Annotated in this window: 191 protein-coding genes, 18 tRNA genes, 2 rRNA genes, 7 pseudogenes and 1 riboswitch (2 of these 219 cut by a window edge); of the genes and pseudogenes, 170 read left to right on the top strand and 48 right to left on the bottom strand. The window is 47.7% G+C overall.

Annotated features, from left to right (window positions below; translation table 11 throughout):
* From MJQ52_RS07280 to MJQ52_RS07135, 30 genes are all read left to right on the top strand, one after another.
* A 23S ribosomal RNA gene (locus tag MJQ52_RS07280) occupies positions 1-87 on the top strand (it extends 2,843 nt beyond the left edge of the window).
* A 101-nt stretch (positions 88-188) separates the two neighbouring features.
* Positions 189-304 (top strand): 5S ribosomal RNA (rrf, locus tag MJQ52_RS07275).
* 9 nt (positions 305-313) lie between these two features.
* Positions 314-388 (top strand) — tRNA-Asn (locus MJQ52_RS07270).
* A gap of 5 nt (positions 389-393) precedes the next feature.
* Positions 394-484, top strand: a tRNA-Ser gene (locus tag MJQ52_RS07265).
* 36 nt (positions 485-520) lie between these two features.
* Positions 521-592 (top strand) — tRNA-Glu (locus tag MJQ52_RS07260).
* 10 nt (positions 593-602) lie between these two features.
* A tRNA-Val gene (locus tag MJQ52_RS07255) sits at positions 603-678 on the top strand.
* A 7-nt stretch (positions 679-685) separates the two neighbouring features.
* Positions 686-762 (top strand) — tRNA-Met (locus tag MJQ52_RS07250).
* A 9-nt stretch (positions 763-771) separates the two neighbouring features.
* Positions 772-848, top strand: a tRNA-Asp gene (locus MJQ52_RS07245).
* Positions 849-858: 10 nt separating this feature from the next.
* A tRNA-Phe gene (locus MJQ52_RS07240) sits at positions 859-934 on the top strand.
* A gap of 3 nt (positions 935-937) precedes the next feature.
* Positions 938-1,010: transfer RNA gene (locus tag MJQ52_RS07235), tRNA-Thr, on the top strand.
* 11 nt (positions 1,011-1,021) lie between these two features.
* Positions 1,022-1,106 (top strand) — tRNA-Tyr (locus MJQ52_RS07230).
* A 10-nt stretch (positions 1,107-1,116) separates the two neighbouring features.
* Positions 1,117-1,190: transfer RNA gene (locus MJQ52_RS07225), tRNA-Trp, on the top strand.
* A gap of 29 nt (positions 1,191-1,219) precedes the next feature.
* Positions 1,220-1,295: transfer RNA gene (locus MJQ52_RS07220), tRNA-His, on the top strand.
* A gap of 9 nt (positions 1,296-1,304) precedes the next feature.
* Positions 1,305-1,376 (top strand) — tRNA-Gln (locus tag MJQ52_RS07215).
* A gap of 54 nt (positions 1,377-1,430) precedes the next feature.
* Positions 1,431-1,505 (top strand) — tRNA-Gly (locus MJQ52_RS07210).
* Between the two features lie 6 nt (positions 1,506-1,511).
* Positions 1,512-1,582 (top strand) — tRNA-Cys (locus MJQ52_RS07205).
* Positions 1,583-1,589: 7 nt separating this feature from the next.
* Positions 1,590-1,678 (top strand) — tRNA-Leu (locus MJQ52_RS07200).
* 408 nt (positions 1,679-2,086) lie between these two features.
* On the top strand, positions 2,087-3,046 hold the full coding sequence (locus tag MJQ52_RS07195; protein WP_411859060.1) for a tyrosine-type recombinase/integrase: 960 nt from the start codon (positions 2,087-2,089) through the stop codon (positions 3,044-3,046).
* Positions 3,047-3,288: 242 nt separating this feature from the next.
* Complete coding sequence (locus MJQ52_RS07190) at positions 3,289-3,615, top strand: helix-turn-helix domain-containing protein (RefSeq protein WP_232789978.1); 327 nt, start codon at positions 3,289-3,291, stop codon at positions 3,613-3,615.
* A 409-nt stretch (positions 3,616-4,024) separates the two neighbouring features.
* Positions 4,025-4,348, top strand: coding sequence for a hypothetical protein (locus tag MJQ52_RS07185; protein ID WP_046341149.1), 324 nt, complete (start codon positions 4,025-4,027; stop codon positions 4,346-4,348).
* A 35-nt stretch (positions 4,349-4,383) separates the two neighbouring features.
* A complete protein-coding gene (locus MJQ52_RS07180) occupies positions 4,384-4,566 on the top strand; it encodes a hypothetical protein (protein WP_253252025.1) in 183 nt (60 codons plus the stop codon).
* Positions 4,563-4,925 (top strand): hypothetical protein, encoded by a 363-nt coding sequence (locus MJQ52_RS07175; RefSeq protein ID WP_094247555.1) that lies wholly within the window; start codon positions 4,563-4,565, stop codon positions 4,923-4,925. The genes MJQ52_RS07180 and MJQ52_RS07175 overlap by 4 nt, the downstream gene beginning before the upstream one ends.
* Positions 4,922-5,290: a hypothetical protein gene (locus MJQ52_RS07170; protein WP_094247556.1), complete on the top strand. Its 369-nt coding sequence runs from the start codon at positions 4,922-4,924 to the stop codon at positions 5,288-5,290. Before MJQ52_RS07175 ends, MJQ52_RS07170 begins: the two co-directional genes overlap by 4 nt.
* 218 nt (positions 5,291-5,508) lie before the next feature.
* Positions 5,509-6,561 carry a hypothetical protein gene (locus MJQ52_RS07165; protein WP_216359027.1) on the top strand — a complete coding sequence of 351 codons (1,053 nt, stop codon included), beginning with the start codon at positions 5,509-5,511 and terminating at the stop codon, positions 6,559-6,561.
* Complete coding sequence (locus MJQ52_RS07160; protein WP_094247557.1) at positions 6,558-6,914, top strand: hypothetical protein; 357 nt, start codon at positions 6,558-6,560, stop codon at positions 6,912-6,914. The genes MJQ52_RS07165 and MJQ52_RS07160 overlap by 4 nt, the downstream gene beginning before the upstream one ends.
* Positions 6,911-7,063 carry a hypothetical protein gene (locus MJQ52_RS07155; RefSeq protein WP_172424417.1) on the top strand — a complete coding sequence of 51 codons (153 nt, stop codon included), beginning with the start codon at positions 6,911-6,913 and terminating at the stop codon, positions 7,061-7,063. Before MJQ52_RS07160 ends, MJQ52_RS07155 begins: the two co-directional genes overlap by 4 nt.
* A gap of 19 nt (positions 7,064-7,082) precedes the next feature.
* Positions 7,083-7,850, top strand: a complete 768-nt coding sequence (locus MJQ52_RS07150; RefSeq protein ID WP_434181912.1) for an ATP-binding protein — start codon at positions 7,083-7,085, stop codon at positions 7,848-7,850.
* Complete coding sequence (locus MJQ52_RS07145) at positions 7,847-8,374, top strand: hypothetical protein (RefSeq protein ID WP_069473274.1); 528 nt, start codon at positions 7,847-7,849, stop codon at positions 8,372-8,374. Before MJQ52_RS07150 ends, MJQ52_RS07145 begins: the two co-directional genes overlap by 4 nt.
* Positions 8,375-8,591: 217 nt before the next feature.
* The gene (locus MJQ52_RS07140) at positions 8,592-9,986 is read left to right on the top strand and encodes a DnaB-like helicase C-terminal domain-containing protein (RefSeq protein ID WP_025851649.1); all 1,395 of its coding nucleotides are present in this window, start codon (positions 8,592-8,594) and stop codon (positions 9,984-9,986) included.
* A gap of 134 nt (positions 9,987-10,120) precedes the next feature.
* Entirely contained in the window at positions 10,121-11,116 is a 996-nt protein-coding gene (locus MJQ52_RS07135; protein ID WP_434181911.1) for a toprim domain-containing protein, read from the top strand.
* Between the two features lie 16 nt (positions 11,117-11,132).
* Here MJQ52_RS07135 and MJQ52_RS07130 read toward each other — a convergent pair whose 3' ends face one another.
* The gene (locus tag MJQ52_RS07130; protein ID WP_236658612.1) at positions 11,133-11,288 is read right to left on the bottom strand and encodes a hypothetical protein; all 156 of its coding nucleotides are present in this window, start codon (positions 11,286-11,288) and stop codon (positions 11,133-11,135) included.
* 444 nt (positions 11,289-11,732) lie between these two features.
* Here MJQ52_RS07130 and MJQ52_RS07125 point away from each other — a divergent pair, with 444 nt between their 5' ends.
* From MJQ52_RS07125 to nrdE, 20 genes are all read left to right on the top strand, one after another.
* Positions 11,733-12,911, top strand: a complete 1,179-nt coding sequence (locus MJQ52_RS07125) for an AimR family lysis-lysogeny pheromone receptor (RefSeq protein WP_069473278.1) — start codon at positions 11,733-11,735, stop codon at positions 12,909-12,911.
* 309 nt (positions 12,912-13,220) lie between these two features.
* On the top strand, positions 13,221-13,748 hold the full coding sequence (locus MJQ52_RS07120; RefSeq protein WP_069473279.1) for a hypothetical protein: 528 nt from the start codon (positions 13,221-13,223) through the stop codon (positions 13,746-13,748).
* A gap of 142 nt (positions 13,749-13,890) precedes the next feature.
* Positions 13,891-14,052: a hypothetical protein gene (locus tag MJQ52_RS07115; RefSeq protein WP_199768226.1), complete on the top strand. Its 162-nt coding sequence runs from the start codon at positions 13,891-13,893 to the stop codon at positions 14,050-14,052.
* A complete protein-coding gene (locus MJQ52_RS07110) occupies positions 14,049-14,567 on the top strand; it encodes a hypothetical protein (protein ID WP_069473280.1) in 519 nt (172 codons plus the stop codon). The genes MJQ52_RS07115 and MJQ52_RS07110 overlap by 4 nt, the downstream gene beginning before the upstream one ends.
* A gap of 237 nt (positions 14,568-14,804) precedes the next feature.
* On the top strand, positions 14,805-15,584 hold the full coding sequence (locus MJQ52_RS07105) for a hypothetical protein (RefSeq protein WP_069473281.1): 780 nt from the start codon (positions 14,805-14,807) through the stop codon (positions 15,582-15,584).
* A gap of 34 nt (positions 15,585-15,618) precedes the next feature.
* On the top strand, positions 15,619-16,053 hold the full coding sequence (locus MJQ52_RS07100) for a hypothetical protein (RefSeq protein ID WP_069473282.1): 435 nt from the start codon (positions 15,619-15,621) through the stop codon (positions 16,051-16,053).
* Positions 16,053-16,304, top strand: coding sequence for a DUF7296 family protein (locus tag MJQ52_RS07095; protein ID WP_069473283.1), 252 nt, complete (start codon positions 16,053-16,055; stop codon positions 16,302-16,304). Before MJQ52_RS07100 ends, MJQ52_RS07095 begins: the two co-directional genes overlap by 1 nt.
* Positions 16,304-16,573: a hypothetical protein gene (locus tag MJQ52_RS07090; protein ID WP_069473284.1), complete on the top strand. Its 270-nt coding sequence runs from the start codon at positions 16,304-16,306 to the stop codon at positions 16,571-16,573. Before MJQ52_RS07095 ends, MJQ52_RS07090 begins: the two co-directional genes overlap by 1 nt.
* Before the next feature lie 13 nt (positions 16,574-16,586).
* The gene (locus MJQ52_RS07085) at positions 16,587-17,843 is read left to right on the top strand and encodes a hypothetical protein (protein ID WP_434181910.1); all 1,257 of its coding nucleotides are present in this window, start codon (positions 16,587-16,589) and stop codon (positions 17,841-17,843) included.
* Positions 17,844-18,008: 165 nt separating this feature from the next.
* Complete coding sequence (locus MJQ52_RS07080) at positions 18,009-18,158, top strand: hypothetical protein (protein WP_157829260.1); 150 nt, start codon at positions 18,009-18,011, stop codon at positions 18,156-18,158.
* A gap of 34 nt (positions 18,159-18,192) precedes the next feature.
* Positions 18,193-20,478 carry a DNA polymerase gene (locus MJQ52_RS07075; RefSeq protein WP_094247566.1) on the top strand — a complete coding sequence of 762 codons (2,286 nt, stop codon included), beginning with the start codon at positions 18,193-18,195 and terminating at the stop codon, positions 20,476-20,478.
* A 1-nt stretch (position 20,479) separates the two neighbouring features.
* Positions 20,480-21,184: a 3'-5' exonuclease gene (locus MJQ52_RS07070; RefSeq protein WP_094247567.1), complete on the top strand. Its 705-nt coding sequence runs from the start codon at positions 20,480-20,482 to the stop codon at positions 21,182-21,184.
* The gene (locus tag MJQ52_RS07065; protein WP_434181909.1) at positions 21,185-22,243 is read left to right on the top strand and encodes a hypothetical protein; all 1,059 of its coding nucleotides are present in this window, start codon (positions 21,185-21,187) and stop codon (positions 22,241-22,243) included.
* Positions 22,243-22,404 carry a hypothetical protein gene (locus MJQ52_RS07060; protein ID WP_164965946.1) on the top strand — a complete coding sequence of 54 codons (162 nt, stop codon included), beginning with the start codon at positions 22,243-22,245 and terminating at the stop codon, positions 22,402-22,404. The genes MJQ52_RS07065 and MJQ52_RS07060 overlap by 1 nt, the downstream gene beginning before the upstream one ends.
* A complete protein-coding gene (locus tag MJQ52_RS07055) occupies positions 22,397-22,930 on the top strand; it encodes a crossover junction endodeoxyribonuclease RuvC (protein ID WP_434181908.1) in 534 nt (177 codons plus the stop codon). Before MJQ52_RS07060 ends, MJQ52_RS07055 begins: the two co-directional genes overlap by 8 nt.
* Complete coding sequence (locus MJQ52_RS07050; protein ID WP_434181907.1) at positions 22,930-23,292, top strand: hypothetical protein; 363 nt, start codon at positions 22,930-22,932, stop codon at positions 23,290-23,292. Before MJQ52_RS07055 ends, MJQ52_RS07050 begins: the two co-directional genes overlap by 1 nt.
* A gap of 5 nt (positions 23,293-23,297) precedes the next feature.
* On the top strand, positions 23,298-23,543 hold the full coding sequence (locus MJQ52_RS07045; RefSeq protein WP_094247573.1) for a hypothetical protein: 246 nt from the start codon (positions 23,298-23,300) through the stop codon (positions 23,541-23,543).
* Positions 23,540-23,725 carry a hypothetical protein gene (locus tag MJQ52_RS07040; RefSeq protein ID WP_069013224.1) on the top strand — a complete coding sequence of 62 codons (186 nt, stop codon included), beginning with the start codon at positions 23,540-23,542 and terminating at the stop codon, positions 23,723-23,725. The genes MJQ52_RS07045 and MJQ52_RS07040 overlap by 4 nt, the downstream gene beginning before the upstream one ends.
* 5 nt (positions 23,726-23,730) lie before the next feature.
* Entirely contained in the window at positions 23,731-24,087 is a 357-nt protein-coding gene (gene nrdI / locus MJQ52_RS07035; RefSeq protein ID WP_434181906.1) for a class Ib ribonucleoside-diphosphate reductase assembly flavoprotein NrdI, read from the top strand.
* Positions 24,088-24,121: 34 nt separating this feature from the next.
* Positions 24,122-26,176, top strand: a complete 2,055-nt coding sequence (nrdE, locus tag MJQ52_RS07030; RefSeq protein WP_434181928.1) for a class 1b ribonucleoside-diphosphate reductase subunit alpha — start codon at positions 24,122-24,124, stop codon at positions 26,174-26,176.
* Positions 26,177-26,204: 28 nt separating this feature from the next.
* On the opposite strand, the gene MJQ52_RS07025 is transcribed toward nrdE, so the two are convergent.
* Positions 26,205-26,387, bottom strand: a complete 183-nt coding sequence (locus MJQ52_RS07025; RefSeq protein WP_045208667.1) for a hypothetical protein — start codon at positions 26,385-26,387, stop codon at positions 26,205-26,207.
* A 165-nt stretch (positions 26,388-26,552) separates the two neighbouring features.
* On the opposite strand from MJQ52_RS07025, the gene nrdF reads away from it, so the two are divergent.
* The 11 genes from nrdF to MJQ52_RS06970 all read left to right on the top strand — a co-directional run bounded on the left by nrdF (position 26,553) and on the right by MJQ52_RS06970 (position 32,991).
* A complete protein-coding gene (gene nrdF, locus MJQ52_RS07020) occupies positions 26,553-27,470 on the top strand; it encodes a class 1b ribonucleoside-diphosphate reductase subunit beta (RefSeq protein ID WP_434181927.1) in 918 nt (305 codons plus the stop codon).
* Between the two features lie 110 nt (positions 27,471-27,580).
* Positions 27,581-27,739 (top strand): hypothetical protein, encoded by a 159-nt coding sequence (locus tag MJQ52_RS07015; protein ID WP_434181905.1) that lies wholly within the window; start codon positions 27,581-27,583, stop codon positions 27,737-27,739.
* Positions 27,736-28,242, top strand: coding sequence for a dUTP diphosphatase (locus tag MJQ52_RS07010; RefSeq protein ID WP_434181904.1), 507 nt, complete (start codon positions 27,736-27,738; stop codon positions 28,240-28,242). The genes MJQ52_RS07015 and MJQ52_RS07010 overlap by 4 nt, the downstream gene beginning before the upstream one ends.
* The gene (locus tag MJQ52_RS07005; protein ID WP_099320094.1) at positions 28,181-28,723 is read left to right on the top strand and encodes an AP2 domain-containing protein; all 543 of its coding nucleotides are present in this window, start codon (positions 28,181-28,183) and stop codon (positions 28,721-28,723) included. Before MJQ52_RS07010 ends, MJQ52_RS07005 begins: the two co-directional genes overlap by 62 nt.
* Positions 28,724-28,948, top strand: a complete 225-nt coding sequence (locus MJQ52_RS07000) for a hypothetical protein (protein WP_094247579.1) — start codon at positions 28,724-28,726, stop codon at positions 28,946-28,948.
* Positions 28,945-29,640, top strand: coding sequence for an FAD-dependent thymidylate synthase (gene thyX, locus MJQ52_RS06995; RefSeq protein WP_094247580.1), 696 nt, complete (start codon positions 28,945-28,947; stop codon positions 29,638-29,640). The genes MJQ52_RS07000 and thyX overlap by 4 nt, the downstream gene beginning before the upstream one ends.
* A gap of 26 nt (positions 29,641-29,666) precedes the next feature.
* A complete protein-coding gene (locus MJQ52_RS06990) occupies positions 29,667-30,233 on the top strand; it encodes a 3D domain-containing protein (RefSeq protein WP_094247581.1) in 567 nt (188 codons plus the stop codon).
* A 571-nt stretch (positions 30,234-30,804) separates the two neighbouring features.
* The gene (locus tag MJQ52_RS06985) at positions 30,805-31,239 is read left to right on the top strand and encodes a hypothetical protein (protein ID WP_434181903.1); all 435 of its coding nucleotides are present in this window, start codon (positions 30,805-30,807) and stop codon (positions 31,237-31,239) included.
* Positions 31,236-31,481 carry a hypothetical protein gene (locus tag MJQ52_RS06980; RefSeq protein ID WP_094247772.1) on the top strand — a complete coding sequence of 82 codons (246 nt, stop codon included), beginning with the start codon at positions 31,236-31,238 and terminating at the stop codon, positions 31,479-31,481. Before MJQ52_RS06985 ends, MJQ52_RS06980 begins: the two co-directional genes overlap by 4 nt.
* Positions 31,478-32,044: a dephospho-CoA kinase gene (locus MJQ52_RS06975; protein ID WP_434181902.1), complete on the top strand. Its 567-nt coding sequence runs from the start codon at positions 31,478-31,480 to the stop codon at positions 32,042-32,044. The genes MJQ52_RS06980 and MJQ52_RS06975 overlap by 4 nt, the downstream gene beginning before the upstream one ends.
* A complete protein-coding gene (locus MJQ52_RS06970) occupies positions 32,041-32,991 on the top strand; it encodes a DNA cytosine methyltransferase (protein WP_434181901.1) in 951 nt (316 codons plus the stop codon). The genes MJQ52_RS06975 and MJQ52_RS06970 overlap by 4 nt, the downstream gene beginning before the upstream one ends.
* Here MJQ52_RS06970 and MJQ52_RS06965 read toward each other — a convergent pair.
* Positions 32,964-33,344, bottom strand: coding sequence for a hypothetical protein (locus MJQ52_RS06965; RefSeq protein WP_434181900.1), 381 nt, complete (start codon positions 33,342-33,344; stop codon positions 32,964-32,966). The two genes, MJQ52_RS06970 and MJQ52_RS06965, sit on opposite strands and share 28 nt — an antisense overlap.
* A 126-nt stretch (positions 33,345-33,470) precedes the next feature.
* On the opposite strand from MJQ52_RS06965, the gene MJQ52_RS06960 reads away from it, so the two are divergent.
* From MJQ52_RS06960 to MJQ52_RS06945, 4 genes are all read left to right on the top strand, one after another.
* Positions 33,471-34,649, top strand: coding sequence for an HsdM family class I SAM-dependent methyltransferase (locus tag MJQ52_RS06960; protein WP_340043264.1), 1,179 nt, complete (start codon positions 33,471-33,473; stop codon positions 34,647-34,649).
* A 47-nt stretch (positions 34,650-34,696) separates the two neighbouring features.
* A complete protein-coding gene (locus MJQ52_RS06955; RefSeq protein WP_434181899.1) occupies positions 34,697-35,080 on the top strand; it encodes a sigma factor-like helix-turn-helix DNA-binding protein in 384 nt (127 codons plus the stop codon).
* Entirely contained in the window at positions 35,080-35,709 is a 630-nt protein-coding gene (locus MJQ52_RS06950; RefSeq protein ID WP_094247587.1) for a hypothetical protein, read from the top strand. The genes MJQ52_RS06955 and MJQ52_RS06950 overlap by 1 nt, the downstream gene beginning before the upstream one ends.
* A 250-nt stretch (positions 35,710-35,959) precedes the next feature.
* Complete coding sequence (locus tag MJQ52_RS06945; RefSeq protein WP_094247589.1) at positions 35,960-36,388, top strand: helix-turn-helix domain-containing protein; 429 nt, start codon at positions 35,960-35,962, stop codon at positions 36,386-36,388.
* Positions 36,389-36,504: 116 nt separating this feature from the next.
* Here the strand turns inward: MJQ52_RS06945 and MJQ52_RS06940 are convergent, their stop codons facing one another.
* The 8 genes from MJQ52_RS06940 to MJQ52_RS06905 form a co-directional block, all read right to left on the bottom strand.
* A complete protein-coding gene (locus MJQ52_RS06940; protein ID WP_157829256.1) occupies positions 36,505-36,666 on the bottom strand; it encodes a hypothetical protein in 162 nt (53 codons plus the stop codon).
* 39 nt (positions 36,667-36,705) lie between these two features.
* Positions 36,706-37,518 carry an ATP-dependent DNA ligase gene (locus MJQ52_RS06935; protein WP_434181898.1) on the bottom strand — a complete coding sequence of 271 codons (813 nt, stop codon included), beginning with the start codon at positions 37,516-37,518 and terminating at the stop codon, positions 36,706-36,708.
* 291 nt (positions 37,519-37,809) lie between these two features.
* Positions 37,810-37,989 carry a hypothetical protein gene (locus MJQ52_RS06930; RefSeq protein ID WP_434181897.1) on the bottom strand — a complete coding sequence of 60 codons (180 nt, stop codon included), beginning with the start codon at positions 37,987-37,989 and terminating at the stop codon, positions 37,810-37,812.
* Between the two features lie 130 nt (positions 37,990-38,119).
* Positions 38,120-38,557, bottom strand: a complete 438-nt coding sequence (locus tag MJQ52_RS06925; protein ID WP_094247591.1) for a hypothetical protein — start codon at positions 38,555-38,557, stop codon at positions 38,120-38,122.
* Between the two features lie 311 nt (positions 38,558-38,868).
* Entirely contained in the window at positions 38,869-39,072 is a 204-nt protein-coding gene (locus tag MJQ52_RS06920) for a hypothetical protein (RefSeq protein ID WP_045208646.1), read from the bottom strand.
* A 205-nt stretch (positions 39,073-39,277) separates the two neighbouring features.
* On the bottom strand, positions 39,278-39,424 hold the full coding sequence (locus tag MJQ52_RS06915) for a hypothetical protein (RefSeq protein ID WP_165698141.1): 147 nt from the start codon (positions 39,422-39,424) through the stop codon (positions 39,278-39,280).
* Between the two features lie 59 nt (positions 39,425-39,483).
* A complete protein-coding gene (locus MJQ52_RS06910; RefSeq protein ID WP_094247592.1) occupies positions 39,484-41,250 on the bottom strand; it encodes a right-handed parallel beta-helix repeat-containing protein in 1,767 nt (588 codons plus the stop codon).
* Complete coding sequence (locus MJQ52_RS06905; RefSeq protein WP_094247593.1) at positions 41,250-42,047, bottom strand: poly-gamma-glutamate hydrolase family protein; 798 nt, start codon at positions 42,045-42,047, stop codon at positions 41,250-41,252. The genes MJQ52_RS06910 and MJQ52_RS06905 overlap by 1 nt, the downstream gene beginning before the upstream one ends.
* A gap of 131 nt (positions 42,048-42,178) precedes the next feature.
* Here MJQ52_RS06905 and MJQ52_RS06900 point away from each other — a divergent pair, with 131 nt between their 5' ends.
* The 30 genes from MJQ52_RS06900 to MJQ52_RS06755 all read left to right on the top strand — a co-directional run bounded on the left by MJQ52_RS06900 (position 42,179) and on the right by MJQ52_RS06755 (position 69,372).
* Positions 42,179-42,403, top strand: coding sequence for a helix-turn-helix transcriptional regulator (locus tag MJQ52_RS06900; protein ID WP_045208644.1), 225 nt, complete (start codon positions 42,179-42,181; stop codon positions 42,401-42,403).
* Between the two features lie 99 nt (positions 42,404-42,502).
* Positions 42,503-43,525: a glycosyltransferase family 2 protein gene (locus MJQ52_RS06895; protein ID WP_434181896.1), complete on the top strand. Its 1,023-nt coding sequence runs from the start codon at positions 42,503-42,505 to the stop codon at positions 43,523-43,525.
* 448 nt (positions 43,526-43,973) lie between these two features.
* A complete protein-coding gene (locus tag MJQ52_RS06890) occupies positions 43,974-44,180 on the top strand; it encodes a hypothetical protein (RefSeq protein ID WP_094247595.1) in 207 nt (68 codons plus the stop codon).
* A gap of 248 nt (positions 44,181-44,428) precedes the next feature.
* Positions 44,429-44,500 (top strand) — tRNA-Trp (locus tag MJQ52_RS06885).
* 56 nt (positions 44,501-44,556) lie between these two features.
* Positions 44,557-44,844 carry a hypothetical protein gene (locus MJQ52_RS06880; RefSeq protein ID WP_434181895.1) on the top strand — a complete coding sequence of 96 codons (288 nt, stop codon included), beginning with the start codon at positions 44,557-44,559 and terminating at the stop codon, positions 44,842-44,844.
* Positions 44,841-45,062 (top strand): hypothetical protein, encoded by a 222-nt coding sequence (locus tag MJQ52_RS06875; RefSeq protein ID WP_212083065.1) that lies wholly within the window; start codon positions 44,841-44,843, stop codon positions 45,060-45,062. The genes MJQ52_RS06880 and MJQ52_RS06875 overlap by 4 nt, the downstream gene beginning before the upstream one ends.
* 470 nt (positions 45,063-45,532) lie before the next feature.
* Positions 45,533-46,072, top strand: coding sequence for a hypothetical protein (locus MJQ52_RS06870; protein WP_094247601.1), 540 nt, complete (start codon positions 45,533-45,535; stop codon positions 46,070-46,072).
* Between the two features lie 633 nt (positions 46,073-46,705).
* Entirely contained in the window at positions 46,706-47,044 is a 339-nt protein-coding gene (locus tag MJQ52_RS06865; RefSeq protein WP_094247603.1) for an HNH endonuclease, read from the top strand.
* A gap of 121 nt (positions 47,045-47,165) precedes the next feature.
* The gene (locus MJQ52_RS06860) at positions 47,166-47,489 is read left to right on the top strand and encodes a P27 family phage terminase small subunit (RefSeq protein ID WP_088030590.1); all 324 of its coding nucleotides are present in this window, start codon (positions 47,166-47,168) and stop codon (positions 47,487-47,489) included.
* Positions 47,464-49,245 (top strand): terminase large subunit, encoded by a 1,782-nt coding sequence (locus MJQ52_RS06855; protein WP_094247604.1) that lies wholly within the window; start codon positions 47,464-47,466, stop codon positions 49,243-49,245. Before MJQ52_RS06860 ends, MJQ52_RS06855 begins: the two co-directional genes overlap by 26 nt.
* Before the next feature lie 12 nt (positions 49,246-49,257).
* Entirely contained in the window at positions 49,258-50,556 is a 1,299-nt protein-coding gene (locus MJQ52_RS06850; protein WP_434181894.1) for a phage portal protein, read from the top strand.
* The gene (locus tag MJQ52_RS06845) at positions 50,510-51,256 is read left to right on the top strand and encodes a head maturation protease, ClpP-related (protein ID WP_302565177.1); all 747 of its coding nucleotides are present in this window, start codon (positions 50,510-50,512) and stop codon (positions 51,254-51,256) included. Before MJQ52_RS06850 ends, MJQ52_RS06845 begins: the two co-directional genes overlap by 47 nt.
* The gene (locus MJQ52_RS06840; protein WP_094247607.1) at positions 51,256-52,410 is read left to right on the top strand and encodes a phage major capsid protein; all 1,155 of its coding nucleotides are present in this window, start codon (positions 51,256-51,258) and stop codon (positions 52,408-52,410) included. Before MJQ52_RS06845 ends, MJQ52_RS06840 begins: the two co-directional genes overlap by 1 nt.
* Entirely contained in the window at positions 52,349-52,939 is a 591-nt protein-coding gene (locus MJQ52_RS06835; protein ID WP_434181893.1) for an Ig-like domain-containing protein, read from the top strand. The genes MJQ52_RS06840 and MJQ52_RS06835 overlap by 62 nt, the downstream gene beginning before the upstream one ends.
* A 2-nt stretch (positions 52,940-52,941) precedes the next feature.
* A complete protein-coding gene (locus MJQ52_RS06830) occupies positions 52,942-53,181 on the top strand; it encodes a head-tail connector protein (protein ID WP_326233539.1) in 240 nt (79 codons plus the stop codon).
* Between the two features lie 5 nt (positions 53,182-53,186).
* Positions 53,187-53,528, top strand: a complete 342-nt coding sequence (locus MJQ52_RS06825) for a phage head closure protein (protein WP_238810167.1) — start codon at positions 53,187-53,189, stop codon at positions 53,526-53,528.
* The gene (locus tag MJQ52_RS06820) at positions 53,525-53,953 is read left to right on the top strand and encodes an HK97-gp10 family putative phage morphogenesis protein (RefSeq protein WP_326359309.1); all 429 of its coding nucleotides are present in this window, start codon (positions 53,525-53,527) and stop codon (positions 53,951-53,953) included. Before MJQ52_RS06825 ends, MJQ52_RS06820 begins: the two co-directional genes overlap by 4 nt.
* Positions 53,950-54,294, top strand: coding sequence for a hypothetical protein (locus tag MJQ52_RS06815; protein ID WP_434181892.1), 345 nt, complete (start codon positions 53,950-53,952; stop codon positions 54,292-54,294). The genes MJQ52_RS06820 and MJQ52_RS06815 overlap by 4 nt, the downstream gene beginning before the upstream one ends.
* 2 nt (positions 54,295-54,296) lie before the next feature.
* Positions 54,297-54,899, top strand: a complete 603-nt coding sequence (locus tag MJQ52_RS06810; RefSeq protein WP_229023833.1) for a major tail protein — start codon at positions 54,297-54,299, stop codon at positions 54,897-54,899.
* An 84-nt stretch (positions 54,900-54,983) separates the two neighbouring features.
* Positions 54,984-55,322, top strand: coding sequence for a phage tail assembly chaperone G (gpG, locus tag MJQ52_RS06805; RefSeq protein WP_229023834.1), 339 nt, complete (start codon positions 54,984-54,986; stop codon positions 55,320-55,322).
* Positions 55,323-55,563: 241 nt separating this feature from the next.
* Entirely contained in the window at positions 55,564-60,912 is a 5,349-nt protein-coding gene (locus MJQ52_RS06800) for a phage tail tape measure protein (RefSeq protein ID WP_434181891.1), read from the top strand.
* Positions 60,912-61,730: a phage tail family protein gene (locus MJQ52_RS06795; RefSeq protein WP_094247612.1), complete on the top strand. Its 819-nt coding sequence runs from the start codon at positions 60,912-60,914 to the stop codon at positions 61,728-61,730. The genes MJQ52_RS06800 and MJQ52_RS06795 overlap by 1 nt, the downstream gene beginning before the upstream one ends.
* Before the next feature lie 11 nt (positions 61,731-61,741).
* Complete coding sequence (locus MJQ52_RS06790; protein WP_094247613.1) at positions 61,742-63,271, top strand: phage tail protein; 1,530 nt, start codon at positions 61,742-61,744, stop codon at positions 63,269-63,271.
* Positions 63,272-63,285: 14 nt separating this feature from the next.
* Complete coding sequence (locus tag MJQ52_RS06785) at positions 63,286-65,847, top strand: peptidase G2 autoproteolytic cleavage domain-containing protein (protein ID WP_094247614.1); 2,562 nt, start codon at positions 63,286-63,288, stop codon at positions 65,845-65,847.
* Between the two features lie 13 nt (positions 65,848-65,860).
* Positions 65,861-67,297, top strand: a complete 1,437-nt coding sequence (locus tag MJQ52_RS06780; RefSeq protein ID WP_253252029.1) for a BppU family phage baseplate upper protein — start codon at positions 65,861-65,863, stop codon at positions 67,295-67,297.
* A complete protein-coding gene (locus MJQ52_RS06775) occupies positions 67,297-67,596 on the top strand; it encodes a hypothetical protein (protein ID WP_232484459.1) in 300 nt (99 codons plus the stop codon). The genes MJQ52_RS06780 and MJQ52_RS06775 overlap by 1 nt, the downstream gene beginning before the upstream one ends.
* 1 nt (position 67,597) lies before the next feature.
* Complete coding sequence (locus tag MJQ52_RS06770) at positions 67,598-67,783, top strand: XkdX family protein (RefSeq protein ID WP_094247616.1); 186 nt, start codon at positions 67,598-67,600, stop codon at positions 67,781-67,783.
* Positions 67,784-67,811: 28 nt separating this feature from the next.
* Positions 67,812-68,075 carry a hemolysin XhlA family protein gene (locus MJQ52_RS06765; RefSeq protein WP_094247617.1) on the top strand — a complete coding sequence of 88 codons (264 nt, stop codon included), beginning with the start codon at positions 67,812-67,814 and terminating at the stop codon, positions 68,073-68,075.
* A gap of 79 nt (positions 68,076-68,154) precedes the next feature.
* A complete protein-coding gene (locus tag MJQ52_RS06760) occupies positions 68,155-69,093 on the top strand; it encodes an N-acetylmuramoyl-L-alanine amidase (protein WP_094247618.1) in 939 nt (312 codons plus the stop codon).
* Positions 69,094-69,114: 21 nt separating this feature from the next.
* Positions 69,115-69,372: a holin gene (locus MJQ52_RS06755; RefSeq protein WP_013351583.1), complete on the top strand. Its 258-nt coding sequence runs from the start codon at positions 69,115-69,117 to the stop codon at positions 69,370-69,372.
* A gap of 477 nt (positions 69,373-69,849) precedes the next feature.
* Here the strand turns inward: MJQ52_RS06755 and MJQ52_RS06750 are convergent, their stop codons facing one another.
* Positions 69,850-70,185 (bottom strand): YolD-like family protein, encoded by a 336-nt coding sequence (locus MJQ52_RS06750; protein ID WP_434181890.1) that lies wholly within the window; start codon positions 70,183-70,185, stop codon positions 69,850-69,852.
* 45 nt (positions 70,186-70,230) lie between these two features.
* Complete coding sequence (locus MJQ52_RS06745; RefSeq protein ID WP_029973246.1) at positions 70,231-70,443, bottom strand: helix-turn-helix domain-containing protein; 213 nt, start codon at positions 70,441-70,443, stop codon at positions 70,231-70,233.
* 159 nt (positions 70,444-70,602) lie between these two features.
* On the opposite strand from MJQ52_RS06745, the gene MJQ52_RS06740 reads away from it, so the two are divergent.
* The 5 genes from MJQ52_RS06740 (at position 70,603) to thiC (ending at position 75,351) form a co-directional block, all read left to right on the top strand.
* Entirely contained in the window at positions 70,603-71,400 is a 798-nt protein-coding gene (locus MJQ52_RS06740; protein WP_434181888.1) for a helix-turn-helix domain-containing protein, read from the top strand.
* Between the two features lie 305 nt (positions 71,401-71,705).
* Positions 71,706-71,787, top strand: a tRNA-Leu gene (locus MJQ52_RS06735).
* A gap of 399 nt (positions 71,788-72,186) precedes the next feature.
* Entirely contained in the window at positions 72,187-72,513 is a 327-nt protein-coding gene (locus MJQ52_RS06730; RefSeq protein ID WP_223883531.1) for a hypothetical protein, read from the top strand.
* Between the two features lie 85 nt (positions 72,514-72,598).
* Positions 72,599-73,297, top strand: coding sequence for a Type 1 glutamine amidotransferase-like domain-containing protein (locus tag MJQ52_RS06725; RefSeq protein WP_172424415.1), 699 nt, complete (start codon positions 72,599-72,601; stop codon positions 73,295-73,297).
* Between the two features lie 49 nt (positions 73,298-73,346).
* A riboswitch (TPP riboswitch) is annotated at positions 73,347-73,457 on the top strand.
* Positions 73,458-73,578: 121 nt separating this feature from the next.
* Complete coding sequence (gene thiC, locus MJQ52_RS06720) at positions 73,579-75,351, top strand: phosphomethylpyrimidine synthase ThiC (protein WP_069473211.1); 1,773 nt, start codon at positions 73,579-73,581, stop codon at positions 75,349-75,351.
* A gap of 40 nt (positions 75,352-75,391) precedes the next feature.
* Here thiC and MJQ52_RS06715 read toward each other — a convergent pair whose 3' ends face one another.
* Entirely contained in the window at positions 75,392-76,747 is a 1,356-nt protein-coding gene (locus tag MJQ52_RS06715) for an FAD-binding oxidoreductase (protein WP_069473670.1), read from the bottom strand.
* Between the two features lie 259 nt (positions 76,748-77,006).
* Here MJQ52_RS06715 and MJQ52_RS06710 point away from each other — a divergent pair, with 259 nt between their 5' ends.
* From MJQ52_RS06710 to MJQ52_RS06685, 6 genes are all read left to right on the top strand, one after another.
* Positions 77,007-77,186, top strand: a complete 180-nt coding sequence (locus MJQ52_RS06710) for an FbpB family small basic protein (RefSeq protein WP_003155431.1) — start codon at positions 77,007-77,009, stop codon at positions 77,184-77,186.
* A gap of 2 nt (positions 77,187-77,188) precedes the next feature.
* Positions 77,189-78,910 carry an ABC transporter substrate-binding protein gene (locus MJQ52_RS06705; protein WP_094247132.1) on the top strand — a complete coding sequence of 574 codons (1,722 nt, stop codon included), beginning with the start codon at positions 77,189-77,191 and terminating at the stop codon, positions 78,908-78,910.
* Between the two features lie 68 nt (positions 78,911-78,978).
* The gene (locus MJQ52_RS06700) at positions 78,979-79,935 is read left to right on the top strand and encodes an ABC transporter permease (RefSeq protein ID WP_003155429.1); all 957 of its coding nucleotides are present in this window, start codon (positions 78,979-78,981) and stop codon (positions 79,933-79,935) included.
* Between the two features lie 12 nt (positions 79,936-79,947).
* Positions 79,948-80,853, top strand: coding sequence for an oligopeptide ABC transporter permease (gene opp4C / locus MJQ52_RS06695; RefSeq protein ID WP_032868248.1), 906 nt, complete (start codon positions 79,948-79,950; stop codon positions 80,851-80,853).
* Positions 80,850-81,836: an ABC transporter ATP-binding protein gene (locus MJQ52_RS06690; RefSeq protein ID WP_094247131.1), complete on the top strand. Its 987-nt coding sequence runs from the start codon at positions 80,850-80,852 to the stop codon at positions 81,834-81,836. The genes opp4C and MJQ52_RS06690 overlap by 4 nt, the downstream gene beginning before the upstream one ends.
* Positions 81,829-82,794, top strand: a complete 966-nt coding sequence (locus MJQ52_RS06685) for an ABC transporter ATP-binding protein (RefSeq protein WP_094247130.1) — start codon at positions 81,829-81,831, stop codon at positions 82,792-82,794. The genes MJQ52_RS06690 and MJQ52_RS06685 overlap by 8 nt, the downstream gene beginning before the upstream one ends.
* A gap of 71 nt (positions 82,795-82,865) precedes the next feature.
* Here the strand turns inward: MJQ52_RS06685 and katA are convergent, their stop codons facing one another.
* Complete coding sequence (gene katA, locus MJQ52_RS06680; protein ID WP_070081535.1) at positions 82,866-84,311, bottom strand: catalase KatA; 1,446 nt, start codon at positions 84,309-84,311, stop codon at positions 82,866-82,868.
* Between the two features lie 256 nt (positions 84,312-84,567).
* Between katA and MJQ52_RS06675 the strand changes: the two genes are divergently transcribed.
* From MJQ52_RS06675 to rpsN, 6 genes are all read left to right on the top strand, one after another.
* Entirely contained in the window at positions 84,568-85,497 is a 930-nt protein-coding gene (locus MJQ52_RS06675) for an amidohydrolase family protein (protein WP_058906660.1), read from the top strand.
* Positions 85,498-85,720: 223 nt separating this feature from the next.
* Positions 85,721-86,488, top strand: coding sequence for an ABC transporter ATP-binding protein (locus MJQ52_RS06670; protein WP_003155413.1), 768 nt, complete (start codon positions 85,721-85,723; stop codon positions 86,486-86,488).
* Between the two features lie 15 nt (positions 86,489-86,503).
* Positions 86,504-87,493 carry an aliphatic sulfonate ABC transporter substrate-binding protein gene (locus tag MJQ52_RS06665; protein ID WP_094247129.1) on the top strand — a complete coding sequence of 330 codons (990 nt, stop codon included), beginning with the start codon at positions 86,504-86,506 and terminating at the stop codon, positions 87,491-87,493.
* Positions 87,490-88,326 carry an ABC transporter permease gene (locus tag MJQ52_RS06660; RefSeq protein ID WP_094247128.1) on the top strand — a complete coding sequence of 279 codons (837 nt, stop codon included), beginning with the start codon at positions 87,490-87,492 and terminating at the stop codon, positions 88,324-88,326. The genes MJQ52_RS06665 and MJQ52_RS06660 overlap by 4 nt, the downstream gene beginning before the upstream one ends.
* 24 nt (positions 88,327-88,350) lie before the next feature.
* On the top strand, positions 88,351-89,487 hold the full coding sequence (gene ssuD, locus MJQ52_RS06655; RefSeq protein ID WP_077721976.1) for an FMNH2-dependent alkanesulfonate monooxygenase: 1,137 nt from the start codon (positions 88,351-88,353) through the stop codon (positions 89,485-89,487).
* A gap of 174 nt (positions 89,488-89,661) precedes the next feature.
* Positions 89,662-89,931, top strand: coding sequence for a 30S ribosomal protein S14 (gene rpsN / locus MJQ52_RS06650; RefSeq protein WP_014417259.1), 270 nt, complete (start codon positions 89,662-89,664; stop codon positions 89,929-89,931).
* A gap of 20 nt (positions 89,932-89,951) precedes the next feature.
* Here the strand turns inward: rpsN and MJQ52_RS06645 are convergent, their stop codons facing one another.
* Both MJQ52_RS06645 and MJQ52_RS06640 read right to left on the bottom strand, forming a co-directional pair.
* On the bottom strand, positions 89,952-90,419 hold the full coding sequence (locus MJQ52_RS06645) for a hypothetical protein (RefSeq protein ID WP_094247127.1): 468 nt from the start codon (positions 90,417-90,419) through the stop codon (positions 89,952-89,954).
* Positions 90,416-90,619, bottom strand: coding sequence for a helix-turn-helix transcriptional regulator (locus MJQ52_RS06640; protein ID WP_003155407.1), 204 nt, complete (start codon positions 90,617-90,619; stop codon positions 90,416-90,418). Before MJQ52_RS06640 ends, MJQ52_RS06645 begins: the two co-directional genes overlap by 4 nt.
* 189 nt (positions 90,620-90,808) lie before the next feature.
* Between MJQ52_RS06640 and MJQ52_RS06635 the strand changes: the two genes are divergently transcribed.
* Positions 90,809-90,882: transfer RNA gene (locus MJQ52_RS06635), tRNA-Gly, on the top strand.
* 89 nt (positions 90,883-90,971) lie between these two features.
* Here MJQ52_RS06635 and MJQ52_RS06630 read toward each other — a convergent pair.
* Positions 90,972-91,595, bottom strand: a complete 624-nt coding sequence (locus tag MJQ52_RS06630) for a hypothetical protein (protein ID WP_022552809.1) — start codon at positions 91,593-91,595, stop codon at positions 90,972-90,974.
* 84 nt (positions 91,596-91,679) lie between these two features.
* Between MJQ52_RS06630 and queG the strand changes: the two genes are divergently transcribed.
* The 18 genes from queG to MJQ52_RS06540 all read left to right on the top strand — a co-directional run bounded on the left by queG (position 91,680) and on the right by MJQ52_RS06540 (position 107,926).
* Positions 91,680-92,840: a tRNA epoxyqueuosine(34) reductase QueG gene (gene queG / locus MJQ52_RS06625; protein WP_003155403.1), complete on the top strand. Its 1,161-nt coding sequence runs from the start codon at positions 91,680-91,682 to the stop codon at positions 92,838-92,840.
* A 74-nt stretch (positions 92,841-92,914) separates the two neighbouring features.
* Positions 92,915-93,826 carry an amidase domain-containing protein gene (locus tag MJQ52_RS06620; protein ID WP_094247126.1) on the top strand — a complete coding sequence of 304 codons (912 nt, stop codon included), beginning with the start codon at positions 92,915-92,917 and terminating at the stop codon, positions 93,824-93,826.
* Between the two features lie 36 nt (positions 93,827-93,862).
* Entirely contained in the window at positions 93,863-94,345 is a 483-nt protein-coding gene (gene trmL / locus MJQ52_RS06615) for a tRNA (uridine(34)/cytosine(34)/5-carboxymethylaminomethyluridine(34)-2'-O)-methyltransferase TrmL (RefSeq protein WP_007610253.1), read from the top strand.
* 136 nt (positions 94,346-94,481) lie between these two features.
* On the top strand, positions 94,482-95,114 hold the full coding sequence (locus tag MJQ52_RS06610; RefSeq protein WP_015417094.1) for a YhbD family protein: 633 nt from the start codon (positions 94,482-94,484) through the stop codon (positions 95,112-95,114).
* On the top strand, positions 95,105-95,818 hold the full coding sequence (locus MJQ52_RS06605; RefSeq protein WP_253252035.1) for a polymer-forming cytoskeletal protein: 714 nt from the start codon (positions 95,105-95,107) through the stop codon (positions 95,816-95,818). The genes MJQ52_RS06610 and MJQ52_RS06605 overlap by 10 nt, the downstream gene beginning before the upstream one ends.
* Before the next feature lie 11 nt (positions 95,819-95,829).
* Complete coding sequence (locus MJQ52_RS06600; RefSeq protein WP_094247123.1) at positions 95,830-96,540, top strand: hypothetical protein; 711 nt, start codon at positions 95,830-95,832, stop codon at positions 96,538-96,540.
* A gap of 358 nt (positions 96,541-96,898) precedes the next feature.
* Positions 96,899-98,794 carry a serine/threonine protein kinase PrkA gene (gene prkA, locus MJQ52_RS06595; RefSeq protein WP_069473222.1) on the top strand — a complete coding sequence of 632 codons (1,896 nt, stop codon included), beginning with the start codon at positions 96,899-96,901 and terminating at the stop codon, positions 98,792-98,794.
* A gap of 190 nt (positions 98,795-98,984) precedes the next feature.
* Positions 98,985-100,169: a sporulation protein YhbH gene (gene yhbH, locus MJQ52_RS06590; protein ID WP_094247122.1), complete on the top strand. Its 1,185-nt coding sequence runs from the start codon at positions 98,985-98,987 to the stop codon at positions 100,167-100,169.
* A gap of 181 nt (positions 100,170-100,350) precedes the next feature.
* Positions 100,351-100,815: a MarR family transcriptional regulator gene (locus MJQ52_RS06585; protein ID WP_003155389.1), complete on the top strand. Its 465-nt coding sequence runs from the start codon at positions 100,351-100,353 to the stop codon at positions 100,813-100,815.
* 36 nt (positions 100,816-100,851) lie between these two features.
* Positions 100,852-101,517: an HlyD family secretion protein gene (locus MJQ52_RS06580; protein WP_007610259.1), complete on the top strand. Its 666-nt coding sequence runs from the start codon at positions 100,852-100,854 to the stop codon at positions 101,515-101,517.
* A gap of 94 nt (positions 101,518-101,611) precedes the next feature.
* Entirely contained in the window at positions 101,612-103,153 is a 1,542-nt protein-coding gene (locus MJQ52_RS06575) for a DHA2 family efflux MFS transporter permease subunit (protein WP_087920790.1), read from the top strand.
* 24 nt (positions 103,154-103,177) lie between these two features.
* A complete protein-coding gene (locus MJQ52_RS06570) occupies positions 103,178-103,711 on the top strand; it encodes an NAD(P)H-dependent oxidoreductase (RefSeq protein ID WP_003155386.1) in 534 nt (177 codons plus the stop codon).
* A 12-nt stretch (positions 103,712-103,723) separates the two neighbouring features.
* The gene (locus MJQ52_RS06565; RefSeq protein WP_003155385.1) at positions 103,724-104,095 is read left to right on the top strand and encodes a hypothetical protein; all 372 of its coding nucleotides are present in this window, start codon (positions 103,724-103,726) and stop codon (positions 104,093-104,095) included.
* A gap of 119 nt (positions 104,096-104,214) precedes the next feature.
* On the top strand, positions 104,215-104,982 hold the full coding sequence (locus tag MJQ52_RS06560) for a hypothetical protein (RefSeq protein WP_094247121.1): 768 nt from the start codon (positions 104,215-104,217) through the stop codon (positions 104,980-104,982).
* A gap of 2 nt (positions 104,983-104,984) precedes the next feature.
* Positions 104,985-105,362 (top strand): GntR family transcriptional regulator, encoded by a 378-nt coding sequence (locus MJQ52_RS06555; protein ID WP_069473671.1) that lies wholly within the window; start codon positions 104,985-104,987, stop codon positions 105,360-105,362.
* A complete protein-coding gene (locus tag MJQ52_RS06550; protein WP_094247120.1) occupies positions 105,352-106,068 on the top strand; it encodes an ATP-binding cassette domain-containing protein in 717 nt (238 codons plus the stop codon). Before MJQ52_RS06555 ends, MJQ52_RS06550 begins: the two co-directional genes overlap by 11 nt.
* Positions 106,069-106,986 (top strand): ABC transporter ATP-binding protein, encoded by a 918-nt coding sequence (locus MJQ52_RS06545; protein ID WP_071392066.1) that lies wholly within the window; start codon positions 106,069-106,071, stop codon positions 106,984-106,986. It abuts the gene before it with no gap.
* Positions 106,979-107,926: an ABC transporter permease gene (locus tag MJQ52_RS06540; protein WP_094247119.1), complete on the top strand. Its 948-nt coding sequence runs from the start codon at positions 106,979-106,981 to the stop codon at positions 107,924-107,926. The genes MJQ52_RS06545 and MJQ52_RS06540 overlap by 8 nt, the downstream gene beginning before the upstream one ends.
* A gap of 91 nt (positions 107,927-108,017) precedes the next feature.
* On the opposite strand, the gene cspB is transcribed toward MJQ52_RS06540, so the two are convergent.
* A complete protein-coding gene (cspB, locus tag MJQ52_RS06535) occupies positions 108,018-108,218 on the bottom strand; it encodes a cold shock-like protein CspB (RefSeq protein WP_003155376.1) in 201 nt (66 codons plus the stop codon).
* A gap of 382 nt (positions 108,219-108,600) precedes the next feature.
* On the opposite strand from cspB, the gene MJQ52_RS06530 reads away from it, so the two are divergent.
* Complete coding sequence (locus MJQ52_RS06530; RefSeq protein WP_094247118.1) at positions 108,601-109,431, top strand: MetQ/NlpA family ABC transporter substrate-binding protein; 831 nt, start codon at positions 108,601-108,603, stop codon at positions 109,429-109,431.
* A gap of 16 nt (positions 109,432-109,447) precedes the next feature.
* On the opposite strand, the gene MJQ52_RS06525 is transcribed toward MJQ52_RS06530, so the two are convergent.
* Positions 109,448-110,527, bottom strand: coding sequence for a GGDEF domain-containing protein (locus tag MJQ52_RS06525; RefSeq protein WP_094247117.1), 1,080 nt, complete (start codon positions 110,525-110,527; stop codon positions 109,448-109,450).
* A gap of 151 nt (positions 110,528-110,678) precedes the next feature.
* Between MJQ52_RS06525 and MJQ52_RS06520 the strand changes: the two genes are divergently transcribed.
* Positions 110,679-112,070, top strand: coding sequence for an L-cystine transporter (locus MJQ52_RS06520; protein ID WP_003155366.1), 1,392 nt, complete (start codon positions 110,679-110,681; stop codon positions 112,068-112,070).
* A gap of 57 nt (positions 112,071-112,127) precedes the next feature.
* Here the strand turns inward: MJQ52_RS06520 and MJQ52_RS06515 are convergent, their stop codons facing one another.
* Positions 112,128-112,700 carry a hypothetical protein gene (locus MJQ52_RS06515; protein ID WP_094247116.1) on the bottom strand — a complete coding sequence of 191 codons (573 nt, stop codon included), beginning with the start codon at positions 112,698-112,700 and terminating at the stop codon, positions 112,128-112,130.
* Between the two features lie 144 nt (positions 112,701-112,844).
* Between MJQ52_RS06515 and MJQ52_RS06510 the strand changes: the two genes are divergently transcribed.
* Together MJQ52_RS06510 and MJQ52_RS06505 are read left to right on the top strand one after the other, a co-directional pair.
* On the top strand, positions 112,845-113,384 hold the full coding sequence (locus MJQ52_RS06510) for a YhcN/YlaJ family sporulation lipoprotein (protein ID WP_003155362.1): 540 nt from the start codon (positions 112,845-112,847) through the stop codon (positions 113,382-113,384).
* 120 nt (positions 113,385-113,504) lie between these two features.
* Positions 113,505-114,449 (top strand): hypothetical protein, encoded by a 945-nt coding sequence (locus MJQ52_RS06505; protein WP_077721986.1) that lies wholly within the window; start codon positions 113,505-113,507, stop codon positions 114,447-114,449.
* Here MJQ52_RS06505 and MJQ52_RS06500 read toward each other — a convergent pair.
* Positions 114,409-115,074, bottom strand: coding sequence for a spore coat protein (locus tag MJQ52_RS06500; protein ID WP_014304688.1), 666 nt, complete (start codon positions 115,072-115,074; stop codon positions 114,409-114,411). The genes MJQ52_RS06505 and MJQ52_RS06500 overlap by 41 nt on opposite strands.
* 192 nt (positions 115,075-115,266) lie before the next feature.
* On the opposite strand from MJQ52_RS06500, the gene MJQ52_RS06495 reads away from it, so the two are divergent.
* Positions 115,267-117,321, top strand: coding sequence for a 5'-nucleotidase C-terminal domain-containing protein (locus tag MJQ52_RS06495; RefSeq protein ID WP_191073298.1), 2,055 nt, complete (start codon positions 115,267-115,269; stop codon positions 117,319-117,321).
* Positions 117,318-117,914 carry a class D sortase gene (locus tag MJQ52_RS06490; RefSeq protein WP_094247114.1) on the top strand — a complete coding sequence of 199 codons (597 nt, stop codon included), beginning with the start codon at positions 117,318-117,320 and terminating at the stop codon, positions 117,912-117,914. The genes MJQ52_RS06495 and MJQ52_RS06490 overlap by 4 nt, the downstream gene beginning before the upstream one ends.
* Here the strand turns inward: MJQ52_RS06490 and MJQ52_RS06485 are convergent.
* The gene (locus MJQ52_RS06485) at positions 117,911-118,819 is read right to left on the bottom strand and encodes an RluA family pseudouridine synthase (RefSeq protein ID WP_094247113.1); all 909 of its coding nucleotides are present in this window, start codon (positions 118,817-118,819) and stop codon (positions 117,911-117,913) included. The genes MJQ52_RS06490 and MJQ52_RS06485 overlap by 4 nt on opposite strands.
* A gap of 109 nt (positions 118,820-118,928) precedes the next feature.
* Between MJQ52_RS06485 and MJQ52_RS06480 the strand changes: the two genes are divergently transcribed.
* The 13 genes and pseudogenes from MJQ52_RS06480 to MJQ52_RS06420 all read left to right on the top strand — a co-directional run bounded on the left by MJQ52_RS06480 (position 118,929) and on the right by MJQ52_RS06420 (position 133,061).
* Positions 118,929-119,324, top strand: a complete 396-nt coding sequence (locus MJQ52_RS06480; RefSeq protein ID WP_007408448.1) for a DUF5365 family protein — start codon at positions 118,929-118,931, stop codon at positions 119,322-119,324.
* A gap of 130 nt (positions 119,325-119,454) precedes the next feature.
* Entirely contained in the window at positions 119,455-119,877 is a 423-nt protein-coding gene (locus MJQ52_RS06475) for a CBS domain-containing protein (RefSeq protein ID WP_007610283.1), read from the top strand.
* A 127-nt stretch (positions 119,878-120,004) separates the two neighbouring features.
* Entirely contained in the window at positions 120,005-120,694 is a 690-nt protein-coding gene (locus MJQ52_RS06470; protein WP_007408450.1) for an HAD family hydrolase, read from the top strand.
* Positions 120,687-122,225 (top strand): bifunctional GNAT family N-acetyltransferase/carbon-nitrogen hydrolase family protein, encoded by a 1,539-nt coding sequence (locus MJQ52_RS06465; RefSeq protein WP_007408451.1) that lies wholly within the window; start codon positions 120,687-120,689, stop codon positions 122,223-122,225. Before MJQ52_RS06470 ends, MJQ52_RS06465 begins: the two co-directional genes overlap by 8 nt.
* A gap of 245 nt (positions 122,226-122,470) precedes the next feature.
* A pseudogene (locus MJQ52_RS06460) lies at positions 122,471-123,824 on the top strand (aspartate aminotransferase family protein).
* Between the two features lie 16 nt (positions 123,825-123,840).
* Complete coding sequence (locus tag MJQ52_RS06455) at positions 123,841-124,416, top strand: glycerol-3-phosphate responsive antiterminator (RefSeq protein ID WP_025649522.1); 576 nt, start codon at positions 123,841-123,843, stop codon at positions 124,414-124,416.
* Between the two features lie 172 nt (positions 124,417-124,588).
* On the top strand, positions 124,589-125,416 hold the full coding sequence (locus MJQ52_RS06450) for an MIP/aquaporin family protein (RefSeq protein WP_077721989.1): 828 nt from the start codon (positions 124,589-124,591) through the stop codon (positions 125,414-125,416).
* A 16-nt stretch (positions 125,417-125,432) separates the two neighbouring features.
* The gene (gene glpK / locus MJQ52_RS06445) at positions 125,433-126,923 is read left to right on the top strand and encodes a glycerol kinase GlpK (RefSeq protein ID WP_007610291.1); all 1,491 of its coding nucleotides are present in this window, start codon (positions 125,433-125,435) and stop codon (positions 126,921-126,923) included.
* A 138-nt stretch (positions 126,924-127,061) separates the two neighbouring features.
* Positions 127,062-128,729 (top strand): glycerol-3-phosphate dehydrogenase, encoded by a 1,668-nt coding sequence (gene glpD / locus MJQ52_RS06440; RefSeq protein WP_003155341.1) that lies wholly within the window; start codon positions 127,062-127,064, stop codon positions 128,727-128,729.
* A gap of 139 nt (positions 128,730-128,868) precedes the next feature.
* Positions 128,869-130,612, top strand: a pseudogene (locus MJQ52_RS06435) (phospho-sugar mutase).
* 145 nt (positions 130,613-130,757) lie between these two features.
* On the top strand, positions 130,758-131,894 hold the full coding sequence (locus tag MJQ52_RS06430; RefSeq protein ID WP_094247111.1) for a GAF domain-containing sensor histidine kinase: 1,137 nt from the start codon (positions 130,758-130,760) through the stop codon (positions 131,892-131,894).
* Positions 131,894-132,541, top strand: a complete 648-nt coding sequence (locus MJQ52_RS06425) for a response regulator (RefSeq protein ID WP_070081558.1) — start codon at positions 131,894-131,896, stop codon at positions 132,539-132,541. Before MJQ52_RS06430 ends, MJQ52_RS06425 begins: the two co-directional genes overlap by 1 nt.
* A pseudogene (locus tag MJQ52_RS06420) lies at positions 132,538-133,061 on the top strand (NADPH-dependent FMN reductase). The gene MJQ52_RS06425 and the pseudogene MJQ52_RS06420 overlap by 4 nt, the downstream one beginning before the upstream one ends.
* A 13-nt stretch (positions 133,062-133,074) precedes the next feature.
* On the opposite strand, the gene MJQ52_RS06415 reads toward MJQ52_RS06420, so the two are convergent.
* Entirely contained in the window at positions 133,075-133,317 is a 243-nt protein-coding gene (locus MJQ52_RS06415; protein ID WP_070081560.1) for a YhdB family protein, read from the bottom strand.
* Between the two features lie 191 nt (positions 133,318-133,508).
* Here MJQ52_RS06415 and MJQ52_RS06410 point away from each other — a divergent pair, with 191 nt between their 5' ends.
* Complete coding sequence (locus tag MJQ52_RS06410; protein WP_003155332.1) at positions 133,509-133,832, top strand: DUF3889 domain-containing protein; 324 nt, start codon at positions 133,509-133,511, stop codon at positions 133,830-133,832.
* Between the two features lie 42 nt (positions 133,833-133,874).
* On the opposite strand, the gene MJQ52_RS06405 is transcribed toward MJQ52_RS06410, so the two are convergent.
* The 3 genes from MJQ52_RS06405 to MJQ52_RS06395 all read right to left on the bottom strand — a co-directional run bounded on the left by MJQ52_RS06405 (position 133,875) and on the right by MJQ52_RS06395 (position 137,582).
* Positions 133,875-135,320, bottom strand: a complete 1,446-nt coding sequence (locus MJQ52_RS06405; protein ID WP_077721993.1) for a peptidoglycan endopeptidase — start codon at positions 135,318-135,320, stop codon at positions 133,875-133,877.
* Between the two features lie 179 nt (positions 135,321-135,499).
* Positions 135,500-135,934, bottom strand: coding sequence for a nitric oxide-sensing transcriptional repressor NsrR (nsrR, locus tag MJQ52_RS06400; RefSeq protein ID WP_007610306.1), 435 nt, complete (start codon positions 135,932-135,934; stop codon positions 135,500-135,502).
* Between the two features lie 133 nt (positions 135,935-136,067).
* Positions 136,068-137,582 (bottom strand): mechanosensitive ion channel, encoded by a 1,515-nt coding sequence (locus tag MJQ52_RS06395; protein ID WP_031378438.1) that lies wholly within the window; start codon positions 137,580-137,582, stop codon positions 136,068-136,070.
* Positions 137,583-137,751: 169 nt separating this feature from the next.
* Here MJQ52_RS06395 and MJQ52_RS06390 point away from each other — a divergent pair, with 169 nt between their 5' ends.
* Positions 137,752-139,158, top strand: a complete 1,407-nt coding sequence (locus MJQ52_RS06390) for a SpoVR family protein (RefSeq protein ID WP_060562081.1) — start codon at positions 137,752-137,754, stop codon at positions 139,156-139,158.
* Positions 139,159-139,195: 37 nt separating this feature from the next.
* Here MJQ52_RS06390 and MJQ52_RS06385 read toward each other — a convergent pair whose 3' ends face one another.
* Positions 139,196-140,575, bottom strand: a complete 1,380-nt coding sequence (locus tag MJQ52_RS06385; RefSeq protein ID WP_146283679.1) for an alkaline phosphatase — start codon at positions 140,573-140,575, stop codon at positions 139,196-139,198.
* Between the two features lie 458 nt (positions 140,576-141,033).
* Here MJQ52_RS06385 and MJQ52_RS06380 point away from each other — a divergent pair, with 458 nt between their 5' ends.
* On the top strand, positions 141,034-141,858 hold the full coding sequence (locus MJQ52_RS06380; RefSeq protein ID WP_434181869.1) for a LysM peptidoglycan-binding domain-containing protein: 825 nt from the start codon (positions 141,034-141,036) through the stop codon (positions 141,856-141,858).
* Positions 141,859-141,926: 68 nt separating this feature from the next.
* Here the strand turns inward: MJQ52_RS06380 and MJQ52_RS06375 are convergent, their stop codons facing one another.
* Positions 141,927-142,802: a LysR family transcriptional regulator gene (locus MJQ52_RS06375; protein ID WP_015239479.1), complete on the bottom strand. Its 876-nt coding sequence runs from the start codon at positions 142,800-142,802 to the stop codon at positions 141,927-141,929.
* A gap of 109 nt (positions 142,803-142,911) precedes the next feature.
* On the opposite strand from MJQ52_RS06375, the gene MJQ52_RS06370 reads away from it, so the two are divergent.
* The 4 genes and pseudogenes from MJQ52_RS06370 (at position 142,912) to MJQ52_RS06355 (ending at position 148,166) form a co-directional block, all read left to right on the top strand.
* Complete coding sequence (locus MJQ52_RS06370) at positions 142,912-144,015, top strand: citrate synthase/methylcitrate synthase (protein WP_024085068.1); 1,104 nt, start codon at positions 142,912-142,914, stop codon at positions 144,013-144,015.
* 79 nt (positions 144,016-144,094) lie between these two features.
* Positions 144,095-144,963 (top strand): annotated as a pseudogene (locus MJQ52_RS06365) (SDR family oxidoreductase).
* 329 nt (positions 144,964-145,292) lie between these two features.
* The gene (locus MJQ52_RS06360; protein ID WP_014304702.1) at positions 145,293-146,696 is read left to right on the top strand and encodes an amino acid permease; all 1,404 of its coding nucleotides are present in this window, start codon (positions 145,293-145,295) and stop codon (positions 146,694-146,696) included.
* 114 nt (positions 146,697-146,810) lie between these two features.
* Entirely contained in the window at positions 146,811-148,166 is a 1,356-nt protein-coding gene (locus tag MJQ52_RS06355) for a sodium-dependent transporter (RefSeq protein ID WP_191073299.1), read from the top strand.
* 36 nt (positions 148,167-148,202) lie between these two features.
* On the opposite strand, the gene MJQ52_RS06350 is transcribed toward MJQ52_RS06355, so the two are convergent.
* Genes MJQ52_RS06350 through sigM form a run of 3 tightly spaced genes read right to left on the bottom strand, consistent with a single transcriptional unit; the run spans position 148,203 to position 150,038 of the window.
* Positions 148,203-148,493, bottom strand: a complete 291-nt coding sequence (locus MJQ52_RS06350; protein ID WP_003155315.1) for an anti-sigma-M factor — start codon at positions 148,491-148,493, stop codon at positions 148,203-148,205.
* Positions 148,481-149,557 (bottom strand): anti-sigma factor, encoded by a 1,077-nt coding sequence (locus MJQ52_RS06345; protein ID WP_088005355.1) that lies wholly within the window; start codon positions 149,555-149,557, stop codon positions 148,481-148,483. The genes MJQ52_RS06350 and MJQ52_RS06345 overlap by 13 nt, the downstream gene beginning before the upstream one ends.
* Positions 149,547-150,038: an RNA polymerase sigma factor SigM gene (gene sigM, locus MJQ52_RS06340; protein WP_003155312.1), complete on the bottom strand. Its 492-nt coding sequence runs from the start codon at positions 150,036-150,038 to the stop codon at positions 149,547-149,549. The genes MJQ52_RS06345 and sigM overlap by 11 nt, the downstream gene beginning before the upstream one ends.
* 238 nt (positions 150,039-150,276) lie before the next feature.
* Between sigM and MJQ52_RS06335 the strand changes: the two genes are divergently transcribed.
* Entirely contained in the window at positions 150,277-150,876 is a 600-nt protein-coding gene (locus MJQ52_RS06335) for a lysophospholipid acyltransferase family protein (RefSeq protein ID WP_003155309.1), read from the top strand.
* A gap of 45 nt (positions 150,877-150,921) precedes the next feature.
* On the opposite strand, the gene MJQ52_RS06330 is transcribed toward MJQ52_RS06335, so the two are convergent.
* Both MJQ52_RS06330 and MJQ52_RS06325 read right to left on the bottom strand, forming a co-directional pair.
* Complete coding sequence (locus MJQ52_RS06330; RefSeq protein WP_017417354.1) at positions 150,922-152,256, bottom strand: hemolysin family protein; 1,335 nt, start codon at positions 152,254-152,256, stop codon at positions 150,922-150,924.
* A 61-nt stretch (positions 152,257-152,317) separates the two neighbouring features.
* On the bottom strand, positions 152,318-152,743 hold the full coding sequence (locus MJQ52_RS06325) for a MerR family transcriptional regulator (RefSeq protein ID WP_014304704.1): 426 nt from the start codon (positions 152,741-152,743) through the stop codon (positions 152,318-152,320).
* Positions 152,744-152,922: 179 nt separating this feature from the next.
* On the opposite strand from MJQ52_RS06325, the gene MJQ52_RS06320 reads away from it, so the two are divergent.
* The 3 genes from MJQ52_RS06320 (at position 152,923) to MJQ52_RS06310 (ending at position 157,002) form a co-directional block, all read left to right on the top strand.
* Positions 152,923-154,107, top strand: coding sequence for a pyridoxal phosphate-dependent aminotransferase (locus tag MJQ52_RS06320; RefSeq protein WP_025649535.1), 1,185 nt, complete (start codon positions 152,923-152,925; stop codon positions 154,105-154,107).
* A 32-nt stretch (positions 154,108-154,139) separates the two neighbouring features.
* The gene (locus MJQ52_RS06315) at positions 154,140-155,384 is read left to right on the top strand and encodes a beta-ketoacyl synthase N-terminal-like domain-containing protein (RefSeq protein WP_094247107.1); all 1,245 of its coding nucleotides are present in this window, start codon (positions 154,140-154,142) and stop codon (positions 155,382-155,384) included.
* A gap of 229 nt (positions 155,385-155,613) precedes the next feature.
* Positions 155,614-157,002: a hemolysin family protein gene (locus MJQ52_RS06310; RefSeq protein WP_003155303.1), complete on the top strand. Its 1,389-nt coding sequence runs from the start codon at positions 155,614-155,616 to the stop codon at positions 157,000-157,002.
* Between the two features lie 13 nt (positions 157,003-157,015).
* Here MJQ52_RS06310 and crcB read toward each other — a convergent pair whose 3' ends face one another.
* From crcB to MJQ52_RS06295, 3 genes are read right to left on the bottom strand one after another with little or no spacing between them, the layout of a single operon-like run.
* A complete protein-coding gene (gene crcB / locus MJQ52_RS06305) occupies positions 157,016-157,375 on the bottom strand; it encodes a fluoride efflux transporter CrcB (protein ID WP_024085072.1) in 360 nt (119 codons plus the stop codon).
* A complete protein-coding gene (locus MJQ52_RS06300; protein WP_070081569.1) occupies positions 157,372-157,767 on the bottom strand; it encodes a fluoride efflux transporter FluC in 396 nt (131 codons plus the stop codon). The genes crcB and MJQ52_RS06300 overlap by 4 nt, the downstream gene beginning before the upstream one ends.
* A gap of 1 nt (position 157,768) precedes the next feature.
* Positions 157,769-158,485 carry a glycerophosphodiester phosphodiesterase gene (locus tag MJQ52_RS06295; protein WP_434181868.1) on the bottom strand — a complete coding sequence of 239 codons (717 nt, stop codon included), beginning with the start codon at positions 158,483-158,485 and terminating at the stop codon, positions 157,769-157,771.
* A gap of 170 nt (positions 158,486-158,655) precedes the next feature.
* On the opposite strand from MJQ52_RS06295, the gene MJQ52_RS06290 reads away from it, so the two are divergent.
* The 3 genes from MJQ52_RS06290 (at position 158,656) to MJQ52_RS06280 (ending at position 160,833) form a co-directional block, all read left to right on the top strand.
* Entirely contained in the window at positions 158,656-158,760 is a 105-nt protein-coding gene (locus MJQ52_RS06290; protein WP_003155299.1) for a YhdX family protein, read from the top strand.
* A 162-nt stretch (positions 158,761-158,922) separates the two neighbouring features.
* Positions 158,923-160,038, top strand: a complete 1,116-nt coding sequence (locus MJQ52_RS06285) for a mechanosensitive ion channel family protein (protein WP_003155296.1) — start codon at positions 158,923-158,925, stop codon at positions 160,036-160,038.
* Positions 160,039-160,062: 24 nt separating this feature from the next.
* Positions 160,063-160,833 carry an NAD-dependent protein deacylase gene (locus MJQ52_RS06280; protein WP_217365421.1) on the top strand — a complete coding sequence of 257 codons (771 nt, stop codon included), beginning with the start codon at positions 160,063-160,065 and terminating at the stop codon, positions 160,831-160,833.
* A gap of 33 nt (positions 160,834-160,866) precedes the next feature.
* On the opposite strand, the gene MJQ52_RS06275 is transcribed toward MJQ52_RS06280, so the two are convergent.
* Positions 160,867-161,715, bottom strand: a complete 849-nt coding sequence (locus tag MJQ52_RS06275) for a polysaccharide deacetylase family protein (RefSeq protein WP_031378441.1) — start codon at positions 161,713-161,715, stop codon at positions 160,867-160,869.
* Between the two features lie 256 nt (positions 161,716-161,971).
* Here MJQ52_RS06275 and dat point away from each other — a divergent pair, with 256 nt between their 5' ends.
* On the top strand, positions 161,972-162,823 hold the full coding sequence (gene dat, locus MJQ52_RS06270) for a D-amino-acid transaminase (protein ID WP_102422413.1): 852 nt from the start codon (positions 161,972-161,974) through the stop codon (positions 162,821-162,823).
* A gap of 41 nt (positions 162,824-162,864) precedes the next feature.
* Here dat and MJQ52_RS06265 read toward each other — a convergent pair whose 3' ends face one another.
* A complete protein-coding gene (locus tag MJQ52_RS06265; protein ID WP_265210048.1) occupies positions 162,865-163,449 on the bottom strand; it encodes a TetR/AcrR family transcriptional regulator in 585 nt (194 codons plus the stop codon).
* A gap of 108 nt (positions 163,450-163,557) precedes the next feature.
* On the opposite strand from MJQ52_RS06265, the gene MJQ52_RS06260 reads away from it, so the two are divergent.
* Entirely contained in the window at positions 163,558-164,109 is a 552-nt protein-coding gene (locus tag MJQ52_RS06260) for a hypothetical protein (protein ID WP_060657740.1), read from the top strand.
* Between the two features lie 38 nt (positions 164,110-164,147).
* Here the strand turns inward: MJQ52_RS06260 and MJQ52_RS06255 are convergent, their stop codons facing one another.
* Positions 164,148-164,648: a universal stress protein gene (locus MJQ52_RS06255; RefSeq protein ID WP_276123242.1), complete on the bottom strand. Its 501-nt coding sequence runs from the start codon at positions 164,646-164,648 to the stop codon at positions 164,148-164,150.
* Positions 164,649-165,069: 421 nt separating this feature from the next.
* On the opposite strand from MJQ52_RS06255, the pseudogene MJQ52_RS06250 reads away from it, so the two are divergent.
* Together MJQ52_RS06250 and MJQ52_RS06245 are read left to right on the top strand one after the other, a co-directional pair.
* A pseudogene (locus MJQ52_RS06250) lies at positions 165,070-166,828 on the top strand (ABC transporter ATP-binding protein).
* Positions 166,825-168,848 (top strand): annotated as a pseudogene (locus tag MJQ52_RS06245) (ABC transporter ATP-binding protein). Before MJQ52_RS06250 ends, MJQ52_RS06245 begins: the two co-directional pseudogenes overlap by 4 nt.
* A gap of 40 nt (positions 168,849-168,888) precedes the next feature.
* Here the strand turns inward: MJQ52_RS06245 and MJQ52_RS06240 are convergent.
* The 7 genes and pseudogenes from MJQ52_RS06240 to MJQ52_RS06210 all read right to left on the bottom strand — a co-directional run.
* Positions 168,889-169,509, bottom strand: coding sequence for an NAD(P)-dependent oxidoreductase (locus MJQ52_RS06240; protein WP_003155285.1), 621 nt, complete (start codon positions 169,507-169,509; stop codon positions 168,889-168,891).
* Positions 169,510-169,537: 28 nt separating this feature from the next.
* On the bottom strand, positions 169,538-169,663 hold the full coding sequence (locus MJQ52_RS06235; protein WP_003155283.1) for a hypothetical protein: 126 nt from the start codon (positions 169,661-169,663) through the stop codon (positions 169,538-169,540).
* Between the two features lie 101 nt (positions 169,664-169,764).
* On the bottom strand, positions 169,765-169,971 hold the full coding sequence (locus tag MJQ52_RS06230; RefSeq protein ID WP_003155280.1) for an alpha/beta-type small acid-soluble spore protein: 207 nt from the start codon (positions 169,969-169,971) through the stop codon (positions 169,765-169,767).
* Between the two features lie 224 nt (positions 169,972-170,195).
* The gene (locus MJQ52_RS06225; RefSeq protein ID WP_012117190.1) at positions 170,196-170,411 is read right to left on the bottom strand and encodes a YheE family protein; all 216 of its coding nucleotides are present in this window, start codon (positions 170,409-170,411) and stop codon (positions 170,196-170,198) included.
* An 82-nt stretch (positions 170,412-170,493) separates the two neighbouring features.
* Positions 170,494-171,852, bottom strand: coding sequence for a YheC/YheD family protein (locus tag MJQ52_RS06220; protein ID WP_053573527.1), 1,359 nt, complete (start codon positions 171,850-171,852; stop codon positions 170,494-170,496).
* On the bottom strand, positions 171,842-172,447 hold the full coding sequence (locus MJQ52_RS06215) for a YheC/YheD family protein (protein WP_434181866.1): 606 nt from the start codon (positions 172,445-172,447) through the stop codon (positions 171,842-171,844). Before MJQ52_RS06215 ends, MJQ52_RS06220 begins: the two co-directional genes overlap by 11 nt.
* Positions 172,448-172,481: 34 nt before the next feature.
* Positions 172,482-172,916: pseudogene (locus tag MJQ52_RS06210) on the bottom strand (YheC/YheD family protein); the annotation flags it as partial.
* A 255-nt stretch (positions 172,917-173,171) separates the two neighbouring features.
* Between MJQ52_RS06210 and MJQ52_RS06205 the strand changes: the two are divergent.
* Positions 173,172-174,305: a DUF445 domain-containing protein gene (locus MJQ52_RS06205; RefSeq protein WP_033574472.1), complete on the top strand. Its 1,134-nt coding sequence runs from the start codon at positions 173,172-173,174 to the stop codon at positions 174,303-174,305.
* Between the two features lie 85 nt (positions 174,306-174,390).
* Positions 174,391-174,741: a YlbF family regulator gene (locus tag MJQ52_RS06200; RefSeq protein ID WP_007409239.1), complete on the top strand. Its 351-nt coding sequence runs from the start codon at positions 174,391-174,393 to the stop codon at positions 174,739-174,741.
* Between the two features lie 38 nt (positions 174,742-174,779).
* On the opposite strand, the gene MJQ52_RS06195 is transcribed toward MJQ52_RS06200, so the two are convergent.
* Positions 174,780-175,863 carry the 3' portion of a DNA alkylation repair protein gene (locus MJQ52_RS06195; protein ID WP_173612612.1) on the bottom strand. It continues 56 nt past the right edge of the window, so the window shows 1,084 of its 1,140 coding nt (coding positions 57-1,140); the start codon falls outside the window, past its right edge; the stop codon is at positions 174,780-174,782.

Below are 175,863 nucleotides of genomic sequence, written 5' to 3'. Positions count from 1 at the left end.
TGAAAGATGATCAGGTTGATAGGTCTGAGGTGGAAGTGTGGCGACACATGGAGCTGACAGATACTAATCGATCGAGGACTTAACCAATTTGAATGTATGCTTACTGTTATCTAGTTTTGAGAGAATTTTTTTAAAAAACTCTTGCTTTTTCTGAAATACATAGTATAATAATACATGTCACTAAAACGTCTGGTGATGATGGCGAAGAGGCCACACCCGTTCCCATGCCGAACACGGAAGTTAAGCTCTTCAGCGCCGATGGTAGTCGGGGGTTTCCCCCTGTGAGAGTAGGACATCGCCAGGCAGACTTCATTCCGCAGTAGCTCAGTGGTAGAGCTATCGGCTGTTAACCGATCGGTCGTAGGTTCGAATCCTACCTGCGGAGCCATTTGTGGAGAGCTGTCCGAGTGGCCGAAGGAGCACGATTGGAAATCGTGTAGGCGGTAACCCCGTCTCAAGGGTTCGAATCCCTTGCTCTCCGCCACTAATTATCAATACATAACAAACGAAAAAATACCAGGGCCCGTTGGTCAAGCGGTTAAGACACCGCCCTTTCACGGCGGTAACACGGGTTCGAATCCCGTACGGGTCACTTATATGATGGAGGATTAGCTCAGCTGGGAGAGCATCTGCCTTACAAGCAGAGGGTCGGCGGTTCGAGCCCGTCATCCTCCACCATTATCATCGCGGGGTGGAGCAGTTCGGTAGCTCGTCGGGCTCATAACCCGAAGGTCGCAGGTTCAAATCCTGCCCCCGCAACCAAAAAAAAATGGTCCGGTAGTTCAGTTGGTTAGAATGCCTGCCTGTCACGCAGGAGGTCGCGGGTTCGAGTCCCGTCCGGACCGCCATTTATAAAAAGGCTCGGTAGCTCAGTTGGTAGAGCAACGGACTGAAAATCCGTGTGTCGGCGGTTCGATTCCGTCCCGAGCCACCATTTGCCGGTCTAGCTCAATTGGTAGAGCAACTGACTTGTAATCAGTAGGTTGGGGGTTCAAGTCCTCTGGCCGGCACTCTAAATGATGGAGGGGTAGCGAAGTGGCTAAACGCGGCGGACTGTAAATCCGCTCCCTCAGGGTTCGGCAGTTCGAATCTGCCCCCCTCCACCATTTTATAAATAGGGGCATAGTTTAACGGTAGAACAGAGGTCTCCAAAACCTCCGGTGTGGGTTCGATTCCTACTGCCCCTGCCACTATATTATTTATTCATCTTCAGATTATGGCGGTTGTGGCGAAGTGGTTAACGCACCAGATTGTGGCTCTGGCACTCGTGGGTTCGATTCCCATCAATCGCCCCATATTATCATTGGGCTATAGCCAAGCGGTAAGGCAACGGACTTTGACTCCGTCATGCGTTGGTTCGAATCCAGCTAGCCCAGTTGCATTTTTTTAAAAACAACAGCATAAGATGTAATAAGTTCTTTTTACATGTTGCGGAAGTAGTTCAGTGGTAGAACATCACCTTGCCAAGGTGGGGGTCGCGGGTTCGAATCCCGTCTTCCGCTCCAAATTACGGCGGCATAGCCAAGTGGTAAGGCAGAGGTCTGCAAAACCTTTATCCCCGGTTCGAATCCGGGTGTCGCCTTTCTATTGCCGGGGTGGTGGAATTGGCAGACACACAGGACTTAAAATCCTGCGGTAGGTGACTACCGTGCCGGTTCAAGTCCGGCCCTCGGCACCAATTTAACTTTGAGCGAATTATGTTAAATTGGTCATCAATTTTATTATTATAAAACATATATGAGAGTGATTTGCATATTGCAGGTCGCTTTTTTTATATAATAAAAGCGTGAAGACTATCAATATAAGTTTCTTGCTTGTATCGTATATACTGCATTACCATTTGAAAAAACTTTACTAAAACCATTGACACTTTATAAAATGCATGTTATATTTATATACGTCGGTTGAATACGACGCATTACATGCCGGTGTGGCGGAATTGGCAGACGCGCACGACTCAAAATCCGCGGATACATTCCGGTGACATAAGCGCTAATATGACGGGCGATCTACGCAATGTAGGTGGCTTTTTTGCGTTCGCATTCGTACGATTCCGTTTATTTAACACAAAACGGAGGCGATGCGGTTGGTTAGGCGGTCAAATATAATAGCGGCGGTCCCAGAGGCGGACAAGCCTGAAATTGAATTAACCGATTTTGAAACGGCATACAACGCATTCATACGAGAATGTAAAATTAAGAATCTTTCGGAACATACGCTTAAGTATTACCGGAACGAACTACTGTCATTTCGCTCAATGCTCGAACATCAAGGTATCTCGACTAGGCCAGAAAAAATAACGCTACAAATACTGAAAGAGAACGTTATTGTGTACATGATGGACAAACTCGGAAGGAAAGAGACTTCGATCAATACGAGGCTTCGCGCTATTAGGGCGTTCTTTAATTTCCTCGAAAAGAACCGTATGATAGATGATAATCCGGCGAAAGAACTTTCGTTGGTTAAACAGAAGAAAGAAGTAATTGAGACGTTCAGCCGCGAGCAACTTCGGGATATCCTGCGGCAGCCGGATCAGGGGACCTTTACCGGCTTTCGTGATTATACAATCATGCTGTTTCTTATAGAAACCGGAGTACGTATACGGGAGCTTACGGATATAAGCGTAAAGGATATTAGGTGGGAAGACTCACAAATATTAATAAACGGAAAAGGATACAAAGAACGCCTTGTCCCTATACAATCTACAGTTAAGTCTAGGCTCAGGAAGTATGTTCAAATACGAGGCGAAGTTCCGGACGATGCTCTGTTTGTTACGATAGACAATACACCGATAACTAGAAGGCAGGTGCAGAACCGGCTTTCTAAGTACGGACGTATGGCAAATATTAAGAATGTTCGGTGTTCTCCTCATACTTTTCGACATACATTTGCAAAAATGTCGGTACAGAACGGGGCAGATGTTTTTGCGCTGCAAGCAGTCCTAGGGCATACAAGCCTAGATATGGTTCGGAACTATGTAAATCTATTTAGTAGCGATGTCATGAACGCACATAAAAAATTCAGCCCTGTGGAGAAATTATTTTAACCTCGTCTTTTAAGGCGGGGTTAATTTTTTTTGTCCATTTTTGCGCGGTATTAATTTGGCGTGCATATTATCGGTTGTAAAAAGTTTTACTTCTGATGTCGCAAAATTGACGGTAGCCTACCCGTTATAGAAGTGAGAGGTGATAACGAATGACCGACGAACATCAGCGTCTCGTATCCGTCGAGTCTCAATCGGAATACAACGTCACGTCTGGCAAGGCCGAAACGCGGATCTTCGTTAAGATGTACGTCGACGCCGTTAAGAAAGGTCTTATCGCGGATATCGGAGCGGAGCGTTGGCAGACTCTTTGCGTGCTGTCTTCGTTCATGAACGCTAATGGCGAATGCTACCCGACGCAGGACCAGATAGCCGGCGCGCTAAATCTCAGCCGAGCTGCAGCGAACAGGCGGATCAAAGCGCTATGCGAATATCGATGGCAGGGGCGTCCGTTAGTCGTAAAGCAGAAGGCGCGGGACCCGAAGACACAGCGATGGGATAACGCAAGATATACGATCATGCCGATCAGCCAGCTCGCGATATTCGATGGAGATACGGAGGAGCTTACGTAGCCATGTGACGCCGAGCCATACACGGCGGACCCATACACGGCTCGACTTTACACTAACTAGAACCATCTTTTAACTAGAGCCATTAATAACTAGATAAATAATAGCGCTCAATTAAAACCTTTTCGCGCAGATACTTATTAATTAATAATTCTATCGCGGTAAGGAACATCTGCAAGAGTGAGCGAAAGGGAACGATTGCTGGGTTTTATTAACAAACGAAAGGAAGGCGTTAATATGGATATCTACAAAGAAGGCGCCCGGCTCGGTTTAGATAGGCCGTTATCCAACGAAGAGCGGTCCAATATCGCAAGCTTATTACGGACTTACAACAAGCACTCATACGTTCATAGATCGTTGTTGAGGTTATTGTGCGCTGAACGAAAAGCTAACGAAGGAGGCGACGCCAACAATGGCGATTGAAATCCCGATCTCACCCGATTACAAACTAACGTCCGACACGCTCAACATTATCGTAAATGAACGCTATTTCACCGACCCGACAAAGGCGCCGAACTGGCCGAAGAAGCTTGCGGAGAACCCGAACGCTGACCCGACGCCGAAGGAAAAGTGGCGCGAAGTAGCGTATCACTCAACGGTCGAACGCGCGGTACTCGACGTAATGAATCGACGGCTGCGTGACTCGGATGCGACATCGCTAGCGGAATTAGCACGATTAATACGGGAGTTTCGCGAGGGAATAGCGGCTTTACTGGCGGTCGAGGGCGATTGGTAGGGTCAGCGATAAAACAGCGGAGAGGCGGCGAAAACATGACCGAAGAAGTTAAACGATTGCGCTGTGCTGTGGCGGATTTGATTGGCGAGAATGAGCGGTTGAAGACGGCGCTGAGGGTGATCGAAATAAATTCGCAGTTACCCGAAGAAAGCGTCGATTTGGTTCCGGTTACTGCGCTATATGAAATTAATTTACACGCAAAGGAGGCGCTAAAATGAAGCCGACAATCACGAAGGAACAGGCGGAGGTTATCGAATCGGCAAGAGGGTTCGGACACGAAGACGATTGGATATTACGTGCACATGCGGACTTCCTATCGGGGCACGCTCCTCGATGGTATGACGGACACACTTTCGATGATATGGACGTCACTACATTAGCGGCCGCGTTAATTAACGGATACGAAGTCGAAGGTACACCGGAAGACCGGGTACGCGAGTATTTCGCCGAACTTCAGGAAAAGCAACGGACTTCGCAATCCCGGGGCGTTACGTTCAGCCTTGAATGCGAAAGGGAAGGCGTTATCAACACGCTCAATCTTCTCGGAATCAAAATCGAAGGAGTGAACGCGCGATGACAACGTATGAAACGAAGCCGGTCGCCAAGTGGAATACGCGCGATTTCCAAGCGTACCTCAAAGCGGAGCACGAACGGCTCTACGGCGTCCCTTACGTACCCATGCGCGGCTACCAAGCCGAAGCGGGCATGCTCGGACGCTGGGTCGGTACAAAACGAAAACCGGGCGCATACGGGCCGGAGATAACGAAGCGATTCATCGATATGTGTTTTGCGGATTATAAGCCGTCCATAGAATGGCCGGGCGTCAGTTTCGGATGGATGCAGACGTATATGGGGCGAAACCTGCAGCGGGCGGTCAGCGCAGTTCTAGCGGAAGAGGCAAGGGGCAAACGGAATAACGACGTAGATGATGCGTGGTTCTAGCGCGCCCGGGCGGCTGAACGCCGGGAATTAGCGTCCTCCTCCGAGTACATCAACGAACTTCGGTAAATAAACGATAGTTGTAACGATGATTGCGACTGTTGCGATTTGTTTTGCTAGCGTCATGAATCGAACCTCCTTTCGGTAACTAAGGTATATTGTACCGCATAAACACGAATATGTGTTCGGTTTTTTATAAAAATTTCGGGAGTTGTTGCGTAATGGCTGAAATGAAAAAGTATGTGCGGATTAAGAAGGCGACTCGTGAAGCGGCTTGGTACGCAGATAAAATCGGTCAGATATTCGAAGTAGAATGCGTAGGTCCTACTTATCTTATACGGACAGGACCGAATCATTTATCGGCAATCCGAAAAGAAGACGCTGAGCTTATCATCACTGAAAATCGTCGCCCCAAAGTTGGCGAGCGCGTGTTGATTACGAACGGAATAACATCATCAGGCGACTATAAGACTGGCGATATCTGCACGGTACTGAGCGTAGGAGACATCTACGGTACGATTACCGTAAAAGAGCACGGCATTTACGTAGTGGCAAGAGAATACGAAGTCATCGTCAATAGCGAAGTTAAAAACGAGGAGGCTGACGGAATGAAAATCGATTTAAACGCAATGGGATACGACGAATTAATCGCTCACGGCGAAGAAGTTATGCGGGCGATCAGAATGCGGGCTTATGGCGAAGGCTATCGACAAGGGAAGTTCGATGCGGAGATGGATACTACACACGGTCAGGCTCCTATTGTAAGCGCACAAATCCGCCGTGATGAGATCGTTGAGCAGGCGAAGGCGGACGTTGAGAAACTGATTGAGGATGCTGGCTCGATATGCCCGGTCTATTACGGTAATTATACGATGCGGGAATGTACAAATCGTGTAGAGTTCGTTGTTAACCGAGAGAAGCGTACCGTTGTCGCTCTGGTCTTCGGAAAAAGTCAGCGTGTTCGTAGTGAATTACGAGAAAAAGGAATCGCCAAAGCCGCACCTAACGACTGCTTCAACGCTCACATCGGAAAGGCGATTGCGATAAGACGTGCGCTAGGCTTGACGGTGCCTGACGAATACTTGAACGCTCCGCAGCCGACTGAGGTTCGTGTGGGCGACGTTGTTTACTACAGTCGTAAATACCCGCGTTTAACTGTATCTGAAGAGGTGGACCATCGGACAGACTTCGTACCCATTCAATCAGTAAGACTGTTTTTAGGGAACGGCATAACAACTATCATCGACGACTCACGCGAAGAGGTCGGCTCATGACCAAGGCAAAAGCGTCCGTTGGAGATTTGATTCGATTGACCATTTATGGAGGCAAGAATTATCCGGAAGGGAGCGTTCTCCGTGTTCATGAAATTATCGACATGTCTCCGATTAGAGAAAAGATCGCAAACGGCGAGTATGATCGGGAATATGTAGAAATCAACTATCCGGAAGGGACTACGGCGGATGAAGTTACGGCTTTTCCGACATGGGTTCGGATGGATGTAAACATTCACGAAGAATGCTTCGGAACGATGTTTTTCCTTGAGAACGAAGATTACGAGGTCTTAACCGAAGAGGAGAAAGATGCGTATTTAGAAAACGAGAAAAAACAAAAGGAGGAGTGCGAATGACTTTAAAATATACGATGAGTGAGGCGGAGATCGTCGAAGCTATGGTCCAGTGGCTTAAGCAGCGAGGATACGCGGCGACCAAAGGAAGGTTTGTGATCAATCAATGGAATCGGGAAGTAAAAGCGGAGTTTACTCTCCGTAAGAACTAACGAAAGGAGGTCCGCGAATATGACTAACGAAAACAATTGCGTACTTGCTAACGGATGCATGGGGGCAGGTACGGCGGCTTGTACGAAACACTGTACGGCTTTCATTCAGATGCACGGCGTAAGCGGAAACGGAGGACGTTCGGCGGCGGCAGGGCTTCCGCGTGAGTACCGGCTCGTGACGCTACAGAATTCGCCAGCGCGCGGTGACCAACCGGAGGCTTATAAAGCGGCTTATGCTTACGCGTCTACATTTAATCGTCAATTCGATCAGCAATCCGGTTCGGTAGCGGCAGAGGACCGCATCAAGTCGCTTTATCTCGTAAGTGAAAAGACCGGAACTGGCAAAACAACGACAGCAGCGGCGCTCCTTAACGAATGGCTGCGCGTCCATTATAGCGGCTCCCTGCGACGAGGCTTAACGCCTTTACAGCGTCCGGCATATTTCCTCGATGTTAACGAATGGCAGACAGAGTTTAACTTGGCGACTATGGCGAATGACGACGAAGGTATGGCGGAATTTCAATGGAAGATGAAACTCGCTATGTCAGCGCCATTTGCGGTCCTAGACGATATAGGGGTGCGAGACTGTACGCCCGCATTTCGCGGCTATCTACACGCAGTAATTAACGCAAGAGTAACGAACCAGCTACCGACTATCTATACGAGCAACATTGCGCTCGATCAGCTTTGGCAAGTATTCGGTGAGCGACGTCTGGCCGATCGGGTAGGCGACTTATGCCGCGAGATTGAATTCGTAGGCGAATCGAAAAGGGGGATGCGTAGATGAAAACGGAATTCACCTTCGGAGACCTCGTCTCGGTTGTCGGGTACGAAAATCGGATATTCTACGTCGATGCTTGGCGCGAAGTAAAGGAAACCGATGAGTGGGGCGTAAGTGAATACGTCGAGTTCGAGCTGACCGACGCCATAAACGGTGAATTCCTCGACGCGTTCGAAACGGATCTGCGGCTAGTATGCCGGAAACAGTTCGCGGAAGATTACCTTTTAGAGTACGATGAGACGGACTATCCGGAGCCGTCGGGCCCATCGTTCCACTTTACGGATGATTTTTCTTTCGGAATAGGTTACGCGAAAAATGAGGCGGTTGGGATGGCGAGAGAACCGAAGGAAACGCCGAAGACGGCGCGGGCGTTAAGTGCGCAGGAGGTTGCGAAACGTAAACGGAAGACTGACGAGCTGCTGGACGAATACAACGATAACATGCGCTTGTACGAGACGTTTGGAGATGCGGAGTATAAAACGAAGGCTGACGCTGTTATGGCGAAATTGAGACGGGAGGCGGGCGAATGAAGCGCAGAATTAGATACGTTTATACGGATGAAGAGTGGACTAAACAGGTACGCATAGAAAACGTGATCTTCTTCGTCCTATCTCCGATATACTTACCACTAGTCGCGATTTACTATATCGGGGAAGGCGCTTTATATACAGCTGAGGGGATTGCATTAGGAGTAAGAGCATTAGTTAAACGGATTTTCTTTCGTAAAAATCGAAGGGAGGAGCGCGCATGAACTACGGAACTTTACTAATATCGAAAGCCATCGAAGCGAACGATCCGAACGCCCTTCTGCGCTTCAATGTTTCCGAAGCCGACTTCCAAACGCAGGGCGAACGCAAGGCCTTCCGGTACGTTATGGATTACGCGGAGAAATACCGAGGCCAAGCGCCGACAGCCGAGATGGTTGCGAATGAGGTGCCGGACTTCCAACCGGATTTTAATATCGAAGCCAGCTACGATTACCTTGCGAAAAACCTCAAAGATCGGGCGGCCGAGCGCGAATTTATCGAGCTGATGAACGGCCGTATTGATCCGGAAACCAATCGTCAGGTTCAGGAGCCGCAGCTCGAAAAACGATTTATTGAAGCGCAAAAAAGCGGTGATATGGGAAAATTCTTCGAGTGGTTGACGGGGCAGGCCGAAAGTCTTAAAATGAGAACAAACGTTCGAAATTCGGTCGGGACGGATATCAAACGGGACATCGACAAGTTTAAAGCGGAATATGAAAACCGTAAGGCCGGCGAGTCCTTTCGGATCTGGCGCAGCAAATTCGACTTTGTTAATAAGGCGATGGGCGGCTACGTATCGTCGAACGTGTACGTGATCTACGGAAAGTCGGGGCGCGGTAAATCGGCCGTATCGTTAGAGGAGGTCACTAACTGTGCGATGCAGGGGGCGAACGTTCTGATTTGGTCGATGGAAATGGGCTGGTACGAAGTGTTGGTGCGTCTGTACGTATCGATTTCCGGAACCATGGGCGTTACGACTGCGACTCTGGACGGCGTCGATATGGAAGCCGGATTCAATTCTCGCGATGTACGTCAGGGAAAACTATCCGACGAGTTCGAGGCGGGTTTTATGGAATTCCTTGATCGTCTTAACGAAATCATTCCGGGAAACATTACGGTGCGAGCTGTCGACGATGAAGACTTCGGCTCAAGAACCCTACGCGACCTAAAATCGGACATTATTGAAACGAAGGCTGACGTCGTGCTTGTAGATCCGTTTTATTACCTCGACTACGAAGCCAATACGTCAAAGACGGCGGGCGGGGATGCGGCTAATACTTCGCAAAAACTGCGCCGTCTGGCCGGGCATACGAAAACGACGATCTTTGCGCTCACACAGGCGGATGAGGATGACGAGAAAGAAACGGAAGACGGAGCGCGCGAGCTTAAGCTGCCGCAGCGTAAGGACGTCAAGAAAACGAAAGCCCTGCTCGAAGATGCTGCGTTATTGATTGCGGTTGATACGAACGCGAAAGAAGGACGCGGCTTAATCGGATTGAATAAAGGGCGCGATGGCGGCGAAGGGGAAGTCGCAGAGATTATCTATCTGCCGCAAATCGGCGTGGTGAAACAGCCGGAAACGGGTGCCGGAGCTGCGGACGTATTCGAGTTTTAGATCGTTTGGAATTTACCGGATGATATTGTCAACAATTACATCTAAATTTTTGAATATTTTCGACAAATTGCGACTGCAAGTTTCGTAACAATGTCGTAATATAATTTACAAGTCTCGAAAGGAAGTGTCTCGAATTGCCGATATTAACTTTGAATGGACGTTTTGTAGACGTCGACATTCGGTATGAGCTCGAACAATTCAACTGGACCCGGCCGACGTGGGGCGATGAACGCCTGCTGGCCGCCAGTCCATTCAGATACGATCGGACGCCGAGCTTTTACGTTTACCTCGAAGACACAGCGTCGGCAAAAGCCGGCTATTGGGGCGACTCGGGAGCCTATGACGAAGAGTTTGCGCGGGGCGGGTTCGTTAAACTGCTCGCTTTCCTGCGCGGCGAAACCGAAGACGACGCAATCGATTACTTATTGGAAACGTATGCACCGGCGGCTGAAGGCGGACGTATGGCGCTGCGGCTCCCGAAATTAAAGGCCGTCACGAAGCCGGAGCCTTTGCCGGAATCGATCCTCGCTGACACAACGCCGGGGCCTAACGCTTATCTAACGGGCCGGGGCATTGCGGACGCGGCCCAAGAAGAGGCCGGCGTATCGCTTGCCGGAAATGCAGTCGCGATTCCTTGGCGGCTTCCTAACGGCCGGCTGGCAAACGTTAAGTATAGGGCAACGAAGGGAAAGGCGTTCTGGTACGTAAACGGCGGCATGCCTATCCGGTACTTAGTGTACGGAATGGATCTCGTATACGCGCAGCGGCTTAAAAGCGCGGTGATATGCGAGGCCGAAATCGATGCTATGGCGTGGCGATCAGCGGGCATACCGGCGATCGGAACAGGCGGCAGCACATTTAATTTACAGAAGGCGGACATAATTGCGCAGTCTCCTATCGAATATTTAACGGTGGTTACAGATAACGACAAAGCTGGCGAAAAGTTACGGCGGGAGATTGAGCGTTATTTGATCGGAAAGGTGCGGCTTGCGCACGGTTATATTACGGAGGTGAAAGACGCTGATGAACTACTTATAAAGCGCGGTACAGAAGCGTTGCGAGACGTGTATGATCGTGCGGAGGTCGTAAGAAATACTTTGCGTTTAGGTTCGGGAATTCCCGTACTTTAGGTCGGCGGAGGTTGTATTAACCCTCCGTGTTGCTGTCGGATACCTCAATCCAATCGTACAGATCTTCGGGCGCGCAGCCGAGCATCATTGCGATATTGTAGGTTCGTTCGATGCTCGGCAGATTCCGAAGGCTGACATAATCGGACATGTGCGTTTTTGATACTCCGACCATTGCTGCGAGTTGACTGAGACTAATTCCGCGTTTCTTGCATAGTTCGGGTATCCGACATTTGCCGACCTTAAACGTGATAAACACCTCCGTACTACATCAAATAAGGTGTCACGGAGGAAATTATAGACTATAAACAGTTATTTTTCCACTTCGTCAGGAGAGATTCGAACTACTTTCTCAATTGGGACATTTAACTTTAGACATAAGAACTCAATGGTACGAAGGTTGACTGATTCATTATTACTAAGTCTCCTCTGAGTTTTGGAATTAAAATTCTCTCCCCTAAAGTGACTTAGCTTCATACCTCTTTCTTCTAATAATTCGAATAGCGGAGAGTAATCAATCATCATCCAACAACCTTTCAAGGAAAATTTGTTTACAAAAAGGAACATTTTGATTATACTAAAAATAGGATAAGACGTAAAGAGCGGAGGGGTACTCAGAATGACGTCAATTAGAGACGAATTTGTGCAAATAAGGCAAGAACGCGAATTAAGTATACCACGAATTTCTTTAGAAGCGGACATTCACCAGGATTGCTTATACGGACTTGAGGAAGATGGGGGAATAGGTTTTAGGCAGCTTCTACATTTATCCAGATATTTATTCGGAGCTGACTACGATCAAAAAATGAGGGAATGGTGTCTAAAGTTAAATTCAACTGAAACTTTGAAGCAAGCCTTTGAGTATGCTGCCCTAAAGAGGGATATTGGACTTCTGCAAGAGCTTATTGACCAAAACAGGAATGACCCTGGTTTAAAGAACTACATCAACACTTACACGATCATTTGTGATTTCATGACAGATAAAATAAACTTCAGTGAGATGTCTTCTAGGATAAGTAAATTAAAGGTATCAAGCGACAAGGATCTGGCCTTGTTTAAAAGGATTTATAATTGCGTGTCACTGTACTATCGAAAAGAATTTCTTGAAATGACGAAAGAAGCAAAAGCTATTGATGTAGAATTAAAGAAAATAAATAGCTCAAGACAAAGGCAACGAGCGTTTTTTAAAGAGTGTTTTTCGTATAGGTTGTCTGAGATACTGGCACCAGCCTATTTGCATCTTAATGAATTAGATCTATGTCGAAAACACGCTAAGGTCCTAATCTCTACAGCGTTAAATCAGAAGCATATATCTGATGGGTATTACTGTTTAGCAATGTCCTATCTAGCTGAAAACCCAGAACTAAGCATAAAGCTCTTAAATCAAAGTAAATTAGCCGCCGAGAAGACAGGATATGATGCGTTAATTAAGATTGCGGACAGCAATTTATTTTTCGCGAAACTTTACTTCGATTTTAAACAGGGAAGGGTTGAAGTCCCTGATCTAAACCTGCTATCAAAACAACTTCTTTTGGGAGGTGATGCTGACTTTATAGTATACTTCGATTATATCCAGCACAAAACAACTCAAGAGGCGTATAAGGGCTGGCGGTATTTTTTAGGGAAGATGAATTTCCTGTTCGCGTCCCTATCTGCTGATTTTTTATTAACCTTAGGCGTTGATGAGGATCAAGTCCAAGCACTAAAGTCAATTACATTCGAAAAGGGAGAGGTTATTTATGAAGAAAATTTTATTAGCAGTTTTAGTTTTAGGGGCGCTGGTCTCAACGTATCTTAGTTCAGGTAGCACTCAACAAGCATCGAATGATGATAGTAGCGTCAAGGTTGCAGAAATAAAAGTAGGCGGATAAGTGTTTAGGGATGGGCCGTGCAGACGGCTCTTTTTTTATTTTGATTATTCGGAAAAATCGCTAAAACAATTTTTGTTACTTTACCAAATTTAAAACAATTGAAGTTTGTTCCATGCTAATATTTTCTTATAGAGGATAATCAACCAAACAAATGAAAAACTTTTTAAAAATGGTGTCTCAAAATCGAATGCATCCTACCCGTTATATAAGTGTAGGGCGAAGGGAGAAATGATAAAGTGGAAATTAAACAATTTAATAGGTTGCAACTTGCAGCGAACAGCGGCGCAATACCTTACGTAGTAAGAGAAGCCGAAAAGTTAGCGCATCTGATTCCGGACTTTACATCGTTTGAGCAGGAATGTTATCAAGCGATCGGGCGGGCGTTAGAAAATCTCGCTGATAACGGACGCGAAAAGAAGGCGCTGATACAGCGAATTATTCGCGAAACCCGGCATAGATTTGTGAAGAATAGACGATCTAGGGACGAAATTGCAATCGAAGCTATTAACGAAGAAGGAACCGTTTGGGAGCCGGAAGACACTTTGGCGAGTGTTGAGGACGCGGTTTTGCTTAAAGAAAAAGTCGCCCTGTTGGCGCAGGACGACGAAAGAAAAAAACTTATTCTCGATACTTGGACTCGCGGATGTACAAACGATACGGAAGTTTCCACGTTGTTGGCGCAACGTTTTGGAGGAAATGCTCCGTCCCATCGAAAGTTTATCCAACGATTCCGATCAAACTGTCAACGCGAATTAACAGCTTAATATTTCTGTCGCAGCTAGACCCGAAGGACTTTCGCTACGTCCTCATTGTATTGCATATTGTCAACAAATTCAAGGGAACAATTATGCGAACAAGTCCTCGGTCTAGTGCGATTATCCTTAAAATAACGGAGGCTAACGTACTATGCATACATCGAATTTACCCACATTTAACGAATCTCAAACGCTTTTAGCGCTAGATGAGCGCAAACTCACCGATTTCATTTACCAAGGCGCATGGCCGCACGATGAAGACCCGGCCGACTATTTGCCGGCTACTCCGATTAAGGCGGTGCGCGTCGGATGATTACCGCCGGTCAGGTCAAGTTTTCGCACCATGCACGCAAGCGCCTGAAGGAACGTTACAATATTACGAATTTACACGTAGCGCGTAATTGGGTTGCGCAAAAGCTTCAGCACGCAAAGTATCTCGGAATCACCGTAGATTCTAACGGCAAGGAAGCGCGTATGTACGGCGGAAAAGGAGTCGTTATACTCTTCGCGCTGAATAGCGATTATGTACTGACCGTTCATCCTCCCGAAAAGAATACGGCGATCCGATTTATCAACGAAGCGTATTACACGATGAAACAAAGCGTAGAGGCTGCGGTTCAAAATAACGAAAATTATGCCGCGGAACTTCACGAAGAAATAGCGCACCTGACGGCCGAGCTTAAACGAACGCGATCAAAAGCGAAGAAGATGGCGTACCAAGCGCGAATCAATGCGGTTCAGATGCGGATTGACGAATTGCCCGCCGAATCCTTCGAATTAAAACGCAGGCTTACAAAAGCGGCGAAAGGAGTTGCGGCGTATGTCTGATCTTTCGTGGGTGGGACCGATTGCCGCCTTCATCATCGGATTAATACTTTTCGGCATGTGGGCGCAAAGTGGCGAAGACGACGCATGATAGGCGCGTCGCGTCCTCGGAGAATGTCGGGGCGGCCGTTAGGTAATCCGTGTCGCGTCGCTACTGCCAAGCGCTGGCGGCGTTTCGGGCGCAGACACCGGCATTTTGCGAGGGCGAAAAGCCTTAATAAAAACGTAGGGGGAAAACGAATGAGCAAATTTGAAAAAGGTGCAGCGGCGTTAAACGCTTTAAATTCAACGAACGAGGGCGGAAACGGTAAGGAAACCGAGTTCACAAGTTTTACATCCGGCACTTCCTTTAAAGTTCGCGTTCTCGGTACTGCGGATCTTATCCGATTCTACAACTACGGAATCTATAAAAAAGTTAACTCGTTCGTGGCTGAAAACCCGAGCACTATGAACGAAAAAGGCTTCCCAGTCGGCAATTACACGCCGTGGGATCTCGCGTGGAAGTACTATCAGGATCTAAAGAAAGAAGCCGAAAACAAAGGCGATAGCCATGCGGAAGAGAGATATAAAGAAGAGGCGAGTAAATATCGCGTAAAAGAGCGATATGCTCTCGGATTCATCGATCTGGCGACGGGCGAACCGATCATTATCGACCTCTCGAAGAAGCAGGCGCAAACAATTTACGCGGTTATCTTGAAGTATGAAAAGAAACTCGGAAAGGTTGCGTTCGAGCTTGAAAAGACAGGATCAGGCACGGCAACAACCGTTAGCTTAACGCCTATCATCGACATGGAAGACGATCTAACGGAGAAGGAGCGCGAGAACTTCGCTAAGTATGCGGATAAAGAATTCGATATGTCGCTGTTTGACGGCCTGCTTTTCGAAGCGGATGAGAAAACTCAGATCGAAAACCTAGTCGCGGCCGGCTTCGATATCAGCTTAATCGGTCTGTCACTCGGCGGAAATGCTGCGAACGAACCTGAGCCTTGGAAGCCTAGCGACGAAGAATTACCGTTCTAATTACGTATCAACCAAACGAAAAGGAGGCGCTCATATGGCGCATAAATCAGAAGATACCGGCAAGTATTCGGAACTGATCGCTCGTGCTGCGCTGCTGGCTAGCGGCTGGCAGGCGGTCAGTACGTCCGAAACGGAAGAGGCATTCGATATTAGCGCAAAAGATCCGTTAAGCGGAGAGTGGAAAACGTTTCAGGTAAAAACGATTTATGATCGGAAGAAGCGCGGCAGCCTCATCGTTCAGGCACGGAAAAGCGACCGGACACCGTATAAGCTCGATGAAGTCGATTACTTTATCGGCGTGCTGATCGGCCGCGGTCCGGTGCCTACCGTGTGGATGTTCGAGAATCGCGAGCTTACCGAGTATTGGGGGCCGCAGTCGAAGGACGGCAAGCGGTGGGTACGGATGGATTTGAACTTCCGGCGGGAAGACGTAGAGCTTACGGAAATTAACGAATCGGAGGCGGTATGATGGCGTGGTTTAAATACAGCGATATGAGCACGGGCGGCTATGCGAAAAGTGATTACGGGGCTATTTTCGTTGAGGCTCACAATGAGTACGAAGCTAACGATATCTTTGAAAGTGAGCTTGACCTCGATCCTTACGGCGTTGCTTGCGATTGTTGCGGTAATGATTTTTGGATATCAGAGGTCGAAGCTGACTACGTTGAGGGTTACGCGCAAAGAGAAGACGTTCTTGTGCTTAAAAAGGAGGCGGTGTGATGGCGGAATATAAACTCTTTAAAGTCGGATTAAACGGCTATTACGACATTATTGCCGCTGAAACAGAGGAGCAAGCACTGGCGCATCATCTCGACTTAGTGGGGCCGGACGACTACTCCGAAGATGAAATGCCGGAAGTTTCCGAAGTGGGTACGGACACCATGGAGAAATTTGAAACGGAAGCGGGCGGATTTGAATACATGACATACGCGGAATTCCTAGCGGATTTTAAATACGAGGAGCCAGCAATTGTTTGCTGGTTCGAATAAGGAGGACGAACGGATGGCGAAATTAGACGGCGTTAAGACACTCGATATGGTGAACGGTGAAATTACGAAGGTTGCGTATGGCGGTGCGGAGTATGTGAAGACGGAAGGTTTACCGAAGATGGGCGATTTGGTACGGGCCGAGGAAGGTGGTTACGATATTACCTACGGCGCTTTCTACAAAATTACGGATGATGCCGACCATGCGGACGACGTTAGATTCTTGGACGACGTAGATTTTGGGCGGGTTAGATTTGGCGACGATTACGAACTCTTCCGCAAAGTATCCACCAGCACCAGTCCGTCATTAGAAGAACGCGTCAGCAGCGCGGAAGGCGAAATCGAATCGTTAAAATCCGACGTGGCTGCTTTGAAGGGTGAAGCGGGGTACGTACGGATTGACAAAAGCGAAGCGCAGGAAGGCGATTATATTAAGTTCGATGAGGCTCCTAGATCTTATCTAACCGCGGGCGAGTATTACGAAATTGATTACGTTGATTCGCACGGAGATCCTCAGATCACTGACGATGACGGAGACGAATTTGATACGTACTCTCTGGACCATTGCGAATTCGAAGTCTACCGCAAAGTCAGCGCCGCAAGCGTAGAAGCTGAGCGTCTGAAGGTCGGTGATTATGCGAAGGTGGTCGGTCAGGCTATTGTCACCGAAAAAGGAGAAATCGTTAAAGTAATTCAAGATACGGGTGCGATCATTCCTTTTAAGGTCGAAACTATGGACGGTAAATACACGGAATGGCGTTCAGAAGCATCACTCGTCCGCGCCACTGACGAAGAAGTTGCCGAAGCTAAAGACGCAGCAGCACGCGCTAAATTTAAAAGAGGCGATAAGGTGCGGTTGCTTTCAGGCGGCGGAGACTACCCTCTTAGCGGATTTGAGAACGATAAGATTTACGAGGTTTTATATAATAACTTCAATCACCCTAAGGGTAAACGTATTCGAATCGCTGACAGTACCGAGAGGTTCGGCTACGCAACGCCAGATCAGCTCGAAATTTTATCCGAAGAGGAAGCCGCCGAAATCGAGCGCAAGCAAGCCGAAGAAGCGAAGTGGGCGAAGATTGGGCGCAAGGTTGGCGAGTATAAGAACGGCGATGTTGTTCGCTATGACTACGGAGATAACGAGATTTGCGAAGTCGTGGACGATACCGAAGAGGGTCGCGTAGGAGTTCAAACGAAGGAGTACGGAATTTGCAGAGAAAAACCGGCAAACCTGCGCCTTATCACGCCAGTCGAGGCGCGCTTTGACCGCTAAGCCGGCCTCCGTCTGCACCGCACGTAACGCTAACCTCTACGAAGGGCGATCCGCAATTTACGATTCGCTCTTCGAGGTTTATGCGTGCGGGCCGTCTTGCTGGTCGGAATGGTATGCAGAAAACGAAGCGGGATATAAACGAAGATGGACGGAGGCGGTCGATTTATGAGGAGATTACCGAGAGCAATCGCATTTCTATTCGGAATTATAGCCGCATTTGTTGCGGGCGTATTCGCGCTTTATTCGGCTGTAGCTCCGTTAATTTTATTGGTAGGCGTAATAATTTTCGGATACCTGAACGTAACGAGCGATTAAGCGGACTTTATTACGCGAGGAAGGAGGACGACGGATGGAAGGCTTACGGTTAAACTTGAACGCGCTTAAGCCGGCGGCACCGAAATCGGACGCAGTAGAGGAGACGGCCAAGCGGAAGGCGAAAGCCAAGACCGCCGAGCCGATCGAGGAAAGCTGGCGCAAGATATTCGCGATGAAGCTATCGGATGCCGATCGCAAAAGGGTAACGGAAGTCAAGGCGGCCATGGATGCGGGCAAACTAGCGCGCGATCCGGCTGACTGCGTGAACAAGGCCGGCAACCCTAAAGCGTTCAGCAAGGCGGAGGCACTCCGGCTATGGAAGACGCTTCAGGAATCCCAGCGCGAAGAAACCTTGCGGCAGATGGTCGAGAATACGCCGGATAATTACGAATTAATTACGACTGAAGAACGATTTCAGGCGCTAATCAAGGCGTTAAATAACGAAACAATAATCGCAGTTGATACCGAGACGACGGGCGTAGATGTCTATACGGACGTAATCGTGGGGCTTTCGCTGACGTTGCCAAACGCTGACTGGCACGTTTATATACCGGTGGATCACGTTGATTGCGAGCAGTTAAGTCGCGAATATGTACTCGAAGGTCTGGCGCCTGTATTTAACGATGAATCAATCGGCAAGGTTTTACACAACGCGATATTCGATATTGCGATGCTTCGGCGGCATGGGTTCGATTTGAAAGGCGTCGCTTGGGATACGATGACCGCGATGCACCTTCTGAACGAAAACGAGAGTGATCGAACATTAGGCGGAGCCGGTTCGTTTAAGCTCAAAGACTTAGCGCCTAAATACTTAAAAACACCGGCAGACACTTTCGATGCTCTGTTCGGCAGGAATGCGCAATTTAAAGAAGTTCCGTTAGACCTAGCGCTAGTTTACGCAGCGAAGGATACGGAATTAACGTGGAAGCTGTACGAATTTCAGCGTTATCACATGGCGAAAATACCGACGATTTTGGAATATTATCAAACCGTTGAAGTTCCGTTATTGTATGTAATCGTCGATTTAGAAGCCAACGGATATATTCTTGACTTGGATTTCGCGAAAGAATACGGAGAAAAGCTGCATAAGCGTGCGGAGGAGTTGCGAAAGGAATTAGTTGTGGAGTTGACGCCATTCCATGAAGGAGACGAACCGATAAATCTAAACTCGACTCATCAGATGCGGCCCGCACTTTCAAAGGCAATCGGCAAGGAGCTCCCGAATATGGACGCTAAGAAAACGCTCAAGCCGTTGAAAGACGACTACGATGTCATTGCGAAACTCCTAGAGTACAAGAATATCGTTAAGTTGAGTGGTACGTATATCGACACGCTGCCGACAAAGCAAAACCCAACAACTGAGCGTTGGCATTCGCGATTCAATCCGATGGGAACCGTGACGGGCCGATTCAGCTCCGGAAAGGACGAAGAGGATAAAACGCAGCAAGGGTTTAACGTGCAGAATCAGCCACCGGAAGCACGTCCGATGTTCGGTCCTCCTCCCGGAAAGCTGCTAGTAGGCGCCGACTTTAAAGCGCAGGAAATCAGGTGTGTGGCGCACCTGTCGGGCGAACCAGTACTGATTAATGCGTTTTTAGAAGAACGTGATCCATACGCAACGATGGCATCGAACTTCTACAAACGACCGTACGAGGAAGTTTATAAGAATGCTGATGGTTCCGACACAAAAGAGCGAAAGAAAATGAAGGTCGCATGGTTAGCTACATTATACGGAATGAGTGATTATTCTCTAGCGGATATGCTAGGCGTAGGTAAGAAAGAGGCGACCGAGTTTAAAGAAGAGTTGTTCGGAAGTATGCCGAAGCTGTCGGCGTGGTTAAAAGAGAACGAAGAATTTGTGCGAAAAAACGGATACGTTTGGGCTGATCTGAATGCGCGAAAACGCCGGCTGCCAGACGCTAAACTCCCGCGCAAAAACATTCCGTACGGAAAATGGAATGATCCGAAATACGATGACGCAAGGAAACATAATTCACGAATTAATCGCGCTTTGCGTCAAGCGACAAATGCTCGCGTACAAGGATCGTCGTCTATTCAAACGAAAGTCACGATGATTAAAGCGCACGAATATTGCGCTAACAAACCGGGATGGGCGCTGTGGTCAACGGTGCATGACGAACTCATTTTCGAAGTTCCGGAGGATTTTACGTGGGAAGAAGCGCAAGACATTCGCGATATCATGCTTAATTCTTACCGTTGGGGAGACGTTGTGCCGAACGGTACAGATATCGAAGTTATGCGCAAATGGGGCGAAGGTGTGCCCGTTGAAGAATGGTTTAAAAACAAGGAGGCGGTTTAATATGGCGAAAACTTACGTTGTACTCGACTTAGAAACGACAGGACTCGATTATAAGTCCGAACAAATTACGGAAATTGGTGCGATTAAGATTGACGAAGGCTTTAACGAAATTGATCGTTTTCATACGATGGTTGCGTTGGAAGAGGGGCGAGAGCTGCCGGAATTCATTACGAAGCTGACCGGCATCACTGCGGCCGATCTCGAAGGTGCGCCGGCTGAAGTCGAAGCACTCGAAAAGCTGAACGAATTTATTGGCGATTCGATTGTAGTTGCGCAAAATGCTCCGTTCGATCTGTCGTTTATCAGTCGAGGCGGAATCGAGCCCGAACGGTTCTATTGTACGCGAGCTATGGCGCGTTTTGTTGAGCCGGAATTGTCTGCGAGCCTTAAGGACGTTGCTAACCGCCATGATATCTCGCTTGAAGGACATCATCGCGCGCTTAACGACGTAGAAGCGACGATTAAAGTTTTCCGGATATATCTACCGCATGTAAGAGAGGAGTTTAACGAGTTTGAAAACATCGTTCAAGACTCCGCAGATCGGCCGCTGAAGTTTAAGCCTAAGAACGCAATTGTCCGCAAAGTTCATATGGTTGCGTTAGATAATACGGACTTAATTCGTTTGGTTCGAGCGTTTCCGGAGGATCACGATATGTTTGCCAAGCTAGGCAGTATTATCGGGCGTACGATGAAGGGACGTGATTAATTGACGAACGCAAACGCACGATCAGCCGCAAACTCACTGCGCGCCCAATTAGCGCCGACGCCCGAACCGACCGGCTATGCGCAACAGATTGCGGATGAACTCATCGAATATCTAAACGAATGGCACTCGCTTCCGGAAACGTGGGATAACGCACTGGACGCGCAGATCCACCGATGGTACGCAGATGCTCCGAAAGTATTTCCGAAGAAACCGTATTTCTCGCCGTCATCTGCGAATGCCTGCCCGCGTGAACTTTATCATAAGGCGCAAGGAGATCCGAGAGACGTAACGAAAAAGCCTCCGTATCAGGGACGCTGGACCCGCATCGGAACGGCAATTGGCGATATGATTCAGCGTGATTTGCTCTTTATGGAAAAACATTTCGAAAAGAAAGTCGGCCGCCCCTGCCCGTTCAGCTTCGAACGTAATCCGGACGGCACGCCGATGTTCGAGGACTTCGCCAAGCGGAACCATAAGATCGAGCGCGCTGGCAAGACGTTTCACCTTTTCGGAACGTGCGACGGCATTATGCGCTATGTCACGGAAGATGGCGAAGTATTGCGCGTGGGACTCGAAATCAAGTCGAAGCAAACGAGCGCGGCCCGTACGTCTTTCTATTCGCTGAAGAAGCCGGATGAAAAACACGTTAAGCAGTGTGTCGCTTATGCGGAGATGTATGGCGTCGACTTATACGTGATCCTCTACGTAAACGCATCGAAGAAGGCGTGGGAGTACGAAGAAGGAGAATTCGAAAAGTCGCCGGACATCCGGGCGTTCGGCCTCGAAATCGGACGCGAAGACATCGACGTGCTGCTCGATAGATTCGTAGAAATTCAGAATTCGATTGACGACGGCAAACCGATGGCGGTCGACCTTAACGGTTGGACATTCAACGGGTACAAAACGGCTATTGCGCAATCGCTTACGGCGGCTGAACTAGAAGCCATCCGCGATAAGGTTTCGCGAGTCAAACGGTCGAACGTCTTTGATTCTACGAAAAGGCAGTACGCCGGGGCGCTAGAGTTTATCGAAAAAGTACGCAAAGGGGAGGCGGTTTGATGGCGAGGTTTATTCTTTACACGTTAATTGCGGTATTGTTATCGACTCTCGTTACCTTTTTGATATCGCTAATTAATCCGGAGGTAAGCGCTACACTATCGGTTCCTATCTCCCTTATTTTAGGGCTCATCGCAGGGTGGAAGGCGGTATTAGATGACTAGCACCAAGCCTATCCGCATTCTAGCGTTAGATATATCGACTAATCCCGGCTTCGCGGTCCTCGAAGTCAAACGGCTGAAGTCAGGTCCGCGCGTGAATCTCGTACACGTAACGTCTGTAAGCACGACGAGCCAGTCGCCGGACAGCCACCGGTATTCTTATATCGAGGCAGCGGCAACGATGGTCCTGCACGAACACGGACCGTTCGACGTTGTTGTCCGGGAGCATTACACGAAAGGGCGCAATAGGCGGTCGACCCAAACGGTGTTTGGTGCGTGGGCTGTCATCGACTTAGCGCTTGGTAAATACGGCTATAAGGCGGATGTGGAGATCACGCCGACAACGGTTAAAAAGGACGTAACCGGAAAAGGCAGCGCATCAAAAGACGAAGTAGAGGCGGGAGTACGGCGGATACTTTCGCTCCCGGCCGACTTTACATTTCGGACAGATGACGAATCGGACGCGGCGGCGATTGGGCTTTCGTATCTTGTCCGCGAGAAGATTATAAAACCGGAGGAGGCGGAATAATGGACCGCGTAATAAAGTGGGGAACTATCGCAGTAATTGCGCTGGCTGTGTTTTCTTTCGTGGTAGCAGCGCCGGCGTATACGATTGCGTCTTACCATAACGAAAACACTTACGTAATAAAGGTGACGGACAAAGAAACGAAAACGTCTGACGATTCCTCGAAGTATCTGATTTTCGGAGATGACGAGAAAGGTAACGCGAAAGTGTTCGAAAATACCGACGCAATATTTGCGCGGAAGTTTAATTCCAGCGACCTGTACGCGGAGATCGAAATCGGTAAGACGTACGAATTCAAGACGGTCGGCTTCCGGATTCCATTTATGTCGAGCTACGAAAACATAATGACGGTGAAGGAGAAGTGATGCGAATGTTTAAGCGGAGATTAATCGAAACGCTTTCGTGGATACTTACAATCGCAACGTTTTTTCTATTAGTCAGATTTCTGATATGGGCGATAGAATCTCCCGTAGCAAAAGCGATCTTTACGATTGCGGCCGTATTCGGACTGCTTCTCGTCGGGCTTTACGGAATCGTCCGTTTTATCTTATGGCTGATCGTCGAACCATATCGCGCACATAAACGCGAGCGCGAAACGGAGGGAACGGCCGAATGATCTACGGAGCGACCGACGAAGGTTTGCGAAATATGAGACGCTGGCTTAACGAAAAACTGATCGAAAGTGATACCGCCATCAGCTTCCACGACCGGAAACTAATCGAGGAGCGTATCGAGCGAGAACGGACACAGGCGCGGCTGGACGAAGTTGAGGCGGAAATTGAGAGACGGAAGGGGTAGATCGGATGCTGATCGCTTATTACTCGCTGACCGGCAACGTCCGCCGATTCGTCGCCAAGACCGGTCTGGCCGCCGTCGAAATTAAGCCGGGACTGATGATCGCCGAGCCATTCGTATGCGTGACCGGTACGTATGGCTTCGGTCAGGTTGCCGGCACAGTTTCGGATTTCCTTGCGGATAACAGCGAATATCTTGCGGGCGTGGCTGCGTCGGGTAATCGCAATTGGGGCGATAATTTCGCAAAGGCGGCCGATGTGATTGCGGAGCAGTACGGCGTGCCGGTGGTCGGGCGCTTTGAATTAGCGGGCACGGACGCAGATGTACGACAATTTATCGAAAGGGTGAACGCGCTTGACGAATAAACACGCAAGCTATATCGAACTTAATAACGAAATTATGCTACAGAAGGACGGCCGGTTCCAATTCGAAAAGGATCTCGAAGCCGTCCGCGCTTATTTTATCGACTACGTAAATCAAAACACCGTATTTTTCCACGACCTTCGCGAAAAGCTCGACTATCTGCGCGATAACGATTACTACGAAACCGAATTCCTCGACGCCTATACGTTCGATGAAATCAAGGCGGTCTATCAGGCGGCCTATGCGCACAAGTTCCGATTCCCTTCGTTCATGAGCGCGTTCAAATTCTATAACGACTATGCGATGAAGACGAACGACGGCAAAAAGATCCTTGAACGATACGAAGACCGCGTTTCTGTTGTCGCGTTATTCTTCGCGGGAGGAGACGCAGCCAAGGCGATCGAGTACGTAGATTTGATGATGCGGCAAGAATACCAACCGTCAACGCCGACGTTCTTGAATGCGGGCCGGAAGCGTCGGGGCGAGCTCGTTTCCTGCTTCCTGCTCGAGGTTAACGATTCCCTTAACGATATTAGTCGCGCAATTGATATTTCGATGCAGCTTTCGAAGCTTGGCGGCGGCGTGTCGCTTAATTTATCGAAGCTGCGGGCGAAAGGCGAGGCGATCAAAGACGTAGAGAACGCGACGAAGGGCGTAGTCGGCGTTATGAAGCTGCTCGATAATGCGTTCCGTTACGCAGATCAGATGGGTCAGCGGCAAGGGTCGGGCGCGGCTTATCTCAACGTATTCCATGCGGACATTAACGACTTCCTTGATACGAAGAAAATCTCGGCCGATGAAGACGTCCGCGTCAAAACGTTATCCATCGGCGTTGTCATTCCGGATAAATTCATCGAACTGGCGCGAGAAGATCGGCCAGCTTACGTTTTCTATCCGCACACCGTGTATAAGGCGTATGGAACGCACCTAGACGAAATGGATATCGGTCAGATGTACGATAAGCTCGTCGATAATCCGGCCGTGCGTAAGGAAAAGATTAATCCGCGGAAGCTACTCGAAAAGCTCGCTGTGTTGCGCTCCGAATCGGGCTATCCGTACATTATGTTCGAAGGCAACGTTAACGCAGAGCACGCGAACGGTCACGTATCGAAGGTTAAATTTTCGAATCTGTGCTCGGAGGTGCTTCAGGCGTCGCAAGTATCGGAATACACCGACTATGGCGAAGAAGACGAAATCGGCCTCGATATTTCGTGTAATCTCGGATCGCTCAACGTTGCAAACGTAATGAAAAACGGCGACTTCGAAACGATCGTTAAGCTGTCCGTCGATGCTCTCACGCGAGTCTCGGAAACTTCGAATATCAAGAACGCGCCGGCCGTCGCCAGAGCTAACCGCGAGATGCGTTCGATTGGCCTCGGCGCGATGAATCTACACGGCTATTTAGCGCAGAACGGCATCGCTTATGAATCGGAGGAAGCGCGGGATTTCGCTAACGTATTCTTCGCCGCGGTTAACTACCACTCGATCAGGAGGTCCGCAGAGATTGCGCGTAAAACCGGAGAAACTTATCGCGGTTATGCAGGCTCGGCATACGCAGACGGAAGTTTCTTCGATAAATATCTCGCGAATGATTATCTACCTAAGTTCGAAAAAGTTTCTGCGTTATTTTCCGGAATTGAACTACCGACTAAAGACGACTGGGCGTGCCTTAAACATTTCGTATCAGAGCACGGACTATATCACTCCTATCGTTTATGTATCGCGCCTACTGGATCTATTTCGTATGTGCAGTCGGCTACTGCGTCGGTCATGCCGATTATGGAGCGCATCGAGGAGCGTACGTACGGCAATTCGAAGACGTACTATCCGATGCCGGGGTTATCGCCGCAGAACTGGTTCTTCTACAAGGAAGCGTACGACATGGATATGTTTAAAGTCGTCGATATGATCGCAACGATTCAGCAGCACGTCGATCAAGGTATTTCGTTTACGTTGTTCTTGAAGGATACGATGACGACGCGCGATCTCAATCGGATTGACTTATACGCACATCATAAGGGGATTAAAACGCTGTATTATGCGCGGACGAAGGATACCGGGCAGGAGGGCTGTTTGTCCTGTGCGGTTTAGCTGAGAAAAAAGAGACGATAATTCGTCTCTAGTATTTCTTTATTATTTTTTTAACCAAACTATCAAACTTCTGTTTCTCAGCAAAGGATAAATCATCTATAGATACATCTTCCATCTTTCCCTTATTCTTACCACTAGTGTGTACTATTACAGGGGAAAATGGTGGAAATGCCTGGTTTTTAGTTACGGCTATTATGCGCTCTTTTTTCATAAACAGATACTCCCTTCTCTAACTTTGAAATTATAAACTATAGCTTCTATATGTCAAGAGAGCGGTAGCTTAAAAAATTGCGAAATGGAGGACGAATACTTGACAAATGAAAACGCAACCCATACGGCGGCCGATTGGTCGCGTCATGAAGACGACTTTACGCAAATGTTCTACGCACAGAACGTTAAGCAGTTCTGGCTTCCGGAAGAGATTTCGCTAAATGGCGATCTCCTTTCGTGGAAGGCGTTGGGCCCGGCCGAGCAACTCGTATATATGCGCAATCTTGCCGGCTTAACGCTCCTGGACACCGAACAAGGCAACGAAGGCATGCCTATCATCGCGCAACATATCGCCGGCCACCAACGTAAAGCCGTCCTTAATTTCATGGCGATGATGGAGAACGCTGTCCATGCGAAGTCCTATTCGAATATATTTATGACGCTTGCGCCTACCGAAACTATTAACGAAGTATTCGAGTGGGTTAAGACGAATCCGTATTTGCAGCGGAAGGCGGCGCTAATAACCGGCCTATATCGCGGCATCAAAGAAGGCGATGCCCTTTCGCTGTATAAGGCGCTTGTGGCTTCGGTTTACCTCGAAAGCTTCCTGTTTTATTCCGGCTTTTATTATCCGTTATATTTCGCGGGCCAAGGCAAGCTAACGAGCAGCGGCGAGATCATTAACCTTATCATTCGCGATGAGGCGATCCATGGCGTATACGTCGGCTTATTGGCGCAGGAGATTTACGGAAAGCAAGAGGCGGACGTCCAGCTTGAGATGCGCGACTTTGCCGTCGAACTGCTGACGGAATTGTACGATAATGAGGTCGCATATACCGAGGATCTATACGATGCGGTCGGCTTAACACACGATGTAAAACGATTCCTTCGTTACAACGCGAATAAGGCGCTACAAAACCTCGGCTTCGATCCGTATTTCGAAGAGGAAAGGCCGAACCCTATCGTCATGAACGGCCTGAATACGAAGACGAAATCGCACGACTTCTTCTCGCAAAAAGGCAACGGCTATAAGAAGGCGACGGTCGAAGCGCTAAAGGATTCGGATTTTTATTTCGGCGAATGAGCGTCCATTTTTCGGAATAGATTCGCAGTTATTTACGAAAGGAAATTATCCTGTGATGTCGCAAAAGTGGCGATTACCTACCCGTTATATAAGTGAGGAGGTCATCGCCTATGAAACGATTTATCAGCGCTACGGCAACGATCATCGCCGGACTGCTTTTCGTTCTGCCGTACATCCATACGATAGGATTCCGGTGGTTTTCGATAGTGTCCGTGTTCGCCTTGCTTGCGATATTAACAAGCGAAAGCACGAAGGAGGAAACGAAATGAACGTAAATATAAAACGGTTATCACCGGACGCTCAAACGCCGGCCTACGCACACGCAACGGACGCTGGCTTCGATCTAGTCGCGGCGGCCGACGTTATTATCGAACCGGGCGAAACGGCGTGTGTGCCGACGGGCTTGGCGTTCGAGATTCCGGAAGGTTTTGAAATGCAGATCCGACCGCGATCAGGCATTACGCTGAATACTAGACTGCGTGTACAACTCGGAACAGTTGATTCGGGCTATCGTGGCGAGGTCGGAGTGATTGTCGATAATATTGCGCGAGAAGAATGGGGATCGACTCCTAGATTACGTACCCTAAACGGGAAGGTCGAGAATATTGACGGCACTTATTATCCGAAATCTACGTACATCGTCCGCAAAGGTGATCGTATCGGGCAGGGAATAATTAAGCCGATAGAACAGGCGGTGTTTGCGGAAGTTGATGATCTTAGTAACTCGGATAGAGGTGATTGCGGTTTTGGCAGCAGTGGATCGTCCGTATAAAGAGATTAGTTTATCTAATGGCGGAATCTGTTTAGTGAGTGAAGAGGACTTCGATGGTTTGAGTAAATATAAATGGCACAGGAGAAGTTCCGATGGATACGCGGCTCGCACTGTGTATAATGATGGGAAATTCAAAACTGTTCGAATGCATCGGGAGATCATGAACCCTCCGAAGGGCTTTGTTATAGATCACATTAACCGAGACAGATTAGACAATCGAAGGGATAACCTTAGAATTGCTACCGCAAGCCAAAATATTGCTAACTCGATAAAACCTTCTACCAACTCATCGGGCTATAAGGGAGTACAGTACCGAAAAGACCAAGGAAGATGGAGAGCGTGTATACGAGTAAACAAAAAGCCTATCTCTTTAGGTCAGTATGACTCAGCAGAGAAGGCGGCACGAGCATATAATGCTGCAGCAATAAAGTATTTTGGAGAGTACGCGAGACTGAATGACCTACCTAAGGAAGACGCTTAGATGACGCAAATATATGCGTGCTTTCTGAACGGTAAGTTGTACGGATGCGGCGATATCGAGTATATGAACGACCTATTCCGCGATTACGTTGTTTATTGCGAGATGTACGGGGAAGACGATTGTACATTCCGAATAACTACGAAAGAGAAAGCTCGCAGATTAGTGATTAACGAAACTATTCGCGAAAACGGCGAAGCATTAAAACGATTGGAGGACAAACAATGAACGAAAAGATTAACGTACTCGACAACGGATATGTCCGATTAACAAACGTAATGGGCTCCGATCTTTCTGTCGTCAACTCAGCTCGCGTTTCCTACGACAAGGAATCGACCGAGCTAGACGAAAAGGACATCCGGCTTATTAAATTTCTTGCGCGAGAAGGCCATACGTCACCTTTCCGTCATGCAACGCTTCAGTTCGAAGTATACGCGCCGTTAATGGTTGCGCGGCAGCATTGGAAGTACATCGTAGGCTCCGACCACACAATGGACGCTTGGAATGAGTCGAGCAGGCGCTATGTTACCGAAGAACCAACGTTTTATATTCCGCAAGCAGACGAATGGAGATCAGCACCGGAGAATTCGAAGCAAGGTAGCGGTAATTGTTTGCCGGAACAACAAGGCGAAATAGCCACACAAGACTTGATCGACTACGTTGCGTTTGGTGAGCGATTGTATGAACGTGCTATGAATTCGGGAGTTTGCGCAGAGCAAGCGCGCCTATTCCTTCCGGCTTACGGAATGTACGTACGCTATTACTGGACGGCATCGCTTCAATCGGTTGTGCATTTCTTAAATCAACGTCTGGCACACGATAGTCAAGTCGAAATCCAAGAATACGCGAAAGCGGTTTACTCGTTAGTTAAACCGAAATTTCCGATTAGCATTGACGAGTTAACAAGAACGGAGGTGTAAGCATCGGTATACTAACGAATCTAGCGATGTCAACGCAATTACTTACGAACCCGACCGCCAAGCCACCGGAGCCACCACCGCCAGACCCACCGCGAATCACCGAGGAAGAATCCGCGCTGCAAAAGGCGGAAGCCGTTATCGATGGCAAGGACGCTGAACTGGCGGCCAAGGATGCGAAGATAAAGACGCTCCAATCCGAACTTGCTTCCGTAAAAGACGAAGTCAAGGCGCAGTCTAACGAAAAGCACGTAAAATCGCCGCATAAGCACGCAGAGCCTTCCGGCTGGCAAACGTTCGAAGCGACTGCGTATACGGCTTATTGCGCGGAAGGATGTACCGGAACAACAGCGACCGGCCTCGACGTCAGCCATACGATCTACCACGCCGGCAAACGTATTATTGCGGTCGATCCGTCAGTGATTGCATTAGGCTCGGCGGTTGAGGTGCGGCAGGCAGACGGCACGACGTTTGAAGCCGTGGCGCAGGATACTGGGAGCGCGATTAAGGGCGCCAAGATTGACGTGTTAGTTACGGAAGAAGCCGGCGCGGTACAGTTCGGGCGGCAGTCGGTGCAGGTTCGCGTAATAAATTAACGGGAGGGCCGTGTAGTGGCGGATATAACACGAAAAGATATAATCGCGCTTACAGAACGTTTCTTAGACGAATACCCGACTAAGCGCGAGAAGCGAGAACTTGACGACCTTGCGGGAGCTGGACTTACGTTGCCCAACTTCTCGACGAAATCATCACGCCAAGTATTTGCGAAATACGTACGGAGGAAGTGATCGGATGAGTTGGTTCAGCGCTGAGGCGGAAAGAGCTAAATCAGAATATGTTCGAATATTAAGGAGGAATATCGATAATATGGCGAATATCGTAAACGCAAACGCTAAAATCCACGTACTGGCTGACGAAACACTTGGCGGCATCAAGCGCGAATACGTAGATGTCGATCGGAAGGCGGAGGTCGGCGAGAAGATCGTCATCGTAAACGCAGACGTTCAATGTGAAGACCCGTATAGTAACGGATATTTATTTGAGGTGGAAAGTTTACTCAGTTGCAGTAGGGGCATACAGACGTCGTGTCATCGAGATATCTTCGATTTTGAATATCACGTACTCGAACCGACCGACATCGTCCACATAGACGGTGAGCGCTACGAAATGATCGATAGGAAGGCGGAATTGGGCGAGAAGGTTATGTACGTTGACGAGTCGGGAGAATCGTACGGAATCGTCACTGAGGTCCTCGCGGTGGGCGCCGGAGTGGTTGACGTTGCTGAATACGAAGAACCTAGCGGCGCTGTCATTGTTGGTTTTTCACACGATCGTTACCGCGTCCTCGTCCCGGTCGAAGCCGCCGAAGACGAACCGAAGCCAGCCGACCCAATCGACGTTATCGCCAGTTTAGCGCAAGAGGTAGCGTTTTTAAAACGAACGGTTGATCGCCATAGAGACGAAATCGACACGCTGTATAAAGACAAACGGACGCTTGGCGAAGAGTTAGCGCGGTTGGCCGCAGAAGTCGGAAAGGAAACGGAATCAAGCGCGAAGGTAATGGCGGAAGCATTTGTGGCGCTAAGGAGAGCCGGCCTATGACAAACGATGTGATTTACGTTATCTATAAGGACGGAAAACGGATGAATTCTAGCGGAAGGAAAGTCGCTTATCTATCGGAAGGTGCGGCCAAAGGCGTGATAACACAGGAAGTAAACGATCAAGCGTATTACCAAACGCCCGATTTCTACGATATGCCGAAGGACGAACAAGATGCGATAAAGGCGGAGATCCGCAAGCGCTATGAGATCGTCGAATACGTACCGAAGGAGGAGCGCCCATGAAGCTCGCCCTAACCGCACCGTTACGCGCAGGCAAGTCGCAAGCTGCCGGCTATCTATCGACGTATTACGATTTCCAAACGTTCGCCTTCGGAGACGAATTAAAAGCGGCTTTCCATCGCGCTTTCCCTTCCGTACCTGAAAAGCCGAAGCCACGCGGGTATTATCAAGAATTCGGTCAGGCGGTGCGGAAGATACTCGGCGAGAACGTCTGGATAGACGCATGTATGGCGAAAGTCGACGCATACACGGCGCTCTTTTCACGCAAATGTGATTGCGGCTTACCCCCGTCCCTGAAGAATCGCGTACTGATCGAAGACGTTCGGCAACAGAACGAATATGACCGGCTGCGCGCCGAAGGATTTACCATCGTCCTCATCACAGCGCCGGAGGAATTACGGATTGAACGCGCACGGAAGGCCGGCGACGATTTCGATTTAGCAGCGCTCGATCATCCGACTGAAAAAGCGCTGCAAAGTTTCGAAGTTGATTACGAAATTGTTAACGATGGAACGTACGAGCAGCTATATGCGAAGTTGGATGAGCTAATGGAGGCGATGCTATGACGCACTTTAATTTAACGCCGCAACAGCCGGCGAACGGACTGACTGTGCTCGAATTATTCTGCGGAGGCGGACTCGGCGCAATCGGATTCAAAGCGGCCGGCTACGATATCGTGAAGGCGTTAGACTTCGATAAGAATGCCGTTAAAGCTTACCGTCACAACTTCGGTGATTACGTGGAACAGGCGGATATTAACGAAATTGATATCGACAGTTTACCGAACACAGACGTTATATTCGGAGGGCCGCCATGCCAAGACTTCTCGGTTGCGGGTAAAGGTGCGGGAGCAGATGGAGAGCGAGGCAAACTTGTCTGGCGATACCTCGAAATCATTGAACGCAAGCAACCGAAAGCCTTCGTATTTGAAAACGTAAAAGGACTGATAACGAAGCGCCACCGTCCTACATTCGATGCGCTTATCGAGAAGTTTAACGAAATAGGTTACGAGATTGAGTGGAAAGCGCTGAGCGCGTGGGACTACGGAGTAGCACAGAAGCGAGAGCGCGTGTTTATCGTCGGAATACGAAAAGACCTCGGATTCACCTTCGAGTTTCCGAAGCCGTTAGAAGGCGATTTTCAGACGCGAGTATTGCGGGATGTTATCGGGGATTTGCCTGAGCCTGAGCGTCAAGATTGCGGAAAGTATTGGACGCCTAAAAGCGAATACACATACGGCCAAGCTAACCGCGTGCAATCGCTAGATAGACCGTCTAATACGATTCCAGCGCATCATAACAGCGGCCAGCCGATCCATCCGACCGAAGCACCTCGCCGTTTCACCGTTCGCGAATGTCTCCGAATCCAATCTGCGCCAGACACTTACGTCCTGCCAGACGATATTTCTTTATCGGCACAATACCGGATTGTCGGAAACGGAATTGCTTCGCGCGTTGCGTGGTATATCGGATGTGCCTTGGCGGATCAGCTACGATTTAAATTGAAAGCATAAACGCCGGAAGGGTACGCCATATACGCCTGCTTCGCGGCTTCCTCTTCGCCAATCATCTGAAAACGTAGCGGAAGGTCCTCGTCTTTGAATCCGGCTGCCCTAATTACTTTGCTTGCGGCTTTATTATACGAGCGCTTATCGAATTTGAACGGAGTCGCATCGGCCTTTACGCTTTCAGGCTTTGCGCAAACAAGGCGATTCGCTTCGTCATCGTAGCCGATCGTCAGGTAAAACGGTGCTTTGTCAGGCAGGCCGATGATTTTACGTGCGCCGGACGAAACGTATATTCTTCGTTGTTTATCAAGCGTTATGTAAGCGTCATTACTTTGCGCTGAAATCCAATTAATAACCATACGGATACACCTCGATTATACATTATACGGAAATTATATTCGCTTTTGGGGCGAAAGTCAAACGAAAAGGGGACGATTGCTATAGGGAAAGCTGATCGCAAACGCTGGGAAGGAAACGTTAAGTCGATGGAAATCATCGCGAAGGATCGCGGTCAAATAACTGAAGAAGATATCGAATTCTTACGGCAAAATTATACGTCGGCAGGCGGGTTACTGCCGAATGCTTTTAGCGGTGGGGCCTTTTTCACGCCTACTCACGTCGCAAAGTTCGTATGGGATGTATTAAAGCCGCGGCTGCCTGAGACTCCGAAGGTTCTGGAGCCTTCCGTTGGTGCCGGCGTATTTCTCGAACATGCGCCGAAGGCCGCCGACATCACAGCGTTAGAACTCGATAGTACAAGCGCGAAAGTAACATCGCTGTTATATCCAGACGCTGAGATTATCGAAGGGAATGCGCTAGTACACGGACGCCGAGATTATTACGACCTAGTAATCGGCAACCCGCCATACGGAGTAAACGTTAAGTTCGAGCCGCAAGAAGGCGAGGAATGGCGGTCAATTACTAAAAAGAAGGGAGAATACGGAGGCAAGTCGGAGGTTGCTTTTATCGAACTCGCTATCAAAGCGGTTAAGCCCGGCGGTTATATTGCGTTTGTACTTCCGTTAGGCATATCCTTCGCTAACTATGCATCTAAACTTCGAAAGTTTATGCACGAAACGTGCTGGCAGGTCGCGACTATTTTACTTCCGGGAGAAACGTTCCAACACGTAGGTACTACGATTCCTACGCAGATATTAATACTGCGGAAAGCACCGCCTAGAACGGAGTTAATACCGCCAGCAACTACGAAATGGTGCTCAAATTTCAGAAGAGGCGGTGACACCGACATATCGGAATATAACGCAAAATTTCTCGAAGGTCAGCCGCCTGCTTATTTCGCTCAAATAACAGATATTGGGTGGGACTCGAAAGGTAAATCGACGGATAAATGGGGAGATGGTCGGACGCAACTTGACGAACTTGTTGACGATTTCACTGACGATAACCTTATGCGCGAAAATCTATACCCGCATTTACCGAGCTGGTACGGAATCGACAAAGGAAACGAGGCATTCTTCTTCTCACATGACAACGGTCAGTGTGACGGCTTAAGGGATGCCGCGGCCACTTTTCCGGAAGGTCCTTACCGCTGGAATGAACTAACGTTAGGCGCCGGGGATGAGATCGAATGGAATGGACGTATGGTGAGCTCGTTTGATTTCGATTGGCAGGACGAAATTGTTCGCAATTATTTCGATAGCTAGCGCGATTACTAGGTTGTAGGACGAAAAAGAAACGGGAGGTTTTACGTATGGGAACGGTAAAAGTCGATCTCCACCGAAAGGATCGCGAATTTAACGCAGCCTATGCGCTAGATAACGCAGAAGGCGTCAAGCTATTACTCGCCGATTACCAGAAGTTCGTCAGCCGGAAGCGATGCGGCGACTATGCGGCCGTGGAAGTGCTGATCGATATTCATAAAGCGATCGAGCTCGCCGGCTTAACGGTTCGGCAACGACAGGCGATCGAGCTCGTTTACTTCGGAGAATTAACGCAAACCGAGGCGGGCGAACGGATGGGCATAACGCAGCAAGGTGTCGTAGCTCATTTGAACGCGGCTGCCGATAGCTTGGCGGAAATTTATTATTATTGGGCGAGCCACGGCGAAGGCTACGCGATAAGGGGGACGAATTAATGGATAACGGTTTATTGCACGAAATGATTACGGAATTGCAGCTCGAAGTTAGACAAGATTATAGGACGGGTGGTCCGTTAGCTTGGCGCTGTGTTTCCGGCCAGCCTGATGAAGGCGATCACGTATTAGTTGACGGCGAAATCGTTACGTACAAGAGCGCAGAGCACGCCGCCTTAGATTTGCGGACCATTTATATCTCCGATCGTGTAACGCGCTTAGAACGAATCACAGCGCTAACAGACGCTTATATGGACGCAACAGGTCAGCAACCCGAACTAATCTCGTTAGAACGGTTGACCGATCTCGTACTTTTCGAAGAGCTCACCGATACGAATAAAAACAAAATGAAGGCGGAATACCCGATCATGAGCGAGCGCCTGGAAACGACACGCAAGAACGGAGAGCGATCCGGAAAGTTGGCGGAAGAGTACGATCAAACGGGCCGTAATCGCGCCGAACCTACGCGCCGTTCGCTATCGACTTACGAATCTATTTTCGTTGATGCGCGTGCCAAGTCACTAAATAAGCAGCGCCGCAAGCGCTATAACGATTTTGTTAACGGACGCACAGATGGTCAGTTTACGGTCAACATCGCAACAGGGGAAAGGGTAGAGCATACGGGCGCATAGGCGCCTTTTTATTTATATATTTACGGAGGTGCGACCGAATGCAAAACGGATATTATTACTGCTATTCTGCGAATCTATACGAATTCCTGCGCGACCATGACCAGCGCTATATCTGCGTAGGCTTAAACGAAAATACTTTACGGAAGTTTTGGCAATATGCACGCACACCCGAACTCGATCGTTTGTTAACGGAGTGGCAGCGCCGCAAGCCGGCTTAAGTCGAATATTTATTTAAGTGGAGGACGATTATATGAGCGACAAAGCGAAGGCCCTTCCGTTTGATACTGCGGCGGGCTATACGGGCATACCTAACGTTATTCTTACGCATTATCAATACTTTCCGAAGCTGAACGGTAACGCCGTGTTGGTATACGCGTTCCTACTGAAATTTTATAATGCGGACTACGGTTACGCTTTTCCAACGCAAGAACAGGCGGCCAGGGCGCTCGCGATGAGCGATTCAACGTATCGTAACGCAGTTAAAACACTAGTTCAGGCGCAGCTTATACAAACGGTAGAGAACGGAGGCGGCGCGAAGAACCTCATCTATTATTTCCGCAAACCGATCGAAGACGAAACCGAGTTTTTTCGTATGTTTCCGGAAGCTGCCGAGAATAAACGGAAACAGGACGCGATATGGTCGAATATTGGTGCGAAAAGGAAAGCGCGCGTGGTATAATTTTACTTTATCGGAGGTGAGACGAATGAGTGAAATAAGACCCGGAGCTAATCCGTTGGAAAGCGCAATTAGAGGAGCGAGCCCGTCACGCGGAGCATAAAACGAAAAAGGACGCCTTATGCGGGCGTCTTTTCTTCGTCATCTTCCGTTTGTAATTCAAGAACTTCGATCTGCGATTTTAAGATAGCTATGTCTCGGCTGTTTAGATTCGTAGGTAATTCAAAGCGCGCAATCTGCCCGTTTGTAAGCGCAATGCGAGCGTATTGTTTTTCATCCATTCGTATAGCTCCTTCGGTGTTTATGCCTTAAATATATCATCAGCTCTTCCACGAATCAAACGAAGGTATCCGCAGCAGTCCTTTGCGCGTCTTAAATCGATGCTTCACACGGCATTTTATCGGCTCTATATTCACGTATTTATCCGTTTCTCCAACGTCTACCCGCTCCGAATGAAATCTCCGCCGTTCAGCGTGCGGCATAAACTCCATCAGGCCCGCATAAGAACCGTCTTCATACGCCAGAACAAGCGCATTATCCTCTTTCCGATATCCCGTAATCCAAACGTCAGTGTATTCGTAATTAACGATCTTCAACCAACGATCTGATCTCTTATTTTCCGCGTAGGATGAATTAGCGCGCTTCATAACGACGCCTTCAATGCCGGAGCTTTTCGCTAAGTCGAAAACAGCGCGGCCATTACCGGTAACGCTATCGACAATCTTAACGTTTGGATGATCGAGGGCAAGGCCGCTTAATAATTCCTTCCGCTCATATAACGGCTTCGACGTAACTGATACGTCGTCGAGACGCAATATATCAAACACGCAGAATACTATCGGATGATAACTTCTTCGCGATTGAAACCGCTCCATCATAGCCTCGAAGTCTCCGGCGCCTGTCGGTCCGGGCACGATAAGCTCGCCGTCTAAAACAGTGCCGTCCGGGATTTGTAGCGTGTGGAGTTCGGGGAATTTAGCGGTGACTTCGTTGTTGTGGCGGGTGTAGAGGCGTATTTGTCCGTTAGCTTTGGACGCGAGCAGGCGGATACCGTCGAATTTGATTTCCGTAATGTAATCGTCAGAATCAAACGGGTCTTTTGCGGACTCTAATAGCATTGGCGAAATAAACAAAAAAAATCACCTCGTTTCAGCTTCGTATTACTTTAATGATATAGTAATAGTCCGCGAGAACGAAGTGATTTGTTGTTGGAAAATTTTTGTGATGATACTTATCGAACCATTTTTAGCTTCTTTATATCAACCCAGAAAGACAGTCCATCATGGATATCGTACACTTTCACCATGCTAGGATCTTCCTCGGATTTCTCTTCTAGTGCCAACTCGTTTATATGATAATAAGCTGAATCCTCATGTTGATATTCTTTTCTTATTGTATACAACTGTCGAGTCATTAGAAGCCTCCTAAATGTTCTTTCTCATTCCACACCGCCGGCACTCCCGAAGAAACTTTCCGCTCTTCACCGAGCTTTTGAAAAGCGTATAATCGCAATTGTCGCATCGCCCTGCGCGCTTGTCCGGAAATTCCTTGTATTCGTAAGTGATCGACGTATCAATGCCGTTAGTCTCGTATTTTTCCTCCATTTTCGTTGTACCTCCGTGTCCTACATCGTTGTTTAGAACGATTATACCACGAAATTACAACGAGAGAGCCGCTTCAGACGCGTTCAGGTACGATAGGTATCCGAAAGCTTGAAGCGGCTCATTTCGTTCATTATTTAACGTTGAATTTCGCTGACTCAAACGTACCGACGTATTTGCGCTTGCCTGAATCCGAATAGCAGTCGATCTGTATAACGTATGTGCCTTTGCCGGTCTTGCTACGGATCGATTTCGCACTAAACGACTTCAGCGGCGTTGACGTCTTGAAGCTCCCGCGCTGTACTAAATTCGTATCAGTCAACCCGCCGCGGCTGCGCTTTTTATAAACGCCGGCTGTGTAGTACAGCGTTGAGCCGCCTTTCTTCTCGGCTTTCCAGTCGACCGTGCTTGCGCTACTGCTGTACGTGGTTGCGTCCGTATATACCCGCGCCTTATGCCCGAACTTCTCCGTCTGCCAGCCCGACCATGCCGCGTCAGCTTGCGGAGCCAGCGCAATAGTGCCGGTTAATAGGGTGGCGGTGATTACGAGCGATTTGACTAAACGTTTCATACGATTTCCTCCTCGACTTCCAGCCGCGTACCACACGTAGGGCAGCACGCGTCCGGCTTGATTTCGATATCTAACTTTGCGTAATTGCAATCGTGGCAAGTGTATTCAATCATCGTTATGACTCTCCGTTTCCCTACTAATACTAAAATTCGTACCCTGAGGTTTCGTATCGACATGAGTGGCAATATGACGTCCATACGTAGCCCCTCGGAACCTCTTCTGCGTAAACTTCTTTGGAGTTTTCTTCGTCACAACATTCGCAAGAAGATAATTTGTTAAATGGGATCTGCTCATCCTGAGTAAAGTAAGCTTTAACCGTTTTCATGTAGATCGTCTCCTTTAGTTTCGATTAGATATCCGAAGTAGGTAAGCGCCGTGTTAAAACCGATCTGATACGCGCGTCCGCTGTCCTGAAATATGTTCTTTGGTCGTTCGTACAGGTCGATGATCTGCGCTTTCTGTTTCGTTGTTAATGGCGGACTGTCCGACCACAGGCATCTTATATCAAGCGTCATTTTCCACACCGCCTTTCCGCCGTAAGAGCAGAAGGACAAAAAACACGATCGCCGATCCGATTCCGATATAATCGAGCGCGGAAAGCTTGGCGAAATTCATGCTCGCGATCCATGAGACAAGGACGACAATTAGCAAAATTTCCGTGGTATTAATCCGTTTCATACGTGGTATAATTGATTGACAGGGGCTTTCGCCCCCGTTGGGTTATGTGCGGCGACGGTGTTTCTTGGTCGGAAGCCGTCGCTCTTTTGCTTTCGCCTCTTTGCGCATCTTGCGAAGCTCTAGCGAGAGTTTGAAAATCGCTAACCAAGTGCCAAGGAGCGCGGAAAGCTTTACGATGATGTCAATCAATTTACCGTTCACCTCCTTTCTATAACTCTATTATGCGCTAGCGCATAGAAAATGTCAAGTTAAATCGGAATATTTTGATATTCCTTGTCGGTTTCGTTGAGCGATAGGGTGCCGGATACCTTATTTCCGATGACTCGCGAATTCACAGACTCGGAAGTCTTAATCGGATTGTACAACGCGAATGAGTTGGCCGAATACACAACATTTTCCTTTACTAAGGCACCGTCGGTGTTTTTCGTTTGAATTCCGTAACCACCCGAAGCCTTCCGATTAAACGTTATGTCATTTCCGGATATTTCAGGGTTTTTACCACCGACGACGTAAATCGGTATCAAGCATTTCGCGTCAGTAATGTCGTTATTTTTAATGCGAACGGTTCGACCCTCAGCGCTTTCTCCGTAAATAGCCATGTTTGCCGGTTTTGGTATACGGCTGTATTCGATATTCACGTCGCTTCCCTTATCGAAAGATATAGCGTATCCTGTTGCGCCAGGGTAGTCGGCAAGATCGATATCGTTATCTAGCAGTTTCGCCGAAGACCGCGTAACCACGACGCCTTGCTTACTGCGTTTAATGTCGTTCGACTTCGCTTTAACGTTAATGGAATCGGTAATCTCTATCGCAGTAATATCCGAATCGTGGAGATCGTTACCTTCGAACGTTATATCTTTTGAGTTACGCGCGCTGCATAATTTACCCGGACAGTGATTTACGATGTTATCCGAAAACTTAACGTTCTTGGCTTCGAAGGTGGCCAATGCGGTGCCGTCCGCGTTAAGCTCCGAAATTGTATTGCCGGATACTGAAACGTCTGCTCCGCGAACGTCAATACCACTGCTGAAGCCTTTTACCGTATTTCCTGTGATTGTCGTGTTATTTCCGGTAAAGCCGGCAGAAACGCCGAGGCTCGTAATTGCGGTATATTTCTTGTCCGTACGTACTAGCGTATTATTCGAGATAGTGGTGTCAGTTCCGAATCCGTAAGAGATCGAGTTATCCGAATAGTTTCCGGAAATAGCGACCTCGTATCCGCTGAAATTACAAACGGACTGTAATACATTTCCTTTGAAAGTATTATTCGTTATCCTCACATTGCGTGGCTCTTCGTAGTCGATATTACCTTCTCCATAACCTTCGATATCAATGCCGAACATAGGCTTGCAGCCATCGTTTATGCCAGCGTTAGTTATTACGTTTTTATCGATCTTTACATCTTCTCCACCAGTGACCGATATATTGTTTCGACGAGCACCGTCTAATTTACAACGCTCAATCGTAACGTTGCGGGCAGGTCGGTAAGTCGTCCACGGTACGTTTAACATGCCTTGCGCGTTCACCATAATACAATCGCCTGTGCAATCCGCAATATCAACGCCTTCGATCACGACATCTTTGGCGCCATGTACGTTTATGCCGTAACCCCATTCGTGAGTTTCCTTCTTTTTTAGATTGCCGTGCCCGGTAAAGTCGTGCTGGTAACGTTCGCCGCGTATCTTGCCGCCTTTTATCGTCACGTTTTCTACTTCTCCGATATAGAAACACGTATATCCAAAGGAACTGTTCGGCTCCACGCGGAATACGGCTTCCGGATGTAGATTTAACGTCATATTGGACGGAACAATAATACCCGAACGTTCTTCCGGTTTATTAGCGGAGTCTTTATTAACCCCGTCGATCAGGTAATCGCCACGTGGTATATCAATCTCGCAAATCCCCGCCTCTGATGCGTCCTTAAGCGCCTGGTTAAACCCTGCCGTAGTCATAACCGCCTCAGATCCATCGCTACAGATACCGTACTTTTCGACTTCCAACGTATATCGCATCATTATTCTTTACCTCCAACGTTATAGTTTTCGTTAATGAACTCCGACAGTAGCCCGGCAAACTTATAGAACGTTGCGGTTTCGGTTCCGGCGCGTCCGCTAAGCGAGAACGTACCGAACATGCTTTTGCGTAAACCGGTACTAAGCTCGATCTGTAAGCTTTCGCCGGTTATACACTTATTCGCTATGTTCGCGCTACTTGCGCCTGCGAATCGATGTCCAGCGCCTACAAGTTCGGCACTAAAGCCGGCAACGTTCAAGCGATCTACTAACGTCTGACCACGAACAGGATCGGTGCCGCCTACGATAATATGCTCGGCGCTTCCGCTATAGCCGTGGAGCGATATAACGCGTTGGTGTCGCGCAACTAAGGATAGCGCAGTCGGTTCATCGAAATGGGTACTCGTGATGTGAAGGTCGGAGCCGTTCGGCGTCTTAAGGGATTCGAATAGATACGTAGAATAGTCGTTGCTGAGTTCGCGAGCAAGTTCGCTAGTTCCGCCTTCAATACTGCCGCCATGTGGCGCTAGTATCAGGACGGACGTGGCGTGGTCGACTGCGGAAATATTGTAGTTCGTCTCGGGTTCGTTGGCTTGGAGTTCGGCAAAGTTGCGGTAAACGTCGGTGGCTTGCGCGGTGACTGAAGTGGATGCGAATAACATTGCGCATAGAATAAACGCTGTGATATACTGGAATTGTTTCGTTCGATTCGGACGGTGCAGCTTTGCTTTGGTCGGTGGGGCTGCGCCTCCGTTTCGTTCTTTAATCGCCTTATTCAGTTTTCGTGGAACATTAATCATTTCGTTACCCCTCTCGGATTTTATTAACGAGGGCCCTTCGTTACTTTAAACTATACGCTAGCGCATAGATATCGTCAAGGGTATTTGCGCAAAAATATCCTCTAGCGTATAATTGTAACGAGGTGATCGAAATGAAAATTACGGTAAAGCCTCGTCTTGGAGCGCTACTTTCGCAATTAGGGTGGTCCCAATCCGAATTATCGCGTAGATCCGGCGTTACTCAGTCGGCAATCTCTCGATTCGATAATTCCGAAAGGCATTACGACTGGCACGTAGCATCTATCATGAAAGCAACCGGAGTTAAATACGAAGAATTATTTGAGGTAAAAGAAGTCACGGAAGAGGACGCTGAGTAAATCGGCGTCTTTTTTTTGTGTTGAAATTCGAGCACGCGTTGGTATAATTATCCTATCGAATAAAGTTCGGGAATTCCCGAACTGAAAGGGCGGTTATAAATGAAACCGAAAATGAGCGTTATTATACCGGTATATAATGGCGAAAAGTATCTTTGCGATTGCATCGACAGCGTGATCGGACAGACGCTTAAAAATATCGAGGTTTTGGTCGTAGATGACGGCTCGACTGATGCGACGCGCAATATTCTGCGGTACTATTCCACGATAGATGAACGAGTCAAACCGATCTATCAGGCGAATCAAGGTCCGGGAACGGCGCGTAATACTGCGTTAAAGCAGGCGCGTGGCGAATACGTAGCATTTATCGACTCGGACGATTGGATCGAGCCTGAAGCTTACGCGATTATGTACGAAGCCGCCCGTGAAAACAACGCAGATATTGTGTTTACGGACATGCGTTGGGATTACGAAGACGAGACGAAAAGCTATACGAAAAGTTATAGCGCAAAAGCGAATGAGCCGATCGGACGGGCCGAGATTAAAGCGACTATATTAACGGATTTCTTATATAACGGATCGTACGGCGGCGTCGGCAAGGTGATCCGCAGAAGCGTGCTCGATACGCATAACATAACGTTCCCGGACGGCAAGTATCTCGGCGAAGATTGGCTGTTCAACATGGACGCGTTTACGTATTGTCGGACGGCATACTATATCGATAAGCCGCTGTACCATTACCGGCAGATTAATGACGGCAGTTTGATGCGCGAATATAATCCGGAACTATTCGATTCGTACATCGATAGCGATACGCTCGAACGGTACGCAAAACGATGGGGCTTGTATAGCGAGAAGGTTGCGGTAGATCTGGCGCGGCGGAAATGTTATATCGCGGTTAACGGTTGCATACAAAACGAATTCAAGTCGGGCTGCCGTAAAACAGTGCGCGAAAAGTTGACGTTGATTAAGCGCATAGTCGAACATCCGAACGTAGGGAAGGCGGTTTCGATAGCGCTGCAGCACGAGGAGAGCTGGGCAAGGCGGATATACTTGGCGATGCTAAAACGGAAGGCGGTCGTAGGGCTGTTCCTGACGGGGAAAATACTGTCGATGCGGGCATAGGCGGATTTGTCCGGTGATTTTTACTGGATCATACAGCGATTTTCACCGGACGTTCCAGTAATTTTCACTGCGTATAAAGACTTACTATACATACTTACTTATAAAGACTTACTAAATAATAGCGCCACTATTCGCTTACGCTCATTAGCGGACGCAGATATTAATTACTTATATCTTGATCGCGATTAGAATTTAATAATACAAAGAGAAGCCAAATTACGTTGTCCGGTGATTTTTACTGGATGAAAATAATTTGGTTTTTTATTTGAAAAATACTTGTTAAAGTGTCCAATATGCTGTCTTACGTTATGAAGCTCGATCGAGGTTTGCGGTTTTCAGTATGTACGATAAAGGACGCCACCCCTACGGAATAACAACGGGCACTAGCCGCAACTTGGCGTCCTTTTAATACATATTGCGGCGGTATATCAAACGGAGGTGTTCGCTATTGGTTCGAATGATTTTAACGCAAGTAAGTGACAACTACGGCTCGACTTTAGATAATCGCGAGGTTCCGCACGAGGAAGTGGCGAATGTATTAAAGGAATACGCAAACCACCCGAATCAATCCGAATATTTCGGCAGAGAGTTACTAGTTAGTTTCAACAAGGACGGCGATATTCTTGTGGCGTTATATAACGGTCATATAGAATAAACACCGAAATAAGCACACCACAGCCGGTTTAATCCGGCCGGAGGGTATTCGGTAGGGCGGCGGTGAGGTACGTTTATTTCGTGTGATTTTAGACGCAATCAGAACGAGGCTTCCGCATCCTACGGCGGAGGTCTTTTTGTGCTTGCGTTTTACTGATCAGTCGGAATGTGCTTCCGAGCCTTCCGGTGACGCTAGGGCACCCACCGGCACGCCTCTTAACAATGCGAACCCCGGTCGGTGTGGCAAATAGGGGCGCATGTTCCTCGGTGGCGATGCGGTCTCCAAAACCGCGTGGGCAGGTTCGATCCCTGTCGCCCCTGTAAAAGCGGGTTTCACGTTGAATCGCGCTTTAAGAAACGAAAAGGAGACGATGTGAATGGCGGATAAACGCGAATCAATTGGCGATATCAGCGTAAAAGTAAACGTAGAGGTATCCGAAGCCATAACCGGCCTCAAAGCGCTTCAGCGCGAAGCAAAGGCGGCGACTAAGGCGCTGGCTGAATTGCGTGATTATATGGAGGCGACAGGCGAGGTAACGTTAAAGAATGGAGCCGAGGTTGCGCAGTCATTGCGAGCTTTATTCGACAGGATAGGCGAAGAGCCTACGGTTTATCTGGACGGAAAGGCTGTCGACAAAGCTTCCGGAAAGGGGACGCACCGATGAACATAAACGTTAATCAGATGGAGCGTATGCGAGACTTGACATTCGTTAGTGATAATGGCGTATTTCCTCAGTGGCACCGTATAGGAACAAAAGTCGAAGCCACTATCGAATTTGAATCCGGTAATCGCGCACAAGCCGTGTTTGAGTTTCCGAATGACGCCGACCTTTCTTTCGAAGAAGCCGAGCGATTGATTCGGAAGGAGTTGGGCGCTGAGTGAAGACTGCATTTAGGATATTGATTCTCTTTCTTGTGAACCTGGTTTTTGGTTGTCTCGGAGTAATAATGGAATACATCTTCGACGATCCATATTTGAGATTAGGGTACGTATCTAGTGGTGGGCTTGTCATGGGGTACTTGGTTCGTGGATGGTGGCCTCCGAAGAAGGAGGGCGCAGAATGAACGCTAATTGCGATAAATGCGGCCGTTCTTTCGCCGTTGTGCCACAAGAGAAAACGCACCGTAAAGGCATTATTGAAACCTACTTCGCGTGCCCGTTCTGTCGGCGTCATTATTCGGCGAGCGTAACGAATCACAGAGTACGGAAGCTTATCGACGAGCTTAAGACGTTGCGGTTTGCGGAACCTCCGACGAGTGCTAAAGCGATAGAGCTGCGCGAGAGAAAGGCGACGCGGTTGAAGACGGAGATAGACGCTAAGATGGCGGAACTGAAACGGAGGTATTGCGGAGATGAGTAACGTTGTATCAATCGACAGTGGCGACCAACAAGAACGAAAGCCCATGCCTAATGACAAAGCCGCGCTCTTAGACAGTCCGCAAGGGTTCGAGGTATACAGCCGCGAGCTTATGCGCAAGGTATTTCCTCGATTGATTAACGAAGCCTGTGACGTAGCTTATGCCGATTATAAACGTAAGCCGGAGATACGCGATGTGGTGGCGTTTTACTTTCTACTGCAGTCGTATATTGACGGTAATCATACGCGAAGTGACGGTAGCACAAACGATAGGTTCGGTGCATGCTTCTTAAACTACGATACGATTCAGCAACACTTGCGCATAGATAAGCACCGGATCAATTTGCTGGCCGCGATCTTAGAGACGAACGGGATTATACGGACGACCGGACACTACGAAGGGACGAAGCGATTCAAGTGGTATTTTCCGTCGTTCTGTCCGCACATAACTGACGATGGGTATATCGTTAATGAAGACGGTGAGAAGATCGTGCCGGACTTCGATGTGTACCGGATGAGACGGCGCAAACGTTGATATGACGCTTCATGTGTTCTGACCACACTATCGGTAATGGGGCTAGACCACACTACGGGTAATGTGTTCAGACCCCATTGTAAAAAGAGAAAGAAGTAAAAGAGCAATTTGTAAAAGAGAAACAAATAATAGCGATCTATTCGCTGCGCTCATACGATACGCAGATATTAGTAATCTATTAAATACCTTATCGCGATAAAGAACTTATATAAAAGATAAAGACAAAGTGCAACGATATTGGTGGGGTGCTTCAGGTTGGTAAGTCACTGTAGAGTGATTGACGCTTTACTTTATGAAAGGAGAGAGGCATTGTGATTGAGCTAAAGGGTAGCCGTATTCATCGCGAAGATAGTAAACCGTGTTGTGCCGGGTGTCAATGTGCGGTATCAGAACCGAACCTACTAACGATAGAACTAACGGATCAACAATCGATACCTCGCGTTATATACAAAGGCGAAGAACTAACAGGTAAGGTTGCGATAGAGTTTCTGTGGCATACCGATAATGCAAACGGAAAGGTTCCAACGTATATCAATATCGAGAAGCATAACGGTGACTGTAATATCGAAAGGATAACGTACAATCCGGACTCCGCTGATGTTAAGCGCTATAACTTGTACGGTGATCCGGTCGATGCCTAACTACTACGACAAACATAAGCGCGATCCCGAAGCACGGGCGTTCTATAAGTCGAAGGCATGGACGGAGTGTAGGGCGTTGGCTCTGACGCGTGACCACGGCGTGTGCCAAGACTGTCTCAAAGAACGTAAGATAACGAAGGCTCAGACGGTTCATCATATCAAAGAACTCCGCGATCATCCGGAATTATCACTAAAGCTCGAAAATCTCGTAAGTTTGTGCAATTCGTGCCACAACCGAAGGCATCCGGAAAAAGGCGCTAGACCGGCTGGAAAGGCGAAGAAGAAGCGCAAGATTAACGTGTTGAAGGCGAAGGCTAACCCGGATATATAGCCCCCCTACCCGTTGGCATCCGAAGGCAAAAACGTAAGGACCGGCGAGGCCCCTTCGCTTGTAGCGCGACTGGAAATTTTACATTAAAGGGGGTAAACCCCTGAACGAAAGGAGCGATCATATGGCGGTACCAACTGCGAAAAGGCTGCGCGAATATCTTGGCGACAGGTATACGGAATCGGACGAAGAGCTTATCGATCTTTACGTCGATACGCATAAGTTCTACCGCCGATTAAAAAAGGAAGTGGCGGAAAACCCTTTAATGATGCGGCATACGAACAAGGCAGGCGCGGAAAATCTCGTCAAAAATCCGTTAGCGATTGAGCTTACGAAGACGGTTACGACATTAAATAACCTTCTGAAATCGCTCGATCTAACGCCGGCACAGCGCAAAGAATTAAACGCGGGCGGTGATGACGATGACGACGATTTCAGTAAATTCTAACGCTACAGAGGTCGAAAAATGGTACGAAAACTGGCTAAAAACGCAAAAAATAGCCGGATTTATACGTGAAAACCCGGCCGAAAAGTTGCTAACGACTTGGTATGCGGAAAAGGTAACGTCAGGTGAAATAGTCGCGAGTAAGAAAAATATCCTCGCTTGCAAACGCCACCTTCGCGATCTTGAACGCGCCGGCACTGACGAATTCCCTTACGTCTTTGACGAAGAAAAAGGACACCGTCCGATCCAATTTATCGAGCGGTACTGCAAGCCGTCACAGGGCCGTTATTCAAACTTAACGCTTCAGCCGTGGCAGCACTTCGTAATCGGATCGCTGTACGGTTGGGTTCATCGCGATACTCGTCTGCGACGTTTCCGCGAAGGCCTTATATTCGTTGGCCGTAAGAACGGAAAAACAACGAAAATCAGCGGATTGGCCAACTTTGCGATAACAAAAGACGGCGAACCGGGCGCCAGGGCTTACGTTTTAGCCAACTCGAAGCAGCAAGCGGGCGTACTTTTCGAAGAGAGCCGCGCCATGATTAGAAAATCGCCAAAGCTGAGGAAACATATTCGCGAGAATCAGAAAGGCATCTATCACGACGCGTCAATGAGTCAAATCGAAGCGCGGGCGTCAGATAGCGAAAAGTTGGACGGCTTAAATACACACCTCGGTATATTCGATGAGATCCACGAATTCAAAGATTCGAAGCTTATCAGCGTAATCAAGAACTCAAGGGCTGCGCGGACTCAGCCGTTAATCATTTACATTACGACGGCCGGCTATCAGCTCGACGGACCTCTAGTCGAATATTACGAAATTGCCTCCGATGTTCTTGACGGAAGCAACGTTCAAGAGCGAAATTTCTACTTTATGGCGGAATTAGACGACATATCAGAGGTCGAAAACCCGGAAATGTGGATCAAAGCGAACCCAAACATCGGCGTAACGATGGATATTCCGTCGATGATTCAGGACTTTAACGCAGACCGACACGTCCCACGCGAATACAACGACTGGCTGGTCAAGCGGTTCAATATCTTCGTTGACAACGGCGAAGAAAGCTTTATCGACTTCGAGGTCATCAAGCGCAATAACGGACGGGTCGATCCGGAATCGTTGCATGGCATGCGATGCATCGGCGGCTTCGACTTATCACAAACGGAAGACTTTACGAGCGCGTGTCTGGAATTCATTTTGCCGGATAATCGCGTTTTTGTTTTGTCTCATTCGTGGGTCCCGGCGGCAAAAGTACAAAAAGATAACGAAAAAATCGACTACCGTGGGTTTGAAACCGACGGTTATTTGACGATTATTCCGGGCGAATACGTGGAATACGAGTACGTTTACGATTGGTTCGTTGAAATGTCGCGCAAATATCAGATCGAAAAGATCACGTTTGACCCGGCGAATGCGATGCGGTTGGTGCAAGATCTGCAGAACTACGGATTCCAAACGGAGGTCGTGCGGCAGGGCTATATTACGCTGAGCGATCCGTTGAAGAATGTTAAAGAATTACTGCTCGGCGGAAGAGTCGTATATAACGAAAACAAACTCTTCACGTGGTACTTAAACAACGTCAAACTCGTCGAAGATCGTAACGGAAACTGGCTGCCGACCAAGCAGACGCGCTACCGAAAGATAGACGGCTTTGCTGCGTTCCTTAACGCCCATTCGCAGGTATATCTTGATATGACGAAGCCAATTGCAGGTGGAAGTGTCGGATTTATCTCGATTAACGATCTATTAAACGGTTAGGAGGTGAGGAAATTGGGCTTTTGGAGCAACGTACGAAGCTTTTTCAGAGGCGCACCTGAAGCAAAGGCGGCCGCTAAAAAGGATCTCGCGCACTGGTTTGTCCCTCGCGCTAGTATTTTCGGAAACTATGGTGAACACGCGTTGGCTGATAACGAGACTGTTTTCTCGGCTGTATCGCGGTTATCAAACACGATGGCAAGTCTGCCGATCAAGGCGTACAAGAACTATCAGCCGATCGAGTCGCAGGCATCCGAACTATTAACGTACGCGCCGAACCATAACATGACTTCCGGTGAAATGATCGGACTTTTAGAGACTCATCGGGCTGTTTACGGCAATGCCTACGCGATAAAGCGGTATGGAATGCGTTATGAAGTCGTCGGGTTGGAGGTTTTAGACCCTTCGCGAGTGCAGCCGGTCATTGAAGAAACGTCTCGCGAGCTCTGGTACGAGATATTCGGCGATAACGGAAACTATTTCGTTCACAACATGGATATGATTCACGTTAAGTATACATCGGTTGACGGACTGAAAGGAATCTCGCCGTTAAAGGTGCTGCGGAACGCACTCGACTTTGATCGCGATGTAAGGACGTTCAGTCTCGAACAGATGGACGGCGCTAAGATATCGTTCATTCTCGAATTAGCTACGCAGTTGGACGAGAAGCGGAAAACGGAGATGCTTGAGAACTTTAAAAGCTTCTATAGGGATAACGGTGGCATCTTAATTCAAGAACAGGGCGTAAAAATACGTGAATTAAAAAAGGAATTCATCGATACGAAAGCATTTGAAGTCGAAAAGGTGACGCGTTCAAGAGTTGCGCAGGCCTTTAATATCCCGTTATACATGCTCGGCGAAACGCAAGGAAGCGTATCGAACATGGAGCAACTTTACATCGATTATGTACAAGGAACGCTGACGCCTATCGCGGCTCAATACGAAAAAGAATTTAACCGGAAGCTGTTGACCGAAAAGGAACGTAAGGCCGGTTATTATTTTAAGTTCAACATGAACGCGTTATTGCGGGGGGACATGAGGACTCGCGGAGATTTCTACCAAAAAGGCATCCGGAGCGGCTGGTTTAAGCCGAATGAGGTGCGTGCGTGGGAGGATTTACCGCCAGAAAAGGGCGGAGATACGCTTTATTTGAGCAAAGACCTGTTCCCGATCGACCAAGTCGCGCAGCAGAAAATTACGAGTGCCGACGCGCCAACGCCTCCAACGTTAAAAACTAACGAAGATGATAACGAAGACGCGAAAGGAGGTGAGGACGATAAAGAAGTTCTGGGAAATCAAAGCGGCGAAGAATGACGCTAAGGCTGGCGAGGTTTACATTTACAGCGAAATCAGCTCGGCTCAATTTTGGGGTGACGAAGTAACAGCACAGACTTTTAAGGCGGATTTAGACGAACTTGGCGACGTTTCAACGCTAAATATCTATATTAACTCGCCTGGCGGGTCCGTTTTCGAAGGGAATTCGATCTACAACATCATAAAGCGGCACAAAGCCCACGTTAACGTTTATGTCGACGGGCTGGCGGCCAGTATCGCAAGCGTCATCGCAATGTCCGGTGACGCTATTTTTATGCCCGCAAACGCGATGATGATGATTCACAATCCGTGGACCTTAGCGCAGGGAAACGCGGACGAACTCCGCAAGCAGGCCGATGACATGGATCGCATTCGCGAAAGTCTTGTCGAGGCTTATCTCGGAAAGGCGGGCGAAAAGCTTGATCGTGATCGTTTAATCGCTCTTTTGGACGCAGAAACGTGGCTTACAGCGCAGGAATGCCTCGAATTAGGGCTTTGCGACAGTATCGAAGCTCCAAAACAAGTGGCTGCGAAAGTAGATACGAAGTTATTCGCGAGTTACCGGAATACTCCGGACGCTTTACTTAATCAAACGGAAGAAGACGAAAAGCAGGCGGAAAGAGAGCGCGTGGAACGCGAGCAACTCATCGCGGAAGCACAAACAAACTTACTAAAACTCAAAAATGGGGGAATTATTTAATGGAACTATTTGATCTGAAGGCTAACTTAAATACTGTAGGTACTCAATTAGCATCTGTAGAAAAGGAAATCATGAATAAAGCGGCTGATCCAAACGCTTCTATCGAAGATGTAAGAGCTCTTAAACAGAAAAAAGACGATCTTAAAGAGCGTATGGATATTCTACAAAACCAACACGATTCTTTAGAGCGCGAGCAAAAAGCTAAAATCCAAGCAAGCTTACAACAAGCTAAAGCAGGCGTATCCGAAGGTCTTACAAGCTCTGATCCAAAGACTCAAAAAACATCGGCTAAAGCAGGTTTAATTCGTGCGACTATGCGTAAAGAAGTTCCAGCGCAAGAAGTTCGCGCAGCATTAGGCGACGGTAACGGAACTGGTGGAGAAAAATTACTTCCTAAAACTGTTTCCGAAGAATTGCTACTTGAGCCGTTCGTTAAGAACCCACTACGTGAAGTATCTACGTACACTAACGTTACAAACTTAGAGCTTCCTAAAGTGGATTTTACTCTTGATGATGATAGCTTCATCCAAGACTTAGAGACTGCTAAAGAATTGAAAGTAGAAGGCAGCTCACTTTCTTTCGGTCGTCACAAATTCAAAGTCATGGCGCTTGTATCTGAGACGATCCTAGCTGCGACTGACACTGCGCTAGTTTCTACAGTAGAACGCGCTCTTCAATCCGGTTTAGCTGCGAAAGAAAAGAAAGTCGCATTCGCTGCGACTCCGGTTGCTGGCGAAGAAGAAATGTCCTTCTATGCTGCTGGTATTAAAGAAATCACTGCGGCTGATCAATACAAAGCGATTAAGCAAGCTATCGCAGATCTTCACGAAGATTATCGCGAAAACGCTAAAATCATGATGCGCTACTCTGATTACATGAACATCGTTGAAACTCTTGCGAACGGTAACGCCACACTGTACAGCGCGCAACCTGAGCAAATTCTCGGCAAGCCGGTCGTCTTCTCTGATGCCGCAGTTAGCCCGATCGTTGGTGACTTCCGTTACTCTCACTTCAACTACGATCCAGCGATCACTTACGAAAGCGATAAAGACGTTAAAACTGGCGAAAACGTATTCGTATTGACTGCGTATTTTGATCACAAAATCAAACTTAAATCTGCATTCCGTATCGCGAAAGTCGAAACTACGCCCTAATGCGCCCCAAGGGTTAACGGCGACTCCTAAAGACACATCGGCGTCCCTTAGTTGGGACGCCGTAACCTTTAATGGGGGCATTAAAGAATACGAGGTATACAGAGACGGAGTATCTATCGGATCTCGCGTAGGGACATCGTTTGCAGACAGCGGCTTGACGCAATTAACAACGTATAAGTATCAGGTGCGCGCAATTCCTAACACCGGTGACCCGTCGCCACTTAGCGCCGAGCTTTCGGTGACTACATTAGCGACCGAACCTACAGGCGTCAATGTAACGGAAACCTCCAAGACCTTAACGGTGGGCGATACGTATAAGATTAACGCAACGGTCACGCCTTCAAGCGCAGACCAAAGTGTGGTTTTTACGTCTAGCAGCACCGCGACAGCAACCGTATCTAGCTCCGGCTTAGTAACGGCTAAAGCAGCCGGTACAACTACGATCACTGTCGCGTCTAAGTCGAAACCTTCGATTAAGAAAACGGTGGCTATTATGGTCAACGAACCGGCACCTCCGGCAGGTGAATAACGATGGCACTTACGCTTGATGAAGCAAAAGAATACTTGCGGATTGATGGAGATGAGGATGATAAACTCGTCTCCTTTTTTATTTCCGCAGCAGAAAAGCACATGGAAAACGCAGGCGTAAAGGATACCGAATCGGACCTGTACAAAATGGCGGCACTGATCTTTGTTGCGGACGCCTACGAAAACAGGACGACAGCTAACAGCGGAACAAAAATCGCCGGTATGATCCTTCAATTGAGGTGAGCGCTATGGCGGTAAACATCGGAAGTTTTAATAAGCGGATCACGTTTTTGCAGTACGCAAACACAACGAATGACGAAGGGTTTGAGATCGATGGCTGGACGTCGGTTGCCACGGTTTGGTCGGCAGTAAAGACGTTACAGGGCCGAGAATTTATTGCGGCAGCCACAATTCAGGCCGAGAGAACGACCCGTTTTATCATTCGTTATTCAAAGCGAATGAAGACGCTGCTTAATAACAAGATGCGCGTTAAATATGACGGACGAGAGTTCGAGATCGAAAGCATTATCAACGATAACGAAGCAAACGTTACCTTCACGGTTATTGCGAAGGAGGTCGACGTTAAGTGAGCTCAAGATCGAACGTAAGAGGCATGCGCGAGCTAATGGCGAGGTTAAACCGGATGGGACGGGAATCGCAGTCCGTTAAGAAAGGCGCACTTGAGGCCGGCGCTAAGCCGGTATTTGAGGAGATGGAAGCGCGGAAGCCTAGCGCACAAAGTAAGATACTGGTCAGCGACGTTAAGAACGACATTATCGAAATCGGACCGAGCGACCTTGATTTTATATCGCGATTCGCTGAGTTCGGTACCAGTCCGCACTTAGAAAAAGCGAAGAACAAAAAGGTCATGAGCGATGGATATACATTCTACGGCAGAGAAGTCGATCACCCGGGACACCAAGCGATGCCTTTTATTGAGCCGTCTTTCAACGCGAAAAAGAACGAAGCACAGCGCGAGATCAGACGCTATTTAGAAAGGGAGTTATTTCGATGAGTGCGCGGGCAATCGTTAATTCGGCGCTTAAACCGTTGGGCGTACCCGTTGTTTTTCTTAAATATCGCGGAGAGGACGAAACGTATATCCGTTTTTTCTTCTACGACGAAAAGAGCGCGTTCAATGCGGAAGACGCGGAGGAAGCGACGGGATTTTACGTTCAAGTTGATATTTATACGAAGGACCCAAGCGAATACGCTCGGCTAGAAACTGGCATTAAGAAGCAACTCGTCGATGCGGGCTTTGGGCGCTTAGGGCAGTACGACCTATACGAACACGAAACGGAGATCTACCACAAGGTTCTCCGTTTTTATTATGCGCAAAATACGGAGGAGGAATAAATTTGGCAGGAACACGCATGGGATTACGTGATATTTACTTTGCGAAATTGATTAAGGACGATGAAGCGGGCGCCACTTACGATAAACCGGTTAAGATCGGTAAGGCGATTGAGGCGTCTATTTCACCGAACACAAACAGCGAAACTTTGAACGCGGATGATGGACCGTCTGAGATCGAAACGGCTTTCGGTGGCGTCGAGGTAGAAATCGGCGTTGACCAGTTGTCCCACGACATTCAGGCGTTATTACTCGGACATACGGTTAATGCTGATGGCGTGCTCGAGAAGAAAGACACTGATTTGGCGCCATATGGTGCGTTACTCTTTAAATCGCAAGTATCGGGTGGCGGCGATAAGCTCTACGCGCTATATAAAGGTAAATTCCAACTGCAGGAAGAAGAGTTCGCTACTAAAACGGATAGTCCGGAATTCCAAACGGATTCAATTTCCGGCACATTCATGCGTCGTGAGTTTGACGGTGTTTGGGGCCGTTCAGTTTACACGAAAGGTGAAGGCGTTAATCAAACGGTTATTAACGAATGGTTCACGAAAGTTTACGAGCCTTCATCGTCTACCGGCGGCGAAACACCGCCTTCAGGCGAGTAATAGATTCATATCAGAGAGTTCGGTGGCGGCCGGCTCTCTTTTTATTTGTTCGCTCAAAAAAACAAAAATTAGGAGAGTGTTTGCATGCAGATTACATTACTTATCAAAGGTGAAGAAAAGGTATTTCACGCGCCATTTATTAAAGGAAGAATGCTTCGCGAAGCTATCAAGCTATCGAAAACAAGCAATTTTGACGAACTAGACGTCGGCGATCTCGATAACCTCGTTGATTATGTTGTTCGTGTTTATGACAACCAATTCTCACTTGATGAATTCTACGACGGAATTGCTTCTGAAAAAATGATCCCAACAATCTCGGACACTATCCAAGGCGTTGTCGGGACGGTAAATGCGGGCGTTGAGCAGACTGCTGCTGCAAAAGATGAAGGCGAAGCCACTGCGGAGACTCCGGCAAAAAACTAAAGCCAGGGTACCTTTTCCCGTTAGACTTCCTCGAAAAGCTTGAATACGACCTTAAAAAGCTTTACCTCGATAGCATGGAGCGCCCACAAGATATCTATTATCTCGACGAAATGGACATAGGTTGGTTCTTCGAGCTTATGCAATTTTCCGGAGGCGGAAAAGACAAGAGCAGCGATTCAAGCGGTGGGAAGAAGGAAGTCTATATCGATCAGGTACTCGGTTTTTAGAAAGGAGGTAAAGCATGGCGGAATTACTCGGCTCTTTGCGGGTCAGTATCGGACTAGATAGCGCTGAGTTAACTCGCGGCCTCGATGGTATCAACAAGAAACTTGAGGCTGTTAATAGTGAATTCAAGGCAACGATGGCTGGCGCCGGTAGATTCGATAACAGTCTTGACGCTCTTAATCAGAAAGCGAACGTGCTTAATCGTACGATGCAGGTACACACATCGAAGCTGTCCGAGCTTAAACGTCGGTATGAAGAGAGTGTACGAGTAAAGGGAAAAGACAATGACGCCTCTGTCCGGTTACTGACGCAGTACAACAAAGCATTAGCGGCCATGAGGAAAACCGAGGATCAACTCGACCTCGTTAATAAGCGGATTAGAGAGCAGAGTACGGGATTCGCACAGCTAGGAGCAAAATTAAATGCGAGCGTCAATACGATCACGACGAAAATGCGTGCGCTTGACGCGGCGTTTAAAGCGACAACGGCCGGCATTGATAACTTCGGATCGACCTCGGATCAACTGAGGCAGAAAGCCGACCACCTAACTAAATCAATCGATCTTCAGCAACAACGCTTAAAAGATCTTCGCCGGCTATATCTCGAAGCCAAGCGCGCAAAAGGAGAAGACGCTCAGGAGACGCAAGAGCTTAGCGCAAGAATGAACGAAGCTACCGCACAGCTCCGTGAGACGCAAGCGCAATTAAGAGCGACTAACACGCAGATTGAACAGCAAGCGAATGCGTGGCACCGTATGGGAACGCAAGCTCAAGAGAGCGGCGAAAACCTTCGAACAATTGGCGGAAAATTACAGTCGATTGGCTCCGAAATCGCAACATCATTCGGCGTTGCAACGTTGGCAATCAGCGGAGCCCTCGGACTCGCGACAAAGAAATCGATGGACTTCGAGCAGCAAATGTCGAACGTTAAATCGGTAATGGATCCGGCAGAGGCGAATAAATATAGCGACGCTTTAACGAACTTGGCGGTTAAACTCGGTGCGGATACTAAATACAGCGCGTTAGAGGCTGCGCAAGGTATGGAAGAGCTCGTTAAAGCAGGCGTATCTACCAAAGATATCATGGGCGGAGGCCTTTCCGGCGCACTTTCATTAGCGACAGCCGGTGATCTTGAACTGGCAGATGCTGCAGAAATCGCCTCTACCGCGCTCAATGCGTTCAAAGACGATAATTTAAGTGTTGCCAAGGCTGCCGACATTCTAGCAGGAGCGGCCAATGCTTCGGCTACTTCTGTCGGAGAAATGAAGTACGGACTGTCCATGACTTCAGCGGTAGCCGCGGGCATGGGTTTATCTTTTAAAGATACATCTACAGCACTTGCAGTATTTGCGCAGAATGGACTAAAGGGATCTGATGCTGGTACATCACTAAAAACAATGTTAAGTCGTTTAGTGCCAATGACAGACGGTGCCTATACAACAATGGAGTCTCTCGGCCTTGTTTCATTAGATACGAAAAAAGCGTTTGAACAGTTGGCTAAACAGGGATTTAAACCGGCTAGCCAAGATCTCGGAGATATTTACAAAGCGATGGATGCGTATGTCACCAAGACAACCGGCTTAAAAAAGGGTACCGCCTCATTTGAAAAAGCATTTTCTAAGGCATCGATTGCACTTGGGGTGATGGACAATAAGTTTTTCGATGCTCAAGGAAACATTAAAAGTATGACCGAGATATCCGGAGAACTCTCTAAGGCCTTGGATGGTATGTCCGCCAAAGATAAACAGGAAGCACTGTACAAAATCTTCGGCTCCGATGCTATCCGCGGAGCATTAATTCTCGGCAAGTCCGGGGCTAAAGGTTTTACCGAGATGGCTAATGCGATGGATAAGATCAAAGCGGCGGACGTTGCGGCCGAGCGTATGAACAACTTGAAAGGGCGAATCGAAGAGCTTTCAGGCGCATTCGAGACGGCACAAATAAATGTCGGTAAAGCGTTAACCCCGGCCGTATCCGCGCTAGTTGCCGTTTTGCAAAAAGTTGTAGACGCGTTTAATAATTTATCGCCAGGTATGCAGAAGTTCGTGGCCATCACGCTAGCGGTAACAGCGGCTATTCTAGGCGTCGTCACCGTCCTAGGCGTTTTGTTAGCAGGAATCGGAGGTGCGCTCGTCGGTTTAGGTTCGTTGCAAATCGCGTGGGGGCTTTTATCGGTTCAAATAGCGGCTGCAGGCGGTATGATGGGCGTCTTCACATCGATATTAGCGGCCTTGACGAGTCCAATTGCGTTAACAATAGCAGGTATAACGGCGTTAGTGACCGTTTTTGTTCTCGTATACAAACATTCGGAGCAGTTACAAAAGCTTTTAGGTGTAGTGTTTAACGCAATCAAATCCGGTGCCTTAGTCGCATACAACGGCGCGAAGGTAGCGTTTGATGGAATCATTGCGGCTGTAGATCGTATGTCAGCGTACTTGCTCGAAAAAGGTCCGGCCATGTGGAACGGATTTGCAGCCGGTGCGGTTAACATTGGAACCGCCATTCAGAGCGGATTCAGTAGTGCGATAACTGCAATTGGTTCGTTCTTTTACTCGCTCGGACAGAACGCCTCAGAATTCTTCGGCCGAGGCGTCGCAGCTAAAGTAGCGGACGCGGCGGGGATATTTTTCGCACAATTGAAAACCGCATTCTCAAGTGTCGGCGGCGTAATCTCTATCGTTGCGCCCGTGATTACGGGGTTTGGTTTGGCGTTAGCGGGCGTATCAGGGCCGATCGGCTTCGCGATTACGGCGTTAGCTAGTTTGTCCGGATTTTTATTCCGCCTTTATCAGTCTAACGAACAGTTCCGTAACTCGGTAACGACTGTCTGGTCGCAAGTTTCAAGCGTTATTAGTAGCGCAATGACGGCCTTGCAACCGGTATTTGATGCATTCAGTCAATACTTCGGTGAAATAGCGGCTGAGCTAGCGCCGGAGTTCGCGGAAACGATGAACGTTATGGTTACGAGTCTCGCTACGTTAAAGCCGGCTTTTGCGGAGCTAGGCGCAGCTATCGCAGAGCTCGGACCGTCTTTCGCACAATTAGGCGCAACGTTCGCAAGTTTAGCAGGTGCCCTAGGTACGGCATTTTCGGATGCGGTCGTTCAAATTACGCCTTTACTCGGTGAATTAGCGAGTGCTTTCACGCAGATGCTTCCGGGGATAATTAGCTTGGTTAGCGGACTATTAAACATATGGGTACAGGTTCAAGGTACGTTGTTACAGGTCATAACGTCAATTGTAACGACAGTTCTACCGATTCTCGTCGAAGGATTTACGTCACTGCTTCCGATTGTTTTGAACGTAGTTCAAGCGGTATTTCCAGTGATACTAAGTCTTATCCAAGCGATTGCGCCGGTGATTCAAATGATCGCAACTACAGTTTTACCGGTTTTGTTGAGCGCGGTTCAGGCGATTTTTCCGGTCGTTTTAGCAGTGGTAAAGGCCGCGATGCCATTCGTGGCTACTATCATCCAGTTGGTTGCATCAGTAATTAAGGATCTGGTAGTTAACGTCTTACCATTAATTTTGGAAGTCGTAAAAGCGGTCTTTCCGTTGATTGTACCCATCATTCAATACGCGGCACAAATTATCATTCAGGTATTAAAAGCGGCTGCCATAATTATCAAAACTGTTTTAATTCCTGCCGTAAAGTTTATTCTGAGCATTGTTCAAGCAGTTTTCCCTGTAATAGTTTCCGTCATTAGAGCCGCGCTAAATATAGTGACTAACGTAATCAAGTTGTTCTCGGCTGTGTTGCGAGGGGATTGGAAGGCTGCATGGAACGCCGTCCTCGGAATCTTAAAAGCTATATTCTCGCCGATTGTAAAATTGGTAACCAACATGGGAAAAGCAATTTCCGATAAATGGACTTATGTTAAGAATAAGATGGCGCTTTTAACTTACGAGATGAAGAAAAAAGTAATGGAACGTTTTAACAGTATAGTAGATGGCGCGAAAAAGCTTCCAGGAAGAATTGGAGACGGAATCAAAAGTATGGCCGGTAAAGCTGTCAACGGAGTCAAGGCTCTTGGGAACAAGATGATCGGCGGCTTCGAGGGTATCGTAAACGGTCTTACGCAAAAAGGTATCAATAAGGTTCTCGGATTGGTTGGCGTCGATAAGAAGCATTTCATCCCGAAACTAGAGATACCTAGATATGCGAAAGGTACGGCAGCAGGCGGACACCCAGGCGGTCCAGCGATCCTCGGAGATGGCGGCGGCCCTGAGCTGTTCCGAACACCTTCCGGATTTACCGGCCTAAGTCCTGGCAGAGATACGCTGTTTAATTTACCGAAAGGAACTCAAGTCCTTCCGCACGGCATGACGAAAAAGCTTATTGCGCAGGGCATTCCGGCCTTCAAGAACGGGACGAAAAAGAAAAACCTTTTCGAAAGAGGGGTTGATGCGGTTTCGGGCGCAAAAGACACTGTCGTAAATGTCGCGAAAGGCGCCGTGAGTAAAGTCAAAGATTTCGCATTTGACGTGTGGGATTACGTTTCAGATCCGAAGAAGCTAGTTTCGAAGGTTGTCAACAGCCTCGGACTAAAGCTTCCGGAAATTTCGGGGGCATTCGGCAGTTTGGCGAAAGGGTCTTACGAAAAGATTAAATCGTCAATGGTCGGTTTCGTTAAGAAGCAGATCGATGATTTTGGCGGCGGCTTCGGAAGTGGGGAAAAAGCGACAGGTAACGTAAAACAGTGGATTCGTAAAGCGATGGCCGTCACAAAAGTTCCGAGTAGTTGGTTTAACCCATTAACAACAATCGCAATGAAAGAATCCGGAGGACGGACCGGCCCTTCAACGATCAACAAATGGGATAGCAACTGGAAGCGCGGAACGCCGTCGATGGGTCTTATGCAGACAATTAGACCGACGTTTGACGCGTATAAAATGAAGGGCATGGGCGACATCATGAATCCGGTTCACAACGCGGTTGCAGCCATTCGCTACATCATTTCACGATACAAAACGGTTTTCAATGTACCCGGAATTAAATCAATGCGTGCCGGCGGCCCTTACAAGGGTTACAAAATCGGCGACATTGTGACGCAAAAGCAACTCGCTTGGGTTGCGGAAGAGGGTCCGGAAGCAGTCATCCCGTTAAAGAATAACCGTCAGCGGGCGCTTCAACTTTATAAAGAAACCGGTAAGAAATTAGGCGTAGAGAGTGGAACAGATCAGACGGTTGTAGCGAATCTACTTGAGCGGCTGGTGAGCGTGGAGCAACGATCTTTAGCGACGCTTAATATAATTGCGCAAAAAGATCCGAGCGTACGGGTAGATAAGGATGCTTTAACTAACTACGTCGACAGCTCTCAGGCGCAACAAGCCATGATGAAAAGATTATTTAGGGGTGATCGGTAGTGCATCTGATAATTATAAAAAACGGTGAGACGATCGATCACCGTAATTTCGGTTTACGGCTCCTTAGTTTTCGAAAGGACTCGTTAACCCATCGGACAGATCTTCAGGAAATAGACGGCCGCAACGGATCAATCGATGTAGGTACGACATTCGACATCCGGAAGTTAACGGCCGTTTTTCTTTTTAAAGGCGTGGATCATCTCGATTATCATTTGTTACTAGATGAGATATACGATCTATTCGCGACACAGAACGAAATGGAAATTATAGATTCGCGCCAACCCGGAAAGGTTTGGTCCGTAAAAGTAAGCAGTACGTACGAACCGGAAGACATCACGCCTAGGAGCGGGAAACTTACGGTGGAGTTTACGGCTGCTTTTCCTTTTGCGGCATCTTTAGGTTCAACGCTCGACCCATTAACATTTAACTCCGATAAGTGGCAAGTCGCGCAAGGTTTGCTACCTTCGGACGATTTATCGTATCGACACAAAACGAACAGATTCCGAATTTACAACGCAGGCAACGTAACAATTGATCCAGCCGAAGACGTACCGTTAGATATCGTTTATGAAGGAGCTTCATCCAATTTTAAGCTCGCGAATAAAACGACTACCCAAACGGTGTCTTATTCAGGGAGCTCCGGATCAACCGATACGTTGAAGCTTGAAGGTCTCCGGCATTTGAAAAACGGCACAAGCATATACGCGAATACGAACCGAGGCTACATTTCGCTTGCGCCCGGATGGAACGAAATCGAACTTTCCGGAACGGTGGGAAACTTCGAAATATCTTTCGATTTTCATTATTTGTATAAGTAGGTGCAGCGACGATGACTATTTTAGCAGTAAAAGATATATCGGGAATCGCAGAACCTTTGCCGGGCTTCTTTGCTACGCGTAGTAACGGAATCGAGGGCGAAAAAACGTTAAATGTAACGGGGTATAAGACTGATCTAAATCAACACGGTTATAAACTCGTTAAAAACGAAAATATTCTTATTTATAAAGACGAAGAATACATTATCAAAACGCACAAGGAAAAAACGTCCAAAAACGGCGCGGGTGTAGAGGTAACGGCACTTCACCGGATATTTGACGACTTGATAAATTATCGGATTTACGAAGAGAAATCGGGCACGCTGCGAATAAATGCGATGCTCGATTTTGCGTTAAAAGGGACCGGATACACGTACGAAGTAGACTATACGGATCTTCCGACATCAGTAGAGGTTCAAAACTTCGGATGGGATAATTCGTTAGCTTTACTGCGAAGCATTCTCGAAAAGTTTGGCGCAGAATTTGATTACGCCGGTAAGCGTATTTACATTGCGAAAAAGATCGGCAGCAAGAAAGACGAACCTTTTCTGCGATACAAGTACAACGTCAGTGAGCCGGAAAAAGAGATCGATACTAGTAGCTTTGCGACTTATATTCGCGGCTACGGTAAACAAAAAGATGATGGTACCTATGTTGTGCAGGCGGAGTATACAAGTCCACTAGCAGCGATCTACGGAATAAAGCACGCCGAGCCGGTAAAAGACGAAAGGTTTACCGATAAAGATTCGTTGTTAACGGAAATGAAAAGTAAGCTCAACGACAGTCTGGACATATCGTTAGTATTTACGGCTATTGAGCTCGCAAATATGGGTTTTAAAGATGTGAGGAAAGGCGATTATCTGTGGTGCGTTATCGAACCGTTTGATATTAACGTTCAGCTACGCGTCTTAACTATCGAAGACTATTCGAATGACAAAAAACCGCCAGTTTTTACATTCGGATCAGTCACGAAAAAAGCGTCGGATTTAATTGCAGATTTTGATACGACTAAGAAAACGGTTGATAAGGTAATCGATGCGTCCACCGGAACTATTAAAGCAAGCGCACTGAATACAGCGGGATTGGCGCTCAAGAGCGATTTAGATGCGCATGTCAAAAACACGGACATACACGTAACTGCATCGGAAAAGTTAACTTGGGATTCGAAGGAGTCTGGCGGAGCGGCCGCCGCATTGGAAGCCCGTCTAACGAATGTAACCTGGACGGCTCCGACGTTTAAAAGTGGATGGACGCAATACACCGACGCTTCCGGAAGTTATCCGGTTCAGTACGGTAAGGATATGGTCGGAACGGTGATATTACGAGGCGTTGCGAAAGGCGGAACCCTCGGACTGACAACACCGGTTTACACACTGCCGGCAGGTTTTCGGCCAACTTACCCGTATCATTTTACCGGATCGGCAGGCGCTGGTTTTATTTATACCGGCGTTATAAAAACGAACGGTGATGTTTGTATTGAGAGCAGCACGAATACAACTGCGAACGCTTTTATAGCAATCAACACACAATTTAAAGCGAACTAAACGGAGGTGAGCGCATGGGGAAATATTCATATAAGAAAGCTGATACTAGCGGATTTGACCGTCAGTATATCAAGAACTACAACCAAAACCTCGAAGACATCGGCAACGACATGCTCGATCTGAGTAACGGTTTGAGCCGCCATAAGACCGCAGAACATGCCCATACGTCAGATCAGATTGACCATAGCGGGTTTTCTTTGCGCACATATATAGACGGTCTGTATAACCGTATAAAAAACTTGATTCTTAACGCAGACGGAACGAACGTAAAAGAGGTGGTAGACGCTCGTGTAGACGCAGACGGCAACGTCGAACCTCTATTAAAAGAGCGGCTTGATAAAGAGTATTACAAGTTGCTCCGAAAGATCCAACGCAACGTAAACGTGGACGATTATGGCGCCGATCCTACTGGCGAAACAGATAGTACGGATGCTTTCGTAAGGGCACTCGGTAATGGTAAGGTGCGCCTTAATTTATCAGCAGGCGAATACGTCATAAAAGGCGCTAAACTCCCATCATGGACGTATCTTATCGGTCAAGGAAAAGGCGTTACTACGCTTAAGTTACACGAAGATACGCCGGCCAGCGAGTGGGTTATTACGAACGCTGACCACTCAGGAGGAAACCGGAATATCTACGTAGAGGGAATGACACTCGACTGGAATCCGGATCGTCAAGGCGGCGTGACTGCGACGGGCGGTATAAATTCGAGCTGCTTAACCTTAGCGAAAGTAAAATTCGGTTGGATTAAGGACGTAGAGGCGGTAAACCCCGGCCTACATGGCTTTGATATAACGGCTCCGACATACGACAATACTGCGGAAAATTATACGGCTGACGGATCATATTACGTTTGGCTGGATAACTGCGTCGCCTCCGGTTACGGTGACGATGGGATTACGACACATTATAGCGAATACATTTTCATTTCAAATTCGCATTGTATGAACCCTAGCGGAAAGGCGCACCCGGCCGGTGCTGCTAATTCGAATGGGATCGAAATTGATGACGGGTCAAAAAATGTTTGGGTAGACGGCTGTTATACGAGCGGAAACATTCGAGGCGTCGAAGTAAAGGCGCACAAAGAATGGCCGGCATCGCAAAACATCCATGTGACGAATCATGTTTCTTATAGGGACGTTCGTTCTTACGATGCAAGACACATCGCCCATCATAGCGAGACTGATCCTGAGAGTACATCTGCGTATCATGTGACATTCGCAAATTGCACGTCAATTGAACCCGTCTTTAATAGTTTATACGCAGATATTTCTCCGAGAGCGCTGGTTATCTCAGCCTATAAGCACGTTCAAATTTCTAATTTTACTGCGATCGGCGATCCGCAATACGATTACAAGGCCAACCCGGTAGTCGCGTTTCAATTTAAATCTAGCTATATCAACGTTGATGGAATTAAGATTCGAGGTTTTAAGACGGCCAGCCACGACATACGAGCTTTTGGCGGCGCGCAAAGAACGGACTATGTACAGCTATCCGGTGTTACAATTTCTGAATCTTCGCCTATCGGGGTTTCGTTCGGTGGCGGGGTTTATAACGCTTCTCTGATTGGCGCCACATTGATCGGAGATAGTGGTGAGATGGGCGTTTATTCTCCGAACAACCAAGTAGAACTTGCGGCAATTAACGCGGTTGGGTATGCATCTGCGGCAAATCTCGGAGGGCGTTCGTATAGCGTTGTCCCTACGAATTTTAAAGGTGGATTCAAAGGCGCCACCACAAGCGGATCACCTTTAGATCCGACGAGCGCGATCATTGCGGCTACGGGTGATAATGTTGCGAAAGGGCCTAGAAACTTTATGGGAGGCGTTTCGGGAGGCTCATCGACTGAAGGATCACGGCAGGCTATTCTCGCAACGAACAATTCGCATACAAAAGGCGACGGCCCTGCACGGACCATCTTATCGTCACAGTCCGTAATAAACGATGACGGTTATACGGTTGTAGGCGGATATGGTTCTGGCGAGGCATCCGCAGGGAACATCAAATGGAAGATCGACTCCATGAACGGTAATATTCAGGGCGTCGGCCGGGTCGAAAGCGTTTCCGACTTTAAGGACGTCGCGGAGTATTTCGAGTCACTGGACGGGAAGAGAATTGGTTCCGGCCTCATGGTAACGCTCGAAGGCGATAAAATCCGAAAAGCGCAGCCAGGGGATAGCGTGGACGGCATTATATCTGAAACTGCGGGCGTTGTATTGGGAGGCGCGGGTTTTTACTGGAATGATCGGTTCTTACGTAACGAGTTTGGCGGCATGATCTACGAAACAATCATCGAGAATGGTCGCGAGCTGGTCGTGCCGAAAGAGAATCCGAACTACGATCCGACCCTTGAATATATTCCGCGGGATGAGCGCGTTGAGTGGCATATCGTCGGGCTTATCGGGCAAATACACGTACGCATTGACGACACCGTCAGAGTAGGCGATAGAGTTACGGCAGGCACCGACGGTATTGCAACGAAAACAGCGGACAATGGCGGATTTAAAGTAATGCAAATTAAGACGGCTTACGATTCCGAAAAGGGATACGGTGTAGCCGTTATTTTTATGCGGTAAAGGAGGTTTTGCAGTGATATACAATAACGCACCCCTTGCGTTTGAGGTAACGAGTTGGACTAAAACGAACATTAAAACCGCCATACAGTTCAGCACGCAAGACATCGATACTGCGCGATTAATCTTTTCGTTAACAAAGGACGGCGTCCCGTTACCGTTGTCTGCTGTTACCGGGAAGCTCGTTCTGTTCATGGAGGACGGTAGCCGGTTTATAAAAAACGTAGAGATCGTGGATAAGGTCGAAGGCATCGCGCAGCACGTTTTATCGTCCGAAGAGATTCGCCACTACGGCGACGTGCGAGCGGAGCTTAATCTCTATTACGCGAATAAACAGGCGCTCTCCGTTCATAAATTTTCGTTCACTATCGACAAGGCACTGATTGATACGGATATTGTTCCTATTGCGGAGTATTATATCGATGACTTCGAGGCTTTGATCGCAAAGGTAAACGAACTGTATGACGAAGCCATTGAAACCATCGAAGAGCTGCGCAAGAAATTCGAAGACCTCGAAAATATTGAAACGAAAGCAGGAGCGCAAGAAAAAGCCGATAAGGCTCTTATGGACAGTAAAGCGTACACAGACGAACACGCAGATCGGACTGATAACCCGCACTCAGTGACGAAGGATCAGATCGGACTTAATAACGTAGACAACGTTAAGCAGGCGCCTCTCGACCAATTCCGGGCGCACGATTCGAATGGCATTCGTCATACTTCGCAGGTTGAGAAGGACAAGTGGAACGGATCGCAGTTGTTTAAATTGACGCAGGATACCGGCGCAGCAAAGTACATGACGGGCGTCGATTTTAATACGGTGACGGATACCGGCTTCTATTACATGAGCGGCGCAACGACGGTATTAAACGCCCCGGTAAATAACAACGGATATCTGCTCGTTCATAACTACAGTACGTACGCGTATCAGGAATACACGTCCTATAGTAGCAACGATTCGACGTCATCGGGCCGCCGGAAATTTATGCGTAATAAGGTCGCGAGCTCGGATTCATGGACGTCGTGGCGCGAGCTTGAATCGGTAGAGGGATCGCAGTCAAAGGTAGATGCTCACGCAAACAAAACGGACATTCACGTTGTACAGGCGGATAAAGATAAGTGGAATAGTCCGTGGTCCGCGACGTGGAATAACGTTACTTTGATTAACGGAGCGCAACAAAACGCTAGCTATCCGTTCAAGTTTTCCGTTGCGAATAACGAAATTAAACTGCGGGGTACATTCGGGTCACTACCGGCCGCAGGTACTTCGGTTGCCAAATTCACTTATAAGCCGACGCAGACCGTGGACTTTGTCGTGCCTACGATCGGATCATACGGGACTGCGCGCTTTGCCTTTACGATTGACGGCGATTTGAGATTCGATGGTTTTTCAGCAACCGACTCGGCGAGTGTTACGCGAGTATCTTTTAATATCGGGATTCCACTATGGTAATGGAGGCGATGAATGTGCACGTTCTTTTCTACGATGAGAATTTCAAATATGACGGCGAAGCGGATATCGAAATAAATACGGAGGCAGGCGAGGAACTGCCTCCAAATTGCACAACGGCGTTAATTCCTGCCGGATTATACGATCCGAAATATGATCCTAAAAAGGGCGTTTGGGTTGAGGCGGCAACACAAGATTATATCGACAGTGTAAAACCACCTGCACCAAAACCAAGCGAAATTGAGGTCCTGTCTCAACAGGTCGCGGATCTATACTATCTAATTGCGATGGGAGGCTCATAATATGATAGATTGGTTCACGTATATCAAAGGGTTTTACGAAACGGGTCGGTGGACGAAAAAACAAGTTTATGATGTCGTTGCGGTCGGCCGCATCACGCCGGAACAATACGAAGAAATTACAGGCGAGCCGTACGATCCCAACACGCCTCCCAGCGAAGAGCCGTCTGATGGATCTGTTGGGGATTAGTAAATAGACGAAAGGAGGCGACAATTGAATGCCGGAACCGAACACAAACGAATTTAACGATAAAATAGCGGATATTCGCGAGTGGCTCGTACGGATTGATACAAAAGTCGACTATTTTAACGACGTCAAAAATAAAGCCGAACGCGCCGACGAAAAAGCCGACGAAGCGTTAGCCTTGGCGAAAGAAAATAGGTCGGATATTACGGATATGAAAGCAAATACGAAATGGTTGTGGGGCGTAATTCTAACGGTCGCTGGGTTAGCGATATCGGGAGTTGCGCTATTTTTATAACCGAATAAATGCAACACGCCCGTCAGGTGAGAGTCCCGGCGGGCTTTTTTAATACAAAAAACGAAAAGGGGACGATTCAATGGCGATTTCAGTACGTAAGAATCTAGTTTCATCAAGTAAGTATTCGATTAAGTGTCCGTATTCAATGGATGCGAAGTACATTACGTTCCACAATACGGCCAACGATGCTTCAGCAGACGCAGAGATCCGATATATGATCGGAAACAACAACGAAGTGTCTTACCATTTCGCAGTAGACGATACGGAGGTTGTTCAGGGCATACCGACAGACCGTAACGCGTGGCATACAGGAGATGGTAGCGGCGCAAATTCCGGAAACCGGACGTCTATTGGCGTGGAGGTTTGTTACTCGAAATCAGGCGGCGCCAAGTACGAAGCAGCCGAAAAACTGGCGATCAAATTTATTGCGCAATTGCTGAAGGAACGCGGATGGGGAATCGATCGTCTGCGCAAACACCAAGACTGGTCCGGCAAATACTGCCCGCACCGTGTGTTAGCGGAAGGCCGTTGGGAAGCCGTAAAAGCGGCAATCGCAGCGGAACTCAAAGCGCTCGGAGGCAAGTCTTCCGCAAGCAAGCCGGCCAAGGCATCCGGATCGACATACACCGTTAAGAAAGGCGACACTTTGTCCGAAATTGCGGTGAAAACAGGCGTCAGTATGGCGAAGTTACAAGCATACAATGGCATTAAGAACGCGAATAAGATTACGGTCGGCCAAGTATTAAAACTGACGGGGGTGGCCGGTTCTTCTAAACCGTCATCCAGCGGTAAAAAATACGTTTACCTTCCGGCGTCTGCCGACTCATGGCGCATCTATCCGACCAACAAAGCGCCGGTCAAAGGGAACGAAATTAACTATTTGCGTCCGAGAAAATTCGGCGGCCTTAAATACGAAATCCTTGCGAATCCGCAAACGGACGTTTACACGATCAAGACGGATCAGTTCGGAAAGGTAAATATCTATGCCGGAAAAATTACAGGCGCAACAGTAAAATAAACGAAAAGGGAGACGATAATTATGGAAGAAGTGTTAATTTTCGCGACTATCCTCGCGCCCATCCTAACGGCGCTCGTTCAGCTCGTTAAGAAAACGGTTAAGCTGCCGACGAATATTGTGCCGGCTCTCAGTTTCGTCATCGGTATCGGGTTGGGCGCGATTGCCTATCCGTTTACTGACCTCGACTTGGTGCTACGTTTGTGGGCCGGCGGCTTTGCGGGTCTGGCCGCGACGGGTCTTTTTGAAATCGGAACAAAACGAGAGGGAACTACGAAATAAAATAACGGAACTTTTTGCGGGCGCTTGCGTATGAATACGTAGGTGCCTGCGTACATAAAAACTCATTGCGGATAAGTTTGGCGCCGTAGTATAATTTTGTTAACTCATATAAAGGACGGGTGGATCAACGTGGAATATAAAACGGTGACTGTAAGGAAACAGAAATTTGGCGCAGGTCGAATAGTATGTTTGACGATTGGCATCCTGCTCGTTTTATTCGGATTTCTCTTAAGCTTAACGATTATCGGAATAATTGCTGGCGGTATGTTAATCATATTCAGTTTACCGTTTTTTGCAATGGCTAAAGGCGGCGCGAAGTATACGTGTCCTAACTGCGGATATAAGCATAACGGAGTGGCTTCGGGAAGTGTAAACGCGACTTGTAGACGTTGTAAGCAAAACATCGCTGTTAATTGGATAGGTCCTCCGTCTAAAAATAAATCAGATAAAGCGTTATAAAGCGAAGAAGCCCCGTCCTTAACCGGATGGGGCATTTTTTACGTTTATGATATCCGCAAACTTCACGAAATTAGTATCGCCTCGTGCGTCCTTCACACGAAATTCCTTCCGTATATGGTCTACATAATGAACTGCGCCAATTACTTCACGTATGTATCCGTCGTCATAAAGCTCGAACGACAAATCTGCGCCTACTTCCATCGATTGCGCGACCGTCACTTCCATATCCTCGATCTGCTGCGCGTCCAGTTGCGGCTTCTCTACTTTAAGCTTCGCCTCAGCCAATCGCTGAAAGCCTTCGCGTAATTCCGGCAAGATAAAACTCGAAGCCCACAGTTTGTTATCGCTAGTCATGCCGAACACCTCCGGCTTTATTATATGCGAATATGCGTTCGGATATCAATCGGAAATAATTTCTATGATCTCGCTGATGTCGTCGATTTCAAACGTATTCACGATTCGATCCAAGTGTTCGATTGAAATCCGGACCACATGATTACGTGATAATTGAGAGATGGCTGCGGGGCGTATTCCGACCTTTTCCGAAAATTCGCCTTGGTTTAGTCCGTGCTTCTCCATTAATTTATCGATACGTAAAACCACTCGTCTCATACGTAACCTCCGTCCATTTTTATTTTATTATAATGCGCAAAACGCTTTTCGTAAATACGTAAAAAAGAAATTTACGCAAAAACGTAATTTAATATTGACGTCTATATACGTGTATGCGTAAAATACGTATTAACAAATATACGTAAAGGCGGAAACGTTATGCATTACTTAGCGGAGCATCAAACGTTTGATTCGACGGCTGACCTAAACTCGGCAGTCTACGAACACATTAAGCGCAATACATACGACCTGAACGACACCGACCGCCAAGCGCTGAAGAAGATCGCCCGGTACGCGGTTAAGTTCAGCGGGGCGGCGCACCTGAAGGCGGAAACGCTGGCGGAACTCATTGGCAAGTCAGTCAAGACTGCGCGTCGGGCCCTAAATAAATTGGCGACGCTCGGCATCGTTAAGAAAATCGCAACAACAAGGAAGATAAACGGAGGGAAGGGCGCGAATATAATCGTGATCCTGCCGGTAGATGACCAGTCGACAGTGTCCAATCGCGTACAGGCCGAAAAGCCAACGGAGACAACGACCGCAGCACCGAAAACGGAAAACGAACCATCGGATTCTATTAAGCGTTCTAAAAACCAAAACAACGTATTAGATACGGCGACTGTGCCGGCTGAAGCGTTAAAAGGCGCATTGCCTGACGAAATATTTAACGCGATGTCTCGCTACTTTGACGCAGAGGGTATTTATAAATACTACGGAATTTTACTTCGCGCTAAGGCCAGCGTAGACAGAACGATCAGGCTCGAAGAACATGCGGCGCCTTTCGTAGAAGCGTGGCACGCAACGATTCTGAAAGCGAAATCGCACGAAATTAGACGTTTCGACGATTACCTATACGTAGGGTTCAGGAAGGCGGCTTGGACGGTTAAGGCGCGGCTAAATCGTGGCGGATCGCTTATGGATCGTTTTAGGCAGGCGTTTGATTATCACAAAATGTGATGAACGGGCACTGGATGTAACGAAATAGTCAGTTCGTTTGATTTTCAATCTGCGAAATTCAATTTTCGTAAATTAATTCGCTAAGATCCTAATACATCAAGGTTGAAATGTTTCGCAATAAATTTGGTCGTACGTATTGACGGCCATTAAAAACCGTGGTATATTTATATTCGTCGATAACGACCCGGTTACACACGATTGACATAGCGCTTAATATGGCGCGCGATAATCGGTTAACAGACGAATCGTACGAATCATAGACGAATCGTACGAACCATTAAGGCGAATAAAAGCCCGCATTACATGCCGGTGTGGCGGAATTGGCAGACGCGCACGACTCAAAATCGTGTTCCTTCTGGAGTGCCGGTTCGACCCCGGCCACCGGTATAAAAAGGCTTCTACAATATGTAGAAGCCTTTTTTGTTGTATGAAAATATCCTCCAAGGCTTGTGAAAACATGATACCTGCAGCAGGAGGAGCTGGATTCGGCGCACCGTGCTTATATTAAGGAAACACCGATTCGGCCGTGGAGTTTAATCTTTCCGATCGGCTGCTTTTGCTATTAACACTGTTTCTCAGCTGGTGGGGCGGCCATTCAAAAGCGATATGCTTGAGGTCATGTTAATCGCATTATTGGCAGCGGTTATTGCAGCATTAGCTCTTTTTATGTTTCAGCGCTTTCCTGCAGGCGAGCTTGTTACCCATTTTATTAAGGGCGGAAACGAATTGGTCAACGTTATTATTATGTTATCGCTGATTTGAGCCGTAACAGCAGTAGCTGAAAATCTGGGATTCTCGAAATATGTTACTTCTCATTTAACATCATGGATCCCTCATATGTTTATTGCGCCGTCTCTTTTTATACTGGGGGCTGTTATATCCTATTTTATCGGGTCATCCTGGGGGACTTGGGACGCTGGCGGTTCAGTTACATACCAGCTTATTATTAGCGATCGGGGCCGTGTTTGCGAGCGGAACATTTGGTTTGCTTCTCCCCTCAGTGATAATACGGTGTTGGGGATCAATGTTGTGAAGTATGCCCGTTCGAAGCTTGTTCCGGCGATTATCGCCGCGGGGATCTCCGTTATGTTATACGGTGCGTATTTCAGATAATAAATACTTTTTGAAGGCGTTATCCGAAATTGGGATAACGCCTTTTTAATGAGCTGTTATACTTGAGAAAAAAGAGGTGATGACATTGAAGCAGATTATTACAATGGGCGGCGGGGGGTTTTCAATGGAGCCGGATCATCTTGTGCTGGATCAGTATATTTTAGAGCAGTCGGCGCGGTCAAAGCCGAAAGTTTGTTTTTTGCCGACGGCAAGCGGAGATTCGGAGAATTATATCAGCAGGTTTTATCAGGCCTTTCAAAAGCTGTGGTGTGAGCCGGATCACTTGTCGCTGTTTAAACCGCCGGGTTCTGATCTCAGATCCTTTCTCATGAAGAAAGATATTATATATGTCGGCGGCGGAAATACGCGCAATATGCTTGTCTTATGGAAAGAGTGGGGGCTTGACCTTATTCTTCGTGAAGCTTGGGAAAACAGCATCATCTTGGCGGGTCTCAGCGCCGGAGCGATTTGCTGGTATGAAGAAGGAGTGACGGATTCAGCGGGGGATTTGCGAGAGTTAAGAGCTTTAGGATTTTTGCCGGGCAGCTTTTGTCCGCACTATGACGGAGAAGCGGAGCGCCGGCCGGTGTATCACCGCCTGATTTCCGAAAAGAAACTCAGGGCGGGCTATGCCGCTGATGACGGCGCTGCGCTTCATTATAAAGACGGTCAGCTGTTCCGGGCTGTCTCTTCCCGGGAAACCGCAAAGGGTTATCGGGTTTTTAATACCGAAGAAGGCGTTCGGGAAACAGAGCTTATGACCGTCCCGTTATCTGAATTTTGATAATATGCTTTTTTTTGTACACAACTTATGTTACGATGAGAGCGAAATCAATAGTTACTGGGGGTGCCCGTCTGAGCGGGCTGAGAGAGAAGCGGCGGCTTCTTAACCCTTTGGACCTGATCTGGTTCGTACCAGCGTGGGGAAGTAAAGGTTTTATTATTGTTGATGAAAACAATAATAGTTTCTTTCTGACTGCAAAACCGGGTTCTTCTTTGAACCCGGTTTTTTTGTGCTGGTGCTGAGCTTGGTTCTGTTATTCAAATGATAAAGGAGAGATTTGTATGCAAAATCAATCAGTACAGCAAGCGAACATTTCCATTATGTCGAGCTTTTCCGGCAGTAAAAAGGTTTATGCAGAAGGTTCTTCGCCCGACATACGAGTGCCGATGCGGGAAATCAGCCTTAGTCCGACAACGGGGGCGTTCGGGGAAGAGGAGAATGCGCCGGTCCGTGTTTATGATACGAGCGGACCGTATACAGACCCGGATGTACAGATTGATATTCATGAAGGTCTGGGGGCGCTCCGCACAAAGTGGATTACCGGGCGCGGAGATGTAGAAGAATATAACGGCCGGACCGTGAGACCTGAAGACAACGGCTATAAAAAAGAGGGCCGTGCCGCCGAATACCCCGGCCTGCAGCGGAAACCGCTTCGGGCCAAGCCGGGGAAAAATGTAACACAATTGCATTATGCGAGAAAAGGCATCATTACGCCGGAAATGGAGTTTATCGCAATTCGGGAGCATGTGTCTCCCGAATTTGTCAGAGACGAGGTAGCCAGCGGCCGGGCGATTATTCCTTCTAACGTCAACCACCCGGAAAGCGAGCCGATGATTATCGGCCGGAATTTTCATGTGAAAATTAATGCCAATATCGGCAACTCGGCTGTTACATCTTCTATCGAAGAAGAAGTCGAAAAAATGACGTGGGCGATTCGCTGGGGCGCCGATACGATGATGGACTTATCCACGGGAAAAGACATTCATACGACGCGTGAATGGATTATCCGCAACTGCCCCGTGCCTGTGGGGACGGTGCCGATTTATCAGGCGCTTGAAAAAGTTAATGGCATTGCCGAGGATTTAACGTGGGACATTTATCGTGACACATTGATTGAGCAGGCGGAGCAGGGCGTGGATTATTTCACCATCCATGCCGGCGTATTGCTTCGTTACGTCCCGTTAACGGCTAAACGCACGACGGGAATCGTATCCCGCGGCGGGGCGATTATGGCGCAATGGTGCCTGGCTCATCATCAGGAAAGCTTTCTGTACACGCATTTTGAAGAAATTTGTGAAATCATGAAGACCTATGATATCGCTTTTTCACTTGGTGACGGGCTTCGTCCCGGTTCGATTGCGGATGCCAATGATGAAGCGCAGTTTGCGGAATTGGAGACTCTCGGAGAATTGACGGAGATTGCGTGGAAGCACGATGTGCAAGTGATGATCGAAGGGCCGGGTCATGTGCCGATGCATAAAATTAAGGAAAACATGGACAAGCAGCTGGAAATTTGTAAAGAGGCGCCTTTTTACACGCTCGGCCCATTAACGACGGATATCGCTCCGGGCTATGACCACATTACTTCAGCGATCGGCGCGGCGATGATCGGCTGGTACGGGACGGCGATGCTTTGCTATGTCACGCCGAAGGAGCATTTGGGGCTGCCGAATCGTGATGATGTAAGAGAAGGCGTCATTACGTACAAAATCGCGGCACATGCCGCAGACCTTGCTAAAGGGCATCCGGGTGCACAGATCCGTGACGATGCTCTGTCTAAGGCGCGGTTTGAATTCCGGTGGCGTGATCAATTTCATTTGTCGCTTGATCCTGAAAGAGCAATGGAATATCATGATGAAACACTGCCGGCTGAAGGCGCAAAAACGGCTCACTTCTGTTCGATGTGCGGCCCGAAGTTCTGCAGCATGAGAATTTCTCAGGATATTCGTGATTATGCGAAGGAAAACGGACTTACTGAAGACGAGGCCGTCAATGAAGGGCTGAAAGAAAAAGCAAAAGAGTTTGCAGAGAAGGGAAGCCGCTTATATCAATAAAAGAAAAGATGAAGATGGAGTGTGTCCATCTTCATCTTTTTTAGAAAAACGGTGAACGGCGAAGCGGCGGAATGCTCTGCTCGAAGCGGAATATATTTTCCGGATCATATTTCGTTTTGACTTGACGGAGGCGGTGAACATTTTCTCCGTAATACGTTTGCAGCCAGTTTCTGATTTCTCTATCAGGCCAATTCACATAATCTCCCATCGTTTCTCTTGATAGGGACGTTCTCAGTCCTTCGATCCAGCGGACATTTTGTCTTTCTTCTTCAGCAGATGTCCAAGTTGTAATATATTCTTGGGCAATGATTGCATTGCGATAGTAGAATGCCGTTTGGTCCGGAGCGATCCGTCCGGCCGCCCCGCCGAGAGATTGCTGCCAGACACTGGCGTTTTCGTTCGGAGCGTGCTCTAAATAGCGCTTTAAAGTGGATATTGCGCGTGTTGATAATGGTTTTTCAATAAAGGATCCTGACCGCTTCATCTTTTGCGGCTGATTGCCTCCCGGGCTGTTAAAAAAGGCTGCCGCTTTAATAAATGGCACTGTCTTGACCATGCCGCTTGTCGGTTTTCCCGCTTTCATTAACGGAGCCAGCAGTTCTTTCAGCTCCTCTTTTGTCCCGGTAAATTGACCGAGCGCTTCTATGCGGTTGACTTCCTTAGGCCAAAACTGAATTGATGAGGTAAGCCGGTTGTCTGTAAATGGAGCCCAGCGCTGCCACGTGTTAAATACTTCCTCGAAATCATCCCAGCCCCAAGTGACAGAAAAAACAGACACGCACGAGATCGGCACGGCTTTAAACATCATGGATGTGACAATGCCGAAGTTGCCTCCCCCTCCGCCCTGAGATGCCCAAAATAGATCAGAGTGCTTTGAGCGGTTGACCGTGATCAAGTCAGCACCCGCTTTTTCGTCCGCTATGATCATTTCAAGCTGGAGGAGACGATCGCAAGTCAGTCCGGCAGTTCTTGTTAAATATCCGATTCCTCCCCCGAGCGTCAGCCCCGTGATTCCCACATTCGCAATGGTTCCCGCAGGAAGGGTCAAGCCGTACCGCCAGAGTGTCCGGTAGACTTCCCCCAATTCGGCTCCCGCTTCAATCGAGACCAGCCGCTTATCCTCATTTACTCTTATTTTCTTCATTTCACTGAGATCAATGACTAGTCCGTCATTTAACAGAGAAAAATTTTCGTAGCTGTGTCTTCCGCCTCTGATACGGAAGGGCACATTGTTCTCACGTGCCCATCTCACCGCATTGAGGGCGTCATGTTTGTTTTGACAAAACACAATGATGTCTGGATATCTTTGCAGGCTTAAATTGATATTGGTTCTTGCAGCATTATAGTCCGGGTCATCTTTTTTGACGATGCGACCGGTCAATGTTGTCTTTTCCACATTCTCACTCACTTTCACTTGTAATCTGCTATGTTTTCTAGCATATGCGGAAAAATGAGAGAGTGTATGAGGAAAACCCCCGGAAGGACACGATATTTTAAATTATAGTTGACAGGTAGGGATTGTATGAATTAACATAATCATTACATATTTCCAAACGATGGCTGATCGGATCACCGAAGGCTCTTATCTATTAAACAGATAAGGGCCTTTTTTGCGTGAAAATCATTGAATGAAATGAAAAGCGGAGGGATGAAAAGTGGCGTTAAAAAAGGTATCACATGTGCGCAAAAAGAGCAAAAAACGGAAAAAGTACAGAAAACACACATTGAATTTCGAACTGCTTGTAGAGAAAAACAAACGGGAGATTATGAGAAATGAGGAACAGATGGAGCAGATTTATATAAAGATAGATGAAAAGCATGCGGGGGTTCGATAAAGATGAAGGAGAGAAAATGGAGGATAAAAACAACGGTACTCGCGCTGTCGGTATCCATCGTGTTATCAGGGTGCGCGTTAGGGAGTGCCGGGGAAGAACCGTCATCTGCGGCTGATAAAAAGGAAGAAATACGTATCGCCCATGTCAAGACAAAGGAATTTAAAGCTTCTCATCCGGCGGCGATTCCCGCTAAATCGAAAGCCAGAACTGACACTTTTGTTGCTGGGATTTCCGCGCCGGGCGGCGTGTTTCTGCCGTACTTTTACGAAAACGGCTGGGATGGAAATGCGACAGATCCTATTTTTGAACCGTTAGTCAAACTGGATAAAACGGGGAAGCCTGCCCCGGCTCTTGCGGAAAGCTGGAAAATTTCCAAAGATCAGCTTACATACACGTTCCGTTTAAGAAAAAATCTCGTTTTCAGCGACGGTTCACCGCTGACCGCAAAGGATGCCGCATTCACTTTAACACTGCTGCATGATCCTGCATACGCGGGCTATGAAGATATCACCACGGCTTATATTAAAGGCGGTAAGGCTTACAAAGAAGGAAAGGCAAAGACGATAGAGGGCATTCGCGTCCTTGATGACAGAACCATTCAAATCACGACTGAGAAAGTCAGTGCGAAGTCGCTGCTTCTTTTGGGCGGGCAGGTGCTGTCAGAAGCCTACTACGGGAAGAAATATCAATTCGGCAAACTGGACTATTTAAAAGAGCTTTATGCCAAACCGCTCGGAGCGGGACCTTATCAATTTACAGAATACCTTCCGGGACAGGAAATACGCTATCAGGCTAATGAACACTATTATGCCGGAAAACCGAAAACGGAAAAGCTGATTTATAAAATTATCGATCCGTCAACTTCCCTTCAGCTGTTTGAAACGGGTGACCTTGATTACGCTTCTTTCTCACCTGATGATGATACGGTTCAGCATTTAAAAAGTCTCGGTTTTGCCAATATAAGCGTATCTGTCGTGAATGATTACGGTCTTGTATACGTCAATCACAAGCGTCCGCCTTTTCAAGATAAGAAAGTGTCCCAGGCGCTTATTTACGGACTTGACCGTCAAAAAATCGTCGATGTCCGCTTTAAACGCTACGGAGAGGTCGCGAATGTTCCGGTGTCTCCAGTTTCGTGGGCTTATGATGACAAGGGTGTCAATCGGTACGCGTTTAACCCTGAAAAAGCCAAAAAGCTTCTTGATGAAGCAGGCTGGAAAACGGGCAAAGACGGTGTACGTGAAAAAAACGGCAAAAAGCTTGAAATCAGCTATTACACGTCTAAAGCGGATGATGATTTCATCCCGATAGCGAAAGAAAATTACGCGGACATCGGAATCTCATTAAAACCGGAAGTGATGGATTTTAATACAGAAGTAGCGAAAATCAATGATAAACAATATGACCTTGCCGCCGTTTCCACCTCGCAGATCCTTGATCCGAATGACACGGTGGAAAAGCTGGCTTCCGGCCATCCCAATAATGTGACGGGGTATTCCAATCCGAAAGCGGACCGGCTGATAGAGAAAGGAGCCGGCACGCTTGATATCAGCAAAAGAAAAGAGATTTATCACCAGCTGTACCGGGAGCTCGGGGAAAACCCGCCTTACATTCTGATTCATTACCGTCAGAGCGCAAGGGCGGTCAGCGGAAAAATAAAAGGGCTTGAGCCTGATAATTATTCTGGAATCAGTTCAAGTCTCTCAAATGTCTCAATTCGATAGAACGGTTGGGCAAAATACCCGATGCATCCTGGGGATTTTGCCCTTTCAGCGGAAAGGAGGGGCTTTTTATGAAACGGTATGCCGCAGAACGATTCATTCAAATGCTTGTGATCTTATTCGGTACGTCCTTTATTATTTTTTTCTTATTCGCCATGCTGCCGGGCGATTATATTGATTCCAATGTAAATCTGACTCCGGAAAGAGCGAAGGAGTTAAAAGCGCTTTACGGGCTGGATCAGCCGATTTGGAAGCGTTATGTGACGTGGCTCGGAAATGTGCTCAGCGGAGATTTTGGGTTTTCTTTGAAATATCAGGAGAACGTCCTGTCACTGCTTCGGAAATATGTCTGGAATTCGTTTTTTGTCGCGTTTTTGGCGTTGCTTGTCACATGGTCAGCCGCGATGATAACGGGTGTCATATCCGCTGTCAGGAAATACTCATGGTTTGACGGGATCGTGACGTTTCTTGTTTTTGCTTCCATGGCGTTCCCGTCTTTTTTTATCAGCCTTCTGTTTATTAAGTGGTTTGGGGTGGATTTGAAAATATTGCCTGTCGGCGGGATGATTGATACCGGAAGCACGAGTACAGGTTTTTCGTACGTGCTTGAAGCCGCCAGACATATGATCCTTCCGGTCGTGATTTTATCTATGCTCGGCATCGGCTCGCTGACAAGGTATTTCCGCTCCGGCATGCTGGACGTGATCAGACAGGATTATATCAGAACGGCGAGAGCGAAGGGATTGAAAGAGCGCACCGTCATCTGGAAACATGCGTTGAAAAACGCGCTCATTCCGGCCATCACCCTGCTTGCTTTTGAACTGCCGGGACTGTTTTCCGGAGCCATCATTATTGAACAGATTTTCGGGTGGCCGGGAGTCGGACGTATTCAGCTGGAATCTGTGCATTATCGTGATTATCCGGTTTTGATGGCGTTTACCTTGTTTTTGTCTTGTTTAACGATTGTGGGGAACTTCTTAGCGGATATCGCTTATGCCGCGGTTGATCCGCGGGTCAGACTGAAATAGGGGGTGTTCGGAATGAAAAAACAAAAAGGGGTGCCGCCTTCTCTTTGGAAGCAGACGTACCGCCGCCTGCTGCATCATAAGCTGACGGTCATCAGTCTTCTTTTCTTATGTTTTATGTTTTTATTGTGCTTTATCGGGCCGTCTTTTTCTCCGTACATAACAGATCGGACGGATATTTCAAATGCCAATCAGCAGCCGGGAATCCATCACTGGCTGGGCACCGACCAGTACGGGAGAGATGTGCTGACGAGGCTGATGCTGGCGGGGCAGATTTCTCTGACCGTGGGGCTTGCTTCAATGGTGCTGTCGCTTGTCATTGGCTCTTTACTCGGGGCTGCGGCCGGATTTTATCGGGGAGCCGCTGATATGATCATTATGCGCATTGCTGATATGCTCATGTCCATCCCGGGCCTGCCGCTGCTTTTGATTTTGGCTGCGGTGATGTCGGAGTGGAAAGTGCCTTCTGAATACAGAATGTACCTGATTATGATGATGTTAAGTCTGATCGGATGGCCCGGTTTGGCGCGGCTTGTACGCGGACAGATTTTGTCGCTGAAGGAGCAGCCGTTTATGATGGCCGCGGAAGTTTTGGGGCTTAGTGATAAACGGAAAATCCTCTATCATTTGCTTCCCAACACATTGCCGTTATTACTGGTAGCGGCGACTTTGCATGTGGCGGGAGCGATGCTGAGTGAATCTGCGCTGAGTTTTCTCGGGCTTGGCGTTGCTCCGCCGACACCTTCTTGGGGAAACATGATGGAAGCGGCGAATCATTTTATGGATTTTACACTCCGCCCGTGGCTGTGGATTCCGCCGGGAACGGCCATTTTTCTGACCGTTGTGGCGATTCATCTGCTTGGAGACGGTTTAAGAGACGCTTTTGATCCTAAGGTAAAACGGCAGGTGAAAATGAAATGAAAAAACCGCTTTTAGAAGTGAGGCATTTGGAAACGGCTTTTTATACAGAGGAGGGTGCGGTAAAGGCCGTGGACGGTGTCAGCTTTACGATACATGAGGAGGAAACGGTTTGTATTGTAGGAGAGTCCGGCTGCGGGAAAAGCATGGCGTCATTGTCCATTATGCAGCTTATTCCCGAGACGGGGAGAATCGAACGGGGAGCGGTGCATTTTTCCGGACGGAACCTGTTGGAATTGAAACCAAAAGACATGCAGAAAATCCGCGGCAGCGAAATCGGGATGATTTTTCAGGAACCGATGACATCTTTGAATCCGGTATTTACAATCGGTGAGCAGCTGACCGAACCGATTCGCGAACATTTGTTGCTGAGTAAGAAAGAGGCATGGCGGAGGGCCGTTGAACTGATCACGTTAGTGGAGATCCCGAATGCCGAGCAGGTTATGCACCGATATCCTCATGAGCTGAGCGGCGGCATGCTGCAGCGCATCATGACGGCTGTCGCGCTAAGCTGCGATCCGAAACTGATCATTGCCGACGAGCCGACGACAGCGCTTGACGTAACCATTCAGGCGCAGATATTGGATTTATTGCGGGATATGAAAAAGCAATTTCGCACGTCTATTTTATTCATTACTCATGACCTTGGCGTGGTTGCTGAAATGGCTGATTATGTGATTGTTATGTATGCGGGAAAAATTGTGGAGGAAGGACCGGTTGCAGAGCTGTTTTCTGATCCGAAGCATCCGTATACGAAAGGGCTGCTCGCGGCCAAGCCGGTTATCGGTCAAAAAAGGGAGACGCTTTACACCATTCCGGGGCAGGTCCCCGAGCTTGCGGACCTGTCCGGATCGTCTTGTTATTTTGCGGAGCGATGTGAACACAGCACGGAAATATGCCGGAGATCGAGCCCGCATTTTACTGAATTCGGGAAGGGGCATCAGGCGGCGTGCTGGCTTTACAGAGAGGAGAAAGCAGATGAGTGATGTGTTGCTGGAGGTCAAGGGGCTGAAAAAATACTACGAGGAGCATGGGGGGATGAGAAAGACTCATAAAAAACCCGTAAAAGCGGTCGACGGCGTCAGTTTTACGATAGGAAAGGGAGAAGTGTTCGGCTTAGCGGGAGAATCGGGCAGCGGAAAGTCATCAATCGGCAAGACCATTTTGAGGCTTCATGAGAAAACAGGGGGAGAGGTGTTTTTTCAGGGGCGTGATGTGTTTCGGATGAGCCGGCGCGAGCTCAAAACTTTCAGATCGGAAGCGCAGCTCATCTTTCAAGATCCGTTCAGTTCTTTAAACCCCCGGCGCCGGATCGGAGAAGCCATCGGTGAAGCGATGATCGAGCATCAATTGGCGGTAAAGCGGAACGCGCGTGATAAAGCGGCGGAGGTTCTTGAAGCCTGCGGACTTTCCGCAACCTTTATCGACCGATATCCGCATGAATTTTCCGGAGGGCAGCGGCAGCGGATCGTGATTGCAAGAGCGATGGCGCTCAAGCCGCAATTTATCATTATGGATGAACCCGTGGCGGCGTTAGATGTCTCCATCCAGGCGCAGATGATCAATTTGTTCAGCAGCCTTCAAAAACAGCACGGGCTGTCATATTTGTTCATTTCTCATGATTTAAGCGTGGTGGAGCACTTATGTACGAAGGTCGCCATTATGTATTTAGGGACGATTGTGGAATACGCGTCAAAGGAGGAGCTCTTTTCACGGCCGCTCCATCCTTATACGAAAGCGCTGTTATCAGCCGTGCCTGTTCCTGATCCCGGAGCGAAAAGGGAGCGGATAATTTTAAAGGGTGATATACCGAGCCCCTCTGATCCGCCTTCAGGCTGTAAATTCCGAACGAGATGTCCGGCAGCCGAGAAGATATGTGCTGAGAAAAGTCCGCCGCTGTCAGAAAAAGGGCTTCATCATTTTGCGGCATGCCACTTCGTGTAATTGAGAAAAAAACGGTTTTATTGATAATAAACAGGAAAAACCTGCCGGGCAGACCGGCAGGTTTTTTGATGTTATTTTGGTGACGGCAGTCCGAGTCCTTCGGCAACGCGTCTGCCGTATTCAGGATCAGCCTTGTAGAAGTGGCCGATCTGGCGCAGCTTAATTTCTTCTTTTTCCACAGGTTTCATCGCACTGACGATATTGGCGACAAGGCGCGCGCGCTCTTCCTCGCTCATCAGGCGGTACAGGTCGCCGGCTTGTGTGTAATGATCATGATGATTATAGCTTACACTGTCAGCGAAACCTGATACAGGATATGCCGCCTGTTTATCTTCAGGTGACTCTTTCGGGCCCCCGAAGCTGTTAGGCTCGTAATAGACGGAGCGGCCGCCGTTATCATCAAAACGCATTTGTCCGTCACGCTGATAGTTTTTCACTTCATTGCGGGAACGGTTGATCGGCAGCGCCTGATGGTTCGCGCCGACACGGTAGCGATGCGCGTCATGGTATGCGAACAACCGGCCTTGAAGCATTTTGTCAGGTGAGACGTCGACGCCGGGGACTAATGTGCCGGGAGAGAACGTCGCCTGTTCTACTTCCGCAAAGTAATTTTCCGGATTGCGGTTCAGAACCATGCGGCCGACTTCGATGAGCGGATAGTCTTTTTGAGACCATACTTTTGTGACGTCAAACGGATCAAAGCGATATGTGTTTGCATCTTCTAACGGCATGATTTGAACATATAATTTCCATGCGGGGAAATCGCCGTTTTCAATCGCATTGAACAAATCTTCCGTATGGTAATCGGGATTTTCGCCCGCGATTTTTGCGGCTGTATTAACATCAAGGTTTTTCACGCCTTGCTCTGTTTTAAAGTGATATTTAATCCAGACGCCTTCGCCTTTATCATTTGTCCATTTAAATGTATGGCTTCCGAATCCGTGCATATGGCGAAGAGTCGCCGGAATGCCCCGGTCTGACATCAGAATGGTTACCTGGTGCAGGGATTCGGGTGACAAAGACCAGAAATCCCAAACGGCCGTCGGATTTTTCAGATGTGTTCTCGGATCTCTTTTTTGTGTATGGATAAAGTCAGGGAACTTGATGGCATCGCGGATGAAGAACACGGGTGTATTATTTCCGACGATATCGTAGTTTCCTTCTTCTGTATAAAATTTAACGGCAAATCCGCGCGGGTCGCGCACTGTGTCACTAGAGCCCAGTTCGCCCGCAACGGTTGAGAAACGGATGAAAAGCGGCGTGCGTTTACCGACTTCTGACAGAAATGCGGCTTTCGTATATTTTGTAACGTTATTTGTGACTTCAAAATAACCGTGTGCGCCCGCGCCTTTTGCGTGAACGACACGCTCCGGAACGCGTTCTCTGTTAAAATGCGCCAATTTCTCAAGCAGATGGACGTCTTGTATTAAAGCAGGACCGCGATCGCCGGCCGTCATTGAGTTTTGGTTATCTCCGACAGGAGCGCCCCAGCTGGTTGTCAATTTATTTGAACTCATGTGATCACCTCTTTAGATTTATAAGAACATAATATCACCTATCAGTAAAAAGTCAATATTATTTTATAATGATTATAAAATAATTATTTTTATTATCGGAAAGAAAGTTTGAGTTTGAAAGACCACTTGACTGAGGGGAATAATGGGTTTAATATGAGAAAAAATAGAAACCGCTGACTTGGACACAAGAGGCTCTTATTCTTCACTGGATAAGGGTCTTTTTTTATTGTCAGGCGGTAAGGGAGGCGGCGATTGTATGCTTTTCCGGCAGCATTTTAAACCTGTCGATATTCACGGTCATCTGCCGTACAGCCTTAATTTCGGCAAAAACGATAAGACATTTTCCGATTATAACCGGGAGCGGTCGGAAAGAATGAATCTCACTTGGGATTTTCCTGATCCGCATGAGGCTGATGACGGGGAAATCCCTTTGATGACAAAATGGGAGAATGAATTAGATAAGTACGGCATCGGCGTACTGAATTTTTTAACAGCGGAGAGCAATGACCGGATGGCGGCGTTTATTCAAGCCAATCCCGCGAAGTTTACCGGATTTGCATATCATCCTTTGGAGCGGGAGGATGCTTATGCAGAGCTGAAAAGAGCCGTAGAAGAGCTCGGTCTGAAAGGGTATAAACTATTCGGGCCGCTGACAGACATCGAGTTTCATGATCCGTCGCTGAAAAAGCTTTGGACGTATTTAGCTGACAAAAGGCTCCCTGTATTAATCCACTTCGGGCTTTTAGGGAGAGCGGGAGGCATTGTCAGCCACCGCAACATCAATCCGCTCTCCATCTATCGCGTGGCGAGAGAGTATGCTGATATACCATTCATCATCCCGCATTTCGGCGCCGGATATTATCAGGAACTGCTGCAGCTGTGCTGGAGCTGCCCGAATGTGTATATTGACACGTCCGGCTCAAATCAGTGGATGAGGTGGATGCCGTACCGGCTTGATTTGGAAATTCTGTTTCGAAAGACATCTGAATTAATCGGTGCTGAACGGATCATCTTCGGGACGGATTCGAACGGATTTCCGAGAGGATATGTATACAGATATCTTCAGGAGCAGGTGAGGACCTGCCGGGAAATCAATATGCGGGAAGAAGATATAGAAAACATTTTCGGCAACAACGCGCGGACATTATTGAAAATCGCCCGGAAAGAAAAGGAAGTAAATACGTGATACAGCCGATGCGCTCTTTGGCAGGTTTATGCCGGAAGGCGCATTTTTAATTCATACAAAAAACAGTTGACAAGTCGGAATAATTTGAATTAACATGATATTCAAATTTAAAAACAAACGGGTTGCCGATCGGACCGCCGAAGGCTCCCATCTCTGCAAGCAATCGGAGATGGGGGCCTTTTTGTTTTTCGATCGCATGCGGCAGAAAGAGAGGGGAAGACAGATGGCTGTAACCATCAGCATACAAGAAAAAGCTTTTGAGCATGAAGGCCGGAAAACGCCGGTGCTGAATGATATTGAGCTGTCAATTGCATCGGGAGAATTTTTGACTGTCATCGGACCGAGCGGATGCGGCAAAAGCACGCTTTTAAAATTGATTGCCGGTCTTGATACCGATTATAAAGGCTCTGTCGCAATAAACGGCCGCAATGTGTCGGGACCGGGCATCCGGCAGGGATTTATCTTTCAGGAGCACCGGCTGTTTCCCTGGCTGACGGTAAAACAAAACATCGCTGCCGATCTCAATATGAACGACCCGGCCGTTCGGAAAAAAGTGGATGATCTGATTGAGGTTGTCAGGCTGCAGGGAGCGGAGAACGCTTATCCGCGCGAATTATCCGGCGGCATGTCGCAGCGGGTTGCCATCGCCAGAGCCCTTTTGCGTGAGCCGGAGGTGCTGCTTTTAGATGAACCGTTCGGGGCGCTTGACGCTTTTACGAGAAAACATTTGCAGGATGTGCTGCTTGATATATGGCGCGAGAAAAAAACGACGATGATTCTTGTCACGCATGATATTGATGAATCCGTCTATTTAGGCGATAAGCTGGCGATCCTCAGGGCAAAGCCCGGCCGGCTGCACAGCCTGATGCCGATTCAGCTTCCGCATCCGCGCAATCGGACGTCAGCGGATTTTCAGGCCGTCCGGCAGAAGGTGCTTTCTGAATTTGAGAAAACGGAAGACCTCCGGTTTGCGGATGGGTCCGGAATATAGAAGGGACGAAGCGAAGTGAAAAAAATCATCATTCTTTTAGCCGCAGCAGTCATGATGTCAGCCGGATGCAGTGCAGACGGGACAGGAGGGGGCGGGAAAACGGTGAAAGAAATCCGGATCGGCATCCAGCAGAGTTTAAGCCCGCTTCTCATTGCCAAGGAAAAAGGCTGGTTTGAAGAGGCCTTCAAAAAAGACGGAATAAAAGTAAAATGGGTCGAATTCCAAAGCGGTCCTCCGCAATTTGAAGGTCTTGCCGCCGATAAGCTTGATTTTTCCCAGGTCGGCAATTCACCGGTCATTTCCGGTCAGGCGGCGGGAATTGATTTTAAAGAGATCGGGCTGTCTCAGGACGGGTTAAAGGCAAACGGCATTCTCGTAAACAAGGGCAGCGGGATTCAGAGCCTGAAAGAATTGAAAGGTAAAAAAATCGCCGTAGCCAAAGGCAGCAGCGGCTTTGATTTCCTCTATAAAGCTTTAGATAAAGCGGGGCTTTCCGCCGATGACGTCACCCTCATCCAGCTTCAGCCTGATGAGGCGGTTTCCGCTTTTGAAAATAAGTCAGTTGACGCATGGTCCATTTGGGAGCCGTATTTGTCGATTGAAACGCTGCAGCACGGGGCGGAAATATTGGCGAACGGAGAAAGCACAGATTTATATTCTCCCGGTTTCACATTAGTCAGAACGGGATTTTCCAAAGAACACCCGGATGAGGTTGTCCGTTTTCTGAAAGTGTTCAATAAAGCAGTTACATGGCAAAAGGAACACAAAGATGAAGCCGTCTCCTTATATGCGAAAATCAAACATCTTGATCCGAAAGTCGTCAGAAACGTGCTTAACAATACTGAGCCTCTCAATGAACCGATCAATGATGATATTGTCAAAGCCCAGCAGGAAACAGCTGATTTTCAATATCGAACAAAAGCGATTCATAAGAAAATTCATGTAAAAGACGTGGTCGACAATTCATTTATTAAAAAAGCGCTTGAAACGGGGGATGGCAAATAATGAAAGCAGAAGCATCAACGGCTCCCGGCACATTGAGCCAATCAGAAAAGAAAGTTGCGGCAAAGTCCCGGCGGTATTCATACCAATGGATGAAAGGGGTTGTACTCCCGGCTGCGGTCATCGCAGTATGGCAGTTTATCGCAAGTCTGGGCATCGTCTCGGCAACGGTGCTCCCGTCACCTGTCGTCATCTTGCAGACGTTTCAGGAACTTCTTCTTTCAGGTGAGCTTTGGGGTCATTTAGAGATCAGTTTATACCGGGCGGCTGCCGGATTTCTGCTTGGCGCGGGCCTCGGACTTGTTTTCGGGCTGCTGGTCGGTTTCTCAAAGCGGACGGAAGCATATCTTGATCCGTCTCTGCAAATGCTCAGAACGGTTCCGCACTTGGCCGTGACTCCTCTGTTCATTTTGTGGTTCGGATTTGATGAGACATCAAAAATTCTGCTGATCGCATTGGGGGCTTTTTTCCCTGTATACATTAATACGTTTCTCGGAATCCGCAGCGTGGACGCAAAGCTGTTTGATGTCGCCCGGGTGCTGGAGTTTAACTGGTATCAGCAGATGGCGAAATTGATTCTTCCGGCGTCTCTGCCGAATATCCTGCTCGGCATCCGGCTCTCTCTCGGTATTGCGTGGCTCGGCCTTGTGGTGGCGGAACTGATGGGATCGAGCGCGGGCGTCGGCTATATGATTATGGATGCGAGACAATTTTCACAGACAAATAAGGTGTTTGTCGGCATTATCATTTTTGCGGCTGTCGGCAAGCTGACAGATGCATTGGTCAGAATGCTCGAGCGGAAACTATTAAAATGGCGGAACAGTTATGAAGGGTAACCTATTAAAAAAGGAGAGATTCATATGGAGATTCTTTGGTTTATTCCGACGCATGGTGACGGCCGGTATTTAGGGACGCAAACGGGAGGGAGAACGGCGGATCATCTTTATTTTAAGCAAGTGGCACAGGCGGCGGACAGACTCGGGTATACGGGGGTTCTGCTGCCGACGGGGAGATCATGTGAAGACCCGTGGCTGACGGCTGCCGCTTTAGCGGGGGAAACGAGTGACTTGAAATTTTTAGTGGCGGTCCGGCCGGGACTGATGCAGCCGTCTGTCGCCGCGAGAATGGCGTCGACAATGGACCGGCTGTCAGACGGCCGTTTGCTTGTAAATGTCGTAGCAGGCGGAGATCCTTATGAACTGGCGGGAGACGGCATGTTTATCAGCCACGATGAACGTTATAAGGCGACTGAGGAATTTTTAACCGTCTGGCGCGGACTCATGCGGGGCGAAACGGTGACATATGAAGGGGACCATATCAAAGTGGAAAACAGCAACCTCCTGTTTCCGCCAAAACAGTCTCCGCATCCGCCATTATATTTCGGCGGTTCATCACAGGCGGGAATTGAGGCTGCGGCGAAACATACAGATGTCTATTTAACATGGGGAGAGCCGCCGGAGCAGGTAAAAGAAAAGATTGAAACCGTTAAAAAACAGGCTGCCAAGGAAGGAAGGACGATGCGTTTTGGCATCAGACTTCACGTGATTGTCAGGGAGACTGAGGAAGAGGCATGGGAAGCGGCTGAACGATTAATCAGCCGCTTAGACGAAGAGACAATTGCGAAAGCGCAGGCTGCGCTCCGGCGCGCTGATTCATCGGGACAAAAACGGATGGCCGATCTTCATAACGGTGACCGCTCGAAGCTTGAGATCAGCCCGAATCTCTGGGCCGGCATCGGACTGGTCAGAGGCGGAGCGGGCACGGCGCTTGTCGGTGATCCGCAGACTGTCGCTGATCGAATTTTAGAGTATCAGGCACTCGGCATTGAGTCGTTTATCTTTTCAGGCTATCCGCATCTGGAAGAAGCTTATTATCTGGCTGAACTCGTGTTTCCGCTTCTGCCGTTTCAGAATGAGCGGACGAAAAAGCTTGAGCGCAGATTGGGTGAAGCAATGGGAAACGACCATTTTGCAAGAGGAAATAAAGCGACAGTCTGATGACGTCGCAAGGCGGATCATTGACGGCGGGTGCTTTCTGCGGTTTCATTTCCGGGGAAATGCCGGCAGTGAAGGCGGGTATTCACCCGCCTTTTTAAGCGCTTAGCTTGCACGATGCTCATCTGGATGATATGATACAAAACGTAATTATTACGATTTGTTAGGAGTGCTGAAATGGCAAAAAAATCAAAAGTAATCAAAGAGCTCAAGCGGCAGAAGCTTGTTGAACAATATGCGGACATCCGAAGAGAATTAAAGGCGAAAGGCGACTGGGAAGCGCTGAGCAAACTGCCGCGTGATTCTGCTCCGGCCAGGCTTCATAACCGCTGTACGGTGACGGGGCGGCCCCGCGGATATATGAGAAAATTTAAACTGTCCAGAATCGCATTCAGAGAGCTGGCCCATAAAGGCCGGGTTCCCGGGGTGAAAAAAGCGAGCTGGTAACATAAAAAACTCCGGATCTGTCATGAACCGGAGTTTTTGCCGTGCTTATGAAAAGTGAAAACATAAGCCAAATGCTGAATCATCATCAGAATGAAAATCAAAAGAATCGGAAAAAAAGGAAGATGCGGCTGAATCAGCGGATAAAACAAAAGCAGAACGGCTGCGGCCGGCAATGAGAAGTAAACGGCGATATAAGAGGAACGGCAAGCTTTAGCCGTCATCATTCGTTCTCTTTCATCCTGTTCCTCAAATTCATCGGGCACAAGCCTGTGCTTTTTGCCGTTTCGTTTTTTCTTTTCGGCATAGATATACAATGCGGCACAAATGATAAACAGCAGAAACGGAGTGATATTCAGCTCAAATGAACCGCTCCCCTCCGTTTGGAAAAACTGAGCGATCCGCGGTGCCGCTTCCATAAAGGAAATAAGCGTCCAGCAGGCCAATCCGTAGAGTGCAAGGTGAAAACACGCTTTTCTTTTCAAACTCATTTTTTCTCCTCCTCCAGCCAGAAAACTTCCTCCATCGGCAGTGAGAAAGCCCGGCAGATGTTAAGCGCCAATAAGAGTGAAGGCACATAATCTCCTTTTTCAATCGCTGCAATCGTCTGTCTGGTGGCTCCGGCTTCTTTTCCGAGCGTTTCCTGAGAATAGCCGAATCTGGCTCTCAGCTCTTTTACTTTATTTTTCATCATCAGGGCGTACCTCAAGTTTTCTTCTTTTTTATATTGTATGAGATTCTTAACAAAATGTAAACCTAACTTAACATGTGGACAAAAAAAGAATTTTTTTCGACAAATTTTTTAACATTCCCTTGACGAAAAAAAAATATACATGTAATATTAGAAACATCAAATCGGTACTGACAAAAAAACTTTGATGCGGGTGTAGTTTAGTGGTAAAACCTCAGCCTTCCAAGCTGATGTCGTGAGTTCGATTCTCATCACCCGCTCCATACATACGTTATTAACGCAGTGTTTCGTTTCTCTGATAAACGAAGTATTGCGTTTTTTTATGTGAAAAAAGACACGAAGGCGTGTCTTTTTATGAAAGCCAAGAGACGGTATGCGTGCCTCCGTGAATTTGTTCAAACATTTTGGTTAAAGATGATAGCAGCTCATCCGCCGCGTCGGCATGAAATGAAGGCGGGAAAAAGATCAGCTGCAGCATTTTCTTTGTGCCGGTTGTTACAGGGCGGGTGTTGATATGTCCGGTAAGGCCGCCGAAAATGCCGCCAGAGTCGGAGAAAGCAAGTACGTGTTCTTTTTCTCCGATTGTAATCGAAATCGGTTCATCTATTTCTGCGGCGTCATACGCCATGATGGGCAATGAATATTTCAAGGAGAAAAAAAGTATGGTATCATGGGCTGAATTCACACTTTCAATGAATCGTTCCCGGGAAATATCGCCGAGCATAAGCTCCATCGGCGTTTTTTGTCCTGAAAAGGCGGGACTGAGCTGTTCCATCATACGCGCCCACTCTTTAACAAAAGGCTGCTCATCTATACCGCCGTCAGCATAATCAAAGTAAAGAGATTCTTGAAATAAACGGAGGCGGCCTTTCAGCATTTGCGGAGCAGGCCCGACTTCGATCTGTTCATATAAGACGGCTGCCGCTTTGATCCCCGGCACCCGTTCAGCAATAAGTGGATCTAAACTGATGTTCAAGTGTGTTCACTCCATTTCGGGATGATAAAACTCTATTATACCCGTGCGGGAGCCTGATCACAAAGAAAGGAGGCTGTGCAAAAAATGAATATTCATAAACTGAAAGAGGAATTAATCGAATACGCCAAAAGCATCGGAGTTGACAAAATCGGGTTTACAACGGCTGATACGTTCGACAGTCTGCGGGACCGGCTGATTCTTCAGGAATCACTCGGCTATTTATCCGGTTTTGAAGAGCCGGATATTGAAAAACGGGTTACTCCGTCTTTGCTTCTCCCGAAAGCCAAATCAATCGTCGCCATCGCCCTTGCTTATCCTTCCAAAATGAAAGATGCGCCGAGGAGCACGAGAGACGGGCGGCGCGGCATTTTTTGCAGAGCTTCCTGGGGGAAGGATTATCATGATGTGCTGCGGGAAAAGCTTGATCTGCTGGAGAATTTTCTCCAAAGCAAACATGAGGATATCCGCACAAAGTCAATGGTGGATACAGGAGAATTGTCCGACAGGGCCGTGGCTGAACGGGCGGGAATCGGCTTCAGCGCCAAAAACTGCATGATCACCACGCCTGAATACGGTTCTTACGTCTATCTGGCTGAAATGATCACCAATCTGCCCTTTGAACCGGATGTGCCGATTGAAGATATGTGCGGTACGTGCACAAAATGTCTAGACGCTTGTCCGACCGGCGCACTCGTCAATCCCGGACAGCTTAACGCCCAGCGCTGTATTTCGTTCCTGACCCAGACAAAGGGATTTTTGCCGGATGAGTTCCGCACGAAAATCGGAAACCGTCTGTATGGCTGTGACACGTGCCAGACGGTCTGTCCGATTAATAAGGGGAAAGATTTTCATCTTCATCCGCAGATGGAGCCTGATCCGGAAATCGCAAAGCCGCTGTTAAAGCCGCTTTTGACCATAAGCAACCGCGAATTCAAAGAAAAATTCGGACATGTATCGGGATCATGGCGCGGCAAGAAGCCGATACAGCGGAATGCGATTTTAGCTTTGGCTCATTTTAAAGATGCCTCGTCTCTTCCGGAATTAACGGCCTTGATGCACCAAGATCCGCGCCCCGTCATCAGGGGTACGGCCGCCTGGGCCATCGGGAAAATCGGTGATCCTGATTATGCGGAGGAATTAGAAAAAGCGCTTCAAAAGGAGCAGGATGAGGACGCCATACGGGAAATTGAAAAGGGACTGGAGCTGTTATCGGTTTCTGAGAAGACTAAAACCGGCCGGTCCTGACATATGTATAGAGAAAAAGCACTTGGCCGGAGTTCAAGTGTTTTTTCTTTATAAAATCGTATGGGGTGGAGCGCTTGAAGCATATTATTGAAGATTTAGCGGAGGCCCGGCTTCATTATTTAATCAACGGAACCGAGATGAGGCAGAATGGGCAGGCCGTCGATCTTGAGGTCCTGACGAGAAAAAAAGAGCTGTTTGAAAAACGGAAAGTTGACATCGTGAAAGCGAAGGCAAAAGCCGTCATTGTCAAAAGCAGTCTTGAGGACGACGGCACGTTATGCGTCATGTACACGATTCATTTCGAATATTTGTGCAAGGAGCATGACGGACACCTTTACTTAGAAGAGCAGATTGAGGAACGGACTGCATTTCTCTATGATGAGCTTTTGATTAAAGACCGGGAAGTAAAGAAAAAACCGGCGGGATTTTCTGACGGAAACAGCGTAATTGAATATGAGCAGAGTGAACGGGAAGATTTCGGGCGGGCGTTTCAATACGACCGTCTGGCTGCCGTGCAGTACGCGGAGAAGTTTTGGAATAAACGAAATCCCGCTTATAAAAATTTCAGCGATAATTGCACCAATTTTATTTCCCAATGTTTACATGCCGGAAAAGCACCGATGCGGGGGCATCCGAACAGAGGCTCAGGCTGGTGGATGAAGGCAAGCTCGTGGAGCTACAGCTGGACGGTCGCGCATTCGATGAAGATGTATCTGGCCCAATCCAAGGCAGGGCTCCGCGCATTGCAAGTATCAAGAGCTGAAGAACTGATGCCCGGAGATATCATTTGCTATGATTTTGAAGGAGACGGCCGTTTTAATCATACGGCGATCGTGGTCGCAAAAGATAAAAGCAATATGCCGCTCGTCAATGCCCAAACGTATGACAGCAGAATGAGATATTGGTCATATGAGGATTCAACGGCGTATACTCCTTCCATCAGATATGCGTTTTTTCATATTACGGATGATACGACAAAAGAGTAATTAATGATATAATGGTGGGCGGAATAAAAAACAGAGGTGAACATCGTGGCATTACATGTCGTTTTATATCAACCCGAAATCCCGGCCAATACGGGAAATATCGCACGTACTTGTGCGGCAACAGACACAACGCTTCATTTGATCCGCCCGCTCGGATTCTCAACCGATGATAAAATGCTGAAGCGAGCCGGACTCGATTATTGGGAGTTCGTCAACGTCGTATATCATGATTCATTGGAAGAATTATTTGAGGCATATGAGAACGGAAAGTTTTTCTTCATTACAAAATTCGGCCAAAAGCCGCACACATCATTTGATTACTCAAATACAGAGGAAGACTTTTTCTTCGTATTCGGCAGAGAAACGAGCGGACTTCCGAAAGAATTGATCGAAAACAATATGGACCGCTGCCTGCGTCTGCCGATGACCGAGCATGTGAGATCATTAAACCTGTCCAACACGGCCGCGATTCTTGTATATGAAGCGCTGCGCCAGCAAAATTACAGAGATTTGACGTGAGAAAAAACGCCCGCATCCGGGCGTTTTTTTATTGAATAAAAAGACGGGCAGCAGCGGTTCACGGCATTTTTATATTTTCAGGCTTAACAACGTAACAGTGTTATGTTACAATACATTCATCGAAGGAGCTGGATTCATGGAGGAACAACTGATTTCTAAAAAAGAATTGCTGGAAGAAACATCAATTTCATACGGGCAGCTGTACCGGTGGAAACGGAAAAATTTAATTCCTGAAGAATGGTTTATCCGAAAATCGACGTTTACAGGCCAGGAAACATTTTTTCCGAGGGCGGAAATATTAAAACGCATCTCAAAAATACAGAAAATGAAAGAAAATCTGTCTCTGGATGAAATGAGAGAAATGCTGTCTCCGCAAATGACTGATGTCAATATAACGTCTGCGGAACTGCTTCAAAAGGGACTGATTTCAAAAGCCGCGCTGCAAGTTTATGGCGAAGACGGCGTGACATTCACGTCCCGCGCGCTGCTGTCTTTATATGTGCTTGAAGGGCTTTTGCAATCGGGCAATATCAGCCTTGAGGAAGGAAAATTGGCGGCAGGGGTGTTGAAAACGTATGAGGCTTCCGAGCTGAAAGCGAATACGGAGCTTGTCATGCTCCGAAAGCTTGGCGTAACGACGTGCTTCATCGCAGACGCGGAACATATTTTGTTTGAACCGACTGTCAAAGTGGTTGAACGGGTGGCGCTTGCTGCGGCATCGGAAGAATTAAAAACGAAATGGATGCAGGAGGACCATCAATGGAAGTAACAGATAAATTAGTCATCAACGGTTCGGGAAGTTCAAAAGGAGGCCGTTTTCATACAGTGGAGATCAACGGAAGCGGCACGGTGTCAGGTGATGTGGAGTGCACGAGCCTTTTGTTTAACGGCAGCGGAAAAACAGACGGACATGTCAAGACGCAAACGCTGACGATCGGCGGTTCGGGGAAAATTTCCGGCAGCGCCGAAGCTGAATCCATCCGTATCAACGGAACGGGTGTCATTAAAGGTGATGTCAAAACGGAGCGGCTGAACGTCGCGGGATTTTCATCTTTCGGCGGCGGTGTGAAAGCTGATGATATTTTCATATCCGGGAAAGCCGGGATTGAAGGCGATTGCGAGACAGAGACGTTCCGTTCGGAAGGCAAATGCAAGATCGGCGGCCTGCTGAATGCCGATGAAGTCAGTATGAAGCTGGCGGCGGGAGAAAGCCATGTGAAAGAGATCGGCTGCCGCCATTTGAAAGTGATGAGCAGAAAGAGCGTGCTTACGCGTTTTAAGCTGATGCCGGCCCCGGTGCTGACAGCAGAGCTGATTGAAGGTGACATCATTGAATTGGCGGACACGAACGCGAAGACAGTCCGCGGGAATCATGTGCGGATCGGCGCAGGCTGCACCATTGGGACTGTGGAATACAGCGGCGATTTTACATGTGATCCTTCCGCTTTGGTTAACAAAGTTGTGAAACGATAGGAGGAGCTGCGATGGAAACGACAAAAAAATTGAGTCATTTAAAAATGTACGGAGCCGGACACGCCTCCGGCGGTTCCTACCAAAATGTAAGTATTAAAGGGGAAGGAACTGTCGGCGAAGGACTTCAAAGCGAACGCTGCCGGATATTCGGTACGGGACTTTTTCTCGGAGATGCCGAGATCAGCAGGCTGAAAATTTTCGGAGAGCATGAAGTTGCAGGAGATTTATCAGCACATTCAGCAAATGTGATCGGCACATTGAAAGTCGGCGGCTCCATGCGTTTCGCCAGGATGAGGCTGAAAGGACTTGCTGAAATTGGCGGCGGGGCCGCGGGAGAGCAGTGTCATATGAAAGGCAGTCTCACCGTCGGCGGCGATTGCGAGACGGAGCTGCTTCATGTAACAGGATGTATCAATGTGGCGGGATTGTTAAACGCAGGGGACGTAAACATCCATTTGCGTTATGACCGAAGCCGTGTGAAAGAAATCGGCGGCACATCGATCACCGTCAGACGGAAACCTGGTTTTCTTAAACGGAAAGCCGGCATGCTTTCTGCTGAATTGATCGAAGGAGACGCAATTTACCTCGAATACACGGAAGCGGACATCGTCAGAGGGAAGCGTGTGGAAATCGGCCCGGGGTGCAAAATCGGAAAAATCGAGTATCAAACAAGCTGCAAGTCTCATGAAAAATCAACTGTCCAAGAACATATTCAAATATGAAACATTGTTATGTTGTATAGGAAAGGGTGCTCTCCATAAAGAGCACCCTTTTGCCGTTATTTGTTTTCAGGTTTGCTGTCGTAACCCGCCGTAAAAATGGATACTAAAAAAGTGAGAATGACCCCAAGTAAAATGATCGTTTTCATCATGTCTCCTCCTCTTTGCTTTTCCATTTGATGTCCGAGTCTGGATGAAACTGTATTTCTTTCATTATGAACGGTGCACCGGACCCTTGTCAATGACGGCCTTATAACGTCTTTATTTTTAAGAAACGAAAAGCATGTATTATCACGTCACCGCATAGATTGTAACAAAGTACCTTATTTCTAGTGCATTAACCATGATAGAGGAGGTTCTTATGGATATATTAAAGAAAATTGAAAAGTACAGAGAGGAAGAGCAGCGTCTCAAATGGGAAGGGACGTTCGCTGATTATTTGGAGATCATAAAAGAAAATCCATTGGTCGCGCAGTCTGCTCATTCTCGCGTTTTTAATATGATAAAAGACAGCGGAATCGAGGAGGATGACGGGAAAAAGACATACAGCTTTTTCTCGAGGGAGCTGTTCGGCCTTGAGGAATCTCTGGAACGGCTCGTGGAGGAATACTTTCACCCGGCTGCCAAGCGGCTCGATGTAAGAAAACGGATTTTACTATTGATGGGACCCGTCAGCGGCGGAAAGTCAACTCTTGTCACCATGCTGAAAAAAGGGCTTGAAGCCTACTCATTGACAGACAACGGCGCTGTTTACGCCATTAAAGGCTGCCCGATGCATGAAGATCCTCTCCATCTCATTCCCCATCATCTGCGCGACGACTTCTACAGAGAATACGGCATCAGAATTGAGGGCAGCCTTTCTCCGCTTAATGTCATGCGGCTTGAAGAAGAATACGGCGGCAGAATTGAGGATGTAAAGGTTGAACGTATATTCTTCTCGGAGGATAAACGTACCGGAATCGGAACCTTCAGCCCGTCTGATCCGAAATCACAGGATATCGCCGACTTGACGGGGAGCATTGATTTTTCGACGATTGCCGAATATGGCTCGGAATCAGATCCGCGCGCTTATCGGTTTGACGGTGAATTAAATAAAGCGAACCGCGGAATGATGGAGTTTCAGGAAATGCTGAAATGCGATGAAAAATTTCTGTGGCACCTTCTGTCACTCACGCAGGAAGGGAATTTCAAAGCCGGACGGTTTGCGCTCATCTCCGCCGACGAATTGATTGTTGCGCATACGAACGAAACGGAGTACCGCTCGTTTATCGCCAATAAGAAAAATGAAGCCCTTCACTCCAGAATCATCGTGATGCCTGTTCCTTATAATTTAAAGGTGTCAGAGGAAGAACGGATTTATGAAAAAATGATTTCTGAAAGTGATGTTTCTGACGTACACATCGCTCCCCATACATTAAAAGTGGCCGCGATGTTTTCTATTTTGACCCGGCTGAAGGAACCGAACCGCTCTGATATTGATCTCGTCAAAAAAATGAGACTTTATGACGGAGAAAGCGTTGAAGGTTACAATTCCGTTGATCTGGAGGATATGAAGAAGGAATTCCATGATGAAGGAATGAGCGGAATTGACCCGCGCTATGTCATCAACCGCATTTCCTCAACGATTATCAGAAAAAATATGGAATCCATCAATTCGCTTGACGTGCTGCGTTCCTTAAAAGAAGGACTCGACCAGCATCCGTCCATCTCCGCTGAGGACAAAGAGCGGTATATGAATTTTATTTCCGCCGCCAGGAAAGAGTACGATGACATCGCCAAAAAGGAAGTGCAGAAGGCGTTCGTCTATTCGTATGAAGAATCCGCGAAAACTCTCATGGACAATTATTTAGATAATGTGGAAGCGTACTGCAATAAAAATAAGCTTCGCGATCCGTTGACGGGTGAAGAAATGAATCCTGACGAAAAACTGATGAGATCCATTGAAGAGCAGATCGGCATTTCAGAAAACGCCAAAAAAGCGTTCCGCGAAGAAATCTTAATCCGCATATCCGCCTATGCAAGAAAAGGAAAACGCTTTGACTATAATTCGCACGAAAGACTCCGCGAAGCGATTCAGAAAAAGCTGTTCGCAGACTTAAAAGATGTAGTGAAAATTACGACCTCCACCAAAACGCCGGATGAACAGCAGCTTAAAAAGGTCAATGAGGTAGTGGCAAGGTTAATAGATGAACACGGCTATAATTCGACAAGCGCTAATGAACTGCTGAAGTATGTCGGAAGCTTGTTAAACCGCTGATATTTGATTTCATCGAGAGGCCCGTCTGTAAAAGGACGGGTTCTTTTGTCTGTTTTTCGCAATTGTTTGTCAATTGGAGAGTCCGGCCGGCATAAGATAAAAATAAATCTTTTCGCCGGACTTGTTTCATAAACAGGACCAAGCCGGAATACACATGTAAAACGACCATAACGGTTAAGGAGGGGAATTCATGTCCCGTAATGACAGCGGAAATTTTTTGATTTCAGAGGAAGACTGGTCCCTCCATCGCAAAGGCTTTGACGACCAGCAGCGCCACCAAAAGAAAGTGCAGGAAGCGATAAAAAACAACCTTCCGGATCTTGTCACTGAAGAAAGCATTATTATGTCCAACGGAAAAGATGTCGTGAAAATCCCGATTCGTTCGCTTGATGAATATAAAATCCGTTATAACTATGATAAAAATAAACATGTCGGCCAAGGCGACGGCGACAGCGAAGTCGGCGATGTCGTCGCAAGAGACGGCGCAGATAAAAAGCAGGGTGCCGGAAAAGGCCAGGGAGCAGGCGATCAGGCAGGCGAGGATTATTATGAAGCGGAAGTTTCATTGATGGATCTGGAAGAAGCGCTGTTTCAGGAATTAGAACTGCCGAATCTGCAGCAAAAGGAAAGGGACAATATCGTCCATACCGATATCGAGTTCAATGATATCCGGAAAACCGGGCTGACAGGGAATATCGATAAGAAAAGGACGATGCTGTCGGCCTATAAACGAAACGCCATGACAGGCAAGCCGTCGTTTTACCCTATTTATCCGGAAGATTTGAAATACAAAACATGGAATGATGTGACGAAGCCGGAATCGAAAGCTGTCGTTTTAGCCATGATGGATACAAGCGGTTCGATGGGCGTATGGGAAAAGTATATGGCGAGGAGCTTCTTTTTTTGGATGACACGATTTTTACGGACAAAGTATGAAACGGTTGATATCGAATTTATCGCCCACCATACGGAAGCGAAGGTTGTGTCGGAAGAAGATTTTTTCTCGAAAGGCGAGAGCGGAGGCACCATCTGTTCCTCCGTTTACCGGAAGTCTCTTGAATTAATTGATGAAAAATATGACCCCGCCCGCTACAACATCTATCCGTTTCATTTTTCAGACGGAGATAACCTGACTTCGGATAACGCCCGATGCGTAAAGCTCGTCAATGACATCATGAAAAAATCGAATCTGTTCTGTTACGGTGAGGTCAATCAATATAACAGGCATTCCACCCTCATGTCCGCCTATAAAAATGTCAAAGATGATAAATTTAAATACTACATCCTGAAACAGAAATCGGACGTATTTCAAGCGCTGAAAAGCTTTTTTAAAAATGAGGAAGCCGGTATAAGCAAAGCATCGTATGAAATATAAAGCCGAGTGAAGAATCGTGCGGCCGCGGTTCTTCACCCGGCTTTTTTAAATTAAAAATAAAGAGAAAAACCGGCATAAAAAAAAATCCTTAAAAAATGAAACTTTTCTCTTTACAAACCTTCTTTCATTTATTAATATTTTATCTTGTGAACTATTATTAAGGGAATGAGGTGAAAATACGGTGATTGAATCAGAGCTCGCTTTGCTCAGTTTTGAACAACTGTTTGATACTTCCAGATCGATTTACAAAAAGCAGAAAATGATTCTGGAGACAGTGCTTGAACCTTTTGATATTACAGTGCTGCAGTATCTGCTGATGTTCAAAATACATAAGAGCAAAAGCACGCAGCTTTCAAGGCTGGCTTTGTCGCTTGATCTGAAACCGGCGTCTGTCACGAGAATGACCGATATTCTGTATAAGCGCCGCCTAATGGTTCGGAGCGACTATCACGACGACCGGCGTGTTGTTATGATTCAGTTAACCGAAGAGGGGGAAGAACTTCTAAAGAAAGCTGCTGTTCAATATGCCGAAAAAGCGGCGGTCTTATACCGGCAGCTCAATACCGCTGAACTGCAGTACCTGCGCAAGCTTGCGGAAAGTTTAACGAAGCTTGCAAACGGCTGTGCAGTGAAAAACGGAAAATAAAAAAATCCCCACATATTTTTATCATCATTCCACAAAATGATAGAGGAAGAAACGAAAGGAGAAAACAAAATGAACAGAGGACGTTTAATTCTGACCAACATTATCGGTTTGATTGTTGTTCTTGCAATTATAGGCGGAGGTGCTTACTACTATTATCAAAGCACACACTATGTAAAAACCGATGAAGCGAAAGTTGCCGGCGACATGGCTGCTATCACAGCTCCTGCTGCGGGTAAAGTAACTGACTGGAACCTTGATGAGGGGAAAGAAGTAAGCAAAAACGACGTTGTTGCAAAAATTAAAGGACAGCAAAATGCTGACGTAAAAGCCATCATGGATGGAACAATCGTGAAAAACGAAGTGAAAAACGGCCAAATGGTGCAAGCCGGTACGACAATTGCCCAGGAAATTGACATGAAACACCTTTACATCACTGCAAACATTAAAGAAACAGACATTAGAGACATTGAAGTAGGAAACAAAGTAGACGTAATTGTTGACGGCGATCCTAATACAACATTTGACGGAACAGTAGAAGAAATCGGTTATGCGACAAATTCAACATTTGATATGCTGCCTTCTTCAAACTCAAGCGGCAACTACACTAAAGTAACGCAAAAAGTTCCTGTTAAAATTTCACTCAGCAACCCATCTGACAAGGTGCTTCCTGGTATGAACGCATCTGTAAAAATCTCTGAATAATACAGATCAGTCATCAAACCATGAAGGGAGGTTGTCTTAGGTGGCTAAATCAGATAATCAAGTAAAAAGTCCTAAAACATTGCTTATTGTGCTTATGGCCGGATTATTCCTGGCGATCTTGAACCAAACGCTTCTTAACGTGGCAATGCCGCACTTAATGACCGAGTTCGGTGTGAGTGCGACGACGATTCAGTGGCTTACGACCGGATACATGCTGGTCAACGGTGTTTTGATTCCGTTATCTGCGTTCTTAATTACCCGGTTCGGACAGAGAAGCCTCTTTCTCGTAGCCATGTTCTGTTTTACAGCGGGAACGTTAGTCTGCGGAATCGCGCCTAACTTCTCAACCATGCTGATCGGCCGGTTAATTCAGGCGGTCGGCGGCGGTATCCTGCAGCCGCTGGTCATGACAACCATTCTGCTTATCTTCCCGCCTGAAAGCAGGGGGAAAGGAATGGGGATTTTCGGTCTTGCGATGATGTTTGCTCCGGCGGTCGGACCGACTCTTTCCGGCTGGATCATCGAGCATTACACATGGCGCATTATGTTCTACGGCCTTGTTCCGATCGGGGCAATCGTTATTATCATAGCGTTTTTCCTCTTTAAGAACTTGGTGGAACCGCAAAAAATCAAACTCGACAGCTTGGGTGCGATTCTATCTATTGTCGGATTCGCCTCATTGCTTTACGGAGTCAGTGAAGCGGGCAGCGACGGCTGGGGAGATCCGATCGTGCTGTCTACCGTCATTGTCGGTGTCATCGCGATTGCCGCGTTTGTCATTCAGCAATTGCGCTCTGAAAAACCGATGCTCGACTTCCGGGTATTTAAATATGATATTTTCTCACTTTCCAGTGTCATTAATATCATTATTACCGTTGCGCTTTACACAGGAATGTTCCTGCTTCCGATTTACCTGCAGAACTTAGTCGGCTTTACGGCGCTGCAATCGGGTCTCTTGCTATTGCCGGGCGCGATTGTCATGCTGATTATGTCGCCGATTTCCGGTATTCTGTTTGACAAAATCGGTCCGCGACCGCTTGCGATTATCGGGCTGGTCATCACGGTCGCAACGACATTCCAGTACACAAAATTGACAATTGACACACCTTACACGCACATTATGCTTGTCTATGCCATCCGCGCATTCGGTATGTCACTGTTAATGATGCCTGTTATGACAGCCGGAATGAACCAGCTTCCGGCACGGTTGAACAGCCACGGCACGGCGATGAGCAACACGCTCCGCCAGATCAGCGGATCAATCGGAACAAGTTTGATCACAACGATTTATACGAACCGTACGACAATGCATTATTCGCAGATTGCGGATAAAACAAGCACGGCTGATCCAAGCTTCATGCAGTCGTTCCAAAGCGCGGTTTCTAATTTAATGGTCAACATGAACATGTCGCTTGATGCGGCGAAACAAACCGTTTATTCATATCTCTACAAAACAGCTTCACTTAATTCCAACGTTATGGGGATTAATGACGCGTTTATGTGGGCGACGATCTTTGCGGTTATCGGCGTAGTCCTGAGCCTGTTCTTGCGTGACGTACGGAAAGACAAACAGCGGGCGAAGAAAAAAGAGGAGCTGTCATTGCTTCCGGCCCCTAAAGAAGTGAAGGAATCTTAATCATCTGAATGGGAGGTTTCCTGAATGAAAATTTACGTAGTGTACGATAGTGAAGGCGAACACACAAAACACCTTGCTGAAGCCATTGCCGAAGGAGCACGAGAAAACGCTGAGGCTGAAGTCCTGATCGACCATGTCGATCAAGCAGACATCCGCAAGCTGAAAGACATGGATGCCATTATCTGGGGATGCCCGGGACATTTTGGCACCATCAGTTCAGGCTTAAAAGCGTGGATCGACAGACTCGGCTATCTGTGGGCTGAAGGCGAGCTGATTGATAAAGTCGGCGCTGTATTCTGTACGACGGCGACAACACACGGCGGATTAGAAATGACAATGCACAATCTGATTACTCCTATGTTTCACCAAGGCATGATTGTTGTCGGTCTTCCCGGCAACGTTCCTGAAAACGCGCTGTACGGCTCTTACTACGGCGCGGGCGTCACATGCCCGGTTGACAGCGATGTGCTGATGACGGAAGAAGGCCTTCAATTAGGCCGTGCGCTTGGCAGACGTGTCAGCCAGGTCACTGGTAATCTAACTGCCGGACGACAGTAAGGAGAGGGTTATATGGCCATTATTATAGCGGTTATTGCTGCTGTCATTGTGATTGCACTTCTTATCACATTCAATGTCCGCAGCACTTCTGCAGGACAGGATGTCAAAGAAGAAAAGAGAGAAGCGATCGGCACTACAGCCGAACAGCCGGAAAAGCATGATCCGGCCGAGGAGCGCTCAGCCGAGCATGCTCCCGTCGTTGTAAAATCTGAATCTCCCCGTGAGAAAAAGAATACAATGGGCGATGATGTGTACCGTCAGGCGCTTCAGAAGTTTAAGACTTCTGAGACGGATCAGGAACCAAACGATCCTGATAGCGGCGGCAAAATGCAGGATAGCAGCTATCGTGATGCGCTGCTCTCCTTAAAAAACAAAAAGAAGTAATTGAAAAGGCAAATCCGCGTAAGAGCGGATTTGTCTTTTTTTTATTGAAGATATTGTAATACATGATGATCTAGTGTACTATGTTACTCATACACTTGATCCGAATGGAGAGAGAAAGAATGACATCGTTTTTAGGTTTGCTGAAAAAAGATGCGAAAGTTTCATGGATTTGGCTCGCGGTGTGGCTTTGCGGCATGATTTGCTGGGCGTTTGCAGCCCACGTCATCGCTGCCCGTCAGAAAGAACCGCTCGTCATTTTCGGCTTTTTTACGGCAATGGGGTTTTTTCAATTTCTTGTAGCGCCGCTTTTTATGTATTATCACCTTCATAAAGAAGGAAAAAACCAGCTGTGGCTTTACAATCCGAATGGGGGATTTTATCTGCTGGCTTCCAAACTGACGGCCTCACTGCTGTATCAGTTGATCGGGCAGCTGGCGCTGACCGGTTACGGCATTTGGATGTACCGGATGCTTTCTGCAAAAGGAGCGCTGGAACACGCCATTCCCCTGGCCGGCACATTAACCGGGCTGAATGCTTACCTGCTGATCAGTTCAGCGTACTTATCTGTGATCGTGGCCGTATTTTGGACTGTTTTTCACTCATTAAAACATTTTCCCGTCCTCCGTTGGGTGATCTGCATCGTGCTTGCGTTTGTCTGGACCTATATTGACGATAAAATCATTACGCCTTTCACTTCATCTCAACATGATTTATGGCCGGTAAAAGTGTATGCGAATTTTCATTTTCATTATACAAAATTGACCGGATGGACGATGGAGCTGAAAGCCGTCCACATTTCGCTTTTCAGCTTCCTGGCAGTGATCGTGCTTGCAACGCTCTGTCTCGCGCTGGCCTCTATGCTGCTGAATCGAAAGGTTGAGGTGTAATGATGGAGAATGAATTTCGGTCATCCAAGCCGATTTATCTGCAGATTGCCGATCGTATATATTACCGGCTGATCAGAAGTGAGCTTTCACCGGGGGACAAACTGCCGTCCGTAAGGGAGATGGCCGTACAGATGAAAGTGAATCCGAACACGATACAAAGAACGTACAGTGAAATGGAAAGGCTGGGGATCGTGGAGACGAGAAGAGGACAGGGAACCTTTATAGCGGAAAGATCCGATCTGAAAGCAGAGCTGAAAGACAGGCTGACAAAAGACGTTTTCAAACGCTTTATTCAGGAAATGGCGGAGCTGGGGTTATCTCCTGAGGAAATGCTCGACGGGATCAAACAATATGCGGAGGAAGCAAACGATGAATCTTGATTTTGAACGCGTAACAAAAAAATACGGCCGCAGGATCGCGGTCAGCGATGTATCATTTTCATTGTCTCCGGGTAAAATCTACGGAATTTTAGGGCCGAACGGAAGCGGTAAATCAACAACGCTTAAAATGCTTGCCGGGCTTGCGTTCCCGACATCGGGCGCCGTCCGGATGGGAGACTGCGCAGTAAGCAGGAACATGCTGTTTCGTACGGCTTATTTAACCGAACATGATATGTTTTCCGCCCGGACGACTGTCCGTGATATGCTCACATTTTATCATTCGCAATTCCCGGATTTTCAGCTGGAAAAAGCACATAACCTATTAACGGAAATGAATCTTTCAGCGAAGCAGAAGATAAAAGAGCTGTCCAAAGGCAGCCGGGGCAGGCTGAAAATCGTTTTGGCCCTGTCGAGAAAAGCATCGGTCATTCTGCTGGATGAGCCGTTTTCAGGTCTTGATCCGGCGGTCAGGGAGTCGATTGTCAACAGTCTCGTATCTTATATTGATTTTGACAGCCAGATCGTCGTCATCGCCACGCATGAGATCGGCGAGATTGAGACGCTGTTAGACGAAGTGATGGTTTTCATAAAAGGGAAAATCGCTGAACGGCGCGAGGTCGAAGAAATTCGGGAACAGGAAGGAATGTCTGTGCTGCAATGGTATAGAAGCGTCATGCAGGCGCACGAAATAGAAGGGGGATTCTAATTGGAAACCGTATTAGAACTGCAACAGGTAAAGAAAACGATAAAAGGACGAACGATTATTCATGATCTGAGCTTCTCCGTCCGGGCGGGCGAAGTGTTTGGATTTTTAGGGCCGAACGGAGCGGGGAAAACCACTACGATCAGAATGATGGTCGGATTAATGAAACTGTCTCAGGGAGACATCGTAATCTGCGGGGAATCCATTACGAAAAACTATGCAAAAGCGGTCAGGCACGTCGGAGCCATCGTGGAAAACCCGGAGCTGTACAAATTCTTGAGCGGCTATAAAAATTTACAGCAGTACGCAAGAATGGTAAAAGGCGTTACGAAAGAAAAAATAGATGAGGTCATCGAGCTCGTCGGTTTGCAGGACAGAATACATGACAAAGTAAAAACCTACTCTCTCGGAATGAGACAGCGTCTCGGCCTCGCCCAAAGCCTGCTGCATAATCCTAAGGTGCTGATTCTGGATGAGCCGACAAACGGCCTCGATCCTGCCGGCATCAGAGAAATCAGGGACCATCTGAAAAAGCTGACACGTGAAAAAGGAATGGCTGTCATCGTCTCAAGCCATCTTCTGTCAGAAATGGAGCTAATGTGCGATCGAATCGGCATTCTGCAAAAAGGAGAGCTTGTCGATATTCAAAAAGTAAGGGATGAAGGAAAAGAGGATAAAGATACATACTACTTCCATATTGAACAAAGAGAAGAGGCTCTTGCCGTTTTGAGTCAGTTTGACTGTGTGAAGAAGACAAACGGCATTGAGATCCAGCTGTCCAAACAGGAAGTGCCTGATGTGATATCACTGCTCGTCCGTGAAAACATCCGCTTATATGAAGTGAAAATCATGACAAAATCTTTGGAAGACCGTTTCTTGGAGATTACCGGCGGGACGAAAGAGGAGGTTCAATATGTTTAAGCTAATCTATAATGAATGGATAAAAATTTTCAGCCGTGTCGGGACGTGGGCTATGATTGTGATTTTAGGCGTTTCGATGATCGGTTTTGCGCTTTTGTCAAACCATTTCACCTCGAGTGAAGCCAATCCGAATTGGAAACAGGAGCTCCAGGCCGAAAACAAAGAAATGAAACAGCAGATGAAGGAAACCGGAAATCAGACGCTCATTGATAACCTGAAACAGAATGTCGCGATAAATCAATACCGTATGGATCATAACATCCCCGAGGATACAGGGTACACAGTGTGGTCATACGTAGCTGATTCTTCGATGATGACTGTTTTGACCGGGCTGTTTACGATTATCATTGCCGCAGGCATCGTGGCGAATGAGTTCAACTGGGGGACGATCAAGCTGCTGGCCATCCGTCCGCTCAGCCGTTTTCAGATTTTGCTATCTAAATATATGACGGTGCTGCTGTTCGGACTGCTGCTGCTTGTGATTTTATTTGCTGGCTCCGCTCTGTTGGGATTGGTCTTTTTCGGTACAGGCGGAGATACTGCGGCTGATGTTCATCTCGTATACAAAGACGGCCATGTTTTTGAGCAAAATATCATCGCTTTCCTCGCTAAAACATATGTCTATGAATCTGTCTCCGCTTTTATGCTTGCGACGATGGCGTTTATGCTGTCTGCGGTATTCCGGAACAGCTCATTAGCGGTCGGATTTTCTATTTTTCTATTGGTTATGGGGAACACGGCGACAGTATTTCTTGCTGCGAAATTTGAATGGACCAAATATATTTTATTTGCGAACACGGATTTGTCGCAATATATGAACGGGACTCCTTTAGTAGAGGGGATGACGATGACATTTTCGGTTGTGATGCTTGTGATTTACTTCGTTATTTTTCTGGCGCTCGCATTCGGCGTCTTCTTAAAACGGGATATTGCCACCTGATATAAAAAAGCTGTTTTGCCTTTGCAAAACAGCTTTTCGTTTTAGATGAAAAAAACCTGCCGGCGTACACCGGCAGGTTTTTTAAAACAATTTATGCTTTTGTTACGTTAGCAGCTTGTGGTCCGCGGTTTCCTTCAACGATTTCGAAAGAAACAGATTGGCCTTCTTCTAAAGTTTTGAAGCCTTCGCCTTGAATAGCAGAGAAGTGAACGAATACATCGTCTTGACCTTCTACTTCGATGAATCCGAATCCTTTTTCAGAGTTGAACCATTTTACTTTACCTTCTAACATGAAATTTCCTCCTAAAGCGACATAACGCTTAAATTCACTATTCTTGCTCTAAAACAAACTTCCAAGACGAAAACTCTTACAAAACTTTCTTCTTAAAGATAGTTCGAACAAAAATAATTACCTTTACTCTACCAGCAATCCGAAGAAAAAACAACTGCTAAATGTAACTTTTTTCGAAATAACATGTTTTAAGAGGAAAATGCTCTGATACGGAAATCTGATTTGAGACCAGAACGGCCCATTTTCAGCTGATAAAAACCGCTTTGCAGCCTCTTAAGGAAGCAATTGACAACCCTTTTTTAAATCGGTATTGTATGTAATCATGAGCCCGAAGACCATGGTGCAGCCTCTGTACATAAAAATAGATAGGGAGTAGGTCAACTTGAACCTGCGGCTTATAAACAGTCTGTTTCTTTTCATTTTGATCATGTCACTTACTTCATGCCATTATCCTGATGGGAACCGGACCATTACTATCGGAATCAATGAATCTGATCAATCGATCTGGGAGTTTGCCGCGAAAAAAGCCGGTGAGGAAGGATTGCAGCTTTCTTTGGTAACGTTTTCGGATTATGCCGAGGCCGATTTGGCACTTGCCGGCGGGGATCTCGACGCCAATGCGTTTCAATCCGTTACTAATTTTAAATCTTTGCCGCCTCATGTGAAAAAGAAGCTGGCTCCTTTAGGAACGACATATGCGGCATCGCTGGGGATGTATTCCAAGCAACATAAACGGCTGAAGGATATACCGGACGGAGCGGTCATTGCCGTGCCTGATGAAGCGGCGGCCTTCGGCAGGGCGCTTTTTCTCATGCAGGAGGCCGGACTGATTACATTGAAAAAGGGATTCAGCGGTACGGGGTCAACAGATATGATCAAGGACAACCCGAAGCATCTGACCTTAAAAACGGAAACAAAAAAGAACGCCTATCAGGCGGCGGAACATGCTGACGCAGCAGTTCTCAGTCAAAGCGAGGCGAAAAAAGCAGGATTTCATGCGGAGAAGGACGCGCTGATCCGATCGGCGCAAATGAAGGAAGCGTATATTCATCTGATCGCCGTCAGAGCTGAGGATAAAGATGATGAACGGATGCAAAAACTCCTGTCTTTGTATCAATCAGACGATACCGCGGCGTTGATTGAAAAAGAATATGAGGGCAGCCTGATTCCCGTTTTCCTGAGGGGCGGCTTTCTCACTGAAAAGAAAGAATGATTTCCTCTTCGGGCGATCATTCTTCTTTTTCAGTGCTGCACACTTGATTGCGCCCTGATGTTTTCGCTTTGTACAGCATCCGGTCCGCGATCAGGGGCAATGTCTGAGGGTCCGGTGTATTTGTCGGATAATGCGCGATGCCGAGGGAAACGGTCACGGGAATTGTATCTCCGCTCGTCAGCAGAATCGGGTTCGCGTCAATCGTGTGCCTGATTTCCTCTGCGAGGTGAAGCCCTTTTGTATACGTGCAATTGGGCATAAGCACGGCAAATTCTTCCCCGCCGATGCGGGCTGACGTATGAGAACTGCTGAGTAAGAACCTCAGGCGCGCCCCCAGTTCCTTCAGCACTTGGTCCCCTTCATAATGGCCGTATTGATCATTGATCTGCTTAAAGTGATCAATATCCAAATAAATAAGCGCGAGCTGAGACGAGGGGGATTGAGACGCCCGATCGTACAGAACGCGCGAGACGTCCTCGAATTTTCTCTTATTAAAAATCCCCGTCAGAAAATCATAATTCGCTTGAAACTTGTATTGCTTGAACAAAACGCGGGCATCGGCTTCGTGTTTGATGATATACAGTGACAGCATTCCGCCCAAGATGGAAATGAGCCAATAATAAACGAGGGCCCCGGCAGGCTGTTCAGGCATAAGAAACAGCAGCGTCAAGGTGAAAATAACATTTGAAAAAAGCAGCATAACGAACGCCTTTTTGTGATCCGGCTTTTTTCCTCTGAGGACGGCTGCCGAAAGTATCGCAATAACCCCGACTGCGGCGATGGAAAAAATGGCGCTTGCATTGAAATTGATCAGGATACGGCCTGCGACGATAATCGCAAAGGCGGATGCTGTAGACACCCAGCCTCCGTAAAGAGCGGCGATGATAATGGGGATATTTCTGAGATCAATGATGGAATCGGAGTAAGAAAAGCCGAAAACAATCAGAAAAACCCCTAAAAGCCCGCAGACCGTTCCCTTCAGTAATTGAAACATCGGACGGTCTTCTTTATACGAAAGCGACTCTTTAAAAAGAAGGGTGAACAGATAATTAAATGTGATTAAAATCGTTAAATTAAGAAACAGTTCCTTCAGCATAACAATCACCCTTATATAAGTTACTAGAGAAAGGGTGGAAAGAAAAGAGAAAAATCAATAAAAATACATATATTGTCAATCCTTACTTGACCGATCGGAATTGATATAATATAGTGTTAAAGGATAATGAGCAAGGGAGTGTTTACCTGTTTTGGAGAATTTATTTGTAGTCTTACATGTTTTTATTATGCTTTTGCTTATAGCAGGTCTGTTTGTCATGCAAAAAAAACACGTTTCCTTTTCTAAACGTGTCTTTACCGCGCTCGGACTAGGCATTGTATTCGGTTTTGCACTGCAATTGATTTACGGGCCGGCTTCACATATCGTGACACAAACGGCTGATTGGTTTAATATCGCCGGCGGCGGTTATGTCAAATTGCTTCAGATGATCGTCATGCCGCTAGTCTTTATTTCTATTCTCGGCGCATTTACGAAGCTGAAACTGACCCATAACATCGGGAAAATCAGCGGACTGATCATCGGAATTTTGATCGCCACGACAGCAATTGCCGCGGCAGTCGGAATTGTTTCGGCGCTTTCCTTTGATCTGAAAGCCGTCCATATCGACCAGGGAAGCACCGAGTTATCAAGAGGCCAGGAGCTGCAGCAAAAATCTGAGGATATGACGGCCAAAACGCTGCCTCAGCAAATCGTTGAGCTTCTGCCGGGAAATCCGTTTCTTGATTTCACGGGAGCCAGACCGACTTCCACCATCGGAGTCGTTATTTTTGCCGCTTTCCTCGGCATCGCTTTTCTGGGCGTGAAACGGAAGCAGCCGGAGCACGCTGCGACATTCAGCGGAATTGTCGATGCGGTATACGCGATTATTATGCGCGTCGTGACATTAATTTTAAGACTGACGCCTTACGGGGTATTGGCGATTATGACAAAGACGATCGCGACAAGCGACATCGACAGCATTGCGAAACTGGGGATGTTTGTGATCGCTTCATACGCCGCGCTTATCGTCATGTTTATCATTCACCTGCTGCTGATTACGTTCAGCGGTTTAAATCCGATCACATACGTGAAAAAAGCATTTCCTGTCATGGTGTTTGCGTTTACGTCCCGTTCAAGCGCAGGGGCTTTGCCGCTTAATATTAAAACGCAAAAAAGCATGGGCGTCCCTGAAGGAATTGCGAACTTCGCCGGTTCATTCGGTTTATCGATCGGTCAAAACGGCTGTGCCGGCATTTACCCGGCGATGCTCGCGATGATGATTGCGCCGACAGTAGGGCAAAACCCGTTTGAACCGGGATTTATCATCTCCGTCATCGCCATCGTGGCAATCAGTTCATTCGGTGTAGCAGGCGTGGGGGGCGGCGCGACATTTGCGGCTCTGCTCGTCCTATCCGCTTTGAACATGCCTGTCGCGCTTGCCGGGCTGCTCATTTCAATTGAGCCGTTAATTGACATGGGGCGCACCGCCTTAAATGTGAGCGGCAGTATGACCGCAGGGCTGTTAACAAGTAAAATGACGAAGGAAACCGATACCGCGGTGTACAATGATTCCTCAATCGTCATTGAAGCTGAAGAAGCTTAAGTAGCGCTAAAACGAAAAAATCCTTCATCGTTGAACGAATGAAGGATTTTTTTGTTTCTAATGATTTCCGGGTTCAATTTCTTCCAGCATATTCATCACGGTGCTGTCATTTAAAACATTAACCGCGCTTTCTTCGAAGTGAATCGGCTCGGTATAGTGAGGCTTCGGCGAAGTTTTTTTACTGCGGTCTGCCTGTCCGTCCGTATGGGATGAGCCGGAGTGATTGCGGGAAGTCTGCTCATGCTGCTGTCCGCCGGATTCCCCGCCGAAAGCCTGTTTGATCAGCTCGGCAGGCTGCATGGAGCCGGTTTGTGAATGCCGTGCTTTGTCCGTGTGCTGCTGTCCGCCGGATTCCCCGCCGAAAGCCTGTTTGATCAGCTCAGCAGGCTGCATGGAGCCGGTTTGTGAATGCCGTGCTTTGTCCGTGTGCTGCTGTCCGCCGGATTCCCCGCTGAAAGCCTGTTGAATCAGGTCAGCAGGCTGCATGGAGTGTGTACCATCTTTATGCTGCATTCGGCCTGAAACCATTCCGGAGATTTTCCGGCGGATTTCGGGTGATAAAGCTGCAATCAGAATCGATGATCCGATCAGCAGCGCTGTCGGGCTGATGCCGCTTTTTTGTCTGAACAAGTTAAATCCCTCCTCATTCAATTGATTACGCTTACCTTTCCCTATCCTTCTGATATTTATCCAAACCGCTCAGAATGCAAACGGCGTGCATAAATCCCGCCGAATAGAAAAACCTATATGTAAAGTGAGAAAGGAGGAATTCACATGATAAAAAAACAAGCAGTTATTTCTGCCCTTCTTCTGCCGATGCTGATTACCGCAGGGTGCAGCATGGGGAACCAGGGAGAAGGAAAACGAAATGACAACCGCACCCAGAATGTAAATTATCGCAACACGCCTAACGACGGTGCGACAAATATGAATACAGTGAACCGTCATAACCAAAACACCGATCACAATGACAACCGTAACCTGAGAGTGGCTGATAAAGCCGCCGACAAGGTGACTGATTTAAAAGAAGTTAAAAATGCGACTGTGATCGTTGCCGGAAACAGCGCTTATGTAGCCGTTGTTCTGACAAACGGACAAAAAGGCGCCATCGCCAACCATTTGAAAAATAAGATTACCGATAAGGTGAAATCAGCCGATAAACATGTCCGGACTGTATATGTATCAGCAAACCCGGACTTCGTTGAACGTATGCAAGGCTACGGAAAACGAATCCAAAACGGCCACCCGGTATCCGGACTGTTTGATGAATTCGGCCAAATGGTGCAGCGTGTATTCCCAAACCCCAATAAATAAATGAATGGAAAAGCCGCATTTGCTGCGGCTTTTTTATTTTATCTGCCGTCACGACCCAGCGCTTCTGAGCATAAAGTAAAGAATGAGATGAAAATTAAAGGATCGGGGAGGGGAGCTTGTTTGCGTGACGGCATGGGGAAACGGGCGGCATTCACTCTGATCCTGTGCGGAGTCCTTGTCATATTGGCTGTCAGTTCAGCCGTTTCAGTAAGTATGATGTACGTCCTGTCAGGCCAAAACAGCCGCTCTGTTCCGACGAAGGAACAAGTGACTGAACACATGAATAAAGAAATTTACAAACATACAGCGATTTATTATACGGCGGATGAAAAGCCGCTCTTGGATCTGACCAAGCTTACGCTGGACCACGCAAAGCGTATCAACCAAATCATTGTCGGCTATAAAGGAGCGGCGCCTCTTGAACTCATTTTCTTTTCAGATGAAGCTGAAATGGAGCAATACTCAGGATTGAAAAATGTAGTCGGTTTTTATTCAGAGCAGGAGCAGATGATGGGGCTTTTGCCTGAAGAGAAAAAACAGCTTTTGAAAAAAGATGAGCTGGCCGTTTTCATGTATAAGCAATTGATTATACATGAATATACACACTACGCGTTTCATCAAAAAACGCGGCAATTGGGGACGGATACGTCTGTATTTCCGCTTTGGTTTCATGAGGGGCTGAGCGAGTGGGTTGCGCATTATGATGTGGTCATTGATCCGATTGCATTTTCCGTCGTGCCGTTTGATCAATTAACGACCGACCGAAAATGGCAGAAATCGCGTATGGAATATGAAACGGATGTTTATTTGCAAAGCTTCTATATGATAAAGGATTTAACCGAAACATTCGGAGAAGGCATTATCTTAACCATTATCAATAAAACCGCCGAAACACAGGATTTTGAAAAAGGCTTTGAAGCAGCTACGAAAGAAAGCCTGAAACGATTTGAACATGATTTCACAAAAGCATATGAAAAAAAGAAAACGGCATTGGAGAGTCAAGTTTCCAACGCCGTTTTTTTCATTAATGGAGGTTTTGCTGCTGCTGTCCCATTTGTCCTTTAATCGGAGGCATTTGCGGCTGTCCCTGCGCCGGTGCAAATGAATTCAGCATGGTCTGCATATCTTGTGCATTGAGCTGAGGAACCTGATAATAACCGTGTTTGTTTTGGTATAAGAAGATTTCATACGCCATTTCGACATATTGCTGAATTTGGGCGGAGAGCACTCTTCTTGTGACGGGATTGGTCATTTCAAGCGAACTCATCGTCAAGAGAGAAGCTTGAGCTTTAATCAGGCCGAGCATATGGCCGCTTATTCCGAGATCTTTGACATCATTTAATGATTGATTCGGTTTTTTCGGCTGAGTCGGTTTTATACCGTAGACGGCCTGGTTCTGTTCCTCCATCATATATGTCGACGTTTCCTGAGAAGGCTTTTGGCCGGTCTTAAAGCATTCTGCCGTCAGATTATAGAGTCCGAGAATGAATTGATACTGGCGGTCAAGGATGTCGGCCAGCTGCTGATCCTGTATAAACTGTCTGAGCATCATAAATTGATCCAAAACGCCGACTGTTCCGGCCAGCACTTCATGCATATCGAAAAGCTCATGTCCTCCGTGATTCACTTGCGGTGAACCCGGAATCCCCTGATTTACTGGCGGCTGCTGCTGATTCTGCTGCTGTTCCACTGGTTGTTTTCCTCCTTCATGTCAAATCACATTTAAGATGTGAAAAAAGCCGATCCGTTATACATCAAGACATATTTCGTTACATGGGGATTATTTACTATTTTGCGCCAGCGAAGACAATCTTTACAAAAAAGTGATGTGATTTTTAAGAAAATAAGCTAACGTATTTCTTAGAAGACAGGGGGGAAATGAATGAAGAAAAAAAGGGGTTTGCGTCTTTCGTGCTGTTTGCTGACGGTTTGTTTTATGATGTTCAGCGTGAAAGATGCGGAAGCAATCGGACAAGCCGGATCACTGAATGAAGCTGGAACGGATAAAGCGTATAAAGAACGGCAGACTGAAGACTCCGGCCGTATCCCGCTCAGAATCATCAGCATGAATGATCTGCACGGAAAAATTGATCAGCAATATGAGCTTGACCTTAACGGAGACGGTAAACCGGATGGCACTTTCGGACGGATGGACTACGCCGCCGCGTACATTAAAAAGGCGAAAGCCGAGAAAGAACACGCCTTTGTCGTGCATGCGGGCGATATGATCGGGGGCAGCTCTCCCGTGTCAGCCCTTTTTCAGGATGAACCGACAGTAGAACTGATGGAAGACATCGGTTTTGATGTCGGAACTGTCGGCAATCACGAATTCGATGAAGGAACGAATGAGCTTAAGCGGATCATCAATGGAGGAGATCATCCGGACGGTAAGGGGACAAGCGGTTATGACGGCCAAGATTTCCCGCTCGTCTGCGCCAACTGTAAATTGAAGTCAGGGGAGTCCTTTCTGCCGCCGTATGAAATCAAATACGTTTCCGGAATTCCGGTCGCATTTATCGGGGTTGTAACCAGATCGGCGGCAGGCATGGTCATCCCGGACGGAATTAAAAATATTACGTTTACGGATGAGGTAAAGGCCGTCAATGACGCCGCCGCAGACCTGAAGAAAAAAGGAATTAAAGCAATCGCCGTGCTCGCCCATATGTCTGCTGAACAAAATGGCTCAGCCATCACGGGAGAATCCGCAAAGCTTGCAAGCGGAACAGACTCAGAGATTGACGTGATTTTCGCCGCGCACAATCATAAAGTCGTAAACGGAGAAATCAACGGCAAGCTGATCGTGCAGGCATTTGAATACGGAAAAGCAATCGGAATCGCCGATCTCGAACTTGATAAAGAATCGAAGGATATCGTGAAAAAATCAGCGGAAATCCAATATATCGATCAAAGTAAAATCAAGCCTGATCCGGATGCGGCAGGCATATTAAGCAAATATGAAGAGAAAGTGAAACCGATTATCAGCGAAACGGTCGGGGAAGCGGCCCGTGATATAACGGGCGGGTATTCAAATGACGGCGACACGGCGCTCGGAAATCTGATTGCCGACGGTATGAAAGCGAAGATGAAATCCGATTTTGCGCTTATGAATGGGGGAGGCATCCGGGACGGCATAAAAAAAGGGACGATCACATGGGGAGACCTATATAATGTACAGCCGTTCGGCAATGTGCTGACGAAGCTTGAAATCAAAGGAAAAGATTTGCGGGAGATCATCAACGCGCAAATATCTCCGGTGTACGGACCGGATTACAGCATCAGCGGATTTTCCTATACATGGAACCCGGAAACCGGACAAGCGGTGGATATAAAGATGGCGGACGGCACAGACATACAGCCCGAAAAAGGATATACAGTAACAGTCAATCAATTTATGGCGACAGCGGCGGGGGCAAAATACGGTCCGATCGGGAAACTCGGCAAGAATCCGGTGACGGGGCCTGAGGATTTGGAAGCGACCGTAGACTATGTCAAAAGCTTTTCCGCACCGATTTCTTATCAAACCGACGGCCGCATCCGCACGGCATCAGCCACCGAAACACCTGATGACACCGGCAATCAGCCGGGAAGCGGGGAAACACCGGGCGGCACCGGGCCTGATAAAGGAGAAAAACCTCAAGCGGAAAAACCCGCTAAAAAACCTGATGCAGCAGAACAGCCTGATCAAGCCAAAAAACCTGAACGTCCTGTCGCAGAAGAAACAGCATCCGATACAGTGCAGTCAATTCCCGAATCCCGTCCGGCGTCTGCTGCAAATTCGGAACAAAGCACAGAACAGACTGAAAGCGGCACACAAAAAGGCCGCCCATTGCCTGATACTTCAGCGGGCAGCCATCAGACGGCATTGGCCGGCCTGGTGATCACGGGTGCCGGCGTATATTGGCTTTTCAGAAAGAAAAGGGGAGCCCGCACACGATGAACAAACTGAAACATATTCCGCTTCTCGTCATCATCGCAGGTGTTATCATCACATGTTACGGAAGCTGGAAGATCATTGATTCACATATGAAAACGAACCAATCGCTTGAAGAAGCAAAAAAAGCAACAGAACCTGTCTTGGAAAAGAACGAAACAAAAAGCGCTGTGCAGGCACAGCGCAAAAAAGAATTTCACCCCGAAACGGGTGAGGCAAGCGGCATTTTAGAAATCCCTGAAATTGACGCTGAGCTCCCGATCGTCGAAGGGACTGACGCAGATGATTTAGCAAAAGGCGTCGGACATTATAAGGACAGCTATTATCCTGGCGATCACGGCCAAATTGTGTTATCCGGCCACAGGGACACGGTGTTCCGCCGGACCGGCGAACTGAAAAAAGGAGACAGACTGAACGTGATTTTGTCTTACGGCACGTTTTCTTATAAAATCAGCCGCACAAAAATCGTCAGCCGGGATGATACGTCTGTCATCACCCTTCAACACGAGAGGGAGGAACTGATCCTGACCACTTGCTATCCGTTTTCTTACATTGGAAATGCGCCGAAACGATATATTATATATGCCGACCCGGTTTAAGAAAAATACGTTTCGGTAAAATGAGCCAGATCAGCCGGCATCGGCGCCTCGGCAACGATTTCTTCTCCTGAGATCGGATGGACGACACTGACTTTTCTGGCGTGAAGCGCCTGCCTGTGAAACAGCGCCCTGCTTCCGCCGTACAGGTCATCGCCCGCCAACGGATGGCCGATGCTTGCCATATGCACCCTGATTTGATGTGTTCTCCCGGTTTCCAGTTCAAGCTCTGCCAATGTAAGCTGCGCACCGGGATGATAGCCTTTCACTTTGTAATGGGTGACGGCGGCTTGTCCGCCGGGTGAGACGCGCCGTCTGACGGAATGTGACCTGTCGCGGCCGATCGGCGAGTCAACCGTGCCTTTTTTCGGCGTGACTTTTCCTTCCGCCGCGGCGATATAGGTGCGTTTTAATGTTTTGGTTTCGAGCTGACGGTCAAGGATTGCATGGGCCAGGCGGTGTTTCGCAAAAACGACCGCGCCTGACGTGTCACGGTCAAGACGGTGAACGTGGCGCACTTTCGCCTGTTCGCCGTTGATTTGAAAATGATAAGCGATCAGGTTGCTGAGGGTTCCGGTCTGACCCTCTTCATTTGGATGAGTCGGCATTCCCGCCGGCTTATTTGCAATCAGCATATGACTGTCCTCAAATAAAATGTCCGGCTCTCCGTATTCAGGAATCACCGAAGAACCCGTTCTTTCCTGAAGATCAATGAATAAGCGGTCTCCGGTTTTCAGTATGATGTTGTTTTTCGGGGATGTCCGATTCACCTGAATGCTTTTTTGGTTCATCCATTCCGTTATCACGGGTTTTGACGCCTGGAATTCAGATTTCAGGACTGAAAACAGCCATTGTCCGGCGTGTTTTTCCGTAATCAGGAGTTCCAGACCGCGGTCATTTTGTTTCATATCATAAAGCTCCTTTTCAAGCGGAAAGCGGCTGTTTCAATAGGAAACACTTACCTTAGCTTTCGCGTTTTTTTCTATGCTATTCTTGATAAAGATTAAGGATATTCACATGGCAAGAAAGGTGATTGATGTGAGAATTGTGAACGCAGCGACTGACGGACAAGAAAGCGCGATACAAGAGCTTTCCTCTGAATTGTTTCAAAATGTCTTTCCTCTTTATTTCTCCGAACTGGAAATTCAGCGCTTTAAAAAAAGGGGCGTATTGTCTTTACAAAACCAACGTTACCAAGGAACTTTAAAAGAAGCGTTTCAAATTATGGCTTGTCTGCAAACGGTACATATCATGCTGTCAAAGCCGCACCCCGTATATGACGTCAAAGAGCGGGCGCTGTTTGATAAAAATTGCGCTTTGCTGAATGAATGCGGAATGAATTTTCCCTTTACCTATGATGATTTCGAGACAGGGGCCGGATCAGAAGCCTGCGGTCACAGAAGGCTGATCTGACGGGTATAAAGAGCCTTTTGACAGGCTCTTTTTTGCTTCCTTGACATGATACCACAATTTCTTTCCTCTAACTCCCTTTATAATGAGACAAATCCCCGAGCATAATAAATGTCGAAAGGGGTGCTTTACAATGAGTTCAATCAAACAATCAATGACTACCCACGTGGCTACCGTTTCTCCCAATCAAACGATTCAGGAAGCGGCTGCGCTGATGCACCAGCATAATGTCGGAGCAATTCCCGTCGTTGACGGAGGGGAATTAAAAGGAATGCTGACAGACCGTGATATCGCATTGAGAACAACGGCTCAAGGCCGCGACGGCCAAACACCTGTTTCACACGTGATGTCTTCTACAGTTGTATCCGGAAACCCGGAAATGAGTCTTGAAGAGGCGTCACATCTGATGGCCCAACACCAAATCCGCCGCCTTCCCATTGTCGATCAAAATCATCTGGTCGGGATCGTTGCGCTTGGAGACTTAGCGGTCGATCAGCGTTCAAATGAGTCTGCGGGAGCAGCTCTTTCCAATATTTCCAGTCAAAACACACAGTAACGGATGAAGAGAGCTTGCACTCATGCAGGCTCTTCTTTCCGTGAGAATGTTACATTTTGAACGCGAAAGAAATTCACGGTATAGTGTATACATAGGTCAGTACGTTTAGCTAAAGGAGCTGTAACCATTGATAAAAGCATTAATCTTTGATTTTGACGGGTTAATTTTAGATACAGAAACCCATGAATATGAAGTGCTGCAGGAAATGTTTGAAGAACACGGTTCAACATTGCCTTTATCCGTCTGGGGAAAGGTGATCGGAACGGCCGCGGGGTTTAAGCCGTTCGCATATTTAGAGGAGCAGCTGGGAAGAAAGCTCGATCATGATGAACTGACGGCGATCAGGCGCGGGCGCTTCGAACAGCGGATGAAGACGGAAACGGCGCGTCCCGGGGTGGAGGCTTATTTAGCCGCGGCAAAAGAATTAGGATTGAAAGTGGGGCTCGCGTCCAGCTCAGATTTTAAATGGGTATCGGGCCATCTGAAGGAATTAGGCCTGTTTGATGAATTTGAAGTGATTCAGACGGCTGACGACGTAGAAGAAGTGAAGCCGAATCCGGAGCTCTATCTGAAAGCTGCGGAACATTTAGGCGTTGAACCATCTGAATGTCTGGCCTTTGAGGATTCGGTCAACGGCTCAATCGCAGCCAAACGGGCCGGCATGAAATGTGTCATCGTCCCGAATAAGGTAACAAGCGCCCTGTTATTTGAAGAATACGATCACAGACTGGAATCGATGGCGGAAATGGAACTTGAATTACTCTTACAGCGATTGAACGATCAAAACGAAACGGCAGGGGGAAGCAGCATTGTCTGAGAAACTTGATCTGACCCGTTTTGAAAAGAAAATGGTCATCCGGAATATGGAAGAGAAAGATATCAACAAAATTATTGAGCTGCAAAAGGATTGTTTTCCGGGGATGGAGCCGTGGGAGCCTGAGCATTTAATCAGCCATCTCGCGCACTTTCCGGAAGGTCAGTTTTGCGCCGAGTATGAAGGGGAAATTATCGGTTCATGCTCAAGCCTGATCATCAATTTCGATGAATATGATGACCGCCACACGTGGCAGGACATTACAGACGACGGTTATATCACGAACCACAACCCGGACGGATTGAATCTGTACGGGATTGAGGTAATGGTTCACCCGGAATACAGACGGATGAAAATCGGACACCGGCTGTATGAGGCGAGAAAAGACTTGGCGAGACGATTGAATCTGAAAAGCATCATTATCGGCGGGCGGATTCCGAATTATCATAAGTATGCGGAAGAAATGACGGCGAGAGCCTATGTCGAACAGGTGACGCGCCATCAGATTTATGATCCGGTGCTTTCTTTCCAGCTGATGAACGGATTTACGCTCATGCGGATCAATCCGAATTATCTCCCGGATGACACCGCGTCCATTAAATATGCGACATTAATGCAATGGAACAATGTCGATTACCTGCCGCAATCGAAGCGCTATTACAAATCGGCATTTCCGGTGCGCATCTGCGTCATTCAATATGAAATGAAAAAGATTTACTCCTTCGAGGAATTTGCCAATCAGGTTGAATATTATGTCGATGTGGCTTCCGATGCGAGATCTGATTTCGCAGTGTTCCCGGAGATTTTCACGACGCAGCTCATGTCTTTCCTCGAGGAGCGTTCTCCGAGTCTGGCCATTCAGAGGATTACCGAATATACCGAGGACTATATCAGCCTCTTTACAGATCTCGCGGTGAAATATAACGTCAACATCATCGGCGGCTCCCACTTCGTTGAAGAAGAGGGGAAAATTTATAACATCGCGTACTTATTCAGACGTGACGGCACGATTGAAAAACAATATAAGCTTCACATTACGCCGAATGAGCGGAAATGGTGGGGCATCAGCGCCGGAGACAGGGTGCGCGTATTTGATACGGACTGCGGAAAGATCGCCATTCAGATCTGTTACGATATCGAATTTCCGGAGCTTGCGAGAATTGCCGCGGATCAAGGGGCGAAAATTATCTTTACGCCGTTCTGCACTGAAGACCGCCAAGGCTACTTGCGCGTAAGGTACTGCTCTCAGGCGCGAGCGGTTGAAAACCAAATTTACACCGTCATCTCAGGTACGGTCGGAAACCTGCCGCAAACAGAAAATATGGATATTCAATACGCGCAGTCAGCCATTTTTGCTCCGTCTGATTTTGAATTTGCCAGAGACGGAATCGTCGGTGAAACGAATCCGAATATCGAAATGGTCGTGATCGGGGACGTGGACCTTGAAATCTTAAGAAGGCAGCGTGAAAACGGAACCGTGCGCCAGCTGAAAGACCGGCGCAAAGACATTTACCGGATTACGCATCTGAAATAAAAAAAAACGCCCGCTCCGCTTAAGGGGCGGGTTTTTTTATAAAAACACTTGCACCGGCCCCGGTTTCGGGATATGCTCTTGTAGCCCTTTCGCTTTCTGGGAGAAAGCGTTTTTTTAATTGCCGCCGCTTTATTGACTCGCCCATGCCGCGCCTTTATATTCTTATTAAGAGGAAAACTTCACCAAGAGAATCGGCGTCAGAAGCCGGGCAGCTTTCGATACAGTGCAATGATATTGAAAGGGAGATGAGCGGTGTGGAACATGTACAAAAAAAATCAGTCACTCAAACAAAAGGATAAAGAGCTGATTTGGCACGCGATGAAAGGGGCGGAGCCGGATGACAGCATAATCGTCCAAAAAGGGGAAGGCGCCTGGGTTACGGATATTGACGGCAGGCGGTATTTGGACGGCATGTCAGGACTGTGGTGCGTCAATATCGGATACGGGAGAAAGGAGCTTGCCGATGCGGCTTACAGCCAATTGAAGGAGCTTCCTTATTATCCGCTGACCCAAAGCCATCAACCCGCGATTGAGCTTGCGGAAAAACTGAATGAATGGCTCGGCGGCGATTATGTAATCTTCTTTTCCAACAGCGGATCGGAAGCAAATGAAACCGCGTTCAAAATTGCCCGCCAATACCACATTGAAAACGGCGATCACAGCCGCTTCAAATTCATCTCCCGGTACAGAGGCTATCACGGCAATACGATGGGGGCGCTCGCCGCTACCGGTCAGGCGCAGAGAAAATATAAATATGAGCCGCTCTCACAAGGTTTTTTGCACGCGGCGCCGCCTGATCTCTATCGGAATCCCGGCGATGCCGTCACATTGGAAAGCGCGCATGAAATCGACCGGATCATGACGTGGGAGTTAAGCGAAACGATTGCCGGCGTTATTATGGAACCGATTATTACAGGCGGAGGGATACTGATGCCTCCGGACGGGTATATGGCAAAGGTAGAGGACATTTGCCGCCGCCACGGCGCGCTTCTGATCAGTGATGAAGTCATTTGCGGTTTCGGCCGCACGGGAGAGCCGTTCGGATTTCAGCATTACGGCGTTTCACCGGACATCGTCACAATGGCAAAAGGCATTACGAGCGCTTATCTGCCGCTGTCGGCAACGGCAGTAAAACGGGAGATTTTTGAGGCGTATTCAGGCGGTGAGCCGTACGGCCGCTTCCGGCACGTGAATACATTCGGAGGCAATCCGGCAGCCTGCGCCCTTGCTTTGAAAAACCTGCAATTGATGGAGGACGAAAATCTGATCGCCCGTTCCCGGGAGCTTGGAGAACGGCTGCTCCGTGAGCTTGAGCCGCTCAAAGAACATCCGGCGGTCGGCGATGTACGGGGCAAAGGCCTTCTTGCCGGCATTGAGCTCGTCAAGGACAAAATCACGAAGGAACCCGCTGATGCCGCTCTTGTGCAGCACGTCATCACCGCGTGCAGAGAAAAAGGCCTGCTTGTCGGGAAAAATGGTGATACTGTAGCGGGATATAATAATGTCATTCAGCTGTCTCCGCCTTTTTGCCTGTCCGACGAGGAGCTCTCTTTCATCATTTCGACCGTCAAGGAAAGCGTGCTGAGCATTGATTTTTAATGTAAAGGAGTAAAACATGAGTTTTCACAACCAGAAGATTCTACCGGCTATCCGGAACATGAAGCAATTCGATGCATTTTTAGAGAGTCCGTTCTTATACGGCGTCATTTTAGATATCCACCTCGGTCAATTAAAAGGTGTTGTGAATGAAGCGAAAAAACACGGAAAACTTCTGATGGTTCACGTCGATTTAATTCACGGCATTAAGCATGACGAATACGGTGCGGAGTTTATTTGTCAGGATATCCGGCCCGCGGGCATCATTTCGACGAGATCATCAGTCATCGTCAAAGCGAAACAAAAGAAAATATACGCGATCCAGCGTCTGTTTCTCTTGGATACGAGCGCCATGGAGAAAAGCATGGAATTCGTCGGAAAGCATAAGCCTGACTTTATCGAGGTTCTCCCGGGCATCGTTCCGACTTTAATCAGAGAAATTAAAGAAATGACGGGGATTCCGATTTTTGCCGGCGGCTTTATCCGCACGGAGCAGGACGTTGAAAACGCCTTGCAGGCAGGAGCCACGGCCGTGACGACTTCAGACACCGAACTATGGGCTAAATATGAACATTCTATGACAAAAAAAGATTGACACCGCTTACACCCATTGTTACAATAGACCTAGGTTAATACTATGTGATGGAGATCCGGAGACCCACAACAGCTCTTTACGGAAGCAATAAAGCGTAAAGCGGTTTGTTGTGGGTTTTTTATTCTCTATAACTCTGTCAAACCTGCTATTTTGTCATTTAGGAGGAATGGTGATGACAGCATTTTGGGGAGAAGTAATCGGTACAATGCTGCTTGTTATTTTCGGCGGCGGCGTTTGTGCGGGAGTCAATTTAAAGAAATCGCTTTCATACCAATCCGGATGGATTGTTATTGTATTCGGCTGGGGATTGGGAGTAGCCATGGCGGCATATGCCGTCGGCAGCATCAGCGGCGCTCACTTGAATCCGGCTTTAACGATAGGCCTTGCGCTTGAAGGCAGCTTTCCTTGGAAAGACGTCCCTGTTTATATTACGGGACAGATGATCGGAGCAATGATCGGTGCGGTTGTTGTGTACCTTCATTATCTGCCGCATTGGAAGGCGACGGATGATCCGGCCGCTAAACTGGGCGTTTTCTCGACCGGCCCGAGTATTCCTCATACATTTGGGAATATGATAAGTGAAGTCATTGGTACGTTTGTGCTTGTGCTCGGCATTTTGGCAATCGGAGCGAATGAATTTACAAAAGGGCTGAACCCGCTGATTGTCGGATTCCTCATCGTTGCCATCGGGATTTCTCTTGGAGGGACGACCGGATATGCGATCAACCCTGCGCGGGATCTGGGGCCGAGAATCGCTCACGCCTTTCTGCCGATCCCGAAAAAAGGGCCGTCAAATTGGAAATATGCCTGGATTCCCGTAATCGGTCCGATCATGGGCGGTGCGTTCGGCGGCGTATTTTACAATGCCGCGTTTAAAGGAAATGTGACACCTAGCTTTTGGTTTGTAAGCGTTATAATGGTTGTAGTGCTTTTCATACTCTATATTTATACCAAGAAATCTCAATCACAGAAAACATTATCAAATTCTGAATATATTTAAAAAGGAGAGCGGCATCATGGAGACCTATATTTTATCAATTGACCAAGGCACAACAAGTTCAAGAGCGATTCTTTTTAATAAAGAAGGAAAAATCGTGCATTCCGCTCAAAAGGAATTCACACAGCATTTCCCTCAGCCGGGCTGGGTGGAGCACAATGCGAACGAAATCTGGGGATCGGTGCTCGCCGTTATCGCGACTGTGATTTCCGAGTCCGGAATCAGCGCTGATCAAATTGCCGGTATCGGCATCACGAACCAAAGGGAAACGACGGTCGTATGGGATAAAGATACCGGAAAGCCGGTATACAATGCGATTGTGTGGCAATCGAGACAAACATCCGGCATTTGCGAAGAGCTTCGTGAAAAAGGATATAATGATACATTCAGAGAAAAAACGGGACTTTTGATCGACCCTTATTTCTCAGGAACGAAAGTCAAATGGATTCTTGACAATGTAGAAGGCGCGCGGGAAAAAGCGGAAAACGGAAATCTTCTGTTCGGAACGATTGATTCATGGCTCATCTGGAAAATGTCCGGAGGCGCGGCGCACGTAACGGATTATTCCAACGCTTCAAGAACGCTGATGTTTAATATCCATGAATTAAAATGGGATGACGAGCTTCTTGATATTTTAGGCGTGCCGAAATCAATGCTGCCGGAAGTGAAACCGTCTTCTCATGTGTACGCGAAAACGGTTGATTATCATTTCTTCGGTAAGAACATTCCGATTGCGGGAGCGGCCGGAGACCAGCAGTCTGCGCTGTTCGGTCAGGCGTGCTTTGAAGAAGGCATGGGGAAAAACACATACGGCACAGGCTGCTTTATGCTGATGAATACCGGAGAAAAAGCCATCACTTCTGATCACGGCCTTCTGACGACAATCGCCTGGGGATTAGACGGAAAAGTCGAGTATGCATTGGAAGGAAGCATCTTTGTCGCAGGTTCTGCCATCCAATGGCTGAGAGACGGCATGCGGATGTTCCAGGATTCGAAAGAAAGCGAGACATACGCAGAGCGTGTGGATTCCGCTGACGGTGTTTATGTCGTGCCCGCTTTCGTCGGATTGGGCACACCGTACTGGGACAGTGACGTGCGCGGCTCAGTTTTCGGCCTGACACGCGGAACGACGAAGGAGCATTTTATCCGTGCCACGCTTGAATCTCTCGCATATCAGGCGAAAGATGTGCTTGATGCCATGGAGGCTGATTCAGGCATCTCTTTAAAAACATTGCGTGTAGACGGCGGAGCGGTAAAAAATAACTTCCTCATGCAGTTCCAGAGCGACTTGCTTGATGTGCCGGTCGAACGTCCGGAAATTAATGAAACGACGGCGCTCGGTGCCGCGTATTTAGCCGGAATCGCTGTCGGCTACTGGAAGGACAGCACTGAAATCGCCGATCAGTGGAACCTTGATAAGCAATTCAAACCGGAAATGGAAGATGAAAAACGCGATGAATTGTACGGCGGATGGAAAAAAGCAGTAAATGCAGCTATGGCTTTTAAATAAGATAAAATTATGGTATACTGAAAACAAGTTAATAGGAACGGTCCTGAGATGAGGAGAGACCACAGCACCAAAGTGATGACATGCGCTTTGGCTGTTGTGGTCTCTTTTTCTATACCGTGACAACAAGGAGGAAGCGTAATGATGAATCACCAATTTTCAAGTTTGGAACGGGATCATATGCTGGAAGACATGACTAAAAAAACATACGATCTGTTTATTATAGGCGGAGGTATTACGGGTGCCGGTACGGCGCTTGACGCTGCTTCAAGGGGAATGAAAGTCGCTTTGAGCGAAATGCAGGATTTCGCGGCCGGCACATCAAGCCGATCCACAAAGCTTGTCCACGGCGGTTTGCGTTATCTGAAGCAATTTGAAGTCAAAATGGTGGCTGAAGTCGGTAAGGAACGCGCCATCGTGTACGAAAACGGCCCGCACGTCACGACGCCGGAATGGATGCTGCTGCCGTTTCATAAAGGCGGCACGTTCGGTTCATTCTCTACTTCCATCGGCCTGCGTGTGTATGACTATTTAGCGGGAGTAAAAAAATCAGAGCGCAGAAGCATGCTGTCTGCTAAAGAAACGCTGCAAAAAGAGCCGCTCGTCAAAAAAGACGGCTTAAAAGGCGGAGGCTATTATGTAGAGTACCGGACGGACGATGCGAGACTGACGATTGAAGTCATGAAAGAAGCCGTTAAATTCGGTGCTGAGCCTGTCAACTATTCTAAAGTGAAAGAACTGCTTTATGAAAAAGGAAAAGTTGTCGGCGTTTTAATTGAAGATCTGCTGTCAGGCAAGGAATACAAAGTGTACGCCAAAAAAATCGTCAATGCGACAGGTCCATGGGTCGACGAACTGAGAGAAAAAGACCACAGCAAAAGCGGAAAACATCTCCAGCACACAAAAGGGGTCCATCTCGTATTCGACCAATCCGTATTTCCGCTTAAACAGGCGGTGTACTTTGATACGCCGGACGGCCGGATGGTGTTCGCTATTCCGCGTGAAGGAAAAACATACGTGGGTACGACCGATACGGTTTACAAACAAAAACTTGAGCACCCGCGCATGACGGTGCAGGATCGCGATTATGTCGTCAGCTCCATCAATTATATGTTCCCGGAACTGAACATTACGGCGGACGATATTGAATCAAGCTGGGCCGGCCTCAGACCGCTTATTCACGAAGAAGGGAAAGACCCGTCTGAGATCTCCCGTAAAGATGAAATCTGGACATCTCAATCAGGCCTGATTACGATCGCCGGAGGAAAACTGACGGGCTACCGTAAAATGGCTGAGCACATTGTCGATCTTGTCCGCGACCGCTTGAAAGAAGAGGGCGGCCAGGACTTCGGCGGCTGCAAGACGAAGACGATGCCGATTTCCGGCGGACATGTCGGCGGCTCTAAAAACTTCGAGTCATTTGTGGAAGCAAAGACAAAAGACGGCTTGAAAATCGGTTTATCACAGGAAACCGCTAAGCAGTTAGCCATCAGATACGGCTCTAACGTTGAAAATGTATTCAGCCGGATTGAAGGCCTGAAAGATGAAGCGGAAAAACGCCAGATTCCGGTTCACATTCTGGCGGAAGCGGCTTACAGCATCGAAGAAGAAATGGCTGCGACACCTGCCGATTTCTTCGTCCGCAGAACGGGTAGACTGTTCTTCGACATCAAATGGGTGCAAACGTATAAAACGGCCGTGATTGATTACATGAGCGACCGATTCCAATGGAATGACGAAACGAAAGAAAAACACACTGAGTGGTTAAATACGCTGCTGCACGACGCGGTTGTTCCGCTCGAACAATAATAACCGGAGGGCTGTGCCGAAAAGGCATGAGCCCTTCTTTTATCTTTTTACATAAAGCATTTGGTTAAGTTATCAAGTGACACGGGCAGCCGCTTCATATTAAAATATGGTCATAAGCTGAAATTATAGGAGGACGAACATGAGTTGGAGTAAGAGTTACGAACGCTGGAATCAGGCCGAACAATTAGATTCAGAATTGAAAAAATTATTGGCGGACGCAGAAGGAAACGAGCAGCTGCTGGAAGATTTTTTCTACAAAAATCTTGAGTTCGGAACAGGAGGCATGAGAGGAGAAATCGGGCCGGGTACGAACAGAATGAACATTTACACGGTCCGCAAAGCATCTGCCGGACTTGCGGCGTATATCGCGAAACAGGGGGAAGACGCGAAAAAAAAGAGGGGTTGCGATCGCATACGACTCCCGTCATAAATCTCCTGAGTTTGCGATGGAAGCTGCAAAAACCCTTGCTTCCCAAGGCATTCAAACATACGTATTTGATGAGCTCCGCCCGACGCCTGAGCTGTCTTTTGCGGTGAGAAAGCTGAACGCTTATGCCGGCATCGTCGTGACGGCCAGCCATAACCCGCCTGAATATAACGGATATAAAGTGTACGGCGATGACGGCGCACAGCTGCCGCCGAAAGAAGCGGACATCGTCATTGCGGAAGTGAATGCCATAGAAAATGAATTAACGATTCAAGTTGAAGATGAACAGTCGCTGAAAGAAAAAGGTTTGATTAAAATAATCGGTGAAGAAATTGATAAACCGTATACTGAAAAACTGACTTCCATCTCCGTACATCCCGAGCTTTCGGATGAAGTGGATGTCAGCGTCGTGTTCACTCCGCTGCACGGCACGGCAAATAAACCGGTGCGCCGCGGTCTCGAAGCACTCGGTTACAAAAACGTCACCGTCGTAAAGGAGCAAGAGCTGCCGGACCCGGATTTTTCAACCGTCAAATCGCCGAATCCGGAAGAGCACGCGGCATTCGAATATGCCATTAAGCTCGGAGAAGAACAAAATGCCGATATTCTCGTCGCTACGGACCCGGATGCCGACCGTCTCGGCATTGCCGTAAAAAACAGCGAAGGCAAGTACACAGTGCTGACGGGAAACCAGACAGGCGCGCTTTTATTGCATTACCTGCTTTCCGAGAAGAAAAAACAGGGCACCCTTCCTGAAAACGGTGTCGTCATGAAAACGATTGTCACGAGCGAATTGGGCCGCGCCGTCGCTTCATCGTTCGGATTAGATACGGTTGACACGCTGACAGGCTTCAAATTTATCGGTGAAAAGATCAAAGAATATGAAAAATCAGGCCAATACACGTTCCAGTTCGGGTATGAAGAAAGCTACGGCTACTTAATCGGCGATTTCGCGCGTGACAAAGACGCGATCCAGGCTGCGCTGTTAGCCGTCGAGGTATGCGCCTTTTATAAAAAGCAGGGCATGTCGCTTTATGACGCGCTGCTGTCCATTTTTAAAGAATACGGATATTACCGTGAAGGCTTGAAGTCATTGACGTTAAAAGGAAAACAGGGAGCAGAGCAGATTTCCGCTATCCTGACTTCATTCCGAAACGATCCGCCGAAGCAGATGGCCGGAAAACAAATCACGCAGGCTGAAGACTATTCAACGGGAAAACGGACTGTATTTGCCGATCATCATGAAGAAGATATTGATCTGCCGAAGTCAAATGTCCTGAAATATTTCCTTGAAGACGGCTCTTGGTTCTGCCTTCGTCCATCAGGAACGGAGCCGAAAGTGAAGTTCTATTTCGCCGTGAAGGGAACTTCTTTACAAGACAGCGAACAGCGTCTTGCCGCATTATCTGAAGCAGTCATGAAAACGGTGGATGACATAGTGGAAAAAACGAAATAAACAACAAACCGCCGGAAGCGACATCCGGCGGTTTTTTTATACGCCTCATCCGAAAGTATGAGGAAAATTCATGCTGAAAACAAAGGAATATACAGAAAAGAATTGATATAATATGGATAATTCTGATTGGCCGGAGTGAGGGAAATTGACGAAAACGACGGTAGAAACGTTAAAAACGTTAAAAGCGATTGCGGAAACCTTAAACCAAAACCACGATTTAAAGGAAGCGCTTGATAAAGTGCTCCGCGAACTGCTCAGCCTGACCGGACTGCAGACAGGGTGGATTTTTCTGATTGAGCCGGACGGGTCTTATACGCTCGCCGCATCCGCTTATTTACCGCCGGCTCTCGGTCAGCGGGAAAATGCACTCATGTGCAGCGGGGAATGCTATTGTCTGACCAAATTCAGCAATGGCGGATTGACAAAGGCCGTAAACATAATGAATTGTAAACGGATTGAATTTGCGGAACAGACGACGAACTGCCGCGATACGGAGGGCATTACCCATCATGCGACCGTACCGCTTGAGGACGGCGGCCGGAAGTTCGGTTTATTAAACGTCGCCGCAAGTGAAAAGACATTTTTCAACGAAGAAGAACTGCATCTGCTTGAAGCGGTTGCATTTCAAATCGGAACGGCGATTCAGCGGATGAAATTGGCCGAATTTGAGCAGCAGAACGCCCTGTTGATGGAACGAAGCAGACTTGCGCAAGACCTGCATGATTCCGTCAATCAGATGCTGTTTTCTGTCAGCTTAACGGCAAAAGCCGCAAAGAGCTTTACAGATGATGATCGGCTCCGGCAGATGATTACGTTTATTCAAGAGCTGTCTCAGGATGCGCTAACAGAAATGAGGGCGCTCATTTGGCAGCTGAAGCCGGAAAGCTTAACGAAAGGGCTGTATGCGTCGATCAAAAGCTACGCCGCTCTTATCGGCCTGGAAGCCGTTTGTGAAACGGAGGATGAGCTGGAGCTTACGGATGAACAGGAACACGCGCTTTGGCGGATCGCCCAGGAAGCCTTGAATAACTGTAAAAAGCATGCGGGAACGGACCGGGTTATCATTTCCGCCGTTAAAAAGCCGGGTTACGCTGAGCTTCACATTAGCGACCGTGGAGCGGGCTTCAGCTCTGATGCGCATGCTGTGCTCCCATCGCTCGGCGTGGCCGGCATGAAAGCGCGGGCTGAAGCGATCGGAGGCCGCTTTACACTGCAATCCGAGCTTGGCGCCGGAACGATTGTCTCCGTTCGGCTTCCGTTTCGGGACAGGAGGTCTGATTGATGAAAATTGTGATTGCTGATGATCATCATGTTGTCCGCAAAGGACTGCGCTATTTCTTCGCCACTCAGGAAGACATTGAAGTTGTCGGTGAGGCGTCCACCGGTGCTGAAGCGCTTCATCAAGCTGAAAAGACGGAGCCGGACATCATTCTGATGGATTTATCAATGCCTGATATGGACGGCATTGAAGCGGCAAAAATTGCGGCTGAACGATTTCCGGACATCAGTATCGTCGTTTTGACGAGCTATTCTGATCAGGAGCACGTCATTCCCGCCCTTAAAGCCGGCGCAAAAGCGTATCAGCTGAAAGACGCTCAGCCCGATGATTTAGTGAAAACGCTCCGGGAAGTGTATTCCGGACGTTACCGGCTGTCGGCGGATATTGTGCCTCACGTGCTGACCCATATGGTTCAGGATAATCAGGATAAGGAAAAATATTATCAGCTGACCCCCCGTGAAAAAGATGTTCTTCAAGAAATAGCCAAAGGAAAAAGCAATAAGGAAATTGCGGCGGCACTGTTTATTTCAGAAAAAACAGTGAAGACCCACGTGTCCAACCTGCTGTCAAAGCTGAATCTTTCCGATCGGACGCAGGCGGCATTGTATGCGGTAAAATATAATGTTTTTGGAAAGGCGGTAAAATCATGAGCATATTAGTGATCAGCGGCACACCGAGAAAAAACGGGCGGACTAGAATTGCCGCTTCTTATATCAGAGATCGGTTTCATACCGATTTTATTGATTTGAGCGAAAGTGAACTGCCGCTTTATAACGGTGAAGAAGAACAGAATGAGCTGCCTTCAGTGCAAAAGTTAAGGCAGCAGGTGAAAAAGTCGGCGGCCGTCGTCTTATTATCTCCCGAGTATCACAGCGGCATGAGCGGCGCTTTAAAAAACGCCATCGATTTTTTAAGCAGGATCACTGGGCATACAAACCGGTGGCCATCATTGCCGCGGCGGGCGGAGGAAAAGGAGGCATGAACGCGCTGGCGAATATGCGGACGGTCATGCGGGGCGTCTATGCAAATGTCATCCCGAAACAGCTGGTATTAGACCCGATTCACATCGACATGGAGCGCCGGACCGTATCTGAGGATATGGCGGTCAGCCTGAAAGACATGATCGAAGAGCTGAATATGTTCACAAACACAAGAAATCCCGGCGTATGACGCCGGGATTGTTTTATGTCAAAATGGCTAATTGATCTTCATAAGCGAGCTCTGTCGCATGATCAATATACCCGAGAAGGGAATACAGCTCTTTTTCAAGCACCGCATGATCGTATTCGAAATGATACGCGTGCAGAAAGTGCTCAATACGCTTTGATAATAAATCATCTTTTGTACGAACCATCAAAATCAGCAAATTGTCCCATTGAGACCGGTGTGTGTAATACAAGGCTTTATCATAATCGGCATGATCCATCTTACGCTTCTCCTTTCAATGAGAAGTTCTCCGTTAGTTTATGCCGCCGAAGCCCGGATGCAACGGGGGAAAACTTGGTGTCCTTATCACTGCGGCATAGCAATATGAGGGAGACATAAAATAAAACCGCATATCCGTCTCTTCTTTGGACACGCTAAGATTGACAAAAAACGACTCAGGAGAACAAAAAGATGAAATCCCTTCCATTTGCGCTTGCCCTCTTGTTTTGCGGCATTCTCATTGCCTCTATCGCTGAAAAAGGGCATACAGAACACCTCGATCCGTCAGTTGAAAAATGGGAACAGCTCGCATGGAACCAGCTTGAACGTGAATACAAGGGGGCCGAGCTTACCGATTATTCGTACATGGGCCGTACAAAAGTGAACAGGGAACAGACGAAAGACGTGTTTCGCGTAACGGTGCAAACCGCAAAAGAAACGTTTTCATCCCGTGCTGAAGTGTATTTCCATCCCGTAACAAAACACGTGATCAGCATCAATATTTTCAGACTGTAAAAAAGCTGCACAGCCTTATGCGGCCGTACAGCTTATCAGATATCAGAAGAAACGTTTTGCGCCGAGGTAGCGCTGTTTCCAATAGGAATTGTTCATGCTGGAAATAACGACACCCGAATCGTTGGCATTAATAAACTGGCCGTTCCCGAGATAAATACCGACGTGGGAAGGTCCGGCTTTATAAGTTGAGAAAAAGACAAAGTCACCGACCGCCGGCTGGCTGACTGATGTCATCGTATTCCAGTAGCCTGCGGCTGAAAGTCTGGATACAGAAGTGACCTTATTGAGAACGTAATAAATGAAACCGCTGCAGTCAAAGCCTCTCGGCGTCGTCCCGCCCCATACATACGGTACGCCCAGCTGAGCTTTTGCGGCATCGATCATTACATTAATCTTCGCGCTTGTTGAACCTGTGCCGCCGGACTGATTCGGTGTCGTGTTTGTCTGCTGCCCGGTAATCGTCAGCTTCTGTCCGATTTGTAGAACGTCTGTTTTCAGATTGTTTTTCTCGCGGATCTGCTGGGCGGTTACATTGAACTTTTGGGCGATCACCCATAAAGAATCCCCGCTTTTCACGGTATATGTAGTGGTTTTCCCTGTATTTCCGGACTGGTTCGGAGCTGACGGTGAAGACGAAGAGCCGGAAGAAGACGTTTTGGTCAGCTTCAGCACTTGTCCGACCCGCAGCATGTCTGACGTCAGTTTGTTGATGCTTCTGATTTGCTGAACCGTCATATTGTATGCGTTTGCGATTTTCCAGAGTGAGTCTCCGCTTTTTACTGTATAGGAGGACGTTTGCGTCTGGTTTTTATTTTGGTTTGAATTGTCTTTTGACGGCGTGTTTCCCGAAGAAGACGTTCCTTTTGTTTTCAGGACTTGGTTTACGTAGATCGTATCCGTTTTTAAGTTGTTTAATACTTTGAGTTCCGCAATGGTCATATTGACGCTGTTTGCGATCTTCCATAGGGAATCGCCGAGTTTTACTTTATAGGTCCCGGAAGATGATGACTGATTTTTGCTGCTGTTTGAGCTGCTGCCCGGCGCGGTTTTTTTCTGATCGGTGCTTGAGGAAACTTTCCCCGTCACTTGCAGCTTCTGTCCGGCGCGGATTAAGTCGCTTGTCAGACCGTTCAATTTTTTCAGTTCCTGTACGGACATTTTAAAATCAGATGCGATCAGCCACAGCGAATCGCCGTTTTTCACTGTATAAACGCTTTTAGTCGTGCCGCTGTTCTTTGAAGATGGCTTTTTGCTGCCGGAATCTGATTTGCCGTTAGGGATGGTGAGCGTCTGCCCGATAGAAATAACGGTGGATTTTAGATGATTCGCTGATGTAATGGCATCCACGCTTGTATTGTAGTTTTGGGCAAGCTTCCATAATGAATCTCCGCTTTTAACCTTAATCGTTTGTGCTTCTGCCGGTGTTACAGCTAACGCAGACCCGACGATCGCAGATGCAGTCAAACCGACCGCTACCTTTTTTTTCATAGTGAATCTCCCTTTTCCTGCGATAATTTTTCTATCCCCATTCGTTGCAGCCGCAAGGTGAGGATATCAGTAATGATAATCTTTATATCGGCACTTGTCTGCAATCGTTTATCATATTAATAGAAATAGTCCTTTTTTCTTATGCCGGCATAAAAAAAAGAAGGAATGCGGACATTCCTTCAGCTTCTGAGCAGTCTCATAATCTCCTCTTTGTTTTTGACCAGATCCCTTAACGTATATTTGTCTAAAACGGCCAGGTAAGCTTGCAGGGCTTCATTCAGAAGGTTCTTTAAGTTGCAGGCGGGAGATATGATACAGAGATTTTTTTTGGAGTCAAAGCATTCTACGATGTTAAAGTCGTCTTCTGTATTTCGAACGACTTCTCCAATGTTTATGTCTTCCGGTGTCATTCCTAATCGAATTCCGCCTCCCCGGCCCCGGATCGTTTCGACATACCCGAGCTGGCCGAGACGGTAAATGACTTTCATGAGGTGGTTTTTAGAGATGGAATAAGTATCTGCGATTTCTTTTATGTTGGAAAGTTCGTCGGAATGTCTGGAAGCCAAAAAAATCAAAACGCGTAAAGAGTAATCGGTATAGTTCGTTAATTTCATAGAATGACCTCGAAAAAAGAGATTTTGCTTCTGTTACAGTCTATCATATATGAATCTAAAATGAAAAAAAAGGAATTTGCTCCCTTAACTTTTAAAAAAAACGTGCGCTCCTTCTGAGCACACGTTTTTTTCGTTAAGACATCGGCGGCTTACGATCGTCAGCCGATTGATGTTTTTCAATTTTGCGATCCAATTTTGCGAGATAACGGGAGGCAAATTCTTTTCCGCCAAGCCCGAATGAAAGTCCGAAGGCAAGCGCGAAACCGCCCAGAATCAGAATAAACGCGGCATTTACGATCGTGTCGGCGACACCGAGCTGATCCAGCGCCATAAAGATTGAGAGAGTGATAATGGTATATTTCGCAAGCGGCGCCAGGAATCTGAATTCCTTTCCGCTCAGCATGCCGGCAAGCAGCCTGCTGACGAGCTGTCCGGCCAAAAGTCCGATTCCGAGAATAAATACAGCGGCCAGAACATTAGGCAGGTAAGCGATAATACCGGTTGCGATAACGACGAGAAATTCGAGATGAACAAGCTGCAGCGCCTCTGCCGTAAAGAGCAGGACGATGATGATCTGAACAATCATGCCGACCGTCTGAGAAAGCGTCAGCTTCGGGGTGCCCGCCTGTTCAAAGCCCATTTTACCGAGAAGAGAGTCGAAACCGGCCCGGTGCAAGAGCCCGGATACAATGCTGTTGACCCATTTTCCGACCCAGATGCCGGCGATGATCAGCACAATACCGATGATGATATTAGGTAGCATTGTGAAGACCGTGTGCAGCATGGCTGACGCCGGTTCAGAAATACCCGCCACATCAAGCCGGTCAAGCGCAGAGATGATCACCGGAATGAAAATCAGCACGTAGACAATCGTTCCGATGATTGCCGACAGGCTCGTATCCTTCAGATAAATAGAAAGCCCCATACGTGCGGCGAGCCTTTCCGTGCCGATACTCGCCAGAAAGTTTGTGACGATATCACGGACGAGACGGGCAACAAGCCAGCCGATTAAAACAATCAGCGCCGCGGCGAATAATTTCGGTATAAAGGACAAAACGCTTTGGATCATATTTGTAAACGGCCCTGATACTCCGCTGATCTGGAGAGCGGACAAGACGCCGGGCAGGAACAAGAGCAAGACGAAGTAAAAAACGATTCGTGAAGCGGCCGTAACGGATCTGCTCATCTCCGCTTCTTCAGACACCATTGTCCATTTTCTGAGCCGGCCGTTTTCAGCGAGTTTCATGCCCGCTTTTTTGACGAGATAGCTGAAAAGCGAAGCGGCCGCCCAGCCCACGAGCAGAATCAAGCCGGCTTTTAAAACGCTCGGCACAGCCGCCGTTATCGCCGACAGCATGCTGACAAAAGGCGAAGCCACGGTTGTCAGATGCAGAATGTTAAAGAATAGAATAAAAACGATGATTAATGCGATAAAATAAATGACTTTACTGATGACTTTTTCTGAGGAATAGCGCGCCGGCTTTTTTTCGGCGAACAGCCTGTCGTCGATTTTTGTTTTTTGCAGGCCTTTGTATACGGCTTTTTCAATGATTTTGGCAATGCCCCAGCCGATAAGCAGGACGAGCAGTGCAATGATCAGATTCGGGAGTTTGCTGAGATACGTCGTAAGCATGTCTGCTGTATTCAAGTAGAATCGCTCCTTTTCTTTTTGGGGTATGGTGTGTGTTTTACCCACTTACATATAAAGCAAACGGGGCGGATGTGCCGAAAGTTTTCAGTCGGAAACCGGCCTGTTATTTCATCTTTTGAGAGGAGGGGTCATACATTATAAATAAGTCCAAGTAGGGGGGATTCGCTTGAACGCGGAGGAGACAAAAGGTTTACAGCGGGCAATTGAGGAAATAACCGATATTGCGAAGGGTTTCGGCCTTGATTTCTACCCGATGAGATATGAAATTTGCCCGGCTGAAATTATTTATACATTCGGCGCGTACGGCATGCCAACGAGATTCAGCCACTGGAGTTTCGGCAAACAATTTCATAAGATGAAACTCCATTATGATCTCGGTTTGAGCAAAATTTATGAACTTGTCATTAATTCCAACCCTTGCTACGCTTTTTTGCTGGACAGCAATTCGCTGATCCAAAATAAATTAATTGTAGCCCATGTTCTTGCCCATTGTGATTTTTTCAAAAATAACTGCCGCTTTCAAAATACGAACCGGGACATGGTTGAGAGTATGGCGGCTGCGGCGGAGCGGATTAAGCATTATGAAAGAATTCACGGGATAAAAGAGGTGGAGTCCTTTTTAGATGCCATTCTGGCGATTCAGGAGCATATCGATCCGTCGCTTGTCAGGCCGAAGCTGCTGTGGAGCGTCGATGACGAAGAGGAGGACGAAGAAGAAACCGCGGCATCGCCTTACGATGATTTATGGGGAATGGATAAGCCGAAGCAGGTGAAAAAGAAAAAAGGGAAAAAACCGTTTCCGCCCCGGCCGGAAAAAGATATTCTGCTGTTTATCGAGGAACATTCGCGAGAGCTTGAACCGTGGCAGCGTGACATCTTAACCATGATGAGAGAAGAAATGCTGTATTTCTGGCCTCAGCTGGAAACGAAAATCATGAACGAAGGCTGGGCATCCTATTGGCATCAGCGGATTATCCGCGAGCTTGACCTGACTTCAGATGAAGCCATCGAATTTGCGAAGCTGAACGCAGGCGTCGTTCAGCCGTCAAAAACGGGAATCAACCCGTATTATTTAGGGCTGAAAATTTTTGAAGACATCGAAGAGCGTTATGACAACCCGACAGATGAAATGAAAAAAACAGGGGTAAAGCCCGGTTCCGGCCGCGAGAAAATGTTTGAGGTCAGGGAAATTGAATCGGATATCTCATTTATCCGCAATTATTTGACGAAAGATCTCGTCATGCGTGAGGATTTGTATTTATTCCAAAAGCAGGGCAGGGACTATAAAGTGATCGACAAAGAATGGAAGGCCGTGCGCGACCAGCTCGTGAACATGCGGGTCAACGGGGGATTTCCTTATCTGACCGTCAATGACGGGGATTACCTGAAGAATAATGAGCTTTATATTAAACATTGGTATGAGGGAATTGAGCTTGATCTGAAATACTTGGAGAAAGTGCTGCCGTATCTGTACCAGCTGTGGGGCAGGAGCGTGCACATCGAATCTGTTCTTGAAGACAGAGAAGTGATGTTCTCGTATGACGGCAAAGGAGTGCACCGGAGATATCTGTAAAAGAAGAAAGGATGCGGGGAAACCCCCGCATCCTTTTTTATTTTCCGTGTTTCAGGATGTGAAAAATCTTTTTGGCCTGGTCCGTGTTGTTTAAAAGCCCCGTAAATGACTCTCTTCCCGGACCGTATGCGTAAACGGGAACTTCTTCGCCCGTATGATCGCCGGTTGTCCAGCCGCTGTTGGTTTTCGCATTAAAAAGCTTAATGATCGATTTGTAGACGCTCTTGTCAGCATCCTGTTTTGCGGCCGTTTCGATCTGTTTAATTTCAGCTTTTGACCATTTCAGGTCTGTATAACGCGCAAGCACGGAAGATACGGATTTGCCCGCTTTGATTTGGTCAGCCATAAATGCCGGGGTTTTCTTGGCGGCAAGAATCGGTTCAACATGCCAGTTTTTATCGTCATTTGCGCCGATCGTCAATCCGCCGGTGGTATGATCAGCCGTGGCAACGACAAGCGTATGTTTGTCCTTTTTGGCAAATGCGATCGCTGCTTTATATGCTTTTTCAAAATCCTTCATTTCACTCATTGCGCCGACTATATCATTGTCATGTCCCGCCCAGTCTATTTGGCTGCCTTCGACCATTAAGAAGAACCCTTTTTTATTCTTGTTCAGCCTGTCGATCGCCGCCGTTGTCATGTCTTCTAATGAAGGGACGGCGTTTGACCGATCGATTGCTTTATCGAGTCCGCCATCGGCAAACAGGCCGAGAATCTTCTTGTTACGATCTTTTTTCAGCTCCTGTTTTGATGTCACATAGCTGTATCCCGCTTTTTTGAAATCCTTTGTTACATTGCGGTCTTTACGGATAAAGTTTGATTTGCCGCCTCCGAGGAGCACATCGACTTTTTGTTTTCCGTTGATGCGGTCATCAAAGTAGCTGCTTGCGATGTCATCCATATTCTTTCGGGATTTGTTATGGGCTCCGAATGCCGCAGGGGTGGCGTGGGCAATCTCCGAAGTTGCGACAAGTCCGGTGGATTTCCCTCTTTGTTTCGCTTCTTCGAGGACGGATTTGACCCGCTTTCCTTTTTTATCGACTCCGATCGCCGCGTTATACGTTTTCACGCCCGTAGCCATTGCCGTGCCAGCCGCCGCGGAATCGGTAATATTGGAATCAGGATCGTCAGGATAAGTCATCATCATACCGGCGAGATTGGGGTCGAATGCCGTCAGTTTCATACCATCCGAAGGCTTTCCTTTGTTAATGACCGAACGGTAGGCGTTCATATAGGGAGCGCCCATTCCGTCGCCGACCATGAAGATGACGTTTCTGATCTCGTTTTTGTCAGGCTGTTTTTTTGCCGCAGCCTGTTCAGAGTGCTGAAACCCCGCGCCCGCAATCAGACCGGCTGTCAGCACGGATACGGCTGCCGCCGGCAGAAGTTTTGATCGAACCTGTTTAAATAGATTCATTCTCACTCGTCCTCCTTTAATCGTGTCTGCATGTCTAATGGTAGGGGGTGTTTGTAAAGAGCGCCTGTTTCTCCTGTAAATTTCAGGTGAAACATTGTTAGAAATGTAAATTCCGGTGTAACTTATGTTTTCAAGAAAGGGTGAAAACCATTCACTTTTTTGAAAAAGACGAGGATTTTTTTAACAAGGAGTTATTTGGAAAGTAAACTTCTTTGTTTTTCCAAAATACGAGGATCACAGGAAAAAAACATGACAAATTGACTCGTTTTTCGTCACGTTTGAAATCAAATTGAAATATTTAATACCCTTAAAAAATTTTTTCAAAAACGAATTAGTAAGAAATTTGTCACGGGAAGTCAAGTCTATTTCTAGTGGAAATTGAACCTTATAATAGGAAACAGATAAAAACTTTAAAAAAGAGACACATAAAATAGATAGAATCATTCGGGGAGGAAAATATGAAAAAGCAACTTGTTACAGCAACAACGGCAGTGGTTTTGGGGACGACTTTGTTTGCGGGCGCGGCGTCTGCGCAAACGATTAAGGTAAAAAAAGGCGATACATTATGGGGACTTTCAAATCGGTATGGAACGTCAATTAATTCCATTAAATCTGAGAACAAATTAAAATCGGATATCATTTACATCGGTCAGACGCTTTCGATCAACGGTAAATCATCTTCAGGTTCAAATTCGGGCAGCAAGTCATCATCGTCTACATATAAAGTCGTAAAAGGCGACAGCCTTTGGAAAATTGCGAATAAATATAAAATGACGGTAAACCAATTAAAAAGTTTAAACGGTTTAAAAACGGACCTGATCCGCATCGGGCAAGTGCTTAAAGTAAAAGGATCAACTTCCGGTTCAGCGTCTTCAGGATCTTCGTCATCAAAGAAGCCTTCATCCAGCCATAATATTGCACAGACGAGCCTGAATGTAAACAAGCTGATTTCTGATGCGCAATCTTTAATCGGCACGCCGTATGTATGGGGCGGAACTACGACTTCCGGCTTTGACTGCAGCGGATTTATCTGGTACCTGTTAAACAAACAGACGAGTGTCGGCAGAACAAGCACTGCGGGATACTGGAGCTCAATGAAGAGCGTGTACAGCCCGTCAAGAGGAGACTTCGTCTTCTTTACAACATATCAAGCCGGCCCTTCACACATGGGTGTGTACATCGGAAACAACAAGTTCATCCATGCCGGTTCTGACGGCGTCACAACAAGTGATCTGAATAACAGCTACTGGAAGCCGCGCTACCTGGGCGCGAAAAGATTCTAGCAGTGAGAGAAACCCGTTCATCCGAACGGGTTTTTTATTTAGACGGGGCAGAGCTCCATTTGTTTCACCTAAAAATGAAAATGTGATAAAAAATCTAAAAAGGTTTTCTTTTTTTCATTTTCATAGAGGGCGATGGCGTACGCGCCCGCGCTCGGCATCTGGGCGAATTCGCACGGAATTTCAATCATGCTGCCTGCGGCGAGTTCGGACCGTACCGCTGACAGCGGCAGAAATGAGACGCCCAGCCCCTCTTTAATAAATCGTTTCGTAATATGCGTCTGTGTCACCTTCATTGTTCTGACGAAAGGGAACTGTATTCTGACCTGGCGGAGCAAATCATCCCAATAGTCAGGATGGTTATGGGTCAAAAGCAGATATTGTCCGAACAGGTCTTTCACTTCATCCGCCTTCCCTGTCCCGGGTTTTCGGCCGGGTGGCGCGACGAGGACAACGGGGTCATTGTACAGGGGGCGGCAAGTGAGGGAAGATGATTGCACCTTTAAGCAGCTCAGTCCGATATCGGCTGAGCCGTTTCTGATTTGAGAGGCGATTTCTTCCGATTCGAAAATGGTGACCGTCATTTCGGTTTCTTTATTGTCCTCTGTATAACGTTTCATGACAGACGGGAGAACGGTGTCGGCGATAAGCGGCGAAACAGCGAGTGTCAGCGTGTGCGAGTAGCCCTGGCGCACCCTGTGCAGCTCCGCCATGCTGTTTTCATAGTCTTCCAAAAGTCTCATGGCAAACGGCACGTATGCTTTTCCTTCTTCCGTCAATTGTATTTTCCGGCCGCTCCGCTGAAACAGCTTGCAGCTGATTTCTTTCTCTAATAATTTTATATGAACGGTGACGGTCGGCTGAGATAAAAAAAGCGTTTCCGCCGTTTTTCTGAAATTCTCATATTTTGCCGCGGTGACGAAGGTGTGAAGCCATTTAAAATCCATAGATGCACTCCTCTGATTAAAAGTTTTAATTAATTCCCTTAAAAATATTCATTATTTTTTAAATATTATATTTACTATAATAACAGAAAGAGGATAAGGGGGAATGAAATTGATTTATCGTGGATTGAAAGGGATTACTTGTGCAGAAACGGCGATCAGCCACATTGACGGAGAAAAGGGGCATTTAATATATCGCGGCTATGACGCGAAGGATATCGCATTGCAATTCAGTTTTGAAGAAGCGGCGTATCTCATTTTGAACGGGGCGCTTCCTGATGAGCGGCAATTGCTTGCGTTTCAGGAAGAACTTGCAGCCGAGCGCGGGCTTCCGAAACATTTGATCGGCTTACTGGAAACGCTTCCGGATGAAATGGACGACATGGCGGTGCTGAGAACGGCTGTTTCGGGTTTGGGCACAGATTCATTTACATATCCGCCCAAGCCGGAAGAAGCGATTAAACTGATTGCCGTCACACCGACGATTATTGCGTACAGATACCGCCGTAAACAAGGGCAGGAAGCGCTGTCACCCGAGGCGCGATACGGACACGTTGAAAACTATTTGTATATGCTGACAGGCAGGCAGCCGTCCGCAGCCCAAAAGAAAGCGCTTGAGACGTATATGATTCTGGCGATGGAACACGGGATGAATGCATCGACTTTTTCAGCGAGAGTCACGGTTTCGACTGAATCGGACTTAGTGTCTGCCGTCACTGCCGCACTGGGTACGATGAAAGGGCCGCTGCACGGAGGCGCGCCTTCAGGCGTCACGAAAATGCTTGAAGACATCGGGGAAAAAGAAAATGCAGAAGCGTATTTGACAGCGAAGCTTATGAGGGGAGAACGCCTGATGGGCTTCGGGCACAGGGTGTACAAAACAAAAGACCCGCGGGCGGAAGCGCTGCGCATAAAGGCTGAAGAAGTGGCGGGAAATGATCCGTCGCTTGACTTGGCGCTTTATGTGGAGAAGGAAGCCATCCGCTTGTTAGAGCAATATAAGCCCGGACGGAAGCTGTATACGAATGTGGAGTTTTACGCAGCGGCTGTGATGCAGGCCATTGATGTCGACAATGATTTATTTACGCCGACCTTTTCAGCAAGCAGAATGGCAGGCTGGTGCGCACATGTGCTTGAACAGTCCGCTGACAACATGATTTACAGACCGTCTGCGAAATACACCGGCGCTTTTCCCGAAACGGCTCAGCAGCTTTAATTACCGGCATATTTGTCCGTTTAACTCCCCGCACTGCGTGGTATCGTCTCAGTAATACCAATTGCAGGAGTGTGAGAATATGAATCCGATGGACAGACAGACGGAAGGACAAAAGCCGCAGGTGCAAAACCGCCAGCCCGGCATTGAGTCAGACATGGAGCCAAAACCGCTCTTGGAGGACCCGGATGTAAAAGGATCGGGCAGATTAAAAGGAAAAATCGCCGTCATCACGGGCGGAGACAGCGGCATCGGCGCAGCGGCTGCGATCGCTTACGCGAAGGAAGGGGCGGATCTTGCCATCCTGTACCTAGACGAACATGCCGATGCCGAGAGAACGAAAAAGCGTGCGGAAGAATACCAGGCCGAATGCCTGTTAATTCCGGGAGACGTCGGTGATGAGGCGCATTGTCAGAAGGCGGTCCGGCAAGTCTTAGATCACTACGGAAAAATAGATATTCTCGTTAATAATGCGGCTGAGCGCATCCGCAAAACGGGATTCTTGATATTACGGCTGAACAGCTGGAGAAGACATTCCGTACAAACATGTTTTCTATGTTTCATATGACTAAAGCTGTGCTGCCTCATCTCAAAAGAGGGAGCGCCATCATTAATACAACGTCGATTACCGCTTATCAGGGAGACACATCATTGATCGACTATTCGTGCACGAAAGGCGGCATCGTTTCCTTTACGCGTTCAATGGCGATGTCATTGGCCGATCAGGGGATCAGAGTAAATGCGGTGGCCCCCGGGCCGATCTGGACCGCCCTGATTCCGGCAACGTTTACTGAAGAAAAGGTGGAAAAGCACGGTCTGGACACTCCGATGGGAAGACCGGGACAGCCTGCGGAACACGCCGGAGCTTACGTGCTTCTGGCTTCAGACGAATCTTCCTATATGACGGGGCAAACCATTCACGTAAATGGCGGCAGGTTTATTTCAACATAATACGCAAGTCTTATCCCGCGCTTTTAAAAAGTGCGGGATTTTTATTTGATTACATATGAATACGATTTTTAAAAAATGGAAGTCTCCAGCCGAATCACTAATGTTAATATTTCACAGCAGAGAATCCGCTGAGTTCTGTTTTATGAAAACTGAAATAATATATAGAATTTTCAAAAAGTTATTTTCATTTTTATATTTTTCGCTATAATATGATGTAGGAGAAAGGAATGATGTGCTGAAACATTTCATGCGAAAAATAAGAATTTAGTCATTATTGCTATTGTTATCTGAATATTCTAACATATATTGATTTACAAGGAGTGAAGCAGATGAAGGGGAGCATATTCAGAAAGAAAAGCATTCAGGACCTGCTTGCCGCAACGGGCGGGGAAAAGTCGCTGAAAAGAGAGTTAGGGGCCTTTGATCTGACCCTTCTGGGGATAGGGGCCATCATCGGAACGGGAATTTTTGTATTAACCGGAACAGGAGCTGTCACGGCGGGGCCGGGGCTGACTGTTTCATTTGTCATCGCCGCTCTTGCATGTTTATTTGCGGCTTTGTCATATGCCGAATTTGCTTCAAGCGTCCCGGTTTCCGGTTCCGTCTACACGTTTACTTATGCGACACTGGGTGAACTTCTCGCATTTATCATCGGATGGGATTTAATCTTGGAATATATGCTCGCCGTCAGCGCGGTTTCGGTCGGCTGGTCCGGCTATTTTCAATCATTCTTGGCGGGCTTCGGCATTCATCTTCCGACTGCATTAACGGCCGCGCCGGGATCCATTAAAGGCACGGTCACATTCTTTAATCTCCCCGCATTTGTTATCGTGCTTGCGATTACATTCCTCCTCTACTTAGGCATTAAGGAATCGAAGCGGGTCAATAATATTATGGTCATTTTGAAGGTTCTGGTTGTTCTATTGTTTATCGCCGTTGCGGCCGTATATGTCAAACCTCACAACTGGCAGCCGTTTATACCGATGGGGTTCGGCGGTGTTTTCAGTGCCGCGGCGCTCGTTTTCTTCTCTTTTATCGGTTTTGACGCCGTCTCTTCCGCCGCTGAAGAAACGAAAAATCCGGCGAAGGATCTGCCGAAAGGAATTATCTTTTCATTAATCGTCTGCACTGTGCTGTATGTGACCGTATCGGCGATTATGACGGGCGTCGTTCCGTTTGCCCGCTTTGAAGGCGTTGACCATCCCGTGTCTCTCGTCCTGCAGATGGCCGGACAGAATTGGGTGGCCGGGATTATTGATATCGGTGCAGTGTTGGGAATGACAACGGTGATGCTCGTCATGCTGTACGGCCAGACGAGGGTGATGTTTGCCATGTCCCGTGACGGTTTGGTGCCGGGGGCGCTTTCAAAAGTCCATCCGAAGCATAAAACGCCGCACGTGGTGACATGGGTGTTCGGCATCCTGTCGGCATTACTCGGCTCACTCGTCCCGCTTGATGAGCTGGCGAAGCTGGTGAACATCGGCACGCTTGCCGCATTTGTCCTGATTTCAGTAGCGGTTATCGTATTGAGAAAGAAACAGCCTGATCTGCCAAGAGCTTTTAAATGTCCGGGGGTTCCCTTTATTCCGATATTATCCATTCTGTTCTGCGTATTTTTGATTATTAACCTTGGCGCCACCACCATATTCCGTTTCTTTATCTGGCTGATCATCGGTCTGGTGATTTATTTCTTATATTCGAGAAAGCATTCGAAATTAAACGGGGATTTGTAAGGAGCGGCACCCGCCGCTCCTTTTTATTTTTCGGAATAATGAAACATATTGAAATGGGCTTAAGTTATCGCAGCGAATAAGGGATAATATAGGGCGGAAGGGAAGTGGAAAGTCGTGTCTGACCAAAAAAGGGTTCAATGGGCCTCAAAAATAGGATTTATTATGGCCGCTGCCGGTTCGGCGATCGGCCTGGGAGCCATTTGGAAGTTCCCTTACGTAGCGGGTACGAACGGAGGAGGCGCTTTTTTTCTTGTATTCGTCCTCTTTACCGTGCTTTTAGGCTATCCGCTTTTGCTCGGTGAATTTATTTTCGGAAGACGGAGCCAGACAAATGCGATTGATGCCTACAAACAAGCCGCGCCGAAGTCGGTATGGCACCTCACGGGTTATGTGGGTGTGGCGGCCTGTTTTTTAGTTTTGTCTTTTTACAGTGTTGTCGGCGGGTGGATTTTGCTTTATGTGTTAAAAACTGTTACGGGTTCTTTATCCGGGCTCACTCAGGAGCAGTACGGAACGGTGTTCGGGACGGTCATTGAAAATCCGATCCAGACTCTCGCCGCGCAGCTTGTATTTATGATCTTGACAGTGGCGGTCGTCGCAAAAGGCGTGCAGAAAGGGATTGAACGTGTCAGTGCGGTGCTGATGCCGGTTTTATTCGTGCTGTTTCTATTGCTTGTGCTGCGATCAGTCACGCTCGATCATGCCGTTGAGGGGATTAGATTTTTATTGGTTCCGCACTTTGAAGATTTGACGCCGGAATCCATCCTATATGCTTTAGGACAGGCGTTCTTTACATTAACGCTCGGCGTTTCGGTCATGGTGACATACAGTTCGTATCTGCCGAAAACCCAAAACCTTCCGGGATCGGCGGGTTCCATTGTTGTGATGAATGTGCTCGTCACGCTGTTTGCGGGACTGGCCATTTTTCCGGCGGTTTTTTCGTTCGGCTTTAAACCGGATGAAGGGCCTACACTGCTGTTTACCGTACTGCCGGCTGTGTTTGACCGGCTGCCGTTCGGCTCGCTGTTTTTTATCAGCTTTCTGGCGGTCTTTTTCTTCGCCGCGCTGACTTCGGCCTTTTCGATGGTGGAAATTATCGTAGCGACTGTCGGGAAAGGTGATGAAACGAAAAGGAAGAAGCTGTCGTGGACAAGCGGTCTGCTCATTTTCTTAGTCGGAATTCCGTCCTGTTTATCATACGGTGTTCTCGGTGATGTTCATTTGTTCGGAAAAACGTTTTTTGATCTAGCGGATTTCACAGTGAGCAATGTGCTGATTCCGCTCGGCGCTTTATTAATATCAATCTTCATCCCGCTGAAAATACCGAAGCGGGAGCTGTTCGCCGAGATGAAAAGCGGTTCCGCCATCGGCTATCGTTTCTTTCAGGTGTGGTATTTCCTTCTGAAATATCTCGTGCCGCTGGCTATCATCGTCGTATTGCTGCATTTAATCGGCGTTCTTTCATTTTAAAAAAACAGGCCCCCGTAAAAGGGCCTGTTTTTATGTTTAAAAACCGAATTGCAGATTCGTATCAACGGCAACGATCGTATATACACAAACAATGACGAAAAGGTTGAGGATGACACCGAGCAGTCCCGGGCCCGTCCGTCCTTTTTTAATAAACAGCTCAATGATGCCGAACGGCACGGCGGCCATCGCAAACGGCAGCATCTGATAAGAATAGAAAGTCACATTGCTGATGATTGCCACGTTCAACAGCAGCAGCGACAAAATCGCGGTACCGACTGATATCCAGCCGAAAACATTATGCTCTTTAAAAATTCTTACCAATTCCATAATTCCACCTCACCGATGTTTGCTGCTTTTACTGTTTTATTTTTCAGCAGACGTTCGATTTCTTTTGTCGGCCCCGTCACGACAGAGCCGTATACGTTCATTCCGTGATGTTCAACATAGTCGATTCGGCTGCCAAGATTCATGTCTTTGCGTTTCGATATTGCATGAGCCCATTTTTTATGGCGGGACATAAATTCAAGGGCATTGATAAATTGTTCACGGTCTGTCTGTCCTTGCGTTTCGAAAGAGGACACCATCTTGGAATCTTTCCCGGGAAATCCTAACGGCTCGGCATAAGGACTGTCTTTCAGATTTTTCTCCGTTTCGACCGCGTTCCATAAAAACTTCACATCGTATTTTTTAAAAGTTGAATATACTTGAGAAGAAGGGTAGGCCCGGTCATAAGAAAGATAGACCTCCGCCACGCTTCCTTCAGGCAATTTTTTTAATGTCTGTCCGGCTTTGTCAATCGTGCGTTCCTTTAAGCCCGAAGGATGGGCGAAATAATGCTTTGCCTGTGCCGCGTCTAGATCATAGTAGTTAACGGCAGGCGATTTGACCGTATCTAAAAACATTTCAATCCGTTCTCCGCCGACGGATTTCGTTTTTGTGCCGATCTGCTTTTGCAGCGGAAACTCTGTATTCATTCCAAACAGCTTCACCTGGCTTTTCAGTCCGGAGGTATCGACGAGGACGTTCGGCATGGTGGTCGCGACCGTCACGGCCGCGGTTTCCATTAATTGATTGCCTGTGCTTTCCTTTCCTCCCAGACCGTAATAGAGGTAGCTTCCCAAAGTGCAAAGCGGCAAAATCATCAAAGTGGAGATGACGGCGAGAACTGAAATCCGCAAATACGATTTGCGTTTTCCGTATGACAAAATGGCCTTCTGTTTTTCCGGGCTGATGCCGACGTCCCATTCCCGGTCGTCCTGCATTTCGCTTTCAATCAACTCCTGATAGACTTCCAGCTTTTCCAGCTCTTCTTCAAAGGCGGCCATTTCCCGGTCGCTCATTTCTCCATTTTTGTATTGGTAAAAACGCTTTTTAAATTCTTCATTCATCATTAACACCTCTATTATAAAGTGCTTTCAGCCGCTGTCTGGCACGAAATAAAACACTTTTAAAATTAGCCTCTGAAATATTCATAATATGGGATGCTTCTTTGTAATTCAGTTCTTTTAAATAATACAGTGTTAAGGCCTCCCGATAATTGTCGGGAAGTTCGGACATATACCCTGTCAGCACTTCCTTGATTTCAATCTGATGAGCCGGGCTTTGAACAGCCGTCTGAAAAAGGCTCCCAATTAAGTCATCGGAAATGGTCACTTCCTTTTTATGTTTTCTGACATAATCTATAAACGCATTTCTCGCCACTTGAAAAAGCCATGGCTTTACTTTGCTGTGGTCGTAGGAGTGAATGTGTATGTATGCCCTCATAAAGGTTTCCTGCAGCAAATCTTCAGCGAGATGCTTGTCTTTTGTCATGGAGAGCAGGAACCGGTAAACATCATTCATATACATTTGGTAAATTTCATCGATCGTCACTGCCTTTTCTCCCCTCTATGTTATACACGCATAAGAAAGGTTTAAAGTTGCACGTTCCATGCAAACGGCTTAAATTCATTTTCACCTCATCAAACACCATTTCTCTATAGTACCCAAAATCCGTCATAAAAGATAGAGATCGGCGGAGGAAAAATATATTTATTAGTACCAGGTAATAAAAAATATTGTTATAATAGAGAGAGAACACTTTTGATCATTACAACAAAGGAAGTGCGTTATGTATAAGTTTTGTGCAAATGCCATCAAATTCATTCTTTCTCTGCGCGGAGGAGTCAAAGTATACAATAAAGAGAATCTTCCGTCTGATAAAGGATTCGTTATCGCGTGCACGCATGCGGGCTGGGTGGACGTCCTCACGCTCGGTGTCGGGATATTGCCCCATCAGATTCATTATATGGCGAAAAAAGAGCTGTTTCAGAAAAAGTGGATCGGAAGTTTTTTAAAGAAGATTCACGCGTTTCCGGTTGATCGTGAAAATCCGGGTCCGAGCAGCATTAAAACGCCGATTAAGCTTCTGAAGGAAGGGAAGATTGTCGGGATTTTTCCGAGCGGCACGAGAACTTCTGAAGACGTCCCGCTGAAAAGAGGGGCCGTGACCATCGCCCAAATGGGGAAAGCGCCGCTCGTTCCGGCCGCATATAAAGGGCCGTCTACGGGAAAAGCGCTGTTTAAAAAGGGAAAAATGCGGCTTATCATCGGCGAGCCGATTTTTTTGGAGGACTTTTCCGATCTTGCGCCGAAGGAGAGGCTTGCGGCCATGACAGAAGAGCTGAATGCCAGAATTAAAGAGCTTGAGAAAAAACTTGAACAACTGTAAATGAAAAAAAGCTTGCCGTCTGTATCAGACGCGCAAGCTTTTTTGTTATGCTTCTTTTTGTTCGGCGGTTTCCAGCAGTTCATCAAACGCCAGTTTTTTCACTTCGATATATGCGACGTGGTGGCCGTCAATTTCATTAATGATAAATTCGCAGCCTTCTTCGATAATCGAGTCGTATTGTTCGACGTCGTATTTCTGGGTAAGGAACCAGCCGCCGATGGTGTCGACCTCGTCATTTTCTAAATGGATGCCGAGGAGTTCGTTCACTTGATCAATCAGGACCTTGCCGTCAAGCATGTAATGGCCGTCGCCGAGTTTGCGGATTTCATTGATTTCATCGATATCAAATTCATCACGGATTTCCCCGACGATTTCTTCAATAATGTCTTCAACGGTGACAAGCCCCGCGGTTCCGCCGTATTCATCCGACAGAATCGCCATATGAACCCGTTCCTTCTGCATTTTTACAAGCAGATCGTGAATCGGTGCCGACTCAATCACATGGATGATCGGATTGACAAAATCCGTAATGGGCGAGTCGACTGATACTTCGCCGCTGATGCAGGCGGTCAGCACCTCTTTAATGTTAATAACGCCGATAATATTATCTTTGTCACCCTCTTCGACAGGGTACCGGGTATATTTTTCAATCTGAATGATATCCATCATTTCAGAAATTTTGATATCATGCGGCAGACTGACGATTTCCGTACGCGGAATCATGATTTCTTTTGCAAGTCTGTCGTCAAATTCAAAGATTTTGTTCACATATTTAAATTCAGACTGGTTGATTTCACCGCTTTTATAGCTTTCCGATAAAATGATGCGCAGCTCTTCTTCAGAGTGGGCAAGCTCATTTTCAGACACCGTCTCCAGACCGAACATCTTCGTTAAAAGACGGGCGGAGTTGTTCAGAAGCCAGATAAACGGGAACATGATGCGGTAAAACCAAATGAGCGGTTTCGAAAACAGCATTGAAACGGCTTCCGCTTTCTGGATGGCGACTGTTTTCGGCGCCAATTCTCCCACGACCACGTGTAAGAATGTAATGATCGCGTAGGCGAGAATAAATGAAATAATATGCGATAATGAGCTTGGTACGTTTATCTTTGTGAAAAGCGGATGAAGCAAGCGTTCAATCGTTGATTCGCCTAAGACACCAAGACCGATGGAAGTCAATGTTATGCCGAGCTGGCACGCCGATAAATACTCATCTAAATGCGTGGTCACTTTTTTGACACCGATTGCGGCTTTATTTCCTTCTGCTATAAGCTGGTCAACCCGTGAGCCTCTGATTCTGATTATCGCAAACTCAGATGCTACGAAAAATGCCGTCAGCGCGATTAAAACCGCGACTAAAATCAAATTCACAATGTCCAATTAGAACCTTCACTTCTTTTGGGAAGATGAAGGTAACACCTCCTGTTAGTAAGATAATGGTTTAACTTAACAGCAGCATAAATGATTGAAGCACTGCAAGCTTTTCAGGAGCCAGCCTTTTTTTCAGCTGGGCGCGCTCCTCTGGTTCAAGCTTTTCAAACCGATTCAAGATCCCGGAGATGTTTTGATTCATGTGATCAATTTCCGATGCCAGATTTCCAACATCGTCAGGCAGGGCTGAAGAGGGAAACTGGTTCTCCAGTCGATCTTTTATATCAGACAGGGCCAATCGCTGCTTTTTACAAGCGACTATAAACTTTAACCGATTAAGTGCAAGTGTATCGTAGTAACGATAGTTCGAACAAGACCTGTCAGGCTTTAAAAGCCCGAGGTTTGTGTAGTAATCCACCGTGCGTTTCGTTACACCGGCAAGCTCTGCTAATTCACTGATGCGATAAGTCTCAGCCCCATCTAAATCCCTCCCCAACCATCACGTTATAGTTATGAGAATAGTTTAATATATGAAGGGGAGTTTGCACAAGTTTATTGTTTTCCGTCTTTCTCCTGAAACGGGGCGGCAGGCTGTCTGAAAAAGCGTTGACTGCGCCATGTAAATCTTTCATAATCATTGTAAATAGAAACGGCAGAAAAAGACAGAAGGGACAGATGACAGTGGCCGGTTTATCACGGGAAGTGACACAGAATCTGGAGAAAGGTTCATGGATACGCAAACTATTTGATGAAGGCGCTCGGCTGAAAAAAGAGTTCGGCGCCGATAAGGTGTTTGACTTTTCGATAGGAAATCCGGTTGCGGAGCCGCCTGAAACATTTAAAAAGGCGCTATGCGAAGCGGCTGAAACAGGACGGCACGGATACATACAAAACCAAGGGCTTCCGGAGGCGAGAGAAAAGGTTGCCCGCTTTTTGTCAGAGCGGTTTCAGACAGAAATTTCCGCCAGGCATACAGTTATGACGGTCGGAGCCGGCGGGGCGCTGAATGTCGCGCTGAAGAGCATTTTAAACCCGGAGGAAGAAGTCATCCTTCTTTCGCCTTATTTTGCGGAATATAAAGCGTATGTTGAAAATTACCGCGGCAGACCCGTCATCTGCCCGCTAACTGACTCATTTGAGATTGATATTGAAGCGGTTAAAGGTGCGATCACCCCCCGTACGAAAGGACTGATCGTTAATACGCCGCATAATCCGACGGGGACTGTGCTCAGCCAGAAAAACCTTAACGAATTAGGCGCCTTATTAAAAGAAGCCGAAGAGCGGAACGGCCAAAGCATATTTATTTTATTTGATGAACCGTACAGCCAGCTGATCTATGGAGAAGAGCAGGCGAATCCGTTTCAGGCGTATCACCGCGTGATTTTAGTCAGTTCGTTCAGTAAAGATCTCGGCATTGCGGGGGAAAGGCTCGGGTATATCGCGGCGGACGCCCAAATGCCTGAGGGCGATCTTCTGACGGATGCGTTCGTTTTCTGCAACCGGACGCTCGGCTTTGTGAACGCTCCGGTCATGATGCAGCGCGCCGTGGCGAAAATGGATGATCTTTCGATTGACGCTGAACCTTACAGAAAGCGGAGAGACCTTATGGTGGACATCCTCACAGAAGCCGGCTTCGAATTTGAAATGCCGAAAGGAGGCTTTTTCGTCTTTCCGAAATCACCGATTGAAGACGAAGTGGCGTTCTGCATGCATGCCGCACAGAAATACAAACTATTGATCGTACCCGGCAGCGGATTTGGAAAAAGCGGCTATTTCCGATTATCTTTCAGCGTGCCTTCGGAACAGATCAGATATTCGCGCGATATTTTCAAAGCACTGTATCAAGATTTTTCTTCATAGCTTCCAATACATAAAGATGGGAGAACGGACACATGTCGAGGAGAAATAATGGCACGTCAGACATCAGCATTACAGGAATCGGAGTCTTAACCGCGGTCGGACAAGGCAAGGAGGCGTTTCTCGCTGCGCTCATGGAGGGGCGGCACGCCTTTGATGTGATGAAACGCCCCGGCCGGCAGAAAGGCAGTTCGTTTATCGGCGCGGAGCTTAGCGAATTAACGCCGCCGGACGCGCTGTCGAAGCGCTTGTACCGAAGGGCCGCATTATCAGGAAAGACGGCGCTTATCGCTTTATATGAAGCGTGGCATGACGCTCAATTAGACGGCGCTGATCACAGCCGCACCGGTCTGATCATCGGCGGGTCGAATATGACGCAGCGCGAATTACTGCAGGCCTTTGAGAAAAACGGTGAAACACCGCAATTTGTAAATCCGACATACGGGCTTTCTTTTATGGATAGTGATTTGTCGGGGCTTTGTACGGAGCAATTCGGGATAAAAGGGCCGGCCTTTACGGTCGGCGGCGCGTCGGCAAGCGGCCAGGCGGCGGTTATCCAGGCTGCTCAAGGAATCAAAGGAGGCCTGTTTGACCGGTGCATCGTGATCGGGGCGCTGGCCGATCTGTCGTACATGGAGTGTCACGCTCTCCGTTCTTTGGGAGCGATGGGCACTGATACATACGCTGAACGGCCTGAAGCCGCCTGCCGCCCGTTTGACCGGCATACGGACGGGTTTATATTCGGAGAGGCGTGCGGGGCGATTGTGCTGGAGCGCGCTGAATCTGCCGAAGAGAGGGGCGCACGATCGTGGGCCGGCTTAAAGGGCTGGGGGATGGCTTCCGATGCGAACCGCAACCCGAATCCTTCAGCAGAGGGCGAAATGACGGTGATCCGCCAGGCGCTGGAGCGGGCCGGTCTTTCAGCGAAAGAGATCGATTACATCAACCCGCACGGCACCGGTTCGCCGATCGGAGATAAGACTGAATGCCGGGCGCTTTCTGAAAGCGGCCTGTCGCACGCGCGGATTAATGCGACAAAATCGATTACCGGACACGGTCTGAGTGCGGCCGGAACGGTGGAAATCATTGCTGTTCTCTTGCAAATGCGGGAAAACAAGCTTCATCCGATCCGAAACTTAACGGAGCCGATTGACGATTCATTTCAGTGGGTGACCGACGGGCCGAGCGTCCATACCGTACACCATGCGTTAAGCTTAAGCATGGGATTCGGAGGGATTAATACGGCGCTTTGTTTAGAAAATCATTTCCGAAGCAGATAACGGCAGCCTTCTTTTTGAAGGCTGTTTTTATATGATGAAAAATCTGAAAATGATGAAAGAATGGAGTTGTGATACAATAAACTATACAAATGACAATCATGCTTTGACTTAGGAGGTGGCAGGATGGGGCCCTCTGTGTAGTCAATCACCCATTTCGTTCCTCTCGCTTAAGAAAAAACGATGAAATCAGGAGGTGACGTCCTTATCCTTCAATTCGGGATAAGGTGAAATGGACGATATTGACAGTTTGATTTTAATCGGTGTGCTCATTGCGTTAACGGCATTTTTCGTGGCGAGTGAATTTGCAATCGTCAGAGTGAGGAGATCCAGAATCGATCAGCTCATCTCAGAAGGAAACAGACGGGCGGTGCTCGCAAAGCGTATCATTACGGATCTTGATGAGTATTTATCCGCCTCGCAGCTTGGCATTACACTCACATCCATCGGGCTCGGCGTACTGGGAGAGCCTGCATTTGAGCGGATGCTTCATCCTGTGTTTCAGGGCATGGGGCTGCCGGATTCAGCCGAGCATGTGATTGCTTTTGCTGCGGCGTACGGGCTGATTACGTTTTTACATGTCGTCGTCGGTGAGCTTGCGCCTAAAACGGTTGCGATTCAAAAAGCGGAAAAGCTGACGTTATGGATTGCCGGACCGCTTCGGTTATTTTACGTGTTCATGTTCCCGTTTATTTGGGTGCTGAACGGCTCCGCGAGAATTCTGACCGGTTTGGCCGGATTAAAGCCGGCATCTGAGCATGAAGGCTCCCACTCTGAAGAAGAGCTGCGGATCCTGCTGTCAGAAAGTTTAAAAAACGGAGAAATCAATCCGTCTGAATATACATTTGTGAATAAAATTTTTGATTTTGATAATCGGATCGCCAAGGAAATCATGATCCCGAGAAAAGAAATCGCGGCTGTTTCCACTGATATGGACGTGCCGGAAATGCTTGATATGATGCTGAAAGACAAATATACGCGCTGGCCCGTAACGGACGGGGACAAAGACAGTGTCATCGGTATGATCAATACGAAGCATCTCTTTTCAGATCTGCTGTTTATGACAGAAGATGAAAAAGCGGAAGTATCCATCATGTCTTACGTGCGCCCGGTGATTGAAGTCATCGAGACGATCCCGATACACGACCTGCTGATAAAAATGCAGAGAGAACGGATTCATTTGGCGATATTGTCTGATGAATACGGCGGAACGTCCGGTCTTGTGACGACCGAAGACATACTTGAAGAAATCGTCGGCGATATCAGAGACGAATTTGATGAGGACGAACAGCCGCAGATTCAAAAGCTGTCCGAACGCCATTATGTGCTGGACGGAAAGGTTCGGATCGATCAGGTGAATCATCTTCTCGGCGCAGAGATTGAAGAGGAAGTCGACACGATCGGCGGTCTTGTGCTGAAACGGAATATTGACATTTGTGCGGGTGAGTCGATACAAATCGGGGGATACACTGCCCTCATATTAGAAATGGACGGCCGGTTTATTAAACAGCTTGAACTCAAAGAAGAACAGGGCCGCCCGGGCGGTCAGGGGACAATAAACCGCCCGCTGCCCGTGCCGGAAACGGTCATGCTTCATAACGCAACCTTGAGCGAAAAATAAGCTCAAGGTTTTTTTAAATGGATATCATAACAAAGCCGCACCAGAACGCCAAAAGGCTTCCGGCTGCTGAAACAGCGATGTAGAGCAGGCTTTCCTTTATGCGGTTGTTCATCATCAGCTGCACGGCTTCAATACTGAAGGTGGAAAAGGTCGTAAACGCACCGAAAAAGCCCGTCGCGATGATGACGCCGGCAGAAGGATTATCCAGACCCAAGCCGGTGAATATGCCGAGGCCGAAGGAGCCGAGCAGGTTGACCGCAGCCATTCCAAGCGGAATCGGAAAACCTTTTGTTCTTTCTGAAATTGTCTTACCCAGCAGAGAACGTAATACCGCTCCGATACCCGCCGCGATAACCATCAGGACAATCGTCATGGCGTATCATGCCCCCTTCCCGCTGCGTGAAGGGCAATCCGCCGTCCCCAAAAAATGCCGGCGTATGCAAGGGCAAGACCAGCGAATAAAGTCGCGGCAGCATAACAAAAAGCCGCTGCGGGAGACGATTGCAGCAGAAAAATGGTTTCTTTTGCGAAGGTTGACATCGTCGTGAAACCTCCGCAAAAACCGGTTCCTAAAAAGGCGGTCAAAAGAGGGCGTTTAGCCCGAATGATGAAATAACCCGTAATAAGACCGAGTAAAAGGCTTCCCGCCGCGTTTTCGAGGAAAGTGGCACCAGGGAAAGATCCGCTGTGAATGTGCGCGCTCATTTCAAAGCGGAGCAATGCGCCAAGCGCGCCTCCGATAAAAATTGCGATGTATTGTTTCATATCAGCCATCCTTAGAAATAATATCCGGAAAATCAGTTACAATGCCGTCAACTGCCATCATTTGCAGCTTTTCGGCCGTCTTGTGATTTCTGACCGTCCAGGCAAATACTTTCAGACCGTGTTTGTGAGCGGTGGAAATCAAGAACCGATTCAGGCGGGTATATTTAATATTGACATAATTTGCGGCTGATTTGTAAGCGGCCAGCTGGCTTTTGGAAAACATCCCGAAGCTGGGTCTTGCAATAATTGCAGTCGGAACGGACGGATACATGTCGTGAAAGGTCTGAATCGACTTGAGACTGAATGATTGAACGATAGGGTGGATGGAAAAGGTAAACCTGCTTAACAGCTGGCCGACTGCTTTTTCAAGACCGACTTGAGAAATGTGCCCTTTCAGTTCAATTAAAAAACCGATTTCAGAATGATAACGCTTCAGAACCTCTTCGAGCAGGGGAATCCGCTCCCCCTTAAACTCAGCCCCATACCAGCTGCCGGCGTCCAGAGACTGCAGCTTCTTCAGCGTAAAATCTTTTACAAAACCGGAGCCGTCCGTCGTCCGGTCGACTTTGTCATCATGGATGACGACAATCTGGCCGTCTCTTGTGAGCTGGACGTCAAGCTCAATGAAATCAGCGTTCATTTCGGCAGCGATATCAAATGCCGCAAATGTATTTTCGGGCGCGTAACCGGAGGCGCCGCGATGAGCGATGGTATACAAGCTTGTCAGCTCCCCTCATGGGCATTTCTGTTATTATATCAGATTCGTATATGCACAGCGATTCAAACTGGTGAATGTGCAAAACAGTATTTTTTTTGGAATAAAGATAGTGCTTTTTTCGGTTTACAATCCGCAGTGATGTTTTATAATGGCAAAAAGGAGGCGAGATCATGGGAAAAGGGAGATTGAAAGTGGAAGAAAGAATTAAGGCCGAAACCGATGCTGAAATCCAAAAAGCGACTCTCCTGAAACAGACACAATCAAAGAAGAAATAGTGCCTGACCCTGTTGTATCTGGCTGAAAGATGAACGAATGTGTGAAAACCCCGGCTGTGCTCTGATGCCGGGGTTTTTCAGGCTGCCTAAAGACATTAAAACAGGCTGATGTCCGAATGTTTTAGTATAATAGATTTTCGACAAGACAAAGGAGCATATGCCATGATGACACAATTTCAGAGCTTTTTTACTCTTGACCATATTTTGCAGATCAGTATCAGCATCGGAATTTTAGCGGCTTTTCTCGTTTTGAGAAAACTGTTTGTCAAATACTTTTTTCAGCTCATTTACAAATTGGCGAACAAGCCGAAAACCGACATATTCAAACAGATTGCCGTAGCGTTTGACAAGCCGGCCAGATGGTTTTTCGTGGCGCTGGGTCTGTTTTTGGCGATTGAGTATTCGCCGTTTTTAGACGGGCAGATGGACATTGTCAAAAAAATGTACCGCTCTTTGATCATAGCGCTGATCGCCTGGGGGCTTTGCAACCTGACATCGGCGTCTTCGTTTTTATTTCATAAAGTCAATCAGCGCTTTGAGCTGGATATGGATGACATTTTGGCGCCGTTTTTATCCAAGGTGCTGCGCTTTGTCATTCTCGCGCTCAGCGTCAGTGTGATCGCGCAGGAATTCAATTATGATGTAAACGGGTTCGTGGCCGGACTCGGACTTGGCGGCTTGGCCTTCGCGCTTGCGGCTAAAGATACGATCAGCAATTTTTTCGGCGGCATTATCATCATTACGGAAAAGCCGTTTACGATCGGCGACTGGGTCGAGACGTCATCTGTGACGGGGGGCGTTGAAGATATCACATTCCGAAGCACAAGGTTCCGGACGGCGCAGGGGGCGCTTGTTACCGTACCCAATTCAACGCTGTCCATGGAAGCCATCACAAACTGGACGAGGATGACGAAGCGCCAGGTCACGTTTTCCGTTCGTGTTTCTTATGCGACGCCGATTGATCGTTTAGAGCGGTGTATCACAAGGCTCAGAGAAATGCTTCGTGAACATGAAGGCGTGCATGATGATACGATTATGGTTAACTTTGACGTGTTTGCGGACAGCTATTACAATCTGTTTTTCAACTTTTACACAAAGACCATCGTCTGGGCGGAAAGCCTGGACGTGCGGCAGGATATCAACCGCCGGATTATTGATATTTTTGCTGAGGAAGGCGTGGAGTTCGCCTATCCGGGCCAGAATGTATTCGTAAAACAGAAGAGCCACGATGATCCGGTTCATGTGAAGGATCATTCCGGAGAAAAAGAACGGGCATAACAGGCGCCGTTCTTTTTTCATGATATGATAAAAAGAAAAGGCGGTGGAAGAGTGGAAGCGTTTATAACATTGATCAATCAGGCTGAACGTATCCTGGTGCTGACGGGAGCGGGAATGAGCACGGAATCCGGCATTCCCGATTTTCGTTCGGCGGGCGGTATATGGACCGAAGACACCTCCAGAATGGAAGCGATGAGCAGGGAATACTTTGAACGCCGTCCGCGTGAATTCTGGCCTAAATTCAAACAGCTCTTTCAGATGAAAATGAGCGGAAGCTATGAGCCGAATGCCGGCCATACGTATTTGGCGGATCTTGAAAAGCGGGGAAAGCAGGTAGACATTTTCACGCAGAATATTGACGGGCTGCATAAGAAAGCGGGAAGCAGCAGTGTCTATGAGCTTCACGGTTCAATTCAGACCGCCGCATGCCCCCGCTGCGGAGCGCGCTACGGGCTTTCTCATCTGCTGAAGGACGAAGTGCCGGAATGTACGGCCGAAATCGGTGATCATGCGGTATGCGGCACCGTATTAAAAACGGATGTCGTGCTGTTCGGCGATCTCGTTCAGCATTTTGAAACCCTTTATGAAAAGCTTGATAAAGCCGATCTTCTTCTTGTGATCGGCACTTCGCTTGAAGTGGCGCCGGCAAGGTTTGTCCCTGAGGATGCGGACCGGATTCCCGGTTTGAAGCAGGTGATCATTAACCTTGAGCCGACATATTGCGACCATTTATTTGATCTTGTCATCCATGAGAAGATCGGTGAATTTGCAAAACGGATCAGCGCTTCGACATAAAAAAAGCCGGATCATATACAGATCCGGCTTTTTTTATTCATGGACGGGAATCATTTGATCCGTCAGAACATCAAAGGAGTAGCCCTGGGCTTTCAGTTTTTGAATCAGGCTCGGTAAAGCGTGCACCGTCGCAGGCAGATCGTGCATTAAAATGACATGCGGCCTGCTCGTATGAACGCTTTCCAAATATGCGAGCTGATTCAATACTTCCGGCACGTACCGTGCGTTTTTGTACTTCCAGTCTTCACTGTCTATCGTCCAGTCCCAGTACACGAATCCGCCTTTTTCGAGATTCTTAATCTGGGCATCCGTCAATGACGGTTTACTGCCGTAAGGCGTGCGGACAAGATCCGTTTTTACTCCAGTGATTGTCTCGAGCGTATCGCGTCCCTGCTGCATTTCGTTCAGCGGCGATGTCGGTGTTTGATAAAACAGGTGATTATCGTGCGTCACGCCGTGCAGGCCGAGCGCGATTCCTTCCTGCTTCGCTCTTTGCACGGAATGCTTATAGGCTTTCATCCGCGGTTCAAGCATAAAAAAAGTGGCCTTTGCGCCATTTGCCTTCAATACATTCAACAGCTGTTCAGTATATGGAGACGGCCCGTCGTCGAAGGTTAAATATACCGTTTTTTTCCCTGGGTCACGCTCTTTCTGCAAATGTTTCATTAAGACGTCGGGAGAATCATTTTTCAGCCGCAGGCTTTCTGCTTCATCCCGAAGCTGCCCGTTTGCGGTCACGGTGACCTGTTTGTTTTTTGCGGCGGAAGCGGAATATCCCATTATGACGATTACCAGAAGCAGTCCGCACAAAACTGCTAAACTCGTAAGTTTAAAAGCTAATGAAAACAGAGAAGGGGAAGCACCTTCTTTTGTGTTGCGCATAACAATCTCTCCAGTAGCATAAGTTTCTGCATAATGCCGATAACAGCGGAGGCTTGCGAAGTGCCATAAGTTAACAGCATATGTATGTCGAATCAAGTATACAGGAACAAAACTGGAAAAGACATAGAAAAGATGTCGAATAATAAGATTTTAAGAAAAAAATAAACTCCGCAGCCGGCTCGTTCAGTATGATAGAATAGTTGACAATAACAGCTGAGAATGCACATCACGGCAGATAACGATTAGGAGGGTTTACATGAAGACATTAGTAAACGGCCAGTTGATTGATCGTGAAGAAGCGGCAGTTGATATTGAGGACCGCGGGTATCAATTCGGTGACGGTGTGTATGAGGTCATCAGAGTGTATAACGGCGCCTTATTCGGTCTGCGTGAGCATATCGTCCGTCTTTTCAGAAGCGCCGCAGAAATCGGCATCACCCTGCCGTTCTCCGCAGAGGACATAGAATGGGATCTGCAAAAGCTCGTACAGGAAAACAAACTCATTGACGGCGGGGTCTATATACAGACGACGAGAGGGAAGGCGCCGCGGAAGCACCAGTATGACGAAGGTTTGGAGCCGCAGACGACGGCATACACCTTTTCAGTGAAAAAACCGGAAAATGAACAACAAGCCGGAGCGCAGGCCATCACGGCGGAGGACAAACGCTGGCTGAGGTGTGACATTAAGAGTCTGAATTTACTGTATAATGTGATGGTAAAACAAAAAGCCTATGAAGCAGGCGCTTATGAAGCGGTGCTGATAAGGGACGGAGCGGTCACGGAAGGAACCTCATCCAATGTATACGCCGTCATAAACGGCACCGTCCGGACGCATCCTGCAAATGAGCTGATTTTAAACGGCATTACGCGGATGAAACTGTTAGAGCTGATGAAAGAAAACGGGATTGAGGTGCGGGAGAAGGCTCTTACCGAAGACGAACTCAGAGATGCGGATGAAATTTTCATCTCGTCAACGACGTCTGAATTAATCCCGATCGTAACCCTTGACGGAAAACCGGTCGGAAGCGGATCGCCGGGACCTGTAGCCAAAACGATTCAGGAGGCATTTCAGTCGCACATTCAGCAGGAGCTCGGCGTTCAGTCATAAGCTGAAAAAAGGCCGGAACACATCCGGCCTTTTTGCTTCAGTCAGATAAAAAGAGATTCGATATGCTGAACGAGTACACGGGAGATCTTCTCTTTTGAAAGACGATCAGGTTCAAGCATGGCATGCAGCGCCAATCCGTCGGCGATAGCGTACATTTTCTCCGCTTCGGTTTCTTTATCAAGATTTGGTTTCAGAAGCTTATTTTCATCCAGCCAGTCAATCAGGCCGCGGATATATGCCAAGATCCCGTCCTGCTGGGGTTGAAACTCTTCTCCCTTATGTCTGGCATAAGCTGTGAAAGCGAACCATACCTCCATTTCAGCCATCGTTTCTTCGTCTGTCGGGATAATTTCAAGCATCAGACGCACCGCTTTTTCTTTCGGCGGCAGATCTTGCATGGCAACTTCGTTAATTCTGGCGGCCGCTTTTTCTTTTACGAGTGTCATCGCATACCCTAAAAGCTCATCCTGGGTGGTGAAATAGTGCCTCAGCGCGCCTAAAGAAAGACCCGCTTCTTGGGCGATGTTTCTCACTGTCGCTCCTTCCATTCCCCGCTCCAAAATCGTCCGCCAAGTGGCTTCGGCTATTTGTTTTCTTCTTTTTTCATGATCGATTATTTTAGGCATGGTTCCAGTGTAACAGGAAATATTTTTTCTTGCAATTTTGTAATACAGTTGTATTAAATAAAAAGCAGTGATACAATGCATTTTAGAAAACGATAAGGGGGAACCGGATTGAACGCGATTGCTTGGTTGATTGTCATTTGTGAGGCTGCTTTTTGGGCGGCTGTCATCTTCGGATTGGCGGCGCGCTATATATTCAGGCGGCAAAAGCTCGGAATGTTTTTTTTCGCTCTCATTCCTATATTGGATGCCGTACTGTTTCTGGCGGCCGCAGCTGATTTATACAGAGGGGCGGCGGCGACTATGGCGCATGCAGTGGCGGCCGTTTATATCGGAGTGTCTGTCGCCTTCGGAAAAAGCATGATTCAATGGGCGGATGAGCGGTTCCGCTATTATGTGGTAAAGGAAGGGGCAAAACCGGTCAAGCGGTACGGACTGGATTATGCCAAACATTATGCAAAAGGATGGGGAAGACATGTATTAGCATTTGTCATCGGCGGCGTTCTTTTAGCCGGAACGGTATTTCTCATTCAGGACGCTTCCCGCACCGAAGCGCTCAGCGGACTGTTAAAGGGCTGGTCTGTCGTATTGTGCATCGATTTTTTGATCATGGCGAGTTTTTTTGTGATGCCGAAAAAAAGAAAAAACAGCCGGGAGCTGTAAAAAAAGCAGCTTTTGATTAAGCTGCTTTACAGAAAGAATTATTTTACGATCAGCACGGGAATATCGGATTTCGATGACAGTTTTTCACTGACGCTTCCGAATAAAAGTTTTTTCAGCCTGTTCTGGTCCCGGCTCCCCATGACGATCAAATCCGCCGATATACGGTCGGCATGCTCAATAATGGCATCAGCGGGATCACCTTCTAAAATGTCGATATCCCCGTCAATCTGGCTGTCGTTCATCAGCATTCTCGCTTCCGCAACGATTTCTTCCGTACGGTCTTCATAAATCATCGGATCAGGGGAGATTCTTTCCGCCTGGAGCGGGTCAGGAACGCTTGCAATCCCGCCGACGATATACGTTGCCCCGGCTCCCGGCCTCGGGGGATCAACAATCGTCTGGGTATCTTTTGCATTGTGGGAATGTACGACCGTTAAATCCGCGTGAAACGTTTTTGAAAGGTCTATGGCTTTTTGGAGCGCTTTTTTACTATCATCACTTCCGTCAAAAGCTGCTATCAACCGGTCTGCGTGAAACATCAGCCTCATCCTTTCAGTAAAAAAGGTTTGTTTTACAATACCCGTGCAGCAGAAATGTAAAACCTGCATTGACAAAAAAAGGATTTGTTTATATGATGAAGGAACAATATAGGGAAAAAGGAGGTATGGATCATGTCAAAACTAAAGCTTGTCAACTCATCTTCAGCTGAATACCGGCGTGACTCCCATACAGCTTCCGTTTTCTGAACATTTGCTTAAAAACGGGGCAGTCGCGCATAAACGGCGGGTCTGTACCTTATTTATAATAATAAGAGGCATGGAGCTGAGGCTTCATGTCTTTTTTTATACAAAAAAATGAAAGAAAGACAGGTGTGATGCATGTGGCGGCATTAGCGAAAACAATGAAAAACAATCCGGAAAAGCTTGAGGGCGGCTGATTGATGAAAGGGGATGACGGTATTTGTTTACTGTATTAAAAAAGCTCGCGTGGTTTTTTAAAGCCTATTGGCTGCGCTATACGACAGCGATTGTTCTGTTATTGATTGTGAATGTCATTGAGATGTTTCCGCCTAAACTTCTCGGTAACGCGATAGACGATATGAAGGCGGGCGTGTTTACGAAAAGCGGGATGATGTTTTACATATGTGTTTTTCTCGCATTAACGGCAGCCGTCTATTTACTGTCTTATTTTTGGATGTATCAGCTTTTCGGCGGGGCGAATGTCATGGAGAAGATTCTCCGATCAAAACTGATGGGAAGGCTTCTTCAAATGTCACCGCCGTTTTACGAGAAATACAGAACGGGCGATTTAATGGCGCGGGGGACAAATGACCTGCAGGCCGTCAGTATGACGACGGGCTTCGGGGTCTTAACGCTCGTTGATTCGACGATGTATATGCTGACGATATTTTTGACAATGGGGCTTCTCATCAGCTGGAAGCTGACATTTGCCGCGATTATTCCGCTGCCGATAATGGCGGCTGCGGTCAGCCTGTACGGAAAAAAGATCCATGAGCGGTTTACGGAAGCGCAGGATGCTTTCGGATCATTAAATGACAAGGTGCTGGAGTCGGTATCTGGCGTCCGGGTCATCCGGGCTTTCGTACAGGAAAAAAATGATGTCAGCCGGTTCGGTGATATGACGGCGGATGTATATGAGAAAAATATGAAGGTGGCGTTTATCGATTCACTTTTTGAACCGACTGTGAAACTTCTCGTCGGCCTCAGCTATCTCATCGGTCTCGGCTACGGCGCTTATCTCGTTTTTCAAAACCGGCTGACGCTGGGAGAGCTGGTATCGTTTAACGTGTACCTTGGAATGATGATCTGGCCGATGTTTGCGATTGGAGAATTAATCAATATCATGCAGCGCGGCAATGCCTCCTTGGATCGTGTCAATGAGACGCTTTCCTATGAGCCTGACGTGATCGGGCCCAAGCGCCCCGCCGGCATCAAGGAGCCCGGGCGTCTTGTTTTTGAACAAGTGACTTTCACGTATCCGAGCGGAGCGGGACCGGCGGTTTCCGATGTATCTTTTTCCGTAGAAAAAGGGCAGACACTCGGCATTGTCGGGAAGACGGGAAGCGGAAAGACGACGATCATTAAGCAGCTGTTGCGTGAATATCCGCCCGGGGCGGGAGCAATCACGTTTACAGGCGTTCCGATTCAGGAGATCCCGCTTGAGGAGCTCCGCGGGTGGATCGGCTATGTGCCGCAGGATCATATTTTATTTTCTAAGACTGTAAAGGAGAATCTGCTTTACGGACGGCAGGATGCAAACGAAGAGGAAATCGGCGGCGCGTTGAAAGATGCGCATTTTGAAAACGATATCGGCATGCTTTCCGACGGGCTTGAGACGCTTGTCGGCGAGAAGGGCGTAGCGCTCTCGGGCGGACAAAAGCAGCGCATTTCAATTGCGAGAGCGCTTTTGACCGATCCTGACATTCTCATATTAGATGATTCGCTTTCTGCCGTAGACGCGAAAACGGAAGCCGCCATCATTGACAGCATCCGTAAAAAACGGCGGCATAAAACAACGATTATCACCACCCACCGGCTCTCGGCAGTTGAACACGCAGATCTCATTCTCGTCATGGATGAAGGCCGGGTATCTGAAAGAGGCACGCACCGGGAGCTATTGGAGCAGAACGGCTGGTATCGAAAACAATATGAGAGGCAAGCAGCTGTTCTCTCTTGAAGAAGGGGGGACGGGCGCATGAAGACCGGGAGAAGATTATGGAATTACGCGCTTCAATATAAGAAGCTGCTGATATGGGCGGTCGTCCTGCTCATTATTGCGGTCGGCACTGAGCTGACCGGCCCGTTTATCGGAAAAAAAAAATGATTGACGACCACATTCTCGGCATTGAAAAAACATGGGTTAAAGCCTCTGCGGACGATCCGGGCGCCGTCAGGTTCCGGGGGCATGATTATGTCAGGGAGGACCGGCTCAAACCGGAGGCGGATAAAACCGGAGAGGCGCACATTTATCAAGTCGGTGCGGGCTACTATTTTGTTGACCGTCCCGTCAGTTTTGACGGAAACCGTTCGGTGGCTGACGACCGGCTGACAATATCAAACGGTAAAGAAAGCAGGTCATATCCCGCCATTAGGTTATCAAGACAGGAGATTTTTGAATTTTACCGTCCGGAAATAAAAGGATTGCTGACGTTGACCGCCATTTACGCGGGACTGCTCATGTTTTCCGTATGTTTTCATTACGGTCAGCATTATCTGCTGCAGATGGGAGCGAACCGGATCATACAGCGCATGAGGCAGGATGTATTTTCACACATTCAGAAAATGCCGATCCGCTACTTTGATAATCTGCCTGCCGGAAAAGTCGTGGCTCGTATTACGAATGACACAGAAGCGGTCAGGGATTTATATGTAACGGTGCTGTCGACATTTATCACAAGCGGCGTTTATATGCTCGGCATTTTTACGGCGCTGTTTATGCTTGACGTCAGGCTGGCCGCCGTTTGTCTTCTGATTATTCCGATTTTAATGATCTGGTCGGTTGTGTACCGCAAATACGCATCCGTCTTCAACCAAAAAATCCGTTCTATTAACAGTGACATCAATGCGAAAATGAATGAGTCCATTCAAGGAATGCCGATTATTCAGGCGTTCCGCCGCGAGAAGGAAACGATGAAGGAATTTGAAGAATTGAATGAAGCTCATTTCCGCTACAAAAACAAAATGCTGTCCTTAAATTCCCTCATGTCCCACAGTCTTGTCAATGTGTTGCGCAATCTGGCGTTTGTCGGGCTGATCTGGTATTTCGGAGGCGCGAGTCTGAGTGCGGCCGGAATTGTTTCGATCGGTGTTTTATATGCATTTGTTGATTATTTAAACCGTTTGTTCCAGCCGGTTACGGGGATTGTCAACCAATTTTCGAAGCTTGAATTGGCCCGTGTCTCTGCCGCCAGAGTATTCGAGCTTTTACAGGAGGAGGAAACGGAAGAAGAAGGCGCTCCCGCAGACAGAAAGGCGGAAGGGACAGTGGAATTCCGCGATGTTTCTTTTGGATATCGAAAGGGAGAAGAGGTGCTGAAACACATCAGCTTTACAGCTGAAAAAGGGGAGACGGTCGCCCTCGTCGGCCATACGGGTTCCGGCAAAAGCTCTATCCTGAATCTTCTGTTCCGTTTTTATGATGCCGAAAAAGGCGATATCCTGCTGGACGGAAAAAGCATATACGGCATGTCAAGACAGGAGCTGAGATCCCATATGGGGATCGTGCTTCAAGATCCGTATCTTTTCTCTGGAACGATCGGCTCCAATGTGACCCTCGATGATCAGCGTATTTCTTTGGAGCAGGCGGAAGAAGCGCTTCGCCAAGTCGGCGCCGCAAGTCTTCTGCAATCTTTGCCGAAGGGCATCAGAGAGCCCGTCACTGAAAAAGGCGGCACACTGTCCTCAGGCCAGCGTCAGCTGATTTCTTTTGCAAGAGCGCTTGTGTTCGATCCGGCCATTTTAATTTTGGATGAGGCGACGGCGCACATTGACACCGAAACAGAAGCAGTCATTCAAAAAGCGCTGCAAGTCGTTCAAGAAGGGCGCACGACATTTATTATCGCCCATCGGCTTTCCACGATCAGACACGCAGACCAGATTCTCGTGCTGGAAAAGGGCCGCATCATTGAAAAGGGAAGCCATGACGAATTAATGGCGCAAAAGGGGCAGTACCATCAAATGTATGAATTACAGAAAGGAACGGCGAAATCCGCGGTGTAATCGGAAAGGGTGAATCAAAAAGATTCGCCCTTTTTTTCATTCAGTAAGCCAGTCCTACCCGTTTTCTGACAAACTGCGGGCTGATCAGCTCGCGGTACAGAAAATGCGCCGTGTCTCCGACTGTGATTTCGGCGCCGTCTTCAGGAAGGCGATCCTGTTCGAACCGGTAAACTCCGGCAGCGTCTCCGTCAGGAAGGTAGGTAGGGCAGATGATCGTCCAGTCAAGATCCTCTGCCAGCAGCATCTCGTATACGCGGGCGTGTTCCTTTGCGGCTCTTGTTGATTTTCGTTTTGATTCTGCCGATTCAAAACGGTATTGATCAGGCATAAGCCGTGATTGAAGGATACCCGCGGTGCCGATCGTAATCAGACGCTGAACATGATGCCGTTTCATGCCGTCTATTATATGGGTCATAGCGGCTGAAAGGGTATCGTCACCGTCCGTGCCGAGACAGCTCACGACTGTGTCCGCTTTGGAAATCAATCGGCTTACATCTTCCCGCCGCCTCGCATTCCCTGTTATGATCTGTTTTTCAGGAATGGGAAGGACTGTTCCGGCTGATCTGACAAGAGCGAATATTTCCATGTGTCCATGTTTCTGCGCTTCTTTTATAAAAGCCTGTCCGACTCTTCCCGTTGCTCCGAGTAAAGCGATGTTCATGTAAAAAACCTCCTCGCCGCTCATTATATCATTCAAAGCAGCGGGGAAAAGAATGCCTGTGAATAAACGGGAAATGGTGGGCAACATATTCATTGACCAAAGAAACACTTACGAACTGAAACAGCTCCCAATTGACTGAGGCAATGAATGACATGTTTTCCCTCCTTTTTTCCTAGGGTATGTGAAATAGGAAAAAAGGGTGACGGCATAAAAGAAGACGCGGTATCCCGCGCCTTCTGTAAGCCATTTATTGAGTTATTGTACGCCTTGGCCGCCCATGTTCTGCTGTGCGAAAGATACTAAACGTTTCGTGATTTCTCCTCCGACAGAACCGTTTGCACGAGAAGTTGTTTCTCCGCCAAGGTTTACGCCGAACTCAGAAGCAATTTCGTATTTCATTTGGTCGATTGCTTGAGCAGCGCCGGGTACTAATAGTTGGTTTGAAGAGTTGTTGTTTGCCATTTGTATGATCTCCTTTATTAAGTAGTATGGTTGGGTTTGCTGGAATTGCACCAGCCGATGATTTTCGGAATGAAAACCATTGCCAGCTCGGCTTCACCCAATGCTGTTTGCCGCTTTGTACTACGTATTATGGTGAATCAAACGGCATCTCATTCGGAAAACCGGGTGGTAAATAGCGGAAGGAAAAAGAAAAGCCCAGCCTGATGCGGCTGAGCTTTTAGCTTTCAGTCATATATGTGATAAAGCATTAATTCATGCAGCTCTTTTACGAGCGCCGGCTCTTCTTTTCCCGGATGTGTGTGTCCCCATTCAATGTCACCGGACTTATGGTAAATCCCTTCGTAATGCGTACCCTGCCAGTAAAATGAAATCCGCCATCCGGGCAGTTTCTCTTTTTTGAATAACGGTTTCCAGCTGAAGTGCGAAATCATGACGTTCACGCTCCTTGTGGGAAATGTTGATCTTGTTCATTGTAGCTCATCATTCTGTGCCTGTCCCGGGTAAAACCAAAAAAAGACAGCCTCACCGCCAAAGTTTTTCCGGGGCGGTGATGGACCGTTCTGATAAATAGGACGCGTATTCAAAATTTCTCCGTTTTGTCAGGTAATCGACCGATCTCAGCTTCGGATGGGAAAAAATGCTGCGCCCGGGGCGGGAATTGGCTTCAAACATCCAAACTTTCCCTGAATGATCGACGCCGAGGTCAAAACCGATTTCGCCGATAAAACCTTCAATGTGCTCATTTAACACGCGGCTGACCGCCAAGGCGGCTTTTGAAAGTTTCCGCATCATGCCGACTCTCTCTCGCGGATCGCCGTATAATTCAGCTAACGTCCTGACTTCTCCGCCGGTTGCCAGATGCGTCGTGATGCTGTTTTCACCGGAAATTTTTGCCGCGATGGCCGTCACTGTCCATTTCCCCTCGGCGTTTTTATTCGTGTGCACCCTGAAATCGACGGGGCGTCCATCCAGCCGGATCAGGTCAATGCCTTGCTGAATTAAAAATGCGGACGGGTCATTGTTTTCTTTAAATGATTTCATGAAGGATGCCGCATCTGAATACTCTGCCGTCACCACCGTTTTTTCCTCATTCGTGTGTTTGACAGATAAGCCGGCATCTGTTTTTTCCACCCTGTAAATCCCCGTTCCGAGTGCGCCGTCTGCAGGTTTGATATAGACGGTGTCAAATGTGTTGCATAACGTCTCTAACGCTTCTGCATTCGGGTGCAGGACAGATTTTGGCAGAAGTGAAGCGGTGAGACTGTTTTTTTCCAGAAGCTTATGAATGTCCCATTTATTAAAGAATTGCGGATTAAACCACGGAATCTGATAGTCATTCATCAGCCTCTGTTTTGTCTGCTGTAAAAGCGGAACTCCTTCCGTTTTTCGGCTCGGGAGCCTGTCATATACGACATTCGGAAGCGGGACGGCCGTCCGTTTCCAGCTGTTTTCTTTATAAATCAGCGCTTGGACGGTGCCTTCTTCCCAGTTGATCTGATGAGCCCCGAAAACGAAACAATATCCGTTCGCCTGTTCATGAAGTGAGAGCATCTTGGAAAAGAAGGCTGTACGGTCTCTTAACGGGCGGGACGGCGATGATGTGAACCCGGCTGTGAAAACGCCGATCAGCGGTCCGATGTGCACCGTCTGGCCGTGTATGAGAAAGTCAGCCCGGCTTTTATACGGTATCAACAGCTCCTCAAACAAATCTTCAGAAAGGAGCGCGCTTTTTTCAAGTGATTGAGAAAAGGCTACACGGCATTTGACAACCTTGGTCCCGAAGGCAGCGGATAAAAGCCCTTCCCGTTTCATGGAGGAGGGGAGAAACAGCGTATTTTTGCTTTTTTTATCGATGCCGACAATCATCCCTTTATGATTCACGCGGTAATACTCCTTTCCTGCTTTCCTGTGACTGAAGTTCGCGGAAGCGTCTCAGCGGACCCGTATACAAATCCTCTTTCGCCTCCGGAGCCACGCTTAAAATAGCTTTCCGTCCCGGCTTTGAATTGACATCCAAAAGCCAGATGCGTCCGTCTTTGGCATAACAAATATCGAGCCCCAGCTCAAACAGCGGTCCGAACCGTTCATCAAGGAAATAAGGGACGGATTGGGTGATCGAAAAGACATCATCCAATAAAACGGCCTGCTGCTTTCTCGGAATTTCCTCAAACCATGTGTCAAACTTAATCGGTTCTGATCCTCCGGGCAAATGAGATAAAAGACCGTTCTGATAACCCCTTCTGACCGCTTTTCCGACCGTTTCCCAAACGCCTGACTCCGTTTTGCGCATGAAAATGCGGATGTCGCACGGATGCCGTTCTTTATCCTGGATATTTAAGTAGGATTGAAGCAAATAGCGGTGCTGCAGCACTTTTTTTGCACCAAGACTTAAAAGACACGTGATTGGAAAATGATTTTGTTTGTTTGTTTTTTCCGATATAGTAAGTGGCCGTAATTGATTTTTTGCCTGTTTCAAGCAGGATGATGCCTCTGCCTCCCGCGCCGAAAGCGGGCTTAAGTATACATGCTTTTTCCTTGGCTAAGTATGATTGCACCTGTTCATAGCGGCTGACTTCGGCCGTTTCAGGAATATAGGGACTGATCAGGTGATGCTTTTGGAGCGCATCCGTGACCGTCCATTTATCAGGAAGCCCCCGCCCGATAAATTCCGTTTTCGGATATTTTTTCAGCCATTCGACGATCGGTTTGGCTTTTTGCGCTTCAGCGGATTTTCCGTAAAAACAGCGGTCGTAAATATATTCGGGAATATCGATTTCCGTTTCGTTCCACTTTCCGCTTTGCGGGTGATAGACGAGCGCTTTCACGCGCAAAGAATCCGGAAATATATCAAACGGTGTAAAGCGGGCTAAGCGCACATTATATTGAGGCGCTCTTTCAGCCAATTCCCCGGCGTAATCTTCTTCGTGCCGGCGGGATACAGACATAAAACCGAGTGTTGTCATATTATTACTCCCCCTTTATTCAAAAAGCCGCTGATGGAACGGCCCTTCCATCCAATAAATATGCTAAGCCCATCATAAAAGATGATCTACTGTAAAGAGTACGAAACAGCATCTTGCCTTATTCCTCACAAACAACAATTCAGGTTCTTCATTTGCCCGCATGCCCGCCAGCCTCTATAATACGAATAGATATATCATCAAGAAAATAGAACATAAGATGGAGGCAGAAGAAAAGGAATGGGCATAGCAGGAACGTTTCTATTTATGATTGTGATCGGAGCCGCGATCGGCGCGGTGACGAATCATCTTGCCATTCAGATGTTATTTCGTCCGTACCGGCCGTATTACCTGTTCGGAAAACGGGTTCCGTTTACGCCGGGGCTGATCCCGAAAAGACGGGATGAATTGGCAAAACAAATGGGGCTCATGGTGACGAACCACCTTTTAACCCCGGAAGGAATAAAAAAGCGGCTTTTATCAGATACCGTTAAAAACCAGGCGCTTCTTTTCGCCGAACAATTCACGCAAAAAATGGCCGCTTCCGAGATGACGGTGCACGAAGCTTTGGCCGCCGCGGGCATCCGGAATCCGCAGGAAAAGACGGATGCCTGGATTGATCGTTTTACCGATGAAAAGCTTTCGGACCTGTACCGGAAATATGAGCACCGCGCCATAAAAGACTGGCTTCCTGATGAGCTGCAGGAAAAGCTGGATGAAAAAATCCCGCTGGCCGCAGATTATATCCTGAAGCGGAGCATTGATTATTTTGAGAGCGAAGAAGGGAAAGACAGGCTCGGAAATATGATTGACGACTTTTTGAATTCCCGGGGGATGCTCGGCGGCATGGTGCAGATGTTCCTCGGCAATTCAAGCTTGGCAGACCGTGTGCTGCCTGAGCTGTTAAAGTTTTTGCGCAATGAGGAAACGAAAAAGCTTCTGGCTGATCTGCTTTCTCAAGAATGGGGCAAGCTCAAATCTTATACACTTTATGAGGCCGATGAAAAGTGGAATGCGAAAGATCTGCTGTTCAGCATGAAAAAGCGGGCTTTGGCCGCACTTCAAACCGCGCCCTTTTTCGAATGCCGGATCGGTGACATCATCTCCCGTTATGAAGGGGAGATTACGGGGACGTACGCGCCGAAGCTGCTTGATGCGGCACTCGGCAGTATTGCCGCTCATTTGGAGGATGTGCTGAAACGGCTGCGTCTTGAGGAAGTGGTCAAAGAGCAGGTTGATCAGTTTCCCGTTGAACGGCTGGAAGAAATGGTGCTGTCAATTTCCAAGAGAGAATTTAAGATGATAACGTATTTAGGCGGTCTGCTCGGCGGGATAATCGGAGCAATTCAGGCTTTGTTTGTCATTCTTTTCTAAGGAAAACATACGCCGATGATGAAAGTCGCTCCGCAGTCTGTTATAGTGGAGTGGTATGTCCGAAAGGAAGAAAGGAGCGGTTACTATGGCAGTTCATTTTTATGATGCAGCATATGATCTTGAAAAAGCTTTGCGAAACAGTGATGAATACAGCCGTCTGAGAGGGCTTTATGATCAAGTAAACGCAGATGAATCCGCAAAACGCATGTTTGATAACTTCCGCAATGTACAGCTGCAGCTGCAGCAGAAGCAGATGTCAGGTGAAGAAATCACTCAGGAAGAGGTAGAGCAGGCACAAAAAACCGTTGCTCTCGTACAGCAGCATGAATTGATTTCTCAGCTGATGGAAGCGGAACAGCGCATGAGCATGCTGATCGGCGAGTTAAACAAAATCATTATGAAACCTCTTGAAGAGCTTTACGGCAGCCCGCAATAAGCTTCAAACCCCTCCATGTATGAAATGGAGGGGTTTTTTTATTCAACAGAAAAATCAAGAGAACCTTTTACCGTTCCGTTAATGATGACAGACAGAGTGTGAATTCCCCGATAATGCTTGCGGGTGGTTAAATCTTTAAGGGAATGATGTTTGCTGAAGGCTTTTACGTCTCCGTTATCCATGGCGGACTCCGACATCTTAAACACCTTGCGGCTGCGGTGCCCCCTTTTCTTTACAAAATCAATCGCGTATTCAACCCTGACTTTTTGCCGGGCGGATGAGCGGATCTGAAAAGAAAAATGTATGCTTGTTCCGATGGCGGCCGTTTCCGGATTCAGTGTAAAACGTTCCAATGAAATCCGGGAGGCGTCTTCAAACCCGAAAATCGCAAGCGCCTGTTTGTCTCCTCTTTTTAACAGTGTCCTGCAGGCGTGCTTCAAAATCCAATCCGTGTGCGGACAGCTTCCGAACCGCTCGGCTGCGATCTGTGCCAGAACATCCGGATGTGTTTTGGAGATGTCATTCAGGTTATTCGCCACGCTTTTTCTGACATATAACGAGTCATCCTGCATCAAGCGGTCCAGAACAGGGAGAATCGGAGAAGGGTCGTCAAGAAGAGCCGGAATGGAGATTCCCCACGGCAGGCGCGGTCTTGAGCCTTCGCTGGCAAGCCTTCTGACATGTTCGTCCGGATGCTCCGTCCAGGAAAGGAACTCTTTGAACATCCTCTCCCGGTCAAGCCTGATATACGGGCGGACCGCAAATTCGGAAGTGGAAAAACGAGTGAAAAACTGAAGCGCCTTCATTGATGCTTCCCAGTGATCCGTTCCGTACTGTTGGACATAATCGGGAAAAATAATCCCGGCGAGCCCTGTGAAATGGGGAGCTGTCTCGTATAAGACGTCAAGGGCCCGTATGTAATCCTTCGGCAGTGTTTCATATAAAGAGTCTGTGATCCGGCGCATCCGCTGTTTTAACGTCAGTCCGGGCCAATCTTCCTGAAACATCAGCGCCCGGCACTTGTCCCGCTCAAAAGCCGGGTACGCCGATTTGATTCTGTTCAGAAGTGCTTCTGCAAATTCTTCGTTATAAATATCTTTTAATAGAGACATGACAGTCACC

Origin of the sequence: Bacillus sp. jun7, assembly GCF_051034795.1 — a bacterium.
Taxonomy (GTDB): domain Bacteria; phylum Bacillota; class Bacilli; order Bacillales; family Bacillaceae; genus Bacillus; species Bacillus velezensis.
Note: the sequence above shows the minus strand (reverse complement) of the source record. Positions and strands in the feature narration are given on the sequence as shown.

What these genes read in the sequence shown, in the direction of transcription:
- MJQ52_RS06570 (WP_003155386.1), top strand. Translation starts at nt 103,178, where the DNA reads ATGAAAATTTACGTAGTGTACGATAGTGAAGGCGAACACACAAAACAC.
- MJQ52_RS07060 (WP_164965946.1), top strand. Translation starts at nt 22,243, where the DNA reads ATGGCGAGGTTTATTCTTTACACGTTAATTGCGGTATTGTTATCGACT.
- MJQ52_RS06425 (WP_070081558.1), top strand. Translation starts at nt 131,894, where the DNA reads ATGAAAATTGTGATTGCTGATGATCATCATGTTGTCCGCAAAGGACTG.
- glpD (WP_003155341.1), top strand. Translation starts at nt 127,062, where the DNA reads ATGATGAATCACCAATTTTCAAGTTTGGAACGGGATCATATGCTGGAA.
- MJQ52_RS06840 (WP_094247607.1), top strand. Translation starts at nt 51,256, where the DNA reads ATGGAACTATTTGATCTGAAGGCTAACTTAAATACTGTAGGTACTCAA.
- MJQ52_RS06240 (WP_003155285.1), bottom strand. Translation starts at nt 169,509, where the DNA reads ATGAACATCGCTTTACTCGGAGCAACGGGAAGAGTCGGACAGGCTTTT.
- MJQ52_RS06970 (WP_434181901.1), top strand. Translation starts at nt 32,041, where the DNA reads ATGACGCACTTTAATTTAACGCCGCAACAGCCGGCGAACGGACTGACT.
- MJQ52_RS06510 (WP_003155362.1), top strand. Translation starts at nt 112,845, where the DNA reads ATGATAAAAAAACAAGCAGTTATTTCTGCCCTTCTTCTGCCGATGCTG.
- MJQ52_RS06930 (WP_434181897.1), bottom strand. Translation starts at nt 37,989, where the DNA reads ATGGAGGAAAAATACGAGACTAACGGCATTGATACGTCGATCACTTAC.
- MJQ52_RS06645 (WP_094247127.1), bottom strand. Translation starts at nt 90,419, where the DNA reads ATGAGTTTGAAAAGAAAAGCGTGTTTTCACCTTGCACTCTACGGATTG.
- MJQ52_RS06990 (WP_094247581.1), top strand. Translation starts at nt 29,667, where the DNA reads ATGTCAACGCAATTACTTACGAACCCGACCGCCAAGCCACCGGAGCCA.
- MJQ52_RS06825 (WP_238810167.1), top strand. Translation starts at nt 53,187, where the DNA reads ATGGCGGTAAACATCGGAAGTTTTAATAAGCGGATCACGTTTTTGCAG.
- MJQ52_RS06230 (WP_003155280.1), bottom strand. Translation starts at nt 169,971, where the DNA reads ATGGCAAACAACAACTCTTCAAACCAACTATTAGTACCCGGCGCTGCT.
- nrdE (WP_434181928.1), top strand. Translation starts at nt 24,122, where the DNA reads ATGCTACAGAAGGACGGCCGGTTCCAATTCGAAAAGGATCTCGAAGCC.
- MJQ52_RS06375 (WP_015239479.1), bottom strand. Translation starts at nt 142,802, where the DNA reads ATGGATTTTAAATGGCTTCACACCTTCGTCACCGCGGCAAAATATGAG.
- MJQ52_RS07005 (WP_099320094.1), top strand. Translation starts at nt 28,181, where the DNA reads ATGATCTTAGTAACTCGGATAGAGGTGATTGCGGTTTTGGCAGCAGTG.
- MJQ52_RS07045 (WP_094247573.1), top strand. Translation starts at nt 23,298, where the DNA reads ATGTTTAAGCGGAGATTAATCGAAACGCTTTCGTGGATACTTACAATC.
- MJQ52_RS07175 (WP_094247555.1), top strand. Translation starts at nt 4,563, where the DNA reads ATGAAGCCGACAATCACGAAGGAACAGGCGGAGGTTATCGAATCGGCA.
- MJQ52_RS07155 (WP_172424417.1), top strand. Translation starts at nt 6,911, where the DNA reads ATGACTTTAAAATATACGATGAGTGAGGCGGAGATCGTCGAAGCTATG.
- MJQ52_RS07190 (WP_232789978.1), top strand. Translation starts at nt 3,289, where the DNA reads ATGTACGTCGACGCCGTTAAGAAAGGTCTTATCGCGGATATCGGAGCG.
- MJQ52_RS06200 (WP_007409239.1), top strand. Translation starts at nt 174,391, where the DNA reads ATGGCAGTTCATTTTTATGATGCAGCATATGATCTTGAAAAAGCTTTG.
- MJQ52_RS07000 (WP_094247579.1), top strand. Translation starts at nt 28,724, where the DNA reads ATGACGCAAATATATGCGTGCTTTCTGAACGGTAAGTTGTACGGATGC.
- MJQ52_RS06895 (WP_434181896.1), top strand. Translation starts at nt 42,503, where the DNA reads ATGAAACCGAAAATGAGCGTTATTATACCGGTATATAATGGCGAAAAG.
- MJQ52_RS06755 (WP_013351583.1), top strand. Translation starts at nt 69,115, where the DNA reads ATGGAAGAAGTGTTAATTTTCGCGACTATCCTCGCGCCCATCCTAACG.
- MJQ52_RS06800 (WP_434181891.1), top strand. Translation starts at nt 55,564, where the DNA reads ATGGCGGAATTACTCGGCTCTTTGCGGGTCAGTATCGGACTAGATAGC.
- MJQ52_RS06950 (WP_094247587.1), top strand. Translation starts at nt 35,080, where the DNA reads ATGGATAACGGTTTATTGCACGAAATGATTACGGAATTGCAGCTCGAA.
- MJQ52_RS06405 (WP_077721993.1), bottom strand. Translation starts at nt 135,320, where the DNA reads ATGAAAAAAAAGGTAGCGGTCGGTTTGACTGCATCTGCGATCGTCGGG.
- MJQ52_RS06860 (WP_088030590.1), top strand. Translation starts at nt 47,166, where the DNA reads ATGGCGGTACCAACTGCGAAAAGGCTGCGCGAATATCTTGGCGACAGG.
- katA (WP_070081535.1), bottom strand. Translation starts at nt 84,311, where the DNA reads ATGAGTTCAAATAAATTGACAACCAGCTGGGGCGCTCCTGTCGGAGAT.
- MJQ52_RS06490 (WP_094247114.1), top strand. Translation starts at nt 117,318, where the DNA reads ATGAACAAACTGAAACATATTCCGCTTCTCGTCATCATCGCAGGTGTT.
- MJQ52_RS06960 (WP_340043264.1), top strand. Translation starts at nt 33,471, where the DNA reads ATGGAAATCATCGCGAAGGATCGCGGTCAAATAACTGAAGAAGATATC.
- MJQ52_RS06280 (WP_217365421.1), top strand. Translation starts at nt 160,063, where the DNA reads ATGATAAAAAGAAAAGGCGGTGGAAGAGTGGAAGCGTTTATAACATTG.
- MJQ52_RS07055 (WP_434181908.1), top strand. Translation starts at nt 22,397, where the DNA reads ATGACTAGCACCAAGCCTATCCGCATTCTAGCGTTAGATATATCGACT.
- MJQ52_RS06610 (WP_015417094.1), top strand. Translation starts at nt 94,482, where the DNA reads ATGGAGGAACAACTGATTTCTAAAAAAGAATTGCTGGAAGAAACATCA.
- MJQ52_RS06540 (WP_094247119.1), top strand. Translation starts at nt 106,979, where the DNA reads ATGTTTAAGCTAATCTATAATGAATGGATAAAAATTTTCAGCCGTGTC.
- MJQ52_RS06310 (WP_003155303.1), top strand. Translation starts at nt 155,614, where the DNA reads ATGGACGATATTGACAGTTTGATTTTAATCGGTGTGCTCATTGCGTTA.
- MJQ52_RS06320 (WP_025649535.1), top strand. Translation starts at nt 152,923, where the DNA reads ATGACAGTGGCCGGTTTATCACGGGAAGTGACACAGAATCTGGAGAAA.
- MJQ52_RS07170 (WP_094247556.1), top strand. Translation starts at nt 4,922, where the DNA reads ATGACAACGTATGAAACGAAGCCGGTCGCCAAGTGGAATACGCGCGAT.
- MJQ52_RS06335 (WP_003155309.1), top strand. Translation starts at nt 150,277, where the DNA reads ATGTATAAGTTTTGTGCAAATGCCATCAAATTCATTCTTTCTCTGCGC.
- nrdF (WP_434181927.1), top strand. Translation starts at nt 26,553, where the DNA reads ATGTTCTACGCACAGAACGTTAAGCAGTTCTGGCTTCCGGAAGAGATT.
- MJQ52_RS07050 (WP_434181907.1), top strand. Translation starts at nt 22,930, where the DNA reads ATGGACCGCGTAATAAAGTGGGGAACTATCGCAGTAATTGCGCTGGCT.
- MJQ52_RS06855 (WP_094247604.1), top strand. Translation starts at nt 47,464, where the DNA reads ATGACGACGATTTCAGTAAATTCTAACGCTACAGAGGTCGAAAAATGG.
- MJQ52_RS06410 (WP_003155332.1), top strand. Translation starts at nt 133,509, where the DNA reads ATGAAATCCCTTCCATTTGCGCTTGCCCTCTTGTTTTGCGGCATTCTC.
- MJQ52_RS06900 (WP_045208644.1), top strand. Translation starts at nt 42,179, where the DNA reads ATGAAAATTACGGTAAAGCCTCGTCTTGGAGCGCTACTTTCGCAATTA.
- prkA (WP_069473222.1), top strand. Translation starts at nt 96,899, where the DNA reads ATGGATATATTAAAGAAAATTGAAAAGTACAGAGAGGAAGAGCAGCGT.
- yhbH (WP_094247122.1), top strand. Translation starts at nt 98,985, where the DNA reads ATGTCCCGTAATGACAGCGGAAATTTTTTGATTTCAGAGGAAGACTGG.
- MJQ52_RS06560 (WP_094247121.1), top strand. Translation starts at nt 104,215, where the DNA reads ATGACATCGTTTTTAGGTTTGCTGAAAAAAGATGCGAAAGTTTCATGG.
- MJQ52_RS07130 (WP_236658612.1), bottom strand. Translation starts at nt 11,288, where the DNA reads ATGGTCGGAGTATCAAAAACGCACATGTCCGATTATGTCAGCCTTCGG.
- MJQ52_RS07115 (WP_199768226.1), top strand. Translation starts at nt 13,891, where the DNA reads ATGCATACATCGAATTTACCCACATTTAACGAATCTCAAACGCTTTTA.
- MJQ52_RS06760 (WP_094247618.1), top strand. Translation starts at nt 68,155, where the DNA reads ATGGCGATTTCAGTACGTAAGAATCTAGTTTCATCAAGTAAGTATTCG.
- MJQ52_RS06690 (WP_094247131.1), top strand. Translation starts at nt 80,850, where the DNA reads ATGAAAAAACCGCTTTTAGAAGTGAGGCATTTGGAAACGGCTTTTTAT.
- MJQ52_RS06290 (WP_003155299.1), top strand. Translation starts at nt 158,656, where the DNA reads ATGGGAAAAGGGAGATTGAAAGTGGAAGAAAGAATTAAGGCCGAAACC.
- queG (WP_003155403.1), top strand. Translation starts at nt 91,680, where the DNA reads ATGAATATTCATAAACTGAAAGAGGAATTAATCGAATACGCCAAAAGC.
- MJQ52_RS07100 (WP_069473282.1), top strand. Translation starts at nt 15,619, where the DNA reads ATGGCGCATAAATCAGAAGATACCGGCAAGTATTCGGAACTGATCGCT.
- MJQ52_RS07095 (WP_069473283.1), top strand. Translation starts at nt 16,053, where the DNA reads ATGGCGTGGTTTAAATACAGCGATATGAGCACGGGCGGCTATGCGAAA.
- MJQ52_RS07040 (WP_069013224.1), top strand. Translation starts at nt 23,540, where the DNA reads ATGATCTACGGAGCGACCGACGAAGGTTTGCGAAATATGAGACGCTGG.
- MJQ52_RS06865 (WP_094247603.1), top strand. Translation starts at nt 46,706, where the DNA reads ATGCCTAACTACTACGACAAACATAAGCGCGATCCCGAAGCACGGGCG.
- MJQ52_RS06360 (WP_014304702.1), top strand. Translation starts at nt 145,293, where the DNA reads ATGAAGGGGAGCATATTCAGAAAGAAAAGCATTCAGGACCTGCTTGCC.
- MJQ52_RS06910 (WP_094247592.1), bottom strand. Translation starts at nt 41,250, where the DNA reads ATGATGCGATATACGTTGGAAGTCGAAAAGTACGGTATCTGTAGCGAT.
- MJQ52_RS06285 (WP_003155296.1), top strand. Translation starts at nt 158,923, where the DNA reads ATGATGACACAATTTCAGAGCTTTTTTACTCTTGACCATATTTTGCAG.
- MJQ52_RS06450 (WP_077721989.1), top strand. Translation starts at nt 124,589, where the DNA reads ATGACAGCATTTTGGGGAGAAGTAATCGGTACAATGCTGCTTGTTATT.
- MJQ52_RS06790 (WP_094247613.1), top strand. Translation starts at nt 61,742, where the DNA reads ATGACTATTTTAGCAGTAAAAGATATATCGGGAATCGCAGAACCTTTG.
- opp4C (WP_032868248.1), top strand. Translation starts at nt 79,948, where the DNA reads ATGAAAAAACAAAAAGGGGTGCCGCCTTCTCTTTGGAAGCAGACGTAC.
- MJQ52_RS07125 (WP_069473278.1), top strand. Translation starts at nt 11,733, where the DNA reads ATGACGTCAATTAGAGACGAATTTGTGCAAATAAGGCAAGAACGCGAA.
- ssuD (WP_077721976.1), top strand. Translation starts at nt 88,351, where the DNA reads ATGGAGATTCTTTGGTTTATTCCGACGCATGGTGACGGCCGGTATTTA.
- MJQ52_RS06380 (WP_434181869.1), top strand. Translation starts at nt 141,034, where the DNA reads ATGAAAAAGCAACTTGTTACAGCAACAACGGCAGTGGTTTTGGGGACG.
- MJQ52_RS06485 (WP_094247113.1), bottom strand. Translation starts at nt 118,819, where the DNA reads ATGAAACAAAATGACCGCGGTCTGGAACTCCTGATTACGGAAAAACAC.
- cspB (WP_003155376.1), bottom strand. Translation starts at nt 108,218, where the DNA reads ATGTTAGAAGGTAAAGTAAAATGGTTCAACTCTGAAAAAGGATTCGGA.
- thiC (WP_069473211.1), top strand. Translation starts at nt 73,579, where the DNA reads ATGCAAAATCAATCAGTACAGCAAGCGAACATTTCCATTATGTCGAGC.
- gpG (WP_229023834.1), top strand. Translation starts at nt 54,984, where the DNA reads ATGCAGATTACATTACTTATCAAAGGTGAAGAAAAGGTATTTCACGCG.
- dat (WP_102422413.1), top strand. Translation starts at nt 161,972, where the DNA reads ATGAAGACATTAGTAAACGGCCAGTTGATTGATCGTGAAGAAGCGGCA.
- MJQ52_RS06550 (WP_094247120.1), top strand. Translation starts at nt 105,352, where the DNA reads ATGAATCTTGATTTTGAACGCGTAACAAAAAAATACGGCCGCAGGATC.
- MJQ52_RS07185 (WP_046341149.1), top strand. Translation starts at nt 4,025, where the DNA reads ATGGCGATTGAAATCCCGATCTCACCCGATTACAAACTAACGTCCGAC.
- MJQ52_RS06765 (WP_094247617.1), top strand. Translation starts at nt 67,812, where the DNA reads ATGCCGGAACCGAACACAAACGAATTTAACGATAAAATAGCGGATATT.
- MJQ52_RS06920 (WP_045208646.1), bottom strand. Translation starts at nt 39,072, where the DNA reads ATGACGCTTGATATAAGATGCCTGTGGTCGGACAGTCCGCCATTAACA.
- MJQ52_RS06555 (WP_069473671.1), top strand. Translation starts at nt 104,985, where the DNA reads ATGGAGAATGAATTTCGGTCATCCAAGCCGATTTATCTGCAGATTGCC.
- MJQ52_RS06480 (WP_007408448.1), top strand. Translation starts at nt 118,929, where the DNA reads ATGGCAAGAAAGGTGATTGATGTGAGAATTGTGAACGCAGCGACTGAC.
- MJQ52_RS06300 (WP_070081569.1), bottom strand. Translation starts at nt 157,767, where the DNA reads ATGAAACAATACATCGCAATTTTTATCGGAGGCGCGCTTGGCGCATTG.
- MJQ52_RS06985 (WP_434181903.1), top strand. Translation starts at nt 30,805, where the DNA reads ATGATCGATAGGAAGGCGGAATTGGGCGAGAAGGTTATGTACGTTGAC.
- nsrR (WP_007610306.1), bottom strand. Translation starts at nt 135,934, where the DNA reads ATGAAATTAACGAACTATACCGATTACTCTTTACGCGTTTTGATTTTT.
- MJQ52_RS06685 (WP_094247130.1), top strand. Translation starts at nt 81,829, where the DNA reads ATGAGTGATGTGTTGCTGGAGGTCAAGGGGCTGAAAAAATACTACGAG.
- MJQ52_RS07105 (WP_069473281.1), top strand. Translation starts at nt 14,805, where the DNA reads ATGAGCAAATTTGAAAAAGGTGCAGCGGCGTTAAACGCTTTAAATTCA.
- rpsN (WP_014417259.1), top strand. Translation starts at nt 89,662, where the DNA reads ATGGCAAAAAAATCAAAAGTAATCAAAGAGCTCAAGCGGCAGAAGCTT.
- MJQ52_RS07015 (WP_434181905.1), top strand. Translation starts at nt 27,581, where the DNA reads ATGAAACGATTTATCAGCGCTACGGCAACGATCATCGCCGGACTGCTT.
- MJQ52_RS07145 (WP_069473274.1), top strand. Translation starts at nt 7,847, where the DNA reads ATGAAAACGGAATTCACCTTCGGAGACCTCGTCTCGGTTGTCGGGTAC.
- MJQ52_RS06275 (WP_031378441.1), bottom strand. Translation starts at nt 161,715, where the DNA reads ATGCGCAACACAAAAGAAGGTGCTTCCCCTTCTCTGTTTTCATTAGCT.
- MJQ52_RS06785 (WP_094247614.1), top strand. Translation starts at nt 63,286, where the DNA reads ATGGGGAAATATTCATATAAGAAAGCTGATACTAGCGGATTTGACCGT.
- MJQ52_RS06415 (WP_070081560.1), bottom strand. Translation starts at nt 133,317, where the DNA reads ATGGATCATGCCGATTATGATAAAGCCTTGTATTACACACACCGGTCT.
- MJQ52_RS07025 (WP_045208667.1), bottom strand. Translation starts at nt 26,387, where the DNA reads ATGAAAAAAGAGCGCATAATAGCCGTAACTAAAAACCAGGCATTTCCA.
- MJQ52_RS07140 (WP_025851649.1), top strand. Translation starts at nt 8,592, where the DNA reads ATGAACTACGGAACTTTACTAATATCGAAAGCCATCGAAGCGAACGAT.
- MJQ52_RS06980 (WP_094247772.1), top strand. Translation starts at nt 31,236, where the DNA reads ATGACAAACGATGTGATTTACGTTATCTATAAGGACGGAAAACGGATG.
- MJQ52_RS07110 (WP_069473280.1), top strand. Translation starts at nt 14,049, where the DNA reads ATGATTACCGCCGGTCAGGTCAAGTTTTCGCACCATGCACGCAAGCGC.
- MJQ52_RS06770 (WP_094247616.1), top strand. Translation starts at nt 67,598, where the DNA reads ATGATAGATTGGTTCACGTATATCAAAGGGTTTTACGAAACGGGTCGG.
- MJQ52_RS06975 (WP_434181902.1), top strand. Translation starts at nt 31,478, where the DNA reads ATGAAGCTCGCCCTAACCGCACCGTTACGCGCAGGCAAGTCGCAAGCT.
- MJQ52_RS07160 (WP_094247557.1), top strand. Translation starts at nt 6,558, where the DNA reads ATGACCAAGGCAAAAGCGTCCGTTGGAGATTTGATTCGATTGACCATT.
- MJQ52_RS06700 (WP_003155429.1), top strand. Translation starts at nt 78,979, where the DNA reads ATGAAACGGTATGCCGCAGAACGATTCATTCAAATGCTTGTGATCTTA.
- MJQ52_RS06605 (WP_253252035.1), top strand. Translation starts at nt 95,105, where the DNA reads ATGGAAGTAACAGATAAATTAGTCATCAACGGTTCGGGAAGTTCAAAA.
- MJQ52_RS06235 (WP_003155283.1), bottom strand. Translation starts at nt 169,663, where the DNA reads ATGTCATTCATTGCCTCAGTCAATTGGGAGCTGTTTCAGTTCGTAAGT.
- MJQ52_RS06640 (WP_003155407.1), bottom strand. Translation starts at nt 90,619, where the DNA reads ATGAAAAATAAAGTAAAAGAGCTGAGAGCCAGATTCGGCTATTCTCAG.
- MJQ52_RS06350 (WP_003155315.1), bottom strand. Translation starts at nt 148,493, where the DNA reads ATGGAATTGGTAAGAATTTTTAAAGAGCATAATGTTTTCGGCTGGATA.
- MJQ52_RS06205 (WP_033574472.1), top strand. Translation starts at nt 173,172, where the DNA reads ATGGGCATAGCAGGAACGTTTCTATTTATGATTGTGATCGGAGCCGCG.
- MJQ52_RS06775 (WP_232484459.1), top strand. Translation starts at nt 67,297, where the DNA reads ATGGAGGCGATGAATGTGCACGTTCTTTTCTACGATGAGAATTTCAAA.
- MJQ52_RS07180 (WP_253252025.1), top strand. Translation starts at nt 4,384, where the DNA reads ATGACCGAAGAAGTTAAACGATTGCGCTGTGCTGTGGCGGATTTGATT.
- MJQ52_RS06945 (WP_094247589.1), top strand. Translation starts at nt 35,960, where the DNA reads ATGAGCGACAAAGCGAAGGCCCTTCCGTTTGATACTGCGGCGGGCTAT.
- MJQ52_RS07165 (WP_216359027.1), top strand. Translation starts at nt 5,509, where the DNA reads ATGGCTGAAATGAAAAAGTATGTGCGGATTAAGAAGGCGACTCGTGAA.
- MJQ52_RS06455 (WP_025649522.1), top strand. Translation starts at nt 123,841, where the DNA reads ATGAGTTTTCACAACCAGAAGATTCTACCGGCTATCCGGAACATGAAG.
- MJQ52_RS06925 (WP_094247591.1), bottom strand. Translation starts at nt 38,557, where the DNA reads ATGAAACGTTTAGTCAAATCGCTCGTAATCACCGCCACCCTATTAACC.
- MJQ52_RS07080 (WP_157829260.1), top strand. Translation starts at nt 18,009, where the DNA reads ATGAGGAGATTACCGAGAGCAATCGCATTTCTATTCGGAATTATAGCC.
- crcB (WP_024085072.1), bottom strand. Translation starts at nt 157,375, where the DNA reads ATGACGATTGTCCTGATGGTTATCGCGGCGGGTATCGGAGCGGTATTA.
- MJQ52_RS07070 (WP_094247567.1), top strand. Translation starts at nt 20,480, where the DNA reads ATGGCGAAAACTTACGTTGTACTCGACTTAGAAACGACAGGACTCGAT.
- MJQ52_RS06265 (WP_265210048.1), bottom strand. Translation starts at nt 163,449, where the DNA reads ATGCCTAAAATAATCGATCATGAAAAAAGAAGAAAACAAATAGCCGAA.
- MJQ52_RS06525 (WP_094247117.1), bottom strand. Translation starts at nt 110,527, where the DNA reads ATGCTGAAGGAACTGTTTCTTAATTTAACGATTTTAATCACATTTAAT.
- MJQ52_RS06940 (WP_157829256.1), bottom strand. Translation starts at nt 36,666, where the DNA reads ATGGATGAAAAACAATACGCTCGCATTGCGCTTACAAACGGGCAGATT.
- MJQ52_RS06255 (WP_276123242.1), bottom strand. Translation starts at nt 164,648, where the DNA reads ATGTTTCACGCAGACCGGTTGATAGCAGCTTTTGACGGAAGTGATGAT.
- MJQ52_RS06475 (WP_007610283.1), top strand. Translation starts at nt 119,455, where the DNA reads ATGAGTTCAATCAAACAATCAATGACTACCCACGTGGCTACCGTTTCT.
- MJQ52_RS07090 (WP_069473284.1), top strand. Translation starts at nt 16,304, where the DNA reads ATGGCGGAATATAAACTCTTTAAAGTCGGATTAAACGGCTATTACGAC.
- MJQ52_RS06905 (WP_094247593.1), bottom strand. Translation starts at nt 42,047, where the DNA reads ATGATTAATGTTCCACGAAAACTGAATAAGGCGATTAAAGAACGAAAC.
- MJQ52_RS06875 (WP_212083065.1), top strand. Translation starts at nt 44,841, where the DNA reads ATGAACATAAACGTTAATCAGATGGAGCGTATGCGAGACTTGACATTC.
- MJQ52_RS06670 (WP_003155413.1), top strand. Translation starts at nt 85,721, where the DNA reads ATGGCTGTAACCATCAGCATACAAGAAAAAGCTTTTGAGCATGAAGGC.
- MJQ52_RS06955 (WP_434181899.1), top strand. Translation starts at nt 34,697, where the DNA reads ATGGGAACGGTAAAAGTCGATCTCCACCGAAAGGATCGCGAATTTAAC.
- MJQ52_RS06750 (WP_434181890.1), bottom strand. Translation starts at nt 70,185, where the DNA reads ATGACTAGCGATAACAAACTGTGGGCTTCGAGTTTTATCTTGCCGGAA.
- MJQ52_RS06565 (WP_003155385.1), top strand. Translation starts at nt 103,724, where the DNA reads ATGGCCATTATTATAGCGGTTATTGCTGCTGTCATTGTGATTGCACTT.
- MJQ52_RS06600 (WP_094247123.1), top strand. Translation starts at nt 95,830, where the DNA reads ATGGAAACGACAAAAAAATTGAGTCATTTAAAAATGTACGGAGCCGGA.
- MJQ52_RS06870 (WP_094247601.1), top strand. Translation starts at nt 45,533, where the DNA reads ATGAGTAACGTTGTATCAATCGACAGTGGCGACCAACAAGAACGAAAG.
- MJQ52_RS07150 (WP_434181912.1), top strand. Translation starts at nt 7,083, where the DNA reads ATGACTAACGAAAACAATTGCGTACTTGCTAACGGATGCATGGGGGCA.
- MJQ52_RS06675 (WP_058906660.1), top strand. Translation starts at nt 84,568, where the DNA reads ATGCTTTTCCGGCAGCATTTTAAACCTGTCGATATTCACGGTCATCTG.
- MJQ52_RS07075 (WP_094247566.1), top strand. Translation starts at nt 18,193, where the DNA reads ATGGAAGGCTTACGGTTAAACTTGAACGCGCTTAAGCCGGCGGCACCG.
- MJQ52_RS06965 (WP_434181900.1), bottom strand. Translation starts at nt 33,344, where the DNA reads ATGGTTATTAATTGGATTTCAGCGCAAAGTAATGACGCTTACATAACG.
- nrdI (WP_434181906.1), top strand. Translation starts at nt 23,731, where the DNA reads ATGCTGATCGCTTATTACTCGCTGACCGGCAACGTCCGCCGATTCGTC.
- MJQ52_RS06745 (WP_029973246.1), bottom strand. Translation starts at nt 70,443, where the DNA reads ATGAGACGAGTGGTTTTACGTATCGATAAATTAATGGAGAAGCACGGA.
- MJQ52_RS07010 (WP_434181904.1), top strand. Translation starts at nt 27,736, where the DNA reads ATGAACGTAAATATAAAACGGTTATCACCGGACGCTCAAACGCCGGCC.
- MJQ52_RS06315 (WP_094247107.1), top strand. Translation starts at nt 154,140, where the DNA reads ATGTCGAGGAGAAATAATGGCACGTCAGACATCAGCATTACAGGAATC.
- glpK (WP_007610291.1), top strand. Translation starts at nt 125,433, where the DNA reads ATGGAGACCTATATTTTATCAATTGACCAAGGCACAACAAGTTCAAGA.
- MJQ52_RS06575 (WP_087920790.1), top strand. Translation starts at nt 101,612, where the DNA reads ATGGCCGGATTATTCCTGGCGATCTTGAACCAAACGCTTCTTAACGTG.
- MJQ52_RS06385 (WP_146283679.1), bottom strand. Translation starts at nt 140,575, where the DNA reads ATGAATCTATTTAAACAGGTTCGATCAAAACTTCTGCCGGCGGCAGCC.
- MJQ52_RS06815 (WP_434181892.1), top strand. Translation starts at nt 53,950, where the DNA reads ATGAGTGCGCGGGCAATCGTTAATTCGGCGCTTAAACCGTTGGGCGTA.
- thyX (WP_094247580.1), top strand. Translation starts at nt 28,945, where the DNA reads ATGAACGAAAAGATTAACGTACTCGACAACGGATATGTCCGATTAACA.
- MJQ52_RS06880 (WP_434181895.1), top strand. Translation starts at nt 44,557, where the DNA reads ATGGCGGATAAACGCGAATCAATTGGCGATATCAGCGTAAAAGTAAAC.
- MJQ52_RS06345 (WP_088005355.1), bottom strand. Translation starts at nt 149,557, where the DNA reads ATGATGAATGAAGAATTTAAAAAGCGTTTTTACCAATACAAAAATGGA.
- MJQ52_RS06705 (WP_094247132.1), top strand. Translation starts at nt 77,189, where the DNA reads ATGAAGGAGAGAAAATGGAGGATAAAAACAACGGTACTCGCGCTGTCG.
- MJQ52_RS06740 (WP_434181888.1), top strand. Translation starts at nt 70,603, where the DNA reads ATGCATTACTTAGCGGAGCATCAAACGTTTGATTCGACGGCTGACCTA.
- MJQ52_RS06580 (WP_007610259.1), top strand. Translation starts at nt 100,852, where the DNA reads ATGATAGAGGAAGAAACGAAAGGAGAAAACAAAATGAACAGAGGACGT.
- MJQ52_RS06830 (WP_326233539.1), top strand. Translation starts at nt 52,942, where the DNA reads ATGGCACTTACGCTTGATGAAGCAAAAGAATACTTGCGGATTGATGGA.
- MJQ52_RS07085 (WP_434181910.1), top strand. Translation starts at nt 16,587, where the DNA reads ATGGCGAAATTAGACGGCGTTAAGACACTCGATATGGTGAACGGTGAA.
- MJQ52_RS06495 (WP_191073298.1), top strand. Translation starts at nt 115,267, where the DNA reads ATGAAGAAAAAAAGGGGTTTGCGTCTTTCGTGCTGTTTGCTGACGGTT.